Source organism: Bifidobacterium bombi DSM 19703, assembly GCF_000737845.1.
GTDB classification, from domain to species: Bacteria; Actinomycetota; Actinomycetes; order Actinomycetales; family Bifidobacteriaceae; genus Bifidobacterium; species Bifidobacterium bombi.
Genome location: NZ_ATLK01000001.1, coordinates 519,042 through 749,727 on the forward strand (window position 1 = coordinate 519,042; position 230,686 = coordinate 749,727).

The 230,686-nt window shown below is 55.1% G+C and carries 169 protein-coding genes, 12 tRNA genes, 1 other RNA gene, 5 pseudogenes and 1 CRISPR repeat array (1 of these 188 running past the window's edge); of the genes and pseudogenes, 75 read left to right on the forward strand and 112 right to left on the reverse strand.

The annotated features are described in order from the left end of the window. Positions 1–336 precede the first annotated feature (336 nt). From BBOMB_RS01975 to BBOMB_RS02015, 9 genes are all read left to right on the forward strand, one after another. The gene (locus tag BBOMB_RS01975) at positions 337–1,722 is read left to right on the forward strand and encodes a ComEC/Rec2 family competence protein (protein WP_161787685.1); all 1,386 of its coding nucleotides are present in this window, start codon (positions 337–339) and stop codon (positions 1,720–1,722) included. Positions 1,723–1,763: 41 nt separating this feature from the next. After that, a complete protein-coding gene (gene holA / locus BBOMB_RS01980) occupies positions 1,764–2,735 on the forward strand; it encodes a DNA polymerase III subunit delta (RefSeq protein WP_152570094.1) in 972 nt (323 codons plus the stop codon). Then, complete coding sequence (gene tsaE / locus BBOMB_RS01985; protein ID WP_414133044.1) at positions 2,732–3,376, forward strand: tRNA (adenosine(37)-N6)-threonylcarbamoyltransferase complex ATPase subunit type 1 TsaE; 645 nt, start codon at positions 2,732–2,734, stop codon at positions 3,374–3,376. Before holA ends, tsaE begins: the two co-directional genes overlap by 4 nt. Positions 3,377–3,458: 82 nt before the next feature. Further along, positions 3,459–4,373: a tRNA (adenosine(37)-N6)-threonylcarbamoyltransferase complex dimerization subunit type 1 TsaB gene (gene tsaB / locus BBOMB_RS01990; RefSeq protein ID WP_044086609.1), complete on the forward strand. Its 915-nt coding sequence runs from the start codon at positions 3,459–3,461 to the stop codon at positions 4,371–4,373. Beyond that, positions 4,370–4,951 carry a ribosomal protein S18-alanine N-acetyltransferase gene (rimI, locus tag BBOMB_RS01995; RefSeq protein WP_081867233.1) on the forward strand — a complete coding sequence of 194 codons (582 nt, stop codon included), beginning with the start codon at positions 4,370–4,372 and terminating at the stop codon, positions 4,949–4,951. The genes tsaB and rimI overlap by 4 nt, the downstream gene beginning before the upstream one ends. Continuing rightward, positions 4,948–5,991 (forward strand): tRNA (adenosine(37)-N6)-threonylcarbamoyltransferase complex transferase subunit TsaD, encoded by a 1,044-nt coding sequence (gene tsaD / locus BBOMB_RS02000; RefSeq protein WP_044086611.1) that lies wholly within the window; start codon positions 4,948–4,950, stop codon positions 5,989–5,991. The genes rimI and tsaD overlap by 4 nt, the downstream gene beginning before the upstream one ends. 94 nt (positions 5,992–6,085) lie before the next feature. Beyond that, a tRNA-Asn gene (locus BBOMB_RS02005) sits at positions 6,086–6,161 on the forward strand. A gap of 240 nt (positions 6,162–6,401) precedes the next feature. After that, on the forward strand, positions 6,402–8,279 hold the full coding sequence (locus tag BBOMB_RS02010) for an acyltransferase family protein (protein ID WP_161787686.1): 1,878 nt from the start codon (positions 6,402–6,404) through the stop codon (positions 8,277–8,279). Between the two features lie 435 nt (positions 8,280–8,714). Further along, complete coding sequence (locus BBOMB_RS02015; RefSeq protein ID WP_052377344.1) at positions 8,715–9,269, forward strand: M23 family metallopeptidase; 555 nt, start codon at positions 8,715–8,717, stop codon at positions 9,267–9,269. A gap of 62 nt (positions 9,270–9,331) precedes the next feature. Here BBOMB_RS02015 and BBOMB_RS02020 read toward each other — a convergent pair whose 3' ends face one another. Then, positions 9,332–10,690, reverse strand: a complete 1,359-nt coding sequence (locus tag BBOMB_RS02020) for a substrate-binding domain-containing protein (RefSeq protein ID WP_052377345.1) — start codon at positions 10,688–10,690, stop codon at positions 9,332–9,334. Positions 10,691–11,711: 1,021 nt separating this feature from the next. Between BBOMB_RS02020 and BBOMB_RS02025 the strand changes: the two genes are divergently transcribed. Further along, entirely contained in the window at positions 11,712–12,836 is a 1,125-nt protein-coding gene (locus BBOMB_RS02025) for a GuaB3 family IMP dehydrogenase-related protein (RefSeq protein ID WP_044086613.1), read from the forward strand. 14 nt (positions 12,837–12,850) lie between these two features. Here the strand turns inward: BBOMB_RS02025 and BBOMB_RS07995 are convergent, their stop codons facing one another. Continuing rightward, entirely contained in the window at positions 12,851–13,015 is a 165-nt protein-coding gene (locus tag BBOMB_RS07995) for a hypothetical protein (RefSeq protein WP_156097119.1), read from the reverse strand. 340 nt (positions 13,016–13,355) lie between these two features. Here BBOMB_RS07995 and BBOMB_RS08000 point away from each other — a divergent pair, with 340 nt between their 5' ends. The 21 genes and pseudogenes from BBOMB_RS08000 (at position 13,356) to BBOMB_RS02135 (ending at position 33,666) form a co-directional block, all read left to right on the forward strand. Next, positions 13,356–13,637 carry a hypothetical protein gene (locus BBOMB_RS08000; protein WP_152570095.1) on the forward strand — a complete coding sequence of 94 codons (282 nt, stop codon included), beginning with the start codon at positions 13,356–13,358 and terminating at the stop codon, positions 13,635–13,637. A gap of 86 nt (positions 13,638–13,723) precedes the next feature. Next, positions 13,724–15,724 (forward strand): AMP-dependent synthetase/ligase, encoded by a 2,001-nt coding sequence (locus BBOMB_RS02040; RefSeq protein WP_044086913.1) that lies wholly within the window; start codon positions 13,724–13,726, stop codon positions 15,722–15,724. A 156-nt stretch (positions 15,725–15,880) separates the two neighbouring features. Then, a pseudogene (gene def / locus BBOMB_RS02045) lies at positions 15,881–16,364 on the forward strand (peptide deformylase). Between the two features lie 224 nt (positions 16,365–16,588). Then, positions 16,589–17,446 carry a 30S ribosomal protein S2 gene (rpsB, locus tag BBOMB_RS02050; protein WP_044086616.1) on the forward strand — a complete coding sequence of 286 codons (858 nt, stop codon included), beginning with the start codon at positions 16,589–16,591 and terminating at the stop codon, positions 17,444–17,446. Between the two features lie 100 nt (positions 17,447–17,546). Further along, entirely contained in the window at positions 17,547–18,398 is an 852-nt protein-coding gene (gene tsf, locus BBOMB_RS02055) for a translation elongation factor Ts (RefSeq protein ID WP_044086619.1), read from the forward strand. Between the two features lie 165 nt (positions 18,399–18,563). Then, positions 18,564–19,316, forward strand: coding sequence for a UMP kinase (gene pyrH, locus BBOMB_RS02060; RefSeq protein ID WP_044086620.1), 753 nt, complete (start codon positions 18,564–18,566; stop codon positions 19,314–19,316). Between the two features lie 102 nt (positions 19,317–19,418). Further along, positions 19,419–19,973, forward strand: a complete 555-nt coding sequence (gene frr / locus BBOMB_RS02065) for a ribosome recycling factor (protein ID WP_044086621.1) — start codon at positions 19,419–19,421, stop codon at positions 19,971–19,973. A gap of 39 nt (positions 19,974–20,012) precedes the next feature. Further along, positions 20,013–21,044: a phosphatidate cytidylyltransferase gene (locus tag BBOMB_RS02070; protein WP_044086622.1), complete on the forward strand. Its 1,032-nt coding sequence runs from the start codon at positions 20,013–20,015 to the stop codon at positions 21,042–21,044. 52 nt (positions 21,045–21,096) lie between these two features. Further along, positions 21,097–22,353, forward strand: a complete 1,257-nt coding sequence (gene rlmN, locus BBOMB_RS02075; protein WP_081867234.1) for a dual-specificity RNA methyltransferase RlmN — start codon at positions 21,097–21,099, stop codon at positions 22,351–22,353. 289 nt (positions 22,354–22,642) lie between these two features. Further along, entirely contained in the window at positions 22,643–24,199 is a 1,557-nt protein-coding gene (gene trpE, locus BBOMB_RS02080; protein ID WP_044086915.1) for an anthranilate synthase component I, read from the forward strand. 215 nt (positions 24,200–24,414) lie between these two features. Further along, the gene (gene trpB / locus BBOMB_RS02085) at positions 24,415–26,520 is read left to right on the forward strand and encodes a tryptophan synthase subunit beta (protein WP_044086623.1); all 2,106 of its coding nucleotides are present in this window, start codon (positions 24,415–24,417) and stop codon (positions 26,518–26,520) included. A gap of 17 nt (positions 26,521–26,537) precedes the next feature. Continuing rightward, positions 26,538–27,503, forward strand: coding sequence for a tryptophan synthase subunit alpha (gene trpA / locus BBOMB_RS02090; RefSeq protein WP_081867235.1), 966 nt, complete (start codon positions 26,538–26,540; stop codon positions 27,501–27,503). A 121-nt stretch (positions 27,504–27,624) separates the two neighbouring features. Continuing rightward, the gene (gene lgt / locus BBOMB_RS02095) at positions 27,625–28,539 is read left to right on the forward strand and encodes a prolipoprotein diacylglyceryl transferase (protein ID WP_044086624.1); all 915 of its coding nucleotides are present in this window, start codon (positions 27,625–27,627) and stop codon (positions 28,537–28,539) included. A 142-nt stretch (positions 28,540–28,681) separates the two neighbouring features. Continuing rightward, entirely contained in the window at positions 28,682–29,356 is a 675-nt protein-coding gene (gene rpe, locus BBOMB_RS02100; protein WP_193786673.1) for a ribulose-phosphate 3-epimerase, read from the forward strand. Between the two features lie 121 nt (positions 29,357–29,477). After that, positions 29,478–30,083, forward strand: a complete 606-nt coding sequence (locus BBOMB_RS02105) for a CDP-alcohol phosphatidyltransferase family protein (RefSeq protein ID WP_044086626.1) — start codon at positions 29,478–29,480, stop codon at positions 30,081–30,083. Next, entirely contained in the window at positions 30,080–31,057 is a 978-nt protein-coding gene (locus tag BBOMB_RS02110) for a DUF881 domain-containing protein (RefSeq protein WP_044086627.1), read from the forward strand. The genes BBOMB_RS02105 and BBOMB_RS02110 overlap by 4 nt, the downstream gene beginning before the upstream one ends. Continuing rightward, on the forward strand, positions 31,057–31,389 hold the full coding sequence (locus tag BBOMB_RS02115; RefSeq protein WP_044086628.1) for a small basic family protein: 333 nt from the start codon (positions 31,057–31,059) through the stop codon (positions 31,387–31,389). Before BBOMB_RS02110 ends, BBOMB_RS02115 begins: the two co-directional genes overlap by 1 nt. Before the next feature lie 3 nt (positions 31,390–31,392). Then, the gene (locus BBOMB_RS02120) at positions 31,393–32,208 is read left to right on the forward strand and encodes a DUF881 domain-containing protein (RefSeq protein ID WP_044086629.1); all 816 of its coding nucleotides are present in this window, start codon (positions 31,393–31,395) and stop codon (positions 32,206–32,208) included. Positions 32,209–32,212: 4 nt separating this feature from the next. Continuing rightward, positions 32,213–32,650 (forward strand): FHA domain-containing protein, encoded by a 438-nt coding sequence (locus BBOMB_RS02125; protein ID WP_044086630.1) that lies wholly within the window; start codon positions 32,213–32,215, stop codon positions 32,648–32,650. A gap of 26 nt (positions 32,651–32,676) precedes the next feature. Continuing rightward, positions 32,677–33,282, forward strand: a complete 606-nt coding sequence (locus BBOMB_RS02130; RefSeq protein ID WP_044086631.1) for a MerR family transcriptional regulator — start codon at positions 32,677–32,679, stop codon at positions 33,280–33,282. 24 nt (positions 33,283–33,306) lie between these two features. After that, positions 33,307–33,666, forward strand: coding sequence for a hypothetical protein (locus tag BBOMB_RS02135; protein WP_152570096.1), 360 nt, complete (start codon positions 33,307–33,309; stop codon positions 33,664–33,666). Positions 33,667–34,047: 381 nt separating this feature from the next. On the opposite strand, the gene BBOMB_RS02140 is transcribed toward BBOMB_RS02135, so the two are convergent. The 5 genes from BBOMB_RS02140 to BBOMB_RS02160 form a co-directional block, all read right to left on the reverse strand. Then, on the reverse strand, positions 34,048–34,392 hold the full coding sequence (locus BBOMB_RS02140) for an RNA polymerase-binding protein RbpA (protein ID WP_044086634.1): 345 nt from the start codon (positions 34,390–34,392) through the stop codon (positions 34,048–34,050). A gap of 79 nt (positions 34,393–34,471) precedes the next feature. Further along, positions 34,472–37,003 carry a DEAD/DEAH box helicase gene (locus BBOMB_RS02145; protein ID WP_044086635.1) on the reverse strand — a complete coding sequence of 844 codons (2,532 nt, stop codon included), beginning with the start codon at positions 37,001–37,003 and terminating at the stop codon, positions 34,472–34,474. Beyond that, a complete protein-coding gene (locus tag BBOMB_RS02150) occupies positions 36,996–37,307 on the reverse strand; it encodes a hypothetical protein (protein WP_044086636.1) in 312 nt (103 codons plus the stop codon). The genes BBOMB_RS02145 and BBOMB_RS02150 overlap by 8 nt, the downstream gene beginning before the upstream one ends. 11 nt (positions 37,308–37,318) lie before the next feature. Then, positions 37,319–39,220: a helix-turn-helix transcriptional regulator gene (locus BBOMB_RS02155; RefSeq protein ID WP_044086637.1), complete on the reverse strand. Its 1,902-nt coding sequence runs from the start codon at positions 39,218–39,220 to the stop codon at positions 37,319–37,321. 200 nt (positions 39,221–39,420) lie between these two features. Next, positions 39,421–40,839: a UTP--glucose-1-phosphate uridylyltransferase gene (locus BBOMB_RS02160; protein WP_044086917.1), complete on the reverse strand. Its 1,419-nt coding sequence runs from the start codon at positions 40,837–40,839 to the stop codon at positions 39,421–39,423. A 426-nt stretch (positions 40,840–41,265) separates the two neighbouring features. Between BBOMB_RS02160 and BBOMB_RS02165 the strand changes: the two genes are divergently transcribed. Further along, positions 41,266–41,339 (forward strand) — tRNA-Pro (locus tag BBOMB_RS02165). A 1,055-nt stretch (positions 41,340–42,394) separates the two neighbouring features. Here BBOMB_RS02165 and der read toward each other — a convergent pair. Both der and BBOMB_RS02175 read right to left on the reverse strand, forming a co-directional pair. Then, positions 42,395–44,533: a bifunctional cytidylate kinase/GTPase Der gene (der, locus tag BBOMB_RS02170; RefSeq protein WP_044086638.1), complete on the reverse strand. Its 2,139-nt coding sequence runs from the start codon at positions 44,531–44,533 to the stop codon at positions 42,395–42,397. Further along, a complete protein-coding gene (locus BBOMB_RS02175; RefSeq protein ID WP_044086640.1) occupies positions 44,530–45,312 on the reverse strand; it encodes a pseudouridine synthase in 783 nt (260 codons plus the stop codon). The genes der and BBOMB_RS02175 overlap by 4 nt, the downstream gene beginning before the upstream one ends. A gap of 238 nt (positions 45,313–45,550) precedes the next feature. Between BBOMB_RS02175 and BBOMB_RS02180 the strand changes: the two genes are divergently transcribed. Then, a complete protein-coding gene (locus BBOMB_RS02180; RefSeq protein ID WP_052377351.1) occupies positions 45,551–46,564 on the forward strand; it encodes an MIP/aquaporin family protein in 1,014 nt (337 codons plus the stop codon). Between the two features lie 131 nt (positions 46,565–46,695). On the opposite strand, the gene BBOMB_RS02185 is transcribed toward BBOMB_RS02180, so the two are convergent. The 3 genes from BBOMB_RS02185 to BBOMB_RS02195 all read right to left on the reverse strand — a co-directional run bounded on the left by BBOMB_RS02185 (position 46,696) and on the right by BBOMB_RS02195 (position 49,698). After that, a complete protein-coding gene (locus BBOMB_RS02185) occupies positions 46,696–47,391 on the reverse strand; it encodes a trimeric intracellular cation channel family protein (protein WP_044086641.1) in 696 nt (231 codons plus the stop codon). A gap of 227 nt (positions 47,392–47,618) precedes the next feature. Next, a complete protein-coding gene (locus BBOMB_RS02190) occupies positions 47,619–48,758 on the reverse strand; it encodes a branched-chain amino acid aminotransferase (RefSeq protein ID WP_044086642.1) in 1,140 nt (379 codons plus the stop codon). 289 nt (positions 48,759–49,047) lie between these two features. Then, positions 49,048–49,698 carry a 50S ribosomal protein L25/general stress protein Ctc gene (locus BBOMB_RS02195; protein ID WP_044086644.1) on the reverse strand — a complete coding sequence of 217 codons (651 nt, stop codon included), beginning with the start codon at positions 49,696–49,698 and terminating at the stop codon, positions 49,048–49,050. Between the two features lie 454 nt (positions 49,699–50,152). Here BBOMB_RS02195 and BBOMB_RS02200 point away from each other — a divergent pair, with 454 nt between their 5' ends. Further along, positions 50,153–52,186: an AMP-dependent synthetase/ligase gene (locus BBOMB_RS02200; protein ID WP_414133045.1), complete on the forward strand. Its 2,034-nt coding sequence runs from the start codon at positions 50,153–50,155 to the stop codon at positions 52,184–52,186. A 42-nt stretch (positions 52,187–52,228) separates the two neighbouring features. Here the strand turns inward: BBOMB_RS02200 and era are convergent, their stop codons facing one another. The 6 genes and pseudogenes from era to BBOMB_RS02230 all read right to left on the reverse strand — a co-directional run bounded on the left by era (position 52,229) and on the right by BBOMB_RS02230 (position 58,425). Then, positions 52,229–53,251: a GTPase Era gene (gene era, locus BBOMB_RS02205; protein WP_081867238.1), complete on the reverse strand. Its 1,023-nt coding sequence runs from the start codon at positions 53,249–53,251 to the stop codon at positions 52,229–52,231. Positions 53,252–53,351: 100 nt separating this feature from the next. Further along, entirely contained in the window at positions 53,352–54,797 is a 1,446-nt protein-coding gene (locus BBOMB_RS02210; protein ID WP_081867367.1) for a hemolysin family protein, read from the reverse strand. An 8-nt stretch (positions 54,798–54,805) separates the two neighbouring features. Further along, the gene (ybeY, locus tag BBOMB_RS02215; RefSeq protein WP_044086645.1) at positions 54,806–55,360 is read right to left on the reverse strand and encodes an rRNA maturation RNase YbeY; all 555 of its coding nucleotides are present in this window, start codon (positions 55,358–55,360) and stop codon (positions 54,806–54,808) included. Between the two features lie 398 nt (positions 55,361–55,758). After that, positions 55,759–56,406: pseudogene (locus BBOMB_RS08430) on the reverse strand (PhoH family protein); the annotation flags it as partial. Between the two features lie 736 nt (positions 56,407–57,142). Then, a complete protein-coding gene (locus BBOMB_RS02225; protein ID WP_044086646.1) occupies positions 57,143–57,487 on the reverse strand; it encodes a histidine triad nucleotide-binding protein in 345 nt (114 codons plus the stop codon). Positions 57,488–57,627: 140 nt separating this feature from the next. Further along, positions 57,628–58,425, reverse strand: coding sequence for a 16S rRNA (uracil(1498)-N(3))-methyltransferase (locus BBOMB_RS02230; RefSeq protein ID WP_044086648.1), 798 nt, complete (start codon positions 58,423–58,425; stop codon positions 57,628–57,630). A 110-nt stretch (positions 58,426–58,535) separates the two neighbouring features. Here BBOMB_RS02230 and BBOMB_RS02235 point away from each other — a divergent pair. Both BBOMB_RS02235 and BBOMB_RS08475 read left to right on the forward strand, forming a co-directional pair. Beyond that, positions 58,536–58,623 (forward strand) — tRNA-Leu (locus BBOMB_RS02235). Between the two features lie 149 nt (positions 58,624–58,772). Next, complete coding sequence (locus tag BBOMB_RS08475) at positions 58,773–59,762, forward strand: TrmH family RNA methyltransferase (RefSeq protein ID WP_044086649.1); 990 nt, start codon at positions 58,773–58,775, stop codon at positions 59,760–59,762. A 110-nt stretch (positions 59,763–59,872) separates the two neighbouring features. Here BBOMB_RS08475 and BBOMB_RS02245 read toward each other — a convergent pair whose 3' ends face one another. The 10 genes from BBOMB_RS02245 to aroC form a co-directional block, all read right to left on the reverse strand. Next, complete coding sequence (locus BBOMB_RS02245) at positions 59,873–60,445, reverse strand: metal-sulfur cluster assembly factor (protein ID WP_044086924.1); 573 nt, start codon at positions 60,443–60,445, stop codon at positions 59,873–59,875. A 56-nt stretch (positions 60,446–60,501) separates the two neighbouring features. Next, positions 60,502–61,050, reverse strand: coding sequence for a Fe-S cluster assembly sulfur transfer protein SufU (gene sufU / locus BBOMB_RS02250; RefSeq protein WP_044086651.1), 549 nt, complete (start codon positions 61,048–61,050; stop codon positions 60,502–60,504). A gap of 3 nt (positions 61,051–61,053) precedes the next feature. Continuing rightward, the gene (locus BBOMB_RS02255) at positions 61,054–62,325 is read right to left on the reverse strand and encodes a SufS family cysteine desulfurase (protein WP_044093304.1); all 1,272 of its coding nucleotides are present in this window, start codon (positions 62,323–62,325) and stop codon (positions 61,054–61,056) included. Positions 62,326–62,440: 115 nt separating this feature from the next. After that, positions 62,441–63,220, reverse strand: coding sequence for a Fe-S cluster assembly ATPase SufC (gene sufC / locus BBOMB_RS02260; protein ID WP_044086652.1), 780 nt, complete (start codon positions 63,218–63,220; stop codon positions 62,441–62,443). Then, positions 63,220–64,446 (reverse strand): Fe-S cluster assembly protein SufD, encoded by a 1,227-nt coding sequence (gene sufD, locus BBOMB_RS02265; RefSeq protein WP_044086654.1) that lies wholly within the window; start codon positions 64,444–64,446, stop codon positions 63,220–63,222. Before sufD ends, sufC begins: the two co-directional genes overlap by 1 nt. 4 nt (positions 64,447–64,450) lie before the next feature. Next, complete coding sequence (gene sufB, locus BBOMB_RS02270) at positions 64,451–65,905, reverse strand: Fe-S cluster assembly protein SufB (RefSeq protein WP_044086926.1); 1,455 nt, start codon at positions 65,903–65,905, stop codon at positions 64,451–64,453. Positions 65,906–66,214: 309 nt separating this feature from the next. Further along, positions 66,215–67,882, reverse strand: a complete 1,668-nt coding sequence (locus BBOMB_RS02275) for a CTP synthase (protein ID WP_044086655.1) — start codon at positions 67,880–67,882, stop codon at positions 66,215–66,217. A 146-nt stretch (positions 67,883–68,028) separates the two neighbouring features. After that, positions 68,029–68,478 (reverse strand): type II 3-dehydroquinate dehydratase, encoded by a 450-nt coding sequence (locus tag BBOMB_RS02280; protein WP_044086656.1) that lies wholly within the window; start codon positions 68,476–68,478, stop codon positions 68,029–68,031. Positions 68,479–68,556: 78 nt separating this feature from the next. Beyond that, complete coding sequence (locus BBOMB_RS02285) at positions 68,557–70,200, reverse strand: bifunctional shikimate kinase/3-dehydroquinate synthase (protein ID WP_269146611.1); 1,644 nt, start codon at positions 70,198–70,200, stop codon at positions 68,557–68,559. Positions 70,201–70,212: 12 nt separating this feature from the next. Then, positions 70,213–71,400, reverse strand: coding sequence for a chorismate synthase (gene aroC, locus BBOMB_RS02290; protein ID WP_044086657.1), 1,188 nt, complete (start codon positions 71,398–71,400; stop codon positions 70,213–70,215). A 57-nt stretch (positions 71,401–71,457) separates the two neighbouring features. On the opposite strand from aroC, the gene BBOMB_RS02295 reads away from it, so the two are divergent. Beyond that, complete coding sequence (locus BBOMB_RS02295; RefSeq protein ID WP_052377355.1) at positions 71,458–71,916, forward strand: A24 family peptidase; 459 nt, start codon at positions 71,458–71,460, stop codon at positions 71,914–71,916. Positions 71,917–72,092: 176 nt separating this feature from the next. On the opposite strand, the gene mltG is transcribed toward BBOMB_RS02295, so the two are convergent. The 6 genes from mltG to BBOMB_RS02325 form a co-directional block, all read right to left on the reverse strand. Then, on the reverse strand, positions 72,093–73,331 hold the full coding sequence (gene mltG / locus BBOMB_RS02300; protein ID WP_081867239.1) for an endolytic transglycosylase MltG: 1,239 nt from the start codon (positions 73,329–73,331) through the stop codon (positions 72,093–72,095). After that, positions 73,321–73,797: a Holliday junction resolvase RuvX gene (gene ruvX, locus BBOMB_RS02305; protein ID WP_044086659.1), complete on the reverse strand. Its 477-nt coding sequence runs from the start codon at positions 73,795–73,797 to the stop codon at positions 73,321–73,323. Before ruvX ends, mltG begins: the two co-directional genes overlap by 11 nt. Positions 73,798–73,805: 8 nt before the next feature. Then, positions 73,806–76,502: an alanine--tRNA ligase gene (gene alaS, locus BBOMB_RS02310; protein WP_044086660.1), complete on the reverse strand. Its 2,697-nt coding sequence runs from the start codon at positions 76,500–76,502 to the stop codon at positions 73,806–73,808. 335 nt (positions 76,503–76,837) lie between these two features. Then, entirely contained in the window at positions 76,838–77,077 is a 240-nt protein-coding gene (locus tag BBOMB_RS02315; protein ID WP_044086661.1) for a hypothetical protein, read from the reverse strand. Positions 77,078–77,086: 9 nt separating this feature from the next. After that, positions 77,087–77,503, reverse strand: a complete 417-nt coding sequence (locus BBOMB_RS02320) for a DUF948 domain-containing protein (protein ID WP_044086663.1) — start codon at positions 77,501–77,503, stop codon at positions 77,087–77,089. A gap of 108 nt (positions 77,504–77,611) precedes the next feature. Then, positions 77,612–78,292, reverse strand: coding sequence for a histidine phosphatase family protein (locus BBOMB_RS02325; RefSeq protein WP_044086664.1), 681 nt, complete (start codon positions 78,290–78,292; stop codon positions 77,612–77,614). A 391-nt stretch (positions 78,293–78,683) separates the two neighbouring features. On the opposite strand from BBOMB_RS02325, the gene BBOMB_RS02330 reads away from it, so the two are divergent. After that, positions 78,684–79,049: a phage holin family protein gene (locus BBOMB_RS02330; protein WP_044086665.1), complete on the forward strand. Its 366-nt coding sequence runs from the start codon at positions 78,684–78,686 to the stop codon at positions 79,047–79,049. Positions 79,050–79,252: 203 nt separating this feature from the next. Here BBOMB_RS02330 and rpsD read toward each other — a convergent pair whose 3' ends face one another. The 5 genes from rpsD to BBOMB_RS02350 form a co-directional block, all read right to left on the reverse strand. Next, positions 79,253–79,879 (reverse strand): 30S ribosomal protein S4, encoded by a 627-nt coding sequence (rpsD, locus tag BBOMB_RS02335; protein ID WP_044086667.1) that lies wholly within the window; start codon positions 79,877–79,879, stop codon positions 79,253–79,255. Between the two features lie 262 nt (positions 79,880–80,141). Beyond that, positions 80,142–80,888: a class I SAM-dependent methyltransferase gene (locus BBOMB_RS02340; RefSeq protein WP_202961851.1), complete on the reverse strand. Its 747-nt coding sequence runs from the start codon at positions 80,886–80,888 to the stop codon at positions 80,142–80,144. Then, entirely contained in the window at positions 80,882–81,016 is a 135-nt protein-coding gene (locus tag BBOMB_RS08390; protein WP_269146612.1) for a hypothetical protein, read from the reverse strand. The genes BBOMB_RS02340 and BBOMB_RS08390 overlap by 7 nt, the downstream gene beginning before the upstream one ends. 262 nt (positions 81,017–81,278) lie before the next feature. Next, a complete protein-coding gene (locus BBOMB_RS02345; RefSeq protein WP_414133064.1) occupies positions 81,279–84,038 on the reverse strand; it encodes an ATP-dependent helicase in 2,760 nt (919 codons plus the stop codon). A 435-nt stretch (positions 84,039–84,473) separates the two neighbouring features. Further along, complete coding sequence (locus BBOMB_RS02350; protein WP_044086669.1) at positions 84,474–85,367, reverse strand: aldo/keto reductase; 894 nt, start codon at positions 85,365–85,367, stop codon at positions 84,474–84,476. A gap of 165 nt (positions 85,368–85,532) precedes the next feature. Here BBOMB_RS02350 and BBOMB_RS02355 point away from each other — a divergent pair, with 165 nt between their 5' ends. Continuing rightward, positions 85,533–86,408, forward strand: coding sequence for a TetR/AcrR family transcriptional regulator (locus BBOMB_RS02355; RefSeq protein WP_081867240.1), 876 nt, complete (start codon positions 85,533–85,535; stop codon positions 86,406–86,408). A 210-nt stretch (positions 86,409–86,618) separates the two neighbouring features. Here the strand turns inward: BBOMB_RS02355 and BBOMB_RS02360 are convergent, their stop codons facing one another. Continuing rightward, entirely contained in the window at positions 86,619–87,176 is a 558-nt protein-coding gene (locus tag BBOMB_RS02360) for a MarR family winged helix-turn-helix transcriptional regulator (RefSeq protein ID WP_044086670.1), read from the reverse strand. A 543-nt stretch (positions 87,177–87,719) separates the two neighbouring features. Here BBOMB_RS02360 and BBOMB_RS02365 point away from each other — a divergent pair. Then, positions 87,720–88,298: a xanthine phosphoribosyltransferase gene (locus tag BBOMB_RS02365; RefSeq protein WP_044086671.1), complete on the forward strand. Its 579-nt coding sequence runs from the start codon at positions 87,720–87,722 to the stop codon at positions 88,296–88,298. 438 nt (positions 88,299–88,736) lie between these two features. Beyond that, the gene (locus BBOMB_RS02370) at positions 88,737–90,047 is read left to right on the forward strand and encodes a nucleobase:cation symporter-2 family protein (RefSeq protein WP_044086933.1); all 1,311 of its coding nucleotides are present in this window, start codon (positions 88,737–88,739) and stop codon (positions 90,045–90,047) included. A 299-nt stretch (positions 90,048–90,346) separates the two neighbouring features. Here the strand turns inward: BBOMB_RS02370 and BBOMB_RS02375 are convergent, their stop codons facing one another. Next, positions 90,347–91,531, reverse strand: a complete 1,185-nt coding sequence (locus BBOMB_RS02375; protein ID WP_052377356.1) for an ArgE/DapE family deacylase — start codon at positions 91,529–91,531, stop codon at positions 90,347–90,349. A 200-nt stretch (positions 91,532–91,731) separates the two neighbouring features. On the opposite strand from BBOMB_RS02375, the gene BBOMB_RS02380 reads away from it, so the two are divergent. Next, on the forward strand, positions 91,732–92,082 hold the full coding sequence (locus tag BBOMB_RS02380; RefSeq protein ID WP_156097121.1) for a hypothetical protein: 351 nt from the start codon (positions 91,732–91,734) through the stop codon (positions 92,080–92,082). A 510-nt stretch (positions 92,083–92,592) separates the two neighbouring features. Here BBOMB_RS02380 and BBOMB_RS08005 read toward each other — a convergent pair. The 6 genes from BBOMB_RS08005 to guaA all read right to left on the reverse strand — a co-directional run bounded on the left by BBOMB_RS08005 (position 92,593) and on the right by guaA (position 97,847). Next, complete coding sequence (locus tag BBOMB_RS08005; RefSeq protein ID WP_156097122.1) at positions 92,593–92,730, reverse strand: hypothetical protein; 138 nt, start codon at positions 92,728–92,730, stop codon at positions 92,593–92,595. Between the two features lie 2 nt (positions 92,731–92,732). After that, the gene (locus BBOMB_RS08010) at positions 92,733–92,876 is read right to left on the reverse strand and encodes a hypothetical protein (RefSeq protein WP_156097123.1); all 144 of its coding nucleotides are present in this window, start codon (positions 92,874–92,876) and stop codon (positions 92,733–92,735) included. Between the two features lie 1,005 nt (positions 92,877–93,881). Further along, the gene (locus BBOMB_RS08265) at positions 93,882–94,349 is read right to left on the reverse strand and encodes an NAD(P)H-dependent oxidoreductase (RefSeq protein WP_330934726.1); all 468 of its coding nucleotides are present in this window, start codon (positions 94,347–94,349) and stop codon (positions 93,882–93,884) included. Positions 94,350–94,551: 202 nt separating this feature from the next. Beyond that, positions 94,552–95,121 carry a TetR/AcrR family transcriptional regulator gene (locus BBOMB_RS02395; protein ID WP_044086676.1) on the reverse strand — a complete coding sequence of 190 codons (570 nt, stop codon included), beginning with the start codon at positions 95,119–95,121 and terminating at the stop codon, positions 94,552–94,554. A gap of 305 nt (positions 95,122–95,426) precedes the next feature. After that, positions 95,427–95,693, reverse strand: a complete 267-nt coding sequence (locus tag BBOMB_RS02400; RefSeq protein WP_156097124.1) for a hypothetical protein — start codon at positions 95,691–95,693, stop codon at positions 95,427–95,429. Between the two features lie 591 nt (positions 95,694–96,284). Further along, positions 96,285–97,847: a glutamine-hydrolyzing GMP synthase gene (guaA, locus tag BBOMB_RS02410; protein ID WP_044086680.1), complete on the reverse strand. Its 1,563-nt coding sequence runs from the start codon at positions 97,845–97,847 to the stop codon at positions 96,285–96,287. A gap of 466 nt (positions 97,848–98,313) precedes the next feature. Between guaA and BBOMB_RS02415 the strand changes: the two genes are divergently transcribed. From BBOMB_RS02415 to BBOMB_RS02425, 3 genes are all read left to right on the forward strand, one after another. Beyond that, complete coding sequence (locus tag BBOMB_RS02415; RefSeq protein WP_044086681.1) at positions 98,314–100,791, forward strand: phosphoketolase; 2,478 nt, start codon at positions 98,314–98,316, stop codon at positions 100,789–100,791. Positions 100,792–101,048: 257 nt separating this feature from the next. Further along, positions 101,049–102,731: a phosphate acetyltransferase gene (gene pta, locus BBOMB_RS02420; RefSeq protein ID WP_044086682.1), complete on the forward strand. Its 1,683-nt coding sequence runs from the start codon at positions 101,049–101,051 to the stop codon at positions 102,729–102,731. A 198-nt stretch (positions 102,732–102,929) separates the two neighbouring features. After that, positions 102,930–104,159, forward strand: coding sequence for an acetate/propionate family kinase (locus BBOMB_RS02425; protein ID WP_044086684.1), 1,230 nt, complete (start codon positions 102,930–102,932; stop codon positions 104,157–104,159). A gap of 137 nt (positions 104,160–104,296) precedes the next feature. Here BBOMB_RS02425 and BBOMB_RS02430 read toward each other — a convergent pair whose 3' ends face one another. From BBOMB_RS02430 to BBOMB_RS02455, 6 genes are all read right to left on the reverse strand, one after another. Then, positions 104,297–105,799: a 3-phosphoshikimate 1-carboxyvinyltransferase gene (locus BBOMB_RS02430; protein ID WP_044086685.1), complete on the reverse strand. Its 1,503-nt coding sequence runs from the start codon at positions 105,797–105,799 to the stop codon at positions 104,297–104,299. Positions 105,800–106,019: 220 nt separating this feature from the next. Next, positions 106,020–106,502: a holo-ACP synthase gene (locus tag BBOMB_RS02435; protein WP_238549856.1), complete on the reverse strand. Its 483-nt coding sequence runs from the start codon at positions 106,500–106,502 to the stop codon at positions 106,020–106,022. A gap of 164 nt (positions 106,503–106,666) precedes the next feature. Further along, positions 106,667–116,047 carry a type I polyketide synthase gene (locus BBOMB_RS02440; protein WP_044086687.1) on the reverse strand — a complete coding sequence of 3,127 codons (9,381 nt, stop codon included), beginning with the start codon at positions 116,045–116,047 and terminating at the stop codon, positions 106,667–106,669. Positions 116,048–116,128: 81 nt separating this feature from the next. Beyond that, entirely contained in the window at positions 116,129–117,754 is a 1,626-nt protein-coding gene (locus BBOMB_RS02445) for an acyl-CoA carboxylase subunit beta (RefSeq protein WP_081867370.1), read from the reverse strand. 2 nt (positions 117,755–117,756) lie between these two features. Then, positions 117,757–119,619 carry an acetyl/propionyl/methylcrotonyl-CoA carboxylase subunit alpha gene (locus BBOMB_RS02450; protein WP_081867242.1) on the reverse strand — a complete coding sequence of 621 codons (1,863 nt, stop codon included), beginning with the start codon at positions 119,617–119,619 and terminating at the stop codon, positions 117,757–117,759. Between the two features lie 99 nt (positions 119,620–119,718). Continuing rightward, a complete protein-coding gene (locus tag BBOMB_RS02455) occupies positions 119,719–120,696 on the reverse strand; it encodes a biotin--[acetyl-CoA-carboxylase] ligase (RefSeq protein ID WP_052377359.1) in 978 nt (325 codons plus the stop codon). 137 nt (positions 120,697–120,833) lie between these two features. On the opposite strand from BBOMB_RS02455, the gene BBOMB_RS02460 reads away from it, so the two are divergent. Beyond that, positions 120,834–122,246 carry a PucR family transcriptional regulator gene (locus BBOMB_RS02460; RefSeq protein WP_081867243.1) on the forward strand — a complete coding sequence of 471 codons (1,413 nt, stop codon included), beginning with the start codon at positions 120,834–120,836 and terminating at the stop codon, positions 122,244–122,246. 113 nt (positions 122,247–122,359) lie between these two features. Here the strand turns inward: BBOMB_RS02460 and BBOMB_RS02465 are convergent. Then, positions 122,360–122,433 (reverse strand) — tRNA-Pro (locus BBOMB_RS02465). A 123-nt stretch (positions 122,434–122,556) separates the two neighbouring features. Here BBOMB_RS02465 and BBOMB_RS02470 point away from each other — a divergent pair. Continuing rightward, complete coding sequence (locus BBOMB_RS02470) at positions 122,557–123,726, forward strand: hypothetical protein (RefSeq protein ID WP_052377361.1); 1,170 nt, start codon at positions 122,557–122,559, stop codon at positions 123,724–123,726. Between the two features lie 12 nt (positions 123,727–123,738). Here the strand turns inward: BBOMB_RS02470 and BBOMB_RS02475 are convergent. The 9 genes and pseudogenes from BBOMB_RS02475 to BBOMB_RS02515 all read right to left on the reverse strand — a co-directional run bounded on the left by BBOMB_RS02475 (position 123,739) and on the right by BBOMB_RS02515 (position 136,244). Further along, positions 123,739–124,685: pseudogene (locus tag BBOMB_RS02475) on the reverse strand (Nif3-like dinuclear metal center hexameric protein). A 131-nt stretch (positions 124,686–124,816) separates the two neighbouring features. Then, the gene (polA, locus tag BBOMB_RS02480) at positions 124,817–127,837 is read right to left on the reverse strand and encodes a DNA polymerase I (protein ID WP_044086693.1); all 3,021 of its coding nucleotides are present in this window, start codon (positions 127,835–127,837) and stop codon (positions 124,817–124,819) included. A gap of 70 nt (positions 127,838–127,907) precedes the next feature. After that, on the reverse strand, positions 127,908–128,690 hold the full coding sequence (locus tag BBOMB_RS02485) for an ANTAR domain-containing response regulator (RefSeq protein ID WP_044086695.1): 783 nt from the start codon (positions 128,688–128,690) through the stop codon (positions 127,908–127,910). A gap of 79 nt (positions 128,691–128,769) precedes the next feature. Beyond that, positions 128,770–128,843, reverse strand: a tRNA-Leu gene (locus BBOMB_RS02490). A 150-nt stretch (positions 128,844–128,993) separates the two neighbouring features. After that, positions 128,994–130,436: a pyruvate kinase gene (gene pyk / locus BBOMB_RS02495; protein ID WP_044086696.1), complete on the reverse strand. Its 1,443-nt coding sequence runs from the start codon at positions 130,434–130,436 to the stop codon at positions 128,994–128,996. Positions 130,437–130,691: 255 nt separating this feature from the next. Beyond that, entirely contained in the window at positions 130,692–132,803 is a 2,112-nt protein-coding gene (gene uvrB / locus BBOMB_RS02500) for an excinuclease ABC subunit UvrB (protein WP_044086698.1), read from the reverse strand. 165 nt (positions 132,804–132,968) lie between these two features. Next, complete coding sequence (coaE, locus tag BBOMB_RS02505) at positions 132,969–133,601, reverse strand: dephospho-CoA kinase (RefSeq protein WP_044086700.1); 633 nt, start codon at positions 133,599–133,601, stop codon at positions 132,969–132,971. An 81-nt stretch (positions 133,602–133,682) separates the two neighbouring features. Next, complete coding sequence (gene rpsA / locus BBOMB_RS02510; protein ID WP_044086701.1) at positions 133,683–135,152, reverse strand: 30S ribosomal protein S1; 1,470 nt, start codon at positions 135,150–135,152, stop codon at positions 133,683–133,685. Positions 135,153–135,347: 195 nt separating this feature from the next. Continuing rightward, positions 135,348–136,244 (reverse strand): bifunctional methylenetetrahydrofolate dehydrogenase/methenyltetrahydrofolate cyclohydrolase, encoded by an 897-nt coding sequence (locus BBOMB_RS02515; protein WP_044086703.1) that lies wholly within the window; start codon positions 136,242–136,244, stop codon positions 135,348–135,350. 297 nt (positions 136,245–136,541) lie between these two features. Between BBOMB_RS02515 and BBOMB_RS02520 the strand changes: the two genes are divergently transcribed. The 3 genes from BBOMB_RS02520 to BBOMB_RS02530 are packed head-to-tail and all read left to right on the forward strand — an operon-like array spanning position 136,542 to position 139,406. After that, a complete protein-coding gene (locus tag BBOMB_RS02520; protein WP_161787690.1) occupies positions 136,542–137,639 on the forward strand; it encodes a metal ABC transporter solute-binding protein, Zn/Mn family in 1,098 nt (365 codons plus the stop codon). A 19-nt stretch (positions 137,640–137,658) separates the two neighbouring features. Further along, positions 137,659–138,570, forward strand: a complete 912-nt coding sequence (locus tag BBOMB_RS02525) for an ABC transporter ATP-binding protein (protein ID WP_044086707.1) — start codon at positions 137,659–137,661, stop codon at positions 138,568–138,570. Next, positions 138,567–139,406, forward strand: a complete 840-nt coding sequence (locus tag BBOMB_RS02530) for a metal ABC transporter permease (protein ID WP_044086709.1) — start codon at positions 138,567–138,569, stop codon at positions 139,404–139,406. Before BBOMB_RS02525 ends, BBOMB_RS02530 begins: the two co-directional genes overlap by 4 nt. A gap of 162 nt (positions 139,407–139,568) precedes the next feature. On the opposite strand, the gene BBOMB_RS02535 is transcribed toward BBOMB_RS02530, so the two are convergent. The 4 genes from BBOMB_RS02535 to BBOMB_RS02550 all read right to left on the reverse strand — a co-directional run bounded on the left by BBOMB_RS02535 (position 139,569) and on the right by BBOMB_RS02550 (position 145,912). Continuing rightward, the gene (locus BBOMB_RS02535) at positions 139,569–140,795 is read right to left on the reverse strand and encodes an MFS transporter (protein WP_044086711.1); all 1,227 of its coding nucleotides are present in this window, start codon (positions 140,793–140,795) and stop codon (positions 139,569–139,571) included. A 424-nt stretch (positions 140,796–141,219) separates the two neighbouring features. Further along, positions 141,220–143,535 carry a DNA gyrase/topoisomerase IV subunit B gene (locus BBOMB_RS02540; RefSeq protein ID WP_044086943.1) on the reverse strand — a complete coding sequence of 772 codons (2,316 nt, stop codon included), beginning with the start codon at positions 143,533–143,535 and terminating at the stop codon, positions 141,220–141,222. An 8-nt stretch (positions 143,536–143,543) separates the two neighbouring features. Continuing rightward, positions 143,544–145,058, reverse strand: coding sequence for an RNA polymerase sigma factor (locus BBOMB_RS02545; protein WP_414133046.1), 1,515 nt, complete (start codon positions 145,056–145,058; stop codon positions 143,544–143,546). Between the two features lie 197 nt (positions 145,059–145,255). Then, on the reverse strand, positions 145,256–145,912 hold the full coding sequence (locus tag BBOMB_RS02550; RefSeq protein ID WP_044086713.1) for a DUF4192 family protein: 657 nt from the start codon (positions 145,910–145,912) through the stop codon (positions 145,256–145,258). Positions 145,913–146,161: 249 nt separating this feature from the next. Between BBOMB_RS02550 and BBOMB_RS02555 the strand changes: the two genes are divergently transcribed. Both BBOMB_RS02555 and BBOMB_RS02560 read left to right on the forward strand, forming a co-directional pair. Then, positions 146,162–147,196: a polyprenyl synthetase family protein gene (locus BBOMB_RS02555; protein ID WP_161787691.1), complete on the forward strand. Its 1,035-nt coding sequence runs from the start codon at positions 146,162–146,164 to the stop codon at positions 147,194–147,196. 134 nt (positions 147,197–147,330) lie between these two features. Continuing rightward, complete coding sequence (locus BBOMB_RS02560; RefSeq protein WP_044086717.1) at positions 147,331–149,505, forward strand: Stk1 family PASTA domain-containing Ser/Thr kinase; 2,175 nt, start codon at positions 147,331–147,333, stop codon at positions 149,503–149,505. 95 nt (positions 149,506–149,600) lie between these two features. On the opposite strand, the gene BBOMB_RS02565 is transcribed toward BBOMB_RS02560, so the two are convergent. Further along, entirely contained in the window at positions 149,601–150,293 is a 693-nt protein-coding gene (locus BBOMB_RS02565) for a lysophospholipid acyltransferase family protein (RefSeq protein WP_044086718.1), read from the reverse strand. 51 nt (positions 150,294–150,344) lie between these two features. Between BBOMB_RS02565 and BBOMB_RS02570 the strand changes: the two genes are divergently transcribed. Further along, positions 150,345–150,953 (forward strand): hypothetical protein, encoded by a 609-nt coding sequence (locus BBOMB_RS02570; RefSeq protein ID WP_044086720.1) that lies wholly within the window; start codon positions 150,345–150,347, stop codon positions 150,951–150,953. 199 nt (positions 150,954–151,152) lie between these two features. Here BBOMB_RS02570 and trpD read toward each other — a convergent pair whose 3' ends face one another. From trpD to hpf, 3 genes are all read right to left on the reverse strand, one after another. After that, the gene (gene trpD, locus BBOMB_RS02575) at positions 151,153–152,208 is read right to left on the reverse strand and encodes an anthranilate phosphoribosyltransferase (protein ID WP_044086721.1); all 1,056 of its coding nucleotides are present in this window, start codon (positions 152,206–152,208) and stop codon (positions 151,153–151,155) included. Positions 152,209–152,464: 256 nt separating this feature from the next. Beyond that, positions 152,465–155,335 carry a preprotein translocase subunit SecA gene (gene secA, locus BBOMB_RS02580; protein ID WP_044086722.1) on the reverse strand — a complete coding sequence of 957 codons (2,871 nt, stop codon included), beginning with the start codon at positions 155,333–155,335 and terminating at the stop codon, positions 152,465–152,467. Positions 155,336–155,580: 245 nt separating this feature from the next. Beyond that, the gene (hpf, locus tag BBOMB_RS02585; protein ID WP_044086723.1) at positions 155,581–156,270 is read right to left on the reverse strand and encodes a ribosome hibernation-promoting factor, HPF/YfiA family; all 690 of its coding nucleotides are present in this window, start codon (positions 156,268–156,270) and stop codon (positions 155,581–155,583) included. A gap of 170 nt (positions 156,271–156,440) precedes the next feature. On the opposite strand from hpf, the gene rnpB reads away from it, so the two are divergent. The 5 genes from rnpB (at position 156,441) to BBOMB_RS02605 (ending at position 159,215) form a co-directional block, all read left to right on the forward strand. Beyond that, positions 156,441–156,816: RNase P RNA component class A (rnpB, locus tag BBOMB_RS07700), an RNA gene on the forward strand. 77 nt (positions 156,817–156,893) lie between these two features. Further along, complete coding sequence (locus tag BBOMB_RS02590; RefSeq protein WP_052377363.1) at positions 156,894–157,337, forward strand: ImmA/IrrE family metallo-endopeptidase; 444 nt, start codon at positions 156,894–156,896, stop codon at positions 157,335–157,337. Positions 157,338–157,397: 60 nt separating this feature from the next. After that, positions 157,398–158,237, forward strand: a complete 840-nt coding sequence (locus tag BBOMB_RS07820; protein WP_202961852.1) for an Ltp family lipoprotein — start codon at positions 157,398–157,400, stop codon at positions 158,235–158,237. 231 nt (positions 158,238–158,468) lie between these two features. Next, positions 158,469–158,816 (forward strand): YebY family protein, encoded by a 348-nt coding sequence (locus BBOMB_RS02600; RefSeq protein ID WP_044086724.1) that lies wholly within the window; start codon positions 158,469–158,471, stop codon positions 158,814–158,816. A 12-nt stretch (positions 158,817–158,828) separates the two neighbouring features. Beyond that, complete coding sequence (locus tag BBOMB_RS02605; protein WP_044086725.1) at positions 158,829–159,215, forward strand: YPYG domain-containing protein; 387 nt, start codon at positions 158,829–158,831, stop codon at positions 159,213–159,215. Between the two features lie 565 nt (positions 159,216–159,780). On the opposite strand, the gene BBOMB_RS02610 is transcribed toward BBOMB_RS02605, so the two are convergent. Together BBOMB_RS02610 and BBOMB_RS02615 are read right to left on the reverse strand one after the other, a co-directional pair. Then, a tRNA-His gene (locus tag BBOMB_RS02610) sits at positions 159,781–159,856 on the reverse strand. A 464-nt stretch (positions 159,857–160,320) separates the two neighbouring features. After that, complete coding sequence (locus BBOMB_RS02615) at positions 160,321–162,306, reverse strand: LTA synthase family protein (protein ID WP_052377539.1); 1,986 nt, start codon at positions 162,304–162,306, stop codon at positions 160,321–160,323. Positions 162,307–162,781: 475 nt separating this feature from the next. Here BBOMB_RS02615 and BBOMB_RS02620 point away from each other — a divergent pair, with 475 nt between their 5' ends. The 4 genes from BBOMB_RS02620 (at position 162,782) to BBOMB_RS02635 (ending at position 167,639) form a co-directional block, all read left to right on the forward strand. Then, positions 162,782–164,164, forward strand: coding sequence for an alpha/beta hydrolase-fold protein (locus tag BBOMB_RS02620; protein ID WP_044086728.1), 1,383 nt, complete (start codon positions 162,782–162,784; stop codon positions 164,162–164,164). 1 nt (position 164,165) lies between these two features. Beyond that, positions 164,166–166,934: a bifunctional lysylphosphatidylglycerol flippase/synthetase MprF gene (locus BBOMB_RS02625; RefSeq protein ID WP_044086729.1), complete on the forward strand. Its 2,769-nt coding sequence runs from the start codon at positions 164,166–164,168 to the stop codon at positions 166,932–166,934. A 242-nt stretch (positions 166,935–167,176) separates the two neighbouring features. Then, positions 167,177–167,253: transfer RNA gene (locus BBOMB_RS02630), tRNA-Arg, on the forward strand. 68 nt (positions 167,254–167,321) lie between these two features. Further along, a complete protein-coding gene (locus tag BBOMB_RS02635) occupies positions 167,322–167,639 on the forward strand; it encodes a YhbY family RNA-binding protein (RefSeq protein ID WP_238549857.1) in 318 nt (105 codons plus the stop codon). A 75-nt stretch (positions 167,640–167,714) separates the two neighbouring features. Here the strand turns inward: BBOMB_RS02635 and BBOMB_RS02640 are convergent, their stop codons facing one another. The 3 genes from BBOMB_RS02640 to BBOMB_RS02650 all read right to left on the reverse strand — a co-directional run bounded on the left by BBOMB_RS02640 (position 167,715) and on the right by BBOMB_RS02650 (position 171,597). Continuing rightward, entirely contained in the window at positions 167,715–168,911 is a 1,197-nt protein-coding gene (locus BBOMB_RS02640) for a hydroxymethylglutaryl-CoA synthase (protein ID WP_044086732.1), read from the reverse strand. 115 nt (positions 168,912–169,026) lie between these two features. Next, positions 169,027–170,295 (reverse strand): hydroxymethylglutaryl-CoA reductase, degradative, encoded by a 1,269-nt coding sequence (locus BBOMB_RS02645; protein WP_044086733.1) that lies wholly within the window; start codon positions 170,293–170,295, stop codon positions 169,027–169,029. A 132-nt stretch (positions 170,296–170,427) separates the two neighbouring features. Continuing rightward, on the reverse strand, positions 170,428–171,597 hold the full coding sequence (locus BBOMB_RS02650) for a thiolase family protein (protein ID WP_238549858.1): 1,170 nt from the start codon (positions 171,595–171,597) through the stop codon (positions 170,428–170,430). Between the two features lie 259 nt (positions 171,598–171,856). Between BBOMB_RS02650 and BBOMB_RS02655 the strand changes: the two genes are divergently transcribed. Then, a complete protein-coding gene (locus BBOMB_RS02655) occupies positions 171,857–173,182 on the forward strand; it encodes an ATP-binding protein (protein WP_081867246.1) in 1,326 nt (441 codons plus the stop codon). Between the two features lie 40 nt (positions 173,183–173,222). On the opposite strand, the gene BBOMB_RS02660 is transcribed toward BBOMB_RS02655, so the two are convergent. The 30 genes and pseudogenes from BBOMB_RS02660 to BBOMB_RS02805 form a co-directional block, all read right to left on the reverse strand. Beyond that, entirely contained in the window at positions 173,223–174,419 is a 1,197-nt protein-coding gene (locus tag BBOMB_RS02660) for an SLC13 family permease (protein ID WP_044086734.1), read from the reverse strand. A gap of 229 nt (positions 174,420–174,648) precedes the next feature. Beyond that, positions 174,649–176,796 carry a DNA primase gene (dnaG, locus tag BBOMB_RS02665; protein WP_044086951.1) on the reverse strand — a complete coding sequence of 716 codons (2,148 nt, stop codon included), beginning with the start codon at positions 176,794–176,796 and terminating at the stop codon, positions 174,649–174,651. 342 nt (positions 176,797–177,138) lie between these two features. Further along, positions 177,139–178,431: a deoxyguanosinetriphosphate triphosphohydrolase gene (locus BBOMB_RS02670; protein ID WP_044086735.1), complete on the reverse strand. Its 1,293-nt coding sequence runs from the start codon at positions 178,429–178,431 to the stop codon at positions 177,139–177,141. A gap of 214 nt (positions 178,432–178,645) precedes the next feature. Beyond that, positions 178,646–180,004, reverse strand: coding sequence for an alanine racemase (gene alr / locus BBOMB_RS02675; protein WP_044086738.1), 1,359 nt, complete (start codon positions 180,002–180,004; stop codon positions 178,646–178,648). Continuing rightward, positions 179,994–180,491: a GNAT family N-acetyltransferase gene (locus BBOMB_RS02680; protein ID WP_044086739.1), complete on the reverse strand. Its 498-nt coding sequence runs from the start codon at positions 180,489–180,491 to the stop codon at positions 179,994–179,996. The genes alr and BBOMB_RS02680 overlap by 11 nt, the downstream gene beginning before the upstream one ends. Before the next feature lie 43 nt (positions 180,492–180,534). After that, on the reverse strand, positions 180,535–181,032 hold the full coding sequence (locus BBOMB_RS02685; RefSeq protein ID WP_330934682.1) for an S-ribosylhomocysteine lyase: 498 nt from the start codon (positions 181,030–181,032) through the stop codon (positions 180,535–180,537). 86 nt (positions 181,033–181,118) lie between these two features. Then, a complete protein-coding gene (locus BBOMB_RS02690) occupies positions 181,119–183,257 on the reverse strand; it encodes a RecQ family ATP-dependent DNA helicase (RefSeq protein WP_081867247.1) in 2,139 nt (712 codons plus the stop codon). Between the two features lie 291 nt (positions 183,258–183,548). After that, positions 183,549–183,839 carry a hypothetical protein gene (locus BBOMB_RS02695; protein ID WP_044086955.1) on the reverse strand — a complete coding sequence of 97 codons (291 nt, stop codon included), beginning with the start codon at positions 183,837–183,839 and terminating at the stop codon, positions 183,549–183,551. 161 nt (positions 183,840–184,000) lie between these two features. Next, positions 184,001–185,578, reverse strand: a complete 1,578-nt coding sequence (purH, locus tag BBOMB_RS02700; protein ID WP_044086740.1) for a bifunctional phosphoribosylaminoimidazolecarboxamide formyltransferase/IMP cyclohydrolase — start codon at positions 185,576–185,578, stop codon at positions 184,001–184,003. A gap of 9 nt (positions 185,579–185,587) precedes the next feature. Next, positions 185,588–187,117, reverse strand: coding sequence for a cell division protein PerM (locus BBOMB_RS02705; protein ID WP_052377368.1), 1,530 nt, complete (start codon positions 187,115–187,117; stop codon positions 185,588–185,590). Continuing rightward, positions 187,114–188,040, reverse strand: coding sequence for a succinate--CoA ligase subunit alpha (gene sucD / locus BBOMB_RS02710; protein ID WP_044086741.1), 927 nt, complete (start codon positions 188,038–188,040; stop codon positions 187,114–187,116). Before sucD ends, BBOMB_RS02705 begins: the two co-directional genes overlap by 4 nt. A gap of 134 nt (positions 188,041–188,174) precedes the next feature. Further along, a pseudogene (gene sucC / locus BBOMB_RS02715) lies at positions 188,175–189,347 on the reverse strand (ADP-forming succinate--CoA ligase subunit beta); the annotation flags it as partial. A gap of 56 nt (positions 189,348–189,403) precedes the next feature. Next, on the reverse strand, positions 189,404–189,985 hold the full coding sequence (locus BBOMB_RS02720; protein ID WP_044086743.1) for an adenine phosphoribosyltransferase: 582 nt from the start codon (positions 189,983–189,985) through the stop codon (positions 189,404–189,406). Positions 189,986–190,096: 111 nt separating this feature from the next. Further along, positions 190,097–190,576: a preprotein translocase subunit YajC gene (yajC, locus tag BBOMB_RS02725; protein WP_081867249.1), complete on the reverse strand. Its 480-nt coding sequence runs from the start codon at positions 190,574–190,576 to the stop codon at positions 190,097–190,099. Positions 190,577–190,647: 71 nt separating this feature from the next. Continuing rightward, the gene (gene ruvB, locus BBOMB_RS02730) at positions 190,648–191,709 is read right to left on the reverse strand and encodes a Holliday junction branch migration DNA helicase RuvB (RefSeq protein ID WP_152570108.1); all 1,062 of its coding nucleotides are present in this window, start codon (positions 191,707–191,709) and stop codon (positions 190,648–190,650) included. Positions 191,710–191,783: 74 nt separating this feature from the next. Beyond that, a complete protein-coding gene (gene ruvA / locus BBOMB_RS02735) occupies positions 191,784–192,398 on the reverse strand; it encodes a Holliday junction branch migration protein RuvA (RefSeq protein ID WP_044086960.1) in 615 nt (204 codons plus the stop codon). A gap of 172 nt (positions 192,399–192,570) precedes the next feature. After that, entirely contained in the window at positions 192,571–193,161 is a 591-nt protein-coding gene (ruvC, locus tag BBOMB_RS02740) for a crossover junction endodeoxyribonuclease RuvC (protein ID WP_044086745.1), read from the reverse strand. Continuing rightward, positions 193,161–193,919 (reverse strand): YebC/PmpR family DNA-binding transcriptional regulator, encoded by a 759-nt coding sequence (locus BBOMB_RS02745; protein WP_044086747.1) that lies wholly within the window; start codon positions 193,917–193,919, stop codon positions 193,161–193,163. Before BBOMB_RS02745 ends, ruvC begins: the two co-directional genes overlap by 1 nt. Before the next feature lie 53 nt (positions 193,920–193,972). Then, a complete protein-coding gene (locus BBOMB_RS02750; RefSeq protein ID WP_081867373.1) occupies positions 193,973–195,208 on the reverse strand; it encodes a glycosyltransferase family 4 protein in 1,236 nt (411 codons plus the stop codon). Between the two features lie 126 nt (positions 195,209–195,334). Then, positions 195,335–196,402 (reverse strand): phosphatidylinositol mannoside acyltransferase, encoded by a 1,068-nt coding sequence (locus BBOMB_RS02755; protein ID WP_462138047.1) that lies wholly within the window; start codon positions 196,400–196,402, stop codon positions 195,335–195,337. Then, positions 196,392–197,045, reverse strand: coding sequence for a phosphatidylinositol phosphate synthase (gene pgsA / locus BBOMB_RS02760; RefSeq protein ID WP_044086750.1), 654 nt, complete (start codon positions 197,043–197,045; stop codon positions 196,392–196,394). Before pgsA ends, BBOMB_RS02755 begins: the two co-directional genes overlap by 11 nt. A 21-nt stretch (positions 197,046–197,066) precedes the next feature. After that, entirely contained in the window at positions 197,067–199,109 is a 2,043-nt protein-coding gene (gene thrS / locus BBOMB_RS02765; RefSeq protein ID WP_044086966.1) for a threonine--tRNA ligase, read from the reverse strand. A gap of 355 nt (positions 199,110–199,464) precedes the next feature. Further along, positions 199,465–199,540, reverse strand: a tRNA-Gly gene (locus tag BBOMB_RS02770). Positions 199,541–199,629: 89 nt separating this feature from the next. Continuing rightward, positions 199,630–202,569 (reverse strand): cation-translocating P-type ATPase, encoded by a 2,940-nt coding sequence (locus BBOMB_RS02775; RefSeq protein ID WP_238549860.1) that lies wholly within the window; start codon positions 202,567–202,569, stop codon positions 199,630–199,632. A 242-nt stretch (positions 202,570–202,811) separates the two neighbouring features. Beyond that, positions 202,812–204,617 carry an ABC transporter ATP-binding protein gene (locus BBOMB_RS02780; RefSeq protein WP_044086752.1) on the reverse strand — a complete coding sequence of 602 codons (1,806 nt, stop codon included), beginning with the start codon at positions 204,615–204,617 and terminating at the stop codon, positions 202,812–202,814. A gap of 12 nt (positions 204,618–204,629) precedes the next feature. Further along, positions 204,630–206,588, reverse strand: coding sequence for an ABC transporter ATP-binding protein (locus tag BBOMB_RS02785; protein WP_161787692.1), 1,959 nt, complete (start codon positions 206,586–206,588; stop codon positions 204,630–204,632). 127 nt (positions 206,589–206,715) lie between these two features. Further along, positions 206,716–206,791, reverse strand: a tRNA-Val gene (locus BBOMB_RS02790). 31 nt (positions 206,792–206,822) lie between these two features. Then, a tRNA-Val gene (locus tag BBOMB_RS02795) sits at positions 206,823–206,894 on the reverse strand. 37 nt (positions 206,895–206,931) lie between these two features. After that, positions 206,932–207,002 (reverse strand) — tRNA-Cys (locus tag BBOMB_RS02800). A gap of 29 nt (positions 207,003–207,031) precedes the next feature. Beyond that, positions 207,032–207,104, reverse strand: a tRNA-Gly gene (locus BBOMB_RS02805). A gap of 216 nt (positions 207,105–207,320) precedes the next feature. Between BBOMB_RS02805 and BBOMB_RS02810 the strand changes: the two genes are divergently transcribed. After that, complete coding sequence (locus BBOMB_RS02810) at positions 207,321–208,196, forward strand: PAC2 family protein (protein ID WP_044086754.1); 876 nt, start codon at positions 207,321–207,323, stop codon at positions 208,194–208,196. A gap of 258 nt (positions 208,197–208,454) precedes the next feature. Here the strand turns inward: BBOMB_RS02810 and uppP are convergent, their stop codons facing one another. Beyond that, positions 208,455–209,342, reverse strand: a complete 888-nt coding sequence (uppP, locus tag BBOMB_RS02815; RefSeq protein WP_044086756.1) for an undecaprenyl-diphosphatase UppP — start codon at positions 209,340–209,342, stop codon at positions 208,455–208,457. Positions 209,343–209,720: 378 nt separating this feature from the next. Between uppP and BBOMB_RS02820 the strand changes: the two genes are divergently transcribed. Further along, positions 209,721–210,518 carry a fructosamine kinase family protein gene (locus BBOMB_RS02820; RefSeq protein WP_044086758.1) on the forward strand — a complete coding sequence of 266 codons (798 nt, stop codon included), beginning with the start codon at positions 209,721–209,723 and terminating at the stop codon, positions 210,516–210,518. Positions 210,519–210,663: 145 nt separating this feature from the next. Here the strand turns inward: BBOMB_RS02820 and dnaJ are convergent, their stop codons facing one another. Both dnaJ and hrcA read right to left on the reverse strand, forming a co-directional pair. After that, positions 210,664–211,800, reverse strand: a complete 1,137-nt coding sequence (gene dnaJ, locus BBOMB_RS02825) for a molecular chaperone DnaJ (protein WP_044086760.1) — start codon at positions 211,798–211,800, stop codon at positions 210,664–210,666. 213 nt (positions 211,801–212,013) lie between these two features. Then, positions 212,014–213,099 carry a heat-inducible transcriptional repressor HrcA gene (gene hrcA, locus BBOMB_RS02830; protein WP_044086761.1) on the reverse strand — a complete coding sequence of 362 codons (1,086 nt, stop codon included), beginning with the start codon at positions 213,097–213,099 and terminating at the stop codon, positions 212,014–212,016. Positions 213,100–213,495: 396 nt separating this feature from the next. Here hrcA and tkt point away from each other — a divergent pair. The 8 genes and pseudogenes from tkt to BBOMB_RS02870 all read left to right on the forward strand — a co-directional run bounded on the left by tkt (position 213,496) and on the right by BBOMB_RS02870 (position 226,440). Next, positions 213,496–215,594 (forward strand): annotated as a pseudogene (tkt, locus tag BBOMB_RS02835) (transketolase). Between the two features lie 118 nt (positions 215,595–215,712). Continuing rightward, positions 215,713–216,816, forward strand: a complete 1,104-nt coding sequence (gene tal / locus BBOMB_RS02840; protein ID WP_044086763.1) for a transaldolase — start codon at positions 215,713–215,715, stop codon at positions 216,814–216,816. A gap of 1,312 nt (positions 216,817–218,128) precedes the next feature. Beyond that, the gene (cas9, locus tag BBOMB_RS07500; RefSeq protein ID WP_052377369.1) at positions 218,129–221,848 is read left to right on the forward strand and encodes a type II CRISPR RNA-guided endonuclease Cas9; all 3,720 of its coding nucleotides are present in this window, start codon (positions 218,129–218,131) and stop codon (positions 221,846–221,848) included. Positions 221,849–222,008: 160 nt separating this feature from the next. Further along, a complete protein-coding gene (cas1, locus tag BBOMB_RS02850) occupies positions 222,009–222,917 on the forward strand; it encodes a type II CRISPR-associated endonuclease Cas1 (protein ID WP_044086767.1) in 909 nt (302 codons plus the stop codon). After that, positions 222,907–223,236: a CRISPR-associated endonuclease Cas2 gene (gene cas2, locus BBOMB_RS02855; protein ID WP_044086768.1), complete on the forward strand. Its 330-nt coding sequence runs from the start codon at positions 222,907–222,909 to the stop codon at positions 223,234–223,236. Before cas1 ends, cas2 begins: the two co-directional genes overlap by 11 nt. A gap of 50 nt (positions 223,237–223,286) precedes the next feature. Next, positions 223,287–224,883: a CRISPR direct-repeat array (repeat unit 37 nt; unit sequence CCAGTATATCAGAGGGGCTTTAGATTGAATTTGAAAC). A gap of 14 nt (positions 224,884–224,897) precedes the next feature. Further along, the gene (locus tag BBOMB_RS08015) at positions 224,898–225,254 is read left to right on the forward strand and encodes a VG15 protein (protein WP_052377371.1); all 357 of its coding nucleotides are present in this window, start codon (positions 224,898–224,900) and stop codon (positions 225,252–225,254) included. Between the two features lie 346 nt (positions 225,255–225,600). After that, entirely contained in the window at positions 225,601–225,873 is a 273-nt protein-coding gene (locus BBOMB_RS02865) for a hypothetical protein (protein WP_044086770.1), read from the forward strand. An 84-nt stretch (positions 225,874–225,957) separates the two neighbouring features. After that, on the forward strand, positions 225,958–226,440 hold the full coding sequence (locus BBOMB_RS02870; protein WP_052377374.1) for a hypothetical protein: 483 nt from the start codon (positions 225,958–225,960) through the stop codon (positions 226,438–226,440). Positions 226,441–226,870: 430 nt separating this feature from the next. Here the strand turns inward: BBOMB_RS02870 and BBOMB_RS02875 are convergent, their stop codons facing one another. Continuing rightward, the gene (locus BBOMB_RS02875; RefSeq protein WP_044086773.1) at positions 226,871–227,128 is read right to left on the reverse strand and encodes a hypothetical protein; all 258 of its coding nucleotides are present in this window, start codon (positions 227,126–227,128) and stop codon (positions 226,871–226,873) included. Between the two features lie 446 nt (positions 227,129–227,574). Between BBOMB_RS02875 and BBOMB_RS08020 the strand changes: the two genes are divergently transcribed. After that, positions 227,575–227,715, forward strand: a complete 141-nt coding sequence (locus tag BBOMB_RS08020; protein ID WP_156097125.1) for a hypothetical protein — start codon at positions 227,575–227,577, stop codon at positions 227,713–227,715. A 179-nt stretch (positions 227,716–227,894) separates the two neighbouring features. Here the strand turns inward: BBOMB_RS08020 and BBOMB_RS02880 are convergent, their stop codons facing one another. Beyond that, positions 227,895–228,782, reverse strand: a complete 888-nt coding sequence (locus tag BBOMB_RS02880) for a TPM domain-containing protein (protein ID WP_044086774.1) — start codon at positions 228,780–228,782, stop codon at positions 227,895–227,897. Then, positions 228,775–229,395, reverse strand: coding sequence for a LemA family protein (locus tag BBOMB_RS02885; RefSeq protein WP_238549861.1), 621 nt, complete (start codon positions 229,393–229,395; stop codon positions 228,775–228,777). The genes BBOMB_RS02880 and BBOMB_RS02885 overlap by 8 nt, the downstream gene beginning before the upstream one ends. Positions 229,396–230,076: 681 nt before the next feature. Here BBOMB_RS02885 and BBOMB_RS02890 point away from each other — a divergent pair. Continuing rightward, on the forward strand, positions 230,077–230,686 hold the 5' portion of the coding sequence (locus BBOMB_RS02890) for a helix-turn-helix domain-containing protein (protein WP_044087223.1). The gene runs 539 nt beyond the window's last position; only the first 610 of its 1,149 coding nucleotides appear in the window; its start codon is at positions 230,077–230,079; its stop codon lies beyond the right edge, outside the window.

A 230,686-nucleotide genomic window follows, 5' to 3' on the forward strand; every position in this document is an offset into this window, starting at 1 on the left:
ACCACGCGTCAGTCTGGATTCGGTACGCATGAGGGCTTGAGATACAGGTCCGTGCTTGCGATGATGACGTTCCCGGCAGCGATTGTGGTGGTGTCATCGACCGGTTTGTGTCTCATGGCTGCCATCATCTGCTTGGTGGTTGCATTTCGGCGTTTACGGAACAGAGACGATTCACGGTTCCCTAAGCGAGGTGGTCCGGTTTGTCGCAACCAAGTCGTCTTGTGGTTTTCGGTGCTCGTGTGCTGTTGTCTTACAGCATTCATAGTTTCGTTCGTTGCCGATTTGAGATCGTGGCATGATCCGGCAATACAGGCGGCCAATGACCAATCACATCGTTTGACCGAAGTCGAAGTCGAAGTGCTCTCTCCGGTCACAGCTTCGAAAACTTGGGATGGCGATTGTCAGGTTCGAGCCAGGATGCGGTCCATCGACCGTGATGACGTCGTGGAGAAAAGCGCGTCGACAACGAGGTTGATTCTCAGTGGAACGGCCTGTGGAAACGTGGAAAATGGCCAGACCTTGCAGGTCTCCGGACTCATCGAACCTGCGCGTTTCGGCCCGGAAGCGACATGGTTGACCGTTCCCACGACCGGTACGGTCAAGATTATGGACAAGGGGCCGTTTATCCAGCAAATCTCCACCCACATGCAACAGGCTTTTGTCGAAGTCTGTGACCGGCTTTCGGATCAGGGGAGAGTACTCGTGCCAGGCTTGACCATCGGCGTGCTTGGACAGGACATCGTGGCGAACCCGGAGGTCGCCCATGAACCAATCAATCCGACCTTCGCATCTCTGCTGGAACGAGATTTCAAACGGGCTGGAATCATGCACCTCATGGCGGTGTCAGGCGGGCATTTCGCCATCGTGACCGACTTGACGGTAACGATTTGCTCAAGCATGCTGATGCACCGCAGAGCGAAAGCCTGCATACAAGCCTTGGCATGCCTACTACTTGCAGCGCTCATGTATCCTTCAGACTCGGTCTTGCGGGCAGTCATTATGGGCGTTTTGACGGCTCTGTGCCGCTGGGTGGGGCGGCCCAGTCAGACGCTGAACATGCTGGGCCTTACGGTGGTAATCGTGCTGATATCCAATCCAAGCATGGCAAGAAGCTATGGTTTCGCCCTTTCCTGCTGTTCTGTAGCCGGCATCGAGCTATGCTCCGACAAGATATCCGCTGGTTTGGAATCGGTCATGCCGCATCCCTTGGCAGATTCGGTGGCGGCTACTTGTTCGGCCCAGTTATTCACACTTCCAATTCAGGTGATGATATCGCCGCAACTGCCTTTGCTATCCATACCGGCCAATCTCATCGTCAGCCCGTTCGTCGATTTTTCGACAATATGTGGATTGTGCGGACTGATGCTCGCATGGTGCTGCAGACCTCTTGCATTCATGTTCGTTTGGCTCGCTGCTTGCGGGACCTGGGTGATGCAACGTTGCGCCGTCCTTGCCGGCGGGTCAGGCAAGACGCAACTGCCATGGTCCGGCGGCTTCCGAGGCGCCATGCTGATTCTCTTCCTGGAGATCACGTTCATTGGACTTCTGCAGACTCTGCGTTTGCTCGTGAAGCGAGCCATGTGGCGAGCCGATGATGGCGAGCCTACGTTTTCGACACCTTCGGGTTCTCCACTGCGAACAAGCATCTGGCAAAGATCGAAGATCTGGGTTCTGGAGACGAAATCTTTGCTTTCATCTTTGGAATGGAGGGACCGGCAATGACATGGATCAATATGTCCAGCTGTACAACGAAATTGAATAGTATGAAACAGCATGATGTCAGCCGTTGCGTCATCGTCTCCGGCGGTGACGACTATCTGGCCGAGCAAGCCGTAAGAGATCTGCAGGACAAGGCTCTGCGAGTCGATCCACAAGCCGAGGTCATACATCTTGATGCGCTTACGGCGAGCGAATATGATTTCGATGAGGCTGTCAGTCCTTCGCTGCTGAGTTTACGAAACATCGTACAGGTCTGCAATCTTCAGGCTGCTGACGAAAAATTGATTGACGCGATGAGCGCCTTTTGCAGCGACAACCGTGATGGTGATGCATCGAGCTTCGTGATAGCGCGTCATGATGGTGGTCTTAAAGGTCGTAAATTCATTACGCGTCTTGTCGGGCAGGGCGCAAGTGAAGAGAAGATACCGGAGCTGAAGTATCCGAACGACAAACTGGGTTTTGTCATGGACCAGTTCGCCCGAAACCACAGGCGCGTCGATCCACAGGCAGCTCAGCAGCTGATATCGGTGTTGGGAGATCGTACCGCAGAATTGGCGGCTATGTGTTCCCAGCTATGCTTTGATTTTGAAGACGACCCCATCGGCATCAATCGCGTTGACCAATATTTGGATGCGGACCCGCAAGTCACCGGATTCGCCGTGGCCGATCAGGCCTTGGCTGGGCATGGGGCACAATCCATCGAATCCATGCGCGCTGCGGTCAAACAGCTGATATCACCGATAGCCATGATAGGTGCGCTTGAGATGAAACTGCGTTCATTGGCCAAAGCTTCGGCGGTTCAGTCGGGTGTTATTTCCACGGCCGAGGCGAAGATGTCCCCTTGGATGCTGAACAATGCGAAGCGCCAGCTTTCGGGCTGGACATCGCAAGGTTTGTCGAACTGCCTCCAGGCGCTTGCCGCGGCAGATGAGTCAAACAAATCGAACGCAGGTGATCCGGTCTACGCGTTGGAACGTTGCCTGATGCTCATCTCGCATAAGGGAAGGAACATATGATGACGCATAAGGACAATGACCTACGCTGCGTGGGCGGGCGCCGGATCGATGTGCCAACGGCTCACGGCATGAGGCGTCTTGGACAGGCGGTGGCGCAAATCGTCACAGGAGGCGACATACTGCTTCTTTCTGGCCCTTTAGGCGCGGGGAAGACCACCTTCGCTCAGGGTTTTGGTCTCGGTCTGCATGTGAACGGTGACGTTGTTTCCCCTACGTTCACCATTGCTCGGGAGATGGATGGAAGATTTTGCAATGGCGACAAGGCTCACATGGTGCATGTCGATGCCTATCGGCTGGGTGGTTCCTCATACGAACCCGGGCAGGATAGTGTCCTTCGTCTTCTTGATGAATTGGAATCGTTGGGGCTGGATGAAGAGCTGGAGGATCCCGATGAGCATACGGTCATACTGATGGAATGGGGCGAGCAGATGGCCCAGGCCTTGGCATCGGAACGCTTGGAAATACATATCGACCGGAATGCGCTGCCTTGCCCTGTGCAGACCGATGATGCACAATGCAAGAACGATGCGAGTTCCGTAGCTGATGAATTGAACGGTGATGGACTAAGGCAAGTGCTCTTCACCCCCGTGGGACAACGTTGGGCTGGTTTCGACATCGATTGGCTTGAAGCCTATCTGTAGCCCAATCGCAACGCAAGAGACCGCAACACCCCAGGCGTTTCATGGGGTCGGATTATCCTTGAGATGAATCAGGGAAGGAATCATGTCACATACGCTTATCATTGACACCTCGTTCGGTTCCACAGTAGGTGTCCTTGGACACGAACCGGTAGTAGAAAAGGACTCCAGGACGCATGTGGAACGTCTCCAGGCGAACATCGGCCAATCCGTAGCTCAGGCGGGCTTGGACACGAAAGACATCGACCGGATCGTCGTGGGCATAGGTCCGGCTCCCTTTACTGGTCTCAGAGTAGGGGTGGTGACGGCCAAGGCATTGGCGTACGCAACCGGCGCACGCTTGCTTGGTCAAGATATTCTTCAGCCTCAGATGTTGATGGCGTATCGGCTCCGTCGAGGACATGTCGGCGGGCGATTCGATCGCTTACCGGAGGTTTCGCAAGAAACTCACGGAAAACCATATTCCACGACGTTGTCCGAGCATAACGACGATAGTGTCCCTTCGGTCTTCACGCTGTGCGTCAACGATGCGCGTCGTAGGCAACTGTACTTTTCGCTATATGACGGCAACGGAAAGCTGATAATACCGATGGATATTGATTACCCGGCACATATAGCACAGCGTGTCAATGAACAGGTCGGCCGTCTTACGGACGGCCATGAAGGCCATGTACTGATCGACGTGATCGGACATGGTGCCGGGAAATATGAAGCTGATTGGCGAATTCTACAACGACCGGGTCAGGTGATTGACGCTTCGGTGTTGGACCTAGGAGCCCGGGGTTTGCGTATCTTTGCAGATTGCGCATTCGCTTCGGTCGGAGATGCCAATCGGGGTCTTGCCGTTGACGGCATCATGCCCCCGACTTGGCTCGGATCGGTGCGCAGGAACGGTGAAGCGCAAGTGGAGCCGTTGTATTTGCGACGTCCTGATGTTAGCGTCCCCAACCCACTTAAGCATGTGCTCAACTCAAACGCGCTTCAAAGGAATGCCGCATGATAGTGGATGCCTTTACATGCGAACGGATATGGGTTGTATCGCAGATTTCACGGCTGGAGCAGGAGCTGTTCGGCCAAGGCGCTTGGAGCCGTAAGACCGTTGAGCAGGAGCTGCAGGCACCGGCGCGAACCTATTTCCTTGATGTCGCACCCGGTTGCGCAAGTTCGACGCAACCTTATCTCGACAGTGAAGAATTGCGCGGTTACGCCGGTTTCTGGTTTGATGGTGACGACTGTGAAATCATGACTATAGGGGTGGCGCGCAATCATCAACATCTGGGAATCGGCTCAGGCCTGTTGCGACGCATGATCGAATCCTCGTGTGCGCAAGGGGCGCGCAGGGTGCTCTTGGAAGTCCAGGTCGATAATACTTCCGCGCTGGGTTTATACGAGCATTTCGGCTTTCGGAAACTGGGGCTGCGCAGACGTTACTATCAGCCGCAAGGTGCTGACGCCTTTACCATGGCCCTGGATCTCAAGCCGATTCGCGTAGGTTTCATACCGCACGATATGTCAGTAAGCCGTCGCGAGCAACAGAACGATAATGCAGAATCACAAGCAACGGAGGAAGATAAATGAGTGAACCGGTTGTCTTGGGAATCGAGTCGACATGTGATGAAACAGCCGCCGCCGTCGTGAGAGGAAAGACGCTGCTCTCCAATGTCGTGGCATCTTCAATGGAAGAGCACGCAAGGTACGGCGGTGTCATACCGGAAATTGCTTCCCGGGCCCATGCCGAGGCATTCGTGCCTGTGGTGTCAAAGGCTATGAAGGATTCCGGTCTGCGGCTCGATGACTTGGACGCAATCGCCGTCAGCGCCGGCCCGGGTCTCGCCGGGTGCCTCGCCGTAGGGGTTTCGGGCGCAAAGGCATTGGCTTGGACGGCTAAAAAACCGTTGTATGGTATCAATCACGTGATTGGACATATCGCAGTAACGCAATTGCAATTCGGAGCGTTCCCCAATGATACCTTGGCATTGATAGTGTCAGGTGGTCATACGTCGTTGCTTCATGTTCGCGATATTGCCCGTCATGTGGATGTTGTGGGAACGACTCTTGATGACGCCGCAGGCGAGTGTTTCGATAAGGTAGCCCGCCTATTAGGATTCCCATATCCTGGTGGTCCTCACATCGACAGGCACGCCAAACTCGGAAACGCCGGTGCGCTGAAGGTTCCGATGGGACTGACTCAGGGCAGGTCAGGACAAGAACATCCTTACGATTTCAGTTTTTCCGGAGTAAAGACCGCCGTTGCGCGTTGGGTGGAAAACCGGCAGGCTTGCGGAGCGGACGTTCCCGTAGATGATGTCTGTGCTTCGCTTGCTGACTCAGTCGCCACGGTTCTGGCTGGGAAGGCAATGAAGGCCTGCAAGCGCTTCGATTCCGGCACTCTAATCGTCGGCGGGGGTTTCTCCGCGAATTCACAGCTGAGAGCCAAGCTGTCGAATGAGGGTGAGAAACATGGCATTCAGGTCAGGATTCCCGAACTGAAACTATGCACCGATAATGGTGCCATGGTAGCGGTTTTGGGAGCGAACCTCGTTGAGGCTGGTGTGGATCCATCTCCGGAAGATTTCCCTATTAACTCATCCATGCCCATGGATGTAATAAGCTTGTGAGAATCGAGGCGACACGCCAGACTTGCGATATCGCCAAATCCTAATAGACTTTATTTCTTGTGCGGTGCATTAAGCACTTCACCGGAAGAGACATTCCCGCATAGCTCAGTTGGCAGAGCGTCTGACTGTTAATCAGAATGTCGCTGGTTCAAGCCCAGCTGCGGGAGCCACCAAACGGGGTCGAGGCAACATTGCCTTGGCTCCGTTTTTCGTTACTGTACAGAATCTTTCGAACATGCCAACTGCGTTTCTTTCCCAGCATGTTGTTATCCTTTTCATAGGCTCCGTATGGAACCGTCTTCGAAAATGTTATGGGTAGGGTCGAATTGTCGCTGTTTCGTAAGGTTTTACACGATTTTCGTGCGCATTCAACCCGGGGAAGCCGACCGGACGGCAACCGGATAAAAGCGTTGGATGGATTGAGGGCGCTGGCGATCATCGGTGTCGTCGCATATCATACCAGGCCTGCGCTGATGCGAGGTGGTTTTCTCGGGGTTACGGTGTTTTTCGTGGTTTCAGGTTTTCTCATCACCCGCAGCGTCGAAACTCTCCACACAACCAAGGAAGGGTTCCACTATTGGCGCTATTTATGGAAGAAAATCAAGCGCTTGGCTTTCCCTGTATTCTCACTGATTGCCGTTCTTCCTCCTGTGCTGTATTGCTTCGCGCCATCGCTTGCTCGTAAATTCGTGGCCGATGCGCTACCCAGCATCACGTTCGTAAGCAACGTCACTTATATTGTCCGTCATGTGTCATATTTCGATGCCACGGGGTTGCCTTCTGTGCTTACGCATCTTTGGTTTGCTTCCCTGCTGATGCAGTTCTACCTGCTTTGGCCTTTGATACTCATGCTCATGCACCGATTCGGCATGTCAAAAAAAGCCAAGACTGGTTTGACGGCGATTCTTTTCCTCATTTCCTCGCTCCTCATGGTGGGATTCTCGTTTTCGCCGGGAGGCCTGAGCCGCGCCTACTATGGTTTGGACACGCGTCTTTCCGAGTTGCTTGTGGGTGCTTTCGTGGCATTGGTCCAAAGTGAAGGACGAATGTCTTCGCTACGTACCGTTGAACAGGATGGTACCTTGCGATCGCAAGTATCAGGTCTCCTGTGGGGCTTGGCGGGCTTCAGTCTCATTGCAGCGCTCGTTTTGCTGTTTCTTTCCGCCGACGGCAACAGCAGGTTCCTGTATCGTGGCGGATTTCAATGTGTCGCCATTACCGGTGGACTGTTGCTGGTGATACTTGAAGATGAGGAAAATTTCTGTTCCAGGCTTCTTGGTTCAAGGATATTCGTTCATTTCGGATCGATATCCTTCTCGCTGTATCTTCTGCATTATCCCTTGCTGGCAATCATGAATCCGGCAACACGCACCTCACCGCTGAAATGGTGGGGTTGGTTGGTGCAATTCGTTATCATCTGGCTTGTTGCAGAGCTATGGCACACGTTCGTCGAGAGGCCTAGGTTCAGTGGTGACAATACCGTACCCGTCAAGCTCTCAATAAGGAGCGTCACGAAGGTGCTCACTGTGCTGGGCGTGGTCGTGGCCTTGACATGTACCGTGGCGCCCAAGCAGGTAGCACGACCGTATGAGGAGCGAAACGCCCGCTTCAGGCACGAACATCATTATGCGGTGGAATTGATGCTCGGTAACACATCAGACGTAAGAAGACGGCATGCTTCATATCTCGAACGCCACACCGTTCCTCAGCCATCGGTGAATCTTCCGCAACGCCTGGTTCCCCACGCTCTGAAGGTTCCCAAAAACCTTTCCACACATGGTTGGACGTACACCGAGGCCTCAGGAGTGTGCACGGCGGATCCCTTGATCATCAGCGATTCAGTCGAGATGGGGGCGCAGGATTTTGTTCAGAGCCACATCCCGGGTGCCATTCAGGATGGCCAAGTAGGGCGGCCCATGAGCGCCGGTCCTGGTGTCTTTGCGCAACACGCCGCGTCGGGACAGCCTAGTTCGGTCGTCATTTTCGCCTTGGGAACGAACGGACCAATCAATGATACAAGCCAGCTGGAGCAGCTGGTACAGTCGACCCACGGGTCGCCGATATACCTCACCACGATAAGGGTCCCTCGTGAGTGGCAGGACCAGAACAACTCCATGATCAGGCAGGTGGCCTCGAGGCACCGCAATGTCGGCATACTTGATTGGTATGATGCCAGTGAAGGCCACCCTGAGTACTTTTATGATGACGGAACGCACCTGACCCCTGGCGAAGGCGGGGGACGAGAGGCTTATGGCTTGCTGATCCGTCAAGGCCTTTGCGGCAGCTGAGCGGAACGATTGCGCATTCCGACAGTTGCTGTTCTGCCATCGATGTTCACGGGTACAGATACTTCATGTGACATGCTGACACGCTTGAAGGCCAATCTGCATTGGTTTGTCCACAACCCTTTGGTTTCGACACCGGCCGCATTGCTTATGTTCCATACTGGCCTGATGAGGCTTCCCTTACGGGAATGTTCGCAGCCGTACGGTGTTCGGATTGTTCGGCGGGTAATACAAAGTAAAGAGGAGTGGTCAACTATGGTACGAGGTCAAGACTTACGAAAACGGCATCGTCGAGTGCGCAAACGGCTGCATCTTAGGATTGCTTGGCGTTCGGTTTCTCCTGCACTGGTCATGTCAATTGTGATTGGGCTTGCACTGACGTCGATTTGCTGTACCGTAAAGGAACTGAAAAATCCGGCAACCGAGGTTAGCAGAACAATGGCGTCAATCATCTATTCCGATCGCTCCGCGAACGCAGGTGCCTGTCATCGATGGGGCCATGTGCGTATTGTCGATGCAGTGTCGTCTGATGACACCGACCTCAGTAAGCAGACATCGCTCTTTTTCGCACCCTCGGAGAAGGGCTGCAATGCGCCACTGCGTTGGCCTGTACTTACTCATGTAGTTACAAAGAAATTCAAGGCACCAACAGGTCGCTTCGGATCCGGACACCGAGGTGTCGACGTAGCGGCGGTGCCAGGTACGCTGTTGGTGGCGCCAGATAACGGAATAATCAGTTTTGCGGGTTTGGTCGCAGGCAAGAGCGTGGTCAGCATCCGCACCCGATCCTTCACATTGACGTTTGAGCCCGCGATAAGCGATCTGCCCATCGGTACGCCGGTGATCCAGGGTGCACCTTTCGCCACTGTCTCGGGACTTTCGGACCATTGCCTGACTTCCTGCCTCCATTGGGGCGTAAGACGAGGTGCATGGGACTACACGAATCCAGAACTGCTGGCGGACAGAAAGAAAATCGTGCTCAAAGCCGTGTAATGTTTCATGAACACTGGTACGATGTTTGTGATTCATCGAAAAGCCCATCCTGTTTCGATGAATCACAAACCTGCGTCGGCCATGCTCACATAACCCGGATCAATCATCTCTTTTTTGAGGTTCCCAGCACTTACGGCTATCAACTTTGCAGTAATAACCGGTGTTTTCACCCCATTGACTTCCTTATTACTGACTTCGGGCATTGTGGACACATTAGTGCCAGTAACGAGTGAGACGTTCGCGTTGGCGATTGTGTCGGCGACTCCATGCAAATCCTCCATGCCAGTCATCCATTGCTTGCCATCCACGATTCGTGGAATCATGTCGGTGTAGACACCGAATCCGGTGACGATAGGCCATGACATATCTGGCTGGACCGATTGGCTTGGATCATGTGTGGCCAATCCACCTGTTTTCTGATTGTCATCGAGTTCGGGTGATGTGGGGTTCGTGGTTGAATCATTTGGATTCTGAGGAGTCTGTGTTTTGGAAGTCAATCCCATGTTTGGTTTGGGCACGGTCTGTCTGTAGAGGTTATGCTGACCCGTAATCGTGCCTAGGATGCCTGAAATCGAAATGTCAGGGTTTATATCTGCGCTGGAACCTTGGTACTTGAGGTCTGTAAGCTTATCTATCACGGCATCACTGACAAAATCGTTCATCGCCACGATGCCGTCGATATGCGCCGGTTGTGACGTTTTGTCGTCTTTGTCCGACACGGACAGCCGTTTTTCAAGTTCATCAGAGACCTGTGACGACTTCTGCGCCGGGAACGCGACGTTTCGCCAATCATCCTGCGTGCTTTGAGCATCCAGTCGACTGGAAGGACTGAACACCCTTCCATCTTTGAAATACTGACCCAAAACCGACCACACGCCCGCAAACGCCTCTTGTGCGAAATCATCGGAAACTGTCACCGAAGCCTCTTCTTTGTTGTCCTGCCTTTCCTTCTGTTGTGCGCTGTCCGTTTTGCCCGCTATAGATCCGAGCAACGAATCCGAAGTCTCCTTGCTCGGAAGCATGACTTCAATCGCCTTCGGGTGGTTGGCCGTCGCCTTATCAATCGCTAGTTTTTCGACCAACTGCCGGGCCTGCAGTTCTCCTATGGCTCTTGGAGTCGACATCTGAACATATAAATCCGGAACGAATCCAGAAATCGACTGCGATATCAGGACCACATGGGCGCCGGCTTTCCTCGCTGATTTCAATGCCGAGACAAAGCGCTGGTGTGCCTCGCTGTCCTCGCTCGTCGGACCAGTGCCGACGTTGTGATCAACCCCGTCTTCGATGTGCTGCGGTCTGGTCACATAATCACCGTACTGGTTGTCATCGGAAGAAACAGCTGGTGCCAGAATGATTGTGGTGTGCCGACCATGCTCCTTGTTCCCGTTCGAAAGGTGGCTGTCTACGAAGTCCTGCACGTCTCTGCTTTGCTGGGCAAAATCTCCGGAAGTCTTGGTGGTTATCGATTTTGCCGGTATTCCGGTTTTACGTAACCCATCACTGAGAATAGGAGTGAATTCGGCCCACTTGTTCAGTGGGGTATGCTGTGAGATGGTGATGCCGTCTGCCGGAACAAAAAAAAACGACCTGCGATCGGCTTAGTTCAGCTTTTCTTGAAGAGACGTTTGTCGAAACGTCGGATCGTCCCTGGCCGTCATCTCCCTGCGAAGACGGACCGCAAGCACTCAAGCCAAGAAGAACAGCGAAAGTAGCCAGACATGAAACAACCCGATTCATAGTTTTTTTCGTACCAATCACAATCGCAGACCCAATTTCCTAGATTTCATTTTCCAACTACATAGAGTCTAGTCCAAGATTGGCCGCAAAGCCAAAGTCATTCCTCAAACGGATCTCACCACCTAGCTAAGGGCTGCATCGACGCCTGTGAATGCATCTGTATCTGGTTAAGGCTTATCCTGAGTCGTTAGTTTGTCCTTATACGGGGCCTTGCGCCTGATTCGATGCGTTCCTTATCCCAACCTTTAGCATCCGCATACGGCCTGCAACTGAAGGAGTCCCTTCCGATCAGGTTCGTTGCCTGAGCGCACTAGTCAAGGAATATCGAAGACAAGGCATTGGTTGAGCCTTTCGTCAGGATGCCATTTTCTGAAGTATATCGTCACGTTAGAGAGATCCGACTGTCGGGTAGCTTCGTCATAGGTTTGGTTCGAAGCGGAGGCATGGGACTAATCCATGCCTAGAAGCGCTTCGGCTTCAAGACGGTCCCTACACCGTTAATATGGAGCATATGGTACGAGGCTGAAGCCCACCGTCTGGAAGAGAATCGATAGCCAACAACCATGCTGGTCGGGGACGATCCGACGTAAAACCCGTCTTCCTGTGTATTGTCCAATTTGCTGTGCGGTTTCCGCTTGTAAGTGTCGCATTGCCCTGCGCCATGGTGTCATATAGTCACACCTGAGCGCTAATTTTGTGAGTATGACTCAGGAAATCGAAATCGGCTTGGGTAAAAAGGGCCGTCAATCATACTCTCTCGATGACATCGCGATTGTCCCTTCGCGTCGAACCCGTGATCCGCAGGATGTTTCGACAACATGGCAAATCGATGCCTATGAATTTGACGTACCTGTGGTCGCCGCACCCATGGATTCCGTCACCAGTCCGGACACCGCCATAGCGATGGGGAAGCTTGGCGCTCTGGGAGTCCTCGATCTGGAGGGCTTGTGGACACGCTATCGGAACCCGGAGGGACTTCTTGAAGAGATCGCGCAACTTGCCGAGACCAGTGCGACCCGCAGAATGCAGGAGATTTACGCCACACCCATACAGCCCGAGCTCATCGATCTGCGGCTCAGGCAGATACGCCAGGCCGGTGTGCCAGTTGCGGCCTCGCTTTCGCCGCAACATACACAAGAGTTCTGCGAGACGGTGATCAACGCCGGTGTGGATCTGTTCGTCATCAGAGGCACCGCGGTTTCCGCCGAGCACGTCTCCCGTGACCACGAACCGTTGAATCTGGAGAAATTCATCTATGATTTGGATGTTCCAGTAATCGTGGGAGGGGCTGCCAGCTACGCAGCGGCCCTGCATCTCATGCGCACCGGTGCGGCGGGAGTGCTGGTCGGTTTCGGTGGAGGCGCCGTCTCTGCAACGCAGTCGACCTTGGGTGTTCAGGCACCCCTGGCCACCGCAATCGCTGATATTGCGGAAGCCCGCAGAGACTATATGGATGAGTCCGGAGGGAGGTATGTGCAACTCATAGCCGATGGAGGCATGGGGGATTCGGGGAGCTTCGTCAAAGCCTTGGCACTTGGTGCGGACGCGGTTATGCTCGGAGCGCCGCTGGCCCGAGCAGCCGAGGCTCCCGGCAAAGGTGAGCATTGGGGTGCCGAAGCTTATCACCCTTCATTGCCACGCGGCAATAGGACGCACGTCGGTACGGTAGCGACCTTGAAGGAGATTCTTTATGGTCCAAGTCACAGTACTCCGGGCATGGTCAATTTCGTAGGAGCACTGAAACGTACGATGGCATCGGCTGGATATGTCGACTTGAAGAGTTTCCAACGCTGTGACGTGGCTGTCGTAGGCAACGGCGGTATGTAAGGCTCTGATTCTCGTCATGTTGTGCAGGCCCCGTGCATCGATTCCGGGACCTGTACTGATTCGGCTTTGGCGATGGAGCTAAGCATCTTGCGCCGTGTGTCGTCGGACTGTGCCGATTCGATCTTGAGGAAACTTATCCACTTATCCCCAAAATCAAACATCGAATTTGCGCGTTTCATTCTTTTCTGCTGTTCTTGAAGATGATTGACCTCGGCATCAATGAATGATGTCGACCATATCGATAACTTGACAATGAATGGAACAACGAGAATGACTAACATAGATGGCATGCGTTCGACCAGTGGAGACGGTCAGGAACGCGACGAAGGGAACGGATTCAACGAAGAAGCAAACCGACACCGATGGGATGGCACAGTGAAGGTGGAACTCTCATATGCGCCCGTGCGATATCATTGCGTCAGCTGCTTCCCATGCAAGATGAGCCAAGGCCGTTGCGAGCAAATCGCCTTGCATTCGTGCCGCCTAGCATGTATGAGTCTCGATGTCGTGCGTGGAAGAATGCCACTGAAAAATCTAGAACGCAGGATGACGTGGCCGTGCATCAACAAGCTCGATACCATGTCCAAGTTGCTTGAAATTCAAATGACAATGGATTCCGAGCTCAGAAACAGACTCGATCGTTACCCGACGGTGCCCAAATTGATCGACATGGTGTTTAAAAGCGGCACCACTCTTGAAGCTGCTGTATGCGTGCAGCTAGGCTGGTCCACGTACTGGGTCAATCTGGTGCTGCGTTATCAGGGCAGCCGCTGGATCTGTGATTTTGCTGACTTGGGATAAGCCTGAAAAGTTACCGTGACAAAGCTGGTTACGGTACCGAAAGTTACGGAACGGTTTTGGCCTTACCGGCCGCTATAGTGGGTGGCATGTTAAGAGAATTCAAATTAGATCCGGTCACGTTCACGACCGATGAGGATACCATATTCTCACTGCTCAAACATCGCCAGGAGCGGGAGCCTGATGGTGTGGTCGCGCAGTGGAAGGATGAGCGGACCCATCAATGGCATGACGTCACCGCCTCGCAAATGCTTTCGCAGGTGCGTTCCGTGGCCAAAGGGCTTATGGGTCTCGGAGTCAGGAGCGGCGGCATGGTCCTCATCTACGCTTCTACGTCGTATGAATGGGGGGTCACGGATTTCGCATGCGCGGCTATAGGCGCGGTGAGCGTTCCTGTATATGAAACGGATTCGATGGATCAGGCGCGCGAAATCGTCAATGCCGTCAATCCGCGTGTGGCTTTCGCAGGAGATTCGGCTCATTCGCAGATCCTTGAGCAGTTGCGCAATGAGAACGACGATTTGAATTACGTCTTCAATTTCCAAGACGGTGGGTTGGAAGCCATCTGCCAGTTCGGTGCGGCAATCGAGGACTCCGAGCTTGAACGGGCGATTGCCAAGGTCAAGGCCGATGATGTGGCGACAATCGTATACACCTCCGGTTCGACCGGAACGCCGAAGGGTGCGATGCTTTCGCACAGGAATTTCGTCTCCACGGTGTTCATCGGTTGGGATGTGCTCAAAGGCATGCTGGGTGACCCGAGCCGACTTCTGCTTTTCCTCCCCTTGGCGCATTGTTTTGCCCGCTACATCCAATATGCAGCCATCGGAGCGCAGGGTGTGGTCGGATATGTGTCTGACACCAAGAAACTGCTCTCGGATCTACGTAGCTTCAAACCGACATACCTCCTTGGAGTCCCACGTGTCTTCGAAAAGGTATACAACGCCGCTTCACAAAAGGCCGGTTCAGGATTGAAAGGTTATGTGTTTTCAAAGGCATTCAACCACTTCGATCAATGGTCACGCAAGGAGCAGGAAGGCAGGGGGCATACCCTGCATGAGAGACTCATGCACCAGTTCTTTATGAAGACGGTCGGTTCTTCGGTTCGTTCAGCCATGGGACCGAACCTGCGTTATCTCGCTTGCGGGGGCGCCCCACTGAACGTCGATCTGGCTCATTTCTTCAACGGCATAGACGGCATAACGCTCATCCAGGGTTATGGACTGACGGAAACCGCGGCGCCGTGCGTCGTGAACTTCCTCAACTTCAACAGGGTAGGCGCCGTTGGGCGGCCCGGACCTGGGATCGGCGTCAAGCTCGCTGATGACGACGAGCTGCTGATCAACGGTGAGGACGTATTCCTTGGTTACTACAAGCAACCGGAACTTACGGCCGAAGTCCTGGATTCCGATGGCTGGCTGAAGACTGGTGATATAGCGAAAATCGACGATGATGGCTTCGTCTACATCACCGGCAGAAAAAAGGACATCATCATCACAGCAGGTGGCAAGAACATCAGCCCCGCGCCCATGGAGGACACCATAGAGACATGCCCCATCGTTTCCCATGCGGTCGTTCTGGGTGATGGGAAGCCCTTTGTTTCGGCCCTGATAGAGCTGGACGAGTCCATGACGCGCACATGGCTTTCCGATCATGGAATGCAGGAGCAGATGCCTATGGACGAGATCATCACAAACGAGGCGGTCCGTTCATATATCCAACAATTCATCGACAAGGCGAACGGCAAAGTGTCGCGGGCGGAGTCCGTCCGAAAGTTCGTCATTGTTCGGGACGAATTCACTCAGGATGCCGGAACCCTAACCCCGAGTATGAAGGTGATTCGTCCGGGGGTGTTGAAGAAGTACGACGACATCATCGAGAAGCAGATCTACACCCCACGCTTCCAAGGCAAGACCTCTCCCTCGGCCGCCGTGGAATTCATAGACAAAACGGCGGAAGGTGTGCGACAGGCGGGTAATTCGGTTTCGCCGATAATGCGCAAGGCCATGGGACAGGCTAAGCAGAGCATCGGTGAACATCGCAAACAGGATGACGAAGAAAACACGGGAGCCGATGAACCGCAAGAATGAGGTCGATAGGCTGGCGGTATCTGAAGTGTTTTCGTAGCGCCACGCGGTCCTCTTTGCGCCTTTATCGACGGAGGTGAGAGAGGACCGTTTTTGCGTCAGATTAGGCAGCAGCCTTGCGCGCTGCTGCGGCAAGATTATGAAGAGAGGAAGAATTAATTGGCATTGCGTGAAATCCGAGTCATACCAGATCCTGTGCTGCGCCACCCCCTGCGAACCGATAACGACGATCACGCCGGCGGTTCGGCGTTTGATAGCCGATTTGATGGACACCGTGGATGACCCGGGCAGGGCTGGACTTTCCGCCAACCAAATCGGCGTCGGCCTACGTGCGTTCTCCTACAACATCGAAGGGAAACTTGGATATGTCATCAACCCGGTGCTCGTAGAGAAGAGGGGGGAACAATACGGTGATGAAGGATGCCTTTCAGTACCGGACCTCTGGTACAAGACACGGAGGGCGGATTATGCTAAGGTGCGTGGCATCGATCTGGATGGAAACACCATTGTGGTGGAAGGCAAAGGCCTCATGGGCAGAATGCTCCAGCATGAAACCGACCACTTGGATGGGCATATCTACCTTGATCGACTGGAAAAGGATGTTCGTCGCGAAGCTATGAGGCGGCTGCGTTCCGATCATTGACGCACCACGATAACGAACACCACGAGGTACCTGAGTCGTGGTATAGTCAGAGATGTATGTGCCAACAGACTGGGATGGATTTCACGAGTCCAGACCTGTCAACCAATTCAACCTATCGGCGCATAACATCGCGTCATGCTCGTGAAGGACTGTGTCGGTCGGCGTCTCAGGACGTTGCACTCAGAACCGCATGACCAGGCAAGAACCGACAGAAAGGTTATACTATGGCTCAAATCACCATGAGCGAAATGCTCAAAGCGGGTCTTCATTTCGGACATCAGACACGTCGCTGGAATCCGAAAATGAAGCAGTACATTCTCACCGAACGTAACGGCATTCATATCATCAATCTGTTCAAGACGCTCGATCTGATTGATAAGGCTTATGATTTCGTCAAGACCACGGTGGCTCATAACGGCACCGTTCTTTTCGTAGGCACCAAGAAGCAGGCCCAGGAAGCGATTGCGACTCAGGCCACCCGTGTCAGCATGCCTTATGTCTCTGAACGTTGGTTGGGTGGCATGCTTACCAACTTCCAGACAGTTTCCAAGAGGGTCTCACGTCTCAAGGAACTCGAGGAGATGGATTTCACCGATGTGCGTGGATCGGGACTGACCAAGAAGGAACTGCTTCTGCTTGAGCGGGAAAAGGATAAGCTTGAAAAGCAGCTCGGTGGCATCCGTAACATGAACCGCACCCCTTCGGCGCTGTTCGTTGTGGATATCAGCAAGGAAACCTTGGCCGTAGATGAGGCCCATAAGTTGGGCATCCCGGTCGTGGCCATTGTTGATACCAACACCGATCCCGATCTCGTCGATTATCCCATTCCGGCGAACGACGATGCGATTCGTGGCATCGAGCTTTTGGTCGGGCTGATGGCTGATGCCGTCGCTGAAGGTCTGGTGGAGCGCAGCGGTAAGGCGGAGAAGACCGAGGACAAGAGCGAGCAGCCGATGGCCGCGTGGGAGAAGGATCTTCTCACCGATTCGTCCGCAGCTGCTTCCGTCGAAGAGGCCGCCAAGCAGCAGGAGGACGCTCCCGCTCAGCCTGCCGAGGCAGAGGGTGCGAAGGCACAAGCCTGACATCCGATACCATCACTTCGTGCCTTGCCCTTTTTTGAGAGCCCGAGGCACGAAGTCTTATACGTAATTATGTATGTAATGACAAGTTCGAGGAGTCGATATGGCAGCAGTTACTGCAGCATTGATCAAGCAGGTGCGCGACGACACCGGCGCAGGCATGATGGACGTCAAGAAGGCGCTCACCGAAGCCGATGGCGACGTGGCTCGCGCCAAGGAAATCATCAGAGCCAAGGGCATTCAGGCAGCCGGCAAGCGTGAGGGACGAAGCGCACAAGAGGGCACTATTGCGTCACGTGTGGTTGACACGGTCAACGGTCAGGTGGGTTACGCCGTCGAGCTTAATTCCGAGACCGACTTCGTTGCGAAGACACCCAAGTTCGTAGCATTCGCGGATCAGGTCCTTGACGAAGCCATAGCCGCGGAAGCATCCACTGCCGATGAGGTGCTTGCGGCGAAGTCCGGCGACAGCACCGTCAAGGAAAGCGTCGAAGAAGCGGCGGCGTTGTTCGGTGAACATGTCAAGGTCGGCCAGGTAGCGAAGATTCAGGGTGATAAGGTCGAGATCTACGCACATAAGAAGTCCGCAGAGATGCCGCCGAGCATTGTGGCGATCATCGCCACGGACGAGGCCGGGGCAAAAGTGGCTCATGAGGCAGCCCTTCAGGTTTCCGCAATGGGAGCCAAATGGCTTTCCCGCGAAGACGTTCCGGCGGATGTGGTCGAGTCCGAGCGTCGTGTGGCCACGGAGAAGTCGCAGGCCGAAGGCAAGCCGGAAACAATCATTCCGAAAATTGTGGAAGGGCGCATGAACTCGTTCTATAAGGAAAACGTCCTTCTTGAGCAGTCCTATGTGAAGGATGAATCGAAGTCGATCGCCGATCTGTTCGATGAGGTCGGCGGAAAACTCACGGCGTTCGCGCGTCTGGAAGTAGGCAAGGGGTCGGAAGACTGATCCAAGATTTGGATATTCTCATCGAAGTCAGGAAACCGCGGTTTCACCACAAGGTGTTCCGCGGTTTCCTGTTTTCGAAGCGGAAAACCTTATCAACGTATGTTGTGTCGCTGAGAAACGGTATCCTTGATACGCAGTATGCCGGAATTTGACGAAAGGCGCCTGATGGTTGAAGATGGTTCGGAGAACAGACACAGAAGAGTATTGCTCAAGCTTTCAGGGGAGGCCTTCGGCGGCGGTGAGGTTGGCATCGACACCTCGGTTGTGCGTCGGGTCGCCAAAGAGATACATGAGGCCGTGCAACAGGGGGTTCAGGTGGCCATAGTCGTTGGAGGCGGCAACTTCTTCCGAGGTGCCGAACTCCAACAGGCGGGAATCGAGCGTTCCAGAGGCGATTACATGGGAATGCTCGGCACGGTGATGAACTGCCTGGCCCTGCAGGACTTTTTGGAACAGGAAGGTCAGGCAACGCGTGTGCAAACCGCCATAACCATGGGTCAGGTCGCCGAACCCTATATCCCGCTGAAGGCCATACGACACTTGGAAAAGGGTCGAGTGGTCATATTTGGTGCCGGAGCAGGAATGCCTTATTTCTCGACCGATACCGTTTCCATTCAACGCGCTCTTGAAATACATTGCGACGCCGTGCTCATGGGCAAGAACGGCGTGGACGGGGTATATACGGCGGATCCGCGCAGGGATGCCGATGCAAAACTCTTCACCACACTCAGCTACAAGCGTGCCCTGGTCGATAATCTGGCAGTGATGGATGCCGCCGCATTGTCAATGGCACGCGACAACGATGCGCTCATACGGGTCTTCGGGCTGGAAGGAGAAGGCAACGTCACACGGGCGCTTGTTGGCGAGGAAATCGGAACTTTGGTCTTCAATGGAGAGACCGAGCTTTCGAGCGATTGATCGATCTGAGGCACATTCGTGTGACCTTCGTCGCACTAATGAATATAAGACATATACGAAACAAAATATTTGCGCACGAACGCAAAGGAACAAGGAGTACTCATGGCGGATGTCATCAGTCAAGCAAAAGCACAAATGGAAAAATCGGTGGAGTCGACCAAGGAGAACTTTTCAGGCATCCGGACCGGTCGAGCAAACCCTGCACTTTTGAATGGATTGACGGTGGATTACTACGGAGTTCCCACACCGATAAAGTCGATGGCTTCCATAGGTGTGCCTGAGCCGCGTACGTTGTCTATCACGCCGTTCGACGCCTCTCAGGCTGGCGCTGTGGAAAAGGCGGTCCGTGATTCCGACCTCGGCGTCAGTCCACGCCGAGACGGCAATGTCATCCATGTCACCATGCCTGAACTCACCGAGGATCGTCGCAAAGAATATGTCAAACTTGCCAAGACCAAGGCGGAGGACGGGAAAGTGGCCGTACGCAACATCCGTCGCAAGGCCAAGGAGTCCATCGACAAGTCTGTCAAGGATGGTGAGTTCGGTGAAGACGAAGGTGACCGTCTACTGAAAGAACTCGATACGGTGACCAAGCAGGTGAGCGAGAACATCGACACCTTGCTTGAATCCAAGCAGAAAGAGATCATGGAAGTCTGAGCCTTGTGCTGATATTCACGCAGAGGCAGGAGTGATTTTATGCAGACAAACGATTCCGGCACTTCCCAGAGGAAAAGCGGTTCGACAATTAGCGACATCAACCGCAAAACGGGCCGTAATATGCCGCAGGCCATTGCCACAGCGGTGGTGCTGATAGCTTTGCTTGTGGCCGTAATGCTCATTCGCATAGATTTGTTGATGTGGGTCATCGTGGTGTTCATGCTATTGGCCCTGTGGGAGCTAAGAGTCGATTTCGCAGTGATCGACCTGCATATACCCGTGGTTGCGCTATGGTTGTGTTGCGCAGCAACTCTCATCGCGACCTTCTACGCCCCAATGCATGTTACCACCTCGTCACTGTGCATTGCCGTCTCGGTGGTCATCGTTGCTATCGCAGCAACCCATCGACATGGCATGAACGTGTTCCTATCCAGACAAGTGGCAGGGAAGGACAAGCAGGAACGGACGAAGAACGGTCAAGAATCAAGCCCGGGAGGCAACACCTGCGCACCTTGCGAATCCGACGGCAAAGGCACTGCGTCGTCATTAGTTCGCGACTCCTCGGTCATGCGCAACGTCGCTGTATCGGTTTTTGTGGTGCTGTACATAGCGGCTTTCGCTTCATGCATCATCCTTCCATTAACGTTCGGTCGACACCCTGTCGCTCACGCAATCATGGTGATCTTCCTTCCCGCTCTCAGTGATACGGGCGGCTTGCTCGTCGGTGCGTGGCTTGGAAAGCACAAACTGTCCCCACGGATCTCGCCAAAAAAATCATACGAAGGTCTTGCCGGATCGATGGTGTTCGCAGCTGTTGGTGCTCTCGTCGTATTTCTGGTGACGTACCGCCAATACTGGTCTGATCTGTGGTGGGTGCCAATCGTGATTGGCATGGTCGTTGGCTTCGTCGGCACTTTCGGTGATTTGTGCGCTTCCATGATCAAGCGTGACATCGGAATCAAAGACATGGGCCACCTGCTCAAAGGCCATGGCGGGGTCATGGACCGTGTGGATTCGATATTACTGTGCGCACCGTTCTTCACGCTGATTCTTTGGCTCTTGGGATTGTAAAAACACTGACGGTACGTCGAGCCCGTCTTGAACGATTAATGATTGGATTTTGATGTCTTCTTCTGATGCTTATGCCCATTCGCAGAATCTGGGATCTGTAGGAAAAGGACGAGATGGGGGCCTGACGAAACGACGAACCACCCAGGACCACGAACCCGAAAGCGGAATCACCCCCGGCGGTTCCGACGGTGCTTTCAGAGATGTCTTATCGAAGGATCATGCCAGAAGAGGCAAGCCACCGCTTCATTTCGCGGATATGGATTCGCAGGAGCGTCTCGACAAGACTGAAGAAATCGGCCTGCCTAAGTACCGAGTAAGACAGTTGGCAAATCACTATTTCCAGCACCACGATGCCGATGTCTCCGGCTTTTCGGATTTTCCCGTCTCTGCGCGGGAACAAGCCCAGGAGATCTTTTTCCCGCAGCTCATCCACGAAGTAACCAGGCAGGTGGCCGACGGTGGTGCCACGGTTAAGACGCTCTGGCAGTTGTTCGACGGCGCACGGATCGAATCCGTGCTCATGCGCTATCCCAACCGAGCTACGTTATGCATTTCCAGCCAAGTAGGTTGCGGCATGGGCTGCCCCTTTTGCGCCACTGGAAAACTGGGACTCACAAGGAACATGTCAGCAGGTGAAATCGTGGAACAGGTAAGGGTGGCGGCCGATGCTCTGGAACGCGGCGAAATCGCTGGAGGTCCCGGCAGGCTCAGCAATGTGGTGTTCATGGGAATGGGGGAGCCCATGGGCAACTATAAGGCGGTCATGAAGGCAGTACGTGAGATTTCTTCGATGCCGCCTGAAGGCTTTGGCATTTCCGCGCGTAACATAACGGTCTCCACAGTAGGTGTGGTCCCTGGAATCAAAAAACTGACGAACGAGGGCATTCCGGTTCGTTTGGCGGTTTCCCTGCATGCGCCAAGTGACAAACTTCGAGACGAACTCGTTCCGATGAATCGTAGGTTCAATACAACGCAGGTGCTTGATGCCGCGCACGATTATTATGTTGCCAGCAAGCGTCGCGTTAGCATCGAATACGCGTTGATGCGAGGAATCAACGACCAGGCCGAACATGCGACGCTTTTGGCAAAGCGCCTGAACCATTACGGCGATGACTGGGCGCACGTCAATCCCATTCCACTTAACCCGATTGAGGGATCTCGCTGGACAGCTTCCAAGCCTGAGGACGAGCGACGTTTTCTCGATATCCTCCACAGCCACGGCATCACCGCCACCTTGCGGGACACGCGTGGTTCGGACATCGATGGGGCCTGCGGACAGCTTGCCGCCAAGAACGTCCTTCCTTCCTAAGCTTTCCAAGCGATATAGGACTGCTGGCGTCATTGCTTCCTCTTCATTGCACAATCGGTGGACGGTAGTCACGGCTGACTTTACACGGATGCTACGTGCGTGAAATGGGGAGGACGGAGAACCGCATCGTCATTTGCGGGCTATTGACCGGCTCCGGCTCCCGATGAAGTCCTTGTATGGCGCGGCGGAAATCGTACGCATCGTGGGACGAGGATACAACGAAAAGCGACGTGCCTGTATCGTTGATGTCAATGTTGTCATAGTATTTCGCAACGATACGGAGGGGTGGATGGATAGCTGCAGCGTCAAACATTTACAATGGGGCGGAACATGGCCTTCGTACGCACAATTCCATGACCTCGCGATGCAGGGGTACCGGTTCATACCCGTCGTCAGGCGTCTGCTGGCGGATTCGCTGACACCGGTTGGGCTGTATGCCCGTCTGTCCAAAGAACGAACAGGCACGTTCCTTTTGGAATCCGCAGAATACGGAGAAAGCTGGAGTCGGTATAGTTTTATCGGGGTCAATTCGATTGCGCAGCTCCGCTCGCGAGACGGTCAAGCTTGTTGGATGGGCAAAGTGCCGGTAGGTATACCTTTGACCGGCGATGTCATCAGCGTGACGGACCGAACACTGCATGTATTGAAATCGCCTCGCGTTCACGGGCTGCCGAACCTGACAGGCGGGTTGGTGGGAACCATCGGTTGGGACGCTCTGAGGCACTGGGAACCTGCGGTTTCATCAGCGTCCCGGATCGAAACCGACCAGCCTGAACTGGCTCTGGCGCTTTCCACCGATCTTGCGGTCATGGACCATGTGAACGGATCCGTTTGGCTTATTGCCAACGCTGTTAATTTTGATGACCGACCTTCCAGGGAGCGGACTGCGTACGAGGATGCCTTGACCAGATTGGATGACATGCAACTCAAGGCGTCCCGTCCAGTGCAGGGGGAATCGAAGGTAAACGTGCTTGACCCTGATGCCAGGCTACCTGACGTTCGTTTCCGCACGGATAGGGACGACTACCTTGCGGCAGTGGAGCAGGCAAAACGTCACATTGTTGATGGCGATGTGTTTCAGGTTGTGCTTTCACAGCGAATCGAAGCGGATTGCCGATGTGACCCGTTCGACGTATACCGGGTTCTCAGAACGCTGAATCCAAGTCCTTATATGTATTTCATAACGTTGACGGATCAGGAGGAACGGCCTTTCAATATCGTGGGTTCCAGCCCGGAGACGCTGATCGAGGTGAACGACGGGAAAGCCTTGACTTACCCGATTGCTGGTTCTCGGCCACGTGGTAGGAGCGAAGAAGAAGATGAACGACTGGCGAAGGAACTTCTTGCGGACCCGAAGGAACTCAGCGAACATACCATGCTGGTCGATCTCTCGCGCAACGATCTGAGCCGCGTCTGCAAACCAGACAGCGTAGGCGTGCTCTCTCTTATGGAGATTCGTAGGTTCAGTCATATCATGCACTTATGCTCGACGGTCACAGGAACCGTAAGAGCGGATATGACCGCCCTCGATGTGTTCAAGGCAGCCTTTCCCGCTGGGACGCTTTCCGGTGCCCCTAAAACCAGAGCCGTTCAGATTATCAATGCCTTGGAGCCGATTGACCGGGGCATCTATGGGGGAACGGTGGGGTATTTCGATTTTGCCGGGAATATGGACATGGCCATCGCCATCCGAACTGCTTTCATTCAAGATCACGTCGCATATGTTCAGTCCGGAGCCGGTATTGTGCTCGATTCGATTCCTGAATCCGAATGGGAGGAAACCCGCAACAAGGCTGCCGCAAGCATCGAGGCGGTGCGCATCGCCTCACAATTGAGGACAATGTGACCTCGGAGCCACCCTGCCTTCCAAAAGGCCGACGGCTTCATCTTATGGCATACACCGAGCGTGAACTCAGCGATTGCGTGATCAGGTCCGGTACCATTCATGAGAGCGATCCTCGAAATGTAATCTCAATATATGGCTAGCTATCCATATTATAAGATATCCTAGAGGCTTGGGGATGCCGCCACATTATGCTTTCTGCTATGAAGGAGGCAAAGATGTCAGTACTCGACGAATTGGTCGCCGGCGCATCCGAGGATGCACGACGGCGTGAGCAAAGCGTGCCATTGCATACCCTGCAGCGCATGGCAGATACAGCAGCTGCCGCGATCGACTGTTCCGGATGGCTTCGCCAGGACGACGGCATTCCGGTCATCGCAGAAATCAAACGAGCATCACCATCGAAAGGGATGCTAGGAGACATACCCGATCCCGCGAAGTTGGCCATGGAATATGAATCCGGCGGAGCACGAGTAATTTCGGTTTTGACCGAGGAGCGTAGATTCAAGGGATCGCTTGAGGATTTCGATCGAGTACGTTCGGCTGTACATATCCCCTTGCTGCGCAAGGATTTCATTACGACCGACTACCAGGTATGGGAGTCGCGAGCGCATGGCGCTGACATGGTGCTGCTGATCGTCGCCGCCTTGGATGACAACAGCCTTCATCATCTTCTTGAGTTGACGCAGCGGCTGGGCATGACGGCCTTGGTTGAAACCCATACACGTGAGGAAATTGACCGGGCCTTGGAAGCAGGCGCCATGGTTATCGGCATTAATGCCAGGAATCTCAAGGATTTGAAAGTGGATGTCGGGGTCTACCGCGACCTTGCGGACCATCTACCCAACGGCATTGTGAAAGTGGCCGAGTCTGGTGTATTCGGAAATGTGGAACTCGAGCGTTATGCACGTGCGGGAGCCGATGCCGTGCTGGTGGGCGAAGGCGTGGCAACGGCTGAAGATCATTCATTGGCAGTGAACAATCTCGTCGCTGCCGGAGCAAGAGTCAAGGCATCACAAAGCAAGCCGCTAAGTGAACATCAGGGCCCTTATTTCGGAAGATTCGGAGGCCGTTATGTTCCTGAGGCACTTATCGGCGCATTGGATGAGTTGACGGACGTATATGGTGAAGCCAAAAACGACTCCGCTTTCCAAAACGAATTGACGACATTGGGTCGTCAGTACGTGGGACGTCCCTCACCTTTGACGGAAGCACCACGTTTTGCGGAACGCCTGAACACACAGACGGGCCTCAATTCCCGGGTGTTCTTGAAACGTGAGGATCTGAACCATACGGGAGCTCACAAAATCAACAACGCACTTGGACAGGCGCTCCTCGTCAAACGTATGGGCAAGCACCGCGTCATTGCGGAGACCGGAGCTGGGCAACACGGCGTGGCCACCGCGACGGTGTGCGCTAAGTTCGGTTTTCAGTGCCGTATCTACATGGGGCAAATCGATGCACGAAGGCAGGCGCTGAACGTCGCTCGTATGCGCATGCTCGGAGCTGAGGTCGTAGAGGTAACGGAAGGCACTAGAATACTCAAGGACGCCATCAACGAAGCGCTCCGTGACTGGGTGACCAATGTGGAGGACACCCATTATATGCTGGGTACGGCAGCTGGTCCACATCCATTCCCTACGATGGTGAGGGACTTCCAGAAGGTCATCGGTGAAGAGACCCGCCGCCAACTCAGTGAAGAGTTCTCCATCGATCACCCTGATGCCATATGCGCTTGCGTAGGAGGGGGATCAAACGCCATAGGAATCATGAACACGTTCCTTGATGACGAACGGGTCAATCTCTATGGATTCGAAGCTGGTGGTCACGGACCAGTTTCCGGTGAGCATGCCATACGGCTCACTCCGGGAACAGGAGAAATAGGTCTTTTCCAAGGTACAAAATCCTATTTGCTGCAAAACGAAGAAGGACAGACCCTGGACACCTATTCAGTGTCCGCCGGGCTCGACTACGCCTCAGTCGGACCTGAACACGCTTGGCTCAAGGAAATAGGGCGTGTGCATTACGGATATGCGACCGACGACGAAGCGATGGAAGCGTTCAGAGATCTGTGCGAAACGGAGGGAATCATTCCGGCTCTCGAATCCGCACACGCCGTTGCAGGGGCGTACAAGGCGGCAGCCGATTTGAAATCACGAGGATACGTCTCACCTAATATCATCATCAACATCTCCGGACGCGGGGACAAGGACGTGGTGACGGCCGGTAAATGGTTCGGTTACCTGACACCTGAACAAATAGGTGCTTTGGATGCCGGTGCAACGGACCATGCGACGATGCCCGAAGGCACGAATCATTCATGAAGGAAGAACGAGGAACAATGAAGAATCCACAAGATACGGCACATATCGCCTTCGTGCATGAACAGGACGCTGACGCTTCCGTTGGCCCGAACAACAATGGCGGTGACACCTATGGAATTCAAAACCCTTCGATACCGGAACAGCCGCTGGGCTTTTCCAAACGCCCCAGCATCAGTGCTGGAAGAATCGACCGGTGTCTGTCCTCAGGGAGGCCGGCCTTCATAGGATATTTGCCTTTCGGTTTTCCCACCTGCGCCGACTCCGTAAAAGCATGCGAGACCCTGGTAAGGCATGGAGCCGATTTCGTCGAGATAGGCCTGCCTTATACGGACCCCGTCATGGACGGGCCGGTGATTCAGACGGCGTGTCGCATAGCCTTACAAAAGGGAGAGCATATAGCCGATGTGTTCAGAGCAGTGCAGGCAGTGGCTGACGCTGGTGGAGTCCCTCTTATTATGGGCTATTGGAATCTTGTGTTCCACTATGGTGTCGATCGATTCGCATCCGATTTGGCGAACGCCGGCGGTGCGGGCATGGTGACCCCCGACCTCGTACCGGATGAGGCGGGAGACTGGTATGAAGCTTCGCAACGTTACGGTCTTGATCGTATCTTCCTGGTCTCACCGGATTCAAGCGAGCAACGGCTGAAATGCGTCGCACGAAACCACCGTGGCTTTGTATATGCGACCTCGCGCATGGGTGTTACGGGGGAAAGGGATACGCTCGATTCCGCTCCAGAACATCTTGTCAAACGTATGCATGCCGCCGGAGCCAAGCGTGTATGTGTGGGGATCGGAGTCTCCAATGCCGCTCAAGCCCAACAGGTCGGATCCTTTGCCGATGGCGTCATCGTCGGTTCGGCACTGGTGCACACCTTACTGGATGATTCAGGCTCCAACGCCTTGCCTACGGGCGAAGGCCTCGACGCATTGGCTGGCAAGACGGAGGAACTGGCAGATGCGGTGGCGCATTCGCGCATATGACCCAGCGCCGTCCTTTGCGGTCATATGTTCGCAAGACACCAAAACCATGTGAATGCTGAAACGGCTCGATTCGTTGACTGGGTTCATTCCACGCTCCAGCTGTAGGACTATCATATCCAATATGATTTTGGCTTATATTCCGTCACCGCCGATATCGAAGTTCAACATCGGGCCTGTCACGATTCGTTTCTACGCCATCTGCATCCTTATGGGCATCGTCGTCGCGATGTGGCTTACCAACGTACGTTGGAGGCGTTACGGCGGCAATTTCGACCAGATACTTGATATCGCGCTATGCGCCGTGCCCGCTGGCATCGTGGGTGCGAGGTTGTACCACGTCGTCACTACGCCCGAACGCTACTTCGGGTCACATGGCGATTGGGTGGATATTTTCAAAATATGGAACGGTGGTTTGGGAATCTGGGGTGCCGTGTTCTTCGGCGGTCTTTGCGCTTGGGCTTGGTGCAGACATAAACACTATCCCACAGCATTGCTCGCCGATGCCTTGGCACCGGCTCTGCTGGTCGCCCAAGCCATAGGCCGTCTGGGTAATTGGTTCAATCAGGAGCTATATGGAGCTCCGACGACCCTGCCCTGGGGGCTGAGATTGAATTCTCAGGGCGATGCCATAGGCGACGCCGAACGCTGCTACGACGGTCTGACATGCCCCACGGGTACGCTGTTTCATCCGACGTTCCTATATGAACTGATTTGGAATGCAATCGGGGCCCTGATCATCGTCTGGATCGGACACAAGGCGATGAAAATACTGAAAGCCGGATCGCTGTTCACCATATACATCATGTGGTATACGGCAGGCCGTACGTGGATAGAGATGCTGCGCATCGATTTCGCACACGAGTTCCTCGGCGTACGAATCAACGTCTGGGTCTCCATGTGCGTATTCGTCGCCGGTGTGATGGTCTTCATCGCCGTTCAACACTGGGGGAGCCCTACAAGCGTCCTTGCTGAACGACTTCGCACCCTCACTGAAGCCGAAGAAATGAGACAAAAGGATCAAAACAGACAGGTTTGATCGAGACCGCCCCCCGCCGTCACCGTGAAGTACTGACGACGGTCCTCGTTCACCACTTGTTCATAGGCCGGCGGACCGTCTATCCCACATTGACCATGCTCGTCACTCAAGGCCATACGACTCGTCTGTGTTATTGAATATGATGAGTCATATGAAGATTGAAATAGCACCAAGCATCCTTTCCGCCGATTTCTGCAACCTGGAACGCGACCTCAAAGCCATCGACCATGCCGACTTGGTTCACGTCGATGTCATGGACCATCATTTCGTTCCTAATCTGACGATCGGTGAGCCCGTGGTACAACGCATCTGCGAGGTGACCGACCTGCCGGTGGACGTTCATCTCATGATTGAAGATCCCGACCGGTGGGCACCTGAATATGCAAAGCTGGGAGCGGCATCGGTAAGCTTCCACATGGGCGCGACACATGCTCCGGTGCGACTCGCCCGTCAACTTCACGCGATGGGTTGTAAGGCATGCTTCGCAGTTCGTCCGGCTGAAGCAGTCGAGCCGATTTTCGACATCCTTTCCGAGTTCGACATGATCCTCGTCATGACGGTCGAGCCGGGATTTGGAGGGCAAAAGTTCCTTGACAACCAGATGGCCAAAGTTCGTCGGCTTCGTGATGAGATAACGAAGCAAGGACTTGATACCAAGATTCAGGTCGATGGTGGGGTCAGTCCCGCCACCGCTCACATCGTCGCTGAGGCGGGTGCCGATGTGTTAGTTGCCGGTTCAGCCGTCTACGGTGCCAAAGACCGCGCCAAGGCGATCGACGACATACGCGCCAAGGCTGAGGATGCCTACCGCGATTGATGTCACCAATGTCGATCGACGTTGGTGATTACAGGACCATGCACATAGGTTATGGACGGAATCGCATAGATGACATCGCGACACCCAGGACCACAAAATACTAGCAGAGATATAGCGGACAATGAAATTACCTACGAAAGCCAACCAGTACAGCCCGGAACCTAGGGACATCTATCTGACGGTACCAAATCTGATTAGTCTACTTCGCATCATTTCAATACCGTTCATCGCATATCTCACTTCTCAACACAAGATGTTGCAGGCGCTGCTCGTACTCGCCGTTTCATCCGCATCAGACAGTCTTGATGGCATGATCGCAAGGAAATTCAATCAGGTCAGCAAAATCGGGCAGATTCTTGACCCCATAGCGGACAGACTTCTTATTCTATGTAGCATTCTCGCGCTTGGGTTGGCGGACATCATTCCCTGGTGGATGCTCATCATCGTAGGATTACGCGATCTTGTTCTTCTGATTCTCGTTCTCATCTTGGCGCAGCATGATTACGGGCCATTGCCAGTCAATTTCGTCGGTAAGGCAGGTACGGCGTTGCTGATGATCGCCATTGCGGCACTCATATTCGCGGACCTTTGGCACAACTGCTTCACCGGCCTTATTCATCTGCTGGGATTGTCCGCTGGAATTTGGGGGGTGGCACTCTACTGGGTCGCTGGCTATATCTACATCCGGCAAGGCTATGAACTCATTCACAAGGATGGCAGGCCGTGAGCGCGTCGCGCGTCCGTCCGCCGTCATTTGCACCATCGAATGACGACAAGCCAATCCAACACCGGGCCGTGTTCTCGACCTCGGCAAAGAACCTGACCTCCTATTACGCGGGATCACTCGATGACGGACCGGCTCCTATGTTGAGCCAACGGAGAAGAAACATCGATGAAGGACTGCATCTCATTGATGACCTGACAAATCGCTCGTTAGATCCGATGTTTTCCGATTCCCAACTTGTCTCCCATCAACGTTCCGCTGCCGTGGTTTGGTTCAATAGAATCGTTGTCTTCATCATATGTTTGGCAGTGGGGTTTTGCGGAACACTCATGGTCAAGCAACTCAACACCGATCCGCGTAAGGCCGTCCGCAGCAGTCTGATCAATGAGTTGCAGCAGCAGAATTCTGTTCTGTCCAAGAACACCGCTGAGGTCGGTGACCTCCATGCGAAGATCTCAAAACAATCCGAAAATGTCTCGCATGACGAAACCAACCCGGTCTTTACTCAGGATGAGATGAGCAACAGCACAATCGCCGTCTCGGGGCCCGGCATCACCCTGACGATCGCTGACCCACTCTCAACGGGATCCCAGAATTCCCTCGCGATCCCATCCGAACCTACAACGACGAGGGTACGAGTGGTAACGGACGCTGACCTGCAGGCATTCGTTTGCCTGCTGTGGCACTCCGGTGCGGAGGCTATAGCCATCAATGATCATCGCGTCGGCGTCAGTACCTCCGTACGCACAGCCGGTTCCGTCATTCTTGTCGGTGTCGACCAGGTCTCGAGCCCCTATGTCATCAAGGCAATTGGAGATTCCAAAACCTTGGCGAACAGTGTGAATGGCAAAGCGCAACCGAAACTGTATGCATCGCTAGAGAACGCAGGAATCCATCCGCAAATCAAAAGGGAAAGATCGCTTGGTCTCGCCGCGGCGACAACAAACGAATTGACCTACGCACGAAGGAGGAAGTGATGGCGGCAGTATTAGGACTACTTATAGGTCTCATTCTTGGGGCCTTCGTCAAACCCGATATCCCCATTGTCTTGCAGCCGTATCTGCCGATTATGGTCGTTGCCGCATTGGACGCGCTCCTTGGTGCGGCACGGGCTTATTTCGAGCGTTCGTTCTCCGACAAGGTATTCGTCATTTCATTCGTCTCGAACGTGCTCACCGCAACGCTTTTGGTACTGCTTGGCAACCAACTCGGCGTTGGATCTCAGCTACAGACGGCCGTCATCGTCGTTCTTGGCATCAGGATATTTTCCAACGTGTCCGCCATACGTCGTTTCCTCTTCAGAGGCTGAGCCATGGGTAACAAGGAAACAAACGAAAAGACGCCGATCGATAGGAACATCCACACCCAATATGACGAAGAAAACGACAATATCGAGACCGGTGCCTTCCCTGTGATCCGAAGGCGGGTACATAAGCTGGGTGTGTCTAAATCAGGCCGGCCGCTGACCCATGCACTGATTGTGCTATTGTGCGCATTACTCAGTTTCGGTTATGTGATTCAGCTTAATAACAAAACGTCAACCTACGAGACGATGAGCGAGGAGGAACTCACCAGGCTGATCGGCGAAACTAGCACTCAGGTGCAGAATCTGGAACGAAGGAAGAGTGAATTGACCAGCCAACTCAATTCGCTGCAGCTTTCCGCCGATAAACAGAAGGAAGCGGAAAGGATCGCCTCACAAAACGCCCAAACCAGTGGCCTGCTTTCCGGAAGACTACCTGCTGAAGGCAAAGGAGTCGTCATCACCGTAGACAGAGGCTCGAAAGCTCCTGTCGATGCCGCAACTATGTTCCAGTTACTTGAAGAGCTGCGCAACGCCGGAGTGGAGGTTATGTCGCTCAACGGTGTGCGTGTGGTCACTTCCACGTACCTAGCTGATGCCAAGGGCGGCCTTGAGTGTGATGGCAAGATCTTGAAGCCTCCTTATACGGTCAAGGCCATAGGCGACCAGCAGAACCTCCAAAACGCAGTGAACATCGCCGGGGGAGTAGGTTCAAGGCTCAAAGTGAAATTCGGTTCGAGCGTTACGGTCGACGCCTCTGACAACGTCGAAATAAACGAGACAAGCAGCCCTCGGCAATTTAGGTACGCCCAGACAGTAGAATGAGGATATGACTATTCCTATACCGAGTGCAGGTGAGACGACGATCATCGGCATGCCTGCCGTAAACATTCAGATAACGAATACCGGAGAGCGGCCGTTGACCCAGGATGACTTGGACACCATAACCCAACTCAATCCAGGTTCCGCGTTGCTTATAGCGACCAGGGGAGAGGTGTCGGGCTCCCGTTTTCTGCTGGATGAGGACGAGGTGAGCGTCGGAAGGGACAATTCCGCCGACATACTTCTCGATGATGCCACCGTTTCACGTCATCACGCCACTTTCAAGCGTACTGGCGGAACATATGAAGTCATCGATGCCGGCAGCCTTAACGGAACGTATGTCAACAGGCAGAGGGTCGACAGCGCGATATTGAACAGCGGGGATGAGCTTATGATAGGCAAGTTCCGTCTGGTGTTCTTCTCGAGCGCATCACTCGCACGCTGACACATCTGCAGGAAATCGGAGTTCTTATGATGATTCCCAGCGTTTCTGACGGCACACAAGCCATACAGGGTGAACTGTTTGCGAACGATGGCGATGATGTGTCCACCGTAGGGTATCGAGGAACGGTGGCTTCCAAGGTGGCGGGAATCACATATCGTCAGCTTGACTATTGGGCGAGGAAACAGATATTGGCACCATCTGTTAAGCCTTCACACGGATCGGGTTCCCGACGCCTGTATTCGTTCAAGGACATTGTCATTCTAGCCGTTTCAAAACGATTGCTCGACATGGGAGTGAACCTGCAAAACGTGACCGGTGCAATGGACTACCTGTTGCACAAACCGGTTACGAACCTTGAGCATATGACTATCATCTGCGATGGCGTCAACGTCAGAGAGTGTGCAGACGGTGCGGAGTTATTGGATATCATACAAGATGGAACGCCTGTTTTCGGCATTTCCGTCGCTGCGCAATGGCATCGCGTCGAACAGGAACTGACACAGGAAAAAGCGGAGGATGTCGCTCTTGACAACGAGAACAACATAGGTGGCCCCTTGGAGGATCTGGCTGCGAACAGGCTTCGACAAAAACTTCAGATGCAACATGACCAAAGACGAGAAAAGGACGAGTGAACTTCGAAGATGATAGGTGTGATGATGGCTGTTTTTTGGATTATGGCGGTGGTATTAGGTCTGGTCGTTTGCGCTCGTTGCCTGAAGGACGGAGAATTCATCGAAGCCCAGCGGTCGAGGAAGCATGACGTGAAGCCGTTGCGTTGGTCGCTTATGGTGCTTCAGCCCATTTCTCTAGTGATTGGCATGATTCCCTACGCCATGTATAAGTTTGCACGATCTGGCCTTTCGGCCGCAGCTGCTCGTTTTTTCGTGAAAACGGCGATTCCGTCTGCCGTGATTCTCCTGCTTGTCATCATAGCGGAACTAGTGCTGATGTACCTTCAGGCCAATAGATCATACACTGACATGGCAAGGAAAAGCTCCGACATGCATGATGTGTGAACCAATAGGACGCTCAGCTGCCGAGTAGCAAGTGAAGAAACCGGACTATGCGAATGTCAGTTGGATAACATCGGTATAGCTTGCGATCATCATGACAACCATGATTCGATTGGAGGAGTACTTGAATTATGAGAAGATGCAATCCAACAGCATAATCTGACATAACGTACATTATCGGCTTTTTGCCCGTTATGTAACACACCCAATAAGATGACTCGCGATTCTTCCACAATCAAATGGAGTCGAAAACTTCGACGCCATACAACATCAGCACTCTAATAAAAAACACAGAGCTGCTTAACGCTGTAAAACAGCTATATCATTTTTCAAATCCGCAACGCACGATGGCACGGAACCTTTTCAAATAACGGATGCTGCGCCTCACTCGTAGTCCGGGAACCAACCTTCACGGTGCATCTTCAGTCTCTTCTCCAGCAACTCCTTGAGTTCGGACTCGCTACGACGTTCCATGACCATATCCCAATGCGTTCTAACCGGCTTATGAATCTCGTCGTCCTCTTGGGATACATCTTCACGCTTGGCCACCTCACCGCAACGGCATTCCCATTCCTCAGGAGCTTCAGCACCCTCCGCGAAAGGAAGAATCGTTCGATGCCCCTTGGGACAGATATACGTCACATCGCTTCGATCCGCGAAATCCACATTCTCATCGGATTCCAAGGACTTGGCTCCAATACTCATACCGCGAAGACTTCGCTCGGCCATGCTACCTCCATGTTATTGTACATTTACCCGTTCAAACAACCATGCTATAAAACAACTTATGTGTGTCTTTTATTCCATGTCAATCCAAACCAGAATAAGCCACGATTCCACGGTTGACAAGCTTAGCAGACCTCCGTGCCGAATCAAAGAGTCCTGGATGGCTTTCTTCGTAATAAGGCCGCGCAGCGGACAACTGCTGCAGCAAATCGGCAAGGCGCTTCGCATTACGCACGAAATCACCTCCGGTCAGTTCGCTGGACCGCAGGACCTGGGCCAACGTGCCTCCGTCAGCCCAATCGTAGATGACGTCAACAAGCCCGAAATCCATTTCACTAAGCGCCTCCATATCCTCGTCCTCTCGGCGTGATTGCACATCGTCGAAGACTTCCCTAACGCCCATACACGAGGCGAACACACCTCCGCCCTTGCCACCTGGATATCTCCGAGGTTCCTCGGTCTCCCCACGCCTGGCCTCATACACAAAAGCCGAAAGTACGGAAGCCAGCTGCAATGGGTTCAAATCGTCCAGAATACCGGATTCGATGCATTCCGCCAGAATCAAATCGTAGTCGCTGTAAATATGACGAAGCAGCTGCCCCTTACGAGTAAGCCCATAGGAACGTCGCCGCTCATGTCCACTTCGATCCATGATCGATAAGTAACCAAGGTCTTCCAGGATGGCGCATATACTATCGAATTCCCTGGCAACGGAACCTGTTCGCGCATCCAGACGGTGTGTAAGCTGTCTCAACGCTTTGCCATCGCGTAACCATCGATTGCCCCATTTGACATGGTCCTTCAGATCCGGACACTCACGACAAGGATGATTGGTCTCTATTTGTTTAAAAACCGAGATGCGCTCATCAAGATCATTCAGTTCCCGCTCTCGTTGCGCCTTCGAACCATAGGTTTTCTGTTTGATCCTTCTTCTTCCATTTTTCTGCAAATCGCTGAGTTCCGCACGGTTTTCCATGAAGTCCTTGAAATTACCATAAGTACAAGTGAAAGCTGCCTCGTAACTCTTCAAAGCCTTCTGCAACACATGGGCTCGCTGTTGTAGTTCACCCACAGAATGATTCGCTTCCCATTGGGCGAAGGAATGCTCCAGTGTTTCCCGCGAAGTTCCATAATCACTGGAATTCAACAGATTCACGGCCATGTTGAATGTCGGCTTGAATTGGGAGTGTAATGGGTACACACGCTTGCTTGAGAGCGCAGCCAACGTCATAGGCACAAAACCACGGTGGTCGACGACGACAGCATGACCTATGCTATCGATGCCTCGACGGCCTGCACGTCCGGTAAGCTGAGTGTACTCCCCCGGAGTCAGCGATACATGCTCAGTGCCATTGAATTTTTCGAGCTTCTCCACCACAACACAGCGTGCAGGCATATTGATGCCAAGTGCAAGCGTTTCAGTGGCGAATACGACTTTGACCAATCCTTCTTCGAAAAGACGCTCGACTATCTGACGAAACAGTGCCACCATACCGGCATGATGCGGAGCAAATCCCTCTTCCAAAGCATATCGGAAACTTTCAAAACCGAGAGCCTTCAGATCGTCATGGCTGAACTGCCCATAAACCATTTCATCAACGATCGAACGGATGCGAATCGCTTCATCCTGCGTGGTCAGCTCCAACCCAGCCTCAAGGCACTGCTGCACCGCCTGATCGCAACCGTTTCTGGAAAAGATGAAATAGATTCCCGGCAATTGACCAAGATAATCAAGCTCGTCTACCACCGCCCAGCGTCGAGGGAAGTAGCGCTGAGACTCACTGCGCCTGCCATGTGCATTCCGCCGCTTCCGGCGCGATGGTGCTGTTGCGCGCTCCGCTTTCCTATCCAATTGGTCAAGTCGACTGATAAGACCAGTATTGAGTTTCGACGTCTGTTTGCCTGCAGTATCATACTCGTATAAATCAATGAGTTCAGGTTCATGGCTGCCGTCGGATTGAAGCATGACATGCTGTTCCAAAGGAACGGGGCGCCGCTCGGAGACGACGAGTCTGGTTCTGCCCCTCACCGATTCCATCCAATTGCAGAAGTCCTCCACATTGGAAACCGTCGCGGAGAGACCAATGACCTTGGCCTCCGGTGGCAAGTGTATGATTACCTCCTCCCACACCGGCCCTCTAAATGGATCGGCGAGGTAATGCACTTCATCAAGAATGACATACTTGAGACCACGAAGTGTCTGAGAATGCTCATAGAGCATGTTCCGCAGGACCTCGGTGGTCATGACGACGATGTCCGCCTCCGAATTGATCGAATTGTCGCCGGTGAGCAGTCCGACATTGCCGTAACCATAACGTTCCACCAAATCATGGTACTTCTGATTGCTCAACGCTTTGACCGGCGTCGTATAGAAGGCTTTGACATTGTTACACCGCGCCAAATAAACGGCGAAATCAGCGACTACGGTCTTACCGGCACCGGTGGGTGCCGCCACAAGCACATTGTTCCCGGCCTCAAGAGCCTCATCTGCCTCAATCTGAAACTGATCCAAGTCAAAAGGCAGCGTCTGTGCAAAGCGCGCAGCCTCGGTCCTAGCGTATGCACTTCTTCTCTTGAAAGCCGCATATCGCCGTGCAGGTGATGAATCAGCCATTCCATCTCCGCCACGTACGCTCGTGATGCGCCCTTCGCTTCAGTCTACGCTCCACGACCTTCGTTTGAGCCTCGCTGTACGCTCTCGCAGCTACACTCAACGATCCGGTAAAAATGGGATCCCTAGGTTCAGCAGTTTCGACATTTTCTGCACTCATCAGATGCTCCGTTCCAACTGAAAGCGCAGATGCGGTCTTCGAAACGTCTTTACCTGCATTGATCGCATGCACAATGGCATATGCCACGCCAAGTATGAGAACCGCCACGGCGAGCAACGCCAACACGACCCATAGCCACCATCTCATGGCATCCCCCTCTAGTGCGCTTCGACGCTTAATTCGCGCTTCGCCCGTGCTATCACCATGGAACGCAACGTTTGGGGCGCCACCGCCTTGATATGGCGAGCATGTGCTATGCAAAAAGCAACGAACCAAGAATCCGAGGAGACCAAAAGATGTACTTTCTCTCCGTTACCGAACGGTTCAACCTTGGCCCCTGAAAGCGCCTTTACAAATGACAATCCGGGCTTATCGGTAATGAACAAGGTTTCAGTACCGTTGTCAAGACTCCACTGGCGAAGTTCGCCAACCGGCGCCTGCGGCACATCAATCCGCTTCGTAGGTTTGACTATGCTGGCGTCCTCAATGCGCGAGAGCCTCAAAACCTGCCAAATCCGCGGCTTACCGGTGGCTTTGTTTATAGTCGTGTCCTTGGAGACGAATTCCTTCTCTTCCTCGGGTGCCACGGCTTCCACATCCGTCCAAAGCGCGGCATAATAAACGCCTTCATCCACAAATATCTTCCTGGGCGCCACCAATTTACGGCGCACTCTCCCGGCTCCATCCGTATATTCCATATCAAGCAAGGCTTTGGTGTCGATTGCACGCTTGACTATGGTGAAACTCTTCGGCTCGACCTCGTAGCCGGTCAAGCTCAGCCACGGTGTCTCACCAGGCTTGACATGTTCTTTCAGCTGCAGATAAAGCGATTCGGCCTGCTCCCTTTGCTGGACGGGCAGCAGGGATGAATGCGCCAAATAGCTCACTGAAGCCGTAAGCATGCTCAAATACTGCTGAGAGATGCCGGCAAGCCGTTCCAATCCCAAGGAATTCGTCGCTGAGACAATGCCTTCTTCGTCAAGCAAAGACCAATCAATGTCAAAGAATTGACTACCGGCTATCTCCCCATCATCCGAAACAGTGGTCAACGTGTTGATGTCCTTGCGGATAACGGCGATGGATTTCTTTAATTCGTCATCGCCGGCAGCTTTACCTACGAAACGGGTGGCCAATTCCTCCAGAGAGTATTCCTCGCCGAGATGCGCCGACAGGAAAAGCATGAGCCTGAGCCTGCGATCCACTTCACTTCCGGTCTGAAAAGCAGTACCACCTCGGGTATACGACGAAACATCGTTCTTTGCGGTTTTATCATCGCTAGAAGAAACGACCTCGGTGCTTTCCTCGGACGGTTTCAAGACGAACTTGGCATTGGCCAGTTCAATCTCAGTCGCCGCCTTAAAACGCCGATTGAGTGCGTCAACCGCCTCCTGAGGCGAGACAACCGCAGCACCAGGGTGTTCCAGAACGAACATCGCCAAATCATCGGAGTCGGTATACGCCACGTTGAGGTGTTCGCCGGCTACATCGACGGTCGCCGCGAAACGTCGAGAATCAATGACCTTCACCAAGGTTTCGGGAATCGGCTGAGTACCCAGCCCCGGAGCAATGGAATCCAAACCCAAACCTGGAGTCGGGGGCTGCGGCACTCGCGGCTCAGTTCGTGAAACATGGCTTTCCTCAGGCTTTGACGAAGCCGAAGATACAGACATCGAACGTGCCAGGTAATTCGCCGCCGCGAGAACAGGCAGATCTTCCTGTTTGAAACGCAAACGCACCCTTGGCTCATCACCCAATTGCAACCTGTATGAGGCGAAATCCTGCCCTTCGGATTTCGAAGAATACTCGGGTTGCCGCGATTCGATGGCAATTCCCATCGCAGCAAGTTTCGCGCGATCCCTTTGGAACTGCTTTGCAAATGCAGCTTTGGCGGCTTGATCGACAAGTTCTCCATATGAATCCGCATATGCCTTTACTCGTTGCGCAATCTGCCGGGAAGTCAACCATTGGGGAAATGCTGAAGAGAGCACTGCCAACACATCGAGCTCATGCTTACCCCATTTATCGGAAAACCGCCGCCTTCCGTTGCTTCCTTCTGCCATCAGTCCTCACGTATCGTTAATGTCGCTACTAGTGTGTACTTTCAAGTTCACACGTATTCTATATTAGATGCTTTTTGTGGAAAAACACATCATTTTGCACATTTCACATTGTTTTTTCTTTTTTGGCGCACAAAACCCAGCATTTTGTGCAGTCCTGTCGGCAACCATATGCCTCGTCAAGAACAGGTGCGCGCTACGCATCACCATGAGTCAGGCTCTATGCCTTGAGGTCCGACGAATGACCCCTTCGGCACGTAGCTGGGCTTGCCACGGTCTTCCAACACGGCATCGCCGTAAAACATGACGTTCTCCCCGAACGTCCAATCTCCCTCGACCGTGACCGACTTTGCGGCTGCCAGAGAAGGTATGGAATAAGGGAAACGGTTGTTGAAATCAGTAATATACGTATAGAAACGAGGGTCAAGACACACCGACGGGAAATCGTAATTGCCATCCTCCATCTCGTACGAATCCGTCAGATGGAAACGATCGGAGCGCATGATGAACAAATCATTCGTGGTCTTCACAGGTAGGAAGCGCATACGGTCTACTTGCACGCATATAGCGTCATCAAAGAACTTTATCGCAGCTCCCATGGCTGTCTCCAGCTGCACCACCTTGGTGGTGGACGGATCGGTAGGGTCCGCAGTCTTATAATTGCGGATCACCGGCAACGGAAGCACGCCTTGGCACTCACTGAGCTTTTCACGTAATGCATCGATCCTGATCCAGACGCTGTTCGTATTGAAATATGGGTGACGGGAGACGTCCTCCGCATCTTGTTTGTCTTGTTCTGACACCTGAGTCATCTCACGCAAAACAAGACGTCCGGTTTTGATATCACGGACGAAATGACCACCTTTCCGGTCTGCCTCCGTCCTTTTGGCAACCTCGACCATGAACGGCTTGCCTGAATTCTCGAAATACTGGGCAAGCGTCCTCGAAGGACGGGCCCCAAGATTATCCGAGTTGGAGATGAACAGGTATTCAAAACCTTGATCCAATAACGTATCCAACAGACCTGTCTCCCAAAGCGTTGAATAGATGTCGCCGTGACCCGGCGGACACCATTCCAACTCGGGGTTATCAGGAAACTCCACCGGCAGACCGCTGGATAAAACAATTTTGGGCTCCTGATGCTGGATGATCTGCGTAGGGATGGACTTCTGAACAAAGTGATGATTCTTTTTCAAGACGTTCATGGTGTCTTTGGACGTACGGAACGAATTCATGAACGTGACCGGCAATGGAACCCCCAGCCGGTCTCTGGCAGTGGTGATCTGTCCTAGGATGATGTCGATGAATCGCATCTGCCGTGCCTTATGACGGCGCACGGGCAGCAACGACTTCGCGGCCTCAAGCCCCATAGATGTGCCCAGACCACCATTAAGTTTGAGGAACGCTGTTTTTGCGAAGGCGTGCACGGCCTGCTCATGATCTATGGTCTTGTAAATGTCATGGAAACTCGGAACTCCCTTGAGAGGCTCGATGTCGGATTCACGAATATAGGAAGCAGTCATTCCCCCACACTGGGGTTGCCTTTTCTTCTCATCCACCCAATCGGTATACAGATTTTCGAACTGCGCAACGGCTACTTCGCTCATACCATGTTCGCGCATCTTTTGCGCAGAGTGTCCGAACAGCTTATCCAAAACCACTCCTTCATTCAATAGACCTATGCCTACCAGTGTATCCTCATTTTGGCTTTTGCCAAACTCAATGAAGGTGCCGAAGGTCTGGTTTGAACCTATAGCACGCGTTGTCGGTTCTTTTACCGGAAATGAATGATGGATCAACAACGCTGCTCCGCGCGAATACTTTTCACAAGTCTTAGCGGTTCAGACGCATTTGTGCGTGAGGAAATGAATCGGCGTAACCTTCCAAGCTCCTTGGTTGCAGTGATCTTCCCATGAAGATAAGTCAGTTCAAGCTTTTGTCTCGGTTCAAAAGTACCTGTCAATAACATTTCAAAAGACATGCGCCACGCCGAAGATAGCGATAGCCGGTAATTATGGTACACTTCTTTCTTGGTGTTCATCACCGTTCGGGCCGTAGCGCAGTTTGGTAGCGCACTTGACTGGGGGTCAAGGGGTCGCGGGTTCAAATCCCGCCGGCCCGACGAGATAGCAGGGAATCCAAGGGTGTTTCCCCTGTTTTCTATTTCCTAAATGACGAGGTATCGTATTGGTTTTATGTGCCCGACGGGCTCGTTGCAATCTTACTGTATTACTTTCGTCCAACGCCAACACTCCCACTTCTGTCGGTACCTCGCCACACGTCCTATCAGCAGTTGATGGAGCTCGATTTTCCGTGCTCCAGGCAATCTTCATGCCGTCCACCGAAATCACACCCTAATTCCCAACGTCTCACTGACATCAGCAGCCTTTCAGGCACCGAGCGCCTGATTCTCTTCTCATTACATCAATCTGGCTCACACTTGTTCCATTTTCAGCGAAGGCTGTCGTCGGCTTGTGGTGTTCACCGCTCATTGTAATAAGTTGCCATTTACGCTTATGAGCATTGGTCCGACAAAGGCATGAACATACGATTGATGGTTAAAAGCTCAGATGCCACCCAGTAGATAGTCATGATACGAAGTCGGACGCCCTCATCTGTGAAGCAAGTTCCGGCTGTGTACATAAAGAGATCCAACTAGATGAGGATGCCCGAAAAAACCAAAATCAAAGGACTACGAAAGGGAACACTGGCGGGCGAAGTCGTTGAATTCGAGTGCCCTCAAGAACATTTTCCCAAACGGGTATTGTTTTCATCCGAGAAGCAATCGAATATACGAACAGGTGACAAGATGAAGGAATCAAACCGAACGTTCTCGGACTTCTCTCGCTGTCCTCGGTACCATTCGTTCTGGAATTCTTTGCACAACAACTGAAGACTTCGAACTTGGTCCCACACTCACCCCAAGTATTTCGAAGTATGTTCGAAAAGGCTCCTTTCTGTTTTTTATAAACGTATTTTCACCTAAGCTGACGGCTGTAACCTCTCTCCTAGGACATTATTGAGGCTATCCGACCAACTCTTTTACCGTGCGCAAACGTCAGGATAAAACCATCTTGGTGTTACCCTGCGCCTTGTACGAATCGGCTCCTTTGAGGGTGCGTAAGCCGTGCCATACTCAAAGAAGCCGATTACATCTCATTGGCCTAATTGTAGGTCTCATTTGCCTTTGGTCTTGCGCTCGCGAATGTTCACTGAAATCTGAATAGGCGTACCTTCGAAGCCGAATTCCTCGCGAATCTGGCGTTCCAGGTAGCGTCGGTACCCATGCTCCAGAAATCCGGTAGCGAAGACAACGAACCTCGGAGGCCTCGTCGAAGCCTGTGTGGCGAACAGGATACGCGGCTGTTTCCCACCGCGCAAGGGGTGCGGGTGGGCGGCCTGAACCTTGCCGAGGAACGCGTTGAGCTTCCCCGTGGGGATGCGTTTATCCCAGGAGGTCAGAGCCTCACGCATGGCACGTGCCAAACGGTTCGTATGCCAACCGCTTTTCGCGGAGAGATTGACGCGTTGCGCCCAAGTGACTTGGTCGAACTCGGTCTTCCACAGCCGTTCCATCCGCTGCCGGTCGAAGTCGTCCATGAGGTCCCACTTATTGAACACCAACACCATGGCTCGGCCTGCATCCACCGCCTGACTCATGACCTTCAGATCCTGATCGGAAATCGGCTGCGAAGCGTCGAACAACACCAACGCCAGTTCGGAACGCTCTATCGCCGCTTGCGTACGCAGCGAAGAATAGTATTCGGCTCCCGAAAGCTTGTGCTGACGCCGTTTTATTCCCGCGGTGTCGATGAACAGCCAATCCTGACCGTCCAAAGTGACGACTTCATCGACGGGATCGCGGGTGGTACCCGCCAAATCATCCACTACTGAACGTTCCTGATGGGCAAGTTGGTTGAGCAGCGAGGACTTGCCTACGTTGGGTCGTCCCACCAAAGCGATGCGACGCAAATTCGAAGGCGTGAGGAATCCGGACATCTTTTTCGCCTGAGCCAGGGTTTTGATTGCGACATCCAGCAGCTCACCGATGCCACGTCCATGCATTGCGGATATACCATATGGCTCGCCAAGACCCAATTTCCAAAAATCCGCTGTTAGGTATTCTTCGGAAGAGCCATCGATCTTGTTTACGGCAAGAATGATTGGCTTTCCTGATTGCCGAAGCATGGACACCATGCGGGAATCGGTATTGGTGACGCCCACTTGCGCATCCACCACAAGTACGACGGCATCAGCGAGTCCCACTGCGATTTGAGCCTGGGAGGCTATCGCCGAATCCATGCCTTCGACGCCGGTCTCCCAACCGCCGGTATCCACCAGCTTGAAATGAGTGCCGGACCATTCGGCATCATAACTGACCCTGTCTCGTGTGACGCCTGGAGTGTCTTCCACAACGGCCACACGTCGTCCAAGAATTCTGTTTACCAGTGTTGACTTGCCTACGTTGGGTCGTCCCACCACGGCGAGCACTCCAACGACCGTTTTCGCGTCGTGCCCTTCACCATCATCGACGGTCCTGGCAACCAGGGCACGGTCTGATTCGTCAAGCTCGTAATCCTCGAGGTTCGCGGCGTAACGCTCATATTCCCGGGCTTCTATGGCATCGTCGACGAGCTCGATAAGTCTGTCCAAAGTCTGTTCGAACGTAAGATCGGAATTATCGAGTGTCGTTACTCCTGGTGCTGCATCAAGGAAATTCGTCGTTCCTGAGTCCGCCTTATCGCGTGCGGAGACATCCTCCGAACCCACGACCCCTCGGGAAATGGAAGACTGCCCGGATCGACGTGCCTGGCGAACTTCGGGTCTGGCTGTGAGCAGGACACGCACCTCGGCCTCTGGCTCAACAACGGTCGTGATATCTCTGCCTTCAGCGACAACGCCTGCACCTTGAGAAAACGAATCCTCTCCTGCCTCGCCGTCGATGTACGCCCGTTGTGCGGCGATGAGCAGATGACGCACGGGAATGACGTTGGACACCTTGGAGACATGCAACGAGACATCCGCATCACGTATCGCATCACCGATCTCGTTTCCATTGACACGGACATACGGTCGATCCGGATCAAGACCGATATCGAAATGCCCGTCGGTGAACAAATCGGCGACGCATTGCGTCACTATGCGCTCATCGACCGAATCTGCATCCAAATCGATGCCTTGCTGCAAACACCACCAAGCGGCTGCGCGATACATTGCACCTGTGTCGAGATAAGCATAACCGAAATATTTCGCCAACGCCTTTGACGTAGAAGACTTACCGACACCCGCCGGCCCGTCTATTGCCACACGGATCACAGACCAACCTCCTTTGAAAGCGCGGTGAGCTCGGCTTGGGAAAGCATACGATAGGAACCGGGCTTAAGTTCACCTAACTTGATCGGACCTATCTGCGTGCGCACCAATCTACGTACCGGATATCCGATGGCACCGAAGATACGGCGCACAATCCTGTTCTTGCCCGAGTGCAACACCACTTTCACCATGGTGGAATCCCTATTCGAATCCATGATGGCACAGTGGTCGAGACGAATCAGGCCATCGTCCAGGTTCACACCTTGCGTGACGAGCCTGCGGCATACGTTGCCCCCGATCTTCCCTTCCAATGTTGCTATATAGGTTTTCTCCACCTCGTATTTCGGATGCATGACGTGCTGACTGAGTTCACCATCATCCGTCATGAGAATCAGCCCTTCGGAATCATAATCCAAACGGCCCATGTGGAAGATGTGCTCATATCTGTCACCGACAATGTCACGCAGAGTATAACGCCCTTTCGGGTCGTCCATGGTCGAAAGGACCTTCTTCGGCTTGTTGAGTGCCAAAGTCACATGCCTTCCGCTGATGTGTATCCGTGAGCCATCCACACGAATCTGCTGTTTGTCCGGGTTCGCTCTTGCCCCCAACTGCGTGACCAACTCCCCATCGACCTCAACCCGGCCGGAAGTAATGATTTCCTCGCATTTTCTTCGCGATCCGAACCCCGCCTGAGCCAGAAGCTTCTGAAGTCGGACACCTTGATCATTATGATTATCTGGATTATGCGCTTTTTCCGCGCGTGAATATACGTTTGGCATCGTTCTCCCAACGTGGCCTGGCGACTCCCGACCGGAGCCGCGTTCTGAACATACTCAACCCCTTGCTATAGACAAGGAGGACACCAAGGATAACGATAAGCCAATGGGCGATGGCCGCGACGAAGCTCCTCGGACGTACCTGATACACAATACACTATTACATGCCCAGTGATATCATAGTATTCGTCTGTGTTGCCGTTTCAAAGATATTAGACGCAGTACATCACGAATGGAAGGCATGAGTAACATGAATATAATCAATACTGATTCCGATGAGGCCACGACACGATCGTATGTGGTCCATCTCATCGCCGCTTTCGGTGCCGAACTTGTCGGAACCTTTTTGATTTGTGCAGCGAGCTACATCGTTTCCAGTCTCAGTTCCGCTCTTTATGGCACGAGCATGTTGCTAATACTGCTTTCAACCGCGGTCGCATACGCCGCCATGACTCTGTTGTTCGGTAGGATTTCCGGAGGCCAATTCAATCCCGCGATCACCATCGCCGCGGCACTGACAGGTAAGACCAGCATCATTGAGGGAATTTGCGATATCATAGCTCAGATCATTGGTGCCATTGCCTCCGGTGCACTCGTGACGATGATTATTCCTCGTTCAAGCAAGGCAACCGCCATGATTTGGTTCAGCGGCACTGTAAACGGGTTCGATAAGGCATCCATTTCAAGTACTCAAATCTCTCATGTGGGAATCTCCTTCAACATTTGGTTCGCGTTCGCCGTCGAAGTACTGGCGACCCTGGTTATCGTGGCGATGGCCATGCGCACTATGAACGAACCGGACATCACGCCTGTGGCTCATGCGGCGGGAATGGGCTTTGCCTATGCAGTCGGTGTCGCCATGACTTATCCGATTACCGCCTCCGCCCTCAACCCGGCGCGCGCCACAGGCATCGCAATCTTCCTTCACAAAGAGAACATGGCCGCAGACCCACTGAAGCAAGTCTGGCTGTTTTGGGTCGCTTCGATTCTTGCCGCCGCTGTCGTATCCATCGTGATCATTGTGTTTCAAATGCTGCAACCACATGCTTCTCAAGACAATATCCAAAATGCCAATGACGACTTTCAATCATCGGAAACGTCCGATGTCCTCGAGGCCTTTCCGCAAGCCGGAATGTTGAGGACAGCACACTTAGTCAACGCTCCCGGTGAGAACGAGGACGGCACAGGAATCGGGAAAGGTGCAGATGTCAACGGCAATTCCAGCATAGATCAGGATAAGGGATCGACCATCTAAATCTATTTCGTTCGTGGCCTATTGAAATTCTCTCGTAAGAAAGAAAACCGTAAACCATGACAAAAAAAGCGGCAGTGGTTATTTGTGCCCACTGCCGCTTTTTTGTCATAAAGCACACTCAGATGACACCATCACAGACTATCCCAGTCATTCCTTCTTGTCGATAACGTTCTGGTTCGCTTTAGAGCGACCGGAACCTTCCAGTCGAATTTGACCGAGGCCATTCGGAACAGTACGACAAGGAACACAATCACCAAATCCAAAGCAACTTCCCATGAAAAGTCAATGTCGTGCTTCATATAAGCTCGCGTGACAAAAACGGAAAGCATACTGGCAATGGCTGAGAGCAGGGCGTACCAATGCCGGTCGCCAACGATTGCCGGAACCGCATTCAAGAGCACGTCACGGATAAGTCCCCCGCCCAAAGCTGTGGCAAGCCCCATGAAGCATGCGGTCATTCCTGAAGCTCCATACATCAAGGCTTTTTGCGTGCCATTGACACTGTACAATCCAAGAGCCAAAGCATCCAATGTCAGCATCGTCCATTTCATTTGATTGGCCTCAGGATAGATCACGGCCACTGCCAGACCAGCCACGATGCAGGTAACGACGAGACCCTTGTTGGAAACACCCACAGGAGGCACAACGCCAAGCAGGACATCGCGTATGAGGCCTCCGCCCAAGCCTGTTAGCCATACGGTAAGCATGATCGCAATGAAATCATAACCACGTTTGACCGCTGAAAGTCCGCCCAACAACCCGCAGCAGAATGTGGCGACATATTCGACGCCCCAAAAGAAGACATTGCTCTCAAGTGCCAATTGCATAATAACTCCGTCAGAAACCGCACATACAGTTCTCATTGTTGAGCTAGCCTGAGACAGGGAAACGCCTGTAAGAAAGAAACAACGGCGCTTGGATGATATCCGGAAGACACCTAAGGACCAACGTCATACAACTCACGTAGATTCATCACCGGCGGTGATGCACATACGACAACGGTCGAGACGATGGATTTCAGCCATTGTCTCGACCGAAGGAAAGCAGGGTAAATTCAGTCTGAATTCTCACAGACCTTCCACATCCAATCGTGTGTGTCCTCCACTTCACCCAGTTGGATAGCTAAAAGCTCATCTCGCAATTGCACGGTGAGCTTACCTGACTCTCCGTTACCTACGGTAACGTCAAAGTTTTCGGACTTGAAACGTCCGATAGGCGTGATAATGGCTGCGGTTCCGCAGGCGAAGACCTCGGTTACCTCACCAGAGCGAATGTCGTTAAGCAGGTCTTCAAGCTTAATCATGGTCTCAATCACATCACGACCCTGATCATAGGCAAGTTGTATGAGCGAACGGCGAGTGACACCCGGAAGGATGGTACCCGTCAGCGACGGCGTTTCGAGATGCCCATCCTTGTGAACCGTGAACATGTTCATGCCGCCTAGCTCCTCAAGGTACGTTTTGGATGCGGCATCAACGAAGCATACCTGGTCACAGCCCTGGGCTTTGCCCCGATATTCACCAAGCAATGAAGCAGCATAATTGCCTCCGCACTTCGCGAAACCAGTGCCACCGGGACCAGTGCGGAACCATTTGTCCTCAACCCAGATGCTTACCGGCCTTACACCGCCAGGGAAGTACGGGCCCGAAGGTGAGGCTATGACGCAATAGTCCACGGTGTCAGGCGCTCTCACTCCCAGAAAGGCCTCAGACGCGAACATGAAAGGTCGGATGTAAAGGGTGTATTCACGTCGTTCGGGAACCCAGTCGACATCCTGCTTGATGAGCGCAGCGACCGAACCTAGAAAATCATCTGTTGAAAGCTCAGGCAGGTACATCCTCTTGGCAGAATTCGCAAAACGCTCGGCATTGGCATCGGGTCTGAACATCCAAGTGCTGCCATCCGCATGACGGTACGCCTTGAGACCTTCGAAGCACTCCTGCGCGTAATGCAGCACGGATGCGCCGGGATTCATGGCAATGGGACCGAACGGCACGATTCGGCGGTCAGACCAACCCTCTTCTTTCTTCCAAACCATCTTTGCCATTGAATCTGAAAACACCTGTCCGAACGACGGTTTGTCAATCAGCTTCCTACGCTTGTCCACTGCCACGGGATCCGCATTTGGTTCCACGCGGAACATCTCGGCCAACTCATTTAACGCCGTTGGATCATGATGTGATCGCTCTGCCATGTTCATTACCTCACTTAAGCCGTTTCAGGGCTGTTCCGAAACTTCAACGTATGATAACGTAGTTTGGAACTACTGTCGCACGTTATCGCCTTCCATACTGGGAAACGTTCACGATGTGAAAAAGTCCGACATGACTGCCGGTATCGAAAATGCTATGATGTCCAACTTCAAACCAAACGACCGGACATCCACCCATGTTTCACCGAATCATTGAGTTGGTGCATGGAAAGACAACCGGCCGTTTCACTGCAGCCGAATCGCGTCGAGCGCCTCGGCCTGACAAAGCGAGTTACTTCGATTCGGTCTCAGCGGTTTCAGCCTGACCACCTTCAGCGGCCGAGCCTTCACCTTCGGCACCAGCTTCCGTGCCTTCCGTCGAAGCAGTGGAAGCGGAAGCATCTTCAGGAACTTCGACGGTGACTACGGACTCCTCTGGATCGGTGCTTGAAAGTTCAACGCCTTCAGGAAGGTTAAGATCCTTGGCAAACACCTTCGCACCACTCTCCAGACCATCGACATTAACATCGATGCGCTCAGGAAGGTTGGACACGTCGGCGCGAACCGGGAGACGTTGGATATCCACAAACGCCACTGCTGCGCCCTTCGGAAGCCCAACAGCGAACACGGGCACTTCCACCTCAATCTTCTCGCCGGCCTTGACCTCGTAAAAATCGATGTGCTCAACGATACGCTTGACAGGATTGCGCTGAACATCCTTCACGACGGCCATCTTCGAATCCGCGCCGTACTTGATGGTGAACAGCGCATTCCTCCGGCGCAGCCCCAACGTCGTTTCCTTCATCGGCAGCTTGACGAATACGGGATCCGCTCCCCCTGCGTAGATAGTGGCAGGAATCTGCTGGGCGACGCGCATGCGCCTCGCGGCACCCTTGCCGAACTCGTCACGTACCTGTCCTTCTATCTCAATGGTGTTTGCCATCCGTGCTCCTTTATGTATGTCTTTGTCGATCACTCGCCTCACGAGTCACAACCCGTAAACGCCCATAATCGCAACATTACCTTATTTTGTTTCAGCTCAACGACGCGCCGAAATCAACTCGAAGAACACGTTTACCGCGAAAGAGTCGTTTCCAGCTCAGTCGATTACGGGAATCACTCCCCTCGCCAAAGCCGACATCCAATGAATCGACAAGCGTGAACCCGCCAATATCATGTCAGTCACAACAACTGCAAAACTAGCATAGCAGCATGACATTCAGGCGAGCGGCTCGCTATCGCTCATTCGCATCATCATGGCCCATCCACTGCAGGCCCGTGGCAAGGGGTAGGAAATGCGTGCCGCATTGGTGCGCTTACGCTACCGTAAGGTGACGAAACACGCAATTGCGCCTATTATTGCCTTATACGAAAGACCTGTGGAACGAGGAGAGAACGTGTTCGATAATGCAACACTGCGTGAGTCCATCCAGAATTTCGGTCGAAATGCGTTCCATGTGAACGCTGACTTCAACCATCCTGGACACATCGATGCAACGGGACACAACAACAGAACGGAAATAGGCAAAAACGTGACACCCATAGATACTTCGAGACTTCCATACACCCATGAATGGGGCCCGGGATTCCCCACCACTACCTTCATTGACGATACGACAGGTCTCCTTACGGTCAAAACGGCGGGAATTGAGTCCATAGACGAAGGCATGAGCATTTACGACCTGTATGTCGACCGTGCTCGCCGCATGGGAGACGACCCTCTGTACACCTATCACGAGGGTGAACACTGGGTAACCAAAACCGCCAATGAGTTCATAGCGGATGTACGCGCGGTAGCCAAGGGTCTGTTGCATTATGGCCTGAGGAAGGGCGATGGTGTGGCTTTCATGAGCCACACGTCGTATGACTGGGACGTCATTGATGCCGCCGTCGTGTCCATCGGAGGCATTCTGGCGACGATTTACGAAACAGATTCTTCCGAGCAGATCCGGAACATCGTCAACAATTCGGACGCCCGCCTGCTTATCGTAGAGACGCGAGACATGCAAGAGGAGGCCGAAGACTCGGTCGAAAGCTGCCCCTCATTGGAAAGAATCTACTGCCTTGAAAAGGGAGCCCTTCAAGAACTTCGCGATTACGGCATGACGATAGACGAGGACACGCTCGATGAACGAATCAACTCCGTCAAAAAGACCGACGTATGCTCCATCGTGTACACCTCTGGATCAACCGCCGAGCCTAAGGGAGTGGAGATGACCCACGAGCACTATTGCACGACAGCCTTAAACCTGCGCGTCTATATGCCGAAACTCCTTAGTCAGAAGGACCAGTCGGTGCTGCTTTTTCTGCCCCAGGCACACACATTCGCCAGGGCGGTCAATTACATTGTAGTGGCTAGTGACCTGCGCATCTACATATCGCAGGGTACGAAGACATTGCTGAGCGACTTGCAGGCAGCGAAGCCATGCGTGACGATCATGGTGCCACGCGTACTTGAAAAGGTGTATAACGCCGCTTCCCAAAAGGCCGGACACGGCGCCAAAGGTTACGTCTTTACCTCGGCGGTCATGGCCGCACAGCGCTATGTCAATGAGAAGGAAGCTGGGAGACTCAGCTTGAGAACCAAGGCACGCCGGGCGGCATACGACCCCCTGGTATACAAGTCCTTGCGGCACGTCCTTGGTGGGCGGGCGCAATGGTTCGTGACCGGAGGTGCGCCTCTCGACCCGCAATTGCTTGCGTTCTTCAGGGGCGCAGACATTCCTGTTCACGAAGGCTATGGTCTTACCGAGACCACGGCACCGTGCGCTTTCAATCCCAAGGGAACTCCGTTCCACGCCGGATCAGTGGGAGTGCCTTACCCTGGTTTCAGCATCCGACTGGCCAAGGATGGCGAGATTCAGATCAAAGGTACCTGCGTGTTCCATCGCTATCACAAGAACGATGAAGCGACGAGACTGGCCTTCACCGATGACGGCTGGTACGCGACGGGCGATCTCGGCAAAATCAACGAGGAGGGGTTCCTGTACATCACCGGACGTAAGAAAGATCTGATTATCACCGCTGGCGGCAAGAACATGGCCCCAGGCCCGGTGGAAGAGGTAATACAGCGCTGCGACATCGTATCCCAGGCACTGGTGCTCGGCGACAAGCGTCCGTTCATTTCGGCCCTTGTGACGCTGAACGAGGCGGCTGTCCGCTCCTGGCTCGATTCGCAACATTTGGATTCCTCTATGCCAATGGAGGAGATTGCCAAAAACGCCGTTGTCCGGGCCGAAATTCAGAAATATGTGGATGAGGCGAACGAAGGTGTCTCTAGGGCTGAATCCGTGAGGAAATTCATCGTCCTGCCCGAGGAATTCACCCAGGAAAACGGCATGCTCACGGCATCAATGAAAGTCAAAAGACCCGTGGTGATCAAGCATTACGCAGAACTGCTCAACACACAGATGTATACCAAACGGAAATAAATCCAAGGTGCGGTGATTCCTATGGCATGGGGTCGCCGCACCTCAGAATCCCAAGCGCTCCAACTGCTTGGGATCCGATTGCCATCCTTTCGCGACCTTGACGTGGAGGTCAAGTTTGGCCTTCTGCCCGACGAGTCGGTTGACTGCCGTGCGTAGTTTCTTCTTGACTTGTACCAAATGCTCGGCATGATTGCCTATAACGATCGGTTTCTGCGAATCCCTCTCCACATATATCGATATCATCACATGCGCCTTGCCGCTCAAGGTTTCCGGGTCATCGCTCCGACCGGGACGTTCGATGGAATCAACTACGACGGCCAATGAATGAGGAAGCTCATCATCCAGCTCTTCCAGGAAAGCACCACGTACCAATTCCGCTATCGTATCTTCAGGACGTTCCTCGGAAATCTGATCATCCGGGTACATCTGAGGACCTTGGGGCATATTGTCTATGAGGACGTCGCGTACTTCGCGCAGGTTGTCATCCTCTAAAGCGCTCACTGGAACGATGGCCGTGAAATCCGCGAATTGAGAAACCTCAACCATCTTGTCCATCAGCTGCCTCTGACTGAGTGCATCGATCTTGGTGACTATCGCGATAAGGGGGACCTTCCATGAGAATGACCCATCATCGAGTTTTTTGGCGAACTCGGTACGCAACCTTCCGAGAATCCTCCTGTCACCTGGGCCAATTTCCTGGTCAGCGGGAAGCAGGAAGGCGATTTCGTCAACATCGCTCAGGGATTCGTCCACGACATCATTGAGGCGCTGGCCGAGCAAGGTTCTGGGTCGATGTATTCCCGGGGTATCCACCAGTACAAGCTGCGCGTCAGCCGTGGTGAGGATACCCCGTATGGGCTTACGTGTGGTTTCGGGGCGAGATGAGGTTATCGCCACACGAGCGCCAATCAAGGCGTTGATCAGCGTCGATTTGCCTACATTGGGACGACCTACAACGACGACGAATCCCGAATGATACGGCTGCAAGGCACGAATCGGATCATTCCTGCCTTCCGTGTTCAGCGCCCCAATGTCGCCTGATATGTCGTTCGCCGCATTATCCATAATACTCCTTATTGTTGTTGCATAATCGTATCGTGTAGCGGTCCGAAAACCCATTGCCGGGTATGCCAGCCGATGTGGTTCTCCTACGCATCTTGCGAAATCATTCCCCACTGATCTGCGATGAAGGTTGTACACGCATGTCATCATTTTCATCGTCCCGATTGCCGCCAATCAGGTCCGAATCGTCCGCTGCCCCCTCATTGGTCATAATGTCCGACTGCGGCTGTACAAGAATCGTCGAGACCTTCTTTCGTCTGCCTGCGGAATCCACTGCCGTTAGTCTTAATCCATGAGTGCATGCGCTCATGCCGACGATGGGCACACGTCCGAGCAGCTTGGTGAGAAGACCATACAAGGTATCGACATCGTCTTCGTTCAAATCGACTTCGAATATCTCTTCCAGCTCAGTGATCGGCGTCCTTGCAGGCATCCGCCATTCGTTCCTACCGACCTTCCTGGGTTCGTCATGCTGCACGCGATCATGTTCGTCCTCAAGCTCACCGACGATCTGCTCGATGGCATCCTCAATGGTGACCAATCCGGCCACGCCTCCGTATTCGTCGATGACGACGGCCACATGCTGGCGGGTCCGCTGCATCTCGTGGAAAAGATCGTCAACGGGCTTGGATTCCGGAACGAGCATGGGATCGCGACAAATGGAAGTTATGGAGCGCGTCCGTGCCTCTGGATTAAACGCCGTGGCCTTCACGGCATCCTTGAGATACGCCATGCCCTTGAGGTCATCCAAGTCATCGCCTATGACTGGAATCCGCGAATATCCTGAGCGGGAGCACAACTGCAGAAGATCAAGCAACGTGTCATTCTGTGAGGTATAGATCATATCGGTTCTGGGCACCATGATTTCACGCGTCAAGGTATCGGAAAGAGTAAGCACATTGCGCAGCATCTCCCCAACCTCAGGGTCAAAGTCTGGAGTCTCGACCAACTGCTCAACCAAGGAACGCCCCTCGCTATGCTGAATGCGATCGAGCTCCTCGTCATCGGAAAGCTCCGTTCCGGTGGAATGGTCGCGCTGATTCTTGCGTCCTTTCGCATTCACAAACGGCGTCAACGCGACTGCAAGGGACAACAATCTGGCGGATCCAAGCATCGTTTCCTCTGGGCGCAGTAAACCAGGCGAATGCGCCCGGTACAGAACCGATATGACGGCGACGATCAGCGTAAAGAACAGACCTGCAATTAGCACCACCCAATTGGGAGCGGAGAACTCCACGGCAATGGCGGCGACGAACACTCCAGACAGGATGTTGCACACGATACGGAAAAAAGCGCATGCACTAGCCGTTCCCGAGCGGTCAGCAATCATTTTCTGGACACGATGAATCCTGTCGATCCGCTTGTGTTGCACAAGATGGCCAAGCTCGGAATCTGTCTGGACCTCAAGGATTTTATTGTTCAGGCTCGATCGTGTGACCCTGGAAACGGCGAATTCATCTGATGAAAGCACCAATGAAAGCCAGACCAACAGTAATGTCACAATCATAAGCGCCATAATCACAAGAGCGGTCACTGTATCAATCATCATCGTTCGCATCACCCATTCGATCGTCCGTCGGTATTCGTTCCCGAATGCACCTCATCCCATTCGACGAGCATATCGTGACTTCCTGCGGGAAGCTCCGCGGGAGGGATGGGGGCTTGTCTCGTCGCGAAGTACGTCAGGAGGAGCTGACGCTGCAAACCGAACATCTGCCGCTCTTCCTGAGGCGTCGCATGATCGTAGCCAAGCAGATGCAAGATCCCGTGAATGGTCAGCAGCATCATCTCCTGCATGATCGAATGTCCCGCAGCAAGTGCCTGCTGTGAAGCAACCCAAGGACAGATGACGATGTCACCCAACACGCCTTCCACCTCTTCGGAGCCATCACCCGGGCGCAGTTCGTCCATGGGGAAGCTCATGACGTCCGTAGGCCCTTCAAGTTGCATCCAACGCATATGAAGTTGCGCAATCGGATCAGGATCCACGAACAGTATCGTAAGATCGGATTGAACACTGACCCTCATCTGACTCAATGTCCACATGCCGAGTTCGGAAAAGACTTTTGAATCAATCCTCCACACCGTCTCGTTCGTCACATCCACACTCATCGTGCGACCCCTTCGATATCAGACGCACCTGAAAGGCCTGCTCCATCCGCTCCGGGAACGGAAACATCGGCATCAACATACGACGAACGCGATGCGGCATCAGAATCGTTGAAACTACCTGCACCGTACACTTCGCTCAGTAGAGTCGCCCCTGAATCGGACTCATCCGGCGACCTAGAACGACTATTCGAAACCAGCCCACGGGAGACAGCTGGTCCTCCCACGGATCCGGAAACGTCAATGGCTGGATCATGGTGCAGCGAACCAGCGTTTTTGCCCTTGTTTTTCTTGTGCTTCTTCTTTTCGCTTTTCCTGTTTTTCGTGGTTTTCTTCTGTTCACAGCCATGCTCTGCCGAAAGGTCGTTGGCATCCCGCTTAGCTTGGACCAAGCGTTCATCATGGGCATTGTATGCTGCAACGATTCTGCCAACCAATGCGTGACGCACCACGTCTCGTTCGCTGAGATGAATGAACGCAATGTCGCCTATGCCCTCGAGAATGCGTTCAATGGTCCCCAGACCTGAATGTCTCACCGCCAGATCCACCTGTGTGACGTCACCCGTGATGACCATCTTGGTGTTGAAACCCAGGCGTGTAAGGAACATCTTCATCTGCTGCTCGGTGGTGTTCTGAGCCTCGTCAAGGATCACAAACGCATCGTTCAAGGTACGGCCACGCATGTACGCCAATGGAGCGACCTCAATACTGCCGTCATTCATGTAACGATGAAGCTGAACCGAGCCGAGCATATCCGACAAGGCGTCATATAGCGGTCGCAGATACGGATCCACCTTGTCGTTGAGCGTCCCAGGAAGGAATCCAAGGTTCTCTCCCGCCTCAACGGCGGGCCTGGTAAGGATGATCCTGCTCACACGCCCGTCTTCAAAGGCACGTACCGCTTTCGCCACGGCAAGATAGGTCTTTCCCGTACCCGCAGGACCGATGCCGAAGGTTATGGTATGGTCCTCAATGGCACCAACATACCTCACCTGACCCGCGGTCTTGGCCCTTACAGGCTCACCGGCGGCCAAAGTGATGATTCCGGGAATCCGTGACCTGCGACCACCTGTCTGAATCGTGTGCACCGGTGGAACCTGTTGAACGACCTTCGCGACATAGCCGAAGTCCGACGTGAGATCCTCCCCATGCATGGCAGGCGCCGCATGACGCCCATGTCGCACAGGAGAGGCCACGACGGCGAGGCCATTGGACTGCGACGCATCAGACACACGGTCTGAAGCGTCTACGGCTGACAGACGGTCACCATCATGCACATGATCAGCTTCGTCATCGTGTTTCGCATCACCAGCACTGCCTGAAACAGCGGGAAAGATGGCTCGCCTCATACCTGCTTCGTGCGACCAGTCAGATTCCGCACGAAGAGTCGGACGACCCGCAGCCTGGAGACGATGCCCGTGTTGCCGCCCCACCGAGTTGCGTTCCAAGGTGCGACGCACGACGGCCGCCTCCACAGGAGCCTTGTAGGCGGCATCAATGATATCGTTGAGAACTTCCAATGCCTGACCCGCCTGTGCATCGTCCCGAGCCGAATACGCACTGAGTTCTATACGGTTGCCCCGTACAAGAATGTCGACTTTGGGAAACGCCCGTTCCACTTCGGCAAGAACCGCATCACCAGGACCCAGCGCCGCTACCGGGTCGAGATCTTCGGGAATGGTGATAACCCGTTTAGCTACTGCCACCGCACTCCTATTCTTTGTGCCGAACGGCATCTACATAACAAAGACTCACGCGCTTCACGTCGACGACGATTCAGATGAATCAAAACGCCACTTCCTGTGAACAGCGTTGACCTGTAAGCACATGCATGTGCGCGTGAAACACCGACTGTCCAGCATCCTCCCCTGTGTTGCACACAAGTCGGAACGAACCGTTGTATTCCGCATCCGCGATGCGTTGCGCCACCTGCAGCATATGGGCGGCAAGGACAGGATCGGATTGGGCCACCTGCGCCACGTTCGCATAATGCTCCTTGGGTACGACGAGCACATGGACCTTGGCCATCGGGTGGACATCCCTGAACGCCAATGTGGTCTCATCCTCATAGACCTTATCGCAGGGGACGTCACCAGCAATGATCTTACAGAACAAGCAATCGTCGTTCATATCGCTCCTTGAAAACCTTACCTCAACGCATCATGCGCCACTTCTTTCATGGTACTTCGTCGCAAGGATAATCGGTTCAATTGAAACTGAGCGACGACGCTCGCAATGCATTGAATGAACAAGCCATCATCAGGCGGCACTCACCGGAATCTGCCCAAGATTCTGGACAACAGCGACAGAGCCACAGGACCGGCCGTGGAAGCCCTCATGATATTCGTCCCCAGTGCGCAGATCCGAGCACCAGCATCACTGAACGCCTCTACTTCCTCTGCTCCGATCCCACCCTCTGGACCTATGACGACACTTATGGTCCGGGGTTTTCCATCGGCCATGCAGCGCCGCTCAAGCTCCTCGACCCCCGCTTCGACGCCATCCCAATTCGTGGTTGCATCCTGATGAAGGACGATGACCATATCGCCACGCACGCATGCCCTGCGACAGACCGCCACGATCTCCTTGCTGGAAATGCAGCCGGCAAGCGATGGAATCCATGCGCGGCGCGACTGTTCAGTGGCGGACCTGAGCACCTTGCTCCATTTTGCGTCGGTCCGTCCGTTCTTCCATTTCGCTATCGAACGATCTGCCTGCCAAGGAATGATTGCGTCCACTCCGATCTGCGTCGCCATATCGATGGCTTGCTCGTCGTGCCCTGTTTTTGCCAGCGCCTGTATCAGACACAGGCGTGTGACCGGTTGCGGCTCGATTGTAAAACCGAGGACACGAGCCTGCGCAAGTCTGGAATCCTCGATAAGAGCATCAATTCGCAGACCCTGTCCGTCACTGAGCTGAAGCTTCGCTCCATCAGCGAGCCTCATGGCATCTATGGCATGGCGCCTGACGCCTGCGGGCAGTGTAAGCACCCAACCCTCTCGCACCTCACTGCGATTAATGGGTGCATCGTCGTGTTCTGTATCCAACAGGAAAAGCGGTGCGGTCATAATGACAGGCTATCCGTTCCCCTAGTCCGTTGGTATCAGTGCCACGACACACCGATAGCCGGCGTCCGCCCGAATGGTGTATAGTTTTCTCTGTTGTCACAACGACACCTGCCCAGGTGGCGGAATGGTAGACGCGCAAGCTTGAGGTGCTTGTGCCTAATTTTATCGGGCGTACGGGTTCAACTCCCGTCCTGGGCACGGAAGGACTCCTGGAATCATATTTGGTTTCAGGAGTTTTTCGTACCGGAGGTTCATAACGCCGCCGGACAGGGCGTGTTCAGCTTCCACGGCCATCCGGCAAGCGATTTTGCTTGCAATTACAGCGAATCCAGGAGGGAACGCGACTTATGAGAATCATCGAAATTGATTCCATCGACAACCCACGTCTAGTTGCCTACAACAATTTGACGGAGGTCCAGCTGCGAAACCGACTGGAACCCGAACGAGGACTGTTCATCGCGGAATCTCCGAAGGTCATCGATCGGGCTTTGGCAAGCGGTCGTGAACCTATGTCTTTCCTTGTCGAGCGTCCATGGCTCGACGGCATGAGTACTCTCTTCGACGGCGTTGATGATCGCTGGGGCGATGACGTTCCCGTCTACGTGGCTTCACCGGAACAACTTAGAAAACTCACCGGTTACCGACTTCATCGAGGTGCCTTGGGCGCATTCCGCCGCTGGAAACTGCCGACCGTTGAAGCCGTCTGTCAGGGTGCCAGGCGCATCGCCGTCATGGAGAACATCGTCGATCCCACGAACGTGGGTGCCCTCATGCGGTCCGCGGCAGCACTTGACATAGATGGCGTACTCGTCTCACCATCATGCGGAGACCCCCTCTACCGTCGTGCCGCGCGTGTTTCCATGGGCACGGTCTTCCAGGTGCTTTGGACACGCATCGTCACTCCTGAAAGCGACATGAATAGCATCCGAACCCGTGGCTGCAATCGAGACACAGTCATGCAAGGCACCCGAGATGAGGCAGCGGAATGCAAAGACGGGGCGGTGAGGAGAACGGTGACCCATGAGGAAGAAAACCGTTGGTGGCCTCGACGCGGTCTGCGTCAGCTACATGACCTCGGCTTCACCACGGCGGCGATGGCCCTGTGCGATGATTCCATCAGCCTCGATGAATTGGTCCGTCGTCTCAATAATGACGAAAGGCGCGAAGATCATATCGAAAAACTAGCGCTTATTTTCGGAACCGAAGGTGACGGTCTGAGCCCGCGTACCATAACCGGTGCCGATCTCACAGTGAAGATTCCGATGAGTCACGGTGTGGATAGCCTCAACGTAGCAGCCTCCAGTGCAGTGGCTTTCTATGCCACACGCGTGCGCTAAGGTCGCACGAAAGCTTATAAATCACCATGAACAAAAAAAGCCTACAACATACCGCTTTACGTAAAGCCGCGTGCTAGCTCAGGGACCCTCACAACGCGAAAGCCGTAGAATCAGTATTTCGGCATATTGGCAAAGTTGAAACCGATCGCCTCCAACTGTTCACGCCCTTCGGGCAGAATCTTGTCTATCGTCCATTGAGGCGTCCAAGTCCAATCGATACGGAACTCCTCCACCAGACCGGCCAGAACACTTGCGCACTGATCCTCTAGCAAATCAGTCAGCGGGCACGCTGGAGTCGTCAAAGTCATGGTGATAATGGCACGATGCCGTTCGTCAATCTCTATGCCGTAGACCAAACCCAGATCCACAACGTCGATGCCCAACTCCGGATCGATGACTTGATGTAAAGCCTCCCGCACATCCTCAGCCGTGGCCCGACCGATGTCATCCACCGCGGTGAGCGGAATTCCAGTATCAAGATCCGGTCGGGTGATTCCAGACTCCCCCTCGTTCTCTTTGCGATGAGAGGAGGTACTGTGGTCCGCCCCGGCATCTGCCAATGCGCCCACTGACTGCGGCGAAACAACAGCCTGACGGCCAAGCTCCTCACTTCCCAGTGCACGCGACGCCGTATCAAGAATCGATGCCTGCGGCTGGGGTACCAAATTGCTGTCTTCGGTCATATCATTCCTCTCTTCGAACGGCCACGAAGCACGACCGTCGTCCTGTCCACCCACAATCAATCGCGCACCAGCGCTTTGGCTATGGAGTCCTTGAGCCCCACCCAACCCAGCAACGCGCATTTGATGCGCATCGGGTATTTCGATACGCCCTGAAACACCACAGCGTCTCCGAGCGAATCCGCCTCGGACTCGTCGCTCAGACCCGAACCACGCGATCTCATCAGCTTCTGAAAAGTCTCCTCAAGTTTCATCGCCTCATCAACGGTCTTTCCGCTGACTAAATCTACCATCATGGAAAGGCTTGCCTGCGAAATGGAACATCCGCTTCCATCCCATACCAGGCGCTCGATGCGGCGCGGTTCCCCTTCACTCACCTCCACATGAACTGTCACCTGGTCCCCACACGTGGGATTGAATTGGTGAGACTCCCCAGGCGTGCAATATTCATGTGAGGCACGCACCGTGGCTTCAGCTTCGGAAGCGCCCGACTCATCAGTCAGGTCCAAGGTGAATGACTCCTTGCCATGTGGATGCTTTGAAGCATCAAGAATGACTTCCTGGTACATCTGCTCCAGGTCATCACCATCTAAATCGAAATTCTCCATATTTCACACCTTAAAGAACGGTCGGACTTTCCCTACCGCCTCGATTAGCCGATCCGCCTCATTGATAGTGTTATAAACGCCGGTTGAAGCTCGGTTTGAAGCGAAAAGACCGAAATGCCTGTGAACTGGCTGAGCGCAGTGGTGCCCTACTCGGATCGCGATGCCCTGCGCGTCCACAAACTGTCCCACATCATGCGGATGGACCCCTTCGACATCGAACGCTACCGTGCCGATGCGAGCGACGCCGGTCCGCGGGCCGAGAATGCGAACACCCTCGATATCCCCTAGCCTAAGCAGCCTTTCAGTTATGGCACGTTCATGATTCTCGATGGTATCCATGCCGATGGCGAGCATCCACTCGGCGGCAACTCCTGCCGCCACGACCTGGGCAACGGGCTGTGTGCCTGCCTCAAAACGCGCCGGGGGATCCATGTATTGGGCAGGCCTTTCCATCCACGCCAGTTCGACCATGGACCCTCCAAAAGCAGCCGGAGGCAATGCCTCCAGTAGCTCACGACGCCCATATAGGAAACCGACCCCCGTAGGGCCGTACATCTTATGGGCGCTCCACACTGCGAAATCCACGCCGAGAGCATGCAAATCCACCTTGATATGGGGTACCGATTGACATGCGTCGAGTATGACGAGGGCACCGACCTCATGAGCCCGTTTGACGATCGGCGCCAAATCGGTTATGGCACCCGTCACATTGCTAATGTGCGTGACCGCTACGATTTTGGCCCTATCGGTGATGACCTCTTCGGCGGTATCGCTAAGCATTCGACCATCAGGACTCAAATCGAACCGCTTGAGCGTGGCTCCCGTCCGCGCCGCAAGCTCCTGGAACGGAAGCAGCACGGAATGGTGTTCGGCTTTTGAAACGACTATCTCATCGCCCGGTTTGAGGGCGAAACGATTTGCCGCGCTGCCGCCACGACCTTGTGAGGCATTGCCGAAGGCTGTAGCCAGAAGGTTCAGAGAAGCAGTGGCTCCGGCCGTAATCACGATTTCCTGCTCTCCGTCGGCGTAGTTGGCTCCGACAAATCGCGCCACTTTCGCACGAGCATCCTCGAAAGCGGTCGTGCTCCTGGCAGCAAGCTCATGAGCTCCACGATGCACCCCAGCATTGATCGTACTGTAAAAAGCGCTTTCCGCGTCTATGACGCATTGCGGCTTCTGAGCGGTCGCTGCAGAATCCAGATAGATAAGCTGATGCCCGTGAATCTGCTGCCCTAGTATCGGAAACTGCGAACGTATCTGTGACAAATCGGTCATATCACCCATCCCTCCTGTCCACAAGCCGGCACTACGCCTAGACTTCCTATGTTTGCTGCACCAACCCGTAAATACTGACCGAATTCAAAGTCATGCGTTGCATATGCCGTTGAATTCACGCCAATGCGGATTCGGAGTCCGCACCTTCAGGCATGTATTTGTCGTAACCTGTCTCCTCCAACTCGTCAGCCAGTTCAGGACCCCCCGTTTTGACGAAACGACCCTGCGCGAACACGTGTACGATGTCCGGTTTGATGTACTTGAGGATGCGGGTATAATGCGTGATGAGCAGTATCCCCAATCCCGTGTTCTCTTTGGCTCTGTTGACTCCCTCGGAAACAATGCGCAAGGCATCCACATCCAAACCAGAATCGGTCTCATCCATGATGGCGAACTTGGGCTTGAGCAGCTCGAGCTGCAAGACCTCCGCTCTCTTCTTCTCCCCACCAGAGAAACCTTCGTTGACCGAGCGCGAAGCGAATTTCGGATCCATACGCAGCTTCTTCATTGCATCCGTAAGTTCCTTGGTCCATGTACGTATGGCAGGTGCCTGCCCATCAACCTCGGTCTTTGCGGTACGAAGGAAGTTCGTCATGGAAACACCGGGAACCTCTTCCGGATACTGCATAGCCAAAAACAGGCCTTTCTTGGCTCGTTCATCGACGGTCATCTTCAGCAGGTCCTCGCCATCGAGCAGCACCTCCCCCGAATCCACAAGATATTTGGGATGCCCTGCAATGGTGTAGGCCAGCGTCGATTTGCCCGAACCGTTGGGGCCCATGATGGCGTGGGTCTCGTTCGAGTTGATGGTGACACTTGCGCCCTTGAGAATCTGCTTACGACCCTCTTTCGTCTCCACCGATGCGTAGAGATCTTTGATTTCCAATGTTGACATTACTTATCCTCCAATACGGCCTGCATGGCTTCGGACTCACCCCGTGCCAAACGCCTGTCAATGACGTTCATCAAATGTTCCGAGATTGCCGGAATTGCTATTTGCTCCACCAAATCACCGAAGAAACCGCGAACGACCAATTTCCTCGCCTCCATCTCGGGAATGCCCCGTGATTGGAGATAAAACAGCTGCTCATCATCGAAACGACCGACAGAACTGGCATGTCCTGCACCCACGATGTCACCATTTTCGATCTCCAGATTCGGTTCGGAATCCGCCACTGCACCATGCGTGAGCACCAGATTCCTATTCAGCTCGTACGAGTCCGTACCTGATGCACAAGGACGAATCAGTGCGTTCCCCACCCAAGTGGAGTGGGCCTTTCGCCCGTCCAACGCACCTTTGTAAATCACGCGCGAAGTGCAATCAGGTTGATTATGGACGACCATCGTACGGTGTTCGATATGCGCGCCTGGTTCAACGAAGTAGATTCCGAGCATACTGAGCTTGCCCTGAGGGCCGCCGAAATCCTGGTCGATCCGTATGCGCACGACTTCTCCGCCAAGGGTCACCATCGAATGGCGCAAAGTGGCGTTTGCACCCACATGAATACGCTGGTTGCCCACATGCTTGGACCCCTTGCCCCATTCCTGAACGAACGTGGTAGAAACATGGGCGTTCTCGCCTACGATGATCTCCACTCCTTCGGCGAGCCTGGCATCACCATGGTGCTCGACAACGACATCCGAGGTCACTCCAGGTTCCGCGACAATCACCAGATGCAGAGAATCCAGGTCGAATCCACCACCCTGCACACTGACCAGCACGGGCTGTTCCGTTCCGCCCTTGAGCGTGACGACGGTCGATTCATGGCCTACATTCCATTCCACTGCGGCCGCACGGTCACTTGGTCGGGACACCGTGCCGGAAGGAGCAACGTCACGTGCCACGTGGCTGATCTGCACAATCCCACCGTCGATCGCAGTTCCGTCGATGTTCGTCACCGAAACGACGGTCCTCCCGCTGGGCTCGAAGGAGTCAAGGAACTCCTCGAGCCGCTCCACGGGTGTAAAACGCCAATCATCCTGTTTGCTGGTGGGTTTGGTGAACGCACCAAGGTCGAACGAACGAGGCTCCCTGTCCGCACTTGACGGCATGGCCGCCGGCATGGCGTAGGGATCGTCGGGATTCATCACCGGAATGTTGATTTCTTTCGTACCTGCCATCGAATCAGCCCACCGATCCTTCCATCTGCAGCTCGACAAGTCTATTGAGTTCAAGTGCGTATTCCATCGGCAGCTCGCGGCTGATGGGCTCTACGAAACCACGGACAATCATGCCCATGGCCTCTTTTTCGGGAAGCCCACGACTCATGAGGTAGAAGAGCTGATCTTCGGAAACCTTGGAGACCGTGGCTTCATGCGCCATGGACACATCGTCTTCGCGCACGTCCACATGCGGATAGGTGTCCGAACGCGAATACTCATCGACCAGCAAGGCGTCGCAGACGACGGATGAACTTGAGCCATAGGCGCCTTCGACGATCTTCACCTGTCCACGATAGGCAGACCGCCCGCCGGAACGGGATATCGACTTGGAGACGATGGTGGAGCTGGTGTGCGGGGCCAGATGAATCATCTTCGCACCGGTGTCCTGGTACTGTCCCTGCCCGGCGAACCCCAATGTCATGGTCTCACCCCTTGCGTATGGCTCTGCAAGAATGCAGGCGGGATACTTCATCGTGGCCTTGGAACCTATGTTTCCATCGACCCATTCCATGGTGCCGCCCTCCTTCACATAGGCACGCTGGGTGACCAGATTGTAGACGTTGTTCGACCAGTTTTGCACCGTGGTATACCGCACGCGCGCATGAGGTTCGACAACGATCTCCACGTTTGCGGCATGGAGCGAATCCGTCGCATAGATCGGGGCTGTGCAGCCTTCGACATAATGCACATAAGAGCCTTCGTCAGCGATGATGAGCGTACGCTCAAACTGTCCCATGTTGGGCGTATTGATGCGGAAATAGGCCTGCAGAGGAATCTCCACGTGAACCCCTTTGGGAACATACACGAACGATCCGCCAGACCAGGCTGCGGTGTTGAGCGCCGCAAATTTGTTGTCATCTGGAGGAATCACTGTGGCGAAGTATTTCTTCACCAAATCCGGATACTCCCGTACCGCAGTGTCGGTATCAACGAAAATCACGCCTTGCTTCGAAAGGTCCTCCTGAATGGAGTTGTAGATCACTTCCGACTCATACTGGGCAGCGACACCTGAAACGAGACGATTCTTTTCCGCCTCAGGAATGCCAAGCTTGTCGTACGTGTTGCGGATGTCGTCCGGCAGATCATCCCAGCTTGCCGCTTGCTTGTCAATCGGCTTGACATAGTATTTGAAATCGTCAGCGTTGAAATCACTCAGATCGACGCCCCAGTGTGGCATCGGCTTGTCGATGAAGGCCCTGTAACCCTGAATCCGGTAATCGAGCATCCATTCAGGTTCGCCCTTGTCGGCGGAGATGGCGCGCACGACGCTTTCATCGATGCCTTTTTTCGCCGCTTCGCCAGCTGCGTCCGAGTCATGCCAGCCGTAATTGTATTCACCGAATTCATCGATGATCTCGTCGTCCCGCTTGATCTTATCCTCGTTGACGCGTTCCCGATCAGCCACCAACTGGCTCATCTCAACGTCAGCAACGGTATCGGGAGCTTGATTGTTCCTCACCGCGCGCAGCCTCCTTTCCCATTGTTCGTATGTTCACCTATATAGGCAAACGTAACAGAAACTTTCATGAACCGCCAGACTTGTCTTCGTTCAATCCATCATTTTTGTGATTCTCCATACACTCCGATGTAAGCCCCGGGCATACTACGAAAACGACACCTGCATTATGCCATCCCCGACCGTGGCCATATGAGCTGGCAACCGGTTTGAATGACGGCAGATGCAGGTGTCGGTGCTGTTGACGCCCGTGCGGCATGCAGCTGGCGATCAAGCGCGGTGACGCGCCTCCTGATGCTCAAGTGCGGCCTTCACCAGTCCCTTGAACAGGGGATGGGGCTTGGTCGGCCGGGACTTGAATTCGGGGTGAGCCTGCGTACCGACGTAGAATGGGTGCACATCCACGGGGAGTTCCACGAATTCAGTCAGCTCACCATCCGGGCTTTCTCCGGATATCTCCAGCCCAGCCTCACGTAGGCGGTTCTTATAGGCCACGTTGACCTCATAACGATGGCGGTGGCGCTCGGTGATGTCTGTCTTGCCATATAATTGCGCCACCAGCGACCCCTCCTTGAGCTTCGCCGGATAGGAGCCAAGACGCATGGTATGCCCCATATCTCCCGCCGCAAGAATGTCTTTCTGCTCTTCCATGGTGGCAATCACCGGGTTCTTGCAATTCTCCTTGAACTCCGAAGAATTGGCATCCTCAAGGTTGAGTACATTGCGCGCATACTCGATGACCATGGATTGCAGACCCAAGCAAAGGCCCAACGCCGGGAGCTTGTGCTCACGGGCATAACGCAACGCGCCTATCTTGCCGTCGATACCGCGTATACCGAAGCCTCCGGGGATGACGATTCCATCGACATCACGTAATTCGGCCTCCGCGCCCGCCTCTGTCTCGCACAGATCGGCAGCGACCAGCCTGACGTTCGCCTTCGCCCAGTTTCCGAAACCACCCGCCTTGATGGCTTCGATCACCGAAAGATAAGCATCGGGCAAATCGATGTATTTGCCCACGATGGCGATGTTCACCTCGGCCTTGGGGTGATGCACGCGCTCAAGCAAATCGTCCCACTCGGCCCAATCCACATCGTGGAACGGCAGCCCAAGCTTGCGCACAACATAGGTATCAAGGCCTTCATTGAAAAGGATCTTCGGAACATCGTAAATGGAAGCCGCGTCTACGCAGTTGACCACGCCTTCACTGTCCACATCGCACATAAGGGAGATCTTGTCCTTGATGGCGTCATTGAGAGGTCTGTCGCTGCGAAGGACAAGCGCATCCGGCGCGATGCCCAGTTGACGCAGACTCATGACCGAATGCTGCGTGGGCTTGGTCTTGAGCTCATGGGCTGCCGGAAGATAGGGAACCAAGGAGACATGAACGAACATGCAGTTCTCGGAGCCCAACTCACGACGCACTTCACGTGCCGCTTCAAGGAATGGCTGGGACTCGATGTCGCCCACGGTTCCGCCTATCTCGGTGATGATGACGTCCACATCATCGCCTGCCTGGGCACGCATGCGGCTTTTGATTTCATTGGTTATGTGGGGAATGACCTGCACGCACTGTCCCAGATACTTCCCAGCCCGCTCCTTTTCGAGAACGGCCTGATAGATCTGCCCTGTGGTGACGTTGGCCTTCTGCGAAAGAAATACGTCAAGGAAACGCTCATAATGACCGATATCAAGATCTGTTTCTGCTCCATCTTCGGTGACATACACCTCACCGTGTTGGAAAGGATTCATCGTACCCGGATCGACGTTTATATAGGGATCGAGCTTCTGCTGTAGAACGCGCACGCCGCGGCTTCTGAGCAGCCGACCAAGGGAGGATGCGGTCAACCCCTTGCCAAGCGATGACACAACACCGCCGGTGACGAAAATATGCTTGGTTATGTGTTCCTGCGAATTCTCATGATTTCTTCGTACCATGGAACTTCAGCCTATCAGGAACTTACGACCTCTAACAGGCGCTAAGCCATCGGCTGTTCATGGGCGAAAAAGCATGTGACCTCAAGGAAACAAGCCCTATCACCGACACTGATTGCGAGGAACACCGTCAGGGAAAGCGACACACATCACTTTTGCCGCAGCAGGTATGCCACGGACTCAAGCGCGAGCTTGTAGCCGAAAAAGCCCATCCCCGTGATTGTTCCCGTGGCCACGGGGCTGATCACGCTGTGTTTGCGAAAACTCTCCCTTGCACTGGGGTTTGATATGTGCACCTCCATCAACGGCAATCCAGCATCAGTGACCATGTGTGCCGCGTCAGCCAGTCCGTAGCTATAGTGGGTGAAGGCGGCCGGATTCATCACCACGGGCGTGCGTTCATCCACGGCATCATGCATCCAGCCGATGACTTCGGCCTCGTCATCGCTTTGACGCACCTCAACGTCCAGACCAAGCCGTTGACCCCACGTCACGCAATCCGCGCTCAAGGTCTTTAAATCCTGACTTCCATAGACGTCGGGCTCACGCACACCCAATCTCCCCAAGTTCGGTCCATTGATCACCATCACTCTGGTCATTTCCCTACCTCCTTCAAAGGCCTGTCTGAACAATCATGAGTCCGTTTCGTGACGTGCCGTTCATCAGTGCGAGCAATGCTAGGGCCTGATGCGCCGAAAAGCCTCTTCCACAGCATCCAACGGCGGATCCTCGACGATGACCGGCTCACCCAGCGTCTTGAGCAAGACGAAACGCAGCGAGTCGCCACGAGCCTTCTTGTCGCGATGCATCAGCGCGAGCACGTCATCAAAACCCGCACCGTCCCACGACACTGGCAAGCCCAGTTGTGCAAAGAGCCTACGATGACGATCGACCAACCCCTGGTCTATGTAACCGAGCAAATGCGACAGCTCCGCCGCGAACACGCACCCAACTGCCACGGCATTACCGTGACGCCATCGGAAACCTTCGATTTTTTCGATGGCATGAGCCAGGGTGTGACCATAGTTGAGATACTCTCGCAGTCCGGCTTCCCTGAGATCCGCACTGACGTGATAGGCCTTGACCCGAACAGTTCGTTCGATGAGCTCACAAACCACCTCTTCGAGGGCCGTGTCCAGGAAAGCCGCACCGTCGAAGCCTTTGAGGGAGGCCGAGTTGGCGTCCAGAACGTCGAGCATCGCCGTATCTTTGATGAATCCCGATTTGACGACCTCACCCAATCCCTCGACAAAAATGTCGTTAGGCAAGGTACTGAGCGTTTTGATATCTGCAAGAACTCCTGCAGGCGTATAGAACGTACCGACGAGATTCTTCCCATCAACGGTGTTGATGCCCGTCTTGCCTCCTGTGGATGCATCCACCATCGCCAACAACGATGTAGGGCAGTTGACATAGCGAATGCCACGCATCCAAGTGGAGGCTATGAATCCCGCTAGGTCCGTGGCTGCACCGCCACCCACGCCCACAACCGCATCAGAGCGGGTGAAGCCTTCGGAGCCAAGACGGTGCCAGACCTTATCCGCCACGGCGATGCTCTTGCCTGTCTCCGCATCAGGAATCACAACGTCGTACACACGGTACCCCGCCCGTCTCAGTATAGCCCGCACCTGATCACTGTGTCGTTGGACGACCGTGGTGTGGATAAGCGCCACACGCAGGACATCCCGGCCCAATGCGTCCTGCAATCCGCCGAGAGTACCCCGGCCTATATGGACGGAGTAAGGCTCGATGCCGTCACCTGTCACATGCACCACTCGTTGCCGTATCATATTCACCAGCTTTCTAGCAGCCATCCGAGGCGTCGAACCGTGTGTGTGTACATTGAAATTGGAGATTCTTCTGAAAACAGGGTCGCGCTGCGCATATAATCGCCTCCAGCGAACGTTCGAGTTCCCATCGAGCATGGGACGACCTCCAGCCTTGTTGGCCCGTTCCATCGCCTCCCGCATATCGGCTTGCAGATATACCAACCGTCCACCATCATTGACGTAATCCTCCAGCAACGCACGCGTGCTTGCAGTCATGGGCGCGCCTCCGCCCAATGCCAGCAGTCCGGTGCAACATGCAAGAAGCTCAGCTATGACGTCAGCCTCCAAATCACGGAAGCCCGATTCACCGTAACGCTCGAAATACCGAGGTATCGGCATGCCGGCCCTTTTTTCAATCTCGATGTCGGAATCGACGAAGTCCACACCGAGCATATGCGCACCCTCACGACCCACGCGCGTCTTGCCGGCACCGGGCATGCCTATGATCACCGCCAATGGACGGTTTCCCGGTGACTCCTCATTCAAATCCACGTTCTTCCATCCTTAGCGCATGTGCTCAGGCCATGATCCCAGGTATCCGTCGGCATTACGAATGACTTCGGCCACAGTATCCCCTCCGAACTTGTCAATCACAAAACCGGCCAGAGTCAGTCTCACCATGGCCTCTGCCACTACTGAAGCAGCCGGTACCGCTGTGTTGTCGGAACGTTGGTTGATGGCCTTCGCAGCTTCTCCCGTAGCCACATCGACGGTTCTCAGAGCACGAGGAATGGACGGGATGGGCTTCATGGCCGCGCGTACACGTATGGGTTGCCCATTCGACATGCCTCCCTCTATACCGCCGGCTCTATTGGTCAATCTATCGATGTGACCATCCCGGCCCGGCACCATTTCATCGTGCGCCTGCGAGCCGAGTCGAGCCGCTTCCAGGAAGCCGTCGCCGATCTCTACCCCCTTGATGGCCTGTATACCCATCAGGGCGGAAGCCAAAGCAGCATCAAGCCTACGGTCGGATTCCACATACGTACCAAGCCCTGCAGGAACCCCGTAGGCAATGACCTCAACCACTCCACCCAAAGTATCGCAGTCTTTTTTGGCCTCATCGATTCGAGACATCATACGTTGTTCCGCATCCTTATCCAGCGTGCGCACCGGAGAAGCGTCCAGAACTTCGAGGTCGTCAGGCGTAGGCAGCCTGCCCCCGTCATCGGCGCTGACCGATCCCAATGCCACGACATGGGCAACGGTGCGTATGTCGAGAGTCTGTTCCAGGAATTTCGCCGCCAACGCGCCTAACGCAACCCGGGAGGCGGTCTCGCGAGCACTTGAGCGCTCCAACACACCCCGGGCATCATCGAACCCGTACTTGCGCATCCCCGTCAAGTCCGCGTGTCCGGGTCGGGGACGGCTCAAAGGGGCGTTGCGTCCCGTCCGTTCAATGTCATGGTCCAATGGATCGGCGCTCATCACTTCCGTCCATTTCGGCCATTCGGTGTTCCTGATCTCTATGGTTACCGGTGATCCAAGTGTCTTGCCATGACGCACGCCTGTCAGTACATGGACCTCATCCTGTTCGAATTTCATGCGGGCTCCACGGCCATAGCCAAGCCTGCGACGGGCCAATGCCTTCGCTATATCGCCGGACGTCACTTCGACGCCCGCCGGCAGTCCTTCCATCATGGCGACCAATGCCTGGCCGTGTGACTCACCGGCCGTCTGCCAACGCAACATACTTTCCACTCCCGAGATTGTCTTGTACTTCAACAGTGTATCAGCTATCTTAGTGTCATGGATTACCTGCTCGCCTTACCAAGTCTGCTCTGCGGAATCGCCTTGAGTCTGGAGGACATACGCACGCGGTCAGTTCCTAGGTCATGGGTTCTTGCAGGCGTGTTCCTACAGTTCGTTGTCCTTACGATGGCGGCGTTCGTTTTCAACGAAGCGAGACTGGCACTGCTGCCGCCATGCTACGGACTGAGCGCCGCTCTGATTCAGTACGCACTCTCCTCGATGGCCCACGGGTCCCTCGGTTTTGGCGATGTGACCGCTTCAGCGATGATAGGCCAAGCCGTCGGTGTCTTCGGCATGGAAGCCTTCCTGCTTTGGTGGACGATAATGGCAGTAATCGGCCTGTCCTCGATCGGACTGCGTCGCGCCACGAAAGTAAAGGATACCGCAATGCCGTTCGTGCCGGTTCTTTTCATTTCCGCCTTAATGGCCGTCATCTTGGCTCACTTCGTCCGGTAATAATGCATCGTGCGGTTTCATACCCTGCCTGTTTGCATCTCCAAATCCAGGTTCTATGACTTGACATGGTGATCACAAGGATGGAAGAATGATGCGTAAAAGGTACATCGGGTCAGGGATGAGATGTCCTCAGACGCCACATGACGGACACGCCGGAGCATGTCGTCTAAGGACAATCAGTTGGCGTTCGCATTGGAACGCTTGTACTCATCCCTAAGGTGCGCGAACTCCTGCTCCGAATCGGTGAAATGGGTTTCACCTGTTTTGAGGTTCGTGGTGACGAAATACAGCCAATCACCGTCAGCAGGTGCCATGGAAGCCTCAATGGCCTGATCGCCGGGGTTGCTGATGGCCGTGGGCGGAAGACCGTGGTTGACACGCGTATTGTAGGGGTTGGAAGGATCCGTGAGCATCGCGTCCGTCAGTTGCCGCGAATCTATGCCCAGTCCATAGGCGACTGTGGAATCCATTCCCAAAGGCATGTCGGCGTTAAGTCTGTTCAGAACAACGCGGGAGACCTTTCCGTAGTATTCAGGTAGATTCACTTCTGATTCCACAATGGAGGCGATGATGAGGACACGCTGCCGTTGCTCACCGGCCGGGACCTGCAGGGAGTCCAGTTTCCTGATGCGGGCGTCTACGGCAGGTTTGATCACATCAACGGCACTCTTCTTACCGTCGATAAGATACGCACCGGGTTCCAGCCACCCCTCGAAATTCCCATTCGCTTCGGCAGGCAGCACCCCCGAACCGCCGGATTGTTGCAACCGTTGGAACTCCGACCTATCGATTCCTGATGCCTTCGCTGCCTCATCGAACACCTGCGATGTGCGCTCGCCGGCCTTGACTTGAAAGACACCACCGGCTTTGCTCTGATCGGAAAGTATCTCGATCACCTGAGCACTGGACATTCTTTTTTTCAGATCAAAAACACCGGGATACAACGTACTTCTGTTGGCTCCCACCGCACTGGCGAATGCGCTGGCCGATTTGACGATGCCGGCCTTCTCGAGATTTGAGGAGATGCGATTGATGCTTTCCCCACTGGAGATTTCAAAACGAACATGCCCCACCCCGGGGCCAGGATAATCCAGGACCTCCTCACCCGTTGAATCGTGCGGAAATACCTCATGCGTAAGCTTGCTGAGCCCCTGAAAACCGGCGATACCAATGAGCAGCAACGCAATGGCGACGATCATACAGACAATTATGCGTCTCTTTTTCTGGAGCCTGTGTCGTTGCCTCAACGCGCGGCGCGTCATTGCAGGCTGGGAATGGGTTCGTGAGCCGTCGTCTGCCACGCCGGCATCGGGAGCCATGTCAACCATGGACATATCGTGGTGAGGACCGTTCCCGTCATGTTGGGAATCGATCGCCTCGTCCAAAGCGAAAAAATCCGCCAAATCATCGCTCATTGGCTTCACATCCTTTCGACAGACGGTCCAGAGCGGCTTGAAGAATCAACACCGCTGATTGGCGATCCACATCAGGACGATGCGCACGACCCGGCAGCCCCGCCGCATTGAGCTGACGATGAGCACTTACCGTCGTCAGGCGTTCGTCCTCCATGACCACGTCTGGAAGATTACTTTCGCCGATCCTTCCTTCCTCCACGGCGCCACGAAGTCGCTTGACTAAATTGGTGGCCCAACGCCGTGCCTTCTTCGCGGATTTGCCTTCACCACCATCAAGCAACAATGGCAAACCAATGACGACCCGTTCCACCCCGTAGTCAACCACGATATCAACCACGTCATCAAGCACGCGGAAGGAATCGCCTCCTGCTGACAGGTTTTCTTCAGGATGTGCGAAGGAAAGCTCAGGATCGGACATCGCAATGCCGACCCTGGCCTCCCCTAAGTCAATTCCAAGCCAAACCATACAACGACTCAGTCCTGATTCACGCTTTTCAACGATTCACTGACGGCAGCCAAAGCATCATCGATCTTCGTGGAATCGACCCCACCACCTTGGGCGAAGTCAGGTTTCCCGCCGCCACCACCGCCGAGCGTCTGGGCAGCGAGCTTGACAAGCTGTCCGGCTTTCACTCCCTTTTGACGAGCCTGATCGTTCGTTGCCGCGGCGACCATGGGCTTACCTTCCGAACTGACTCCCGCCAGGACCACGACCACGGGAAGGTCGTCACCAACCTTGGCCCTGACGTCAAGCACGGTTTTGCGCAGTGCGTCGAATGACCCGAAATTACCGACGTTTGCCCCCACAAACGCAAAACCACCATTCGATGGCGATGCCTTCACCGCCTGCCTGACCAGGTCTGGCTCGGCCGCCGCAAGGCTCGACTCATACAATGAATTCAGCTTCTGCTCGGTCTCGCGGTTCTTGGCGAGCAGCACCTCCACGCGATCGCGTAACTCATCCGTACGAACGTTTAGTTCGTCGGCCAGACCGGATACGAGCTTATGCTGCTCACTGATGTATTCATAGGCTTTTTTGCCCATGAACGCCTCGATCCGTCTGACACCGGAGCCTACCGACGACTCGGAAGTGATGACAAATTCGCCGATCTTGCCCGTGACATTCAGGTGCGTTCCGCCACAAAGCTCACGGCTCCAGCCGTCCTCTCCGATGGTCACCAAGCGAACCTTGTCGCCATATTTTTCTCCGAACAGATGCATGGCTCCCAGGTCTATGGCTCGGTGATAGTCCATCTCCTCCATGGTAACAGGCAGGTCGTCGCGCACACGTTCCACGACACGAGCCTCTATCTCGTCCAACTGGGACTTGGTTGGCGCGGCCGATGTCTGGAAATCGAAGTGCAGATAATCAGGTGCGACGAGGGATCCCCGTTGGGTCGCCTGTTCGCCGAGCACTTCTCGAATGGCTTTATGCAACACATGCGTGGCGGTGTGGGAGCGTCCAAGAGCCTTTCTGCGTTCCACGTCGATACTGGCGTTGACAGCATCACCGACGTTCAAGGTTCCTTCGGTCAAGCGACAGCTGTGAACGATGAATTCTTTGATCGGTTTCTGAACATCATCGACCTCAAGCACTGCTCCATCATCGGTAGTCATCTCACCTTCATCGGCGAGCTGTCCACCTTGTTCGGCGTAAAACGGCGTTCTGTCGAGGATAATCTCAACCTGTGCTGGACCGGTGACACTGCTTACCGACCCTTCGCCCTCCTGGATAATGCCGATGACGTTGGAACGGCTCGTGTATTCCTTATAACCCAAGAATTCGATGGGCTTTTCCAACGTTTTTTTGAAATCGTCGTAGACGCTCAAATCCACATTATGACGCTTCTTCAACGCGTCCGCACGGGCCCGAGACCTCTGTTGCGCCATCTTCGCGTCGAAGCCGGCGCGGTCGACCGCAACGCCTTGTTCGCCGGCCATCTCCAACGTAAGTTCGATGGGGAACCCGTAGGTATCATGCAAGGCGAACGCATCCTCACCTGAAACCGTATTCTCGCCGTTCCTTTTCGCCTTGTCCACAGCCACGTCCAAGATCGAGGTTCCGTTCTCCAGCGTACGGCGGAAAGCGTCCTCCTCCCCATATGCAGCTTCGGACACGTCATGGAAAGTGCTCTCCAACCCGGGGTAGCTGGCCACCATCGCGTCCTTAGAAACGGTCAACAGCGTAGGCATCACAGCCTCATCTACACCAAGCATCTTCATGGATCGAACCGTGCGACGCAAAAGACGGCGCAGGACGTATCCTCGTCCGACATTGCTCGGACGAACTCCATCGCTCATTATCATCAAGGCACTGCGCACATGATCGGCAACCACGCGGAAACGTACGTCATCGGCGGCACTGGATCCGTACTTCCGCCCTGAAAGCCGTTCTGCTGCTTCGATGACTGGATAGACCTCATCGGTCTCATAAATGTTCTGTTTGCCCTGCATCAGGTAGGCCAGGCGTTCCAACCCCGCGCCCGTGTCAATGTTCTTGTGTTCGAGCTCCCCCACGATATGAAGATCTGTCTTGGACTTCACGTTGTCCACGGCGTAATTTTCAAACACCAGATCCCATATCTCGATGTAGCGGTTCTCATCCGCGCTGGGTCCCCCTTCTTTCCCATAACGCGGACCACGATCAACGTAGATCTCCGAGCACGGACCGCCAGGGCCAGGGCCGCCGGTTGTCCAGAAGTTGTCCTCCATTCCCAAGATCTGCATATGTTCTGGATCAAAACCTTCGTTCCTCCACAGCGACCGAGCCTCGTCGTCATCGGTATAAGTGGTCACCCACAACGTTTCCGGATCGAACCCATAGCCACCTTCCTCCTGTGGCTTAGTGAGCAGCTCCCAGGCATAATGAATGGCCTCTTCCTTGAAGTAGTCTCCAAAGGAAAAGTTACCCAGCATCTGGAAGAAGGTGCCATGACGTGTGGTCTTGCCCACTTCGTCGATGTCGAGTGTACGCACGCATTTCTGATTAGAGGCCATACGCGTCGCCGGAGGAGTCTGCTCCCCTAACAGATACGGGATGAACGGCACCATTCCGGCAATCGTGAACAGCGTTGTGGGATTAGGCGAAATAAGGGACGCCGAAGGCACCACCTGATGACCTTGCTGTTCAAAGTAATGCAAAAAACGATTAGCTATTTCCGAGGTGCGCATTGACCTGCTGCTCCTTTTTTCGCGCCTTGACACTGCATTTGGGGTGTCAGGCATAATTGATGACCTCATTTTAAATGATGCCGGCGATAGCGGTGTCGTGGCCCTTCACGGTCATTCGTCAAGAACCACATTTCCTTGTGTTTATTCTCATGTTCTTATGCATCAAACGTTGACCGGATCTCAACGCACTGAAAACTTCACAAATCAATCAACCCAGTCCCATACCGCGACATCATTCGCATGACGCAACGCCCCCGTATCTAGGGGACGACAAAACCTTGCATACATGTACATGTGAACTCCGCCGACCGGCACAAACGGCCACATTAACGGCATCAGCGATGCATATCGTCGGCGTATTTGCGGCTCAACTCATCCTCACGGTTCCTACGAGCGGCATTAAACTCACCGATCAAGCCTCCCAAGGTCCGGGAAGCGACATTGTCCTCATCAGGGCCGAGCACGAACTGGCGGGCCTTGTCTGGCGTGTTGGCACGCACGTAGGCCTCAGCTTTGGAGACGGCCACCACCCCAAAGCAGAAGCCCGCCGAAAGCCAGAAGATTCGTTTAAACATTCGCTCCCCCTACCGTATCGTATGTTTCATCGAAGAAGAGGACGCATGAGTCGCCTTCCGATCCGAAGCCTTCGCGCCCTTGAAGAACGACCGCGCAGTGGTTTTGAATGCGTATCCCGCAGCCGCTATCTTGATGATCGGCCTGCCGAGGAAGGAACCGTACAGGTCGGTCAAAGCACCAAGATTGTCGGCTGTTGTCGATGCCGCAGAAGAAATACGGTTGACATCATCGAGTGACTTGTTGACCTGACGGACGGTCGTAACCCCTTCGTCAAGAACCGGAATGGCATGGTCACCCGATTCTTTGACCGTCAGGGCGATCTGATCGAACAGCTTGCCTAACCGGATGAGCGGATAGATGAGGAACCCCGCAAGTACGGCGAACGCTATCGCGGCGATGAGTCCAGCAATGTCTCCGATACTCATTTCTGCCTCTTTTCTGTAAGGCATGGCTACCCATGCACCTCATGCTGATGACAGCTTAACGAATCCCCGAGACGCTGCCGAAACGTCATTCTTCCGCGGAGGCACAGGTCACTCGTTGTATGCCGTAACCACCAGCGCTTTGTCGAACTTGGCTTCCGTGTCGAAATCCAGGCTTGTCACGCTGCCGTTCGCAGGCCGCACGGAAAGGTCGTATCCTTCACTTACCGATGCGAATCGGCGCACTAGACTCAGCAAAGTGTTGCCATGTGAAATCTGAAGGACATGGTCGCCGTCTCGTAGACTAGGATTGCCGGCGATCAACTGGTAGCCTCCCGCTATACGCCGCCAATACTCATCGTCGGATTCGGCGTCGTGGAACGGATCCGCCTCTTTCAGGAAATCACGGGTGGCGGCAAGACCAAATCGCTCCACGATGTCGTTATAGGTCTTCACACCGTGCGGCGCACCGGCCGCCCACCAGGACTCCCCCATATCGCGACCCTCGAAATAACCATAGAATTGCTCCCTGAAATGCATGTCGGAAACGAGATCCGGGCGAACATGACCGGCCCCTTCATTGACATCGAGAATACGCGACGCCGTCTGTTGGGCACGGGTGGTGTCGGAACAGTATGCGGCGGCGAAATCGAAACCGCTCAGCTTCCGGGCGGCGGTGTCGGCCTCATCGAGGCCCACCTGCGTCAAAGGCGAGTTCGACCAACCTTGGAGACGATTGTATCGGTTGAAATAGGTCTGTCCGTGACGGACCAAATGCAAGTGCAGAATCATATATCCATTATGTCACGCCCGAGCATTCATGCAATATCAGTACCGTTACCGGAGCCACTGCGTCCCAGGAAAGCCTCACCGGATAGGCAATCGAGACGTCGCGTTCGGGGATATGTCGCGAGGGCAACGGGCGGCACGTCCAAACAAGTCGCACTCCTGTAACACATGATGTGCACCGGATCACCAATGCACGTTCCAGCGATACTTCAAGAGGGACGAATATGCACCATTGACTCCGATACCGGCGAAACATCGTCGAACATGACAGTACGTGATATGAAACGGCACAAACCATGACATTGGCTGCTCAAATGATGAAAGCTGGTGAAATTCTGACGCTTTTGCGACGATAGACTCAGTCATCTCTGGAGGACATGTCATAATATGATTCATGACACAGTTCCTTTCACGTTGGCTGGTTCTGACCATCGCCGCAGGTGTGATGGTCGCCCTCATTCCAGGCATGCGTCCCATAGGCAACCCCGCCATCTTCGGCATAGCCGCTTTCGCCCTCTTTATGGCACTGATCAACGCATCGATTAAACCATTCCTGCATATCCTGTCTTTGCCGTTTACGGTTCTGACTTTCGGTTTCTTTGCTTTGATCGTGAACTGGCTATGCATGGAACTGGCCTCTTGGTTGGCGGTGGCGTTGTTTGGAGTCGGAGTCGCAATCAACGGCTTCTGGGTTTCGGTGGTCGGCTCGTTCATCATGATGGTTGTGAGCTGGATCGTCGAATCCATCATCGGTCTGTGACCCTAACGGTTTTCTGCCTATGGCTCTCTTTATGGCGAATCGAAGTTGACCTCGATTCGAATGGTGCAGTGACTGATTAGCGCAACAGACGAATTTTCATCAACAGACCCGACCGGCTTTATAACGATTTTGGGTCCGGTGCACAAGCACCGGACCCAAAATGTATGTTGTATGTCCCTGAAAAGTCCAGGTTGATTCAGACTTTAGCGAGCGTAGAACTCGACCACGTACTGGATGTTGACCTCGACCGGAATCTCCTCCGTCTCCGGCTTGCGGGTGAGCGTCGCCTTCAAGGAGGCGATGTTCACATCCAAATAACCCGGAACGGCTGGCAGCACATCACGGTGCACACCTTCAGCGGCAATCTGGAACGGAACCATGGTCTGGCTCTTGGGCTTGACCTGGATGGTCTGGCCCGGCTTGACGCGGAAGGAGGGACGATCGACGATGTTACCGTCGACCATGATGTGACGATGGACCACGAACTGACGGGCCTGGGCGGTCGTGCGGGCAAAACCAGCACGGAGGACCAGATTGTCCAGACGGGTCTCCAAATCGGAGAGCATCGCGTCACCGGTCTGCCCCTTGGTGTGAGTCCCCTTTTCGTAAGCCGCACGAAGCTGCTTCTCGGAAAGGCCATACTGGGCGCGCAGCCTCTGCTTCTCACGCAAACGAACCGCGTAATCGGATTCGGTGCGACGGCGGGTGCGGCCATGTTCACCGGGGGCATAAGGACGCTTCTCGAAGATGCGCTGAGCCTTGGGGGTCAGTGCGATGCCGAGGGCGCGCGAAAGACGCACCTGACGGCGGGAACGCTGAACGTTAGTCATTGCTTATATTCCTTTATTCTGTCGTTATCTGAACGGAACGCCACGGACATACGGCCGCTGCGCTGAGCCGGGCCTCTCCAGTGCTTCACATCGCGTCGAACGCGAACGCCCCAGCCGCCGTCACGAACATCACGCGCGTAAGGCCACCGGACCGCCGACCCACTGATGGGCTAAGACTCCAGATAATGCCTGTCACATCGGCAGACACAGGAAGTCATTCTACTCGCCAACCATGGACGTTGCCACGGTGACCGGAGACGATTCAGCAATCAGGCTTACCGGCAACGATGGAGAACGTAAGTGGAATACGAGGCAAGCCTTGTGGCATATGCCATGACCGACGTCGCTCATCGTATTCAAGCATGGGCAGGGACTTCCAATCGGACTCCTCATGTTCTCCAAGCTCACGAATCTCGAGCCCTGCATCAAGAAGCACACCCGTCATCTCGGCAAAATCGTGAGCCCAGTTGTGGTTGCGCATATGAGTGATCTTCGATGAAGAGTGCCTGGATGACACCGAATCATCGGCAATCAAGGTATATGTCTCATCGCTTTGCCAGGAATCTTCGGCTCCCGAGCAGTAGTCCATGCTGATGTGCAACGATTCATCCAATGCGAACAACAGCGGATGACTGTCACGGATCATGAACACGCCGCCGGGATTGAGCAGCGCCGCAATCGAATAGGCCCAGTCGGCCAAATCTGGAAGCCAAGTCACCGTACCGACACTGGTAACGATGACATCGAAACGCTTGCCCTGTAAAGCCTCCGCCGCCTTTCTCGCGTCGGCCTGCACATAGGTGACCCGCTCACCCGCACGCTCGGTGAGGTCATTAGCATGCCTGAGGGCATTGGCCGAAAAGTCGAGGCCGTACACGTCTTTGGCGCCGAGTCGGGCCCAGCTAATCGTGTCCGTGCCGATATGGCACTGAAGATGGAGCAGACTCAATCCTTGAACGGAGCCATCGGGAACGTGGGGACCAAGCACCTCCAGGTCGCGAATCACCACGCTCGAAACCGCTTGCGATCAGCCACGAATTCGTCAAGATCGCCATAAGCGCCGGAATCTATGTGCACCTCAGCACGATCGTCCCAGTTCTCCTGGTTGTCATGAACGGCTTCGTTCATCTCGTCCATTCCCGCCTCTATCACATACGAATACCACAGCCTAGCATGCTTGACGATATCAAAAGTATCGGACTGTCCACATGCAATATCGTATTGAATATGACCGCAATCGCCTCGCTGGAAGCGGCCTGTTCCCCGCCGGTGACAAGACCTCGACAAGACGGGAACACGACCAAGGGTGTCTCACGGCCAAAGTCACCATTGTCTCACCCCCCTCCGGCCATGTATTCGGGTCGTTCACAGACGAGGCCAATCCAAAGGCTCCCCGCTCCTACAGCTTTTCAATCGGTGCCACACGCAACATGAGACGCTTGACTCCGGCCGAGCCGAAATCCACGGTGATGATCGAGTTGCGACCCTTATCCTGCGTCTGCAGAACGGTTCCCAAGCCGAACTGATCGTGTGTGATCTTGTCTCCCACTTTGAAATCCGCTATCGAAAGGTTGTTGTCCTTCTTCAGACTCGAAACAGGAACCACCCGGGAGGACGATTTCGAAGGCGTCACATGACGCGTGGAAACATGCCCAGAACGGCCCGTCGACCTCGAACCATGGGAACCGCCCGCGGAGCCATACGACGAACCTCCACGCCCTGGATATGATGATCTGGAATGCGATCCATACGACGAGCGAGAACCATAGCCACCTCCGAACGTCGAAAAACCACCGGAACGCGAACCGTAGGAACCGGAGCCATATGAGGATCCATGGGATGATCCGTGCGATGCCCCCGATCCCAAGGAACCATAAACGCCTCGCGACGAACCGTAGCCGGCGGTGCCGAAATCATCATCCCAACCTGCAAATTCATCGTCTTCGACACCGTCCGCGCCCTCCGTGCCCCAACTGGAACGCATCCTCTCCACGCCAGCCTCACGGCGCTTCCAATCGATAAGCCCATCCGGAATCTCATCGAGGAATTGGCTTGGCAGCATCTCCGCGGCCTGCCCCCATTGCGAACGCACCGCAGCACGGGTGACATAGAGACGCTGCTTGGCGCGCGTAATACCCACGTATGCCAGACGACGTTCCTCGGAAAGCTCCTGATCATCCTCTAGGGATCTTGAGTGAGGGAACGTGCCCTGCTCCATGCCGGTGAGGAAGACGACAGGATACTCCAATCCCTTCGCCGTGTGCAGGGTCATCAACGTAACTTTTCCGGTATCCTCGCCCTCGTTTGGCAGCTGATCGGAATCCGCCACCAGAGCCGTGGTCTCCAGGAAGCCGGCGAGGGTAGCATCCGGCGTCTTCTGTTCAAATTCTGCTGCCACGGACTGCAATTGCGAGAGATTCTCCACACGCGACTCATCCTGCGGGTCATTCGAACGCCTTAATTCCTCCAACAGACCCGATTGCTGAAGGACCTCCGCTACGACCTGCGAAGGTTTCGAATCGTTTTCCGCGGCGAATTTCGTCAGCCCATGAATCAACTCACGGAACTGACCAAGTAGCGTACGCGTACGCGTGGGCAAGTCCGGAATGTCCTCAAGATGCTCGATGCCCTGCCAAAACGGGACGTCATGCTCATCGGCATACTGGGCCACCATCGCCTCGGCACGGGCACCAAGGCCACGTTTAGGCACGTTGAGGATGCGTCGCATGTTGACACTGTCAGCGGGATTGACAATGGCTTGCAAATATGCGATGCCATCCTTGACCTCACGCCTCTCGTAGAATTTGGTCCCGCCAACCAACTGGTAGGGCAGACCGGCATTGATGAGCGCCTCTTCAAGCGCCCGTGACTGCGCGTTGGCACGGTACATGATGGCCATGTCGGCATAAGGCACACCCCGTTCGCCACGCAAATCGGCTATCTCATTGGCTATCCAACCAGCCTCCTGCTGGGCGTTGTCAGCCGCGTAGCCGACTATGGGCTCACCTTTGCCCAAGGCAGTCCACAGCTTTTTGGGTTTACGTCCGGAATTCTTCGCTATGACGGCATTGGCGGCATCAAGGATGGTCTGCGTCGAACGGTAGTTCTGTTCGAGCATGATCGTCTTGGCACCCGGAAAATCCTTTTCAAAATCCTCGATGTTGCTGATGTCCGCACCTCGGAAGGCATAGATGGATTGGTCTGAATCACCGACCACGGTGACCCACGCAGGCCCCTGTCTCCCCGCAAAACGTGCGGTAGGGATCACCGGCTCACCAGCGTCGATTCCGGACAGCTCACGGATAAGCACATACTGCGCGTGGTTTGTATCCTGATACTCATCCACTAGAATGTAACGGAATTTATGATGGTAATATTCGGCCACCTGCGGACACGTACGCAACAACTCCACGGTACGCACAATGAGGTCATCGAAATCCACCGCATTCGCGGCTGCCAGACGGTATTCGTACTCCGCAAAGACCACGGCATACAGTTCCTCCACGTCGTCATACCGACCCAGTTGGTATCCACGCTGGCCGGGCTTGTAATCAGGGGCGTACTGCTTGAGAAGACCCTGCCAATTGACGAGGCCGTTCTTGTAATCCGAGATCTTGGCCAGAATCGACTTGGGTGTATACCGCTTCAGGTCGATGTTGAGATCGGTTCCTATGAGTTTGATCAAACGCTGCGAATCGGCCGTGTCATAGATGGAGAATCCTGACTTCAAACCGATTTCCTTGCCGTCACGACGCAGGATTCGAACGCAAGCGGAGTGGAAGGTGGATATCCACATGCGCTGCGCAACTGGACCGATGAGCGAGGTGAGGCGTTCACGCATTTCGGCCGCGGCCTTGTTGGTGAAGGTGATTGCAAGCACTTGACTTGGCCGGGCACCGAACTGACTGAGTATCCAGGCGACACGACGAGTGAGCACACGAGTCTTGCCTGAACCAGCGCCGGCGCCGATGAGCAACGCAGGCACCTGCGAGCGCACGGCCTCGGCCTGTTGTGGGTTAAGACCGCCAAGGAGCTCCTCGGCACTGCGAGCAATCACCTCAGGATCGGGCCGTCGATCAGATGGCCGATTACCGCCTGCTTCCTGGTCAAAGTCCGCGTTCCATTCCACGCCTGTCCCCTTCCGTACGCCATGTTCCAATATTGCCGACGAGCCAGCCAACATAGCGGCCGCGATTCTCGTTTTCCGCGTATGCCAGTTTACGCACACCATGGCCGATATGCTGCGGCTTACCACCACATGTCGCCACGCCGGCCCTATATGCATGGACACAGAAAGGAGCTCATACACCAGTGGTTTCCCGCAATTCGTCGTTATGAAACGACATGCCATCGCCATACGCTGTGACGACGCGCCGAGGACGAGTATGGGAAGCCACTTATGGACTCGAAACCAACGTTTACGACACAATCGGGAATACAACCCCAATTGGGAAACGATGCGAAGCTCGTACAGGTATTTCGAAGTATAACAGGCAAGCGGTGTTGATGATTCGCACAAACCCCGCTTGCAAGGTCTCGCCGTACGCCATAACCTTCATCGGCGGCCTCCGGAAGGCTGACGCACGGCTTGACATCACTCCGTCGTTTTCCCACTGGGATCGGGGCCTGAGCGACGTCCGGTATCGAGTCCGTCGATGGCGGTCAGTTCCTCGTCGGTAAGCTCGAAGTCAAAGATGCCGAAATTCTCGACGATACGCACCGGATGAATGGACTTCGGGATGGCCGAGCGTCCTTCCTGTATATGCCAGCGTAGCATGACTTGCGCGGCGGTTTTGCCGTGCGCCTTTCCTATGTCGAGTAACGTCGGGTCCTGAAGCGTGCTGTGACCCCTGTCATCCCATCCCGGATAGAAGGTGATGCCCCCTATGGGTGACCAGGCCTGCGTGAGTACCCCCGCGGCATCGTCTGCGGCTACAACACTTTTTTCCTGGAAATATGGATGCAGTTCGATCTGATTGATGGTCGGGGTCACATCGGTGGATTCCATCAAGGCTCGGAGTTGGTTTGGCTGAAAATTGCTTACGCCGATGGCCCGCACCTTGCCGTCGGCGAGCAGTCTCTCAAGGTCTTTGTAGGCGGCGATGGTGCGAGCGAAGTCAGCGGCGTCGGTCGTTCCCGTCAACACCTTGGAATTCGGCTGATGCAGGATGAGCAGATCGATGACGTCGACACCGAGTCTGCGCATAGCGGCCTCGCCGGCACGATAGGTCAGTCCGGTGCCGTAGTCGTCGATCCAGATTTTGGTTTCTATGAAAACCGCGTCGCGGTCGACCGGCGATTCACGGATGGCCTGGCCTACCTGTTCCTCGTTATGATAGGCGGCAGCAGTGTCGACATGGCGATAGCCGGTCTCCAGAGCCGCCTTCACCGAAGTGACGGTGTCTTCCGGAGAGGATTGGAAAACGCCGAAACCAAGCGCCGGCATGGTGACACCGTTGTTCAACGTACGAATTGGTACCTGATGCATATTGCTCCTTTACAAGGCTCCCCGTTATGCATGTCCGTGTCCCGAACAAGACATGGCCGAGCATACTGCCCCGCACAACGGTTTATATAAAGCGGATATTAAATATCCACTTAAAAGTATATGCTACATGGATATCAATGTTCCACTTAAGATAGAATTGCGCTTATGGAATATTCATCCCCACACGGCGTCGACAAGTGCACAGACCGCGCCAGGAGCGCTCGTGGCGCACATTCAAAAAACCTCGGACTGCGCAAGGATGCGGCCCTCAACCGCAAGCGTCTCCTGAAAGCCGGGCGCGAGGTGTTTGCAGCGCAAGGATTCGAAGCCACGTTGAACGACGTGGCCAGACATGCCGGGCTCGGCGTTGGCACCGCCTACCGGAACTTTGCCAACAAGGAGGAGCTCATCGACGCCATTGTGGCGCAGCAGGTACATGAACTGGAAGACGTCCTTCACCACGCTTTGGACATGGACGACGCCTGGCAAGGACTGGTCTATTACATGGAGCAGAGCCTACGGATGCAGATACATGACAGAGGCATGGCGCAGCTCTTCACCAGCCGTCATGCGGGGCGAGAGCGTTACGACTGGTCACGAGACCGCATCGCGCCATTCGTCAATGCAGTGGCGGAAAGGGCACGCGGTCAAGGGTCGATTCGCACCGAGATCACAGGTACTGACCTCATCCTTATACAATTCGGCATCGTGGCCATCGCCGAATCATTGCACGAAAGCGTATTGACCGATACGGATGCAGACAGGACGACAGCGAGCGCACACAGAGCGCACTTCGCATGTCATCGACAAGAGCATGAAGGCGGCAAGTCTCCATTGACATCCGGAGATCCAGGCGATGCGGCGGAAGCATCGAAGTCTGCAACGAAACCTTCTTGCCCTGTTTACCTGCGGTACCTGTGGATCGCCCTCGATGGCATTCGGGCATCGACGATCACCAAAGGAGGTGGGAGAAACGCAGCGGTTCAGCCTCTTCCTGTGACGGCCTTGGATACCGACGCATTGCATGCTGCGTTGGCATGAAGCCGCATCGCCCTGTGTTTGAAACGACGGTCCTCCTCGCCGAGTACACCGGAAGGTGCCCGCAGACCAACCCCACCCGACTAGGCCAGCCGAACGAACCTCGGCTCTCGCCTCTCCAGGCGCACGGAAAGGCAGGTAGGCGATCGCGCTCCTGTGCGAAGTCCCCGCAAGAGGCACGCATCAACACGAGCCTGAACAGTCAGAGATACGTCAAAACGAACGGATGATGCGACTGAGCGCCGAAACGAAATGTTCACTCTCCCCTTCCCCTATGCCAGAGACGATCCTTGTGTTGATGTCATTCAATATCGCGCGAATCTCATCGATATGCCGGTCAATCGTCTCAAAGCCATGCTCGGACAGGGAAAGCACGACCTGCCTGCGGTCGTTGTTCAAATGCGACAGATCGACGAGCTTGGCTCGTTCCAGCCGGCTGACGATGCCATGCATGGTCGGATGGCTGAGCACAAACCGATCGGCGACCTCCTTCTGCGTCACGGTCCGTCCTTTTGAATCATACAGATAGACGAGCAATGTGATCTGCGGACCTGTCAGACTCAACCCCGGCAACAACTCGGCCACGCGGTTGTTGAGCTCACGCTCTATGAGCGTATTGGCCACCTTGATCAGCGAAGCAAGGTTTCCGTCGTCTTGGCCGTCTTCGACGGCGTTACGCACCGCAGTCATCGCGGGTTCCACCGAATCGCCAACCGACATAGCACCTTGAAGCCATTGCATGGTCTCCCCTTCCGCATTCACGTTCGACATGATTCTACCTGATGCCGAACGAGCAGGATCTCATCCACCGATATTCTCGACCTTACGAGCCGACTTATAAACTCTCCCGTCATGATATGAGACGAAATTGCGCCCCACTGCCGTATCCATTGTCATTCAGCATCAGACACCGCTCAGGAAATCGCGGCCATGCGAATCTACGATTCCCGTACCCAATACGAATGGCACCCCAACAGCGTATCGATAATGACTCGTTGCTCCCATACATGCAACAGAGCAAGAACCAATACGCCAGCATCTGGCACGGTAAGCATGCAGACCCTCACAGCGTGAGATTTACCTTGTACACGAGAAGATTCTTTCACCGCCGTTCACCTGCACCGAGTCACCATCCACCCATCTATGCTCGGCAGACGCCGCTGATCATAGCCGGTATGCAGACGAGACAAAGCACAACACACGTGAATTAAATGTCTGAAAACAAGTCATAGCTCAAAGCTAAGCTCATTGATACCATAGCGCGCAAACCGCACCATGGCCGCTCCGGTAGCCGGAAGAAGTTGAGAGGGAAAAATGAAGGAACTGGAAGACAGAATCTTGAAGGACGGCACGGTGAAGCCAGGCGATGTGCTCAAAGTCGACGCATTCCTCAACCACCAATGCGATGTCACGCTCTTCAACCACATGGGCGCCGAATGGGCACGTTTGTTCTCAGGAAAACGCGTGGACAAGATTCTCACCATCGAGGCTTCCGGAATCGGAATAGCCTGTATCGTCGCCCAACACTTCGGCAACGTTCCCGTCGTTTTCGCAAAGAAGACCCAGTCCATCAACCTCGACGGCGACCAATACCAGGCCAAGGTGTATTCCTACACCAAGCAAAAGGAATTCCCCGTCATCGTGTCCAAGCGTTTCCTTGAACCGGGCGAGCATGTGCTGCTTATCGACGATTTTCTCGCCAACGGAAAGGCCATGCATGGCCTTATCGACATCTGCAACGAAGCTGGCGTCATCGTCGAAGGAATCGGCATAGCCGTCGAGAAGGGATTCCAACGCGGTGGCAAGGAACTGCGCGAGGCTGGTTACGACGTGCGCTCGCTCGCCGTCATCAAGGATATGGACGGTGATAAAGGAGCGATAAAGTTCGCCTGAGTCCTCGAAAAACACTGCTTGTATGGGTCGATGCCTGTGCTGCGCCTTGGGTGGGCACAGGCATCGACCCTTTGCTAACCCTTTTGTCGCAGCAGTGACGATATCCACGAAAAGAACTCAACACCGCATAAACCGTTGGTATGACAGTATGAAGGTGGATTACCTACCCAACATACAGAAGGCCGCATGAGACACCCGGACAGGTCCCAAGTGTTTTCTTCAGCGACCGGCCGCCCGGTTCGCAGTCGCCACCCAGCGTACAATTGACCGCTATCAGCACTATCTCATTTCCAATGAAAAGAGACCCTTTTGAGCACTGATCGACAGCATGGCGAGGAACGTAACCCCAGGCAAACCCCGGACGACACTCAAAAAGAAGCAACGCATCTTCACGAAAGGACGCACGACGGCGAGCCGACACCGTCTACGGCGGAAGCCCTGCGTTCACTGGACGGCACCATCGCCTTCTGGCGCGGCATCCCTTTTGGTCTGCAGCATGTCATGGCAATGTTCGTAGCCAACCTCGCGCCGATTTTCCTAGTTACTGCGGCAGCACATCTGGACACGCAACAGTCGGCTATGATTATTCAGAACGGACTGCTGGTGGCCGGTATGGGCACCTGCCTTCAGCTCTACCCCATATGGCGCATCGGCAGCAGACTGCCGATGGTGACCGGCATCTCGTTTACATATGTGGCAGCGGCTATCGCCATCGTCTCCAAACAGGGTTTCGGAGGACTGATGGGAGCCGTCATCGCCGGCGGATTCATCGAACTCATCCTCGGACTGACCGCACAATGGTGGAAACAATACGTACCGCCAATCGTTTCGGCCATCGTAGTCACCACCATCGGTTTTTCCCTACTTTCCACCGCCGCGTCATCCTTCGGTGGAGGCAGCGACGCAAAGGACTTCGGAAGCTGGCAGAACCTGACCCTTGGACTGACTTCACTGGTCGCATGCCTTGCGTTCCAGCTGCTGGCACGGGGCACTGCAAAGCAGCTTTCGGTGCTTTTCGGACTTGTCATTGGCTATGTCGCGGCCATGTTCATGGGTAAAGTCGACTTCTCCGGGTTTACCCACCTCCAGGCGCTGAGTCTGCCTCGGTTCATGCCGTTCAAACTTACCTTCGACCTTGGTTCCATCATCTCGTTTGCGCTTCTTTACGTGGTCTCTTCGGTGGAGGTACTCGGCGACACCGCCGCTCTGACGAAGGTCGGGCTTGACCGGCCGCCGACCGATAAGGAGACCAGCGGAGCCATCGCCGCCGACGGCACGATTTCCATCGTCTCAGGTCTGTTCGGCTGTCTGCCGTTGACGTCGTTCGCCCAGAACATCGGTCTCGTATCCTTGACCAAGGTGGTGAACAGAAAGGTCATTCTTTCAGGAGGCCTGTTGCTCATCATCGCGAGCTTCGTACCCGGCGTGGCGCAGGTCTTCAATTCCATGCCGCAGTCCGTCCTCGGCGGCTGCACCATCATGATGTTCGGCAACATCATACTTTCCGGCTTCCAGATGATCGCCGAAGCCGGGTTCAGCCAACGCAATATCACCATCACCGCATTGAGCCTGACGATGGGACTGGGATTCACACAGGTCAGTTCAATCTTCAGGAACTTCCCTGCGTTGTTCCAATCGATTTTCTCCACCAACCCCATCGCCATCAGCTTCATGGTTGCCGTAATTCTGTGCGTGGTGCTGCCCGGCGAAGAACGTTTCCTGTCGGTCCCACGGAAGGAAGGGAAGTAGGAGAGGCTTTTACGAAAGTCACCGAATCGCCTGTGTCCAAACAACAGGGGTTCCCGTCAACGGCAGACCCACGGCCGGTGGCGGGAACTTTTTTCGTGCAGGCTCATGCACTCGTTCTCGGTTCCAACACACTGCCAAAACACGAACGATTCATGCAGGTACCTTGGTCAATGCAGAGCTTCGGCACTTGCCATATCATGGCATCAATTCATGAAACCGACACCGGACGTTCATCCGAATCATCTCCTTTGCGACCTCCCCTACCTCGTTGGTGCCTACGGATGCAGAGTCTGTACGGTTCACTCCACGCCCATGTACTTCTTCGTGATCCTCTCATACATGTCGATGAACTCAAAGTACATGTGCTTGGGCAGGCTCTCATTCACACAGTGCATGGTGAAATTGCCCGGTCCAAACGCGAGGCACGGCTGCCCGACCGGCTTGTCCACAAAAAGCCTGCTGGCATCGGTACCGCCGGAAACGCCGACAAACTTAATTCTGTCATCCTTGCCTTGGGCCTGAAGACTCTCATCGCCGACCTCACGTACGATGTCCCCCAACCTTGATTCCTTCGCACCCACAATGGGAACGATGTCCATGGTCACCTCGTAAGAAACCTGAGCCTTGTTCTCCGCGTTGAATTTTGCGACCTCATCGTCAACCATCTTGAGAATCTCCTTATTGCTCAAGTCGGGAATGACCCGCATATTGATTTCGGCACGCGCGGACTCGGGAATGGTATTGACCTGACTGCCGCCTTTGATGACATCGATGTTAAACACCGTTTCACCAAGATCGGGATTCGTGATTCCAGCAGTCTGCCTGCGGATCCGGTCGGTCAGCCGATACAGGAACGTCACCAATCCTTCGACGGCGTTCGCTCCAAGCTGCGGCATCGAACTATGGGCCGATTTGCCATGCATCGTGATTTCCAGATTGAGCTCGCCTTTGGTTGCATAGACAGGAGAATAGGCCGAAGGCTCACCGATGAGCAATGCCTCAGCATCCTTCATATAGCCGCCGTCATGCAATAGCTCAGCGCCCGGCATGTTGATCTCCTCACCTGCGGTTGCCAGGAAACGAACAGTGCCATGCAACCGGCTTTCGACGCGCTTGAGTCGCAGCATGGTAATCACCATGGCTGCCAGACCCGCCTTCATATCGGTCACGCCACGGCCGTAAATCATGTCATCTTTCTCGACGACCTCGAACGGGTCTGTCTGCCAACCTTCCTGCTGCGCAGAGACGGTATCCATGTGTCCTGTAAGGACCAGAACCGGATCGCCGCCTCCGACTTCGGCCACCAGGTTCGCCCGCTTGGGATCATCCTTAAAGGGCAGAACCGTGCTGTTGACGCCGGCCTCCTCAAATATCCCGTGAATGAAGTCCGCCAAGACCTTTTCATTCCCATTTTCGGTATGGAAGCCCACGAACTTGCCAAGCAAATCCATCTGCGATTTCTCATCATCATACTGCTCGGTCATTGCAACTCCTTACCTGCATTCAGGCACGTCACCCGGCACTCCCGATCGATTGATCCGATTACAACTTTACTGTAACAGCGAACGGTAAGAGACATCTCGATTTTTGCGCAGCGTGTGAAACCACGTGTAGTATGGTGCGTAAGCGTGACATCGTTCAAGGCAAAACGACAGATACTCAAATACTTATTGAGGAGAACACCTTGGAAATCGGAACATTGGCTGAATGGGCAACAGCTATAGCAGAAACTCTCGCTGTGCTCGTAGCGTTATTCCTACCGTATAAGGAACGCAGGAAGAGCGAGCGAAAAGCTACCAGGAACTTCAAACTCACACTCTATGCCGCAGTTGTCCGATGCCTTGAGGAAAAGAACATGGATACTGTCCGGACCATAGTCAGCATCTCAAGACTTACTGAAGCTGGAACCAGAAACAAGGCCGACCTTGACACGGCACAACAGATCCTCAACTTGTACGACAACAGCACGCTCGACCCGGCGTCGCTCGAACGGGAAATCAAAACACTCGCCCAGCAGATCAAGCCGCAGAACTGAATTCTTGTCATTGTCGGCAATATACTCAATTCCCTTAATCACAAAGCCCTTTCCCCTAGGTTGCAATGCCGTTAGCAGATTCTCTTCTCCCTGGAATTACAACGTTCTTTGTGATTCTTACACACGTCGAGACGCGCTGAATTACATTCCTTTACATAGTCATGCGGACTGGAATGTAGCTTGTTTTTTCGATACTCTTGCTACGATCGCTGGTCGACCACCAAGTCAGACGGAATGCGATGTGGCTCACACGACACCACGACGAAGGCCACACCTGCACAACCGACGGCATCGAAGGTCAGATGGAGAGCTTCGAGACAGTCATGACCGTAACTTGGCACCGGACTCGCTCTCCTCCTTTGTCCGATACTCCTGTCTGTGTCTCGGTGGTGACCTAGTAGACATCGTGCATGTGGTTCTTTAGGTAGATGTCCCAGTGATAGGCAGGTTCATGGGCCGATGGAAGCCTTTGGACGACGTATGATCGGCGCCCTGCGGGTAGACTCTGGTTCATCTACAACGGTTCCCAGGTTCGTCGTTGCTGTCATCGGCGTACGGGGTGGGGCCGAACGCGTTCTCCTGACTCATGCTCGCAGCAATCAGCACCTTGTCAAACCCGCTGGTGGTAGCCTCATCGACCCTTGACAATACTAGTCGAATACCTTCACGCTGTCATATCCGCAGGAAGCGGTTACGGCGGTCGACATCAGCAGCGAGAGCATGAGCGCGGCAATCCTGGCAATGTCAAGCATCCCAGCCAGCACCGCTGCCGTTGCCAACATTGCCACTGTCATGGCAGCCATTTGCTTTGACGGATTCGGATGTCCTCACGGCACTGCAGTAAACGGGCTTGCACTGATCGGGCAGTCATCGAACCGGCCATATGCAGGGCCTTGTTTGTAAATACTATGCTTTTATGGCGTTTCCCGCTGTTTTAACGGCCGACTTCTCTATGTCCTTGGTCGCATATCTTTGTCGTATATGGCCCTTCAAAACGCTGCGGCAATTATGCGCCCCGCTTCGGAGCGGGACAACATTCGAGCGCGTCATTCCCGTTGTTCCGATTCCCCTATTCTGTCCTATCTCCGTTCGACCGACTGTCCGATCGCCTCTTGCGAGACTTCCGGTGATTCAGAGTCTTCTCTTTCGCCTGTTTGGCCCGTCTGCTCCGTGTCTTTGGACTCGTCGAAGAAGCATGGCTCCCCGATCTTCCGGGTTTTGGCGGTTCCAATCTTACCGACGTAATCGGCACCGTTTCGCTTGTCTTCGGCTTTCCTGCCTGTATGGTCTTCGAATCCAGTATCGTCCAGTCCGCTTTTCGATGGTGTTACCTCCAGTCCTAGCTTTCTCCTTTTCGGTAATGATGGTGTCAGGTTCAGCCCCTCTAGTTTTCCGGGCTTTCGTTGGGTGTTAGTCAGACAGGTGGGTGGCAACTCCTTGCTGCTATTAGGTAGAAAGGTAAAAGACGCGGACGTTACGTGATACTTTCACCGCGCCAGCAACCCCTTCTCATCGGTCCTGCGACCGCAGTGGCTGTGTGGACATGTGCTCTGTTTGCCCAAGAACTTCAACGAAACCTCAATCGCTGCAAACAGCCTCAGCACCAAGCGTGCATGCTGTCCAACCATTACCATACCCGCAGTGCTCACACATACACAACGAGATTTCTTTTCGGCATTCACAGAAGCCTGCAAGCATATAAGTCGTTCCAGAACACCCGTCCGATTGTGCCCACTCGGACCAAATGAGAACGGCAGCAAACGTGAATTGAGCATTTGCCTAGCACCCCATTCTAGTACCTACTTGAATCGGATCGCACAGACCTTGTCGAGATACCTGCGACGACGTTCGGGCGAGGAGTCGGAAACTCCACCGAAATTGATCCACTTGCGTCCTTTCATGCCCAGCTGTTTGAGGGTGCAGTTGACGAACAGCCGTTTCACACCGTCGCCAGCGATGAGCCGCAGATAAATGGTCGGTGAGGTGGAGGTTGTGAAGACATATGCGTGGCGTATGTTGCCCAACTCGCCATGGATGCCAGTGTGAGTGACGGTGTGGCTCAGCCCCTCCCCCTCCTTCATGATCTTGTCGATGAAGCCCTTGAGCATTCCTAGCACGGAATTCCACCAGACAGGCATGACGAACACGATGCCGTCGGCTGCGCGGATCATTTCAAGGTATTTCCTGGCCAGTGGGTCTGGGTTCCGCCAGTATGGAAGAGCCGCAGCTCCTCCTTGTCGTAGACGGGGTTGAATCCTTCGGCGTATAGGTCGATGAGCCGCGTCGAGTGTCCTTAGCTTCTCAGCGCGTCAAGCACACGTCCAAGAACGGCATGGTTAAAGCTCTTCTCGTAAGGATGGCAGTACACGACGACATAGTTACTCATATTACAATTGCTCCTTCTTGTTTGTTGATGGTTGAAGACTTTTGTTCGAAGACAACAGCGAGCTCCGTGCTTCGAAAACGAATTCAATAGCGCTTGATACCCAGAAAATCGTGCAGTGTTATACCAAGCGACCGTTCGTCGTACTTAACGACCCCATGACTGACCAAAGAGCTGTAGCCTTGAATGAACGACCATACCTGTATGAATAGAAGATCAGGGTCGGCGGCGTTCTCATTCTGACGGCTGGCCCTCTCAATGATTGCGCGTATCCGAGAAAGAAATTCGGGCTGCTTGCCACCATCATCTTCTTTCGCCGCTTTCGCATACAAAGGCCCGTAGAAGAAGAAATCGACCAGATTCGGTTCGGTCTGTGTCAGCGAGAGCAGCCCGACACCAACGTGCAGAAGCTCGTCGAAAGCATTCTCGCATTCCGGACTATCCGGGAGGATACGTTCGGCGATATCCGCCGAAACCACGTAGCCCGCCTGAATCAGCAGATCCTCCTTGGCTGGAAAATGGCGGTAGAGAGCGCCCGTGGTCAGCCCCGCGGCTGAGGCAATGTCGCGCAAGGAAATTCTTCTATATCCATGTTGCTTGATAGCCTTGACCGTCTCTGCCAATAAGCGCCGCCCCGAATCAGACACCGGACTCACCAAAATCTCCTTATACATCAAGATAACGCTGTTATTGTATCACGGAAGATAACAACGTTATCAACACATGTTTCATTGCTTGACGCAACGGCACATGGACAGGCCGGTCGAATCAACACATGCCAACGGTACACATCAGACCGGTTCATTCATCGGATTATGCTACCGTCGGTTCACCTCGCCCTCTTCCCACAGGAAAAGTCAAACCCGTCCCCATCGCGACAAGACCGGCACCACTTGACGCGACATAATCTACGACACTTTCCGTGACGGCCAGCAAGCGACCACCTGTATGCCTTCGTCGGTCACGCCCGGTTTGGCGTGGATGACCAGACGGTGGTTGCGGGGCGGATGAGCCTCTCGCGCCAGTGGTAACCGCCGGCTCCGGCGCTGACTTCGGGGCTTCTGACCTTGGTGGCACCAAGTCGCACGTCGACCGGTTTGGCGGCCGCGTTGAGAGTAACCTTGGAGATGCCGCCAGAATGGCGTTTCCACAGTTCGAAGACGAGTTGGTAGCCATCGGGCAGCGTGCCTTGGATGCGAGCGGTGTCGTGGACCGACACATCCATCACCGCGCATCCACCGCAGGAAACGAAATCGTTAAGCTTCCGACGCTCATTGGCGGCTTCACATCTCAAAATCGTTGGAAAACAAGGAATTCGGAGCCAACCCAGCATCAAGGCAATTATATCCCGGTATTCGAAAGATACTTGTCATAGGTGCCAAAAACTGCGGAGGTCCGTGCTCATCATGTCCGATCCGTCCGAAATCGGAAAAACCTGAAAAACCGACGTCTTGAAAACGCAGGAACTTCAGGCTTTCCACGTCGAGTAGGCGGGATTTGAACCCGTGACTCCTTGCCACGTCTTCCATAGAGACAATGAGATTCCCATGTCCCACCATCGGCGCAAAGAAGAACGGTTTCAAAGCTATGAACGAAGGTGGGCACAAACCATGATGACTGCATGATCTAACGCGCGACGGTCCGCTCTACATAGAAAGGGCAGACCATTTTTTCATGAGTTAACCTTGCCTCTGCCGTTCCGGACGTTGCTCGGAAACAAGATCGACGAATCGATGTCCAGTCATACCGGCTCTGAAGACGAATGGCACCGCACACAACCGCAAACCGGCTCGAGAAAGACGGCACATACGGACATGGCTTACTCCCATTCGATGGTAGCCGGCGGCTTGGAGGTGCAGTCCAGCACCACACGGTTGATGCCCCTGCACTCGTTGGTGATACGCGTCGAAATCGTGGCCAGGACGTCATACGGCAAATGGTACCAATCCGCAGTCATGGCATCCTCGGAAGTAATCGGCCGCAGCACGACCGGTGAGCCATAGGTCCGCTCGTCACCCTGCACGCCGACTGAATGCACATCCGCCAGCAGCACGACCGGGCACTGCCATATGTCACGGTCCAGCCCCGCCTTCGTCATCTCCTCACGAGCGATGGCGTCGGCCTCACGCAGCAGATCGAGCCGCTCGCGCGTGATCTCACCGATGATACGGATGCCCAGGCCAGGCCCGGGGAACGGCTGACGCCACACCATGGCCTCGGGCAGGCCGAGCTCGGTCCCGATGGCGCGCACTTCGTCTTTGAACAGCGAGCGTAATGGCTCGATGAGCTTGAACTTGATGTCGGAAGGAAGACCGCCAACATTGTGATGTGACTTGATGTTCGCCGCGCCATCACCGCCGCCGGACTCCACGACGTCCGGGTACAGCGTGCCCTGCACAAGGAACTTGACTTCCTTGCCAAGCGCTCCAGCCTCCTTGATGACCTGCCGCTGGGCCTTCTCGAAGGTTCTGATGAACTTCTCGCCGATGATCTTACGTTTGCGCTCGGGCTCCGTGACTCCCTTCAAGGCCTCCAGGAAATCCTCAGAGGCATCCACCTCGATGAGCCTGATGCCGGTGGCCTCAACGAAATCGTGACGCACCTGCTCAGCCTCGCCTTTGCGCAGCATGCCGTGGTCGATGAAAACGCAGGTCAGCTGGTCACCCACCGCCTTGTGGACCAATGCAGCAGCCACCGCAGAGTCTACGCCTCCGGAAAGCCCGCAGATGACCTGTGCGTCGCCCACCTCGGCCCGTATTCGGCTGACCTGGTCGTCGATGATGTTCGAGGCGTTCCAATCATCCGGCAAACCGGCGCAACGGTGAAGGAACGTGGAGATGAGTTCCTGACCCAGCGGAGTGTGCTTGACCTCGGGGTGCCATTGGACTCCGTAAAGCTTGTGAGCGGAATCTTCCATGGCCGCAACCGGCGCACCCTCGGTGTGAGCGAGCACCTCGAATCCTTCGGGAGCCTGCTCAACCGCCACGCCATGGCTCATCCAGGTATCCTGTTCGTTGGGCGAGCCGGCGAGAATGCCACGCGCCTCATCCACCATGACTTCGGTCTTGCCGTACTCCCCCAACGCTGCTTTGTCGACCTTGCCGCCCAGTTCGTGGGCCATGACCTGGAACCCGTAGCAGATGCCAAGTACCGGAACGCCCGCTTCGAACACCTTCTTGTCGATGCTGGGAGCACCTTCCTCGTATACGGAGGCAGGACCGCCAGATAGGATGATAGCCTTGGGGTCTTTCGCAAGCATCTCATCCACTGGCATGGAGTGCGGCACCAATTCCGAGTAAACGTTCGCTTCGCGTACTCGTCGAGCTATGAGCTGGGCGTATTGAGCCCCGAAATCGACTACAAGCACTGGACCTGATGCCATGCGTTTCCCTACCAATCCTGTTTGTCCTGATTATTACCGACGATAAAATCGACTATCGTACAATTTACTACCATTGTCAATGCTCAATACGACAAAATCGACGTCGTGCACGCTGCGCCTCAAACGAACAAATCAGAACGTAACGCACATCAACACGCCGAAATCAAACACACCGAATTGAACATTGCAAAAGGTTGGAAAATGGTCGCTATCGCAACATTTCAACGTTTTAAAATCTCGAAAAGTCTTGGAACAAATTCACAAGTAGTCGAAATATTTTCACATTTTCAATCAGCGATATTACATTTTCGCACACAGCAGCAAAAAAAAGTCCCATAAGTCTGCTTGTCCGGGTACGATTATAGGCGATTGGAGCGAATACCCGAAGTTCTATGGGACAAGGGAATTCGCACTCTGATGGTAAACAAATCAAGCGCACATTACGTGCAGGAGTACAGGAGTACACATGACAAGTCCTGTTATTGGAACACCGTGGAAGAAGCTAGATTCTCCGGTTTCCGACGAAACCCTTGAAGGCGTCGACAAATACTGGCGCGCCGCGAACTACCTTTCGATCGGCCAAATTTATCTGCGTAGCAATCCGTTGATGAAGGAACCCTTCACCCGCGAAGACGTCAAGCATCGTCTGGTGGGCCACTGGGGAACCACCCCAGGCTTGAACTTCCTGCTTGGACACATCAACCGTCTCATCGCCGACCACCAGCAGAACACCGTGTTCATCATGGGTCCGGGCCATGGCGGCCCCGCCGGCACCTCGCAGTCCTATCTGGACGGCACCTACAGTGAGTACTACCCGAAGATCACGAACGACGAGGCGGGACTTCAGAAGTTCTTCCGCCAGTTCTCCTACCCGGGCGGCATTCCTTCCCACTTCGCCCCTGAGACCCCGGGCTCCATCCACGAAGGCGGTGAGCTCGGTTACGCTTTGAGCCATGCCTACGGCGCCATCATGAACAACCCCAGCCTGTTCGTTCCCGCAGTCGTCGGTGACGGCGAGGCCGAGACCGGTCCGCTGGCGACTGGCTGGCAGTCCAACAAGCTCGTCAATCCCCGCACCGATGGCATTGTGTTGCCGATTCTGCACCTCAACGGCTACAAGATTGCCAATCCGACCATTCTGGCGCGCATCCCCGATAACGAGCTCCATGAGTTCTTTGAGGGCATGGGCTACGAACCCTTCGAGTTCGTCGCCGGCTTCGACGACGAAGATCACATGTCCATCCACCGTCGTTTCGCGGCCTTGCTTGAAGAGGTCTTCGACAAGATCTGTGACATCAAGGCGAAGGCGCAGACCAACGATATGGAACGCCCGACCTACCCGATGATCATCTTCCGCACTCCGAAGGGCTGGACCTGCCCCAAGTTCATCGACGGCAAGAAGACCGAAGGGTCTTGGCGCGCCCACCAGGTGCCGCTGGCTTCCGCCCGGGACACCGAGGCCCACTTCCAGATCCTCAAGGGCTGGCTGGAGTCCTACAAGCCCGAAGAGCTCTTCGACGAAAACGGTGCCGTGCGTCCTGAAGTCACCGCGTTCATGCCCAAGGGCGAACTGCGCATCGGTCAGAACCCGAACGCCAATGGCGGCCGTATCCGCGAAGATCTGAAGCTGCCGAAGCTTGAGGACTACGCAGTGACCGAGGTCGAGAAGTTCGGACATGGATGGGGTCAGCTCGAAGCAACGCGCCAGCTGGGCAACTACACCCGCGACATCATCAAGAACAACCCGGACTCCTTCCGCATCTTCGGACCGGACGAGACCGCTTCCAACCGTCTCCAGGCCGCTTATGACGTGACCGACAAACAGTGGGACAACGGCTATCTCTCCGCTCTGACTGACGAGCACATGGCCGTCTCCGGCCAAGTCGTGGAGCAGCTCTCCGAGCATCAGATGGAAGGCTTCCTCGAGGGCTATGTCTTGACCGGTCGTCACGGCATCTGGAGCACGTACGAGTCCTTCGCCCATGTGATCGACTCCATGCTCAACCAGCACGCCAAGTGGCTCGAGGCCACGGTGCGTGAAATTCCGTGGCGCAAGCCCATCGCCTCCATCAACATGCTGATTTCATCGCATGTATGGCGTCAGGATCACAACGGCTTCTCCCATCAGGATCCGGGTGTGAGCTCCCTGTTGCTGAACAAGAACTTCAACAACGACCATGTGATTGGCGAGTACTTCCCCGCCGACGCCAACATGTTGCTGGCCGTGGCCGAAGAGGCGTTCAAGTCCACCAACAAGATCAACGCGATCTTCGCGGGCAAGCAGCCCGCCTCCACATGGCTCTCGCTTGATGAGGCCCGCGCTGAGCTCACGAAGGGCGCCGCCGAATGGAAGTGGGCTTCCACTGCCAAGAACAATGAAGAAACGCAGGTCGTCCTGGCCTGTGTGGGTGACGTTCCTACCCAGGAGATTATGGCGGCCTCCGACAAACTCAAGGAGCTTGGCATCAAGTTCAAGGTCGTCAACGTGGTGGACACGATCAAGCTGCAGTCCCCCAAGTACAATGACGAGGCTCTCTCCGATGAGGAGTTCACGGAGCTCTTCACCTCCGACAAGCCGGTTCTGTTTGCTTATCACTCCTACGCAAACGACATCCATTCGCTGACTTTCGACCGCCCGAACCACGATAACTTCAACGTTCACGGTTACAAGGAGCAGGGTTCCACCACCACTCCGTACGACATGGTTCGCGTTAACGACATGGACCGCTACGAGCTGGAGGCCGAGGCGCTTCGTATGGTCGATGCCGATAAGTACGCCGACAAGATCGCTGAGCTTGAGAAGTTCCGTAAGGATGCCTTCCAGTTCGCAGTCGATAAGGGCTATGACCATCCTGATTACACGGATTGGGTGTATTCAGGAGTGGATCCGACCCATGAGGGTTCGATCTCCGCAACCGCCGCTACCGCTGGCGACAACGAATGATGAACTGACGTGAATGCGCCGACCGGCCTGACCACGGCTTGGTCCCATCACTGCAGGTGAGGATACTTGGATGACTTCCGGTATCCTCACCTGTTTTTCATTTGTCAAGTAACGGTATTAGGGCGACACCACCGGCGCTCAACAATCTCCTGATGCGCCGTCTTTGAGGGATTGCGTCAAGGACTCCCCTAGAATGGAAACCGTTGCTTGGCAACAACGCCAAGTCATGGTCGGAACGTTCATGAAGGAGTGTAACCTTGACAAACAAAGTTGTTTACATCGCCAGCCCAGAAGGCGGCAACGGCCGCAATGTCGTGGCCTGGGGGGTCACCAAGGCCTTGTCGTCACAAGGCAGGACCGCGATATATCGATCGGTGGCATGTGAAAAAAACGACCCTTTGACCCCCGTGCTGCTCGATGCCACGAACTGCGGTCAGGACCTTCGCAACGTGATCGGCGTATGCCCACGCAGGGCGCTGCAGGACAAAACCGGTACTCGAGGTGATGTCGCGGCCGCCTTCCACGCGTCCGTTGACGATCTGAACCCCGATTACACCGTAGTAGTAGGCACCGATGGGTCGAAGATTTTCGACCCCGAAAACTTCGCCCTGAACGTCGATATCGCCGCAGATCTGGGGGCTCCCGTATTTCTGGCCGTCTGCACCATACCCCGCAACGGCCAGCAGGTGAAGGCCACGGTGGAGGCGTGCACCCGCAGCGTTGAGGCCGCAGGAAGCAGGGTGGCCGGCGTGTTCGTCACCGGTTGCACGGACGAGAAGGCCGCCGACGCCCAGGAGGCGCTCGAGGGCTTCCCGGTCCCTGTCTGGACGATTCCCGCCCTCGATTTCCCTGATGATGCGAATGCGAATGCTTGCACGGATGCCGACAGGGCGTTCAACAACAACGCCCCGGCCTCACAAGTGCTCGCCGCCTTGGACACTCCGTTCGCAGCTCCGACCACCCCGTACGCTTTCCAGAATAGTCTGCTTGCCAGTGCCAAAGCCCATAGGAAGACCATCGTGCTGCCGGAGGGCTCGGAGGACCGGATCATCAAGGCGGCAGACTACCTGCTGGAGCGCGACATCGTGGACCTCATCATCGTGGGCGACGAGTCGGCGATACTTGAACGAGGCAGGGAACTGGGTCTGAACTCACTGTCCAAGGCCAGCTTCCAGGCGATGGACGACGAATCCGTACTGGAACCGATGACGGCGAAACTGTGCGAGCTGCGTGCGAAGAAGGGCATGACCTCCGAACAGGCACGCAAGCAGCTGGAGGACCCAAGCTACTTCGGCACCATGCTTGTGGTGATGGGCAAGGCCGACGGCCTGGTATCAGGCTCCATCAACTCGACGGCGAACACCGTCCGGCCGGCGCTTCAAGTCATCAAGACCAAGCCCAACGCATCGTTGGTCTCCGGCGCATTCCTCATGTGTTTCAAGGACCATGTCGCCGTGTTCGCCGACTGCGCCATCAACCTCAACCCCACCGCCGAACAACTTGCGGACATCGCCATCCAATCTGCGGACACCGCCCGCTCGTTTGGCCTTGACCCCAAGGTTGGCATGCTCTGCTACTCCACCCTCGGTTCAGGCAAAGGACCGGATGTGGATCTGGTCGAGGAGGCTACGAGGATAGTCAAAGAGAAGGCGCCGGAACTACCGGTCGTCGGCTCCATCCAGTTCGATGCGGCTTGGAGTCCGAGCGTGGCCGCCACAAAGGCCAAAGGCAACGCTGTGGCGGGTCACGTCAATGTGTTCGTGTTCCCCAGCCTTGCCGCTGGAAACATTGCCTACAAGGCCGTACAGCGCACTTCGGGTGCCTTGGCCATCGGCCCCGTGCTTCAGGGCCTCAGCAAACCCGTCAATGACCTTTCGCGTGGGGCCTTGGTGGAGGACATCATCAACACGGTGGCACTGACGGCCGTCGAGGCACAATGAGCATGAAGTAAGGCGATGGCCGCATACCAAAGCCGTGGGATGAATGTTCTAGGAGGAATTCAATCCCACGGCCTCTTTATAGCCACTGGAAACTCCAAACCCTAGTCAAAGATGTTGTAAGAGCTTGTGAGTAGACTTGTATTCCAGCGGCCGCTTGCAGGCGGCACTTATTTATCACTGCTATGGAGGAAGTAAGCAATGGCGAAAACCGTACTTGTCATCAATTCCGGTTCCAGTTCGATCAAATATCAGCTGGTCGATCTTGAGTCCGGAGAGGGCATCGCCTCTGGTCTGGTCGAGAAGATTGGCGAGCCCATCGACGGGCATTACAAGCATGAATACAACGGTGAGAAGCACGAACTCGAGGAGCCGATCCACGATCACGAACAGGGACTCAAGCGCGTGCTGGGCTTCTTCGCCGAGTACGGTCCGGACCTTCAGGAATCAGGCATCGTAGCCGTAGGTCACCGCGTTGTGCAGGGCGGATCCGTCTTCCCCAAGCCGGCCTTGGTAAACAAGAAAACCATCGGCCAAGTCAAGGACCTCGCCGTGCTCGCCCCGTTGCACAACGGCCCCGAAGCCGCGGGCGCCGAGGTCATGGCACAGCTCCTGCCGGACGTACCACAGATCTTCGTCTTCGATTCATCCTTCTTCTTCCAGCTTCCCAAGGAGGCCAGTACCTACGCACTGAACAAGGACGTGGCGCAGCAGTACAAGATCCGCCGTTATGGTGCCCACGGCACCAGCCACGAGTATGTCGGAAGCGTCGTGCCGGGCGTAGTCGGCAAGCCCGCTGAAGGCCTCAAGCAGATCGTGCTCCATATCGGCAACGGTGCATCCGCCTCGGCACAGATCTCCGGCAAGCCCGTGGACACCTCAATGGGCCTGACACCTCTGGAAGGTCTGATGATGGGCAGCCGCACGGGCGACATCGACCCGGCCGTCGTCTTCCATCTCATCCGCAATGCACACATGAGTGTGGACGAGCTTGATACGCTCTTCAACAAGCGCTCCGGTATGCTCGGTATGACCGGCTTCTCCGACATGCGAGAGATTGACCGCCTCATCAAGGAAGGCAACGAGGATGCCAAGCTCGCCATGGAGATTTACGTTCATCGCATCGTGGGCTACATCGGCAACTATACCGCACAGATGGGCGGCGTTGACGTCATCACCTTCACTGCCGGCGTGGGTGAGAACGACTCCGAGGTCCGTCGTCGCGTACTCGAGAAGCTCGAGCCGTTCGGTGTGAAGTTCGATACCGAGAAAAACGAAACCCGTTCGAAGGAAGCCCGGATCATCTCCACTCCTGATAGCTCCGTCACCATCGCCGTCATCCCGACGAACGAAGAGCTTGCCATCGCACGCAAGTCGGCGGCCATCGCCGCCGAGGGCAAGGATTCCTACGGCAACGAATTCACCAAGTAGCCACGGCGTATTCCACGCCATTGCCAGACTACAGGCGACAATGAAAAAGACCGGAACGACCTTATGTCCGTTCCGGTCTTTTTGTGATAACGAGAGTCCGGACCGCAGCTTTCCGGTATGGATTGGTGTCGCAGCTGTCAAGCGCCGAGCATGGACGCCCACATGCTAACAAAGCCGGGCAAGGTCTTGCTCGTCGTCGAGATGTCGCGCACCCGTGTTCCCGGAACGGCCAGTCCTATCATGGCGGCAAATGTGGCCATGCGATGGTCGGCGTAGGTATCCATCAGAGCGGCGTGCAGTCTCTCACGCGGCACGGGAACGATTTCAATGCCATCATCGAGTTCGTCCGCCCACGCACCGATGCCCCGTATCTGCGTCACCAATGCAGCGAGCCGATTGGTTTCGTGACCTCGAAGATGCCCGATACCCACCAGTGCCGTCGGACCATCGGCCAGGGCCGCCAGAGCCGCGATACTTGGAGTGATCTCCCCCGCTGCTGACATGTCATAGTGCCCCAGTCCATGGATCTCACCTTGTCCCCGAACCTCCAACACGCCGTTCGCACACGAAGACCGAGACATGCCGGAATACGGAAGGCCGTTCCAAGTCACTTCGGCCCCCATCCTTTCGAGAATGCCGGGCAACAGTCCCCCCGGCTGAGTGGTTCGGCGCGGCCATCTTGGTACGCGTACCGCCCCTGAAGATATAAGCGCTGCTCCCAGGAACGGCGCAGCATTGGAAAGGTCAGGCTCAACGACCACGCCATCAGGCAGCTGCAACCCACCTGGTCGAACGATCCATTCAGCGGACTTGGGCGAAATCACTTGACCTCCTGCCACAGTCACATCATCGATGGTCATGTTAATATGTGGCAAGCTCGGCAACACGCTTCCCGTGTGGCACAGATGCAACCCACCGGGAAGACGGGAACCGATCAGCAACAGGCTTGAAACGAATTGCGATGAGGATGATGAATCGATTGCCACACGACACGCCTTCGCGACGGCGCGACCACGGCAATCCCGTTCCTGAGACCGCTCACTCCCGTTCACGATGTTCGAAGAGTCCGCTTTGGAGGAATCCCCGACGCCGCCGTCAAAAGCTGTAAGATGATGTCCTGGATTGAAGCTGTTCCCAGAGCAGTCATATACAGGTGGAACCAATGTAAAGGGAAGATAACCCGACCGCCCGTCGTAGTGGATGCGGGCTCCAAGCTGTTCCAACCCGTCCAGGAGCGGCTTCATGGGCCGTTCATAGGCCTGTTTGTCACCATCGAAACGAACCGGTCCGTCCGCAAACAAGGCAAGTCCCGGGACGAACCTCATGACGGTGCCCGCCAACCCGCAATCAACAGTCACCGAACCATGAAACACACCTCCATCAGGAGGCGTAATCCTCACGCACGTCTCATCCGTCTCATCACATTCGATGACGACTCCCAATTCACGCAACGCTTGCATCATCAACTCAGTGTCGCGCGATCGCAAAAGGCCTTCGATACGGACCGGATGACGCCCCAATGCCGCCAATATCAGATACCTGTTGGACAAGGACTTACTGCCTGGTATCTGCACCGTTGCATTAATCGGCTGGCTTGCAGCCGGCGCGGGCCATGAACCAAGGCTTTCAATCGCACTCATGGAGCCGATTCTATCGTTACTCCCCTACAGAGCAATCACCAATGACCCGTGACTGCACAAACGCAGACGGCTGGCGTACGGCCGGCACAGCCTCACCCTACAAGTCGACTCTAAAGCGATAACGACAACCAAAGGTGAATCGACCAGTACCGGCGAAAGCTGAATGTCTTTGGTACCGGTAATCCATCACGGCCACTCCGGCCGATCGGGGTAAAATACGTCAGCTGTCCGAAAAACCTGGATCATCGAGGCCAAGCAGCACCACGGCCGAGGCGACGGACCCATCATGACTCAAACTGATGAGCCAATGTACATCACCGCATATGCCCAGCGACGAGAGCAGCAGATCATTGAGTTCCTTGGTTAGATAGACTCCGGGCCTTCCAAGCGAATCATCGATGATCTCGACCTGCGGCCACGGGAAATCGTCGATGCCATACGGCACAGGACGATGCCCCAATGCAGCACACCATGCCTTGAGGACACTCTCCTTGCCGGCCCACCGGACAGCCAGATGTAACGCCTGACCATCGTTCTTGACGCTGGCCAAGGAACATGCCTGCCGCCGCTCCCGCGCTGAGAACAACTCGCTCAAGCGAGAGCCAGGCTGCCGCAATTGATCGCCGAAGGCACCCACATCAACGACATCATGCCCGATCGCCATGATCCGATTCATACCACCCACGACCTCCGATTCTCCCATGCCTCAAGTATGGCGTATGAGCGATACAGCACGCCCGTCCAATCACAGCGGCGAAGCTCGTCCTACAGCCGAAACACTCCCCTAAAGACGATTCGTCCGATCCAAATGACAGACCGGACGAATCAACGTGCGTTCAACGGTGAGCCACCCCCGTCACGCCGTCATCAGGCTTCGAAATAACCATCAACTCCCAAACGGGCTTCGGGATCAAGCAACATGGACTTTTCAAGTTCATGCGCGTTGTATCCCGGCGCGTCTTCATGGAAACGGCGGTTGTCGATCGGCTCGTACAACGCGGCTCGACCCATACGCCCTTCCTGAAGCCGGCGCTGTCCTTCGGCCAAACGTGCGTTCGCCTGAGCACGCCATTGCTGCAGTGCTTCATCCCCCTCGTTCTTGGCCACCGAGGCTTCGAAAGCTCCGGGGCTGACTATCGCTCCGATGCCTGAGACATGCCCGAAGCCCAACGACGTGACGAGACCGGCCTTAATGGAACCCACATGCAAAGGTTTCTCAAGCCACACCATATGGTCATCACGTTCCAGCTCCGGATCTACGCAATCCAGCGCCGCATTCGCCGGTATGACGCCTGAAGCGAACAGCTGGGTCAACCCATTGATCTGGAAGATACAGGCACCTCCCTTCGCATGTCCGGTCAGACTCTTTTGAGAGATGACGTAGAGCGGGTTGCCTTCAGAGCGGCCGATGGCATGGGCCAGCGTGTTATGCAGCTCCGATTCATTGGGATCGTTGGCGTTCGTGGAGGTGTCATGCTTGGAAACAACTGCGATGTCGTCAGGTGTAACTCCCAACTTCGCCAATGAACGCACCAAATCGGAATCCTTGCCGCCCATGCCAGCAGCGAGGGCTCCGAGACCCGGGGCGGGAATGGAGGTGTGCGCGCCATCGGCGAATGAATGGATGTACCCCACGACACCGGCCACCGGCAGTCCCATCTTCAGCGCAATGTCGCCGCGGGTCAGGAGGATGGTCCCGCCGCCTTGAGACTCAAGGAAGCCGCCCCTTCTGCGGTCGTTGGCTCGCGAGAAGAAGCGCGGGGCTATGCCTTTGGAATACATCTCCGATGAGTTTGCCGTGGCGTTCATGTTGCCGAAACCGATGACCGACTCCACGCCAATGTCGTCAATCGCGCCGGTGACCACAAAATCGGCCTTGCCCAGAGCGATCTTGTCCACGCCCTCCTCGAGCGAAACAGCGGCGGTGGCGCAAGCCGAAACAGGTTGAACCATATTGCCGTACCCACCGATATAGGACTGCATGACGTGCGCAGCTACGACATTGGGCAGGGCTTCCTGCAGGATGTCCGTAGGTATCTCACGACCCAGATAACGGTCGAGGTACAGTTTGCGCATGGACGACATACCGCCGAAACCGGTGCCCTGTGTGGAAGCCACCTTGGACGGGTGCACGGCCTGAAGGATTTCAACTGGCGTGAAACCGGCCGACAGGTAGGCATCAACAGTAGTGACGATGTTCCATAAGGCGATTTCGTCGACATCGGAAACCATAGAGGCGGGGATGCCCCACTTCACTGGGTCGAACCCTTTGGGGAACTGCCCACCTACGGTTCGGCTCATGGTCGCGCGGCGGGGCACACGGATCTTCGAACCGGAGGTCCTGGTCACATTCCATTCACCGGACTCCCGATCCTCACTCACCTGGGTGTGGTCTGGATCGAGTTTCACATACTCTTCGGCCATCTCCTGGGTCGGCACAGAGAATTCGACGTCATGATCAAGAAAGACGTCAACCTCTTCCTCATCGGTTCCATCACGATAGTCAGAACCCATACCCTCGTCGAACGGGCGGATACCGGAACGGGCAACGACCTCGTCATGGTAGCGCTCCGCGATGTCTTCCTCAGCAACAAGATTGCCGTCAGCATCATACCAACCCGGTGTCGGGCTGTCCTGCCATTCGATCAAGCCCATGTTCCAAGCCAATTCAAGCACCGCGGCGGCACTGAGATCGACCGTGCCATCCGAATGGATGCCCATCTCGGCCTCGAAACGAGTACGACCGGAGCCCCACGGGCCCATTTCGCCGATGGAGACGATGACGATCTGCTCTTCCGGCTTGGCCGTCACACCATCCCACTGCGATAAATCGATCTTCGGTTGCCTCGGCACACGCGGGGTTGGGAGCGCCTTGAGCATTCGCTTCACATCGGTGCCGGCAACGGCGACGGGCTCGTGCCCTTCGTTACGGACGGAGCCTTCATTGTCCGCCTCAGCCTCGGACTTGAGCTCACGAAGGTCGAGAGCCTCATGACCCAGTCCACCCGTCAAATCGACCTTCAATGGCGCGTCCAATGCCTGACGGCGAGATTGCATCGTGCACAGGCCAAGCAACCTATCCGCCATTTCCTGAGTGGAATACGTCCGCACTCCATGACGTTCCACGGCTTTGACGAGCGAGTCGTTGGCGCCCATGAGTCCGGTGCCTCGCACCCAGCCAATCAAGGGGTGAGCAAAGGTAACGCGGTCGGACCAGTCATGTTCGCTTCCCGCACGATTGACAATCGCGTCCATGGCGGCCTTTACCTCGCCGTATGCACCATCTCCACCAAACATGCCCCTGTTGGGGGAACCAGGAAGAACAACGTGAAGCTTGTGATCGACATCCGTATCCTCCCCTATTCGGGAGAAGCCGGCAATCATACGCTCCACACTCCAGAGCATGAGCCTCGCCTGGGACTCGAACAGCCTTCCTGAATCAGCCATCGTCCCATGCATCGGCGGAGCCGCAAATGGAAGAAGGATGGTCGGTTCCATGGCCGGCTTCAGAATGGTGGTCGTGGCACCTGTGGTCTTCTTTTGAGTGGACCCCACCCAGGACACCAAAGCATCCACATCCCTGAAGCTCGACAGATTCGCAGGTACGATCCACAGCTTGGCGCCGGCCACGGCGTGCTGCCGATACAGCTTCTTGGCCCACTGCACGCTTTGCTGGTCAAGGTCGTGCATAACGGCCACCACCGTGGCCCCTCCTGCAAGCAAGCCGGCTACAAGGGACCCGGCTATGGAATAGCGGGATACACCGGTGACGACGGCGATATCACCTACGAATTCGCAGGCATGGGGATCCAGCGAGACCTGTTTGCCCGCCTCCGTGGCGATGCGCGCGAAGACCTGAGCCAGTTCCGGTTTGCCATTTGCCCCGGCCAAACGCTCATACCAAGCGGCCTGGGACTGAACATCGACACCGGCTCCGACGAAGGAGGCAGAATGTGCATCAGCATCATCCTCATAGTAGATTCGGGCCAGATCCTCACGTGCACTGGCCCATCGGTCATCGAAAAGCACCGCCTTTCGCTCGTCGAACTGCGCTTCGACCTGCTTGGGCCAATCGGAACCAAGTTCAGCCTCAACGGCAGATACGACGGCAGCATCCTCATCCTCGCCGTTGGCAGGAAGAGGCTCATGCAGTCCAAGCTGATCCAAAACGAACCGAGCAGTAGAAGCCAGAAGTCCCTGCGAACCGGTGACCCTGGATGCGAACGCATCCAAAGCTGCGGAATCCACCACCGAACCTGACGTTCCCGAACCGGAATTGGGCAATGCAACGGCGATTCCTCTGACCTGCGCCACATCCTGTACGCCTTGGTCGATCAGCGCATTGGCCGCACCCGTGGTCGAAACCGCCTGCGTAGGGAGCTTGGCGAGTTCCCCGCCGCGGGAGGAGGCACCTTCTCGAGTGTTCAATACAAGGCTGCAGACTACGGCCGCCACCCAGCCCGGTCCAAGTTTCCAGACATCGGATACACGATCCTCCACCTGTTTCAGCTTTATTCCGGCAGGACCGAACAAGGCCTTGACACGGTCACGGACGATCTCGGAAAGAACAGGCCCAAATGGCTTGTAATTGGGAGCCACCTTGTTGACCAAGGCGCTCAGATCAGTCATGGAAGCTTCGGCGGCACCGTCCACGGACGCGACTCCAAGCTCAGAAGAGATGTCCATCAGCAGCTGGTTGCGTCGTGAGGACACTCCATTGGTCAGGCTGTCCGTGGTGTCGGTTGTGCCTATCTGATCGGGTCGGATCTTTGCAGAATAAGCCAACAGCATTGCGATCGCGTCACTGGCGCGGAAAGGAATGTCAGCAACATCGGCACCAGAAACCGAACCAGGAGCTTCGGACGCCACCGAAGCCGCCGAAGCCGTCTTGCCAGCGCCCACCTGTCCCTGGGCCGGGGCGGCCTGCGTGGCGGGAGCCTCGGCAACGGGCTCGGACCCCGCAAGGCTCTGGGCGGTGGACGAAGAAGCCGAAGTCTCCACGGCACCGGCTTCGTCTTCCTCACCGTCATCTATGGCAGCGTTGGGGTCGGTGTCAGTCAGGTAGACGCGTGACTCATCACGCCCTAGGTTATACACCACAACCTGGCGCTCACGGAAATCGGGGAGCTTCAATGTCTTGGCCGCCATGTTCGCAAGCGTCGGCGAATGGCCCAGACCGACCTCAACCAACTCCTCAAGACCCAGACCACCCTGTTCCTTGGAGCTAAACATCAGCGACTGCGTCTCTATCCAGCGCACAGGAGAGGCGAACTGCCAGGAGAGCAGTTCCGTCAGAAGCAGACGGCCCAGCTTCTGGTCATCCGAAGCATAGGAATCCCATACCGCCGGATCGTCCAACGCCTGCCTGATTCGCTCCGAAGGCACCACCTCCAGTATGGAAGCAGCGAAATCACGGGTCATTTCAAATGGCCGAGCCACCAGATTCGGAATATAACGACCCTCCAAACGCGAATAGTCGATGTACTGCGGCAAGAGCTTGTCCAGGGTGTCGCGGAATTCAGGCACACCCTTACGCAGCAAGGAGGAATGGAAGGGCACGTCGATGCCGGGAACATACATGAAGGCGGGTTTGCCGCCGGCCTCTTTCGCCCTACGATTCGAATCGGCCCTAAGATATTCCAGGCCGGCGATTGTTCCGGCGATGGCATACTGCTGGCCGGCGAGATTGTAGTTTACAATCTCTAGGAACTCACCGCATTCCTGCGAAACGGACTGCACATATTCCTTGACTCCGTCATCCCCCAAGCCAAACTGATTGGGTCGCAGCGCCCCCATGCGGTAATTGGAACGCCCCTGCTCGTCGCGCTCGATAAGGGAGTGCATGGTGGATCCACGGTGGAACACCAGCTCGAGAACAGTCTCCAAGGACATGACTCCCGCGAAGGAGCTCAACGCATTGTATTCACCCAAAGAATGTCCGGCGAAGTAAGCAGGCCAAATATCCGAACCCGATTCGCGCAGGCGCGCCGTTTGCGCGAAAGCCACGGTCGCGAGAGCCACCTGGGTGAACTGTGTGAGGTTAAGCAGACCTTCGGGATGGTAATACGTTACCCCCTTGGCCGTGAGCGACTTGGGATTATCCCTGACGACCGCCAAAATGGAGAATCCGAGCTTGGAACGCGTCAAAGCGTCGGCTCGTTCCCAAGTCTCGCGCGCAGCGGCTGACTTGGCTCTCTCATCCAAAACCATACCCTGCTGCTGGATGCCCTGGCCCGGGTAAACGTAAGCAACCCGTGGAATGCGCGCTATGGCGGTGCCGCGTGAGACAAGCTCGCCGCCGATCCGGCAGATGACCTCCAGGACCAAACCGCCGTGGCGTACTTTCCCGACGCGCTCGATCGAAATCTCGACCCTGTCACCCAATTGCACCATGCCGTACATGTTGTACGTCCAACCGGCAATTTCATAGTGCATGCCCTGCTCATCCGTGGCCTGGAGCGCATACTGGGCCGTTGCCGACAACCACATGCCATGGACCAGAGGCGCCTTGAGGCCTGAGACCTTGGCTCCACGAACTGAAGTGTGGATTGGATTGAAATCACCGGAGGTACGGGCGAAAGCCGTCATGTCAGCCGGAGCGGTGACGCTGACCTTGCGCAGAAGGCGACGCGGGGTGTCAACGATGTCCGCTTCTATTCCACCATAGTCAGGCGCCGGCTGCGGCAACTGGTCGGAATACGCCCTGCCTCGGATGGCGAAACGCTCGACCTCGTTGGCCAATACCGTCCCATCCTCAGCCGCATGACGCACATGGATGGTGACCACACGGCCTGAGGCCGACTCGCTGTAATCCTCCGCCCATGAGGTGAGCAGGACACGTTGCCCCACATGGCTCAGAAGCTCCTCCTGATCGACCTCCAACTCGATGAGGTGATCGAGATGCACGGCGTTGAGCAGGCCTTCGATGATCGGGAACCCGTCCACGCTCACCGATCCAAGCGCCGCATAGATCGCCGGCCAAGCGGGGCCTACGAGCGCGTCCGGCGCGATGGCCGAAGGCCTGAGACCCGATGGCAACGCAGCTCCCGTCGCAGCCTCATGGTCGAACCCAAGATTGCCGCTGAGTGTATATTCTGTGTGAGCCACACCGAATGGATGGCCTTCGGCATCGTCCGGATACTCGATCGCCGGCATCGCGTCAAGCCTGTCGCCGGTGATGCTGGTATTGCCGATACCCGCGGTTGCGGCAAGCAGATCGTACACGTCTTCAGGAAGACGATTGCGATCGACGACCGGTGACGCACCGGGGGTGCCGGCATCTACGGTCAGGGGGATGACGATGTGGCGAACCGCGTGTTTGCTGATGCCACCGTCAAGGTCATCATCCCAGAACGTGTCAAGATGAATATCAAGATCGTACAGATCCAGACCTTGCTCACTGCCGGCTGGACGAATCTCATAATCGCGATCCGCGACGGGAGTTCCAAATGCGGGATTGTCCATGAGATGACCGACCCAGGAGATATGGGGGCTGCGACGGATAAACTCCTCTGCCGAAGCAGCGCATGAAAGCTGCGAATAGGCTTGCTGCGGCTCTCCGCTCTCCTGGCGGACCCTGGTGACGGCGGCTTGTTCGAACCTCGAAAGAATCGAAGCCACCGGCTCGTCAATAGTCGTGATCCCGGCGACCGAAATGGGACCGGGAATGGCTCGCACCGAATCCGCGCTATAGCGATCGTCCTCGGACTGCCACAACTGGTCCTGACCCCACCAACGCAACAGGTCGTTGTCAATGACCGGTACGAACGGCATCGGCTTGGGATATTCGCGTACCAGCGTCGGGAACCATGCCACGTCAGTGGGCACGACCTTCATCTCATCAGCCTGAGGATAAGCCTCATGTAGCCTGCCGAGCGCCCGGTCGGCGTCACGCACATCCTCGCGATCCAAGAAGATCGACTTGAATTCGCCGGATTCAAGATCGCACACACGTGCCTCAATACGACGCAACAGGTGCAGGAAACGATCGACATAGGTGTCATCCACCCAAGGGCATGCCAATTGTGCGAAGCGCTGGGCCCACTGCTGATAGGTCATCTCCTCCACATCACCGAAATACGGCTTCGCCGTTTTGTCCAAGGCAGTGATGATGTCTTTACGACGAGATTCGAGCTCGTCAGGGTGCTTCATCACTCTAACGAGCAGGCGACCACATTCGGCGGAGGAGTTCTCGATCTCATAGATGTCTGCGTGCAAATGGCTCAGGCCCGAGCTCATTCCTCCAACGGCTTGTCCGGACGGAACCCAACGTTCACCAATCGGGGCGAAGGGATCGGGGTCGGGTTGTGTCATATCGATTCCTGGTGTTGCCACCAGCGCCTGCTTGACGTCAGGACTGGTATGGGCCTCCTTAGCAGTCATCGCCGCCGTTCCGACCAGGATGCCGTCAACGGGCATGTCAGGCAGACCATAAGCCCGTGACCATTGGCCGGATATGTAGTCCGCCGCCCGTTCGGGCGTGCCGATGCCGCCACCGGCCACGAGGACGATGTTGGGGCACTCCCTGACCTGGGCGTATGTTGTGGATAGCAGATCGTCCAGGGATTCCCAGGAATGATGTCCACCGGCGGCACCGCCTTCCACTTGCATGAGGATGGACTTGGGCGCGACCTTTTTTGCAATCGCCACGACCTGACGTATCTGCTCTACTGTTCCAGGTTTGAACGCGACATACGAGAATCCATCCGAATTCAGCTGATCGATCAGTTCCTGAGCCTCATCTAATTCCGGAATGCCAGCGGAGACGACGACCCCGTCGATAGGAGCCCCTGATTCGCGTTTCTTGGATACGATGCGCTGGGAGCCGAACTGCAGGTTCCACAAATAGCGATCCATGAACATGGCATTGAATTCGACGGTACGACCTTCCTCAAGCTCCCCTTCCAGCTCTTTCATGTGGCGCTCGAACACTTCCGCGCTGACCTGTCCGCCGCCGGCCAATTCAGCCCAATAACCAGCGTTGGCGGCCGCCGCCACTATCTGTGGATCAACGGTCGTAGGCGTCATTCCAGCGAGCAGGACCGGCGGTTTGCCAGTCAAACGACTGAACGCCGTGGAAATCCGATCGCCGGCGGGAGTGGAGAGCAAGGTCGGCTTGAAGCTGGACCAGTCCTGGCTTCGTTCAGGGTCGCCCTGCATGGTTGCCAAATCACTGCGTTGGGCCCTAGTGGAAGCTTCCACGACACCCACTCCAGTACCTTGCGTCAGGTTCGTCACCAATTTGCCTATGGTTTCTCCAGGCCCCAAATCGACGAGCCACAACTTGCTTGGATCCGTGCGATCGAGGAGATCGTGCACCTGTGCGGCCCAATCGACATGGCACAGCAGCACTTCCTGAGCCAAAGATCTGGAGCGTCGCACATCCAGACCGCAGCGCGCAGCCCACGCGACGCACTCCTCCACGGCATCCGCCATGAGCGGCGAATGGAATGGGAGGGTGACGTCCAGATATTCGAGCGTCGGATTGAAGGGGGTGCCGCCGCGTACTTTGCTTTCACGCAGTTTTGCCTGATGGCTCGCCTCCTTGCCGACCTCGATAGCAAACGAAGCCAGATCCTCCGGATATCCGGAAAGGACCAAATGCCGTTGCGAGTTGGTCACGGCAATGCTGATCGGCCCCTTGGGCGACGAAACACGGTCGATCAGAATCTCGACCTGCTTTCGTGTCGCGCCCTTGACTGAGAGCATGGGCGTGGCCTCACCCTGTTGATGGATGCCCAAACGCCTGACCTGACGCGTCCCCGCTGAACCGATAAGCTTGGCGATGGCGAGAATCTCATCGATCTGTTTGGTTGCGGCGGACAGCGAACCGGCATCCAGCACGGCCTGCGCCATGTGCACGCCCAGTACTCCCTGCGAATGTCCCAAAAGCGCCGACGGCTTGGATGAACCAAGATCATAACCAAGCTGATCCATGTCGATGATTGCACCAAGCTGCGTCAGGGCAATGCCGGGAACCGATGCCGAGGCGTCCGCGGCTGCTCCGAGTTTCGCCGGATTCGCCTGATATGAGAAGAGATCCAGTTGACGGCCGTTGGTCGCCAACAACTCCGTGGCGACGTCGCTGATCAAACGATTCGCCGATGCATCATGTTCGCCGAGCGTCTCCTTCATGGGTTCTTCGGCGCACAAATCCGCCAAAGCCGTGGGCCAAGGCGTTGATTGACCCGAAAACAGCAGGGCGTGCGGCTCTTGAGACAGACGGTTGATGAAGAATGAGTTTGTCATGATTTCCTTTTCCTAAAACCTATTGGTTTGAATGCTGATGGATGTTGGTATGTAAAAATTCAGTGCTGCAGTGCCCCGCCGTTACAGGGGCTGGTTTCCGTGGTGTTTATCCACAAGGTGGTGTCTTCGTTTGCCTGCGAAGGTCAGCAGGGACTCGGATATGGCCTGGCGCGTTTGTTCGGGATCGATCATGGCGTCTATCTCACCCATCTCCAAGGAAAGATTCGCATTGACCGTCGTCGTTTCATACTCCGTGACCAGCTTTTTTCGCAACGCGTCCACATCCTCGCCTTCGTCATTGGCTTTCTGCAGATCGCGGCGATGAATGATATTGACCGCACCCTGCGCACCCAGAACGGCTATCTGCGATGTAGGCCAAGCGAAGTTCATGTCCGCTCCAATGGATTTGGAACCCATCACTATGTAGGCACCGCCGAAAGCCTTGCGTAACACCACAGTCACCAACGGAACCTGAGCATTCGCGTAGGCATAGATCATTTTGGCTCCCCTCCGGATGATGCCGGCGTGCTCCTGGCCGCTTCCAGGCTTGTATCCGGGAGTATCAACCAACGTGATGACGGGAAGGTTGAAGGCATCGCACAGACGCACGAAACGAGCTATTTTTTCGGAGGAATCAACATCAAGGCTTCCAGCTTGGACGAGCGGTTGATTGGCCACGATTCCGACCGGCTTGCCTTCCAAACACGCGAAACCGACCACCGCAGAGGGGGCAAACAGCTCATGAACCTGCACGAACTCGCCGTAGTCAACGATGTTGCGAATGACATCGAGCACATCGTAGGGCTGCCGCTCATTGTCCGGCACAACCGAAGCCAGCCGTTTGGAGGCCTCACGCTCGGCATGACCGGAAGCGTAGGCATATGTGGGAGGCTCCTGTTGACTGTTCGAAGGAAGGTAAGCCAGCACCGTGCGCGCATAGTCGATCGCGTCGGCCTCATCCGCACCCAGATAGTGGGCCACACCGGAGAGCGTCGCATGGACGTTGCCACCGCCGAGATCCTCCATGCTTATCGTCTCGCCGGTCGCCGCCTTGACCACATCAGGACCTGTGACGAACATGTTGGAGTTTTCCTTGGTCATAATGATCATGTCAGTCAGCGCCGGGCAATATACCGCCCCCCCGGCACATGGCCCCAAGATGAGCGATATCTGGGGGACGTAGCCTGAAGCCTGGCAAGTCTTACGGAAGATGTGCCCGTACTCGGTCAACGCGGCAACGCCTTCCTGGATACGCGCACCACCGGAATCAATGAGAGAGACGATGGGGATTCCGTTTTCGATCGCCATATCCATCAGCCTGCAAATCTTACGACCTTCGGCCTGTCCCAAAGTCCCTCCACGCACGGAGAAATCCTGGGCATACACCGCCACCTTGCGTCCGTACACTTCACCGAACCCGGTGATGACGGCCGAACCAGGTTTTCCCTGACCGATATCCGCACCGACAAACCTGCCCATCTCGTCGAACGTGTCCTCGTCGAAAAGCAACTCCAGACGCTCCCGGGCCGTCCGCTTGCCTTTGGCATGCTGACGACTGCGGGCCTTCTCCTCGGACTCCTTGGCCATGGCAGCCGCACGTATTATCCCCTGACGAACCGGCTGGCCGAGACGGCCATCGTCTAGTACTCCGGAAGTATCCGCGCGTCCGGTTGCGGTATGGAAATTCCCCTGAGTCGTTGCAGCCATGATCACCGCGCACCTTCCTTGCCCGCATCCGCCACCTTGACGTCGTCCTGCGTACCCAGATCGAGCTCGACCAGCGTCTGACCCGCCTCGACACCATCCGCCACGCCTACATTGATGCTCCGCACCTTGCCTTTCGCTGGAGCATAGACATAGTTCTCCATCTTCATGGACTCCAATACCACCAACAGGTCAGACTTATCCACCTCCTGGCCTGGGGCGACTTGAATGCGCGTCACCACCGCCTGCATCGGAGCGACGATTCTGCCTGAACGAGCCGGATCGTCGTTGTCGGGGCGTTGACGCCGGTCCTTCATTCCCTGTCCACGCAAAGGCTGTCTCAGGCGCGATGTCGCACGGGTGCCGCCACAGTCCAATCCGGACACGCCATGAACCAGCGATTGAGGCAACGTCACCTTGACGCGTTTGTCGTCGATTTCAACCGTGAACGACTCAACCGGATCGCCATCGTCGTCCTCATTGCCACTCGCGGATGCCGGCTGTCCCGCTTTGGTGGTTTGGGGCTCCCGTTTGAGATATTCGTTCTCCAGCCATTTGGTCGAAATGTTGAAAGTGTGCCCCTCCTCCGCTGTGAAATCGGGATCGGAAAATACCTTCTTGAACAATTCGACAGGTGTCGGCACGCCCTTGATGCTGATCTCCCGGAGCGCTCGTCGAACACGTGCCACGGCCGCCTCACGGGTCTGGGCCGTCACAACCACTTTGCCCATCATTGAATCGTTACGTGGCGAGACGGTATCGCCTACATCCACACCGGAATCGATGCGGATACCAGGACCTGAAGGCCAACGCAGCGACTCAATCGTACCCGAGCTTGGAGTCAGATTGGTCGCCGGATCCTCACTGGTGATGCGCAACTCAAAGGCATGACCGCGCGGCGTGGGAGCAGGAGTCAGCGGGCCTCCTGATGCGATGATGAGCTGCTCGCGCACCAGGTCGAGCCCGCATACCTCCTCGCTGACTGTATGTTCCACCTGCAACCGGGGGTTCACTTCCAGAAAATAAATCTTCCCTAATGGGGTGAGCAAGAATTCACACGTCCCCAAACCCACATATCCCACGGCTTCGAACAGCCTGCGCGAATACTCCTCGAGGTTTGATATCTCGACATACGACAGATACGGCGCCGGAGCCTCCTCAATCAGTTTCTGATTGCGCCTCTGCACCGAGCAATCCCTCGTGGAGTATACCGTGAAACCGCCGTTTGCGTCACGACCCGACTGTGTTTCGACGTGGCGTGCACGAGACACGAATTTCTCTATGAAATAACTGTCCAGATCACCGCCTTGAAGTGCATCGTGATTCATGAAGAAAGTACGCAGCTCCTCATCGTCATGGATGAGAGTGATGCCTCGTCCTCCGCCACCGTCGGCCTTCTTCATCATGACCGGATATCCGGCATGTTGGGCGAAATCGAGAAGGGACCTGATGTCACGAACCGGTTCGTTGAGGCCCGGTACCACAGGGACTTTGGCCTTCAAAGCCACCTTGCACGCTTCGATCTTGTCACCCAGGTCGGTGAGAACCTGATGTCCGGGGCCAACCCATGTGATGCCCGCCTGCTCCACCTTCGAAGCAAAGGAGGAGACCTCGGAAAGGAAACCATACCCTGGATGGATTGCATCGGCTCCGCTGCGTTTGGCAATCCGTAGAATAGCATCCTCGTTCAGATAGGTCTGGTTATTGGTCTCACCTGGCAGGAGATACGCCTCGTCCGCCATCTGCACGTATGCGGCATCCCTGTCCTGGTTGGCGTAGACGGCGACGGTGGCGATGCCCATCTCCTGAGCCGTTCGCACGACTCTCAACGCTATTTCACCCCTATTGGCGATAAGGAGCTTATTCATGGAACCTCCTGGCATTTGCTTGAACTCCCCGACTATGCTGTCCTGTCTGTGCCCTCGCGTGACGGACGATTCTCAGACGTTTGACACCGCATGACCGATTCATCGTGCTCCTGGTGTCGGCAGCACACCTACATCGCCGGATGAAACCCGAAGATGGTGGCCACCGTCATCGACGATTTCGATGGAGGCATCCGACCCGATTCCGACGGCTTCACCCTCCACCGGAATGCCACCTATTGGTTCGACGCGGACTCGCCTGCCCAATGTCCAGGAGCAACGGACCATGCGATCACGCAGATCGCCGCAGGCTCTCCCAGCGTCCTGGAACAGCGCGCTGAATTCGCGGCCGATGCCATCACTGATGACTTCGACCAACCGCCGACGCAGGTAAAGAAAATCAGGCAGACCGTCATAATCAAGTTGGAGCGAAGTGGATTGCGCAATCGGCAGATCGCTCTCAGGAATGAACAGATTCAATCCCAAGCCGGCCACAAGTACCGACCATTGTTCATCAACCGGCACCGCTTCGCACAGGATCCCACCCAATTTTTTTCCGTCGCAGAAGATGTCATTGGGCCATTTCAACGTCAATGGCGAAGACACGTCCCCATCCGAAATCGGTGTGGCTCCGCATGAGTTCAAAACATCGATGAGACCGTCTCTCACAGCCATGCCAACGGCCATAGGCAGCCAACCGCGACGACTGCCCAGCAACAGGTTCGTAGGGACCGCCAGAGCCCATGAAGCAAGGAAAGATTGCCCCCTGTGGTCATACCACGTACGTTCCAGGCGCCCACGCCCGGCGGTTTGCGATTCAGGAATCACCAAAGCCATCGTCGGGTTGGACTCCCATTCACCGACCTCGCCGCAGTGGCCTGAGACACGGTGCCAATCCGGTTCGTCGGCCATATGAGCCACCTTCTGCCGGGCATCGTTGTAGGCGCAATTCGCTATCGCGTTCGCCAAATAAGTGTTGGAGGAGTCCACGCTCTCGAGGATGCACACCGCCGACAACGCCGAGGAACGCGGCAACGCTCCCTGCCTTTCATTCTGACCTTCATGATACACACGAATCACAGTAATCGTATCGGCCGGCTCATGGAAGGTGGATGGCTACAAATCTCATAGATGTGTTTTGTATATTCCTACAAATTTCCTGAACCACTCAGAAGGAAACCTACCCCATCGGGAGAGGGGAAGGCTAAGCTGAAAGCATGAACAAAACAGGGGGATCGATGTCGGGACGGGACGCTGACCGCAAACCGGCCAAGACTTCAAAAAACGCTGAGGCCAAGGGAAAGGCGAACGCCGATCACAATCTCTGGCATGTCCTGCAATGGCGGGCGAAGAGCAGCCAACCTTCCGAAACCGAACGAACCATGCCCTTAGATGTGTTCGAACGAAACAGGCGTTCGACCCACCATCGGATGGATCTCACGCTGCCCGAACCCGTGCAGCGGATTCTCAGCGACGCTCAGGCGCACTTGAGTGAGACGTTGCCGTGGTATCAGTCCTTGGCGGACGAACATAAGAACACACTCAATCTCGTAATCGAAACGGCCGTCGCGAATTTCGTGGATTGGCAGAAGGACATCGAGTCACATCCCGACACCGAAGGCAATCCCCAACCATCGACGGACCACATCTTCTTCATAGCACCAATCGAGTTCACGCAGGTGGTCAGCCTTCGACAGGCGTTGGATGTCACCCGCGTCATCGTCGATCTGTTGGAGGGCAATGTTTCGGCGTTCGCAAAACCAGGTCATGAACGCCAGACCCACGATGCGATTCTCTACTACGCCCGGGAAGTAGCATTTTCCGCAGCCGAGATCTACGCCGACACGGCCGAAATGCGTGAGAGCCGCAACGTACGCATCGAAACGTTTGCCATGGAGAATCTGACCAATGGCGTGGCTGATGGCAAGGTGTCTTCACAGATGTCGCTTCTGGGCTGGCCGAGTTCATATCGCTGTTTCGCCATCGCGGGAAGGCTAAGGCCTAAAAGCCAATTGAATTCAAGCGCCATCGCATCCAGCATACGTCGAAAAGTGGCGAATTTGAACGGCCGTTGCTTAGTGTCTGACCACAACGAGCTGACCATCGTGCTAATCGATCCCGGTGAACAATGCAAACCTGAAGACGTGTGCGCCGCATTGCTTCATTTCTTCGTCGATGATACACCGGTTTGCGTCGGCCCGATCCGCCGCGACGTGCAAGGCGCGTGCGAAACCATACATGCGGCCTTGACGGCCTACAAGGTGGCTCCAGCCGCCACGGACATCCTTTATTCGGAAGGGTCTGTGCGCCCCTTGCTGGCGGACGACATGTTGCCCGAACGGGCACTGGTCGGAGACGACTTCGCCTCCGACCAGCTCTACCGCGAAATCTACCTGCGGCTTCAACAACACGATCCCCATCACATCATGCTCACGACGCTCAGCACGTTCTTCGCATGCGGTCGTTCCTTGGAACTTGCGGCGACAAAGCTCAGCGTGCACCCCAACACGGTGCGCTACCGACTCAAACATTCCGTCGAGGTGAGTGGATGGGACCCCACGAACCCGCGTGAGGCGTTCGTTCTACAGGTGGCGATAAAAATCGGGCAGATACGGGAGGACGGAAAGTAGAACTGAAAACAACCAAGCTATTTGAAGATGGAGACGCTTATACGATATCAGTCCGCTGTGGAATGAGCACCTGAATTGTCCTATACACCGGCAGTCTCCATGACCCTGACCAGTCGGGACGGCGGGATTTGAACCCACGACATCCTGCACCCAAAGCAGGCGCGCTACCAAGCTGCGCTACGTCCCGAAACCTGAAGGAGCCCCGTCTTCATCTCAAAGGCACTTCCAAGTACGGAAATCAAGTATACAGCATAGGTTCCGACGACTCGCTACAATGGAGTGAAACATCAGAAAACAGACAGGGTGATTCATGGGCCTACACCAACGCACGGAAACCGGAGGTCTCGTCTCGCTGCTCATATGCGCACTCGTGGCTTGGATCTCAATGTCGGTCTGCACCTATCTCCTTCCCGCAGCCTGGCTCATCAGCCGTAGACGCTTCCTTGTGGCTTCGGTCATCATCACGGCATGCTCCACCGTCTCCTTCATTGCGGGCTACTTACGCCATTCCCAATCGCTTTCCGAACATAGGACGTGGTACGCGGTTGCGAGGCGTCTGGGCGAAACCCTCGCACTGGCGGTCGTCTACGCCTCCACTCTGTTCCTGATCTCCTTTACTCTGTTCAATGGTGTCTCATTGCTCATGGGACCCATGTTTCTTGATTACCTGATCGCAGCATGCGCGGCATGCGCCGGCGTGGCGAGTTATGTAACATACGTGCAGGCCCAGCTCATGGATGCCAAGACCTTGGCATCGTTATTGCCGTTGTTCGTCATCTCCGGCGTTTCAGTCGCCGCACTGACCACCGATGATCAACACTGGTTCGAAAACAACTTCTCCCAGCTGGGAGACCGTACGACGTTCGCCGCACGCATGTTCAACTCCACGCTGGCGCTTGCAGGCGTCTGTGTTATCATCGTCAGCTATTTCGCGGTCTCGGAGCTCCTGACGACCTATCGTTCACGACTGGAGTGGAACAAAGACCAGGGTCCCGACAGTTCCAGGAGTATCAGCCATTACCGGCTCCGCCTCACCCTCCTGTCAGTGATGCTCACCATATCGGGTCTATGTTTCATCGGCGTAGGTTTCATGCGTTACACGCCGCATCCCACTTTGCACAATCTTTCCGCGCGCGGGCTGACCGTGACCATCTCCCTGTTGCTGCTCACCCTCCCTTGGCTTGCCCCGCAACTTTCACGGGCGATGTACGTCACGTCATACGTAGCATTCCTCATATGCTGCTTCGCCCTGGGAATGTGGCTGTTGGGAAGGAGCACCCTAACGAACGTGGAAGCGGTGGCGGGTCTGCTTTTCCTAGGATGGTTCATCATCTTCTCCCGGCAGATCGCGGCCATAGAATCCGATCGCATGCTGCAATGGATCAGTGAGGAGACAGGCAAGGACACCACCGAAGGTCTGGAAACCACCCAAGGGCGAGGACAAGGCAATCCTTCATCGCGCCTGTCCTCCACACGCTGAGATGGGACGGCCTTACATCTCACCGCTCAGCTTGCCGGGCAAAACGAGCTGCCAGGGATCGCTGGCTCGTCGTATATGAATCGTTTTCACACTGGAACCGGAGCTGGATTCAACGCCTCGCGCTACATCCTCCATGGCATAGGGCAACCATAGCGACTCGATCGCAGAATGCGGCGTGTTGATCAATGCCGGGCGAATGACAGATGATCCGGCACCGAGACTGTCGCACAGATTGGCTTGCCAGCGCGCCTGTTCAAGTGCATCCGTGCTGGATGATGACGCAAATCACTGGTCACATATACATCTGCGCCGCTCGCTACGGCATCGCCGAAATTGGAATCGCCCGAACCCGGAAGAACGGCCACGCGACGAATCTCCGCCCCAAGGTCACCAGCCAGCTGCACGCCATAGGCGGTAGCGGGCAACACATCCCGCACGACATGAGCAAAACGTTCCAGTGACAGCGGTTGCGGCAAACACCCTACACGGCCCAGACCGATTGCGTGCCCTTCGTATTCGCCTTTAGGAACCAACGGTGTCTGATCGAGCAGACCGAGTGCATCGCCTGCGGCCTGCCCTACACCACGGTACGCAACGTCGGCATTGGTGTGTCCCACCCATAACGCGCAATGGGCGCGGTACAGCTCGGCCACGATGTGGCCGTGGACCCCTCTGCCGGACACCTCATGAACCGAACGGAAAAACAACGGATGATGGCAGACGAGCAGATCCGCACCCGCCTCGATGGCATCACTAACGACCGCCATCGTCGGGTCCACCGCGAACGCTATGGTGTTCACCGCATTGTCAAGCTCACCCACGATCAAACCCGGATGGTCCCATTCTTCCGCGAAGCGCAGCGGGTACAACCGCTCCAGAACCTCGACCACGTCGGCAAGTCGCGCCTCTGCCGCATTGCTCCGCCCGTCATCTCCGCTGGAACCGAACTCCACAGTCATCCTCCGTCCTCCTATCTCACGGCCGATGATCCCGCCACGCAATCCGAAGAGTCTTGCCGAGACCACTTCGGAATCCTTCATTGTCCAACGTCTGGAGCCATCCGTTCACCGAACGACACCAAGAGACCGCCTCAGTGTGCGGCATCCTGCCAATCAGAACCGACACCTATAGAAACATCCAGCGGGACGGCCAAATCCACGGCATGTTCCATTGCGTCACGGACCAATGCGCTGACCTGATCGCGTTCCCCCGGAGCTACTTCCAAAACGAGTTCATCATGAATCTGCAGTATGACACGGCTCCTGACCTGAGCCTTCCGCAGAGCCCTGTCCGCACGGACCATGGCGACCTTCATGATGTCCGCGGCAGAGCCTTGAATCGGTGCGTTCAACGCGCCTCGCTCCGCAGCATCACGAATCGACCTTCTGGACGATTTCAGTCCCGGGAAGTACCGACGTCGTCCGAACATCGTCTCCGTGTACCCGTTGACTCGAGCCTTGGCCACCAAGGACTCAAGATAGTCGTGAACCTTACCGAACGTGGCGAAATATTTGGATTTGAGCACATCCGCTTCAGCCGGACTTATTCTCAACTGTTTGGCCAGGCCATAGGTGCTCAGGCCATAAGCCAAGCCATAGCTCATGGCCTTCACATGGGTCCGCTGGTCGGAACTGATCTGATCGACCGGGACACCGTAGACCAGACTCGCCACGTATTTATGAAAGTCGGTTCCTGATTTAAAAGCCTTGATGAGCGCTTCATCACCTGAAAGATGGGCCATGATACGCAATTCGACCTGTGAGTAATCACAACTGAGAAGGGAATCGAAGCCTTCCCCGGGAACGAAGCCCGAACGTATCTCACGTCCTTGGGCATTACGATTCGGTATGTTCTGCAGGTTAGGGTCCACCGAACTCAGTCTGCCGGTTGCAGCCACTGTCTGCTCGAATGTGGTGTGGATGCGGACGTCACGCATATTCACTGAATCAAGCAGCGTTTGCACGATCTGCTTAAGCTTGTTGGTCTCACGATGTTGCAGCAACGCTCCTAAGAAATCACTGGCCTGCTCGTTTCCTGCATATTTCACATAGAGACTCTGCAACGTCTCCGCGTTTGTGGTATAGGCGCCTGCTTTGGTCTTGACGGAGGGCTTGAGATGCATCTCGTCAAAAAGGACCGTACGCAGTTGTTTGGGGCTTTGCAGATTTACCTCATGCCCAGCGGCCTGCCATGCTATAGCCTTAGCCTGAGCTGCCTGAGCGGAGAAATCCTCCAGCAATGCATGAAGACGCTCAAAATCCACCTTGGCTCCGGCGCTTTCCAAACTGAAAAGCGCCTGCGAAACGGGAAGTTCAACACCGCGAAGCAAACCGAACTGACGCCGCTCATCGATAGGTCCCTTCAATGTCTGAGCCAAGGCGCGTACCACGACCGCAGACTTCACCTGTCTCTCCTCATCTTCATCAGCTGCCCCTGTTCCGTCGAGATCCAGCTGACCCTGCAACTGCTGATCGGCGATAAGGCCAGTGCCGAGGAAATGACGCGCCGCCTGATCGAGATCGTCCGCATGAAAATCCGGATCAACCAGATAACCCGCCAATTTGGTATCGAACAACGGCATCGGCAGGTCAATGCCGACCGAAGCAAGCAAATGCAGACTCTCCTTGTACCCGTGTACCACCATTGCGTCATGGTGCTCGTTAAAAAGCTCTTCCAGCGATCCCTTGCAAGCGTCGGCGGCATCATGCGGAATCAAGGCCAGTTCGTCACCAACAAGTATGAGAAGGCAATTCAAACGCTCTTGCCCAGGCTTCGCGTCACCTAGGGCAAGGAGAATCCAAAGGCGTTCCAGTCGTTGCGAACAAGTCTGTGCACGATCGACCCAGCGCTGCACAGACGCGTTTTGACCGTTGGAATCGTCACCGCAGATTGCACTGTCGGATCCATAACCCGAAGCAGATCCATCACCTCCAATGGATGAATTCTCATCCTTGGCGACTACCGTTCCGTCACCCTGCACATCAGTATGTGAGGCATACTTGGAAAACGCCGCATTATACCAAGATTCCAGTGTATCCAAATCTCTTACTCGGGTCACGGCAGGCATCGCCATAAGCACTTCGTCCGCATCGTCGATTCGATCATCACCAGTCTCGCCTTTCTCGCTTTTGGTGACTATAGATTGACCTGAGGAACCGTCCTTTCGAACGCTCGTCACCTTATGCGAAGCCACACTACTGAACTTGCCTTTGAACGCATTGAGTATCTTATGCCGGGATGTCCTGCCGAACTGCAGTCTAGTGAAAATGGCATCGGACTGTTCCTCGTCGACGCCTCCGACGGTCAGATCGGCAACGTTGATTCCCAGATCAAGATCCCGCACAATCGCATTGACCCGACGATTGAGTCGAACCTGATCGATGTTCGCTCTCAGCGCTTCACCTTTTTTACCACCGATTTCATCGGCATGTTGGAAGATTGCCTCCAATGATCCGAACTGATTGATCCACTTGGCGGCATACCCGTCCCCTACTCCTGGGACACCGGGAATGTTGTCCGAGCCTTCGCCCCTCATCGCAGCCAAATCCGGATACTGCTGGGGCGTGACCTTGTACTTGTCCATCACGGATTGGGGTGTCATATGACCTAAATCTTTGAAATGCTGCCCAGGATACAACACCGTCACGTGGTCGTCTATGAGCTGGAACGCGTCACGGTCTCCTGAAAGTACCAAGGTGTCACATCCTGCTGCCTCACCCATGCTGGCAAGCGTTCCGATGATGTCGTCGCCTTCATAACCCGGCTTTTCGATATAGACGATCCCCAACGCCTTCAACAGTTCCTGAATGATGGGCAGTTGGGAAAGCAGATCCTCAGGTGCGGCTTCTCTCGTGCCCTTGTATTGTGGCAGCAATTGGTTGCGGAACGTTCCACCTGCGACATCGAACGCCACCGCCACGTAATCCGGCTGCTCCGTCGTGATCACTTGTGAAAGCATGTTGAAGAAGCCCCACACCGCATTCGTCGCGTGCCCGTCAGCGTCGGTGAAACTCTCCACAGGAAGCGCAAAAAAAGCACGAAAGGCAAGAGAATGACCATCCACGACCAAAAACCTCTTGCGGATGTCTTCCTTGTCCTTCGTGCTTCCCATAATGTCCGCCCGCCTTTCCAATGTCACAACTTAATTCGACATAGTTAAGTGTACAGCGGCCTTATGCCATTCACTCCTGTTTGATGGACATTGATGGCTTTGAATCGCCGTATTTCTCGATGATCGCCATAGCCAAACGCTTCTTTGGAATACGCTGATCCATAGAAGTCTTTTGAATCCAACGGAATGCACCCTGCTCGGAGAAGTCGGCTTTGTCCATGAGCAAACCCTTCGCACGATCTACGAGCTTGCGCTCCTCCAACGACTCTTCAGCTTCCCTAAGCTTCACCTGGGCTTCTTTCAACTCACCCTGGACCTGCTTCAACTTGCCTTCGCTATGTTCGACAGAATCAAGCAGATCATTGATTTCGGCAAATCGTCCCATGGCGACTTCCAAAGCGGGAAGCAACTTGGATTCCTCATATGGCTTGGTGACGAAAGCCATCGCGCCTGCACCCGTTGCCTTTTTGACCAAGTCCGTTTGCGAGTAAGCGGTCAGCATGACGACCGGTGCAATATTCTCATCGCAAATCGTGCCAGCCGCGGTGATGCCATCCATACGTGGCATCTTGATATCCATGCAAACAACGTCCGGACGTAACTTCCGCGTGAGCTCCACCGCCTCTTCACCATTGGCGGCCTCACCTACGACCTCATATCCGTTATCCTCGAGCATGGCTACTAAATCCATGCGATTGACCGATTCATCCTCACCCACGACAACCGTCGGCTTACGCGATGTCTTCGCCTCTTCCCCAGCTGCGCTTTCTACAGGCTCTTCCACAGCCTCATCGGCGACTTTTTTCAGCTCATCTTCAGTAAGAACCTGATCCATTTCTACCCGTTTCCACATGAAGTAATTTTGTTCGCTATCATTATAAACGCGAAATAACAATGTAAGTGAAATTCAGCCGTAAGCCATTCGCTTAGCGTGCCCTTGGTGGGATTCGAACCCACACTGCACAGATTTTGAGGCTGTTTCCTCTACCAATTGGGATACAAGGGCTTGCATCTTCGAAGCGCAACATATTGCGCAACGGATATTTAATATAGCACAATTCCACGACTCTCAAAGTCGCGCGTGTTTCAATATGAGGAGAAGCATCATGGATGGGCAGTTCTGATGAGTGGCCCATCCATGATTCCAAATCAGCCCTTAGTCACAGGCGCCAACCGTGTGAACATAAATCGAGTCGGTGCGTCCCGGCGCATTCTCGCCCTGGGCGGAACTGAGGACCACAATCTTATCCCCATTGGATACCTTACCAGCGTCGCGAAGCATCTTGTCAGTAAAGACCATGAGGTCCTTGCGGCTCTTGTCATGGTAGTTTTCATCAGTCAGGAACGCCTCGGTACCCCAGCTCAAGGCAAGCCAGTGATACGTGTGCTCGTCATTGGTGATGCCGTATATCGGCGCTACGGGACGTTCGCGTGAAACTCGATGCACGGTGCCGCCGGTTTGCGTGTACACCACAATCGCCTTGGCGTTCACCTTGTCTGCCAAATCAACCGCTGCCGAAGATACGGCTCCGGTACTCGTCATATCCAGATGATCCACAGACGGGATGCGATCATAACCATGCTCTGTGGAATAACCGGAAATGCGGGACATTGTATTCACTGTGTCGAACGGATACTTGCCGACAGCCGTCTCGTTTGATGTCATCGTGGCATCAGCGCCGTCAAGCACCGCATTGGCGCAATCGGAAGCCTCTGCGCGAGTCGGAATTGGTGAATTGACCATCGAGCCGAGCACCTCGGTGGCAACGATGACCGGCTTCGCGTACTGACGTGAAAGCTCAATGCACCTCTTAGTGACGAGAGGAACCTCTTCGAACGGCATCTCCACAGCCATATCGCCGCGGGCCACCATGATGCCATCGAATGTCTTGACGATATCCTCAAGATTCTCGACGGCCTGAGGCTTTTCAATCTTGGCGACAACCGGCACCCGGCGGCCTTCCTCGTCCATGATCTCATGGGCACGATCGATATCCGATGCAAAGCGCACAAACGACATGGCCACCATATCGGCTCCGGTCTGGATAGCCCAACGCAAATCAGCCTCATCCTTTTCCGTAAGCGCCGGCAGGCTTACCGCCACACCTGGGAGGTTGATGCCCTTATGACTGGACACCGGCCCCGCCACCACGACTTTCGTGTGGACATTGTTGCCTTCCACACGTGTGACCTCAAGACGCACCTTGCCGTCATCGATGAGAATCGGGTCCCCGGCATGGCAATCGCCTGGCAAACCCTTGAATGTCGTCGAAGTGATATGCTCGTCGCCTTCGATGTCGTCAGTAGTGATGATGAACTCCTGACCGACCTTGAGCTGAACCTTGTCCTCTCCTTCGGCGTTCTTCTTTATCCATCCACAGCGAATCTTCGGCCCCTGCAGGTCCACCATAACAGCGACGTTACGGCCGGTGGTCTTCGAAGCCGTGCGAACGTTGTTGTACACCTTGAGGTGATCGTCCGTGGTGCCATGCGAACGGTTAAGACGTGCCACGTCCATGCCGTTCTCCACCAGCTTGGTGAGATTCTCCAGCGATTCAGTCGCCGGTCCGATGGTGTCTACAATCTTCGCTTTTCGCATAAATTCCTGCCTGTTCCTTTTATTGAACTTTGTTCAGGCCAAAGATTCCCCTTGGCTAACACAATTCAGTTTACTAGCCATCCGTTACATTGCATCCTAAACACACGTAAAAATGTTAACGCTCTCACGGTCAGGACCGCATCCGATTCTCCACCGCATACTTCCATTTGCCACGAGAGGGAAGTCATCCAAAATCACAGCCTTGCCTTCCGAGCCACTCTAGGTCACCTCCAATGATGTCTGAACGGTTTCCAGCTATTTCTGAGCCTCGGTGATCTGCCTCAGCTCCTTTTTCAAGTCGCGGATCTCATCGCGCAGGCGTGCTGCCAACTCGAACTGAAGCTGTTCCGCCGCACTGTGCATCTGCTCGCTCATCTGGCGAATCAGGTCAGCGAGGTCTTGAGCAGGAAGGCCAGCGTTGATGATGTCATCACGCCGTTTGAACAAATCCTCATCAGCCTGGGTCATAGCGATGCGCCTATCACTGCCGGCCTTTCTCTCATCCCTGTAGCCTCCGGCGAGAAGCGTCTGCGTATCCACATCCTCTTTAGCCAGCATATCGTTGACGTCACTGATTTTCTTGATAAGCGGCTTGGGATCGACTCCATGTTGCTCGTTGTAGGCGATCTGCTTGGCCCGTCGCCTATCGGTCTCGTCAATCGCCTTGCGCATGGCGTCGGTGATTTCATCGGCATACATGAGCACCGTCCCCTGCACATTCCTCGCCGCACGGCCAATGGTCTGGATGAGTGAACGGTAGGAACGCAGAAAACCCTCTTTGTCGGCATCAAGTATCGCCACCAGTGAAACCTCGGGGAGGTCCAGCCCCTCGCGAAGCAGATTGATGCCTACGATCACGTCAATCTTGCCTTCACGCAGTTCACGCAACAGCTCGACTCGACGCAAAGTGTCCACATCCGAATGCAGGTATTCGACCTTGATGTCACGTTCCAAAAGATAATCGGTGAGGTCTTCCGCCATTTTCTTGGTCAGGGTGGTGACGAGCACACGTTCGTTTTTGGACACACGATCCTTGATCTCACCAAGCAGATCGTCAATCTGTCCCTTCACGGGCCGCACCTCGATCTTGGGGTCAAGCAGCCCCGTCGGACGTATCACTTGATCCACGACCCCATCGGAAAGCCCCAGCTCATAATCACCGGGCGTTGCGGAAAGATAGACCGTCTGCCCGACGCGCTCCTCAAACTCAGACCACTTCAACGGGCGGTTGTCCATCGCCGAAGGCAGGCGGAAACCATGCTCCACCAACGTACGTTTCCGACTCGCGTCACCTTCGTACATCGCACCGATCTGAGGAACGGTGACGTGTGATTCGTCGATGACAAGCAGAAAATCGTCAGGGAAGAAATCAAGAAGTGTGTGCGGCGCACTACCTGGCTGCCGACCATCGAAATGGAGTGAGTAGTTCTCGATACCGGAACAGGTTCCGACCTGCTCGATCATCTCGAGGTCGTAGGTGGTTCTCATGTCAAGCCGCTGCGCCTCAAGCTCCTTGCCCTGCTTACGCAACTGCGCCACGCGTGCCTCTTTCTCGGCCTTGATTGATCTGATCGCGCGTTCGGTACGCTCGGGTCCCGCGATGTAATGTGACGCCGGAAAAATGTGGACGCTCGGCTCATGAGCGATGACATCGCCGGTAAGTGGGTGCAACGTCGATATCCGGTCAATCTCGTCCCCGAAGAATTCTATCCGGATGGCAAGCTCCTCATAGACGGGAATAATCTCCACGGTGTCACCACGAACCCGGAACGTGCCTCGAGTGAAGGCGATGTCATTGCGTTTGTATTGCATGGCTACGAATTTGCGCAATAGATCATCGCGGTTAATCTGGTCACCCTCATGCAACATCAACATCCTGCCCGCATATTCCTCCGGGGTTCCCAAGCCATAGATGCACGAGACCGTGGCAACCACAACACAATCGGTGCGTGTCAGCAGATTGGCAGTGGCGGCGTGACGCAGACGCTCCACGTCATCGTTGATGTTCGAATCCTTTTCGATGTACGTATCGGTCTGCGGAATATACGCCTCCGGCTGGTAGTAGTCGTAGTATGAGACGAAATAGCTCACGGCATTGTCCGGCATGAGTTCACGGAATTCCGCGCACAACTGTGCGGCAAGCGTCTTGTTGGGCTCCAGAATCAATGTGGGCCTCTGCAGACGTTCAATCAGCCACGCGGTCGTCGCCGTCTTGCCAGTACCGGTCGCGCCCATAAGCACCACGTCGTTTTCACCGTTCTCGATACGAGTGGCGAGCTCGTCTATGGCCTGCGGCTGATCGCCGGCCGGCTTGTACGGTGACTTCACTTTGAACGGCTTATACGTACGCTCAATATCGAATCCCATATTCCTCCGGATCTTCCTCATCAAAGTCTGCCTTACATACCGATGTTCACCACCGACTGCTTGCAAAACCCGCTATGTCTAAGCGCCGGCCAAACCTCGGTCCAGGCGCATCGCCATGTCCGTTGCGCCGACGACATACGAAACACACATTTTCTGAAGCATATCCTAGCGTGTATCGTCGCGGTTGGCGACCCATTGCTCAACCAGCATATCAACACACTCGAACATTTGTTCGAGCGGTTTGGATCCGTCCACCACGGCATCGGCTATACGCTCGCGTTCGGCTTGGGATGACTGATGCCGAATCCTGGCCCACGCCTGATCGGGACTCATTCCCCTGGATTCGACCATGCGCCGGACCCTTAGTTCCTCCGGCGCCTCCACCGTGATGACGTGGTCGAACGTAAACGGGATGTCGTCCAGGACTTCCGCCAGCAATGGGACGTCATGCAGGATTACATACCCATTCCCCCGATGCTGAGAAAGCCAGTCTTTTTCATAGCGCTGCGCCAAATCAAATATAAACGGATGCTCGATGCCATCAAGCCGGCGCTTTGCATCGCGAGCAGCCCGATGACCGAACACAAGTTCTGATAGGGCTGAACGATCAAGGCTCCCGTCAGGCGTGAGCACATCCGGTCCGAACTCGTCCGTTATCCTTTCCAACGCGACGGTGCCTGGTCGGACGACCTGGCGTGCCAACGAATCATAATCAATGACCAGCACGCCACGCTCACCCAAATGAGCCGCAACCGTGCTCTTACCCGCGGCGATGCCCCCAGTGAGCGCCAAGCGCATGATTCACCTCCCTTGCCAAGGCAATGAAAAAGGCCGGCGCAACGCACCGGCCCGTAATCAAAACTGCTTCAGACAGCTACATCACTTATTCTCGTTGATGAGCTTTTCGCGCAAAGCCGCCAACTGATCGGAATCAGCCAAAGTGCCTTCGGAATCTGAAGCGGAGGTGTAGTTCGTCTCCGCCGGCTCATGGGTTTCACCCTCGGCCTGTCCATCTTCCGCAGCCGACTGTTCGGCTTCTTCGTTCTGCTTAGCGACGAAGGCCTTGTGCTCTTCCCAAAGCTGGTTGGCCGCTGCGTACTGGCTTTCCCACTCTTGACGCTGCTTCTCATACCCGGCCATCCATTCATTGGTCTGGGGGTCGAAGCCTTCAGGATACTTGTAGTTGCCCTCATCGTCATAATCGGCAGGCATGCCGTAAAGCGCCGGATCGAAGTCGTCGGAAAGGGAATCGTTGGCCTGCTTCAAGGACAGCGAAATACGACGACGATCGAGATCGACATCGATAACCTTGACGAAGATCTCCTCGCCCGGGTGCACGACGGTCTCCGGGTTGTCGACGTGGCGCGCCGCGAGCTCGGATATGTGGACCAAACCTTCGATACCATCCTCAACAGAGATGAACACACCGAACTGCACGATCTTCGTGACCTTGCCCTTGACGATCTGCCCAGGCACATGAGTGCGGGCGAAACGCTGCCAAGGATCCTCCTGGGTTGCCTTGAGCGACAAGGAGATACGTTCACGCTCAAGATCGACGTCGAGCACCTCGACTGTGACCTTGTCTCCGACCTTGACGACGGCCGACGGGTGATCGATGTGCCTCCACGAGAGCTCGGACACGTGGATGAGTCCGTCCACACCGCCCAAATCGACGAATGCTCCGAAGTTGACGATCGAGGAAACGACACCCTCGCGAATCTGACCCTTCTTGAGCTGAGCCAAGAAGGTCTCGCGAACCTCGGACTGAGTCTCTTCAAGATACTGGCGCCGTGAAAGAACCACATTGTTGCGGTTCTTATCGAGCTCCAAGATCTTCGCCTGAATCTTCTGTCCGATGTAGGGGGACAGATCGCGCACACGGCGCATCTCGACCAACGAAGCCGGGAGGAATCCACGCAGGCCGATGTCGACGATAAGTCCACCCTTGACGGCCTCGATGACAGTGCCCTCGACGACCCCGTCCTCGTTCTTGATCTTCTCGATGTCATCCCAGGCACGCTCATACTGAGCACGCTTCTTCGACAGGATGAGACGGCCTTCCTTGTCTTCCTTCGTAACGACAAGAGCCTCGATTTCGTCGCCCAACTGGACGACCTCATCGGGATCGACTTCCTTCTTGATGGAAAGTTCGCGTGAAGGGATGACGCCCTCGGTCTTGTAACCGATGTCGAGCAGCACTTCGTCGTGATCTACCTTCACAACGGTGCCATGAACCAAATCACCATCATCGAAATTCTTGATGGTGGAGTCGACTGCCTTGATGAAGTCTTCTTCGGTGCCGATGTCATTGATCGCTACCTTGGCGACTTCGTTATTGTTTTCTGCCATTAAACGTGGTTTCTTTTACTTGTTGTTGGATATGAATCTGTCTTAAGTTATAAATGCGTGCCTTAACACCACAGCACTGGTGCAAGTTTAACGTGAAGCATGGTCAAAGCGCCAAGCGGACCAGGTTCGTGTCGTCGGGAACGGATACACACCACGTCTACCGACTTGGCAGGGCGCGCTCACACCTTGTAAAAATCACCTACCGGCCGTGCGTTCGGCCATCTCGACCACATTGGTCAACAACATGGCCCTGGTCATCGGCCCCACGCCCCCCGGATTCGGTGTATATGCGCCGCAACGCTCACGGCATGCCCTATCGATGTCACCGGTAATGTGGTATTTCCCGTCGCTTTCATCGAATACACGGGAAATGCCCACATCCACCAAAACGGCGCCGGGCTTCACGTCCTCAGGCCTTACTGAACCGGCAACGCCTGTAGCCGAGATGATGACATCAGCCTCGCGCATCGCCTCATGCACGTCGGCGGTTCCAGTATGGCACAGGTGCACCGTCGCGTTCACGTCTTTCGCCGTAAGGAGCAGCCCTACCGTTCTGCCCACGGTTATTCCCCTTCCCAGCACACAGACATCCCTGCCGTTGAGGTCCATATCATAGCGGCGGAGCAAAACGATGATTCCTCGGGGCGTGCACGGCAAGGGGAACGCCGCCCTGTCGAACGCACCCGAACCTTGGGTGTTAAGTACCAGCTTCCCCAGATTATACGGATGCATTCCATCGGCATCTTTGGAGGGATTGATGTGCTCGATAATCTCCTTTTCGTCGATTCCCCGAGGAAGAGGCAGCTGGACGATATAGCCCGTGCATGAGGGGTCGGTGTTCAGATGTTCCACAGCTGATATGACATCGTCCTTGCTGGCATCCTGAGGCAGGCGCAACGCAATCGATTCGATGCCCACTTGAGCGCAATCCCGGTGTTTGCCGGCCACATACTTCGCTGAAGCGGGATCGTCCCCTACCAGCAGCGTTCCAAGACCCACGGTCGCCCCTTGTTCCTTAAGCCGCGTCACACGGTCACGCAAATCATCCTTGATCTCCTGCGCCGCCAGCCTTCCATCAAGCACTTTCGGCATTGCCCTCCCCTTCCTCATGTCGGTAAATCGTCTCGAACCGGCTTGCTGCAGTTTATCAACAGACCAGATCATTATCAAACCCGCACCGCACGCCGGCATCTTGCCTAAGACACCACCGGCCTCAAAACGCTCTTCCACAGAACAAACGCCCCCTACAGCCGTCCTCCAGAGTACAGGTTACGATTGTTCATATTCAACGCCCATCCTCGGTCTGTGCGAAAAAGTGAAGGGCGAACGTGCATGCCACTGCATCGACGGTAAACACCCATGTGGAAAGACGATTGATATATGAACCGAATGATATCTAAACCGAAACGAGCCATATTACGGGTTTCTGCGGCGCTGGCGTCGCTCGGACTGACGCTCGCCTCAGGTGCCTGCGCGGGGTTGAACGAGCAAAAGACCAGTCAGGGGGCGCATAGTCAGCAGTCCGGACCAATAGAGGTCGTGGCCTCCATCAATCAATGGGGATCGCTGGCTCAGGAGATCGGCGGCTCTGCTGTGCATGTGACTTCGATCGTCAATACGACTTCGGTCGATGCACATGATTTCGAACCCAAAACCACAGATATCGCGACCATTCAAAAAGCGCAGGTCGTGGTGACCAACGGTGCGGGTTATGACCAATGGGCCCAGAAAAGCATCACCAAGAATGCCACCAGCATCTCGGCAGCCGAAGCCATAGGAGCCAGCACAGGAGACAATCCCCACCTGTGGTTCTCCAAAGACGCTCGCAACGCAATGGCGACGGAACTGAAGGAAACGTTCTGCAGGAAGATGCCGGACAGCTCAGACGCGATCACGGCCAGATACAACTCATGGCAGAAGAAGGAAAATGCCCTGGAGAAGTCCATGAAGCGATTCGCCAAGGAATATGACGACGCACCGTACGCGGCAACGGAATCCGTCGCCTATTATCTGCTGGACGATCTAGGTCTCAAAGACAAGACACCCAAAGGATACGCCCGCTCGGCAGCGGCCGAGGGAGAACCGGCACCCGCCGATCTGCAGGCCTTCAAGGAGCTGATTTCCTCACGAAACGTCGATTTGCTGATCAACAACACCCAGGAAGCCTCCGACACGACCAACATCCTCACCGGCACGGCGGGGCGCAGCGAAGTCCCCGTGGTGGACGTCAGTGAGCAGATGCCCGAGGATGTGACGACTCTCACCGATTGGATGCAACGCCTACTTGAGGAAGTGCGCAAGGCACTGGGCGATTTCAAGGCATCCGAAGCCACTCACCGCAAAGTAGATACGAACCAGCGCCAGGACAATGCGGACAGTGGAGCCAATGGAACGACAAATCCCAATGCCGGCGATTCACATGGCACCGGCGATGCGAACAACGGCGGGGCACCTTCAAACGAAGGTCAACAAGACCCCGGCAAGTGATGTGACGAGAAAGGTGAACATGTCAAAGGATACGGCTGCAATCGTCTTCCATGACGCCAGTGTCAGCCTTGCCGGACGTACCATTTGGAGCCGTGGGAATTTCGAAATCCCCACCGGTTCGGTGAGCGCGATCGTCGGTACCAACGGCGCAGGAAAGACCACGATGATGAAAGTGGAACTCGGTTTGATCCCCCTGAAGACGGGAACGGTGAAAGTGCTTGGCGCCGATGCGGGTACCCATAACAACCGCATCGGCTACGTTCCTCAGAACTACGCTGGTGACATCGACTCAAACCTGACCGCTGGTCAGTCCGTTCTTCTGGGTCTGAACGGAACGAGGTTCGGCATACACCCCATAACATCCAAACAACGAGAACGGGCCTACCAAGCCATGGAATTCACCGGGATGGCGGATAAGGTGGACGTCCCGCTCTCCGAATTGTCCGGCGGGATGCGCCAACGTGTGGCGATTGCACAGGCTCTTGTAGGGAAACCGGACCTACTCATGCTCGACGAGCCGCTTGCCAACCTCGATCTCGCATCCCAAAGGGAGACGGTTCATGTATTGGCTCGGCTCAACAGGGAATTCGGCATGACCATACAGGTGGTGGCGCACGATTTGAACATGCTGCTCCCCATCCTCAATGGAGCCGTGTACCTTCTCGACGGGCATCCCCATTACGCTCGGATGAATGAGGTGCTTGACGCGGATCTGCTCACGCACCTGTACGGAACCACCGTCCAAGTGGTCACCACACCCCAGGGGGATATGTTCGTCACGCCCACTCCTGACGAACCTCAGGACACCACGCCCGATACCCACTCCCCGGCGGAGGCGGCTCGATTCCACAACCACGTACATGACGACCTGCGACGGGACAACACAAGCGACAGCTCAGGCCGAAACGGAACAGGAAGTAGCATTCAATGAGTTCACTTGAATCCCTCATACAGAGCAATTGGATTGACATCCTCTCGGCGCCGTTCATGCGTAACGCGTTCGCCGCCGGTCTGTGCATAGCCATAGCCGCCGGCGTTATGGGCTACTTCACCATTGCACGCAACTCCACGTTCGCAGCACATGCCCTGGCTCACATAGGTCTGCCTGGAGCCACCGGTGCGGTGCTGCTTGGCCTGCCGGTATCCTTGGGTTTGGGCGTATTCGCCTTGGGTGGGGCGCTTGTCATCGGTGCACTTGGCAAACGTGCTTCCCAACGCGAGATAGCCACGGGGACCGTGCTGGCCTTCGCCTCCGGACTTGGGCTCTTCTTTGCACGCCTTTCGAGCTCTGCGTCACAGCAGATGCAAGCCATACTGTTCGGATCCATACTGACGGTAACGGATGACCAGATCATAGGATTCGCGCTGTTTGACGTGGTGCTGTTAACACTCCTGTCCGTCATTTATCGACCATTGCTGTTCAGCTCCCTGGATGAGCAGGTGGCCCAGGCAAAAGGCGTGCCGGTCGGCCTCATGAATGTACTGTTCATGGCCATCATGGCAGGCGTCATCACCGTCGCGGTTCCGGCCGTAGGCACGTTGCTCATCTTCGCATTGGTAGTGACCCCGTCGGCAACAGCGAACATCATCACACATTCCCCGATGGCTTCCATGGTGTGCGCAAGCGTCATATGCCTCGTCTCCATCTGGGGTGGTCTGTTGCTTTCCGCGCTTTTCCCGGCACCTCCGAGCTTCATCATCGTAACGATATCGACGCTGCTGTGGCTGGTGGCGAAAGCAACGCACAAAGCGAGGCTGCACAGCTGACTTTTGTTGATCCCGTCATGTAAACGACATATCAAACCAAGTACGGTGTCTCAGCGTGCGTTCAACAGCTGTTGAACGCCTCATGCCATACCCTTGGTGTCATTTCACAGGGACCAATAACATCCTTGTACGCCACCCCGAGCCAACCGCGGCATAAGCGCCTCAGTGTTTGACTACACGCCGCAGTCGCTCATGCATGACTGCCATGACGACAAGAAGCACCCCAAGGAAAACGGGGTACCAGGCTATCGATATATGGTCGGCTATCAGACCGAAGACCGGTGGCATCAGCATCGATCCCGTGTATGCGCAGGCCATCTGCACCCCGACGATGGCTTGTGATTTATCGGCACCGAAATACGCTGGTGTCGAATGAATGACACAAGGATAAATGGGGGCGCACCCTAGGCCTACCAGTACCAAACCTGTAATCACCGCTGCCTTGCCGGGAATCGGCAACAGCAGTAGCACGACCCCGCAGGCAAGCACGATCTGGCCGATTCGAATCATCGTTGAATCGTCGAAGCGCATGGTCATGAAGCCGCTCAGGGCACGGCCACCGGTAATGCCCAGATAAAACAGGCTTGCCAAGGATGCGGCAAGGGTTTTGTCTATATGCGAATGCAACACCATATAGCTGCTGGCCCAAAGTCCGGCCGTGGATTCCACTGCGCAATAGCAGAAGAACATGACCATGATTTCGACGGCGCCGCGCAAGGCAAACACCTGCCGCAAAGTCAACGGCTTACGCTTAGATCGCTCCTCCTGAGCGGCGTGACCACCTGAACCGTCGACTACGGCACCTCCGCCACTTGTCGAAGCACCCTTCGACGCCTCGTCCTTACGGCTCTTCCACAATGGCAGCGAAAATACGAGAATCACAGTGAGCAGTATCTGAAGAACAGCGATGATGCGGTAGCCAAGCTCCCAGCTATGCTGCTTCGAAAGAGCGAACCCCATGATGTAGGGACCCACGGAGGCGCCTATCCCCCACATGCAGTGCAGCCAGCTCATGTGCCGGCTCGCATAGTGCACCGCAACATAGTTATTGAGCGCAGCATCCACGCCACCGGCGCCGAGACCATAGGGAACGGCAATGAGCAGCAGTATCCAGTAATTGGGGGCCAACGAGAAACCGAACAGCGCAAGCGCCGTCACACCGACGGATATGGCGGTCAATTTCCCGGCGCCGATGCGAAGCGTAAGTCGATCGGATAGCAGGGAAGAAACTATCGTCCCTGCGGAAATCGTCATGGAGACGCCTCCCGCCCAGGAAAGCGGGACATGGAGTTGCGGCCCCATCGAAGGCCATGCCGCCCCCAAAAGTGAATCGGGCAACCCCAATGAGATGAACGCCAGATAGATGACAGCCAAAAGCAGATTGGTCACGGTATGGATCCCTCCGGTTCTTGATGCCCGACTTCACGCATCGATATGACATATGTAAACGCTTACATATGCTATCATCAACGGTGCACACGGCACGATGCGGTCGATTCCTCCGTACCCATTACGGCACGTCCCGTAACCTCTTTAAGGGCATCCTGCGCCATCAGTCAACAAATCACGTCGTCATCTGTGACAATGACTTGAACGGGCAACCGACCCGTTATCACAGCCCGCGCCGCCAAGATCCGGAGCCACCGTCCAACTGAGCCACGCGGCATTACGAAGACAGACCAACACGTATCAGGATCGGAACAGGAGACGAATACCGATCTCGAACTGCTCCGGCCCTGATTCATCGCTTTCCGATTTGTCCATCTGGAAAACCGGACACATTCACCAATCGACCGAAAGCATGAACGATTCATCATGTATCGATCTTGGTTCTGTCGAAGTCGTCAGCGTTGTCGACGATGAAGCGTTTCCGCGGCGGAACATCATCCCCCATGAGCAACGAGAAAATCCCGCTCGCATCCTCAGCCTCTTTCATGGTGATACGCCGCAACATACGACTGCGCGGATCCATGGTTGTATCGGCCAGCTGATCGGCATCCATCTCACCCAAGCCCTTGTATCGCTGAACATCCGGGTTGTAGCTCACCCCGTCGCCATCGAGTTCCTTGAGCCTGCCTTCCAACTCATCATCGGAATACGTGTAAATGAACTCACCTTTTCGTTTTCCTGTCAACGCTATGCGATGCAGCGGTGGTACAGCTGCATAGATATGCCCGTATTCGATCATGGGGCGCAGGAAGCGATAGAAAAGAGTGAGCAGAAGGATACGGATATGCGCCCCATCCACATCGGCGTCAGTCATCATGATGACTTTGTCATAGCGTATCTGGCTCAGATCGAAACTCGCACCCGATCCCGCGCCAATGACCTGGATTATCGCGGAACATTCCTTGTTGGCGAGAATCTGGTTCATGCTGGCCTTCTGCACGTTGAGAATCTTCCCCCGAATCGGAAGAAGCGCCTGAAAACCGGAGTTCCGCGCGGCCTTGGCGGTGCCAAGAGCGGAATCGCCCTCAACGATGAACAGTTCGGCGATGTCATCATTACCGGGCTGGCAATCGGAAAGCTTGGCAGGCATGGAAGCTGATTCCAATGCGTTTTTGCGCCGTGTCACCTCCTTGGTCTTGCGCGCCTGGACTCTGGCGTGCATCTCGCCTACGATCTTCTCAAGCACTCGCGAGGATTGTTCCTTGTAGCCACGCTTTGAGCCCTTAATCATTTCCCCAAACTGTCTATCGGTCATCCTTGAGACAATGGGCCGTACCGGAGCAGTGCCCAAAACGTCCTTGGTCTGCCCTTGGAACTGGGGCTCGGCAATGCGAACCGTAACGACAGCCACCAAACCGGTCAGAATGTCATCGCGTTCCACCTTCATCTGGCTGTCCTTGAGGTTCACCTTAAGTTTGCGTGCGTTATCCTCCACGGCTTTACGAACCTGTTTGGTGACCCCCTGCAAAAAGCCGTCAACATGCATACCGCCGCCCGGGGTCTCCACCACGTTGACGAAGCTGCGAATGGTGGTGTCATATCCATTGACCCAACGCAAGGCGATGTTGACGACACAGTCCCGGCTCACTTTGCCGCCGTGCAGGTCACCGTTCTCATCCACACTTTGCGTCTCTTCGGTATACTTCTCACTGCCGCTTATTGTCCAGATGTCGCTGACCGGCTCCCCCGATGAAAGGAAGTCAACGAAGTCCTTAACCCCTCCGGTATGAAGGAATTCCTCGACGCGTCTGTGGGAATTACCCGATGCACGGTCGAGGATAAGGCCAGATCCGTCAAATGATTTCGGGTCTTCAGAATCAGGTTCAGACGATGAGACACCAGGAACATTAACCGGTGACTGAATATCTTCGGACGTGGTCTCTTCAGACCACCCCCGCGTTTCTACAACTGCCGAAGAGGGCGGCAAGACGTCGTTTTCTATGAAATTGTCAAGCGATTCATCCCCTGTCTCCTCGATGTTCTCATCGATGACGACAATCTTCAGACCAGGGACCAGAAAACTTGTCTGGCGTACCCTGTCTATGAGCTGCTCGTAGCTGAAGTGCGCCGTTTCATTGAAGATCTCCGGGTCGGCCCAATAACGGACCCGTGTACCCGTCGTCTTGGGAGAGACCTTTCCAATGATCTCGAGTTCAGTGGGTTTGCCTTTCCTCGTCTTGGTGAACTTGTTTTCGGGCGACCTGTGCTGGGCGTCTGGATCCGAGTAGACACCCGGATGCCCTTGATGGAAGGCCATGTGGTAGGTCTTGCCGTTGCGGTCTACCTCCACATCAAGCCGGGAGCTCAAGGCATTCACGACGGAGGAACCGACTCCATGCAGACCGCCGGCGGCATTATATGAAGAGTTACCGAATTTCGCCCCGGCATGAAGTTTGGTGAGCACCACTTCGACACCGGTCAGTTTGGTTTTCTGCTCGACGTCGACGGGGATGCCACGTCCGTTGTCCGCGACCTCTACTGAACCATCCGCGTGCAGGGTGACCACGATTCTTGTGCATGCACCAGCCAATGCCTCGTCCACCGAGTTGTCGATTATCTCCCAAAGACAGTGCATCAGTCCCTGGCTGTCCGTGGTGCCGATGTACATGCCTGGACGCTTGCGCACCGCATCCAGGCCCTCAAGCACCGATAAGTCACTGGCGTTATATTCTTCTACCACGGCCACACTCACTGATCCAAAAAGTCACGCAGCGTCTGTGACCGGGAAGGATGCCGAAGCTTGGACATCGTCTTGGACTCGATCTGACGGATACGCTCTCGAGTCACGCCATAGACACGTCCGATATCATCCAAGGTCTTTGGCTGTCCATCTTCCAGACCATAACGCATCTTGATTACCCCGGCTTCACGGGGCGAAAGCGTCTCAAGCACCTGTTTGAACTGCTCCTGAAGCAGCGAGAAGGCAACCGCGTCGGAAGGTGCGATAGCGTCGGTGTCCTCGATCAGATCACCGAATTCGGAATCACCATCCTCGCCAAGCGGGGTATGGAGCGAGATGGGTTCCCGACCATACTTCTGCACCTCCTGGACCTTCTCCACTGGCATGTCCAACTCACGGGCAAGTTCGTCAGGCGTCGGTTCTCGACCCAGATCCTGAAGCATCTGACGCTGAACACGCGAAAGCTTGTTGATGACCTCGACCATATGCACGGGTACACGGATGGTTCGTGCCTGATCGGCCATGGCACGAGTAATGGCCTGACGAATCCACCAAGTCGCATATGTGGAGAATTTGAAGCCTTTTTTCCAATCGAATTTCTCGACCGCACGAATCAGGCCCAGATTGCCTTCCTGAATAAGGTCCAGGAACAGCATGCCGCGCCCGGTGTAACGCTTGGCCAACGATACGACCAATCGGAGATTGGCCTCCAGCAAATGGTCCTTGGCCTTCTTGCCATCGTTGGCTGCCCACTTGAGCTCGCGCTTGCGTTTGAAATCCATGCCTTCGGATTCGGCGTCGAGCAGGTGCTGAGCATAAAGACCAGCCTCAATGCGCTCGGAAAGATCCACCTCTTGCTCGGCGTTCAACAAGCTTACACGTCCGATTTGCTTGAGGTAGTCCTTCACTGGATCGGCAGTTGCGCCAGCCGCCACCACACGACGCTTCGGATTGCCTGAAGGAGTCAGGTTATCGTCGTCGTCATCATCTCGCACTACGAAAGCACCTTTGGCTTTGGGCAAAGGCGAGTCCTGCGCTTTCGTCTCATCTTCGTCCGAATCATCCTCATTGGCTTCCGAATCGTCGTCAAGCTCGGAATCCTGATCTTCATCGGAATCGACTTCCAAATCCACGTCATCAACATCGACGTCATTGAGGTCCTCTAAATCGATGTTGTCATCACCATCCGAGTCTTCGAAATCTTCGTCTCGCGAGGATTCGGCTATTGACGCTTCCTTTTCCTCATGCTCATCGTATGATGCGGCGTCTTCTTTCCGCTTCTTGTCTTTTCCTGTAACGGTTTTCCTTCGGGTCTTTGCCGTAGGCTTGTCTGTATCGGCCGAAGAGCCAGCCTTGCTCTTTTTCGGGCGTCGAGCACTCACCTGAGCGGACTTCGCCGCGCTCTCCTTCGCCGTCTTCGTGGAAGGCTTTGAAACTCGCCTCTTCTTCTGTACCTTCTCCACAGGTTCCTCGTCATCTTTATGCATAGGTTTAGCCACTGGTGTCTCTCTCTTGTTAGCCAAGCTTCTCCTCCTGAAGGAACATATCATACGTGTCCGGTCATAACATGGATGCCGGCATTATCATAGAAGATATTTTCCCTTATTTTACAACCACAGCAGAACACAGATTATTCCGAAGAACAAGGACCGGCATAATCGTTTGCCGGCATGGAGCTCCACAGACGGCCGACGATGGCACAGCGAGGTGTCTAAACTGATCATGAACTCCATGCCGGATGCAGATCACGTTCGAGGGCAACGCCCACTATCCGTGCCAACGTGCATTCATGATCGTTTTCCAATGCCATCCTGGCGTATGAAAGCGCGCTGCCGTCGTTCATCCACCATAAAGCATAGGCCAGTACGGCCGACGGTTGTGTCGTGTACTGCCTGGGCAACGAGCGCAACATGCCTTTGAGCATCCGCACCGCGCGGTGACACCTCGCCATTTCGGGTTCGACATTTCGATCGTTGAATGCCGCGTCAAGCACCTGGTATAGATGACGAACATTGTTGGGATCATGCGGATGGACCGCATATTCGATGATCGACGACTCTCCGCATTCCCCATCCCGTGCCACCACGGACAAAATCAATGCGTCTCGCACCGCCAAGGTGATGCTCATCGCACTCCCAAGCACAGCCATGTCGTTTCGACTCAGGCATCGCGAAGAGTCAAGCAGACCTTTGTGCCATTGCACCAAGGCCGGAGCGAACATCGTCTTGCGAGCCTGCTGAACGCCTTCGCTTAGCGCGCATTGATGATACGTGGCAGAAAACTTTTCAAGCCATTGCATGTCAATCGATGGCGGCCCACCGCACGAACCGTCGTTCCCAAGTCCACTTGCTGCGCATAATCCTTCGTCATGTTCCATCGCCGCACCTCTGTATTGCTAATTCGATACAACGGACCCGGCCCTGACCCATCCGGATTCCTGTTGTTTACATGCTTTCAGACACAGGCTGTTTCATCAAACAAGACGCTGCCATGTGCATGACTGTTACAGTCGAACGCGCTTTGTGGACAACCGTGTCGCGGCGACGCGTCGTTCCCTGACATACCGTACAGGGGTTAGGCTTGAACCATGGACACCGCAGAGCTGAATTCGACCATCGATACACGTATGGCACAGTTGACAGCCGAATACCTGAACTTCGACGACGAGGACGTTGAGCCCTGCCTTCGAGCGACCGTGGATGCGTTGAAGGACCAGGCCTTGATCATGAACGCCGGCGGGAAAAGATTGCGGGCAAGACTACTGTTGGACTCCTATCGTGCGGCCGCAACGACGAACGATGCTCAGGCAACTGCCCTTGATTTGGCATGCGCCGTCGAAATATATCAGACGAGCGCATTGGTGCACGACGACATCATGGATGACTCTCCGCTGCGCCGTGGAAAACCAAGCGCTCATATGTCATTGTCGAACTTTACGAACGATGCCCAAAGTGGGAAGGCCCTCGCCTTGATGCTTGGCAATATGCTGGCCACGTTGAGCGCGAACGTCGCCTTCCGTGCATTGCACAGGGTCGGTTTGGAGAAATTCCAGCCCGTTTTCCTTAACATGCAGCGTGCCGTAGAAATAGGTCAATGTCTTGACCAAGCCGCGCAACGGCTTGACCTCGAGGATCCCGCCAGGATCAGACAGGCGGCGTTGAACGTGTACGCCTGGAAGACCGCGAGCTACACAACCGTGGCACCACTGGAACTTGGATTCCTGTGTGCAGGAATGCCTTATGTCCAAGCCCGCCCGGCCGCTCGAGCGATAGGACTGCCTTTGGGTGTCGCCTTCCAACTTCGCGATGATGCCATCGATATTTTCGGCAACCCCGAAGACACGGGCAAGCCCGTCGGCGGCGATATTCTGGAAGGCAAACGCACCGTCCTGCTTGCGGACATGTTGGATGACCTCAACGACGACGGGAAAAACACCGTCAAATGCATCTATGCATCGGAACGACGCAGCGATGCAGACATTGCACTCATGCTGGGACTGCTCGATTCCACCGACGCCATCGGACAATCGAAGCGGCGCATAGACTTGCTGACGTCACAAAGCCTAAACGCCCTCGAACGATACGAATTCGACGGGTATGCATGCGAATCCCTCGTCGCCACCTGCCGCGAGTTCGTCGGGTTCAAGTCCCAACATCGTTGATGTCGTACCCCGAGAGCTCGGCCTCACACTGTCGGCACATCCTGTCTATTGCCTTACAGGTGCAACAGCTTTCACAGATACCCAGGGACATGTAAAATGCTCTCAGTAACCGAACCCGAGGAATAATCGCTGAAATGACCGAAATCACCATCGAACCCAACCAGTTGCTTGACGGACGCTACCGAATCATCGAGCGCATCGCCGACGGTGGCATGGCTACGGTCTATAAAGCCACCGACGAACGCCTGGAACGGGTCGTGGCCATCAAAGTCATGCATACACAGCTTGCCCATGGACCGCAGCGCGATCAATTCATCGAACGCTTCCACCGTGAAGCCCGGTCCGCCGCAGCCATCGCAAACCCTCATATCGTGCAAGTATATGACACAGGAGAATGGAACGAGCTGAGCTTCCTAGTCATGGAATACGTCCACGGCATCGACTTGCGTCAGGAAATGAACACGCACGGCACCTTTGACGTACGCGAAACCCTGCGAATCATCTCGCAAACCTTGAATGGTCTAGCTTCAGCGCATGCCGCCGGCGTGATTCACCGCGACATCAAGCCTGAAAATATCCTGCTCGATGACCGGGGACGTGTGAAGATCACCGATTTCGGCTTGGCTCGGGCGGTCTCCCAGGCAACAGTGTCCACAACAGGCATGCTTTTGGGCACGGCTGCCTACCTTGCGCCGGAGATAATCGAAAACAACGACTCCACCCCCCAGGGCGATTTGTATTCCGTAGGCATCATGGCATGGGAGATGCTCTCCGGGAGCGTGCCCTTCCTTTCGGATAACCCGGTTACCATGGTGTTCAAACACGTGCATGATGACGTGCCGCCGCTCTCTTCGGTCTGCCCTGGGATCAATCCGGCGATATCACAATTCATCGCACGCTTGACCATGCGCAACCTTGACGACAGGCCAGCAGACGCCTCCTGCGCGTTGGAACTTCTGCAGATGTTGCAGGTGAAACTCGGCACCACTGACTGGTCATACATGAGACCGGCATCAGCGGCACTGGCTCCATCCGCCTCTCCCTCGCCCGCGGCGCCGACTCCTCCGGTTCCCCCGGTCGACTTGGCGTCTTCAGCCGGACCGATGATGGATCAGACCCGAGCGTTCAGTCCTTCGCAACAAAAAACCGCATCGAAACAGCCGATGCCCAACGTCCCACGCCTGGCAGGTACGAACCAAACGCCGATACATGCCATGCCGACACGAGCCATGACACCCGAGGGGACGGTACAAGGCGCGGGCGATTCCGAAACACGAAGCCTTGGCGCCGCATTGGAGCCGGTGGCTCCGACCACTACGGTACGGTCACGGAAACGACCAAGGACGCTCGTGGCCGCTGGCATCGGCTTACTTATCGTGGCGCTGGCTGCAGCTGGACTCGGATGGTGGCATTTCCTTGGACCCGGAAGTTATTGGCCCGTTCCCAAACCCGATGACCTGGCTTGCGACGCAGATACGTCATGCCCTATCAATGATGTTGACTGGCCCCAATATCGACGTATACTCAACGATGCAGGCATGCCCTACACCGTTAGACAGGAATACAGCGACGACGTGAGGACCGGAAAGGTCGTATCGACCCGACCCGGCTTCGTCGGCGCCAAACTGAGCAAACGGGGCGAAACTAAGATGGAGATCATCCTATCGAAGGGCGTACGCCGCGTCGCCATTCCCACCGATATCGTCAATCCTGAAACCGCAAGCGGAAAAGATCCGATCAAAACCCTCCGGCAAGCCGGTTTCACGAATATTGTGCACAACGAGTCAAAAGACGAATATTCACAAGACATTCCCGCCGGAGCTCTTCAGAGCATCACCCCCAAACCAGGGACAAGAATCAGGCACGATTCGAAGGTGACATTGGTGCTTTCAAAAGGGCCGATGCCCGTAAGCATGCCGGATGTGATTGGCAAAACCCAGAACGAAGCCCAATCCGCATTCAATGATGCCAAGCTGAAGGTGACGTACACCGAAGCTTTCAATGACTCGGTTCCAGCAGGTTCCGTCGTTTCGGCATCCGTGCGGAAAGGCGCACAACTGCATTGGGGTGATTCCGTCGAAGTGGTGGTGTCGAAAGGACCTGAAACAGTCACCGTTCCCGACGTACGGCGCAAATCCGTTGACGAAGCGAGAAAGATCCTGTCTGATCTGGGATTTGACGTCAGAATATCGGCTCCGTTGAGCGACATCGATCACACCGTCCGTTTCCAATCCATTGGAGCCGGCCAACAGGTTCCAGTACGTGACAAGAATGGCAATAAAACCGTCATCACCTTGACTGTGATTTGAAGCTCCGACTGCCGTTGGATGATGTCGCACCTAAATGAGACGGAACGCCTAGGCAGCACCATCAATCGCCATCTCGAATCTCGAGGTACTCTCTCCTAGCGAGTTCGACTTTGTCCACTGATACGTGCCTTGACGGTCTGGGCGTATTCGTCGACGTACTCCTGCCCGCTCAACGACTCGATGCACTTCGAGATGCGACCGGTCAGTTCACGCAGCCGATCATGGGTTATCTGGGAGTCATCCAGCCGTTCCACACTGATCGGGGTACCGTAACGTACTACGCTATGACCTTTGTTGGGGATGATCTTACCCGCCGGCTGAATCTCCCTGCTGCCGATCACAGCCGTGGGAATTATCGGGCAACCCGTCTGCAAAGCCAGCCTGGCCGCACCGACATGTCCACGATACAATCTGCCGTCAGGACTTCGCGTTCCCTCGATATGAATGCCGAACAGATGCCCCTGCTCTAGAATCGTTCTTGCGTGTGTCAGAGCACCCTCAGCCTTGGAGCCGCCTTCACGATCGACTGGGAACACGCCGACCGAAGTGAACCACCATTTCTTGAATCTACCCTTGATTCCCTTCCCCTCGAAATACTCGGCCTTGCCCATGAAGTGAACCATACGTGGACTGGTCAGCGGAATGAGCGCGTCATCGATCACAGCAAGGTGATTCGATGCGATGATGCCGCCCCCACTGGTCGGTATGTTCTCCACCCCTTCGCCTTTGGGATCCATACGCCAACGCGCCAGAGGACCAAGTGCCTTGACGAAAAACCAATACAACATAACGCCTCTTCCGGGCTCGGTTTGACCGAACACTAGATTACAGTGAACAGTATGACTAGTCTCAAGAATACCAGCGACAGCGACAGAGAAGAAGACGGACCTTCCGATAATGAACGCGCGAAGGAAGCATCGTCGCATCCGGAACGCAGGGACGGGTCGGGCGACGGCAGGGATGCCGATTGGAACGAGGCATGGGAGCAGTTTACCGCCGAACATAAAGACGATTTTGACAGAATCAGCCATTCGCACAATGCGAAATGCTTCGAGAGAAGGGCTCGGAAACACCATACCCAGCCACTGTTGTCCGTCGATGACCTGTCAAGAAGCTCGTTTACACGCGACCACTCGTCAAACCACGGGCCCAGGGATTTCGAGGGAACAAGCTGGCTTGATGTCGATGATGTCATGGATTCACATGACGATTTCATACCTCCAGACCCGAAGGTCGAAGACTTCTCGACATCAAAACTTGTGTTTTGGCTATTGTTGATAATCGGGACTTTGGGAGTCATCGCATCCGTTCTGTTTTCCAGATATGTGGCACCGCTTGCCACCATATTCGGTTTATGCGCGCTTGTCGGCGCGACGGGTTTGATCATCAGGCACCGCGGCTTCACCGAAACAAGACAAGACGCCACGGACGACGGTGCCAGAGTCTGATACGCTCGTTCGAGCCATGACGCCGGTATACGTCCCTCTTCAACAATAAGGTCAATAAGTCGGATCCTACTTTATTGGAAACAAGACATACCTGCAGTGACAACAAAATCAGAGACACAATATGATCACCGACGATTTGACGATCTCTCTAACCCATGATTTCCATCGGTCACCCGATGCAAGTTCTGATGATCAGAGTTCACTGGCCCGACATGGATTGCGCGACCGATACCCAACGATCCAATAGTCGCTGCGCTTTGCCACTGTCGACGGCTTCACGCGCTATCTCGTAGCCTTGCTGGAACCTATGTTCCAAATCGGAGGCCGGATCCACCAAATGTCCATCCGCTACGATGGCCGATGCTGCATTCAGCAGCGCCGTCTGTCTGGAAGGAATGTCGCGGCCCTGCAAAAACTCATGGAAGATTGCCGCGTTTTCCCGTGAATCACCACCACGCAGGGCACTGATGTCGATTCGCCTCAAACCAAGCGCCTGCGTAGGGTCGAACTCCTCATAACGCACCGATCCATCCGCAATCTCCCAAACTGAAACAGAACCGGTAGGCGCCATCTCATCAAGGCCTTCGGCCGAAGTATATACCATGCCGCTCTGCCCTCTGTTCGCATAGACGGAGGCCATGAGTGGACTGAGGCTTCGGTCGGCGCAACCAATGGCCACATGTTGAGGATGCGCCGGATTGGTCAATGGTCCAAGTACATTGAAGACACACGGTATGCCAAGGGCAGAGCGCACCGGACCAACGAATCTCATTGCAGGATGGAATGTCTTGGCGAAGGCGAAAGTAATACCGACATCTTCTCCAATCTGCGCCACTTGGCTCGCATTCAGTTCCAAAGGAACACCCAAACGTTCGATGACATCAGCGGAACCACACCGCGACGATGCCGCACGGTTGCCATGCTTGACTATTTTCACACCTGCGGCCGCCGCAACAACAGAGCCCATGGTTGAAAGATTCACTGTAGATGCACCATCACCACCAGTGCCGACGATATCCGTGCTCTCCCCGGCGATCTCAAGAGGAACGGCATGGGCCACCATGGCTTCTGCTGCGCCTTCTATCTCCTGTTCCGTCAATCCCAACTGCTGCTGCATGGCAAGCACGGCAGCTACGGCGATGGGGTTCGCATCGCCTTGCATCAGATCGTCCACATACCAACGTGACTCCTCCATGTCCAGATGGTCCCCACCAACCAATTTAGTGAGTATAGACTTCCATGTGGTCTCAGCCATTGCACCCTCCAGACGTGTTGTCCTATTCTCGTGGCCCCGGCAAAAAGAACCGAGACACAATGGACATGATGAAGAATCATACCGTGAGTGGAAGCCAGGTCCCCTCAAAATATCGCATCCTGATACGGTACCTCACGTTAAAACCGATATTCATTCCACGTGTCTCACATATTCCGCATGGTCAAACAACAGAACAAAGGCGCAGACCCGACCAGAATCGGATCTGCGCCTCATCTACGCACAAGAAGGGGTGAGTTTATTCCTCGTTCTGTCCATGGCACATCTTGTACTTGCGTCCGGAGCCGCATGGGCACATGGCATTCCTAGGCGTACCTGGATAGGTTTTCCCATCAGCCCATGGAGTCGCGGCTTCTTCGCTCTTCGGCCGCTTGCGACGAGAAATACGGGCATCGGCGTGGCTCAACGGCATAGGACCGGTGATGCCGTTGACCTCATGAATGTCATCACCTTCCAACGTCCCATCGGCGAGTTCTTCCTCATCCTCGTCTTCATCGTTCTCATCCGGGTCTCCAGGTGCCGAAGTAACCGTACTTTCGTACTCATCCTCACGCGCGGGGCTGTCCAACTTGGAACCGGCTTCCACCTCATCTCCATTATCCAGCGGCGTCTTCGGCACCTCTACATGGAAGAGCAACTGAATGCTTTCCTCTTTAATGGCCTCCATCATCGCATTGAACATAGCGTAGCCCTCACGCTGGTATTCGACCAATGGGTCACGCTGCCCCATGCCACGAAGACCTATGCCATCCTTCAGATAATCCATCTCATACAGATGTTCGCGCCATTTCTTATCGAGAACCGCCAGAACGACACGACGTTCAAGCTCCCGGACGCCTTCCGCTCCCAAGCTATCCTCCAGCAACTTGTACTGAGCTTTGGCATCGTCTACGAGCACATCGACCAAAGCGGACTGCGCCTTCTGTCCCTTAAGGTCAGAGACCTTCCCACGAACCTCGTCGGGATCAATAGTGACCTTGTAAAGCGTGCCGAGCGCCTTGAACAGACCGTCCCAATCCCAATCCCTGGGCTTGTCCGAGCCATTGCGCGCACCCGAAACGTAACTGGTGATGGTCTCCCTGATGAAACGCTCGACGTCATCATGGATATCCACTCCCTGGAGAACCGCCTGACGCTCGGAATACACGACCTGACGCTGCTTGTTCATCACGTCGTCGTATTTGAGCACGTTCTTGCGCATCTCGTAATTACGCGATTCCACCGACTTCTGTGCATTACGCACGCCCTTGGAGACACTCTTGGCCTGGATTGGCTCTCCTTCAGGGAAGCCTTTTGCCATGACCCGCGCGACGAGCTGGGTGCTGAACAGCCTCATCAAATCATCCTCAAGGCTGAGGTAGAAGCGTGATTCACCTGGATCACCCTGGCGCCCGGAACGGCCTCGCAACTGATTATCGATACGACGGGACTCATGCCTTTCGGTGCCTAGCACATAGAGTCCGCCGAGCTTGACGACTTCCTCATGCTCGTCCTTGGCCTGTTCCTTCATCTCAGCGAGTGTTCCAGCCCAGCGCTTCTCATACTCCTTGGGGGTGTCATCAGGCGAATAGCCCTCACTCTTGAGCTTCTGGTCGGCCAAGAACTCGACGTTACCGCCAAGCATGATGTCGGTTCCTCGCCCCGCCATGTTCGTAGCGACCGTGACAGCGCCCTTTCGACCTGCCACAGCCACGATGGCAGCCTCGGCCTCATGATGCTTGGCATTGAGGACCTGGTGGGGAATCTTAGCCACATCGAGCAAAGCGGATACGACCTCGGAGGATTCCACGGAGGCGGTTCCTAGCAGTACAGGCTGGCCTTTCTTGTGCCTCTTGGCCACATCCTTGACGATTGCGGTCAGCTTCTCCTTCTTCGTACGATAGATGAGGTCGTCCTTGTCCTCACGAATCATCGGCTTGTTGGTACGAATCGGCAGCACACCCAACTTGTAAGTATTCATGAACTCGGCGGCCTCGGTCTCCGCCGTACCGGTCATGCCCGCCAACTTATCATACATTCTGAAATAATTCTGGAGCGTAATTGTGGCGAAGGTTTGGTTCTCGGCCTTGACGTCGACATGTTCCTTTGCCTCTATGGCCTGATGCAGACCCTCATTGTAACGGCGTCCGGGCAGGACGCGCCCGGTGTGCTCATCAACGATGAGCACTTCGCCATGCGTGACCACGTAATCCTTGTCCCGCAGGAAAAGTTCCTTTGCCTTGATCGCATTGTTGAGGTAACCGATCAAAGCCGTGTTGCTGGGTTCATACAGGTTATCGATGCCGAGGAAATCCTCCACCTTGGTAATGCCCGGGTCGAGTATCCCGACGACCTTCTTCTTCTCATCCACCTCATAATCCTCGTCACGGGTCAATTTTGTGACAAGTTTGGCGAACTGGTTATACCAGCGCGTGACATCACCCTCCGCAGGTCCCGAAATGATAAGCGGCGTACGCGCCTCGTCGATGAGGATGGAATCCACCTCATCAACAATGGCATAGTGATGGCCGCGCTGAACAAGTTCGCTCTTCTCCCAAGCCATGTTGTCGCGCAGATAGTCGAAACCGAATTCGTTGTTGGTGCCGTACGTGATATCCGCATTATACTGCTTGCGACGTTCCGCAGGTTTTTGATCCGTGATGATGCAGCCCACGTCCATCTTCAGGAAACGGAAGATTCTGCCCATCAGCTCACTTTGATAGCTGGCAAGGTAGTCATTCACCGTGACTACATGCACCCCTTTCCCTTCCAACGCATTCAAGTAAGCCGGCAACGTAGCCACCAACGTCTTCCCTTCACCGGTCTTCATCTCAGCGATGTTGCCCCAGTGCAATGCCGCTCCACCCATGAGCTGTACATCGAAATGACGCTGACCGAGGGTGCGTTTCGACACCTCACGCACCGTAGCGAACGCCTCCGGCATCAGCTTGTCCAGGCTCTCTCCATTTTCAAGACGACCTTTTAACTTCGCCGTCTGTCCAGACAATTCCTCATCACTCAACGAGGCGATTTCGTCTTCGAGGGCATTCGTTGCCTCCGCCACGCTTTCAAGCTTCTTGATCTGGCGGCCCTCACCCATCCGAAGGGCCTTATCGACGAGATCTACCACTTTTACTCCCTAGAATTCGTTACCATCTGCGGACAGACTCGGCTCTTAACCAAATCTGACACATACTATGCTTAATAATACGCGACGGCTCAGATTTTCGGCATCACACCTGACGCCTTCACCAACGCACCAGACCAAACCATGGCCAAACGGGAACCACTCCCTAGGTGGTCCCCGTTGTCAGCGTGAGCGAGAACAGTCGAGTATGCGACCGAAATCGACGACCCTCGCATAAAAATCTAATATCAGCCGTTGCGTGATTTGCGGATATTTTCAGGAGTGTCGATCTCGAACACCCCGTAGCTCCAACCGTGCCTGCGGTATACGACCGACGGGCGACCTGTCGCCTTATTCACGAACAGGAAGAAATCGTGACCTATCAACTCCATCTCATACAAAGCCTCATCGATGCTCATCGGCTCGGCCACATGGAGTTTGCGACGGATGACTATTGGTGTGTCTCCCACCTTGACCTCGACTGACTGGCCCGGTTCCAAATTCGAAGACACCGCCTCTTCGGCACTGTTGGACACGCCCCCGCGGGCAGCCTCGTCGGATTGTGAAACGACTGGTTGATCATCAACGGGAACGACGCCAAGGTCAACCGGCACTTGGGCATTGTAGCCGCGACGATGATCCTTACGCTTGTCACGTGTACGACGCAAACGCAACGTCAACTTATCGAGCGCTATGTCAAGAGCACTGAACTCATCTGAACTGGAAGCCTCAGCCCTGACCACCGTACTACCGGCGAAAATGGTGATCTCCACACGTTTCGCAATATCCGCTTGACGAGGGTTGCCTTCTTTCGTCAGCACTATCTGCGCACGCTGCACATCAGGGGCTATGGAAGTGACACGGCTTAATTTACTTTCCGCCACATCACGAAACCTTTGCATGACCTCCATATGACGCCCTGTAATGACTATCTCCATGATATGACCTCCTTGTGCAGGGCCGGCTCCCACCGACATCAACCGGACGGCTTCTACCGTCCTTGCATATAATTGTAAGCTCTCAATCGAGAAGATTCCACGACTGAACCGAATTCGCCTCTCAAAAGCAAACGACACGCGTGTCCATATTTCTGCTATACTCGTTTGATTGAGACCTCTTGATGATCGCGGCTGGACCACCATAGGGAAAAGCTGAGGAACTTCCGGGCTCCAAAGGGCAACGATGGCGGATAACGTCCGCCCAGGGTGACCTGAGAGACAGCGCCACAGAGAACAGACCGCCCGACTTCAGCCGGGTAAGGGTGAAACGGCGGTGCAAGAGACCACCGGGCCGCTGGTAACAGCGACCGCACGGCAAGCCTCATCGGGAGCAAGGCCAAGTAGAAGGAATGCAGAATTTGCGCTGGGCTGCCCGCCCAGTCCTTCGGGTAGGCTGCTAGAGCCCTGCGGTAACGCAGGGTCGAGATGGATGATCATCCGTGCGGAGACGCACGACAAAACCCGGGGTATAAGAGGTCTCATTCCAAAAATAAAAGGGAATTGTTGATTACTGAATCAAGGAGTAGAGCGTCAGTAAATAACAGATTGCGCTGTAGCAAACTATGACCTACGCGCAGATGCGCTGGTGGGTGCACGACAATCTGGATGTGCAAGTACATAGCGCCGCACTCCCAGGCCATCTTTTAGGATTATACGATGCAGTTAAAAACGTTATCCTGATAGACCTGCACACCACCTACACCCAGCGACGTTGCACGCTCGTGCACGAGCTGGTCCACTACTACTACCAGGATGCCGGCCGCGATGGATTGTATGCGACATCCTGCGAGCGCCGTGCTCGCAGGGAGACCGCCTGTACGCTTATCAATCCTGCTGCCTATGCTCGCGCGGAGGAAATGTATGATGCTGACCGTTACAGCATTGCCGACGAGCTTGACGTTACCGTTGGCATTGTCGATGATTATCAGAGCTTGTTGCGGGAGTGGTGTTGCCAGGGTCGCTCATTAGATTACGACCGGTCTGGAAGCGTGCCTGCGAGCGCCTGACCATGCTGGATTGTATGGTTTTACGGTAAGTATTGTAGCTTTTGAATAAGGAGACGAAGGATGTCGGACCCGATTCAGCAACCTGAGGATCAGACGCAATCGATGCAACCTGAGGACGGTCAGGATCATAATGTTCAGGAGACGCGTGAGCCAGCTCAAGTGCAGCCCAATGTCAATCAGCCTGTAAAATCTTCGAGTACGAAGAAAAAGAAACCGTTCTACAAAAGAGCTTGGTTCTGGGTCATCGTGGTGGTGTTCGTGCTTTTCTGTTATGCGGTTTCGCCTGGTGGCGATTCCGGCAATTCCAGTAAACCGTCCACTTCATCGCAATCTTCTCATCAGACGTCGAAGCCAAAAGCAGAAGCAAAATTGGACTCGATCAACGTTGACTACTTTGGTCCCAAGGAGGATGGCGAACAGATTACGAACGACAATAAGGCCGTGATTGTCACCGCCCATTATACGGATGGCAGCAAGAAGGGTGTGACAGGTTGGACCGTCGTGAATCCCGGGGCTCTGACGTTCAAGAATCCACAGGACTTTACTGTCGACTATCAAGGTAAGCAGGCCAAGATAACCCTTCAGGCAAACCCGCCAGCCGAATATCAGTCGGCGTTGTCTAAGGCCCAAAGCTACTCCACATCAATGCACATGTCCAAGCAAGGTATCTACGACCAGCTCACCAGCCAGTATGGAGAGAAATTCACCCCCGAAGCCGCCCAGTACGCCGTAGACAACTTGAAAGCCGACTACAACGCCAACGCACTGGTAAAAGCCAAGGACTACCAGCAGCAGATGAGCATGAGCCCTGCAGCCATCCACGACCAGCTTACAAGCCAGTATGGAGAGAAATTCACACAAGAGGAAGCTGACTACGCAGTCCAACACCTCAACGGGTGAACCAATAACCACAATAAGGCCCCGCTTCGGCGGGGCCTTCGCATATCGTGTCCGTCGAAGCTCTGGGTAACCGTGCAGATACTTGGTGATTATCAGAGCTTGCTGCAGGAATGGTGCTGTCAGGGACATGCATTACAGCAAAGCTGCTTGGACTCACTCGTGAGCGCGTAAATCAACATGATGGGATATCCTTTGTCTCGGCAGAGATGCCAAGAGACAAAGGAGAAGAATATGCGAAGGTTGTTGTCCGTATTGATTTGCTGCAGCCTGATCTATGGGTTGTCAGCGTGCGGCGGATCATCCGACAAATCCGAACCTGTAACCAAAGACACATATGCCAAGCGCTTTGACAGCGATTGGCCATGGACCGTCGATAAGGTCCAAATCAACTGCAAAGGCAGTGGTGCCTTTACCATCACCGCTGATGGGAATGAGTACTACGGCAACGGGCTAGCCAAAGGTCGTGGTCTTGGTGGGGATTTGCGCGAAATCTGGGCTGATGACCCCCAAGCCACCGGCCTGAAAATCAGTGCAGGTGATTTCACGCAAATGGCCAACGATTTCTGCGGCACGGACTGAAAGCGAAGGACCATGTCAGAGGAAAAGAAAAACAATCCCAACCACGACAAGGAAATGTCGGGCATAGCAAACGCATTCTGGCTTGTAGTCGGGATTATTCTCATCATCATGTTATTCCATGGCTGTTCAGGAAATGAGAAGAAGCCTGATAATGGGCCGGTGCAAGAGTCCACCGCGCTTGTATTATGCAGGAAAAAAGCTAAGGCAGAAGCGCCTTATGGCTTCAAATCGAGAACACTCGATACAGACATCGCACACCGCGACGGGAAAGTAATCGTCACGTTCCACGATGCCGAAGTCGGCACGGCTCTCGGTGCCACGAAAACCCAAACAATAGAGTGCGATGTCAGTGGCACGAACTCAGTCCCAACAATCGAAGGATTCGGTGCAATCGAATAAGACACACAATAAGGCCTCGCTTCGGCGGGGCCTTCGCATATCATGTCCGTCGAGCTCGGGGTCACCATGTTGCGAGCGCCTGACACTGATATAAAGAACAGTATTGCTGTTATGATATGTTCCATTGTTTTTCAAGAACGTCGCTATTCCAATAATCCCAAATGCGCCGACATGCCGTTCAGACGATGTGATTCATGTTTAAACCCTTACAATTCCAACGAAAAACAGTAGGCTCCTGCATAATCGTCATTTTTCATTGATAGAGAGGAAGTGGTGGACCAAGACCCCAGGTCGACCGGCCAACATGGCAAGTCATGCTTGCTGGCCCAAATCCTACAAGGTTCCACCCGCTATTATTCCCCCACGGAATATATGGTCTGGCTTGTCTTGATCTCGGAGTGTTGCGAGACTTTTCACTGATATGGTCTGACTCGTCTCGATGGAGTTCGTTGCCGCAGAATTTTTTGCACTTTGGTGTGCACTTGGTGTGCACCGACCCCATGCCGGACACTCGCCGCAAATATGAGAAAACCCCTACAAGCCTTGTGGCTGTAGGGGTTTGGCGTGGGGTGGATAACGCGGTTCGAACGCGCGACCTTCTGAACCACAATCAGATGCTCTACCTGCTGAGCTATATCCACCATGTGGTGTGGAATCCGACCAGAGTCCTTGACCTCAGTCGTTTCGCACAACAGAGGAAACTATACATGATTCTTGGGACTTGCGCCAGGCGGCGCGTCGCGAACGCCCGCAGGACAACACCAATCCTGAAACCACAAGATACCAGAGCTATCAAGCATCTGAACAAAAACCTTTGATGTCTGTCATCGTGTGGCTCTGAACGACAAGACCGCGCTTGATATGCCAGTGAGCAGCAACCACCCAAATCCCTCCCACAGACAGTTTACCCAAGGTATTCTCAGGCAGCGCATCGACATCTCGCTTTTGACTGCTTCTGGAAAACAACTCAGGCATGGGCAAGAACGAAGTCCAGGGCAAAAACGCATGCGCGGCGCTGGAAACACGTCCGCTTACTCGGTGTGCTCGTTGTAGTACACGGCGTACTCGGTGACCAGTGTACACGGTACGCATCAGCCCGGAAACGCTAACGAACCACATCCATGAATCCTTCACTCTTCAAATAGCCTGAGCCGGCCGTGACGTCGTACTGGATGAGCCTGTAGTCATGCATGAGCTGTTTGGTCTTCGCATCGAAATCAGAGGCGTTCATGGGATCGCCCTTGGCATCAAGATAAATCGGCTGCCCTGCGGGAATCCGATCCCAACCTTGTATTTTATTGACCACGGGCGGTTCCATTGCAGATACCTTGGCGTGCAGTTGAGTCAGGAACGCGATGTATGGGGACACCCTCGCATCCATATGCTCAGCGACCTGGGCCATAAAGAAATTAGGTGAGGAATAAGCGCTATTAGGAACCTTCACGCTTTGATGCCCCGAAGACTTGTTTGACCAAATGAAATAATCGGTCTCGTGCAACGCCAGCGAATTGCCCGTGTCCATGCTCGCCGTCTTATAGATGCCAGGTAAATGGTCTCCATAGAAAACCACCGTCACAGGCTTGTCCAATTCGTCAAGCTTGCGGAGGAAATCGGCGGTGGCCTTGTCTGTGTGGTTCACTCCGGAGGCGTACGTCTGTATCGATTCGCTCTCCGTAGAATCCAACGGCGCGCCATGTTCCGAGCTTCCGACCTTGAAGTCATTATCCGGATACCAATTCTGATATGGCATATGGTTCTGCATCGTAGCCAACTGGAAGAACTTCGGTCCATTCGCCTTGGAGATCTGTTCATAGGTACTCGCATACGCCGATTCGTCGGAGACATACGGCGAAGAACCCAGCTTGGCCCGATGGTCTATGATCTCCGGCGGTTGAAGAGAGTAAAAGTGGGAAAAACCGAATTTTTTGTAATTACCGGCACGAGAGTACATCGATGGTTCATATGGATGCAAGGCGATGGAATTGTTTTTGTCTCCCCACAGCTGGTTGACCGTAGGCGTCCACTTTTCGCCAGGCACCAGCTGTTGATACGGACTCGTCAACGAAGCATCAAAATTGGCCATCGACAGCCCTGTCAGACTCATATACTCCAGGTTCGCCGTCCCACCGCCATATCCAGAGGACAGCATAAGACCGCTCGTCGTTTCGTCTTTTATCGAGCGGATCTGCGGCATCGGATCAGCATTCACCGTAAGCCCGGGCACTCTCGTCGGATCCGAGAAGGACTCGGAAAGGATGAAGAGCACACTACCGTCATCCATGTCAGCATCGCGCCTTGCGTTAATGGATTTCGCAGCTGCGGAATAGCGCCGTGCGATTGTCTTCATCGTAGCCTCGTTGTAATCGGCGGGCTGGTCCATGATCTTGGGCCTGACCTGCCCTAGGAACGAAACAAGCGGTCCATTACGCTGCGCGTCATATACCGAATCCCACATGGACGGGATATCCCCCATACCATGAGCAAGGACGTTGGCCCAGGAACCTACCACACTCACCTGAGCCGTATAACCGAACACAAGGAGCAATGAAAGAACGGCACAAACCAGGCGGACGAGCGCACCACGCAAGGCATTCATTCTCAGCACGACCCGTCCGTGCCTTCTATCACAGCGGGCTATGATCCACAGGATGGCGACAACGAAAATCATGCCGAGAACCGCGAGCGCGATCAATCCGCCGGAACCGGATGGAATGAAGCTCAGGATACTGCCCGCATCAGCCTTAAGGAAATTGAGGTCCGACGGCAGGATCGTCTCATAGCGCGCACCGACCTTGAAATGCTCGGCGACGGCTATGATTGCGCAGAGCACGAGCAATAGGCCGGAAGACAGCCAGAACCTGTTCGTCAACATGAGTACGAACAGGTAGATCAGCCCGAGCAGCAACATATTGAGGAACAAGACGAGATTCCCATTACGCCAGATGCCGCAAATCATCGTCCAAGCGTTATCCAACGGACTGGAGAGGTCCGTTCTCGTGGATTTCTGTGTTACCCCCTGTTGGAGCAACAATACGCAGAGAAAATCAAAGAGCAGGAACAGCAACACGTACCCGAACCATCGTATCGACATGGACCAGCCGGCGACGTGCGGCAGACCCTTTGTCGGAACGGACACACGCCCTTGCCCTCCACAACCCTCATCACGACCCACGGAGTCTTCCGCGAGGTCGTCGTCCTTGCCCTGATCTGTTGATTCCGTCGTCCTCATGCCCGAATCGTCACTGTGCATAGCCTCGTCTTTTCCAGTAAAATCGTCCTCATGCACGCCAATCACCGTCCATTCCGTTCACCTGCCACATCCCTTTTGTTCGACATCACAAAGAGCATGAATCATGAAATACCTACCCTGAACACAACATTCCACCCTTCCGTGATATTTCCAGCTAGTAGCATAATCAGGCCGTGTCCACCTGCCCGACGGTTCAATAAACCTCTATCGTATTCTACAAATCCAACCGACTGTGACATCATCCTCCTGGATGATGGTTCGTCCGTAAGCTTGGTTTAGAATTGAAGCGACAAGAACTAAGCATGCGAAGGGCATAATGGACTGGTTGTTTAAACTCAAGCTTACTCAGGGCTGGCTTCCCAAGACGATGCTCATAATCACCGTCGTAGGCCTGCTGATCGTAATCATACTGAAGTCACGGAAAGGATGGCTCAAGCCCCTTATCTCTCAGCTGATTATCGGCGTACTGGGTTTCTTCGGCGGCTGGCTGGTCGTATGGCTGCTGTCTGACGTGTTCCGTGTCTTCGGAGTAAGTCTGGGCTGGGCGGTGATGCTGACGATAGGAATCGGTGTCGGCGTCATTGTCGCCCTCATCGCCGCGTTTTGCCAATCCAAAGGATTCAGGCGCGTGCTCAGTGCAATCATGGTCGTCATATCACTTCTGACATGCGCGTTGAAGGTGGACGGCATCTACGGCGAATACACGACCTTAGGATCGTTATTCGGAATTTCGCAATTCTCCCCTCTCAATTCCGACACGGTCACTACGAAGCCCGCGATGAGCATCAAACAATGGCATGAACTTGCCAAGCACAGGCAGCTTCCGAACATGCCGGAAAAAGGCGAAGTCCATTCGGTGTCCATACCGAACACCCATTCGAACTTCCGGGCGCGAAAAGCCAACGTCTATCTTCCGCCCGCAGCCTTGAGCGCCGAACCGCCGGCTTTGCCGGTCATGGTTGTCATGGCGGGACAGCCGGGGAACACGGACCGCTTCTTTACCGCCGGACAATTGGGCAAAATGCTCAATACCTATGCCTCGAAGCACGATGGCCTGGCACCGATAGCAGTGTCGCCCGATCAGAACGGCACCTTGCTGAACAATTCACTGTGCTCGGACACGCGGCAGGGAGGAAACGCCGAGACTTACATCACCGAGGACGTTACGGAATGGATTAAGGACACATTGCCCGTTGCGACCAAACCACAGGACTGGCTCATCGGCGGTTTCTCTCAGGGGGCAACCTGCAGCACGCAACTGGGTCCAGCCCATCCGGACATCTATGGACACATCTTCTCCGCAGGTGGCGAAATAGAGCCTGTCAGCGGATCGCACAAGTCGACGCTGAAACGCTATTTCAATTCGGATGAGAAAGCGTACAGAAAGCATGTACCGACCTACATCATAGCGAACAGCGGATCAGACAAACAATCATGGTTCAGCATTGCGGGCAAATGGGACAAACGCTCACAGAAGAACCAGATGACGATTGTGAAGGCGGCCATGGAAGCTGGTATGAGCACCACCACCGTCGTCACAAAAGAATCGGGACATGATTGGCACACCGTGCAAGCGGGCATGCTGCCGATGATTGACTTCTTCGGCGAAGAAAGCGGCCTAGGCAGCACAGGCAAGACTATCTCGGAGTATCCGAACCTCGATGTCATCGATTCTCGTACCACTGCAAGGAGGGACTGACATGAGCGGCAAAGTGAAAGAACCATCGAGCTGGCATATCCTCGGCAAAGACCTGAAGCAATGGATGCTCGACCACGCCTTCGCCATCGGCTGCGCGCTGTTGTTCCTCATAGCCAACATCGCCCATTCGATCTGGAAGGCCGCAAAGCACATCCACGCCGATCCAAATGGACATAGTCTAAGCTTCTCAAGAACATACTTGGAGAATCATTTACGGCCAGGCGCAATGTCTCCCAAGCCCAAGGAGCCCGGCCTCATCTCGTGGATCATGCACACTGTGGAATCCCTCGTGTTCGTGCATGGAATACTGCTCCTGATTATCTATTTCCTGCTTATCCTGGTGATTCTCAGCGTGGCGCAATCACATCTGGGCGCTTGGAGAACCGTGGGAACCTCTATCGTCACGGCGTTGCTCGGTTCATTTATAGGTCTGGGAATCTGCTATCTGGTAAGCCAGACAGTACACGGCTGGATCAGGCTGGACAGGATTCCGATTCTGTTGTCACCGTTGACTCTCATCATCGGCCCTCTTATGGCCGAAAGCGCTTTTGAATCCGTGTTGTGGAAACGCCGCATCGTGCTCATCAGTTACACCTTTGTAGGCACATTGCTGCTTTTTAGCGGCAATCCTGGAGATTATTGCAACCTTGCCGCCGCAGTCGTGGGGCATGTCATGGGATTGATGATGCATGGGCGCGACGGAGAACGTGTCCATTGGCAGCGAGGCACGGATTACGAGATACGACGCCTGTTCGCTTTTGTACAGGTCGTGCTCGCCATAGGGCCGATTCTCTCCATCACATCTACGTCGCGCTTCGGTTTGTTAACGACGATGGGATTGTTCACATCCTCGCTGCTCGATGGATCGTCATTCGTCACCGCATGTGGAGCGAACCAGACGTTGCACAGCTGCATCATCATCACAGGGCAGCACAGCGTGGCCTTACTCGGTCTGTGGCTGCACATCCTGTTGCCGGTGGCCGCGCTGGGGCTCGTGGCTTGGGGACTATACCACGGGCGCAAAGCCGCGGCTTGGACAAGCATCGCCGTCAATGGTTTAGTAGTCCTTTTCACCATCGTGTACTACGTCATATTCCCACTGACCATCACGACATCAAACATGGAGACTACGCGGCGCTATGCCACCATGCCGGCATTCGTCGTCACAGCGCTCCCCTCGCTGCTGCTTATCATCTTCATGACACGTGAGCTGGCGCATTTCCAGGTGCCGACTGGAAAGACACGGGTCCGCACGGGATTGGGCGCAATGGTGGCCTCGTTGATTGCAACGAGTGCCGTCTACGCTCTGTTTGCATTGTCATGGCCTTCGTCCTTCTTCCCCAAACCCACGGTGAAGCTGCTCGCACTGGACATGCTCAGAAGGATACTTCCCCTCGGATTCGGTGGGCGTCAATCGACGCTCATCCGGCCACGGACGATGGCGGCCACGCTCATCGGCACCGGCATGACGGTGATCTTCTGGTTGACCGTGCTCATTGTCTTCATCTTCTGGTTCAGGGACAACATTTCCCCAGATGCGCAAGACAGAACTCGGGCAAACTCCCTTGTCGAGCTGGGCGGGGACTCGATGAGTTTCATGACCACTTGGGAAGACAATCACTATTGGTTTTCCCCGACGGGTCGCTCGGCCATAGCTTACCGTGTCATGCACAGCATCGCACTGACCGTCACAGGACCTTTCGGAGCTCGGGACGAGTACATGCGAGACCTTGATGACTTCACTGCCTACTGCGATGAGCATGGATGGTCCCCCGCTTTCTACGCCGTACACGAGGATCAGAAGGATGCTCTGCAGCAGCACGGGTTCTCGTCAATCCAAGTAGGCACGGAGATGGTCATCGACCCGAATGCCTGGCAGACCCGCGGGCACAAGTGGCAGGACATCCGAACCGCCATCAACAAAGCGAAGCGCGACGGCATCGTCGATGTGCTCTGCACGTACGACAGCGCAGGATTCGATGTCCAGCAGCAGATTGTTGAGATATCGGAACAGTGGGCACAGCTCAAGGCTTTACCCGAGATGAAGTTCACTTTGGGAGGCGTGGAGGAACTGCGCGACCCGCGTGTGGCTCTACTCTATGCCATCGATTCGAAGGGCGTCGTCCTTGGAGTCACCAGTTGGCTGCCGACCTACCGCAACGGGAAAGTAATCGGCTGGACACTTGATTTCATGCGCCACCGGACGGATAGCCCGAACGGCATCATGGAGTTTCTCATAGCCCGTATGGCCGAGCGTCTGCGAGACGAAGGGGCCTCGGACCCCGAGCATGCTGTGGAATTCATGAGCCTTTCCGCTGCGCCTCTTGCAGGAATGGGCGAGGGACGAGGAAAGACCGTTCAGATCCATGCCGACGCTACGGGCGCAAACGAGACTTCTATGCAGCAGAAAAAGGCTGAATCTGTCACGAACGAGACCGAGACCCAGCCAGCTGCTTCCAAGCAAGACGATCGCAAGGAAGGCCCTGACCTCAGAAACGGGAGGACCAGCGGAACCGAAATCATCGAGCACGCGCTTCAAATTGTGGCGGACGTCCTGGAACCGGCTTATGGGTTCAAATCACTGTTCTTCTTCAAACGCAAGTTCCAACCGACACCTGCGCCCGTTTATATCTGCTACCCTGATTCATCCAAACTCGCACAGATCGGCATCACCGTCGTCAGCGCATATGTGCCGGAGCTTAAACCGAATCAGGTCGTGGACGTATTGAAGACGATGACGGAGAAAAAGGACGAGACCAAGGAGAAATAGGATAGACCACTGAGGTGTCGCAGGCGATTTGACCTGATTGTCGGACTAAGGGCACAGGACGTGTTCCTCGCGGGAAACGCGATGAAGAGTCGGAGACATTCCCAAGGCCCCCTCGGCAAGTGGCGTTGCATGCGATCAATGCCACGAAGGGGCCATAGCGTCATGGTAACTTATCCATGACGTTGGGACTTCCCGTGGAACCTTCAAGGGTCTGCACTTCCCCATATACTTGACTATCGCAAGGCTCCGTAGCTCAGCTGGATAGAGCAACTGACTTCTAATCTGTAGGTCGCGAGTTCGAATCTCGCCGGAGTCACCAATCGGTCTCATGTGTGTGGATCGGTTTATGCCGATGGCACCGCAACAAGACGGAGAAGCAAAGAAAGCATGGAGATGTCACAGAAAAAACTCAACAAAAGGCAGATCAGGCAATTGCGAGGACTTGCGAACAAGCTTGAGCCCATGCTTTGGATAGGTTCGAACGGACTGACCGACGCCATCGTCAGGCAGGCGAGCGAAACGCTGGAAAGCCATGAACTTCTCAAGTGCGCACTCCAGGAAAGTTGCCCCGTTGACGAGAAAGAGGTCAGCGAGTTGCTTTCGGGCCAAATCGGAGCGCAGGTCATCCAAGTGATTGGCCATCGTTTTGTGCTGTATCGTCCAACGCAAAAGCCCGGCGTGAAAACCATCGATCTGGTCCGATGACACTGCGCACACCGGTCTTCCGCTTTGCCGCTATCGTGCGGTCATGACTGGTCGGACGGTTGCGAGGAATCGTCGTCAACGGTACAACCGCTGGTGACGGTCCAGTCCGGTCAGATAGTGAGGCGCATCAAAGTCGCTGCGTTCAAGAACCTGCCGTGACCCATCCTGCACGAGACCGGCATTGAAAACACGCTCATACTCCTCTACGCAGAGCTTGGTGCGTCCTTCCAACATGGCACGATGCCCGGCCGAGTTCAACTCGGATTGGAATCCCGAGCAAAGCTTTCCGAAGAACAATTCTGCTTCCGAGCCCGAGCCATAGCTGAACAGCCCCATCCTGTCTCCCGGGCGAAGACTTGAATCGTTCTCCAACAGTGAGATGAGTCCCAGATATAGCGATCCGGTGTAGATGTTGCCCACCTGCCTTCCATAACGAATGCTGTCTTCGAAGCGATTCGCAAGGCGACCATAATCATCGTCCGTCATCATACCTTGCAATGTTCGCAAACCTTTACGCCCCATTTTCGAAAAAGGAATATGGAAGAGCTGTGCCGCCAGTCCCTCCGGACAAGTCAACCCCATCTGCGAGGCACGGTTCCATGCATCCCGGAACATGGCAAGATAAACCTCTTCAGAGTATTTGCCTTGCGCAAAGGCCACCGTCGAATAGTTCGGACGCCAGAAATCGTAAGTGCTTCGACTGGCCACTACGGTCCCAGGCTCTATGGCGAGCACCGTGGGGTCCGCCGAAACGATCATCGCCACCGCGCCGGCACCCTGGGTGACCTCCCCCGGAGTGTCCAGACCATATCTGGCGATATCGGAGGCGATGACCAAAGCCCGTCGGTCCGGGTGCGAACGCACAAAGTCCAACGCAACCATGAGACCAGCGGTCGCACCATAGCACGCTTCCTTGATTTCCATCACCCGCATTCCCTCGGGCAAAGCCAAGAGCTGATGCACGAACAGCGCCGCAGCTTTTGATTGGTCTATGCCTGATTCCGTACCAAGAACCAGGAGCCCAAGCGAAGCACGGGTGACATCATCCAGCAGAGGTTCGGCTGCATTGGCGCCCATGGATACGATGTCCTGATCGACAGGTGCGACCGCCATCCTCTCCTGCCCTATGCCGATAAGGTATTTGTCGGGATCGACACACCTGGCCCGTGCTAACTCAACAAGATCCACGTACTGATTCGGCGTATAGAAATTGAGTTTGTCAATGCCGAATCCGCGCGTCTCACGGTGCTCTTCACTCTCCAGGTTCCTCATGGATGTCCTTTCCTCTTTCACTTGTTCGGACCGCAATCCGGCTCACACGAAACACCACGCTTCCAAGGCGATGCCAAAAACCACCATATGGCCCACGAATCAGGAATGCCTTCTTTCATGCACGTTCCCACCGCAGACCAGTCATATCGTCCGCCAGGACCGCCTTGGCTCGGCTTAGATCGGCGTGGGTCACGTCCTGACTCAATACGGAAACCACACGCTCTATCTGGCTCGTTTCCCTCGCTCCGGCCATCATGGCAAGACTGCGCAGCTGAAGATTCATATGCCCAGCCTGGATGCCGCGTGTGACCAACGCTCTCAGCGCGGCCATATTCGAAGCCAATCCAACGCTTGCGGCTATGCCCATAAGCCTCTCGGCATCGGGATCCGCTAGTATCCTCATGGCCGTCTTAGCCACCGGAAGGGTTGATATTGCGCCACCTACGGCACCTATCGGCATAGGAATGTCAATCACACCCACCAAACAGTCATTCTGAACGTCCCACTGCGTCCAGGTCCTATGATGTTCATTCAGTGCGGCATATGCCGCGGCGGCCACATTGCGGGTGTCATTGCCAGTGGCCAGTACCAAAGCATCTACTCCGTTCATGATCCCCTTGTTCTGTGTCACCGCGCGTTGCGGTGACAGCTGGGCGAAGCGTCCCGCTTGGACGATGCGCTGAGCTACCAGCGAGCCCTCCATACCTGAGGCCGGCAACTGGGAGAAAGGAAAACGCGCCGTGGCACGAGCTCTTTGCAGCGGCGCACTGTTGGAAAGGATGGCCATAAGCAACCTCAACTGTGAGGATGCCCGCTCGATATACCGTCCCACTGCCTCGCTGATTGTATTGACCACGTTCGCACCCATGGCCTCACCGGGATTGATGGTGAGGCGGAACTCGACGATATCGGCCTCCGGGTATGTCACGACACACACATCCCGAAGTCCGCCGCCATGTTCTTCCAAACTGGGATGTGCATCCCTCGACACCTTCCGTATCGAATCGAGATGCGCCTCCAGAAATGCTTCAGGTCGCTCAAGATGCCCCAAGAACACCACTTGGCCGATCAGACCGCCCCGTTCCACGGAAGTGACGAATCCACCAGTGTCCCTGCACCGTTTGGCGGCGTTTCCCGCAGCCGCTATGACGGAAGGCTCTTCGACCGCAAGTGGAACGGATGTGGGACGTCCATCGATGATAAAGTTCCGGGCTATCCCCAGAGGCACCGGGAACGCCCCCACCTGGTTCTCTATCATGTTGGCCGCCATCGCAGTGGGCAACCCGGGACCCTCGGCCAAGACGGAGGCCTCACGCTCTCCTAGCGAGCCTTCCCGCACCAGCTGGTCGATCCGTTCTTGCGTCGTCAATTCTTGGAACTTCATCGCCGATCTCCTTGCCAAACCACAATACATTATTTCAATCGTTCAGGCACATTCGTGCCCCAGCGTCGCACACCCGAGAAGGTTTGGCGCAGACAGCATGGTCACTCGAAACGCAACCCTAACGGGGCCTTTTCAGACGCATTCCACTTCCATGGCAATCGCCTGTCCTCCGCCTACGCAAAGCGCCGCGATACCGCGACGCAGACCCAAACGCCAAAGCCCATGAATCAGTGTGGTAAGTATGCGCGCACCTGACGCCCCCAGCGGATGCCCAAGGGCAATGGCACCGCCCGAAACGTTATAGCATTCGGGTTTGATTCCCAATTCACGCCGAACGACCAGAGCCTGACTGGCGAACGCCTCATTGACCTCGAACAGGTCGATGTCATCGATGTCTTGCCCTGACCTGGCAAGCAGTCGCCGAACCGCCAATACCGGCGTATACCCCATGAGTTCCGGCTTATAGCCGGATTCAGCATAGCCGGTGATACGTGCGAGCGCGTCCATTCCGAGTTCCCTAGCCCTGGCGGCGGTCGTCAGAATCAGAACACTGGCCCCATCACTGATGGGCGAGGCGTTGCCGGCCGTTACGGTGCCGTCAGAATCATACACTGGCTTCAGGGATTCCAAGGCCTCCAACGTGGTGTCTGGGCGAATGGCCTCATCACGATGCAGACCAGCCACCGGGATGATCTCCTCATCGAAGCAGCCTGACTCACTGGCTTGCGCAGCGCGTTGCTGGGAGGACAAGGCGTATTCGTCGATCTGCGCACGGTTGAGGTGAAATCTTACGGCAAGATTCTCCGCGGTGTGCCCTACCGGGTAACCGTGGAAAGCGTCGTTGAGTCCGTCTTCAAACAGACTGTCATCAAGCGCTGTCGTGTCAAACGACTTCTTGCCGGTACGCCTGGCCAGTGCCGGCGCATTGGACATGCTTTCCACTCCTCCGGCAACCACTACGGAGGCGTCTCCCATGAGCAGTGCGGATTGTGCCAGTCGCACAGCTTTCAGTCCCGAACCACACACCTGATTGACGCTCATGGCGGTCCCCGCCATATCGAAGCCGGCGTTCAGCTGCACCTGCCGTGCCACATTCTGGCCCTCACCCGCAGCGATGACGTTGCCCAATATCACCTGATCGACGACCCGGGGATCCACCCCACAAGATCGAACCACACCTTGGCACAGCAACGTAGCCAACCGAGTCGAATCCAAACGACTCAGCGCTCCACCGAACCTACCGATGGCCGTCCGTTTCGCCGCCACTACCACGACGTCATCAGAAGCTAGGATCCCGTTCAAAGACACCTTCCCATCCCATGTCGTCCGAAAGAGTCAGGCTCCCCGGACGTCCTTCATGCATCCACCGATGCACGCGTGCCGTTTCTTGCCGTCAATACCATAAGGCATAGGAGGGCACCGAAACCCGATGTGCACGAAGCTTTTACCCCGCTTCACAAAATCTTCACACCCACCTGGGTCGAAAGCTGATGTGATAACGAATTCGTTCACTTCTCGGCCCAACGCAAAGAGTGTCTCAACTTTTCGTTAGCATCGAGTCATGGCAACGCATACTAACCCACATCAGAATGGCCGGATGGAAGTTCAAGGTAGAACTGAGGAGTCCTACACCGACGAATCTCTCCAGGCGCAGCAGGGCACCGTTACACGCCATGATCCGCAGACCGGTCCGTGGGCGGCACCCTATGACCACAGGCTTTCAGCCATCCAAGAGCTGAGTTTCGACCATGCCGAGCAGACCTTCGCCACGGCAGGAATGACTTGGGACGAAAGTAGACTTTCCGACCTCCATATCCTTGACGAAAACCGGCATTACACCAACACAGGGCTGTTGCTCAGCGACCAATGCCCATTCTCCATCAAGATGACCATCTTCGCGAGCGACATGAAATCCAAGGTCGTGGAGAAAAGGACGCTGACCGGATCCACGCTGAGTCAGCTTGATGAGGCGGTGATGCTGTTGAACGAACATGATGTTGACAGACGATGGCCTTCGCAGGCATTGAGGGAATCCTTGGTGAACGCCGTAGTACACCGCGACTATGACATGAACGGTCCAACAGTAATCAACATCTTCCCTTCCAGGATCGAAATCGTTTCTTTGGGCGGATTGGTGGGCGGATTGGAAGTCAACGACCTGCTCAACGGCGTGAACATGCCACGCAACCCATATTTGGCCAGCCTGTTTTCCCGACTCGGCATCAGTGAAGACTGTGGCACCGGCATACGACGAATCCTTGAATCCTACGGTGATTCATTGGCGAGTCCCCAAGTAAGGGTCGGACCCAGATCCGTGGCCATGGTGCTTCCCGCTTCAGTTCGGGAACCATTGACGGGCGGTGATGAGCGAAACGACGAAACCCGCTCCGACACGAATGACATCGATGGTTTCGACGATTCCGGTCGTTCCGAACAATCGCGCGAACTGCACGCCAAACGCTACGCCTTCCCCACCGCACACCCCTACATCACAGACGACCCGGGTTCGGCTCTGGCCGGGGCAAGGGTCATTGCGGTGGCGCCCCTGCAGACCCTGGTGCTCTCCGGTGACCTTTCCGGAAACCAACGAACAGGTGCGGAGTTGGAGACCTCATCGACTGATGGATCGCGGACCTACGACCAACCCGGCCATGCCAAGAAGCAGCGCGAGCCAGCACTGCCCGGATACGAACTCGACGAACTTGAGGCCGTGGCGCTGCATCTTTTCGCCGGAAGGGGTGTGCAGCTCACCCGCAAACAAGTGGAGCACTCACTGGGACTCAACCGCAAGGAAGCCAAAAAGCTGCTCCATACCCTTACCGATGCGGGAAGGTTGGAACATCTGGGCGAACCAGGGAAAGGAACTTATAAGCTCGCTAAGGCCTGAAAAAGACGGACGGACAGAACCGCGGAAAGTTTGGCGAGGACTACTCGATCAAAACGGACAAACCCAGAAGCACAGCGAGAAACACCACATTGACGGCGGTGTACACCACGAGATAATGCCCTTTACGCCGCGGGTATTTGCGGGCAACCTGCTGGTATGAGATGAGCGAGGCCATCGATGCGATCAGCGTGCCCAGCCCTCCAAGATTCGTTCCGATGATAAGCGGACGCCATTGACTGCAGAACCCCGACAAAAGGATGGACGTGGGTACGTTGCTGATGAGCTGGCTGGCACCGACCGCCACCTGCAGCGGGTGGGAACCAACCAAAGACGCAGCTAGCGAAGCAAATTGAGGCACTCTGCGCATATTGCCAATGAAGATGAAGAACATGATGAAGGTAAGCGGCAACGCCCAATCCACCTTCATGAAGGCGCGCCTGTCGCAGACGAGGAAGGTGACGAAAACCAAGGCGCACATGAGCCATAATGGCAGCAGATTACCCACTGTAAGCGCACATACCAGGAACAGAATCACGTATACTAGCGCCCGCCAGCCTCCATTGCCCCCACCATAGCCAAGCAGCCGAATCTCGTCTGGGCGCTCGGCGTTCTCCACCGGTGCCAAAACAGTCTTCTCAAGCCCTTCGCTATCCAGCTTCGCAAGAGTTGCAGAAATCGGTTTGCGGCGGAACACCAGAAGCGTGACGACCAGCAGCATGGCCAGAGACACGAGGGAATAAGGTCCCATGATTTGAAGAAAGCGCACGGTCGAGGTGTTCGATATGGCCCGCATGTACAGATTATGGGCGTTACCGATTGGTGTAAGCATGCTGCCCGTATTCGCCCCGACCGTCATCAACGTGACGACCAACACCGTGCTCCCCTGCATGTCTGCCATGACGAGCACGGAGAGAGCGAAGGGGATGAACGTCACCAATGCGACATCGTTCGTTATGAACATGGAAGAGAAGAACGTGAGCAAAACCAGCGTCAGCACCAAGCCCGACTCACTGCCTACCTTCGACAGCAGACGGGAACCTATGAAGTGGAACACGCCGATGCGCTGCAGACCACACACCACAAGCATGAGGCACACCAACTGCGCGATGGTGTTGACATGGATATAGGTCAGATACTGTTGATCGGGATGAACGAAAAAGCATGAAATGATGGCGAGGATACTGGAGACGAGAAGAATGGTGTCATTCTTCAGGACCTTCTCGATAACTGCTCTCATCTGCTCTCCCACACGCAAATGGCTTGACGCCTCACGCCAGGGCGCCGATCGAATCCACGCCCATATACGCTATTGTATGGGATTTTCACGTGAGACTCGACCAAAAAAACAGCACAGCAGCGACCAATGCCGATTCGAAGGCTTTTGTAGGCGGAAAAAGACCTGATTTCTCAACGAAATGCGAACACTTGTGACAGCGACCAAAAAGCTTAAAAACCTTTTGATTCCATCACGCAGTGGCGTTGCCATAGACCTGGGACTGCATCTCCTTGCGCTCCGTCTCCATTCGCGTGATGCTGCCAAGCAGCTCCAATTTCTTAGCCGAATCGGACATATGCGACATACGACGCTTGGCCGCTCCTATTTGCCTCATATATCCCAGATCAAGCAGTCGAACCAGCAATTCGGCCGCGTATCGGCTCTCTTCAGGGCTCGCCTCACGCAACGGCAAGGAAGCCTGGGAAACTTCGTGCGCCGACCCGGAGGAAGAGGCATCGCTGGCCTGCGGGGAAACGGTCCGTCCCGAGGACGACGATTGCCTCTCCGACACCACAGGCAGGGGCAAGGGTAAAACAGCCAGCTCTCCGACGACCTCGGATAAAACCGGCCCTGCAGCCTTGTTCAGGTTGTGCATCCACAGTCCTTGCGGTGTTTCGGGAGCAGGCAGACCGCCGGCCGCCTCCACGGCCTGAAACAAGGAACGGAACACATCGGTCAGGAAATGATTTGCACCGAGCTTCGCAAAACCTTGCACCGGTATGGCGCGAGGTACCTGGATAAGCACCGCCATGAACTGCTGTTCCGCGATGAACACAGCATCGTCAACCCGATAATATGACTGCTCATTGGCATCGCGCCGTTCCAAGGCTTTGCGCACCTCGGGGTTGGCATAGGGGTTGTCTCCTGTGCCGAAAGTGTTCTCTCTGTTGAACCCGTTCTGTCGTGCAGTCGGCTGATATTGGCCACGCCTGGGCGCATAGGCGTCCTCGTCCCTGACATGAAGCTTGCGGCGGGCAGCATTCACTTCATGGCGCATGATATCCAGATCCACACCAATCCGGCGAGCCGCCTTCCTCTCATGAACATCAAGCAGCGACCTGTCTCGAATCTGGGCAATCAAAGGAGCCACAGCTTTCACCGCACCCATCTGTCCGTTGGTGTATGCAGTGTCGAAACGGTCGATCACCGTGTTGATGACGAAGTCATACAGTGGTTTGGCTTCGGAGACAAGCGAACGCACCGCCTGGTCCCCTCGTTTGAGGCGCAGGTCGCACGGATCGAGGTTGTCCGCGGCCACCGCCACGAACGTCTGCGAAAGAAAGGCCGAATCCAGAGCAAAGGCGTGGATGGCGGCCTTTTGACCCGCCGCGTCCCCATCAAAGGTGAACACGATACGACTTGACAACGATTGCCCGTCGACCTTGAGCGGACCGACCAGCTGCACCGCGCCAAGCGAATCGTCGGCGATGAGACGACGCACGATTTTGGCATGTTCCTCACCGAAGGCGGTGCCGCATGTGGCGACTGCGGTATCAACGCCTGCCAAATGGCACGCCATTACGTCAGTGTAGCCTTCGACGATAACGACCTGCCGCTTCTTGACGATCGCAGCCTTGGCTATGTCGATGCCGTACAACGCCTGCGTTTTTTTGTAGAGCACGGTATCCGGCGTATTGATGTACTTGGCATTGACGTTGTCGTCATCGAACAGCTTGCGGGCACCGAAGCCCAACGTCCGTCCCGTGGAATCACGTATAGGCCACGTCACGCGACCACGGAAATAGTCATACAGTCCCCGCTGGCCCTGCCGAGCCAGACCGGCGTCAAGCATTTCCTGCTGGGTGAAGCCATTGGATGCCAGATGACGCACCAGATTGTCCCAGCCCTGAGGTGCGTACCCACAACCGAAAAACTCACAATCCTTTTGACTGAAGTCACGTCCGGCGAGCAGCTTATGGGCCGCAATCGCATCTCGACCTCTCAACTGCTCCACGAAGAAACGTTGCGCCTCCTCGTTTGCCTCCAGTAGACGAGCACGTTTCGAACCCTGATGCTCGGAAGATCTACCGCCTTTCTCATAGTGCAACTCGATGTGATATTTATCGGCCAGCAGCTCGACGGCCTCACGAAAGTCGATGTTCTCTTGATGCTCAACATAGACGAACACATCGCCACCCAGACCACAGCCGAAACAATGCCAGACGCCAAGCGATGGTCTGACGCTGAAACTAGGCGTCTTCTCATCGTGGAATGGGCACAGCCCGACATACGTGCCGCTTCCGGATGGTTTCAGCGTCACCGTGGACGAAACGATGTCATACAAGTCCGCCGCCCCGCGTACCTTTTCGACGTCTTCCTTCAATATCATTCCAGCCATAGCAATCAACTTTACACGGTCCATATCACCCAACGAGAACAGGCGATTCAAGCGATGCGCCAAACTCATGAAAAGCTCGGTATGTCGGCTTGAAACGCCCTCATATACGCATCGAAACATGCACCACGGCATCCACGCACAAGGCCGGATCAAACCGCTTATTCTTCAACCGGCATGACGGCCAATCATGACGACATGAGCTGCTTTCCGCGACATAAAAGTCGGCAGATACGACGAACGGGTTTGCGGGAATGTCTGGCTTCCTCGGCACAACACATCATCACCGGACCCGGTCGAACTCACGGATACCAATCCGGCACAGCTGCCTTACGGTCTTAACATTCAACACACAATCGAATGCAGAGTCAGGGCGGACCCGTCAGTCAGGCTGGCCACCTGATCGACGGCGACACGCAACCGTTCCTCATCGTTGGCGCACTGATTCCAGTCCCCCAGGAAAATGGAATCCAACACATCGGAAGGACGCGGCGAATCGGCCATGAGCACATCTACCAGATCCTCGACGACCCGCTGTTCTTCAAGGTGCTGCGCATCATGGTCCCGCGGTTCCATGACGAAATAGACGGCTATTCCTTTAAGAGCCACTATTTCGTAACTGGTCTGCTCGGGAATAACGACATTTGCACTGTAGCGGGTGAGGCGACCCCGACCGTAACGCTCACGGGTGGCCTTCTCCACAGAGAGCGCAAATCTTCCAATAAGGGAACTGGTGATGTTCTTCAGCTGAGCCAGGGCTTCACGCGATCCATTGAAATGTGAGGGGAACATATGCTCCGCCTTCAACCGGTTGAAGGCGGACAACAGCTCATCCGAATCCCATCGATCGCCATACCACTTACGAGTCTGGTCGATGACACCGTCAATGATGCGTGGATCCGCAAGTGCGAGAGGGTTGAAGGCGTATGTCGCGATCGCATCCTCGACGTCGTGGACGCTATAGGCGATGTCGTCCGAAAGATCCATCACCTGGCATTCCATCGGTTTGGCCTCCTTGAGACTCTCGGGCAAATCCCGCTTCAACCATTCGAAGACCGGCTCATCATCGGGATAAACGCAGAACTTCAAGCTTCGTTCACCTTTTGGATGTTTGGCGGCATCCTTCAATGACCAAGGATATTTCACCGCGGCGTCCAAGGAGGCGCGTGTGAGGTTCACGCCGGCGGAACGACCATCCGCATGGAAGACCTTCGGTTCAAGCCTGGTCAGAAGCCTCAGCGTCTGGGCGTTGCCTTCAAAACCGCCGATGCCAGAGGCGATGGCTGCAAGGGCCTTCTCACCGTTATGGCCGAATGGCGGATGCCCCAGGTCGTGTGCAAGACATGCGCAATCGACAACATCCGGGTCGCACCCCAACGAAGCTCCTATCTGCCGACCTATTTGCGCTACCTCGAGAGTATGCGTAAGCCGAGTGCGTGCGAAATCATCGGTCCCCGCCACCAATATCTGACTCTTGGCTCCCAATCGACGCAAGGCCGAAGAATGAATCAGCCTGGCTCGATCGCGTTCGAAGGAGGTTCTCTCCTGCGATTTGGGCGGTTCTGCCGCCCAGCGCTCCTCATCGGCGGCGCAATAACCTTCATCGCCCGGAATTCGTTCTCTGTCAATGGCACGCATATTCACCTCCGTACGCCTCGTGCAACGCGACCGTTCCGACTAATCGACCGAATGATGCCCAAACCGAAACCACAGGGAAACACAAGTTAACGAGCAGCCTACCGCCGGCCTTCTCCGCCTTGGTTGGACCACGATAATACCTCATAGCGTTCCTGGAACGCATCCATCGGTACGCGCATCGGACGACGCCGTGACGCAGGGCACCCGTCGATGGCTATAGGATCTGCCGACGATGAAGCTTGCTCACATCGCGAGGCGAAAGCACTTCGGCAGCATTGAGATACAGACGTGGTATGCGCGACGTCAGGCAGGCGAAAATCTCATCGCTGATGGTACCAGCGCAACGGGCCCAGTCATCAGCCGTCGGTTCATCGAACTCCTCACCTCGGCCTGGCCCGAAGAGCTCCACCGTATCCCCTTCGCTGACTCCGAGTTCGACAGCCGGAGCACCGAGATCCAAAACAAACTGATCCATGCACACACGGCCCGACACGTGCATCACCCGTGGACCGTCCTTGGTCATGACACGCACCGGGCCGCCGATTTTGGTCGTATGCTCAGAACCGGAATCGTCGAATCCCGATGCGGCACGATGAATGCCGTCCGCGTAACCGAGTGGAATGATGACGGTGCTTGTATCGCTGTTGGTGACATACGTGCTCCCGTAGGAGATTCCTTGCCCCTCGACGACGTCCTTGACCGTTGAAATCTGAGCCTGTAACGTCATCGCGGGCTTCAGACCAAACTGTTCGGGCGTACCCATCGCAGGGTCGGCCTCGTAGCCATACAAGCCGATGCCGGGACGCACAAGATCGAATCGGGCCTCCGGACGCGAAAACGTGGCCGCCGTATTGGCGATATGCCGCAGTTGCGGACTGATCCCGGCCTTCTCCATACGCCGCGTGAAGTCGTTGAACAAAGCGATCTGTCGATCGGTCAGCTCCACGAATTCGAGCACATCAGGAGATTCAGCAGCGGAAAGATGACTCCATAGACCCACGATCTCGAACAGCTCCTCATGCACGAGGGGCACAAGCCTGTCAAGTACCACCTGGAAGCCGCGTTCCGTAAAACCATTGCGCCCCAGACCGGTGTCCACGTTGACGTGGACTCGTGCTGGTCTGCCGACTTTGCGTGCGGCCTTGGCCAATGCGTCAATGCCCGCGAGTGAGCCGACGGAAACGTCGATGTCGCTGGCTATTAACTCCGGCAACAAAGCCTCGCCGGAGTTGTACATCCAAGTAAGGATATGGCAACGATCTGACCCTATACCGGCCATACGCAGCTGCAACGCCTCTCGTGGCTGTGCGGTGCCGAGCCATGTGGCACCTCCGGCGAGCGCCGCAAGCGCGGATGGAACCAGACCATGACCATAGCCATCCGCCTTCACAATGCCCATGACCGCAGTGCCGCCATTGGAGCCGCCGACGACATCGACCAACGTGCGCATGTTGTCGCGCATGGATTTGAGATCGATGACAGCCTGACCGGGATAAAGGCGACGAGCCCTACGATAGTTGGCCTTTCCCTGAGGAGAGGAGAATTCCCACGGTTTGAGTGCACTAAGCGTCATGTTTCCATTCTTTCACGGATACGTGACGTTGAAATCCTATGCGCACGGTGTCTCCTTCGGTGCGATCGAGGTTGATCAAACCGCACCGCGTGAAACCTGCCTTCTCGAGTACATGAAGCATAGCCGTGTTATGCGGGTCGGTGTCCGCACGTACGTTCCCGTACCGGCTCAGCACCCACTCCAGGCAAGCGGAAGCGCTATGAGGCTTCAGACCTGTGGAGACGAGCCGATGCACAGTCACGTACGGGTCATCGTCCAACCATTCGCCCTCGATGTGCCCGTATGCCGGTTCGACCCCCGTACAGACGGTGAACTGCGCTAGGACGCGTTCGCCGCCTTCACGCCCTTCATGATCCACGAGCAGAACGGCACGCCCCAACCTGACGTCCTCCACAACCCACTCATCGAGGGGGTAGATTCTCCCCCACTGATTCGGATTGCCGTTACGAGCCATCAGCCTGCGTGCTGCAACGAAATTGGCACGCATCGACGGCAAATCAGAACAACCGGCATTCCTGAATTCCACCGGCTCATACCACCTTGCGCACGTACGGATCCGAGCTTATCCCCTTCGAAAGGATATCCTTGCACCATTCCTTGGCCGTGAATAGGCTATGGTCACGGTAGTTGCCGCAGCTTTTCGCATCGGTCGCGGGAACATCATCCCAAGTCGCTTTATCCGCGATGAATTCCAGCGATTCCTTGAGGGCCTTCGCCACGTCCTCCGTGCTGTGTTCACCCCATGTCAACAGATGGAAACCGGTACGGCATCCGAACGGGGAGCAGTCGATGTAACCGGGAATGCGCTCGCGCAGCAGCACCGCCAGCGTATGTTCGATGGTATGCAGCCCACCGGTGGGGATAGCGTTCTCGTTGGGTTGCACCAGACGAAGATCATAGTTGGATATCACGTCGCCGTTGGGGCCTGTCTCGGTTTCGATGAAGCGCACGTACGGCGCCTTGACCTTGGTGTGGTCGAGTTGGAAGCTTTCAGGCTGTGGCTTGTCTTCCTTCATGTTCTCTGCCATGATGTCCTCCTGACATTGCTTTGACGTCCCTGAATGGTTCACTGCCATCTTACACACATAAATGAACGGCAAGCGCGCACACGCACTCAGGAGCCCTCGAAGGAACGCACCGCGTCCATGAAACGTCGCCCATACATCGACAGCTTATTCTGCCCCACACCGTTGACGCTCAGGAATTGGGCATCGGTCATCGGACGGATGCGAGCCATGTCCCGTAGGGTCCTATCGGAGAAGACGATGTAAGGCGGCTTTCCGATCTCATGCGCCACCTCGAGTCGCAGCGCCCGCAATCTCTGGAAAAGCTCTTCATTCTCCTCGTCGGGAGTGTAGTCTCCAAGGGCCGGTTCCCGGGGGTTTTGACCTTCCAGCCCCGCACCTGAGCCACCACGACGAGAAGCGTCGGCATGTCCTGAATCGTGTGCGGCCTCCAAGAGCATCGGACCGGACGGACGCCTATGGTCAAGCCGCTTGATTTCATAATGAAACCCGGGTTTGACCGTCTCGGACGCTCGTGCCCCAAAGCCGACGACCGGCATTCGCCCTTCTGAGATCATAAGAAAACCATCACTCGCCATCTGGTTGAGCACATCCCGCACGCGGGACTCGGCAACGCTCCGCAGCACACCATAACTGGGATTTTGATCAAGGCCACGCCTTATAAGATCCTGGGCTTTTGAACCGCGCAACACCGCCACAATCTTCCCGGAACCAAAACGTTGCCCTGTGTCGTGGACACACCGGCTTATCGCGCGAGCCACCACGCTGACGTCGATGGTTTCGAAATTGCTTTCGCAATTGACGCAATTGCCGCACTTCCCGCCGTGAATGACCGGCTCATCCGCAGCAAGTATCGTTGCGCCGCCTTCAACGGATCCACGTTGTGCAATGGTGCCTTCATCGGCAGCACCGCCTGTGGCGGCATCGGCGGCATGCGCTCCCTTCGGCGCACCCAAGTGTGGATCGGCGAAGTATTCTTCGATATACCGGTGAAGGCATTCGGTGGTGCGACAGTAACTTATCATGGCGTTCAGCAACTGACGGTGGTTTTGCCGCACGACCTCGGCCTCTTCGACCCCGAGATGCTGATTACTCGGGTCGATGTCCATGAGACGACGTCTTGTGACGATGTCGGACTCGTTCCACAGCAAGGTGCACCGACTTGGCTCGCCGTCACGCCCGGCACGGCCGGCTTCCTGATAATAGGCCTCGATGCTTTCCGGCATGTTGTGATGAATCACATAACGCACGTTCGACTTATCGATGCCCATGCCGAAGGCGTTGGTGGCGACCACCACCGGAACGTCATCCATGATGAACTCACGCTGCGCCCTGCTGCGGAGCGTCGCGTCCATGCCACCGTGGTACACTGCCGCCCGAATGCCACAGGAACGCAGATCAGAAGCGAGCATCTCGGTCTCCTTCCGGGTGGCGCAATAGACGATTCCGGACTCGTTTTCATGACGGAGCACATATTGGACAATCCAGGAGTTCTTGCGTTTGGTGGGCATGGATATCACGTCGAAATACAGGTTGGGCCGATCAAAACCAGTGACAACGGTTTCCGGACGCCGTAGCGCAAGCAGTCGGACGATGTCCCGTCTCACACGTTCCGTTGCGGTGGCAGTGAACGCCGCCACCACCGGTCGGACCGAGAACAGAGCGATGAAATCGACTATGGCAAGGTATGACGATCGGAAATCCTGTCCCCACTGCGAAACACAATGCGCTTCATCGACCGTCACCAGCGAGACATTGACCCGGGCGGCGAATTGCCTGAACTGATCGGTGAGCAATCGTTCCGGCGCCACATACAGCATTTTCAAATTTCCGTTGCGCGCCTGGGCCAAAACCGAACGCCTTTCGTCAGGTTCCTGCGTCGTGTTGACGTATCCGGCGGGGACGCCCACCCCATTCAAGGCATCGACCTGATCCTGCATCAGTGAGATCAACGGGGAGATGACGATGGTAAGGCCAGGAAGCATCGCTGCAGGAACTTGATAGCAGATGGATTTGCCCGCACCCGTAGGCATGACACCAAGCACGTCATGCCCATCAAGAATCGCGCGGACAAGCCCTTCTTGGCCTGGCCTAAATGAATCATAGCCAAAATGCCGTTTTAGAACCTCCAACGGGTCACGAGAGTGGGTCGACACGATGGCCGAAGCCTGAGAAACATCATACGCTTGCAACAAAACCACCTTCCCCGACGTTCCTAGAACGAACATGTACCATGCCAGTGACCCATCCCGTAGTCCCTCACCTCATTCGCACTCCAGAGCATCTGCGGCACTCGACAATCCAAGCACACCGTCTCAACTGCCAGAAGCCGTGCCGTCGGGCCGCACCCCCACCACGGGAAACTGCGATCCAGAACGACGAATCACGCTTGACGACGAGTCGATACGGACACGACGAAGCCATAGGCACGCCCAAGCGAAGCCGAGCACGTACCAAACACGACACGACAAGGCACGTCCATCCGTAACCGTCACCTCACCATCACACGACCGATCTGATCACAACATAAGCTCAATGCTGGCATATGTCACCAGCAAGCCTATACCCAACGCGATCGAAATGAAGACGTCAAACGAGACCGAACGCACCTTCCAAGGGCTGCGTGAGCGCAGCACCAGCCTGATGAGACCAGTAAGAATCGACACCGCAGCCAAGAGCGCGGTCGCCAATGCAGTATGCCCCAGAAACGCCACGACAGCGGCGACCACGACGCACACGGCCACCACCCATTCAAAGGCTGGTCTCCCTTCGTTCTCCTCGGAGACATGAGGATGTTTCCTGGTGCCCATGCACTCTCCCCCTTGAATAACCGCCGTGGCCGTCACCACATTCAATTCAATATTACGACACATATGACCGAGCCACTTTCCTGCTACCGCGGGGGCATACGCCGAAACACCGACTCGAAGGCTCGGTCCGCGACCGATATACAGCACCGCCGACATTCACATCAGTGGAAGAAGTGCCGCGTGCCGGTAAGATACATGGTCACTCCGGCCCTGTTTGCAGCCGTGATGACCTCCTCGTCACGAATCGAGCCTCCCGGCTGAACGATGGCGCGCACGCCGGCATCCATCAGAGTCCGCACGCCGTCGGCAAATGGGAAGAACGCATCCGAAGCGGCAACAGACCCATCCGAACGTCTCTCCCCGTCCGCGAGGGTGTTGGCGCGTTCCACCGCCAAATGACATGAGTCCACTCGATTCACCTGGCCCATACCTATGCCCACTGAGGCTTGACCGTGCGCAAGCAGGATGGCATTCGATTTCACGCAGCGCACGGCGCGCCATGCGAATTGAAGGTCACGCATCATATCCTCATCGGCATCAGCGCCCGACACCAGCTTCCATGACGATGGATCGTCCCCAGGCGCATCGATCATGTCCATTCCCTGTACAAGAAGTCCCCCGTCGATGCCGCGAATCTGGCTCCTTGCCTGAGGTGGACGCGGGACCTTCAGAATCCGCAGGTTCTTCTTCTTTGTCTTCAGGAGTTCCAACGCCGCAGGCTCGTAGCTTGGTGCCACGATCACCTCAGTGAAGATAGGGCGCACGTTATTGGCCATTTCCAATGTGACCTCAGCATTCGCCGCAATCACGCCGCCGTAGGCGCTTACGGGATCGCAGGCGTGTGCTTTGAGATGAGCCTCGGCCACGCTGCGAGCGACGGCCAGTCCGCACGGATTGTTGTGTTTGACGACCGCCACGGCTTTCTGCGGCGCGAAATCCCACACGGCACGCCATGCGGCGTCAGCATCAACATAGTTGTTGTAACTCATCGGTTTGCCGCCAAGCTGTTCGGCCTGCGCAAAACCTCCGTAATCCAGGGGATCGACATAGAGCGCGGCCTTCTGATGCGGGTTCTCGCCATATCGCAACTCATGAGACCGGGTCCATGTACGGGTGAGGTCCGGCTCATCCAAAGACGCCCCCCACCGCTGGGCCATCCATTGTGCCACGGATGCGTCGTATGCGGCGGTTTTCGCAAACGCCTTGCACGCCAGCTCCCTACGCTCATCCAAATCAAATCCCAAGCCGCTTTCAATTGCACGAGCAGCGTAGGCATAGTCCGAGGGATCGGTGACCACCGCGACGCTGGCATGATTCTTCGCGGCTCCACGAACCATGGAAGGACCACCGATGTCTATCTTCTCGATGGCCGCAGCTTCGTCCGCACCGGATCTGACCGTCTGCGTAAACGGATAGAAGTCCACAACCACCAAGTCGAAGGGTTGAATCGAAAGCTCCTCCAGTTGGCGCACATGACTGTCATTCGTCATATCGGCCAAAATCCCGGCATGGATATGCGGATCCAGGGTCTTGACGCGGCCATCGAAGCTCTCGGGAAACCCGGTCACCTGCTCTACCGGGGTGACCTCCACCCCCATCCTTTCAAGTGCGTGTGCCGTGGAACCAGTGGAAACGACCTCCACGCCCATCCTCACGAAGGCAGCCGCGAGGTCTTCAATCCCCTCCTTGTGAAACACCGAAACCAGTGCCCTGTGTATGGGCCGATGCGTATCCGTCATGATGCTCCTTTATTGCTCCGCGTTGATATGGGCACGCACAGCTGCCGCACCCTTCGTTTCTTCACTCCGTCCATGGTGCGGTGAATCCGATTCGCTTTTGCCGCAATCAACTGCTTCATGGACGTTGTCAGAATCGTCTTCACGCGACAGGATATGGGATTCAGTCATTTCTGAAGCACCAGAGACATCCTTGGCCCTCCTACCGGTCGATGGACCGGACGTACCCGACACCGCATCCCGCGAAGACGCCTGGTCGGGCGAATGCCTTATTCTTGACCGATTCTCAAACCATACCCGTATTTGTCTGACGTACACCCTTGCGGCAAGCACCAGACAGACCAGCATCACCGCCGCAATCCAAGCGACAAACAACCCCATGACCGTGGGCCTGACCACTACCTGCACCGATCCCGTGACATCAACGCCCACGTTTTTCAGACGTTTGCGGCCCAATGACCCATCGCTCAGGTAGAAAAGAGCATCGAAGACGAACACAAGCAAAACGCTGCAGATCGTGAAGGACCCCAACGGATACAGGAATTGCTCAACCATAGGCCATATCTTCCTATGTTCTCGAGGGTCACCGGCACCTACACCAAAACCTCTGTGAGAGAACATCAAGAACAAACCCGAAGCGATGCCGACAGCCAAGGGCATCACAGTCAGAAGCGTCCTGACACTCTGGCTTGCGACCCCGTCAGGAAACAAGGCGAAAAACGGTATGGCCGGGAGTCCCGATGAACGCCCGGTCCATAACGTGAATCGCGCCAGATCGCCAACTGCGAATCCACCGCCAAACAGCCACGACAGCGCCCAAAGCGCAAGGTTGGGAAGCCAGACAAGAGATGCCAGAGTTGTCACGATTCTTGATCCCGTTGGCATGGAAGAAAACTCGAAGACCTTGAACATGGCCGGGTAATAACGAACCACCCATACGATTACGACGACGAAACCCAGCACACAGTAGAAGAGCACGGCGAACACGACGGTTACCAGCGCCGACCTGACCATATGATGAAGTCTGGTGGGCATCAGTTTACGTGACTGGTCATCGACACGGCGCATCGTATCGGAATCAGGCAACGCCGCCCAAACAAAGCCGAGAGTGTAGACTATGGCAGCCTTAAGCAGTATGAGCCATAGGGAATCAACAAGCGTCGGACCCGCGTTCTGCGTCAACAACCAGGTGCAGACGAGCCAGACCAGAATCCCCGCACAATAGGCCTTGATGTTCTTGGAGGTGCGGGACACCATCTCACGCACCAGCCGGATAAGCATGAAGGTCAGCAGAAGCGGAACGATGGTGAGAGCGAACGACTGTGTTTCGAAACCGCTGCCCTGACTGAGCAACGCGACCGAAAAGGCAAGCGGCAAAGCCATATCGGAAAGACCCGAACCGCCGGCCTCCATGGAAACGACCAGGAGAATGAGCGTAAGAAACACCCAAAGCGCGATGACGTACATGAATATGGAGACAAAAGCCCCCAATGCGCCTCGCAGCCAAGCGTTCTTTTTGGTGGTCTTCCCCGCTGTGCTCATCGCGCTTCCACACCCATCAGCTGTTCACGTACCAATCCGGCAGCCTGGGAGGGGGTGCGTCCGACCGGAATTCCGGCTGCTTCCAGCGCTTCCTTCTTTCCTTGGGCGGTGCCTTTGCCTCCGGAGACTATGGCGCCTGCGTGGCCCATCTGTTTACCTTCCGGCGCCGTGAATCCCGCGATATACGCCACGACCGGCTTGGTCATGTGCGTCTCAGCCCAGGCTGCGGCGTCTTGTTCCGCATTCCCGCCGATTTCACCAATCATGACTACGGTTTTGGTCTCCGCATCATCTTCGAAACACTGCAGCGCCTCGGTGAGCGTGGTCCCCACGATCGGATCGCCTCCAACGCCTATGCAGGCCGTGAAACCGATATCCGCCAGTTCACCCATCATCTGATACGTCAGGGTCCCTGATTTCGAAATCAACCCCAACGGACCAGAGGAGACGATGCCGTCGGGGATGATGCCGAGGTTAGCGCCTTTTTTACCGTCCTTACGCGGTAAAGTCAGCAATCCTGGGCAGTTCGGCCCGACGATGGAGATGCCTTTCGAAAGGGCCAGCTCTACGCAGTATGCGGTATCGGCAACCGGAATGCCTTCGGTGATGACCACAATGAGTTCTATACCTGCGTCAATGGCCTCCAGCATGGCGCTTTTCGCGAAACGAGGGGGTACGAAGATGACGCTCGCCCGAGCCCCAGTAGCCGCCTTTGCTTCGGAACAAGTGGCAAACACCGGAATTGCCATCTCGCGACCGTCGTCACCTACGCGGAAAGCGACCTGGAGCCCCGCCTTTCGGGGATTGACCCCGCCCACGATACGAGTACCGGCTTCCAGCATACGCCCCGTATGCATCATGCCCTGATGGCCCGTCATACCTTGCACAATGACGGGCGTTTCTTCATTCACAAACAAGTTCATCTCGCCCCTCCCATGCTCTCTTCAGCCGGAGCATCGGCAACTGACGAAGCACTTTCGTCATGCCCCTGCACAACAGCGGTATCCGACGAGACGCCATGACGAGTCTCACAATGGATATCGGCCACTGAAGGTGACGCGGCAAGGCTCGCAGACAGCTGCGCCGCGCGTTCCATCGTGGCGCACACACGAAGCCGAGAATCATCGGCCTCTTCAAGCATCCTCACGCCCTTGCCCGCCTCGTTGCCATCGAAGCGCACCACAATGGGCACCGACGAACGCAAGCCTTCGAGCGCCTCCAGGATTCCGCTGGCGACTTGTTCGCAGGAGGTGATACCACCGTAGATGTTGATGAAAACCGACCTCACCTGAGGGTCTGAAAGCACGATATCCAAGCTTGCCCTCATCACATCGGAAGAGGCACCACCGCCGATATCGAGGAAATTCGCCGGACGCACCTGCGTGCCTTGCTGTAATCCTGCACCTGAAACGGCGTCAAGAGAACTCATGACCAACCCCGCGCCATTGCCTATGACACCCACCTGACCGTCCAAATGGACGTAATGCAAACCGAGTTCACGGGCCCGGACCTCAAAGGGATCGGTTTGCGCGTCATCACGGAACGACGACCATTCCTTATGTCGGAACGAGGCGTTGGCGTCCAAAGAGATTTTGGCATCGAGCGCGCACAGCGATTTGGATGATTCGTCGTCCGGATCACCGACCTTCGCCAACGGGTTGATCTCCACCAAAGTTGCATCGTTGTCCTTGAAGCACTTCCACATCTTCAGCAGAACCTGCGCCGCCTGGTCAACGTCCGCATGATAGAAACCTATGGACTGCGCCATTCGTCTTGCCGCATCCAGGTCAAACGTCTCGAGGGCACTGATGTGGAGCCTTTTGACGGATTCTGGATGGGCCTTGGCAATCTCCTCGACCTCAGTGCCTCCATTGGCTGTGGCCAGCACATCGAAGTCGCGCGAACTCCTATCGAGCGAAATGGAAACATAGTATTCATGCAGCACATTCTTGGCTGCGGCCACAAGCACTCCGTTCACTTGATGGCCGCCGATGCTCATAGGCAAAATCCGTGCGCACGCACGCTCGACCTCGACGGCGTCATTCACCATGGCCACGCCGCCGGCCTGCCCTCTGTGCCCGATTTTCACCTGGGCTTTGACCACACAAGGAAAGCCGATCCTCTCAGCCGCTGCGACCGCCTCCTGGGAAGTCTTCGCATACAAGGCATCGGGAGTGGCTATGTTCTGTGCCGTCAACAGCTCGCGCGCCTGGTATTCGTACAAGTCCATAAGTCATCTCCGTTCAGTGAACTCAACCGAGTGGGCCATTGCAGTTGCGAAAACGATCAAGCGGGCATCGTAAGCAGCGACGTCGTGGGGAGTTCACCAAGCTTCTTCATTCCATCGGTGCCGACGAGTTCCATGACGAAACTGAACCCGACAACCTGACCGCCTGCCCTTCGGATGAGATCCGTCGCCGCTTGGGCGGTGCCTCCGGTGGCAACCAGATCATCGACCACAAGCACCGTGTCGCCCGGCCGAATGATGCCTTGCTCGATTTCGATCGCTGCGTCACCGTACTCGAGTGAATAGTTCTCCTTGAGCGTCTCCGGGGGAAGCTTGCCTGCCTTTCGCACGGCGAGGAACCCCTTGCCCAAACGTGCCGCCAGAGGCGGGCCCACAAGGAACCCTCTTGCCTCAAGACCCGCGATGTAATCGATGTCGTCGACGGGCACGGGAAGCGTTTTTTCCAGAGCGTCGATCATGATGGAGAAGGCCTTCGCGTCCGCCATCAACGGCAGGAAATCACGGAACACAATGCCCTCTTTGGGGAATCCCGGAATTGTACGTATTTTCGAAACCAGATATTGCGCATCCTGCTCACCTACCGCAGCGAGCTTGTTAATGGTGATATCCGTATCTGTCATGATTACCTTTGAATTGAGAAGTATGGTTTCCTATGTCAGCGATGCATAACGCCGCTACGAATGCGAACGTAGCGGCACATCGGGATTCTCCCTGTCGGGAATAATGGTATCTTACTCACCTTTGTCCGGCACCTGGGAATCGCCGTCATCCGTTCGATCGAAGCCACTCCCATCTGCATCGCCATGCGAGGATTCATCATTGTCTGAGGAATCGCGCGAGATCTGAGCGGACTGAGTGCCTTGGGACTGCGCCCGTTCCTGCTCGTCCTGATCAAAGGCAGCGTCATCCACGATGGGATTGCCATCCGCATCGACATCCTCATCATCGATGAAAGCCGGACGCACATATTCCTTGCTGACCGATGAAAGCCGGAAACGAAGTAGCGACCCATCCGAATCAAGGACGATCTCCTCGTATTTCGTATCTATGGAAACGACCTTGCCTATCACTCCCCCGATGGTCACCACCAGGGTGCCAGGTTGAAGGGACTCGCGAAAGTTCTTCACCTCGGACTGCTGCTGCTTGTTTTTCCTGGTCGACCACCACATCATGAGCACCATGACGACAATGATGATCAGCATGAACAACATACTTTGGTCCACTTCACACTCCTTGGAACGATTTCATACGGTGGACTGATATAACGCCCAACTAAGAAATTCTAGGATAGCTTGCTGACATCCCCGCCAGGCGTCAGACCCAGATGGATCCACGCCTTGTCCGTCGCCACACGACCTTTTGGTGTACGCATGAGGAACCCTTCACGCACAAGATACGGTTCACACACGGTTTCCACCGTTTCGGATTCCTCTCCTACCATGGCGGCGAGGTTGTTCAGACCCACGGGGCCGCCGTCGAAATTACGCACGATGGCGTTGAGCACCGCCAAATCCAAACGATCAAGCCCTTCAGAGTCAATCTGGTAAAGCGACAACGCCTCCTTCACATCATCAGGTTTCACGACGTCCAACTCATGTACGATGGCCCAGTCGCGAACACGGCGCAACAAACGATTGGCTATGCGGGGTGTGCCGCGCGAACGCAGGGAAAGCTGCTGAGCCGATCCTGGAGCAAGGTCGACTCCGAGAACGGCGGCTGATCGCTCAATGAGCTTTTCGAGCTCCTCTGAGGGGTAGAAATCCAGGTGCGCGGTGAAGCCGAATCGAGCCCTCAACGGGGAAGGCAACATGCCTTCTCGGGTCGTAGCCCCTACCACCGTGAAACGAGGTAGGGTGAGCGGTATGGATGAGGCGCCAGGGCCTTTGCCAACCATGACGTCCACTCGGAAATCCTCCATGGCGATGTACAACAGCTCCTCCGCGGCCCGAGGAAGTCGGTGTATCTCGTCTATGAAAAGCACCTCACCCGCGTCAAGTGAGCTGAGGATGGAGGCAAGATCACCGGCGTGCTGCACTGCGGGACCACTGGTAATGCGAATGGGGACGCCGAGTTCATTGGCTACGATCATGGCCAACGTGGTCTTGCCCAGTCCTGGAGGACCCGCCAAAAGAATATGGTCCGGAGGCACATCACGTTTTCGCGCCGCATCGAGGAAGAGTTGAAGCTGAGCCTTCAGCTGGGGCTGCCCAATGAAACCGCCAAGCGCCTGCGGACGAAGTTCCTCCTCACTGACGGGCTCGTTGTCTAGCGGAACGGCCGAAATGGCCTGCAACGAAACTTCGTTCGCCTCCGAGTTGCCTTGCATGGCACTCTGCGAAGTCATCTCCCGACCCATTGCACCTTCGGAAGCACCTCCGCGGACTGCCCCATCGGTGCGATATTGTTGAGGTGATACCATCACAGCCCCCGATCCAACGACGAAAGAGCCGCTTTAAGTACCTTTGGTATGTCAACTTCCTTCAAATGCTCACCGTAACCCTGTTCCCTGCAGACGACCTCCACGGCGTGCGCCGCATCCTCTTCGTGCCACCCCAACGATTGCAAACCCTCAATAACCTTGAGCATGCCCTCGTCAAATCCCGTTGACATTCTCCCACCTTGATCCTTCGGGCTCATGTTCAGCTTGCCGCTGAGTTCGAGGATGATTTTCTGCGCACCTTTCCTGCCAAGTCCGGGCGCTTTGGACAAGGCTGCCGCGTCACCTTGCGTCACCGCCTGTGCGAGCCTGTCGGGCGGCAACGTGGCGAGCAGGGACAAAGCCACCCGTGGACCTATTCCACTGACCTTCTGCAGACTGAGGAACATGCGTTTCTCCTCTTCTCCGATGAAGCCATATAAGGTGATCGCGTCCTGTGAAACATTGAGGGCGGTGAATACTTTCACTTGCTCCCCGATACGCAGCGTCATGACATCGGCGCTCGGCATGCGTAACTCATAGCCGACACCATGCACGTCCAACACGACCACGTCGTTCAGGACCGATTCGACTTGCCCCGAAAGCGTCCCTATCATGCCTATACCGCCTTTCCTGAACCTATGAAGCAGCATGGCGCATGAAAGCCAATTCCACATTCGGAGATGCACGACCCTGCATGGTCTCACCCCGACGGAAACGACGTGATGCGCCGCATCCGATGCCATACCGCGAACAAAGGCGCGACAGGACTCGAACATATGTTCGAGTCTACATGCCTCGGTCGACACCTCGTGTGTGTCTCGAAGCCTTTGCGTGGTGGGCTGCGTCCGCCCACTGCCGCTGCGCCAAAGTAAGATGCTGCTCTCGCTCGCCGCCCTGCAATGCTCCCGCAGGACGTAGGGCATGGCATATGGCCTGCGCAAGCGCATCGGCGGCATCCGCAGGTTGCGGTATCTGGCTTAATCCCAGCAATTGGGCCACCATCCGCTCTACCTGTATCTTGGGAGCCCTGCCATTGCCAGTGATGGACATCTTGGCCTCTGTCGGCGTATGCAATGCCACAGGAATCCCTCGTTGAGCCGCCGCCAGCATCGCCATGCCGGCGGCCTGGGCCGTACCAAGTACCGTGTTGCGATTCTCCTGCGCGAACACCCGCTCGATCGAAACCGTATCCGGACAGAAACGCTCCATCTTCGCCGCCAACCCGTTATAGACGGCAAGCAACCTCAAATCCTGGGATATATGGGGGTCACTGCGCACGACATCCACATGAATAAACGAAAGCCGGCGCGAGGCGCCGGCTTCAACCACGCCGACCCCGCAGCGCGTGAGCCCGGGATCAACGCCAAGGATGATCATCACTCATCCTCATCCAACTGAGCCATGACCTCGTCTGAAGCGGTCCAGTTGCTGTAGATGTTCTGCACATCGTCGAGATCGTCGAGGTTGTCGATGAGCTTGGAGACCTTGCGTGCATCTTCAAGGCCGAGCTCGACCTCATTGTCAGGCAACATGACCAAATCGGCCGAATCATAATCAATATTGGCCTTCTGCAGCGCCTCTCGCACCGGCACGATGTCCGAAGGACCGGTCACCACCGAATACACGTCGCCATCATCGACCACGTCCTCGGCGCCAGCCTCGGCGGCGAGTTCGAATAGCTTGTCGTAATCAACGCCCTCAGAAGGCACGATAATCTGACCTTTGCGCTCGAAGTTGAAACTTACGGCGCCGTTCGTCGCCAAGGAACCATTGCCTTTGGTGAGGGTCGAACGCACGTCGGCCGCGGCACGGTTACGGTTATCCGTCAGGCACTCGATGATGAGCCCAACGCCGGCGGGAGCGTAGCCTTCATACACGATAGTCTCGTAATTAGCTGCACCTGCCTCCTCACCCGAACCGCGCTTCACGGCACGCTTGATGTTGTCGGCGGGCATGGAGGATTTCTTTGCCTTGACGATGGCGTCATACAACGTCGGATTACCATCGGGATCACCACCGCCCTGACGGGCCGCGATCTCAATGTTCTTGATGAGCTTGGCGAACAGCTTGCCACGCTTGGCGTCGATGGCGGCCTTCTTGTTTTTGGTGGTCGCCCACTTGGAATGCCCTGACATATTGCTCCTAGTAGGAATACGGATACGTTAAACGTACAAATTCTATGGCACTTTCACGACAAGACTCGAGCATAAACCTCAAGCACCTGATCGGTGACCCTCCCCCAATCGTAGGTGAGGGAACGTTCATAACCGTTTTTCTGCAGTCTTTTCCGATACTCGCCATCGGCAAGAATCGTGCAGACGCGCTCGGCACAGTCGTCGCCTTTTCCATTGGCGAACAACGCCGCAGCGCGTCCGTTCTCGGAGACCGCCTGGAAGGCGTCCAGATCCGAAGCGACCACAGCGCATGAAGCAGCCATGGCCTCCACGAGTACAATGCCAAAGCTTTCTCCACCGGTCTGCGGCGCAACGTAAACGCTCAACGAACGATAAAAACTCGCTTTATCCTTATCGCTGATACGTCCAAGAAATTCGAAATGCCTCTCCAGGGAGCCACTGGGATCAGTCTTCGCGAGTATCCTGCGGCCATCCTCCTGCCCATCACCGGCGCACAGGAAACGTGCGTGAGGATAACGTTCCAATACTTTCTGAGCGGCGCGCACAAACACGTCGAAGCCCTTTCGCGATTCGCCAGTACGACCCAGGAAACCAATCGTCGGCCGATCCGGAGTGCCCAGCCACTCACGCCTGACCGGAGCGCAGGCGAATTGCCTGGTATAGATGCCATTGGGAATGACGCTGACATCCAATGCAGAGGGCGCATAATGCCGCATCGTGTCGTACGCAGCCGGGCTTACGCAGATTCCCGCCGCAAGAGGTCTGAGATACCCTCGCAGATAGTTACCGAACACCTTTAATGCAAGGGGATAACGGTTGAAAGCGGAATGAAACGTACCCACGAAGGGTGGATGATGCAGCATCGTCAGTGGTTTATGACTGAGCGAAGGCGTTTCCGGCTCGTGCAGGTGAACAATGTCGAAATGCCCCTGTCTTACCCACTTTCTGGCCTTGGGACCCACCACCCCGAAATAGCTCAGCCTCGCCACCGAACCGTTGTAATGCACTGAGAACGACGAGTCATTCGTGGTGACCCACAACGGCATCTCAGCGGTCCGACGCCCCGGCGACAGCACTTCGACGCTATGCCCGCGTTTCATCAGCTCAATCGCGAAATCCCTGATATGGAATTGAACTCCTCCCGGAGTCTCGAATGAATAGGGCGAAATGATGCCGACTCGAAGTTTCCTGCCATGCAATGGATCCGCACCATGCACGGCGCCTGACTCAGGCAGCGGACCCCCGTCGTACTCGTCTGGGATATTGCCGCTCTCGTCGTTTATACTCATTGACAACATATTACCTCAAGCTTGAAATCCGGACACGGTGCATTGAAGACGAGGTTCCTGAACCGCACAACACGCCCCCGATATGGCCGCGGAGACTGGCTACACATCACGAATCCGAGCGTCGCATCACCCCTGGTCCCTAAGCTGCGAGCGCTGGCGGTCATCCAGGCGATCCACCACGGTTTGAGGAACATTGCGCAGACGGCTGAAATCGAGGTCCTCCAAAAAAATAGGTTGAAGCATGTGCCAATCCTGAGGATGCGCTTTGATCGCCTTGCTCCACTCGTCAACCCAGGCTTGGGAAATCGCATGAATCGCTTCCTCACGCGGTAACGATCGCATGGCTGCAATATCCAACGGCTCACTGATATACACCACATAGCCTTGGGATATCCCCGCCTCTTTACGGCGTCTGCCATGCAGACGCTCTCGGTACATGGTGACCACGAAGAACGGAAGCCCCGTGTCGAGAGCGAGAGTGGCAGGCCCACGGGCAACGCGGATGATTGACCCGAACGCCTCGACGAACTCACCATTGGGGCCCAGATCACGATCCCCCATCAACGGCACCGACGCATGGGTGCCGGTCAGTATCTTTTCGAGCTTCTCGGTAAGATGCGGGGTGCCGGTCAGCAACACGTCTATGCTCACCCGTTTACGGATATCGATGAAAGTCTTCAGCAGCTCGTCATCTTTGAGCCGCTCCGCCACGGTCGTCACCGGAGCGAGTCTGTTCGACGCCAGAAGCCCCTCGTAATCCCAGTTGCCTTGATGCCCTATGGCAATGGGGATTGAAAGGCCTTGTTCATGCGTCACCTTCCGGGCTATGGGATACCCCGGACCCGCGGGTCGCGTACGCGCGAGAAGACGTCGGGTGCTTTGCGCACCAACGGTCATGGCCTCGGCAAAATAGGTGAAATACGAGCGCATCCCCTGACGTGAAACACGTCGAAGCTGCCTTCTGGACGGTCTGCGGCCATCGTTGGCGGACGTAAGGACATGGTTGAGATTACGTTCAAGCTGACGCACGCCGGACACATCGAACAACCACGCAACATCTGCCGCAACAAGAAACAGACCGCGCAACATGCGCTCCGGGATGACATGCGGATGCTTCGCCAGAAAAACGAGGAAACGGTTGAACATGGACTTTGACCTGATTGAATGATGCTGGTCCGCGATCTCATTCACCATCGGCGCGCATCTGCCTGCGGACCTCGAGGATGCGTTGGAACACCGTAATCGTGCCAAGGACCGCAAGCACGACTTGGAACACCATGAGCCACGCAGGATTGCCAAATACCCCAGAAAGCAGCATGCCCACCAGAATGATGACGAGCCGGTCGCTTCGTGTGGCTACACCGTTTTTCGCCTCGTACCCCACGGATTCGGCCCGAGCACGGGCATACGAAGTCACCAACGAAGTCATGATGGCATACAGGGACGCCGCGATGCCGACCCATGCCACGACATCCCCCTTGGTGACCGCCCCCTCACTGAGGGACATCCCTCCGTGAAGCAGGAAATAGAGCACCACGGCGATGAGGACGGCCCAGTCCGCGATCCGATCAAGTGTTGAGTCAAGAAAGGCGCCGAACTTGGTACCTCCCGTGGTCAACGCCGCCACAGATCCGTCGAGCGAATCGAAGACCACGAACAAGGCCAGCACTATCGATCCCGGCACCAACCAACCGGTGACGCCGGTGGCAATGGAGACCACGATGGTTCCCACCGCCCCAATCACAGTGACCATGTCAGCTGTACACCCCAAGGCCACAAGACCCTTGGCAATCGGCTGGATGAGGCGTTTGAACCACGGCCTGAGCTTTTCTAGCATAAGTAATCCGTATCGTCGTTCTTATCGAAGGTTGGCAGCGGTACTGGAAAAATCGTCCGCGGAATTGACCTGGATGCGGCGTTTGATGGCATCCAGAATACGGGCCTTCGCCTCTTCACGGGGAACGCCGTTGAGCTGGCTGCCGTCCCGGAATCTGAAACTCACCGACCCCTTGGATTGATCCTCCTCACCGACGATGAGCGTGAAAGGCACTTTGGACTTCGAGGCGTTGCGTATCTTCTTGCCGAATCGGTCATCGGAATAGTCGATCTCGCAACGAACCAGTTCACTCTCCAAGGACCTGATGAAATCCTTGAGATAAGCATTGTACTCATCCGCGACCGGTATGCCGGTGACCTGCACCGGTGCCAGCCAAGCAGGGAAGGCGCCCGCGTAGTGCTCAAGCAGGATGGCGAAGAACCGTTCGATCGAGCCGAACAACGCACGGTGAATCATGACCGGACGCTGATGGGTGCCGTCGGCTGCCACATACTCCAGTTTGAAGCGTTCGGGCAAGTTGAAATCCAACTGAATCGTAGAGACCTGCCAAGTACGGCCGATGGCGTCGCGGGCCTGTACGGAGATCTTAGGGCCATAGAACGCGGCACCGCCCGGATCGTCCACAAGTTCGAGGCCCGATTCCTTAGCCACCTGCTCGAGCGTTGACGTGGCCTCCTCCCATATCTCATCGGATCCGACGAATTTGTCGGGGTCTTTCGTGGAAAGCTCGAGGTAGAAGTCATTGAGGCCGAAATCCTTAAGCAGCCCGAGAACGAAATTCAATATGGATTTGAGTTCGTCCTTCATCTGCTCCCTGGTGCAGTAGATGTGGGAATCATCCTGAGTCAAACCACGTACGCGGGTCAGGCCGTGAACCTCACCGCTCTTTTCATAACGATAGACGGTTCCGAACTCGAAGAGACGCAACGGCAGCTCCTTATATGAGCGCTGACGTGACTTGAAGATGAGATTGTGCATCGGGCAGTTCATGGGTTTGAGGTAATAATCCGAACCCTGTTTGGTGATGTTGCCCTCGGCGTCACGTTCTTCGTCCAGATGCATCGGCGGGTACATGCCGTCCTTGTACCACTGAAGATGTCCGCTGGTTTCATAGAGGCCGCCTTTGGTGATGTGCGGCGTCTGAACGAAGCTGTAACCGTTCTTGCGGTGCTGCTCCCTGGAATAGTCCTCCATGGCGTTAATGACCGCAGCGCCCTTGGGGTGAAACACAGGCAGGCCGGGCCCTATCTCCTCGGGGAACGAGAACAGGTCCATCTCCTGTCCTAGCCTGCGGTGGTCGCGCTTGGCCGCTTCCTCCATACGGGTCTGGTAGGCCTTGAGATCGTCCTTGGTAGCCCATGCGGTGCCGTAGATACGTTGCATGGACGGATTGTGCTCGTCACCAAGCCAATAGGCCGCAGCCGCACGCTCAAGCTTAAACGCCTTGATGAAATGCGTGTTGGGCAGGTGCGGCCCTTGGCATAAATCAGTCCACACACGCCTGCCTTCACGGTCGAGATTGTCGTACATGGTGAGTTCCCCGAAATTGGGAACTTCAGTGCCGACGGTCTCGTCGATCTCATCCTCCTTCTTGTCGATGAGCTCAAGCTTGTACGGTTGATCCACCTCCTCGGCCTTGGCCGCATCTTTGGAGATGACGCGTCGGCGGAAAGACTGCGCTGAGGCGATGATCTTCTTCATGCGCTGTTCGATCTGTTTCAGATCGTCGGGAGTGAACGGCTTTTCGACATCGAAATCATAATAGAACCCATTTTCTATGGCTGGGCCGATGCCCAACTTCGCCTCAGGCCAGATCTCCTGAACAGCCTGCGCCATGACGTGCGTCGCGGAATGGCGCATGATGGCCAAGCCGTCTTCGGATTCCAATGTGATTGGCTCGACGACGTCACCGTCATCAAGCGCCGTGTACAAATCACGGTTCTTCCCATTGATCCTTACTGCGATGATGTCTTTGTCGGAGGCGAAAAGCTCAGTGCCGGTCGACGTGGCCGGCACCTCCTTCTTCTCGCCGTTCACTGTGATGAAGATGGTCGGTTCAGCCATGGTTGTCCTCTTGCTTTCAGGGTCCGCGTTACGGGTGCAGGCCTGGACGATGTTTCTATTGAACACGATATGTGCCAACGGCGACAACCGAAGACTTCACGGGCATATGCCCTGAGCCGGCCCTGTGCACGCCGGACACTGCGCAGCCCGTCATCGGCACTGTGCTGACGAAGAGTACCCGCAATGGGCAAAGGAGTTCTGCGAATGACGGCACACTAGTATCGACGACATCAGTTACCGGGATAACACTTCTCCCAGAATAGCCGAACACCCGGTTTCGACGGAACCTTAGAAACCATACAAAACAGGACACTCCTCCAATGTCATAGAGGAAATCGAAACAACACCGATACGATGGAGCGGACAACGGGACTCGGACCCGCGGTCTCGACCTTGGCAAGGTCGCGCTTTACCAACTAAGCTATGTCCGCAAAGACAACAGTAAGAAGTCTACTGCATCGTCTGATTTTACGCAATTCAGCGTGGCGCGTCTGAAAGACAGACGCGCCAGCATGCTTTCTCACCTCCGCATGGCATTCCTGCGGACGAGCTTATCACCCTCACTGAGCAGCAACACCGTGAACGCGAGTGCCAGGCAGAACAACCATTGCCTTCCCGAAAGAGGCACGACGCCGAGCACTCCTGCAACCGGAACGAAGTACATCGCGGCGGCATGAAGCACAAGAGCGCACACAGCTGCGATCATGAGGAAGGGATTGCGCATGGGGCTGAGACGGAACACAGAGACGGTTTCGCTTCTTGCCGCCAGCGACATGAAGAAATTGAACAGCACAAGCAGTGTCAGCGCCACCGTACGGGCCATGATGACCTCCGCACCGTGACGTACCATCACGTCGAAGGTCACGAGGACACATATTCCCATGTAGAGCCCACATAAGGCGGTGCGAAGCCACATCGTGCGTGAAAGCAGACCTTCCTTGGGGTCGCGGGGAGGAAGCGAGAGTTCATCGCCGTCGCCCGGTTCGAAGGCTAAAGCTATGTCCTGCACTCCGTTGGTGACGAAATTGATCCAGAGCATCTGCAGGGGCATGAACAGCATCGGCATGTCGGCAAGCATGTTCACCGCCACGGCCAGCATGGCCGCAAAAGCGGTCGAGAGTAAGAAGAACGCCGATCCGCGTATGGCCTTGAATGTGACCCTCCCCTGAGCGATTGCCTGTGTAATCGTGACGAAATTGTCATCAGTGAGAATCACGTCGCTGGACTGACGCGCCACGTCGGTGCCGGATTTCCCCATGGCGATACCCACCGAAGCCGCCTTGAGGGCCGGCGCGTCGTTCACACCGTCACCGGTGACCGCCACGACATGACCCGCGTCCTGCAAGGTCTCGACAATCCTCAATTTATCTTGCGGCGATACACGCGCTGCTATCGAGGTCTCGTTAAGGCGAGCCTTGAGCACCTCGTCGCTCATATGCCCCATCTCCGCACCGGTTATGGGTTCGTCGGTGTGCGTCAGTCCCAGACTCCTCCCGATTGCACGTGCGGTAAGGGGGTGGTCGCCGGTGATCATCTTCACGTCTATGCCGGCGCCCTGGCACTTGGCAATGGCCTCTTTCACACCCTCACGAGGCGGATCGATCATGCCTACAAGACCGAGGAACGTCATCCCCGACGGCTGTTCGCAAGTCGCCGACTGCTCGTTGGAACGCATCGAGGCTGCCTCCTCCGCGTCAAGGCGCTTTTCAGCGACCGCAATGACGCGAAGACCCAAGCCTCCCATTCCTTCGTAGACGGCGTCCATACGGTCGTCATCCATGGCGATGACCTCATCTGTTCCCGCAGTGTGCTCGCAATCCGCGACGGGAACACAGCCAGCAACGGCCCCCGGGCCGGCAAGCATCGTCGTGCACATGCCCGCCACAGTGTCCGGAGCGCCTTTGACGTACTGAGTGAAACCGCCGTCCGAATCGCGCCTGACGCACATCGAATATTTAAGCTCAGGCTCATATGGCATCTCGACGACCACGGAACTGCGCAGATCATCGTCACTCACCGCCTGACTATCGTCAGCGGCCCGAGCCATCGCCATATCGACGGCATCTCCGCTGTAGACCCTGAGACCATGCTCATCGGTACCACGTTGCGCTTCGTTCGTCATCGCTCCAGCCTTGAGCAGCCGAAGCAAAGACTGCCTGCGTTGCGGCGACAGGACATCACCGTCCTGTGCATGTCCCTCATCCAAGCCGTAATCCGAAACAGCCGCCTCACCATTCGCCACATCCACGAGATCTTCGACACCGACGCAGGCCTTCACGACGGTCATTCGGTTCTGGGTAAGCGTACCGGTTTTGTCAGAACCGATCACCGTTGTGGAGCCAAGCGTCTCAGCCGCAGGCAACGTGCGCACAATAGCATTGTGTTTGGCCATGCGCGAAACGGCGAGAGACATCGCCACGGTCAGAACAATCGGCAGAGCCTCCGGCATCGCCGCAACCGTAAGCGAAACGGCGGAAAGGAACGAACCCGTAACATCCGCATTGATGATGGAGCCACCCACGAACACGAACAGCGCCACGAGAACCACGGCGATGGATATCCCCTTCTCGGCACGGTGAACGATATGCTCCAGCGGAGTAGTGGTATCCGTGTCGTGCAACAGCTCGTTGATGGCCCCCAACTCGGTGTCCTCGCCTGTGGCGACGACCACGCCACGACCGCGGCCGCTGGTCACCATCGTTCCGGAAAAGGCGATGCAGACCTGATCGCCCAATGAGGCGTCCTCATCACACGATTCAGTGGACTTTTTGGCATCCTCGCTCTCACCTGTGAGCATGGCCTCATCGATACGCAGATGATTTGTCTCGTAAAGCCTGACGTCCGCCGGCACGCGGTCACCGCTTTCCAAGGCCACCACATCCCCTACGACAAGATCGTCGGCGTCTATCGAACACATCTGCCCGTCACGAACCACACGGCAGGTGAGGGCGGAAAGCGACGAAAGCGCATCGACGGCGTTGCCGGCTTTGATTTCCTGATAAAAGCCGATGACGGCGTTGAGGAGCAGCACGACGAAAATCGCCGCTGCGTCCACGATATGACGCAGCAGCAGTGTAATGACGCCGCACACGATGAGCACTGCAATCAAAGGGCTTTTGAACTGTTCGACAAACAGTCTCCACTTGGGTTTGCCTTCGCTTTGGGCGAGCGCATTGGGCCCCGATATCTCCCTACGCCGCGCCGCCTCCGCATCGTCCAGACCGTCGGTGCCGGTGGCCAACAGATCAAGGGTTTGTTCGGCGCTGATGTGATGCCAGGCTTCCTGCGGAATAGTGCGGAGACACCCGGTACCACGTCGCCCTTCCATCGCAACTTCGGCATCGTGCAAAGGCTCGGGTCTCAAGGACCCTCCCTCAGTGCGATGCCGCAAGTGATCCCCGGAGACGTTTGCGTTCGTGTCTTTTTCGATTGTTTCTTTTATGTTCTGTTTTGTCGTCATATACCCTGGCCTTTCAGATTCGGTCAGCTATGGTGTCAATGTCAATCTGCCTGCAAAATGGACACCTGAAATTCTTCTATTTAATTAATTTACTTACCCACCATACGGCAAGAGGATGGAATTTCAAGCACTTGCACGGCATATTCCAGAGTTATCAGCGCTCAGCGAAGTCGCGAACCATGCGGATACATGACTGGTGACGACCGAGGGCACGATACGACCAGGGTTTCAAAGGCGACAACTCATGCCTGCGCTCCATTGTCTACGCGGACCATGACATACTGCGATTCGTAGAGTCGGTAATAGGCGCCCTTTTTCTTGAGGAGCTCCTCATGCGACCCATGCTCCACTATCTGTCCGTGGTCGATGTAGAAGATCTCGTCGGCTTTCTCGATGGTGGACAGACGATGTGCGATGATGAAACTCGTGCGTCCGACCAGCAGATGGTTCAGTCCGGCCTGGAGCGCTTCCTCCGTCCTGGTGTCAATGTTGCTGGTGGCTTCGTCCAGAATCAGAATCCTCGGATCGGCGAGCAGCACACGAGCGAATGAGATCAGTTGCCGTTGCCCAGCCGAAAGGGTGGACCCCCGTTCCTCAACTCTCGTGTCGTAGTCATCGGGCAGCTCCATGATGAACTCATCTGCGTGCACCGCCTTGGCGGCAGCCCGTATCTCCTCATCAGTGGCATCCAGACGGCCGTAACGGATGTTTTCCTTGATGTTTCCGGAGAAAATGAATGTGTCTTGCAACATGACACCCATCTGTCTGCGCAGCGATTGCAGCGTCACGTCACGCACATCATACCCGTCAATGGTCACAGACCCTTCGGAGACATCATAGAAGCGTGAAAGTAGGTTGATAATCGTCGTCTTCCCCGCCCCGGTAGGCCCGACAAGGGCTATGGTCTGGCCGGGCTCGACATGGAAGTCCACAAGGTTCAGGATGTTGCGTCCACCCTGTTCGTAGCGGAACACCACATTGTTGAAGTCGACTTTGCCACGGATTTGGGGCAACGTGATCGCGCCCTCCTTATCAGCGATTTCGGGCTTGACATCCAAGGTCTCGAAGATGCGCTCAAGGTACGCCGAACAGGTAATCAGCTGATTATAGAAATTACCGATATTGATGACTGGGTTCCAAAAGTTGTTGGCGTAGCCGACGAAAGCGATGAGGACGCCGGTGGTGACCGAGACGCCGCCGAATCCCATGACTCCCACATAATAGATGAATGCGATTGTGGATGTGGAAATGACCTCGACTCCCGGCCACATGAGACTTTGCAGATGCACGGCGTTCATCCACGAGGTACGCACCGAATCCTGCTGCTCCTGGAACGTCAGGTACTGTTTTTTCTCTTGGGCGAAGGTCTGCGTAGTCTTCACTCCGGCGATCGACTCATGAATGTACGCATTGAGGTTGCTCTGCTTGTTGGAAAGCTTCTGGTAGGCGCGTCGCTGCAGAACCTGGAGTACGCGTACCCAGATGATGAGCAGCGGGAACAGCACCAGGCTCCACAGAGTAAGCCTCCAGTCGATGAAGATCATGACGAACAGCGTGATGATGAATGTGAACACATCAGCAATCACATTGATCAGACCCGACGAAAGCGTATCGGAGAGCGTGTTGACGTAGTTGACCACACGAACCAGAATCTTCCCGTGCGGTCTCGAATCGAAATAACTGAATGGCAGTTTCTGGATGTGGGTGAAGAGGTCTCGACGCATGTCCTTGAGCATCAACTGCCCGACCCGCGTTATCTCAAGGGTGCGGTAACGCAGGCCGAATTCGAATACCACGATGAGAACGGCGAACAATCCGGCGAGACGTTCCAACTGCCAAAGATCCTTGTTCGGAATGGCGGTGTCGATCATGATCTTGGTCAGATACGGCACCGTCACATTGATGCAGCTCATGAAAATGACCACCGCAAGGATGCGGGCCACACGGCCTTTGTATGGTTTGAGATAAGCGGCCACACGAAGGATGTCGCGAAGATTGACCTTCTCTTCGAGTTCCTCGTCCTGCCGATAAGTGTTACGCTGTGCCATGTTTCCCCTCCCTCAGCTCTCGAAGCCTTGGGATTGTCCTGATTGCAACCCCAGTTGTTTGTGGTATATCTCCCAGTACCGCCCGTGCGCCGCGACCAGGGACGCATGGTCGCCGCGTTCCACGATGCGCCCGTGCTCGAGCACAAGAATCAGGTCGGCATCCTTGATTGAAGAGATGCGATGTGCTATCGTCACGATGGTCTTGCGATTCTCCAGGTTCTTGAGATGCTCCTGGATCTCGGCCTCGGTCTCCATGTCAACTGCCGAGGTGGTGTCGTCCATGATCAGGATGGATGGGTCGTCGGCCAATGCACGGGCCAGACTCAAACGCTGCTTCTGACCGCCCGAAAGCCCCACACCACGCTCTCCGACCACGGTGTCATAGCCCTCCGGCATCGCGCGAATGAAATCGTCGGCGCCTGCTATGTCAGCCATATGGCGTATGTACTCGGGATTGGACGAACCTTGGAAATCCCCACCATTGGAATCGGCGGGACCTTGAGAGCTGACGCCGAAGCCGATGTTGTCCCCGATCGTGTCTGAGAACAGGAAGGTGTCCTGAGCCACGATATTGACCTGGCTTCGCAACGTGGACAGAGGCCAGTCGCGTGCGTCGATGCCGTCGATGACAACATGCCCCACAGTGGGGTCGTAGAACCTTGCAATGAGGTTGACCAGCGTGGATTTCCCGGAACCCGTCTCCCCCAGAATACCCAGCTTGGAACCAGCCGGTACGAAAAAGTCGAGATCCTTGAGTATCGGGGTTCCCGGATCATCCGGGAACGCGAAGCTCACATGATCGAAACGGATTTCGCCGCTGATCCGATCGGGATTGGTCTGAGGCCCCGAGCTGACCTGTGCCTGGATCGAGGCTGCCTGCTTGACGGTTTCGACGGCATCAGGTTTCTCGACGATCTTCGAATGCGCACCCAGCAATCGCCGTATCTTGACGCAGCTGGCGTTGAAATGCTCCCAGTCGTTGATCAGCCACCCGGATTGGCGCACCGGCCCGTCGATCATCCATAGGAAACTGTTGAAACTGACGAGATTGCCCAACGTCATGTTCCCCTTGATGACAAGATAACCACCCAGGCCGAGGGTGATCAGCTGCAGCGAGAAGCCGATGCCGTCAAGCCAAGGCATATAGTGTCTGGAGTTGCGGGCCGAATCCATGTTCCTTTCCATGTAATCGGCGTTGCGTTCATCGAATTTACCGGTTTCGTAATCCTCGCGCACGAATGCCTTGACCACACGGTTGCCTTCGATGTTCTCCTCCACCATGGAATTTAAGCTCGCCAAGGAGTTACGTATCGAGTAGAAAATGGGATTGGCGTGCTTGGAGAGCCCTCGAACGAGGAAGAAGAGGAACGGCGTCGTACAGGCCAACGCCAACGCCAGTCTCCAATCGATGGAAAACATGATGATCAGGGATGCCACGAACATGACGGCCGCATCAAGCATCTGATAGGTGACCCAACTGACAAAGTGGCGTATGGCGTCCGAGTCGGAAGTCATACGGCTCATGATATCGCCGTTGCTGGTGTGGTTGAAGAAGGTGAAGTCGAGTTCATGCAGCTTTTCATACTCGTCGCTTACCAAACGGAAGACGGTATTCTGTCCGAAACGTTCCATCCACATCTGATAGCCGTAGCGTGATCCCACGCGCACAACGGTGACGACGATCATCAGCATGCAAAAGTGCGTCAGACGATCGACATGACGCTGCGTGATCACTTGGTCGACAAGCGCTCCGATAAGCAAAGGCACGATCATGGCCATGGTGTCGTTGACGACGAACAGCACGACCGATCCAAAGATCCGCGGCAGGTCGGGCCTGCAATACGGCCAGACCCATTTGAGGTTTCCTGATTTTAGGTTGCGCTTCGGGTCTACATACATGAAGGACTCTCTCAATCTTCTGACGGGTTTCAGCGGCTGTTCCTTGCCGTGGGACGACTGCTCCCTTGGCACGCCATCACCGCCACGCCCAAAGGAATCGAACCCAAGCAATATCAATTCTAGATGAGAAACGCCGGCGTTCAAGCCTACCAAACGGCGTGTTGAAATATGGCTCACTTCATAGCGACACATGCAACCATGGTGGGTGATGCTGGAATCGAACCAGCGACCCCTTCCGTGTGAGGGAAGTGCGCTAACCGCTGCGCTAATCACCCATGCTTCACGTATGCGGAAGACTCCGCTACGTGGGCGATACAAGATTCGAACTTGTGACCCCTTCCGTGTCAGGGAAGTGCGCTACCTCTGCGCCAACCGCCCAGGTCTGTGTGAAGTCAGGTTGTCTCTCCCGGCTTCGAGGTGGGTACGAGAGTCGAACTCGTCTATACGGCTTTGCAGGCCGCTGCCTAACCGATTGGCTAACCCACCGTAAGGTCGTTACAACTCCTCGGACCTAGAGCGGACAACGGGACTCGAACCCGCGCTCTCGACCTTGGCAAGGTCGCGCTTTACCAACTAAGCTATGTCCGCGCTGTCTTGATGATCTCTCACCAGAGCACGAGAGATAACTATATACTCAATCCGGACCATTGCCAAGCCCTGCGTGTCGTTGCGCCCACATGCCTCGACGGGACCGAAGGAAACGCCGCCGGGTCATGCGTTTCAACGACCATCCGGCAATGATGACATCTTCACCAATGGCATAAGGCTTGAATGTCATGCCGCAGCGACAGCTACATTATAAGCATGAGGCAAAAAGAGAAGACCAAGGGAGCGACGCTCATCTGCGCATTCGAAGGATGGAATGACGCAAGCCGGGCCGCGACCAATGTGATCAGACACCTTGTGGACGTATATGATGCACAGGAAATCAGAAGTATCAGTTCCGACAGTTTCTATGACTATCAGGTGTCCAGGCCGATGGTATGCAACGTCACCGGCGTGCCACGAATCATCTGGCCGGAGACCACCTTCTACGACATAGCGATGCCTTCCGGACGCCACCTTTATGCGCAACTCGCTCCTGAACCGAATTACCGATGGATGGAGTATTGCCAAAGGAGCATGCGCATAGCCGAGGAGCTCGATGTCAGCCGCATCATCACTCTAGGCTCCATGTTCGCACAGGTGCCCCATACCCGGCAGCTGCCGCTTGAGGAGACGCATCTTTCCGAGCGGATGAACACGGCTCTCTCAGCTGCCGCAGACGACGCCGACTGCAGTGACGACACGCACGACGGTCCTGCGGGAATCACGACCATTCTGGATATCATGGCAAGCAATGAAGGCCTAGATTCATCGGCCCTATGGGTCTCCGTGCCACAGTACCTGGGAACCGACGAGTGTCCGCAGGGAACGCTGCAGATTCTACGCAGGCTTTCCCTACTTACGGGATTAGCTTTTGACGAAGGCCAGCTTCCCAAGAAATCAGCGATATGGAAAGCCCAGGCATCAATGCTCGTCAGTTGCAACGACGAACTTAAGGACTACGTACACCACATGGAACAGAACTATGATCAGGAGATGCAGATACGCGGGCTTTCCGATGAAATAGGGAAACCGGAGGCCGAACAGCTCATCAAAGAGGCCGAGGAGTTTTTGGACAGGCACAATTCCTTCTGAAGGATACCCGATAGCTCCACGACACTCTGACGAAGGCCGTTCCGTTCACCGGCAAGTCGCACTTTCTGCCATCGATTTATCTGCGGGGCGAAGACATGACGGGAACCGGCGCAATCCTCCTGATTTTCAAGTCCATTCTCAGCACGACCTGAAAACGACTTTAGAAACATTGAACACAAAGTCGGATATGCGAAGCGAACCCCTGTGGGGGGCGCTTCGCATATCCGACCCGAATCATATCGAACTCATCTCCCCTGATTACACCCCCAAGGACAGGGCTGCACTCGGTGCCGCAGGTATGATTCCGGCCAGCAGCAATACCGCCACCAGCACCGCGAGCGCGATGCGGTACACGGCAAAGACCTTATAGGAGAATGTGGAAACGAACTTCAGAAAACCGATAATGACGATGTAGCCCACGAAAAAACTCACCAACGTGGCCGCAATCGTGGCTCCCCATCCAGGAAACATCGGATCGCTCTTATAATCCGTGAACGCCTTGAACGCTTCCAACAAGCCAGAACCGAAGACCGCCGGTATCGCCATGATGAAGCTGACGCGCACCGCAGATTCTCGGGTATAACCCATAGCACGTCCAAAGGTGATTGTGCCGCCTGAACGAGAAACCCCCGGGATGAGGGCCAGCATCTGACCAACCCCGTAGAGAAGCGCCTCCTTGGCGTTCATCTCCTTGATTGTCTTCTTTTGAGGGAAGCGGCTGTCCACCCACCAAAGGATGACGCCGAAAAGCAGCAACACCGTTACAGTGATCCATAGGTTGCGTAAGGTGCTTTCAATGGTGTGCTGGAACAACAGGCCGACGATCAGAATCGGCATGGTACCGATGATGATATACCAACCGAATGTGGCATCCTGGTCACCCCTGCCCAATCGGTCCCTCCAATCGGTGCCGTTATGTCCGAACAGGCAGGAGAACCAATGGGACAGGATACGGATGATGTCGTGCCGGAAATACAGTATAACCGCCAGCTCGGTACCCAACTGGATGATGGCCGTAAACGCTGCGCCAGGATCGTTATGAAGCATCAACTCCCCTACGATGCGGATATGGGCGCTTGACGAGACGGGAAGGTACTCGGTTAGCGCTTGGACAAGCCCGAGGACGATGGCCTGGAAGAAATTCATTGACTCCCCTTTTCTAAAACACTTGCTGACACGAAACAGACCGATCTGCCCACACCGACAACATGCGGGTATTCCGTTGTGGGCTTTTAGAATACTACGGACCGGCAACGTTGCCCAATCAGCGTCGCGGGACTTGCCACGGTGCGTCAGAACGTATACGAACCGCATTGAAAGCATCCGGAACTCGCGCTTGCACATTCCGAGCGATGACAACGGAACCATGCGCGGCTGCGAGGGGCGGGCAACGTCCGTCACCACCTCCACACGCGTGTTCCGGTTTGCTTGTCTGCTGCGGCAAGCACAATGAAGTCCAAGATTAGGACAGTGAGTTCCGCAGCTGAACTGCCTGCCCGTAATGTACGAGGAAGTGAGGGGAAGATGGCAGTATATCGAAAACAGAGGGCGTTCGCCCCAGAAGGTTTTTTCGAATGTGAGGGACGCGGGCTGCAGTGGCTCGGCGAAGCGCAGGCTAACGGCGGGCCCCGCGTTGTGGACGTGTACGAATGGGGAAAGGGATATCTTGACATCGAACGAGTTAATTCCGCTTCACCTACGCCGGCCGCCGCTCGCAATTTCGGAGCGGCGTTGAGCCGCATGCACGACGCCGGTGCCCCGTTCTTCGGTTCGGCGCCCGCAGGATACGACGGGACATGCTATTTCGGTCCTTTGGATGACCCTGTTGCGATGGATACGGGAGAGTGGACCGACCCGGCCGCGTATTACGGGCAAGGAAGGTTGCTGCCCATGGTGAAGCTGGGCATTCAACGCGGAGAACTCGATGACGCCGACCTTGCGATGACCCAGGAAATCGTGGATTCCCTGCCGGAGCTCATCGGCCCTGCCATGAACGACAAACCCGCCCGCGTGCACGGCGATTTATGGAGCGGCAACGTCATGTGGACACAGGAGGGAGAAGATCACGGAACACGCGCCGTTCTCATAGATCCCGCGGCCCACGGAGGACATCGCGAAGAAGATCTGGCCATGCTCCACTTGTTCGGCATGCCCTATCTCGGTGAGATCATGGATGGCTACCAATCGACACACCCGCTCAAGAAGGGGTTCGACCAACGTGTCACACTCTGGCAGCTCTACCCCATCGCCGGTCATTGCGTCTTCTTCGGAGGCGGATATGTAAGCCAGTACCGATCGATGTGCCGCTCCCTGCTTGTCTGACAAAGGCCATACCTCGCCATCCGGCAGGGATCTCCATTCACCGATCAGAATCAACCGACATAAGGATGCGCGAAGGCACTGGCGGACGGCCGGCGCCTAGTCGATGGACACCCCATCGACCCACAAACAAAAACCGTCACAACTTTCAGCTCAAGGCATCCTTGAGCTTGCTGAAGAACCCCTTGCGCGAGTTCGCCGGCTTGGAGGTTTGCCCAACTGATTTGGCGTTGGCATCGTGCAACTGTGAGAACTGACTGATAAGCTCGGTCTCACGCTCGTTGAGCTTCGTGGGAATCTGCACCGTGATATGCGCCACCAGATCGCCACGCTCCTCAGGCTTGCGCAGTTTCGCAACGCCCAGGCCCTTCAGGGAAATCGTGTCTTCAGGCTGGCATCCCTGCGGCACCGTCAATGTTTTGTCGCCGTCGAAGGTGTTGATGTCGAGTTCATGACCAAGCACCGCCCAGCTCATCGGTATCTGGATCCAACAATGAAGGTCGTCCCCTTCACGCGTGAATTGACGGTCATGCTTGATGTGGACATCAACATACAAATCACCGGCCGGACCACCACCCTCGCCGACTTCGCCCTGATTCTGAAGCCTGATGCGCGTTCCGTCCGCAATGCCGGCCGGGATGGCGACTCCGATGGTCCGTGTGATGGACACCCGCCCATGACCTTGGCATTGCGCACAAGGGTTGTCGATGATCGTTCCATGACCTTCACAGCGTTCGCAGGGCGCCGTCGTCATCATCTGCCCGAGCATGGTGCGCACGACCTTCTGTCGTTTACCTGCGCCATGGCAGTCCGGACATGTGACGGGCTGCTTGCCGTCCGCAGTGCCTGAGCCGCCGCACTTGGGGCAGACACCGAAGGTGTTGACCTTGACCTGCTCGGTGCCGCCAAAGACCGCGGTCCTGAGATCTATACCAACGCTGGAAAGTGCGTCGCGTCCGGGCTGTGTTCGTGGGGTGGGACCTGATCCGCCACCGAACGCGTTGCCGAAGAACTGACCGAAGATGTCACCCATATCACCGAAGCCGGAAGCATCGAAGCCCGCAGCGGCATTGGGGTCATTCGGATCGATTCCCTGGTCGAACATCCGCCGTTTGTCTGGATCGCTCAGCACCTCATAGGCGCTGTTGACTTCCTTGAATTTATCCTCGTACTGCGGACCGGCGATGTCGGGATGATATTTACGGCTCATCTTGCGATAGGCCTTTTTGATCTCATCCTCGCTCGCCGATCTGTCAACACCGAGCACTTCGTAGTAATCCGCCACTGCCGTTCCTTGATTCCTTGCAATCGTTTGTCTGTCTGTATATCGAGCATGCGCTGCGGGTCATTCGTCCTTCGCCTCCCCGCATGTGGCGATGGAGTTCGGAGCAACGACCCCGGAAGCAATTGTGCCACAAGGGTTCGTCACCATGCATGGCAACCTCCCGCACTTTGGTTCGAACCTCTTGCAACACATTGACCGTTTGGCCGGAGGAGCTCAAGCATCATCGACTCCCTGATTCGACACGAACCGCGTAAGATAACGGGCCACCGCCCGCACCGCCGTTATAGTGGCGGCGTAATCCATATGCGTCGGCCCGATGGAACCCACGAACGCCACCGGTGTCGAATCCATGTCCCCCATCCGGCTTTCGCCGGTTTCCCGAGATTCGCCGGCACGCCGTCCATACCCGCTCGTGACCACGGAAGCCTTGAGCAATCCCGGCGTATGTGTCTCGGAACCGATGGCCACGTTGACTTCGCTCTGTTCCTCGCTCATGTCACTCATAAGATGGATGAGAACCACCTGTTCCTCAAGAGCATCAAACAACGGACCTAAATCCGCGGACGCGTTGCGGTGCGCCAGCTGCGAAGTGCCAGCCATGTAAAGCTCCTCACCTGCCTCCTCATCGGCTGACATGCTCTCGAGCGTACGGGCGAGCTCGTCAACGAAGACCCTGCCTTGGGAGGTCTGCGAGGCCGAAGCCAGCGATCGGATATGCTCCGCCGATTCGCGAAGGGGCATGCCAAAGCACTGCCTGTTGATCAGCACGCTCAGCTGATTCACTTCATCGGCCGCCGGCATGGAATGGACGTGGAACGTATGCTGTGCCACACTACCTGCGTCCGTGATGACCACTGCGAGGAAAATGGATGAAGCGAGCGGCACTATCTCTATGTGGCGCATCCGCGACCGTGCCAAAGCGGGTGAGGAGACCACAGCGACTTGACCGGTGATGGCGGCCAGGAGACGCGCCGCACGTCGTAGGGCGTCCTGAAGACTGACCGAACGCGAAAGAAACGTAGCAATGCCCGTCCGCTGCGCCCGCGACAACGGAACAAGCCGCGAAAGCTGGTCGACGAAATAGCGGTAGCCGCGGTCGGTGGGAATACGACCCGCCGAAGTGTGGGGTTGTTCGAGGTAACCTTCACTTTCCAGCACCGCCATGTCGTTACGTATCGTCGCGGGGCTGACACCAAAATGGTGCTGTTGCGCCAAGGTCGTGGACCCCACCGGTTCCTGCGAACGTATGTAGTCCTCGACCACGGCGCGCAACACCAGCATGCGTCTCGGCTGACCCATAGGCCTCCTCCCTTCAGCATCAAAACCCCAAGCTCATGGCCATGCACGCTCACAATTCCCATAGCGGCATGCGCACACCGTAGGAATCGGCATCGGTGAACCACATCCAGGCCTGAACCTGAAAACGGAAGAACCGAAGACGAACTTCATAAGCTCATGGTTCTGTATTAGCACTCCTCGGAACCGAGTGCTAATGATGTTCGTCATCAGAGGAGTACAATGTGGAAACCCATATACGCTGTGAGCGTTAACAAAGAGAATGCCTCGCAAACACGCCAATTCCTTGAATATCTCGTCGCCCGTGATAGTTACGATTGATACGTAATGTGAGCGAGCAAGGTTTGGCTCAGCCACTCCTCCGCCACTTCAACAATATTGGAAGGAAAGAAGCAAGTTATGACCGATTTCACCTGGTCGGATTTGGATGAGCGCGCCGTCAAGATGGCGAAGGCCCTCTCTGCGGACGCAGTGGAGAAGGCCGGCAGCGGACACCCCGGTTCCCCGATTTCCTTGGCTCCGATTGCTTACACACTGTATCAGCGTTACATCAAGCACGATCCAAACGACCCCAAATGGGAAGGCCGTGACCGCTTCATTCTCTCCGGCGGGCATGCCTCCCTCACGCAATACGTCCAGCTGTATTTCTCCGGTTATGGCCTGACCATCGACGATCTGAAGTACTTCAGGGGCGGTGCGGACACCCGCACCCCAGGCCATCCTGAAGTGGGCTTGACCCCCGGCATCGAGATGACGACTGGACCCCTTGGGCAAGGTCTTTCCTCCGCTGTCGGCTTCGCTTATGGCCAGCGTTTCGAGCGCGGGCTGCTGGATCCGAACGCCCCTGCGGGCACCTCTCCGTTCGACCACAAGGTATGGGTCATCTGTGGCGAAGGCGACGTCGAGGAAGGCGTCTCCTCGGAAGCCAGCTCTTTGGCCGGCAACCAGCAACTGGGCAACCTGACGGTCATTTTCGACGCGAACCACATCCAAATCGAAGGCGACACCAAACTCACCTTCTCCGAGGACATCCTCAAGCGCTATGAGGCCTACGGGTGGTACACGGACGAAGTGAGCTTCATCCAGCCCGACGGAACGTACAAGGAGGATGTTGCGGCTTTGGCCGCGGCACTCGACAAGGCCGAACAGGTCACCGACCGCCCGAAGTTCATTAAGGTGGACACACTCATCGCATGGCCGACGCCAGGCAAAACCAATGACGAATCCTCGCACGGCTCAGCGCTGGGAGCCGAAGCCGTGGCCGGACTCAAGAAGGAACTCGGCTACGATCCCTCCGTGGACTTCTTTGTCGACGAAGAGGCCTTGGCACATGCTCGCGAGGTGGCCGACCGCGGTCTTGCCGCTCACAAGGAATGGGATGAGCGCTACAATGCTTGGCGCCAAGCCAACCCGGACAAGGCTGCGCTATATGACCGCATCCATGCAGGAAAGCTTCCCGAAGGATTCGACGAGGCCATCGACAAGGCCATCGCCGCATTCAAGGCCGGAGACAAGGTCGCCACCCGCAAGGCTTCTGGCCAAGTTCTCAACGCCATCGCGGAAGTCATGCCGGAACTGTGGGGCGGCTCCGCCGATCTTGGTGGTTCCAACAACACCAATCTCAAGGGGGCGACTTCGTTCGGACCGTCCCATGACGCCACTCGTACATGGCCCGAAAGCAACGAATACGGCCGTCAGCTGCACTTCGGCGTACGCGAATTCGCCATGGGTGCCATTACCAATGGAATCCTGCTCGGCAGCGACACCCGCCCGTTCGGAGGCACTTTCTTCCAGTTCTCCGATTATGAGCGTCCGGCCGTCCGTCTGGCTGCGCTTATGCAGATTCCGAACCTGTACGTATGGAGCCACGACTCCGTCGCTCTGGGCGAGGATGGCCCGACACATCAGCCAATCGAGCATTTGGCTGCCTTCCGCGCCATGCCCGACGTCGAAGTCGTTCGGCCTGCGGATGAGTTCGAGACTGCCGAAGCGTATCGTGCTTTCTTCGAGAAGAAGAACACCTTGCCAACAGCCATGATCCTGACTCGTCAGGGTGTCCCGGCACTAGCTGAGACCGCCGATAAGGCGCGTGAAGGCGTACGCAAGGGTGGTTATGTGCTTGTCGACACCGAAGGCGAGCCCGACGTAATCATCATGGCTTCCGGATCCGAAGTGCAGTGGGCCGTGACTGCGGCGAAGACTTTGGCAGACAAGGGCATCAAGGCTCGCGTGGTCTCCATGGTCTCCATGGAGTGGTTCGAGGAGCAGGATGCGGACTATCGCGAATCCGTCCTCCCTGCTTCCGTCAAAGCCCGCGTCTCCGTGGAAGCCGGTATCGCGATGCTTGGTACAAGTACCTCGGCAGCTGCGGCAAGCCCGTATCCATCGAGACCTTTGGTCTCCAAGGCGACGGCGCACAGAACATGGTTGACCTCGGCATCACCGCGGAACACGTGGTTGAAGCCGCCGAAGCTTCCATCACCGAAGCGAAGGCCTGAGACTCATGGTGGATGCTTTAGCTGGCATCCACCCATCACCAACGGCGGTGATATGGAACGGATCACCGCCGATCGAAATTAAGATGTATTCCAAAGACTGGAATAAAGGAGAATAAATATGACTGCTGCTACACAGCGCACAAGTGATTCAGGTGTTTCGATCTGGCTGGACGATCTGAGCCGTACCCGTATTGAGTCGGGCTCGCTTCAAGAGCTCATCAAAGACAAGAACGTAGTTGGCGTGACCACCAATCCGTCCATTTTCCAGAAGGCCTTGAGCCAAGTCGGTCCTTACGACGCACAGCTTAAAGAACTTGGCCGCGTGGACGTGGAAACCGCGGTCCGCGAGCTGACCACTACGGACGTGCGCAATGCCACGGATATCTTCAAGGAAGTAGCCGAAAAGAGCGATTACGTTAACGGTCGCGTTTCCATCGAGGTCGACCCCCGCCTGGCTCACGACACAGCCAACACCGAGAAGCAAGCCGAAGAGCTTTGGGCCAAAGTGAACCGCCCCAATGCCATGATCAAGATTCCGGCAACGCTCGAGGGACTGCCGGCCATTACCGCTACCCTCTCCAAAGGCATTTCCGTAAACGTAACACTCATCTTCTCTCTAGAGCGTTACGAGCAGGTCATCGATGCCTACATCGAGGGCATGGTCCAGGCCGATAAGAACGGTCACGATCTGAGCAAGATGGCTTCCGTGGCGTCCTTCTTCGTCTCCCGCGTGGATACGGCCGTCGACAAACTGCTGGAAGCCAATGGCTCCGCTGAAGCGAAGGCTCTTGAAGGCAAGGCCGCTGTAGCCAATGCCCGTCTGGCATATCAGCTCTTCGAAAAGAAGTTCGCATCCGATCCTCGCTGGGCTGACCTTGAAGCCAAGGGTGCCAAGAGGCAGCGTCCTCTGTGGGCTTCCACTGGCACCAAGAACGCCGCATACTCCGATTGCAAGTATGTTGACGAGCTCGTAGCTCCCGATGTTGTCAACACCATGCCTGAGAAGACGCTTGATGCCCTTGCCGACCACGGCGACGGCAAGCCGAGCATCCAGGGTACGTATGAGGAAAGCCAAGCCGTGATGGACAAGCTCGCCGACCTTGGCATCAACATCAAGGATGTTACCGACAAGCTCGAGGCCGATGGCGTAGCTGCGTTCATCAAGTCCTGGGACTCGGTGCTTTCCGACACGCAGGCCGGCATCGACCGCGTGAACGGCTGAGCAAACACTTAGAGGTTTTTGGATGACGTTTGTTCCCTAAATATCATTCAAAACCGACTTAGTGGAACTGGCTTAGTGGAGCAGATTCCATCGCAACGCCCTCCAGAGCATATCAGGCATCGCAAACGAAAGAATGGCGAATACTTGAAATTGGCTTTGGAGGGCGTTTTCTATCCAAGAACGCGATTCTATCCAAAATACGAGTGATAAGTCTCAGCTCCTGCGATTCCCGAGGATATCACGGATACGGATTGAAGTATGATGAGGAGCCGTCGCACTGGCTCGATCGGGTCATCAATGACGCGGTACGAAATTGAACCGCTAGATTCGGTCATTCACAGACTCGGTGTGAAATTGACCGACCACTTTACGTGGATTCAGCATCAGCAATGCTCCGAAGCAACGATTCAGTGTGGAATCACAATTGTCTGAATAGTGCCCATAACCGACCGGATACCGAACCTCTCCCAAGGCGGTTACTCGCTTTGACAGTTGATAATTCCTGGCATGCTCTAGAGCTTGGAATTGAATCTGAAGCGCCAACCTGAGTATTGACATATGGAACGCAATGACTTGACCGCAATGACTTGCTACCCAGCTTACCGTCTGTCAACGGTTTGGCATCGACGGACGTATTGACCGTATTGACTGAAAAGAATTACTACGGCCGAATCGCTCGGGATGCTGCGCAAACGTCTGCAATTATGCGCTATACAATCGTCAGATTAGCTTCGTTGATCTGGCTACTTGACATCACCTATTTTTTTTGTATGCTTAGAACAATACGGATTTGTCAATAGGCATTTGCCCATCAAGATGCCGACACTGTATAGAAGGTATGCGGTATCCGATGACAGGCTATGGTATGAATATTCGGATGCCAGCATTGATGGTAAATGGTTTTTAAAGGAGGCAGCAGTGAGTCCTTGGTATTTTATCATCTTGTTTGTCATCCTTCGCGCACTGCATAGATTACAGAAGTGATCAGGTCAAGGACTTTGCCTTTTGCTACCTCGGCATAAACTACCCATTGCCGAGATTATTCCATTTTAAGCATTCAACTTGCTATCCATCTGTCTTGACCTGTAGATCATTTGTCATTATCGTCACAGGACGATCTTCTTCACCGATTTTCCCCTTTTGCCTAATTAAAAATATGTGCTATACTTATTATTGAATTTGAAATAAGGCTGTTCCTTCGTTAGTTCAGTCGATTGCTCCTCCGGTATTGCTTTTGCATGCCGGAGTTTTTTATTCCATAATATGAATTATAATTATCATAAATGTCATATTCGTTTATGGAAGGATTGTTATGTCTCAGCACAGGCGCTATCGAATCGGCATCGATGTAGGATTGAATTCCGTTGGTTTGGCGGCCGTCGAGATTGATGCCAATCACGATAATCCATTGGATGAGATTCCTATCAGCATTCTGAATGCGCAGTCAGTGATCCATGATGGAGGGGTGGATCCAGATGAGGCAAAAAGCGCTACATCGCGGAGAGCAAGCGCAGGAGTCGCGCGTCGAACCCGAAGGTTGCATAAAAGCAAACGTCAACGTCTCGCAAAACTCGACGAAGTCCTGAACGAACTCGGATACCCTGTCGAAGACGAGTCGCAATTCCCTGCCGGATCAAACCCCTACATCGCTTGGCAGGTGCGTGCGAAGCTCGCGGAGACATTCATTCCCGATGTTGAAACTCGCAAAAGGATGATATCCATCGCAATACGCCATATCGCCCGACATCGTGGTTGGCGAAACCCGTACAGCTCAGTAGCCGATGCGGAACGTATGTCACATACTCCCTCACCGTTCATGGTCGAGTATGCCAAAAAACTTGATTTCGAAATAAATGACAGAAGAACCAATGGCTTTTACCATTCTCCTTGGCAAAGTGTGGATGAGGAAGGCAAAAGGCTATCCAAATCAGAATTGGAAAAACAACCAAAAATCGAAGATTGGAACGACAATCCAATCAATGGAAAGACCATAGCCCAATTGGTCGTCTCTTCGCTAGAACCGCAAACCAAGATACGCAGGGACCTGACACACGGACTTCAAACTGAATCGACGTTGAATATTCAGACCGAGAAACTGCATCAGTCAGACTATATTCACGAATTAGAGACCATTTTCGAGCGCCAGCACGTTGATCAGACGACGCAAGAACAATTACTGGAGGCCACTTTCCATACCAAAAATCCAAAGGCAGTTGGAGCTGCTGCAAAATTGGTAGGAAAAGATGCCCTTGACTCTCGGTACTATCGAGCCAGTCGAGCAACTCCCGCTTTCGAGGAATACCGGGTCATGGCTGCCATCGACACCTTAAGAATACGTGAACATGGAACAGAACGTCAACTCACAACAGACGAACGCCGAAAACTGTTTGACTTCATCAAGGGACTGCCTTCCAAAAAAACGAAGAACGAACCTTCAATTAGCTCTCTTACTTGGGGTGATGTTGCTGACTTTCTCGGAATACAACGAATCGACTTGCGCGGGTTAGGCTCTCTTAAAGACGGAGAACCGGTGTCGGCAAAACAGCCGCCAGTCATCGAAACCAACGACATCATGCAGAAGGCCCCTGACCCTATTGCAGCTTGGTGGTCACAGGCGAACACTAAAGAACGAGACCGTTTCGTCGAGTTCATGTCAAACGCGGGCGCAATAAAAGATACATCAGATGAAGTTCGTAACATCGATGCGGAGATTTCACAACTGTTGGAAGAACTAACGGGCTCAGAGCTCGAATCCCTCGACAAGATTACCCTTACTTCAGGAAGAGCAGCATACAGCTCTCAGACGTTACGCAACATCACCAACTACATGTACGAAACCGGCTGTGATTTAACAACCGCACGCCAAGAGCTCTATCATGTCGGCAAGAACTGGGCTCCCCCAGCTCCCCCAATCTATGAGCATACCGGCAATCCATCGGTTGACAGAACGTTCAGCATCATTCATCGCTGGCTATGCAATATGAGAGACCAGTATGGTGAACCAGAAACCGTGAACATCGAGTATGTTCGAGATGGTTTCTCCAGCACGTCCACACAGCTGGCTGAACAGAGGGAACGCGATAGGAGGTATGCCGATAACCTTAAGATGTTGTCTAACTACGAAGGAGCAAGTTCACGCTCAGACGTCCGCCGCATCAAGGCACTTCAACGCCAGAATTGCCAATGCATTTATTGCGGACGTACCATAACGTTCGAGACCTGCCAAATGGATCACGTATTGCCCAGAAAGGGCCCTGGATCCGATTCCAAGTTCGAAAATCTAGTTGCCACATGCGGCGAATGCAATAAAAGCAAAAGCGATACCCTCTACATGAATTGGGCGAAAACGTACCCAAATACTAATTTGCAAGACGTCCTGAGACGAATTCAGGAGTGGAGCAAAGATGGTTGGATGACCGACAAGCGCTGGAGACAATATAAGGAAGCGCTGATTCTGAGATTGGAAGCAACGGAGAAGCAAGAGCCACTGGACAACAGATCCATGGAATCCGTCTCATACATGGCAAGGGAACTGCGCAATCGCATTTACGGTTTCTACGGTTGGCACGATCAAGATGACGCACTCAAACAAGGCAGGCAACGGGTATTCGTTTCATCAGGCTCGATGACCGCAGCCGCACGAAGAACGCCATTTGAAAGCCCTCTGATCAAAGGCGCAGACGAAGAGACGTATGAATCATCATTGCCCTGGCTTGACGGTATGAAGGGCAAGACCCGTCTCGATAGGCGTCATCATGCCGTCGATGCGAGCATCATCGCGATGATGCGCCCTCAGATTGTAAAAATACTGACAGAAGCACAGGAGATTCGTTCTGAGCAGCACGACAAGTACAGGAAAGGTCAGACGCCGGACTACGTGTGCAAGCGTCGCGATTATTGGCGCAATTGGAGAGGCACGCCAGACACGAGAGACGAAGAGGTCTTCAACTATTGGGCTGGCGAGCAGCTAAGAACGCTTACGGATCTTGTGAGCCAGAAAATGGCGGATGATGAAATACCCGTCATCTATCCAACAAGGCTCCGACTGGGCAATGGAAGCGCACACAAAGATACCGTCGTCTCCATGATGACAAGAAAGGTCGGAGACGAATTAAGCATCACGGCCATTAATAAAGCCGAATCCGGTGCGTTGTACACCGCGCTGACACGGGATTCTGATTTCGATTGGAAGACGGGTTTGTCGGCAAACCCGAACCGTCGCATCAGAGTTCACGATAAGTGGTTTGAAGCTGATGACACCATCAAGTTCCTGGAACCGGCTGTTGAAGTGGTGCTCAAGAATAACACGAGAGCCAGAATCGACCCGGAAGCGCTTGATAAAGTTCACAGTACGCTTTATGTTCCAGTCCGCGGTGGCATCGCAGAGGCAGGAAATTCAATTCACCATGTACGCTTCTATAAAATTCCAAAATTGAATTCTAAAGGCAAACAAACAGGTAGCATTTATGCCATGCTTAGGGTGCTGACCATCGATCTTGCTATGAACCAGTACGATAAAGAAACCGGCAAAAAACAAGATCTATTCACACTTCCACTCCCGGAATCCTCATTAAGCAGAAGATTCAGCGAGCCGAAGCTACGTCAGGCGTTGATTGACGGCACTGCCGAATACTTGGGTTGGGCTGTTGTGGATGATGAACTTGAAATCCCTGCATTCGCAAACGCCAGGATAACCGAAGAACAGGCCATTAACGGCAGCTTCACAGATAGGTTGCTCCATTCCTTCCCAGGAACCCATAAGTTCAGATTCGCTGGGTTCAGTCGAAACACAGAAATAGCAATCAGACCGGTTCAGCTGGCATCAGAAGGATTAATCGAAACAGACGAAAACCGCAAAAGGCAACAACTACGACTCACTCAACCCAATACAGAATATAGCAACAGTATTAAAAATGTCCTAAAGAGTGGCTTACACTTGAAAGTCAACACGTTATTCCAAACCGGGATTCTCGTTACCCGTGCCAACTCTCAGGGTAAGCAAAGTATTCGATTCTCAACAGTAGAAGAATAAAATACAAAGACATTACAGTTAAGCCGTTTCAAATCACATTCATGTAGTTTGAAACGGCTTAACTGCGTAAAAGCAGATTTGCATTTCATTAATTGTCTTGTTATATTTACATTACAAGGAGTGATAATTTATCTATAAGGATCCTTCCAGGAGGGTCAATATGTACGCAACTCAGTGGAGAGTCATCGACTGCACGGAGTCAAATGGCTCAATTCGCATCAAACGTGGGAATCTTGTAATCAGCACGGAAAACGTGGACTCAACCTTGATTCCTTTTTCCGACTGCGATCTATTGTTCGTAGGGCCGAACATGTCGGTCGGCGCCTCTGTAATACAACAATGCGCAAGATACGATGTCTCGTTGTTGCTATGCGACTGGCGCGGCATACCTGTAGCCGGGCTTTATCCTTGGGAAAACCAGCACAATCGTATCGGTGCCCGTCAAAGCGCTCAGGCCAACATCTCCGAACCAAAACGAAAGAACGCCTGGGGCCGCATCGTAAAGTCGAAGATATTCGGGCAGGCTCAGACATTGAAACGTTATGATGCGTCTGCAGCGCGTTTCCTTACGGAATTGTCAAAACACGTTGCCAGCGGAGACCCGCAGAACTGTGAAGCCCAGGCGGCCAGAGTATATTGGAGTAGCCTACCTAACGGAAAAGGGTTTCACCGAATACCTGGCAATGGAGACACCCGCAACGGCCAATACGACTATGCATACACGATTTTACGAGGCCGAACAATCCGTGCTGTTCTCGGGGCAGGACTGTGTACCTCCTTAGGTTTCTTTCATAGGAACCATAGCAATTTCTTCGCACTCGCCGATGACATTATCGAGCCATTCCGACCTGCCGTTGATTCGGCCGTACTGACACTCACGCATGATCAACCTTTGGACGCTAAAACCAAAGCGATGCTTGTAAAAGCGTCAAATCGTGTCTTTGATGAGGAGGGTGAGACAATACCGACCGTGATGAACCGATTTGCGCAACAAATAGGAAGATACTGCGAAGGAGACATCGATAGGCTCAATGTTCCAAAATGGAAGGCTTTGGACGATGAGATTTGACGAGGAGGATCAAGTGTGGTGTGTAGTCATGTTCGATTTACCTACCAACACCAAGGATCAACGCCGCGCCGCAAGCCTGTTCCGCAATAAGCTGCTTGATGCAGGATATTCCATGATTCAATTTTCCGTCTATGCGAAGTACTCCCCTACCCTGGCCAACAACAGGCAGACCGTTCAGTTCGTAAAAAAGGAGCTTCCAGACTATGGCGAGGTCAGAATCCTACACATCACCGATAGGCAGTGGTCAATGATGCAACGATTTTACGGACGAACCCCGAAAAAGACTGAGCAAAAGCCAGAAGAGCTCGCGCTTTTTTGAACGCAATTGCGCCCTTTATCGTTGAAATAAAGCCCCTTTGATGCTGTACTCCAGTATATCAGAGGGGCTTTAGATTGAATTTGAAACAACCTATCGTATTGCATCAAACTATTATCCAGTATATCAGAGGGGCTTTAGATTGAATTTGAAACATACGCAACAAGCTGTGAGTGGTTGTTACCAGTATATCAGAGGGGCTTTAGATTGAATTTGAAACCCGGCCGACGCCCACGTGCCCGGCATGACCAGTATATCAGAGGGGCTTTAGATTGAATTTGAAACTTGTTTACTGCATCAGCTGGCGCACGCGCCAGTATATCAGAGGGGCTTTAGATTGAATTTGAAACAGACCTCGGAAACGGTTGGACCGTTCGCCCAGTATATCAGAGGGGCTTTAGATTGAATTTGAAACCGAGCCCTTTGAGTTTGGCTTGTGCGTTCCAGTATATCAGAGGGGCTTTAGATTGAATTTGAAACAGTTCGAAGATGGAATTTCCGGAGTCTTCCAGTATATCAGAGGGGCTTTAGATTGAATTTGAAACCCAGGCAGAAGCATGGTTCCCTCAGGAACCAGTATATCAGAGGGGCTTTAGATTGAATTTGAAACCCTGGGCACTTCAGGCGGCGGCAAGTCGCCAGTATATCAGAGGGGCTTTAGATTGAATTTGAAACCAGGAAAATCCAGTGTGACCGGCATCTCCCAGTATATCAGAGGGGCTTTAGATTGAATTTGAAACCAAGCTCCGCGTAGTAGTCGATGTCCTCCCAGTATATCAGAGGGGCTTTAGATTGAATTTGAAACCAGCGCACCCTGACGACCAATGCGGCCACCAGTATATCAGAGGGGCTTTAGATTGAATTTGAAACCCCTGCGGCTGCGCGATCCGATAGCGCGCCAGTATATCAGAGGGGCTTTAGATTGAATTTGAAACCGCGAGTTCGGTTATCTTGGACACAAGTCCAGTATATCAGAGGGGCTTTAGATTGAATTTGAAACCATCGGAATTTGATGGTGCCGCCGATGGCCAGTATATCAGAGGGGCTTTAGATTGAATTTGAAACTGACACGTGGGATGAGCTCACCACAGGACCAGTATATCAGAGGGGCTTTAGATTGAATTTGAAACCCCACGACCAGGCTCTTGTAACTCCGGTCCAGTATATCAGAGGGGCTTTAGATTGAATTTGAAACATCATCAGCGCGCGCCCGCGAGGGATGCCCAGTATATCAGAGGGGCTTTAGATTGAATTTGAAACCACAGTATCCGCTCCTGCAACAGGCCATCCAGTATATCAGAGGGGCTTTAGATTGAATTTGAAACGTTGAAAGACGAGCATGACCAGGGCGAACCAGTATATCAGAGGGGCTTTAGATTGAATTTGAAACACCTCACGGTGTAGCCACACGTTGCCGTCCAGTATATCAGAGGGGCTTTAGATTGAATTTGAAACCGTAGGGTGGCCTGATTGGCGGTGCGGTCCAGTATATCAGAGGGGCTTTAGATTGAATTTGAAACTAACGGTCTGTTGCATGTGAGGCTCGCACCAGTATATCAGAGGGGCTTTAGATTGAATTTGAAACGCGAAAAACTGAAGGTGTTCGCGGTGAGCCAGTATATCAGAGGGGCTTTAGATGGAATTTGAAACAGTTCATCGCCGACATGATCGCCACCTCGACCCGGCTTACGACGCAGCGCAACGTCCGCATCGAACCGACAAGGCCACGCTGGGTGAGAGTGCCACGCGGGTCGAAGACCTGCGCGTTCTGCGTGATGCTGGCGTCCCGTGGCTTCGCCTACCTGTCCGAGGATTTGGCCGGCAGACAGATGCAGTATCATCCGGACTGCGACTGCAATATCCTGCCCAGCTGGGGCAGTCAGATTCTTAAAGACTACGACCCCGATAAATTCGCCGAGATGCACCAGACAGCCAAAGACGCCGCTTCATCCGGCGACTACCGGCAAGTGCTATGGCAGATGCGCCAAATGTATCCAGATCAGGTCAAGGATGGCACCTAGCCTCTTTCCGCCCTTTGGCACACGGAAGTTAATCCGCCCACAAGGACATGGTTAGGATCACGTGTTCGACGGACATGGACCTGGCACCAGGGCACCCAATAAAACGCATTTCCCTGACGATTGGAGTGAGAGTCGAATCAAATGGGCGGTAATGGAATCCATCGCAAACCCGGACTATGTCAGTGCCGCGAAAGACAGCAACCGCGAAAGACGGCAACCGCGAATATCTCTCCAAACTTGTGGACGGCCAGCATATTAGAGTATGGTTGCAGAAGAGACGAAATACGCACGGACGATTCGCGTTGCACACCGCTTATCCGATGACCGAGCATGAATGGAGGAAAATATGGCAGATGACCAACTAATCACACAATCAGTTGCCGAAATGAAACCCTATGTATTCCCCCTGCTCAATAAGCAAGACAGGATAGCCTGCGATGGCGCGGTCCTCGCGGGGGAACCCTATGAGGCCCTTGCCTGGTTCTTTTCCAGCTTCACCGTCCAAGACGCGCGGAAGATTCCCGACGATACGCTTTTCTCAGCCTTCAACCTGCTTGATGACGAGGACAGGGAATTGTACCTGCATCTGCTTCTTCAACGACAAACCGTCGCCATCTAGCGCCAACTGATAGATTTTCCCAACCACCCGCACGGGTGGTTTTTTATGCCCGAAACGGGTCCAACCGACAATGAAGGAGGAACCATGCAAGAGAGCCCAACCCCAAACGAGACCGAAAAGGACTCAAACGAGGGCAGCAAGACCATTGACTGGCAGGCCAAATACGACGAGGCCATGAAGCATTCGCGTTACTGGGAGAAGCGTGCCAAGGACAACAAAGCCGCCGCCGAAGAGCTGGAACAGCTCAAGGCCAGCCAGATGACCGACGCACAGAAGGCCCAAGCCCATATCAAGGAGCTCGAAGGCAAGCTCACCGCCTACGAGACCGAAAAGCAACAGACCCAGTGGCGCGCCCAGATCGCCAAGGAAACCAACGTGCCCGCAGACCTCATCAGCGGTGCAAGCCTTGAGGAGATGCAGGATTTCGCCAAGCGGCTCGACGGCTATCTCCATCCGAAACCAAAAGGCGCAGCCGTACACAACCAAAGCGGCACACCAAACCACGGTATCGACCCGGAACGGGCCGAAAAGCTCAACTACATCAACCAGATGTTCGGCACCAAATAACAATCAACGAAAGGAATTCCAATGGCATTGGAAAGCACAAGTATATCAGTGAGACTTTAGATTGAATTTGAAACAGTACATCGCGCGACTCTTGGGCGGCGACCAGCATATCAGAGGGAATTTAGAATGAATTTGAAATCTACTGCCCAAAACACTACGATATTTTTTAGCATATCAGAGGGGCCTTAGATTGAATTCGAAACCCAATTTGGCGTGTCGCGCGTTATGCAATCGCTATATCAGAGGGGCTTTAGATTGAATTTGAAGCACATGGCCGCTGTCAGATTGGCAGTTGCCATGGTTGCCTCCGCTTACCGCCAGTCCTGCTGGGCATAAAAAGCCTCCCGGAACTTCCGATCTAGATGGCTTATAGGATTGTGGTTCTTGGGCCGTGCGTGTTATCGCATGGGCGGTGCGTGTTATCACAAATCTAGACGTTGAGTTGGTCTGCGTACACTTCGATTTCGTAGTAGTCGGGGTCTTTGGCAAGTTCTTTCACTTCTGGCGGGAATTGTGCAAACAGTTCAGGCTTGAGCATGGCTGCGTCCAGAGCGTCAGCGATGGCAATATCAGGTTCTCCCGCATCAAGCGCGTCCCGCCCGAGTCCCTCTTTGATGTCATTCACACCCGCGACTAGAGCAAGTGAGGTCTCTGCGAGAGCTGTCAGCTTCTCGAAACCGATGGTCATTTCTTTCCCTTCCACATTGGACTAGTACTTAAACCTGCCTCCACTCTACCAGCAACGCCATTCTTGAAGAAGCTTTTGATCGTCCGACGTCCCTCCATACGGATTTTCCGCATGGGGCTGTTCTGATTATGACACAACCGACACAACACACGGCATACACGACACAAGTCGAACATGCCCCATCAACGGCCCACCCATCCTACACAGCCCACAAAAACCCGGTACACAGCCCATGAAACATGAATCGCAGCCCCTCAAAACCAATGGTTCCGCAGTGGTAGAATTGAAGCAGAACCAAGCCGCGCCAGGGAATGGAGTAAAGAGCACAGGTGAAGACACTTGAAGAACTCATAGCGCTTGCCAACCAGTGCTTGGACGTGGTGAAAGGTTCCAACCCTGAACTCGAGGAAAGCACACGCTAGGATATATTCGCCGGCGAACCCGTCATGGCGCTCGAAGGGATGCTGCAAATAGCGTACATTCATCCCGAGCTGTTCGCCAAATTCCCCCAACAGATCAAGGACATGTCCGACGGCCCCAATCTGATGGAACTGTGGCCGTACAGCGACCAGCTCCATGACCGTTAGGATCCAAGATTTTTCAACCTCGATAAGTCATCCGGAGTTCCTGTGGTCTTTCACTGCATACCTGGCAAGCTCCCGAGCGGCTTCTCACTCCACACTCAGCAAGTCACGGGCGGAAGACAGGCGAGCCATAGCAATCAGCAATAAAGAGAACACTAGAAGCTGTATGGCGCCGCTTATGTTCACCAGCTACCTGAAGCACCGCCTCCGCCGAAGTCACCCCCGCCGAACGAGTCCCCTCCAAACGAATCGCCGCCTCTGAACGAGTCTCCCCCTCCAAGCACGCTCTCGCCGGTGAAGGAATCATCATCGTCGAGGAAATCGTCACGACGACTCAGCAATTGCGGAATTCCAAGCAACAGCAGATCGGCACCACCGTGGCGACCACGCCGCACCGACCGTGTTATCTTGAACCACACCAAACCGCCGATTAGAATAATCGCAAGTATCAGAACCTGATTCAAAAATGACGGTTGGGATTCGTCATCGGTGTGACCGACACCACCCCCATTCCCTGCGATTTTACGACCAACGGACGTCACAACCTCGCGGACGCCGGCATCATAGTTTCCTTTGCCGTATTGCTGCTCCCCTTGGCTGATAATCTGCTCGGCGGTAGCATCAGGAATCACGTCCTCAAGGCCATACCCCACCTCAAGCCTGTCCTTGTGATCTTTGACAGCCAGAGCGTATACCAGCCCCGTATCCTTCTTGCCTTCGCCCGGCCTGTATTTCTCGGCAAGCGAGATGGTCCACGATTCGATACTGCCGCCCGAAGGAACCGAATCCGCTGTAACCACCATAAGCTGAGCCTTGTAGTCACTAGCCTCCAGCTTCTTGTTGACGTCACGTATCAGACGCTTGGTCGAGTCAGAAAGCACATGCGCATCGTCCTGCACATAAATGGAACCCACTGGGTCGCGCGGGGCATCCGCGGGAGCAGCTGCAGCCGTTACTGAGAAAAACGGCAGAATGACAATGAACAATACAGCAAGCGCACCAAGGAACAACGAAGGCAACGACCTACGAGCAAAGCCGGGGCTGAACGCGGCGGCTCTGCCATCATTCATGGAACGTCACCTTCGGTGCATTCTCACTTCCAGGCTGGGCTTTGTACAAATCCATCTTCGAGAACCCGAACAATCCAGCAACCATTGAGGCGGGGAAGCTCGTCACCTTATTGTTGTACTCGTTTACCAGACGGATATACCGCTCACGCTCCACGCTGATGCGGTTCTCGCTGCCTTCAAGCTGAGTCATCAGCGTCTTTACCGATTCCGAGGATGCCAACTGTGGATAGTTCTCCTGCACTGCGTTCACGAGGACGTTCGTTTTGGAGTTCAGCTCGTCGTTCGCCTTCAACTTGTCGTTCGGAGTGGAAGCCGCGGCATACTGCCTACGAGCGTCGGCGATATCCTTGAACACCTTGCTCTCGTGGTCCATCTGCCCCTGAACCGAGGCCACAAGGTTGGGAATCAGGTCGGCGCGTCGCTGCATGACGTTCTCGACCTGGCTCCACTGTGCGTCCACCTCGTTCTTCTTACCGTTCATGCCGTTCCTGAGACCGATCAGGGATGTGGCAGCCAAGACGACCACGACTATGACGGCAATCAGGGTAATTTTGAGCGAAGTATGCGAACCTGAACCATCCGACGTATTGTTATTATCCTGCGTATTCATCATTTTATATTCTCCTTAATTATTGATGCGAGTATAGCAGATAAACCCAATTGAAGCATTGATTCCGTCGACGACGAACACGACAGGAAATGCGATATGTCGACCGGTCAGAGCCTCAACACAGAGACCCTTGAACCAGGCAATACGACATAGGCACCATACCTTTGGGTTTCAAAAATCCTGAATCACTGCATCGTAAGAGATAAGCAGCAACTCAGCAATCTCATGCAAATAGTTCGACAACGGACTCAACTCCCCTGCCTACCTCACCCAATGAGACCCTGAATATGCAACCTCCATCATCAAAACTTCCATCGATTACGCTACCGTGAATAGAGAACCGCTATTCTAGTCCACAATTCATCCATTTAATCAACGAATTGCAACCACACTGATGTGGCGTGGAGTGATTGCCAATTCTGTATGACCTCGACAACCTAAAGACCACCTCTGTCAGGCCCTGGAGCTGGATTGACCCGTTGAACAATGGGTTTCAGTTCTTCGAACGAACCGGACCGCCTGGACAAAGAAAAATCCACAAAAACGTTTATCCTTGGGACAGCAAGGTTGCAACCTGAGGTTGCGCAGTTCATGGTTGCTTTTTGCGAATGCAACTGAAAGCTGGTAGCGCCGGCAGGTCGGTTCCGTCAAAATGATAGCTGACGACAAAGAAAGGACCCTTCAATGAGTTTCCGCGACAATCTGCAATACCTTCGCACTAAACGTCACATGACGCAGGAACAGCTAGCCATGCTTCTGGGCGTCTCACGCCAGTCCATATCCAAATGGGAATCGGAGAAGGCCTACCCGGAAATGGACAAGCTTCTGACGATTTGTGACCTTTTCGGCTGCACCCTTGATGACCTGGTATTGGGCGATGTAAGTCTCGCCGTCTCACAGAGTAGCGAATCTCTTCCTACTGACGTATCCCACATGCAAGCTCCTATAGAAACGGATTCAGGCACCGCAAAGCCGCATCCGGGCATATCAGGGACAACTGGTGACTCTTCTGAAAAACCAAGACCTGACATTTATGACTCAAACGCTCTTCCCGCCGACGTGCCGGTTCCTCCCTCCAGTCCAGGAATAGATGTGACCGGGTATGACGACCACTTCCGCTCCTTTGCCTTATCCATGGCGCTCGGAGTGGCAAGCATGATTCTAGGACTGGCTGCTGCTTCCCTGTTCGACGATCCGGATTCCATCATCGGCACAAACCCATTCAACGATTTGTGGGCCTTTACTCTGTTGAGTCTGGGAGTCGTCATCGGCTTGGCTCTTATCATTCCCTCAG

Coding starts and splice junctions, on each gene's coding strand:
- BBOMB_RS02155 (WP_044086637.1), bottom strand. CDS start 39,220: ATGGCAGAAGGAAGCAACGGAAGGCGGCGGTTTTCCGATAAATGGGGT.
- BBOMB_RS08390 (WP_269146612.1), bottom strand. CDS start 81,016: ATGGACGAGATGAACGAAGCCGTTCATGACAACCAGGAGAACTGGGAC.
- BBOMB_RS02705 (WP_052377368.1), bottom strand. CDS start 187,117: ATGAGCACAGCGGGGAAGACCACCAAAAAGAACGCTTGGCTGCGAGGC.
- rpe (WP_193786673.1), top strand. CDS start 28,682: ATGAGTCATATGAAGATTGAAATAGCACCAAGCATCCTTTCCGCCGAT.
- BBOMB_RS02430 (WP_044086685.1), bottom strand. CDS start 105,799: ATGAGTGCGATTGAAAGCCTTGGTTCATGGCCCGCGCCGGCTGCAAGC.
- BBOMB_RS02565 (WP_044086718.1), bottom strand. CDS start 150,293: ATGTTGTATTGGTTTTTCGTCAAGGCACTTGGTCCTCTGGCGCGTTGG.
- BBOMB_RS02515 (WP_044086703.1), bottom strand. CDS start 136,244: ATGCCGAAAGTGCTTGATGGAAGGCTGGCGGCGCAGGAGATCAAGGAT.
- BBOMB_RS08010 (WP_156097123.1), bottom strand. CDS start 92,876: ATGACAGTGGCAATGTTGGCAACGGCAGCGGTGCTGGCTGGGATGCTT.
- BBOMB_RS02820 (WP_044086758.1), top strand. CDS start 209,721: ATGGCAGTATATCGAAAACAGAGGGCGTTCGCCCCAGAAGGTTTTTTC.
- sufC (WP_044086652.1), bottom strand. CDS start 63,220: ATGTCAACATTGGAAATCAAAGATCTCTACGCATCGGTGGAGACGAAA.
- BBOMB_RS02120 (WP_044086629.1), top strand. CDS start 31,393: ATGGGTAACAAGGAAACAAACGAAAAGACGCCGATCGATAGGAACATC.
- lgt (WP_044086624.1), top strand. CDS start 27,625: ATGATTTTGGCTTATATTCCGTCACCGCCGATATCGAAGTTCAACATC.
- BBOMB_RS02150 (WP_044086636.1), bottom strand. CDS start 37,307: ATGAGATGGTGGCTATGGGTCGTGTTGGCGTTGCTCGCCGTGGCGGTT.
- BBOMB_RS02470 (WP_052377361.1), top strand. CDS start 122,557: ATGGGCCTACACCAACGCACGGAAACCGGAGGTCTCGTCTCGCTGCTC.
- BBOMB_RS02245 (WP_044086924.1), bottom strand. CDS start 60,445: ATGACCGAAGACAGCAATTTGGTACCCCAGCCGCAGGCATCGATTCTT.
- BBOMB_RS02880 (WP_044086774.1), bottom strand. CDS start 228,782: ATGAATGATGGCAGAGCCGCCGCGTTCAGCCCCGGCTTTGCTCGTAGG.
- rpsA (WP_044086701.1), bottom strand. CDS start 135,152: ATGGCAGAAAACAATAACGAAGTCGCCAAGGTAGCGATCAATGACATC.
- BBOMB_RS02875 (WP_044086773.1), bottom strand. CDS start 227,128: ATGACCATCGGTTTCGAGAAGCTGACAGCTCTCGCAGAGACCTCACTT.
- BBOMB_RS02670 (WP_044086735.1), bottom strand. CDS start 178,431: ATGCGTGCCATTGACAGAGAACGAATTCCGGGCGATGAAGGTTATTGC.
- BBOMB_RS02295 (WP_052377355.1), top strand. CDS start 71,458: ATGGATTACCTGCTCGCCTTACCAAGTCTGCTCTGCGGAATCGCCTTG.
- sufU (WP_044086651.1), bottom strand. CDS start 61,050: ATGGAGAATTTCGATTTAGATGGTGATGACCTGGAGCAGATGTACCAG.
- BBOMB_RS02105 (WP_044086626.1), top strand. CDS start 29,478: ATGAAATTACCTACGAAAGCCAACCAGTACAGCCCGGAACCTAGGGAC.
- trpB (WP_044086623.1), top strand. CDS start 24,415: ATGTCAGTACTCGACGAATTGGTCGCCGGCGCATCCGAGGATGCACGA.
- BBOMB_RS02780 (WP_044086752.1), bottom strand. CDS start 204,617: ATGGCACAGCGTAACACTTATCGGCAGGACGAGGAACTCGAAGAGAAG.
- BBOMB_RS02210 (WP_081867367.1), bottom strand. CDS start 54,797: ATGATGATTGATACAGTGACCGCTCTTGTGATTATGGCGCTTATGATT.
- BBOMB_RS02745 (WP_044086747.1), bottom strand. CDS start 193,919: ATGTCAGGGCATTCCAAGTGGGCGACCACCAAAAACAAGAAGGCCGCC.
- alr (WP_044086738.1), bottom strand. CDS start 180,004: ATGACGCTTAGTGCACTCAAACCGTGGGAATTCTCCTCTCCTCAGGGA.
- BBOMB_RS02660 (WP_044086734.1), bottom strand. CDS start 174,419: ATGAGAGCAGTTATCGAGAAGGTCCTGAAGAATGACACCATTCTTCTC.
- trpD (WP_044086721.1), bottom strand. CDS start 152,208: ATGGCTGAGACCACATGGAAGTCTATACTCACTAAATTGGTTGGTGGG.
- rpsD (WP_044086667.1), bottom strand. CDS start 79,879: ATGACTAACGTTCAGCGTTCCCGCCGTCAGGTGCGTCTTTCGCGCGCC.
- BBOMB_RS02230 (WP_044086648.1), bottom strand. CDS start 58,425: ATGACCGCACCGCTTTTCCTGTTGGATACAGAACACGACGATGCACCC.
- BBOMB_RS02360 (WP_044086670.1), bottom strand. CDS start 87,176: ATGTCGAACGTGAATGCGGAAGGGGAGACCATGCAATGGCTTCAAGGT.
- era (WP_081867238.1), bottom strand. CDS start 53,251: ATGGATAATGCGGCGAACGACATATCAGGCGACATTGGGGCGCTGAAC.
- tsaB (WP_044086609.1), top strand. CDS start 3,459: ATGTCACATACGCTTATCATTGACACCTCGTTCGGTTCCACAGTAGGT.
- BBOMB_RS02320 (WP_044086663.1), bottom strand. CDS start 77,503: ATGAGTATCGGAGACATTGCTGGACTCATCGCCGCGATAGCGTTCGCC.
- rpsB (WP_044086616.1), top strand. CDS start 16,589: ATGGCTCAAATCACCATGAGCGAAATGCTCAAAGCGGGTCTTCATTTC.
- BBOMB_RS08000 (WP_152570095.1), top strand. CDS start 13,356: ATGCCACTGAAAAATCTAGAACGCAGGATGACGTGGCCGTGCATCAAC.
- pyk (WP_044086696.1), bottom strand. CDS start 130,436: ATGCGAAAAGCGAAGATTGTAGACACCATCGGACCGGCGACTGAATCG.
- cas1 (WP_044086767.1), top strand. CDS start 222,009: ATGTACGCAACTCAGTGGAGAGTCATCGACTGCACGGAGTCAAATGGC.
- ruvC (WP_044086745.1), bottom strand. CDS start 193,161: ATGATCATCCTTGGCGTTGATCCCGGGCTCACGCGCTGCGGGGTCGGC.
- BBOMB_RS02195 (WP_044086644.1), bottom strand. CDS start 49,698: ATGGCAAACACCATTGAGATAGAAGGACAGGTACGTGACGAGTTCGGC.
- BBOMB_RS02530 (WP_044086709.1), top strand. CDS start 138,567: ATGAGTTCACTTGAATCCCTCATACAGAGCAATTGGATTGACATCCTC.
- BBOMB_RS02625 (WP_044086729.1), top strand. CDS start 164,166: ATGAGCGGCAAAGTGAAAGAACCATCGAGCTGGCATATCCTCGGCAAA.
- BBOMB_RS02350 (WP_044086669.1), bottom strand. CDS start 85,367: ATGCATCAGGTACCAATTCGTACGTTGAACAACGGTGTCACCATGCCG.
- BBOMB_RS02185 (WP_044086641.1), bottom strand. CDS start 47,391: ATGCAATTGGCACTTGAGAGCAATGTCTTCTTTTGGGGCGTCGAATAT.
- tsaE (WP_414133044.1), top strand. CDS start 2,732: ATGATGACGCATAAGGACAATGACCTACGCTGCGTGGGCGGGCGCCGG.
- BBOMB_RS02280 (WP_044086656.1), bottom strand. CDS start 68,478: ATGACCAGAGTGATGGTGATCAATGGACCGAACTTGGGGAGATTGGGT.
- BBOMB_RS02315 (WP_044086661.1), bottom strand. CDS start 77,077: ATGTTTAAACGAATCTTCTGGCTTTCGGCGGGCTTCTGCTTTGGGGTG.
- trpE (WP_044086915.1), top strand. CDS start 22,643: ATGGATAGCTGCAGCGTCAAACATTTACAATGGGGCGGAACATGGCCT.
- uvrB (WP_044086698.1), bottom strand. CDS start 132,803: ATGGGATTCGATATTGAGCGTACGTATAAGCCGTTCAAAGTGAAGTCA.
- coaE (WP_044086700.1), bottom strand. CDS start 133,601: ATGCGCTTGGCGCTCACTGGGGGCATCGCCGCGGGTAAGAGCACGGTT.
- BBOMB_RS02115 (WP_044086628.1), top strand. CDS start 31,057: ATGGCGGCAGTATTAGGACTACTTATAGGTCTCATTCTTGGGGCCTTC.
- BBOMB_RS02325 (WP_044086664.1), bottom strand. CDS start 78,292: ATGATTCTGCACTTGCATTTGGTCCGTCACGGACAGACCTATTTCAAC.
- BBOMB_RS02590 (WP_052377363.1), top strand. CDS start 156,894: ATGACCTACGCGCAGATGCGCTGGTGGGTGCACGACAATCTGGATGTG.
- BBOMB_RS02365 (WP_044086671.1), top strand. CDS start 87,720: ATGAAGGAACTGGAAGACAGAATCTTGAAGGACGGCACGGTGAAGCCA.
- BBOMB_RS02445 (WP_081867370.1), bottom strand. CDS start 117,754: ATGGCTGCAACGACTCAGGGGAATTTCCATACCGCAACCGGACGCGCG.
- yajC (WP_081867249.1), bottom strand. CDS start 190,576: ATGTTGTTCATGCTGATCATCATTGTCGTCATGGTGCTCATGATGTGG.
- BBOMB_RS02570 (WP_044086720.1), top strand. CDS start 150,345: ATGACTAGTCTCAAGAATACCAGCGACAGCGACAGAGAAGAAGACGGA.
- BBOMB_RS08475 (WP_044086649.1), top strand. CDS start 58,773: ATGAGAATCATCGAAATTGATTCCATCGACAACCCACGTCTAGTTGCC.
- BBOMB_RS02560 (WP_044086717.1), top strand. CDS start 147,331: ATGACCGAAATCACCATCGAACCCAACCAGTTGCTTGACGGACGCTAC.
- polA (WP_044086693.1), bottom strand. CDS start 127,837: ATGGGAAGCACGAAGGACAAGGAAGACATCCGCAAGAGGTTTTTGGTC.
- BBOMB_RS02775 (WP_238549860.1), bottom strand. CDS start 202,569: ATGACGACAAAACAGAACATAAAAGAAACAATCGAAAAAGACACGAAC.
- purH (WP_044086740.1), bottom strand. CDS start 185,578: ATGACGGATACGCATCGGCCCATACACAGGGCACTGGTTTCGGTGTTT.
- BBOMB_RS08020 (WP_156097125.1), top strand. CDS start 227,575: ATGGCGCTCGAAGGGATGCTGCAAATAGCGTACATTCATCCCGAGCTG.
- pyrH (WP_044086620.1), top strand. CDS start 18,564: ATGGTTGAAGATGGTTCGGAGAACAGACACAGAAGAGTATTGCTCAAG.
- BBOMB_RS02615 (WP_052377539.1), bottom strand. CDS start 162,306: ATGTCGATACGATGGTTCGGGTACGTGTTGCTGTTCCTGCTCTTTGAT.
- BBOMB_RS02450 (WP_081867242.1), bottom strand. CDS start 119,619: ATGAATAAGCTCCTTATCGCCAATAGGGGTGAAATAGCGTTGAGAGTC.
- alaS (WP_044086660.1), bottom strand. CDS start 76,502: ATGCGCACCTCGGAAATAGCTAATCGTTTTTTGCATTACTTTGAACAG.
- sucD (WP_044086741.1), bottom strand. CDS start 188,040: ATGAACTTGTTTGTGAATGAAGAAACGCCCGTCATTGTGCAAGGTATG.
- BBOMB_RS02330 (WP_044086665.1), top strand. CDS start 78,684: ATGACACAGTTCCTTTCACGTTGGCTGGTTCTGACCATCGCCGCAGGT.
- cas9 (WP_052377369.1), top strand. CDS start 218,129: ATGTCTCAGCACAGGCGCTATCGAATCGGCATCGATGTAGGATTGAAT.
- BBOMB_RS02750 (WP_081867373.1), bottom strand. CDS start 195,208: ATGAGTATAAACGACGAGAGCGGCAATATCCCAGACGAGTACGACGGG.
- guaA (WP_044086680.1), bottom strand. CDS start 97,847: ATGGCATCAGGTCCAGTGCTTGTAGTCGATTTCGGGGCTCAATACGCC.
- BBOMB_RS02525 (WP_044086707.1), top strand. CDS start 137,659: ATGTCAAAGGATACGGCTGCAATCGTCTTCCATGACGCCAGTGTCAGC.
- BBOMB_RS02145 (WP_044086635.1), bottom strand. CDS start 37,003: ATGGCTGATTCATCACCTGCACGGCGATATGCGGCTTTCAAGAGAAGA.
- pgsA (WP_044086750.1), bottom strand. CDS start 197,045: ATGCTAGAAAAGCTCAGGCCGTGGTTCAAACGCCTCATCCAGCCGATT.
- tsf (WP_044086619.1), top strand. CDS start 17,547: ATGGCAGCAGTTACTGCAGCATTGATCAAGCAGGTGCGCGACGACACC.
- BBOMB_RS02415 (WP_044086681.1), top strand. CDS start 98,314: ATGACAAGTCCTGTTATTGGAACACCGTGGAAGAAGCTAGATTCTCCG.
- hrcA (WP_044086761.1), bottom strand. CDS start 213,099: ATGGGTCAGCCGAGACGCATGCTGGTGTTGCGCGCCGTGGTCGAGGAC.
- BBOMB_RS02870 (WP_052377374.1), top strand. CDS start 225,958: ATGCAAGAGAGCCCAACCCCAAACGAGACCGAAAAGGACTCAAACGAG.
- BBOMB_RS02885 (WP_238549861.1), bottom strand. CDS start 229,395: ATGATGAATACGCAGGATAATAACAATACGTCGGATGGTTCAGGTTCG.
- BBOMB_RS02655 (WP_081867246.1), top strand. CDS start 171,857: ATGGCAACGCATACTAACCCACATCAGAATGGCCGGATGGAAGTTCAA.
- BBOMB_RS02355 (WP_081867240.1), top strand. CDS start 85,533: ATGGAATATTCATCCCCACACGGCGTCGACAAGTGCACAGACCGCGCC.
- BBOMB_RS02130 (WP_044086631.1), top strand. CDS start 32,677: ATGATGATTCCCAGCGTTTCTGACGGCACACAAGCCATACAGGGTGAA.
- ybeY (WP_044086645.1), bottom strand. CDS start 55,360: ATGAGTGTGGATGTGACGAACGAGACGGTGTGGAGGATTGATTCAAAA.
- cas2 (WP_044086768.1), top strand. CDS start 222,907: ATGAGATTTGACGAGGAGGATCAAGTGTGGTGTGTAGTCATGTTCGAT.
- BBOMB_RS02015 (WP_052377344.1), top strand. CDS start 8,715: ATGGCGTCAATCATCTATTCCGATCGCTCCGCGAACGCAGGTGCCTGT.
- BBOMB_RS08015 (WP_052377371.1), top strand. CDS start 224,898: ATGATCGCCACCTCGACCCGGCTTACGACGCAGCGCAACGTCCGCATC.
- BBOMB_RS02025 (WP_044086613.1), top strand. CDS start 11,712: ATGACTCAGGAAATCGAAATCGGCTTGGGTAAAAAGGGCCGTCAATCA.
- BBOMB_RS07820 (WP_202961852.1), top strand. CDS start 157,398: ATGTCGGACCCGATTCAGCAACCTGAGGATCAGACGCAATCGATGCAA.
- BBOMB_RS02190 (WP_044086642.1), bottom strand. CDS start 48,758: ATGGCAGAGCGATCACATCATGATCCAACGGCGTTAAATGAGTTGGCC.
- aroC (WP_044086657.1), bottom strand. CDS start 71,400: ATGTTGCGTTGGCAGACGGCCGGTGAGTCACACGGCCAGGCATTGGTC.
- BBOMB_RS02175 (WP_044086640.1), bottom strand. CDS start 45,312: ATGCCAAACGTATATTCACGCGCGGAAAAAGCGCATAATCCAGATAAT.
- BBOMB_RS02635 (WP_238549857.1), top strand. CDS start 167,322: ATGGAGATGTCACAGAAAAAACTCAACAAAAGGCAGATCAGGCAATTG.
- hpf (WP_044086723.1), bottom strand. CDS start 156,270: ATGGAGATAGTCATTACAGGGCGTCATATGGAGGTCATGCAAAGGTTT.
- BBOMB_RS02275 (WP_044086655.1), bottom strand. CDS start 67,882: ATGGTACGAAGAAATCATGAGAATTCGCAGGAACACATAACCAAGCAT.
- BBOMB_RS02485 (WP_044086695.1), bottom strand. CDS start 128,690: ATGTGGAAACGGGTAGAAATGGATCAGGTTCTTACTGAAGATGAGCTG.
- BBOMB_RS02140 (WP_044086634.1), bottom strand. CDS start 34,392: ATGGCCGAGCGAAGTCTTCGCGGTATGAGTATTGGAGCCAAGTCCTTG.
- BBOMB_RS02440 (WP_044086687.1), bottom strand. CDS start 116,047: ATGACAAACTCATTCTTCATCAACCGTCTGTCTCAAGAGCCGCACGCC.
- BBOMB_RS02695 (WP_044086955.1), bottom strand. CDS start 183,839: ATGGGCACCAGGAAACATCCTCATGTCTCCGAGGAGAACGAAGGGAGA.
- frr (WP_044086621.1), top strand. CDS start 19,419: ATGGCGGATGTCATCAGTCAAGCAAAAGCACAAATGGAAAAATCGGTG.
- BBOMB_RS02425 (WP_044086684.1), top strand. CDS start 102,930: ATGGCGAAAACCGTACTTGTCATCAATTCCGGTTCCAGTTCGATCAAA.
- BBOMB_RS02690 (WP_081867247.1), bottom strand. CDS start 183,257: ATGTTCGTTCTAGGAACGTCGGGGAAGGTGGTTTTGTTGCAAGCGTAT.
- ruvA (WP_044086960.1), bottom strand. CDS start 192,398: ATGATAGGGACGCTTTCGGGGCAAGTCGAATCGGTCCTGAACGACGTG.
- BBOMB_RS02605 (WP_044086725.1), top strand. CDS start 158,829: ATGTCAGAGGAAAAGAAAAACAATCCCAACCACGACAAGGAAATGTCG.
- BBOMB_RS02460 (WP_081867243.1), top strand. CDS start 120,834: ATGAACAAAACAGGGGGATCGATGTCGGGACGGGACGCTGACCGCAAA.
- ruvX (WP_044086659.1), bottom strand. CDS start 73,797: ATGGTTTGGCTTGGAATTGACTTAGGGGAGGCCAGGGTCGGCATTGCG.
- BBOMB_RS02810 (WP_044086754.1), top strand. CDS start 207,321: ATGAGGCAAAAAGAGAAGACCAAGGGAGCGACGCTCATCTGCGCATTC.
- uppP (WP_044086756.1), bottom strand. CDS start 209,342: ATGAATTTCTTCCAGGCCATCGTCCTCGGGCTTGTCCAAGCGCTAACC.
- BBOMB_RS02225 (WP_044086646.1), bottom strand. CDS start 57,487: ATGAACGACGATTGCTTGTTCTGTAAGATCATTGCTGGTGACGTCCCC.
- BBOMB_RS02555 (WP_161787691.1), top strand. CDS start 146,162: ATGGCACAGTTGACAGCCGAATACCTGAACTTCGACGACGAGGACGTT.
- thrS (WP_044086966.1), bottom strand. CDS start 199,109: ATGGCTGAACCGACCATCTTCATCACAGTGAACGGCGAGAAGAAGGAG.
- BBOMB_RS02040 (WP_044086913.1), top strand. CDS start 13,724: ATGTTAAGAGAATTCAAATTAGATCCGGTCACGTTCACGACCGATGAG.
- BBOMB_RS02620 (WP_044086728.1), top strand. CDS start 162,782: ATGGACTGGTTGTTTAAACTCAAGCTTACTCAGGGCTGGCTTCCCAAG.
- BBOMB_RS02680 (WP_044086739.1), bottom strand. CDS start 180,491: ATGCGTGCCAATTTCGTTGCAGCACGCAGGCTGATGGCTCGTAACGGC.
- BBOMB_RS02550 (WP_044086713.1), bottom strand. CDS start 145,912: ATGGAACATGACGAAGGATTATGCGCAGCAAGTGGACTTGGGAACGAC.
- holA (WP_152570094.1), top strand. CDS start 1,764: ATGAAACAGCATGATGTCAGCCGTTGCGTCATCGTCTCCGGCGGTGAC.
- dnaG (WP_044086951.1), bottom strand. CDS start 176,796: ATGGCTGGAATGATATTGAAGGAAGACGTCGAAAAGGTACGCGGGGCG.
- trpA (WP_081867235.1), top strand. CDS start 26,538: ATGAAGAATCCACAAGATACGGCACATATCGCCTTCGTGCATGAACAG.
- ruvB (WP_152570108.1), bottom strand. CDS start 191,709: ATGACTTCGCAGAGTGCCATGCAAGGCAACTCGGAGGCGAACGAAGTT.
- BBOMB_RS02865 (WP_044086770.1), top strand. CDS start 225,601: ATGGCAGATGACCAACTAATCACACAATCAGTTGCCGAAATGAAACCC.
- rlmN (WP_081867234.1), top strand. CDS start 21,097: ATGTCTTCTTCTGATGCTTATGCCCATTCGCAGAATCTGGGATCTGTA.
- BBOMB_RS02125 (WP_044086630.1), top strand. CDS start 32,213: ATGACTATTCCTATACCGAGTGCAGGTGAGACGACGATCATCGGCATG.
- BBOMB_RS02160 (WP_044086917.1), bottom strand. CDS start 40,839: ATGCGCGAACATGGTATGAGCGAAGTAGCCGTTGCGCAGTTCGAAAAT.
- BBOMB_RS02720 (WP_044086743.1), bottom strand. CDS start 189,985: ATGACAGATACGGATATCACCATTAACAAGCTCGCTGCGGTAGGTGAG.
- BBOMB_RS02645 (WP_044086733.1), bottom strand. CDS start 170,295: ATGAAGTTCCAAGAATTGACGACGCAAGAACGGATCGACCAGCTGGTG.
- BBOMB_RS02180 (WP_052377351.1), top strand. CDS start 45,551: ATGAGTAACATGAATATAATCAATACTGATTCCGATGAGGCCACGACA.
- BBOMB_RS02600 (WP_044086724.1), top strand. CDS start 158,469: ATGCGAAGGTTGTTGTCCGTATTGATTTGCTGCAGCCTGATCTATGGG.
- tsaD (WP_044086611.1), top strand. CDS start 4,948: ATGAGTGAACCGGTTGTCTTGGGAATCGAGTCGACATGTGATGAAACA.
- BBOMB_RS02520 (WP_161787690.1), top strand. CDS start 136,542: ATGATATCTAAACCGAAACGAGCCATATTACGGGTTTCTGCGGCGCTG.
- BBOMB_RS02135 (WP_152570096.1), top strand. CDS start 33,307: ATGGCTGTTTTTTGGATTATGGCGGTGGTATTAGGTCTGGTCGTTTGC.
- mltG (WP_081867239.1), bottom strand. CDS start 73,331: ATGAGCGATGATTTGGCGGATTTTTTCGCTTTGGACGAGGCGATCGAT.
- rimI (WP_081867233.1), top strand. CDS start 4,370: ATGATAGTGGATGCCTTTACATGCGAACGGATATGGGTTGTATCGCAG.
- BBOMB_RS02755 (WP_462138047.1), bottom strand. CDS start 196,402: ATGGTGAATGAGATCGCGGACCAGCATCATTCAATCAGGTCAAAGTCC.
- BBOMB_RS02070 (WP_044086622.1), top strand. CDS start 20,013: ATGCAGACAAACGATTCCGGCACTTCCCAGAGGAAAAGCGGTTCGACA.
- sufB (WP_044086926.1), bottom strand. CDS start 65,905: ATGAGCCAGTTGGTGGCTGATCGGGAACGCGTCAACGAGGATAAGATC.
- sufD (WP_044086654.1), bottom strand. CDS start 64,446: ATGGCAGGTACGAAAGAAATCAACATTCCGGTGATGAATCCCGACGAT.
- BBOMB_RS02255 (WP_044093304.1), bottom strand. CDS start 62,325: ATGACCGATTTGTCACAGATACGTTCGCAGTTTCCGATACTAGGGCAG.
- tal (WP_044086763.1), top strand. CDS start 215,713: ATGACTGCTGCTACACAGCGCACAAGTGATTCAGGTGTTTCGATCTGG.
- BBOMB_RS02435 (WP_238549856.1), bottom strand. CDS start 106,502: ATGGGAGAATCGGAGGTCGTGGGTGGTATGAATCGGATCATGGCGATC.
- BBOMB_RS07995 (WP_156097119.1), bottom strand. CDS start 13,015: ATGAAACGCGCAAATTCGATGTTTGATTTTGGGGATAAGTGGATAAGT.
- BBOMB_RS02685 (WP_330934682.1), bottom strand. CDS start 181,032: ATGGCAGAGAACATGAAGGAAGACAAGCCACAGCCTGAAAGCTTCCAA.
- BBOMB_RS02640 (WP_044086732.1), bottom strand. CDS start 168,911: ATGAGGAACCTGGAGAGTGAAGAGCACCGTGAGACGCGCGGATTCGGC.
- BBOMB_RS02375 (WP_052377356.1), bottom strand. CDS start 91,531: ATGACCGAGCAGTATGATGATGAGAAATCGCAGATGGATTTGCTTGGC.